Consider the following 230,686-nt stretch of genomic DNA (forward strand, 5'->3'; position numbering starts at 1 on the left):
GAAATACCGAAGTTGTTTACCAGTACATTTATTACATTGGGTGAAAGAAATGCAGGCAGGGTGGGGCCGAGATGTATATTCTTCACCCCTAAGGATAGAAGCGCCAGCAGTACAATTACCGCCTTTTGTTCATACCATGCAATATTGTAAACAATTGGCAGGTCGTTCAAATCATCCAATCCGAATGCTTCTTTGAGTGCTAGTGCAATTTTCACAAGCGAGAAGCTGTCGTTACACTGTCCCGCATCCAGTATGCGGGGAATGCCGTTGATATCACCCAGAGGAAGTTTGTTGTAACGGTATTTTGCACACCCTGCCGTAAGTATTACTGTATCTTTAGGAAGCTTTTCGGCGAATTCGGTATAGTAGTTGCGCCCGCTCATACGTCCGTCACAACCGCCCATAACGAAAAATTTACGTATTGCACCTGTTTTAACAGCATCAACCACTTTATCGGCCAGTGCAATCACCTGATTGTGGGCAAAGCCTCCAATGATCTCACCCGATTCAATCTCTTCCGGTGGAGCACATTTTTGTGCATGTGCTATCAATGCTGAAAAATCTTTGGGTTGGCCATCCTTCCGGTCTTCTATATGCTTAAACCCTTCGAATCCCGATGCACCCGTGGTATACACCCTGTCAGTATAGGTGGACGATCTCTTTGGTGGAACAATACAGTTGGTAGTAAAAAGAATAACGCCATTGAAATTTTCAAAATCCTCTGTCTGGTGCCACCACGAGCTTCCATAATTTCCTACAAAGTGTTTGTATTTTTTGAATGCCGGGTAGTAATTAGCCGGGAGCATCTCGCTGTGTGTATAAACATCTACACCGGTTCCTTCGGTCTGTTTCAGAAGCTCTTCCATATCTTTCATATCGTGCCCGCTTATGAGGATACCCGGGTTTTTGCGAACACCCAGGTTAACTTTAGTTATTTCCGGATTTCCGTAGCTCGAAGTATTAGCCTTATCCAGCAACGCCATTGCCTGCACCCCGTATCTTCCGGTTTCCAGCACTAGTGCTGTCAGCTCATCAGCCGTTAGAGAATCGTTGGTCACATCAACCAGTGCCCGCTGCATAAAGCCATAGATTTCATTATCTTCATAACCAAGGTTGAATGCATGTTCAGCATAGGCTGCCATTCCCTTTAGCCCGTAAGTAGTCAATTCGCGCAGTGAACGGATATCTTCGTTTTTTGTAGTCAATATACCTGCATCCAATGCTTTTTCTGCCATCTCCTCTTCAGACTCACCGGTCCAGAAGGCCCCGTCGTAGGTAATACATTCAATGTTTCCACCTGCTGATATCAATCTCTCTTTGGCCGCGTTTCTCATTTCGTATGCCATTAGTATACGTGTGATGAAACGGCTTTTATCGAAATTCGCGTTGGTGATAGTCATAAAGAGGCTGTCGGTAATAAACTTGTTTATTTCTGGTATCTCAATGCCAAGTTCCCTTAACCGGACGGTATAATGCGAAATCCCTTTGCAGAGAAACATCAACAAATCCTGCAGATTAGCTACATCGGCAGTTTTTCCGCAGACACCCTTTACGGTACAACCTGTATTTTTACTGGTTTCCTGACACTGAAAGCAAAACATTTTTTCCATATACTTTTGTTTTTATTGTTATTGAGTGATGCAAATATATCCTGATTCAATAGCAAAATGTGTAACCAATGTTACAATTTGTCGATTTAATAATATTTAACAAATGAAGTCATTGTCTGATCTTCCCCTAGTTGTACCTTTGTTTCAAAACAAAAATGCGATGTCAGAATACAATATAACCTTGTGTCCTCTTTTCTACAATCTATCATTAGAGGAGACAGATGAAATTCTGGAACGCTCTGTATCTGAAGTACGAACATTGGACAAAGGCAATTATGTTACCCGTCAGGGTGATAAAATAAACTGTCTTTACCTGCTGATGGATGGTCTCGTACGAACGGAAATGGTTGCCAAAGATGGAAATGTTCTTGAGATTGAGTTCATTGAACCTGTGAGACCGCTAGCCCCTGCCTTTCTTGTTGCTTCCGAAAACCGGTATCCGGTAGATGTGATCACTGCTGAGAGAAGCGTTTTTTATGTTATTCCCAAATCGTTGTGGTTAAAGGAGATGATGATGAATGAAAAGCTGCTTATCAACTTTATGAAAGTCAACTCCAATATAACAGTCTTTCTTTCAAAAAAGTTGCAAATGATGTCGATTAAAAGTCTCAAGGGCAAGCTCTCTCTATATATACTTGAGAATACAACCCCACAGAATAACTCTTTTATTTTAAGGCGCACCCAGACACAATTAGCGGAATATTTTGGAGTACAGCGCCCTTCCTTGGCACGCACTCTTGGTGAAATGATCCGTGAAGGGTTGATATCGCTTTATAAAAGAGAACTGAAAGTGCTTGACAGAAAAAAGCTGGAAGATTTGGTTTAACACCTCCATTTTGGTTTTTGTAATGATTTACCGGTGAAAAGCAGTTTAGACTAAAATAAAAGTATATATTTGCAAAGAAAGAGGAAAAAGTATTCACTATCATATTAATCTAAAAGTCATGAGTAATCAATTATCAAGAAGAAAATTTATTAAAACGGCTGCTGTAGGTGCCGTTGGTGTTACTGTTTTTCCACAGTTTCTAACTTCGTGTAAACAAAACAAGGCTGCAGGTAGTGATGACGAAATCATTCGCCTTGGTTTTATAGGCCTTGGCCAGCAGGCTATGTATCTGTTAAATGGATTTATTGGTATTCCGGGAGTGCAGGTGGTTGCCGGAAGCGATGTTTACGGTATAAAACGGGAGCGGTTCTTAAAGCGTGTGAACGCGCATTATGCTGATAAGCAGCAGGAAGTTGCCGTTGAAACGTATGAGAACTACAAGGATCTGATTGCGCGCGAAGATATTGATGCTGTGGTTATTGCCACGCCAGATCACTGGCATGCTTTTATGGCGATAGATGCCTGCAATGCAAAGAAAAACATCTATCTGGAAAAACCGCTGACATTTACCATTAAGGAGGGTCAGATGCTGGTGAAAGCTGTTCGCGACAATGGTGTGATTCTTGGTGTAGGCAGTCAGCAGCGCTCCGACGCTAATTTCCAGCACGCCGTGAAAATGGTACAGGAAGGAAAGATTGGCAAAATAGAAAAAGTAAACGCCTACGTAGGCGCTCCTCCCAAACCGTACGATCTTCCCGAGGAACCCGTTCCTGCCGATTTGAACTGGCCTTTATGGTTGGGCCCGTCTGAGTTTGTTCATTACAACTCCCAGCTGAACCCACCAATATCGCTCGATCCTGAACAGAATGAACAGTTCTGGGGCGCATGGCGCTGGTATAAGGAGCTTGGTGGCGGTTTCACCACAGACTGGGGCGCACATATGTTTGATATAGTTCAGTGGGGCCTTGAGATGGATAACAGCGGACCCGTTGAAATTATTCCCGCCGGCTATGAAGATACAAAATTCCTCACCTATAAATATGCCAACGGCGTTGTTATGACCGAAGAGCCTTTCGATGAGCAACAGACCAAAGGTGTGAAATTCTGGGGCGACAAAGGGTGGATAGAGGTTTCGAGAGGCCATTTCGTTGCGTCAGACGACAGCCTGTTACCTCCAAAGGTGGAAGTTGCAGAGGGCGCTTATGAGACTAAAATACCACATCTCGAAAATTTTATTGAATCATTAAAGGCAAAGACCGATCCGGTTGTCCCCGTGGAGACAGGTCATCGTTCTTGTACCGTATGTACGCTGGGTAACATCGCCTACGATCTGGGCCGTCCCATCAAGTGGGATCCGGCAACAGAGAAGTTTGTTGATGATACGGAAGCCGAAGCCAACAGGCTTTTTAATAAAACTTACAGCGAAGGATACGTCTTGTGACAATAGAATCGTAATTAATTATAAAAGCTGCCACATGGCAGCTTTTTTTCACTCTTCCGGTTTGAGCATGATCCCCAGCTCATCCAGCTGTTCCTGCTCAACTCGCGAAGGCGCATCAATCATCACATCTCGTCCTGCCGTATTTTTAGGGAAGGCAATACAGTCGCGGATACTGTCTAACCCCGCAAATATAGATACAAACCGGTCAAGCCCAAAAGCTATTCCACCATGCGGAGGCGCACCAAACCTGAATGCATTCATAAGGAACCCGAATTGTTCCTGCGCCTTTTCTTCGGTAAAACCCAGTACCGAGAACATCTTCTTCTGCAAAGCACTGTCATGGATACGTATTGAGCCACCGCCAACTTCCACGCCATTGATTACCATGTCGTATGCATTGGCACGTACGTCTCCTGGGTTGGAGTCGAGCAGGGGTATATCTTCTGGTTTAGGAGATGTGAACGGGTGGTGTTTAGCGAAAAACCGATTCATCTCTTCATCCCTTTCCAATAATGGGAAATCAACCACCCATAGGCATTGATAGTTGTTTTTGTCTCTCAGTCCCAGGCGCGATCCCATCTCCAGACGCAATTCAGACAGCTGTCTCTGAGTCTTCTCCCTCTCGCCGGCTAGCATCAGTATCAGATCGCCCTGCCTGGCATTGCAGCGTTCAGCCCATTTCAGCAGCACCTCTTCGCCGTAGAATTTATCTACCGATGACTTGAGTGATCCATCTTCGTTATAACGCACATAGATAAGGCCTTTGGCTCCAATCTGGGGCCGTTTCACGAAATCAGTCAGTTCATCAAGTTGTTTGCGGGTGTAGGTAGCGCAACCTTCCGCACAGATGGCACCTACATATTCGGCGCTGTCAAAAACCCCGAAATTGTGTTTCGTTGTCAGATCCTTCATTTCATTGAAGGTCATCCCGAAGCGTGTATCCGGCTTGTCGGAGCCGTAGAGGCGCATAGCATCGGCGTAGCTTATACGTGGAAAGTCGGAAATATCTATTCCTTTTATAGTCTTAAAGAGATGTTTAGTGAGCCCTTCAAAAATGTTCAGCACATCTTCCTGCTGCACGAACGACATCTCGCAGTCTATCTGCGTAAACTCAGGCTGACGGTCTGCACGCAGGTCCTCATCGCGGAAACATTTCACAATCTGAAAATAACGGTCGAAACCCGAAACCATCAGCAGCTGCTTAAAGAGCTGCGGCGATTGCGGCAGCGCGTAAAACTCTCCCTGGTTCATACGTGATGGAACAATGAAATCGCGTGCTCCTTCGGGTGTTGACCCGATAAGTACCGGTGTCTCCACTTCTAAAAAATCTCTTTCATCGAGATAACGTCGTGTCTCAAATGCCATTCTATGTCGCAGCTCCAAGTTTCGGCGTACCACATTGCGGCGCAGGTCTAGATAGCGGTACTTCATTCGAAGCTCATCGCCTCCGTCTGTTTCGGTTTCTATGGTGAATGGTGGTGTTTCGGCCGGATTCAGCACATTCAGTTTCGAAGTGATGATCTCGATGTCTCCCGTAGGAATATGTGGGTTTTTGCTTGAGCGTTCCTTTACCGTTCCGGTGACCTGTATTACCCATTCCCGGCCAAGCTTGTTTGCCTGATCGAACAGGTTATTGTCCACCTCCTGGTTAAACGACAGTTGAGTTATACCGTAACGGTCACGGAGGTCGATAAAGGTCATTCCGCCCATCTTGCGAATTTTGGAGACCCAGCCGGCTAAAGTCACCTCTTTGTTTGCATCTGTTAAGCGTAGTTCGCCGCAAGTGCTGTTTCTGTACATAAATGATTACTCTTTATAGATTGAGTGTCTGAATAAAAAAATTACCCCGACAGATATAAAATTGAGTGCAAATGTACATAAAAATGTACAAAACAGGTTGAAAAAATGTCTCAATGGATAAAAATCATCCCAAATAACTGAAAAAAGTTAACCTCAAGCGAACGCTATTTCCATGATAATCCCGAGATTGCATTGTGTTAATCGCTTTAAAATCCTGTAACTTTGTGATCAGCAACAACAAATGTTTGCAAGCCATTTAAAAAAGGAATTATTCCATTCTCCCCACCCTGAAATAACATCAACTTAATTTGTGTATTTAATACTCTTATTTGTGATTTTATAGTTAATAATAAATGAAGATAAGAGGTTTTCCATGGCAAAATTTGTAAAAAACCTAATAAGTTTTGAGTTTGTCCAAAATTAGTTGTACTTTTGCAACCACTTTTTGAGAACAACAAATAGATTGCTTTTTAAGCATGCCTGTTACTCATAGAAATTTGATGTTTCAAAAGTGAAAATTCCGGATATAATCCGGTTAAATAATTTCGGGGTGTAGCACAGTCCGGTTAGTGTACCTGCTTTGGGAGCAGGGGGTCGCGAGTTCGAATCCCGCCACCCCGACGGTGAAAATCAAGCACTTATCTGTTTATTCAGGTAGGTGCTTTTTTTGTATAATACTTCCCAAAAACCGGACACCAAGTTAATATATGCCGATGAAAGAAAAAAACAAGAAGAAAATTCAGTATAGAATTAAAAGCGAAACTCGTTTTAGAAGTGCTAAGTTCAGTTTAGAAGTGCAACTTTCAGTATATTATTTTGTTTGTTAAAGGAAATCTTTATAGCTTTAGGCGTTTAAATCAGATTTAGCCATGTTCGAACGTTACAAAAGTAATTACACCTTGAGGAAATATTTCATTTCGTTGAAAAGAATCAGCTTGTTATCCTTTTTATTCAGTGAATAATTTTAAAATGTAAATAAAAATATATAATAAAACAAAAATATATTTATTGACATAAGTTGTCAAATTGTTGTTTTTTCTTTGTCCTTTATTCAATTATTCATTGACATGAGATTCAAACTTTCTTTACATATTGAAAAATTGGCCTTTGGAGATAAGCTGCCGCTAAGCTATACTTACGAGCTAAGCTCAGTCGTTTATAAAATTCTTTCCAAATCTGATAAAGAATTCGCTGTTTGGCTCCATGAAAACGTTTTCTGTTCAGGAAATAAAAAATTTAAATTATTCACTTTTTCCCGGCTTCATGTACCTTCGTTTCGCATAGAAGGCGAGTTTATGCATATTCTTTCCGATACGGTGGAATGGCAGATTTCTTTTCTCCCCGAGCGTAGTACACAGGAGTTTGTCAGAGGTGTTTTTCAGAACCAGACTTTCGAAGTAGGTACGCGTAAGGCAAATGTCCGTTTCCATGTACGTGAAATCAGTGTGATGCCGCTGCCCATTTTTACCGAAACAATGGAGTTTGAAACGCTTTCGCCCATTTGCATTTCATTTCGCGGCAAAAACGGGAAAGTGGATTATCTATCGCCTGACAATCCCGAAGCCCTGCCACTTATCCGACAAAACTTATTTAATAAATATTTTGCCTTTCATGGCAAAGAATATGATTCGGAATTTGATTTTAATTTCGAGGTACTGTCCAAACCTAAATCTGTGCTTGTCACCATCAAATCAGGCACACCGCAGCAAACCCGCGTTCGTGGCTTTATGTGCAGGTTTAAGATGACAGCACCGCTTGAGCTGATGAAAGTGGCGTATGATGCAGGAGTTGGAGAAAAGGGAAGTACAGGGTTTGGGATGATAAAAAGTATATAGGAATTAAAAACATATGGCTAATCATATCGTTGTATAATGATGATTTTCAATTTAAAAAATAAAAGATTCCATTTGGTGCGATTAAAATAAAACATTCAAATAATTATTTAAATTCAAAACGTTCAATTAATTTGGCAAAGATAATTATTTCTTTTATTTTTGCAAAATCTAATTTTATTACAAATGAGACTACACATAAAAATATCAAAATCTAACCAGGAAATTGGTTTTAATTACCAACCATTATTAACCGGATGCATTCATAAATGGTTGGGAGCCAATAATCTTGAACATGGAAAAATGAGTTTGTACTCTTTTTCATGGCTCCAGAATATTGACACGTCAAAGAAAGGTATTAAAATTAAAAATGGTTCTTATTTCACACTAAATTTTTATGATATTCAGTTGGTAAAAACAGTCGTGAAAAATATATTGGAGAAGCCTGAAATGTTTGCGGGGTCAAGAGTTTTGGATATTCGGATAGAATTTACACCCCAATTCTCTGGAAAAGAGCATTTTTTCTTAGCAAGTCCCGTTTTGGTAAAAAGATATAACGAGGATAAAGAAACACACTACACTTATTTAGACGACGAAGCTAATAATTTTATGACTGAAACGTTAAAAGCTAAAGCTAAAATTGCAGGATTAAACACAGAAAAACTAAAAGTATATTTTGATAGAAGTTATCACTCTCCCAAAACCAAAATCATTTCTTACAAAGGTATTCAAAATAAGGTCAATATATGTCCGGTAATTATTGAAGGATTACCTGAAATGATTGCTTTTGCCTGGGATGTGGGTTTGGGAAATAGCACAGGTATTGGATTTGGAGCTTTAAAATAGTCAACTATGAAGAATAAATTGTTTGTGGTAAAATATTCCGGTCCGTTCGGTTTTATAAAACCCTGGACTGCGGTGCGAGATAGCGAAACTTTCTCACAACAGTTTCTTACTCCGTCAATTGTTGAGGGAATTGAAAAAAAGTTGTTCCCTGAATTGTTGGGCATTGTGGGTATAAGAAAGATTGTGGGACATCGGTTGAGCTATGATCAAATCTCTCAACAACAAGAAGTTATTCAGACCCGGGGATGGAATAGTAAGAGAAAAGGAACGCAAATTCACTTTGAACGGCCTACTGCAATCATTGTCCGTGGTCTGTTGCTAAATCCCGTTCTTTTTTTAGCTTTTGAGAACGAAGATGATGCGGATGTCGCTTTTAACCAACATATCTGTCTTTGTAGAAACGAAGACATACTTTTACCTATAGAAACTTTTAAAATTGATGTGGAAGATTTCGACAACGAAGACACTTTTTCAGGATTTGAACTAATGTTTGAAAAAAACGACAAATCATTTCCCGTTGGAATTGACAGAAATACCGGACATCAAATGTTTGGATGGTTGAAAATTATAGGTACACCAGTAAAAGAATTCTAATGAATATTTACGCGAAATCGGGACCGGAGTGGACACCACTTGTGGAGCATTTAATACATGTTTGCACTGCCGTAGAAAAAGTTGCTATTCATTTGGGGATGAACATCGAAGTGGCTAGAAACGGGGCCATTTTACACGATATAGGCAAATCTCATCCTGTTTTTCAAAAACGATTACGAAATAAACATCGAGTCTATGTGGATGTTTTTAGACATGAAATCGCCTCTCTATTCTTTCTTTCTGCTTTTCCTCGTGAACAATGGAGTGAACTGATTGAAATGGCCGTGAGCCATCACAAGTCAGTAAAAAATGACGTTAATAAACTCGGGCTCCTTGATTTAGAACAACTCTGCGATTACGAAGATTTTCACTTAGGCAATTGGGACAAATGGAGTGAAGATGCATGGAAAATTCTTTTGGAGTTGGGTGTGTCCTATAAACTTATTACAGTTCGTGAAGCACGAGAAAACCTGCTTTACTGTGTAAAATACTGTGCTAAAAAGAACAATACAAGAGGTTTTTCCGAATGGAAAGGTTTGTTGATGGCGGGCGATCATTTAGCTTCTGCCTTAATTGACAAAACGGAAGAAAACTCAATGAAACTTTTCACTAAACCTGATCTATCTTTTTACAATAGAACACACTCGTTATATCCTTTATCTCAAATAAAAGCAGACAGCCTCAGAAAACATACTATTGTTGTAGCTTGTACAGGTGCAGGAAAAACTGATTATCTTTTAAGAAGATGCAAGGGACGAGTTTTTTACACCTTGCCTTTTCAGGCATCGATCAATGCTATGTTTAAGCGTGTAGGGAAAGATCTGGAAAAAGACAATCCCAATTTAGACATTCGTGTGCTTCATTCAACATCAAAGATAATTAAGGGGAAAAACACAGATGAAGAGGTTGTTTTGCAATCCCAGATAGGCGCTTCCGTGAAAATTCTCACACCACATCAGTTGAGTGCACTTGCCTTTGGAATGAAAGGTTACGAGGCATTGATTTTAGATTTAAAAGGTTGTGATGTGATTTTAGACGAAGTCCATACATATACGGGAGTTTCACAGGCGATTGTGCTGAAATTAGTGGAGGTGTTGAAACGAATAGGTTGCAAAATACACATAGGTACAGCCACAATGCCCATAATCCTTTATAAAAAGATTAAAGAACTTCTCGGAGATGATGTATTGGAGATAAAGTTATCGCCTACCGAATTAGATAAATTTGACAGACACATTATTCATAAGATAAGTTCTTTTTATGATTCGGAGGCGTTGATAAAGAGAGCAATATCCAAAAAGAAAAAAGTACTGATAGTACTCAATAAAGTAAAAACGGCACAAGATATTTTTGATTATATAAAAAGTAAAAAAGAGTTTGAAAATATTCCGACAATGCTTCTGCATAGCCGATTTAAACGTGGAGATAGAAATCAAAAAGAAAAGAACTTAATCGGTTTAGATGAAGATGGAAAATCATTGAATGTTTATAATACTTCATCAGATGGTTGTATTGTAATTTCAACCCAGATTGTGGAAGTTAGTTTAGATATTAGTTTCGATATAATGATTACAGAATGTGCTCCATTAGACGCCTTAATCCAACGGTTTGGGCGTGTAAACAGAGTAAGAAACTTACAAACCATTGGAAAGTATATGCCCGTTTATGTGATCTCGCCACCGGACGATGAGAAAAATGCAAGACCTTACGATTTGGAAGTTTTGAAAAAATCGTATGCACAGTTAGATGACGGGCAAGTGTTACACGAACGAGATTTGCAAAATAAAATTGACAATATATTTACGCAAATTGACTTTATGAGCATTGAGGAACATTCTGTTTTTAAAAGCAATGGAGAAATCAGCATCGACTGCTTGTCACATAACGGCAAAGCTATTTTGTTTGACTTGCTTGAAATAGACAGCGTTGCGTGTGTTACGGAAAGCGATTTGTATGAATATGAAAACAGCAGTTTTGAACAAAGACTAAACTTGGAAATCCCTACTTATTACTACTCAGTATCAAAAAAACGTCAGTCAGATAAAGGGAATCGTCCTTTCATTGTGCCCGATTGTGCATATTGTACAGAAAAGGGCTTATTAGCCGATAAAATTAATTCATCAACAGGAGTTATATTATGATTACAACAATTATAGGAAAAACTTTTCTTAAAGCATACAATGAGCAGTTCGGAAAAGATTATTCAGCAAAAGAGTTTTTTGTGAAAGAATATTTTGAATTGTTCTTTAATCATCCAAAATACATGCAATGGGTTACAAATTCGCCTTTTGTACAAATGAAAAAAGGACAAAAACCCGAGCTGTTAAGTTCAGATGAACGATTGGAAAAGCTAATGAACTTACATGAAAAAGTTAGCGGAGAGGTTGCTGACGCCAGCTTTGCCATTGGCTACCCAGCATCGGAAAGTGGAGATTTTGCAAGTACGTCCGGATTGGTTTCAGATATTGTAACTATTGCGGATGAAGAAGACATTTACTTTTCGTGGATTGGTTCTGGATTGGGAATTGGCGTAGCAGGCGGATATAATCTATTGATTGATGACGCTACTATTCTTATGGAAATTTACGAGGGTTGGAGGCATTATCGTAAATATCTGAATGACCCAACTTTGGACAAACTGCGCGGTAATCAAATCAATACATGGAACGGGCAATGGCTGACCTTTAAATTAGGAAATGATTTTGTAAAAGATTTTGATTTCACACGTTTACATACCCAACAGATATTTTCAATAACCGATAAGGTAATGGAGATTAATACTGTTAATTGGTCTAACCTGTTTTTCAGCTTATCCAATCTTTATCCAAACGGTAATGTAATTGCTTATGTTTACAGTTTTGGGCAGACAAATAAAACAGTAGGATTCATTCCTCTATACCTTAGATCCGGGTCAAGACTGAAAGATATCTGGCGACAGTTGTATGGAAACCCTGAACGGTTTAACAGTAAAGAATTTCAATCACTTTTTGGGATGCACATAAAGCGAGCTTGTGAAATAGGAAGCATCGGACTTCACGCTTTACGTCCCGAAGGATTAAAAAAATATATGGATGAAGCAAAAAATATTTCATTCAAAAAAGAAGAAGATACAATAATTTATAAATCCTATAAAACTTGGTTAATAGCTATGATGTCAAGAAACAAAGAAGAAATTACGGATTTTACCGAAAATTTAGCAGAACTAATTCTACGGTTTAGAAAAGGAGCTTCCGGTAACGACCGGAAAAACCTCATAGAGCAAAGGCTCTTTGGAGGTAAAACAACTAAAAAGGTGTTTTTAGACGCACTTACAGAAATGGTTGCAGGAGTGGAAGGAGAAGATTTGGAGAGATTAAAAGAGTTAAGAAACGACATTCATTTGATGACGAATGAGGAATTCGGATACTTCAACACACTTTTGAAATTCGATTACGCTTATTTAGAGAAAAACAGTTAAATCATTAATTAAATACATAAAAACATGAGTACGATTTACGTAAGAACATTGAAAAGGGCAGAGCATACGGTTTTTTGCGTTGCAGACGGACAAAAAACATACTATGATGTTCAATTTGACCGCTACATTCCGTTTTCAAGCGGACAACAGGTTAAAAGATCTATTGTTGACGCCATCAGCAATGCATTGAATGAAGTTCCCAGTCCAACCACTTTTTTATTTGACGTTACTAAACAAAAAGAATTGAAAGAAGGCGAAGTTTACGGGACTTGCGATCCATCTTATGCCGATCAATTATTTGGGGGTTGGATGAAAGCCGCAAAAGGTGGAAAAGACCGTACATTAAAAAGACGAAGTCCGCTGTCCATTTCGGCAATGCGGGCGCTACATCCATTATTGGCTGGTGTGAGCAGAGAAAACATCTCTTTCGACAGAAGTGACCGTCCTAATAATGAAGTAATAGTAAGAAATGCCGATGGAGAAATAATGACTGAGGAGGAAATATCTGCATTTTTAGAAGAAAAAGACAGAAGCCTTAGTCGCAAGTGGATACCTAACAATAGCAGAGCAACCGGTTTATTTGTTTTCGATATTGCTATCGATTTGCGAAGATTATTTTGTGTTTCCACCAGCCAATTAGAGCCTGAAATAACAGAAGAAACCATTGTTAAATTAAGAGAAAATGGTTGGATTGACACAAAAAATGCTTTTGGCGAATGCCTGTTGGCACCATTAGCATTAAGAGAAAAATGGGCAAAAGCATTGGCATATGCCATTGTTAATTGGAAGATAACATCCAACCAATCCCGCACATTCAGCTTGATGGATACTTTGGCAATAGCTATTAGCGATAATGCCAATTTAATAGGAGGTTCAATTCGTGCAAAGCTCTCAGAAGAAAATTCAGAAAAAGCTCAGCCTATCATTGAAGAAGATATGAAGAATGTTGATACGTTTATTTCACTTCAAGCCGGAGGCTTCATTCAAACCAAGGGAGAAAAAATCGATGCACTCGAAAAAGCCGAACAAAAACTAATTGATTTAATGATGGCTTTTGATTACGGAAATCAGCTATAAATAAAAGCGGTGTAACAGCCGCTTTATCTTTACGACAATGAACCTCACTGCTACCCACATCAATTACCAGCAAATCTGCAAGCGAAAGCTTTGGCTTTTTGCCAACGGCATCAATATGGAACACACATCCGATATGGTGTACGATGGGAAACTGCTGCACGAAACATCGTATCCCCAACGTGCAGAACGATATGAAGAGATGCTTATCTCCGCCGAATATGAAGGCGTTTCGCTATTCGGACAAATCGATTATTTCGATGCACGTAACAATACCGTTCACGAAACCAAACGAAGCGATAAAGTAGAAGAGGCGCACTCGCGTCAGCTCAAATTCTACCTCTGGTTGCTGGAACTTAACGGTGTAGAGGAAGCCACCGGATTATTGGAATACCCTAAATTACGTAAAACCGATGAAGTATTTCTTGACGATAAAGATCGCGAACAACTCAAAAAGTCGGTATCGGAAATTAAAACATTGATTGAAAGTGATACCTGTCCGCCCGCTATCAATGCAAAAATCTGTAAAAGTTGCAGCTATTTTGATTTTTGTTATTCGGGAGAGTGAAAAATGTAATATTGGAAATTATTTCCACAAAATAAACAAAAAATGAATCGATATTTAGTAAAAGCCGATATTTCCGGCATACAGAACTACATCTTTGACACAACGTCGAAAAAAGCAAGCCAGAATCTAAAAGCCCGTTCGTTTTACATTTATGTCCTTACTCATATCATTGAAGAGTATCTAAAACGAGAGTTTCAAGTAGAAGAAGTAATTTACAATGGCGGAGGAAATCTGTTAATATGTCTGAAAGCTGAAGAAAGTGTAATTTCTATTAAAACAAAAGAATTACAACACAACTTTCTTACAAAGGATGTTTATATTCATTTTTCTTGGGTATTGTATGATGATGATAATTTCAAAGAAAAAAACCGAGCAGTAAACCAACTTTTGGCAAAAAATAAATTGTCAAAAAACATCTACCCTACTACATTTCAAGTAACAGCTGACAATATAGGTAGTGAAAATATCGTCAAACAGTTGATAAATGCAGATGGTTTTAGCATTATTCCCGGTGAAACCCCTAAAGGTATCTCTTTGGTCGGTTTTTCAGTGTCGTTTTCAAATGCCGAAAAAAGTTTCAAAAACAATATGATCAACAAATTGCCTATGAAAGACAACCATACTGTCATCGACTTTGATTCCATTGCAGATAGCGCTGTAATGAGAAATGCCGACAGCAAACTGGCAGCCCTAAAGCTGGATGTTGATAATTTGGGAGCTGTTTTTAAGAATAAAGAGAAAACTGACTACAAAAAACTTTCCACCGGAATTGACGTTTTTTTCAGTCGAACACTCTATGAAAAAGCTTTAAAGAAATATATCGATAGTGGAGACATTTATCCCGTTTTTGCAGGTGGCGACGATTGCTTTTTGATTGGTGCTTGGGATGTGATTTTTGATATTGCAGGAAAAATACAACAATTATTTGCCAGAGCACAAGCGGAAATAAGAAGTACGCTTACCGAAAAAGAGGAAAACGACATTACAATTTCGGCGGGGATAGTAGTTGTAAATGCCAAATTTCCGATGATACGTTTGGCGGAAGAGGCTGAGAATGCATTGGATTTATCCAAAACAAACGGTAAAAACAGGATTACTGTTTTTGGTGAACCCCTTACCTGGCAAGAATTTGAATCGGCAAAAGATATTGCATACCAACTGTCCGAACTCGTAGTTAAGGGCGAGAGCCGAGCGCTTATTCAAAGAGTAAAGTCGTCGGACTTGGGTTACAAAAGTTTGCAAAACACCGCCGTGAACAGAGGAAAAATAGAGATTCCGAAAGTGCACCGCTTGAAATATTATTTGCGAAATGTAAAAAATAAAGAAAATCTACCCGTTATAGAGGGAATTTTTAACGATTATACAAACAGTCTGTTGCAAGACTTTATGCACTCAAGTACCACAAACAACGCACTAAAATATCCCATTGCGGCGCGATGGGCTGAATTATTAACCAAAAATTTAAAATCTTAGTATATATGGCAGAAAAATTAAAAAAACAATTTCAATCCAAGTCCAATGCAGGAAAAAGTCGTGAAGTAAAAACTCTTCACGATTTCGCGCAAGAGGTCAAAAGTCAATATTTTGAAGAAGCTCTTTTCGAGCAATTGTTGCAGTTAAACACATCTGATATCGGATTGCAAAAAAAACTTCCTGTTGATACGGTAATCACCGCAGTAGAAAAGTTTGTAAAGGCGTATTCCGATGCAATTTCGCCCACACAATTACGGAATATTTATTCTAAAATAAAGGGTGTGACGTCATCGTTAGAGCTGAAACTATTACGGCCAAACTTGGCGTATGTGGCTGCAAGGCAGCAAAATGACAGAGAGGATAAAGCAAAGAAAATGATTGCTTTCATAGACCTTCTTATACAGAAAACAGATGATGATAGTTTGGATTCTTTCAAAAAACTAATGGAAATCATCATTGCTTATCACAAGTTTTACAACACAAAAAAATAATCAACAAATGAAACTCATTGAAAAAGACATAATTAGTGGCACCATATTATTGAAAACCGGACTTCACATTGGCGGCTCTAAAAGCAGTTTAGATATTGGCGGATTAGATAGTCCGGTGATAAAAACGCCGCTGGGTGTGCCCTACATTCCTGGAAGCTCGCTTAAAGGGAAAATTCGCACTTTGCTCGGTTTGTCACACGGTGCTATTAAACTTGAAGAAGACAAACAGATTACTAAAAAAATGTTTGGTTCGGCTGAAAAAGTATGGACTGAACCCACACGGCTTATTTTTCGCGACGCAGTGTTGGATGTGGACAAATTTATGGAAGATTTTACCAATAATAATGCTTCGCTCGAAACCGATTTTTCAGAAGAGAAATACGAAAATACTATCGATAGAAAATCCGGGAAAACTCAAGGTGGTGGTTTGCGCAATATTGAGCGCGTACCTGCCGGAGCCGTATTCTCTTTTGAAATCGTAATTAACATTTTCGATAAAGACGATAAGAATGCGATGCTTCAAGAATTGGAAAAAGGACTCAATCTCTTACAAGATGATTATCTAGGAGGCAGCGGAACACGCGGATACGGCAAAGTAGAAATAACGTGCAATATTAAAAATCCCACAACAAAAACATATAACTAATGCGCAAAGCTATTATCTTAAAATGCAGGCAGGGTAGCCGCTTTCATTTTGGCGAATTTGCAAGGGACCAATCCATAGCACTGTTTCATACCGCGGACTACATACATTCCGATGTGATGTTTGCAGCTTTCATCAGTGCATTGGCGCAGCTGCGTCCGGAAAAAACAGATACTTTCAGAACACATTTTCAAGAAGGAAATATCCGGTTTTCTTCAGGCTTCTACGCCATAGAACACAAGGAACAGATGATATTGTTATTGCCAAAACCTGCTATATTAAATATTTACCCGACCGACAATCCGAAGAAATTCAAGAAAATACAGTTTATATCCAAGGGCGTATGGGAAAAAGGCATTGCACCGGATAAATGGTTTTCAAACGACAGCCCATGCATAAGCCCCAATGAAAAGAGTATTTTCTTGAAAGAGGAAGTTGGTAACAATGCAATATTTGTACTCAGCCAAAAGCAAGATATACAAAAGGTTAAGGTGCGAGATGCAGAAGATAAAGATAGTCTCTACACACAAACCGATTTGGTTATGCAAGGCAATGAAGATTATGCCGTACATTGGTATTTTTTGGCAGAAACCAAATTGATAGACGAAGACAAAAAGCTATTTAGTCAGGCTATTGAATTATTAGTGGCGAACGGTATTGGTGGCGAACGCTCAACCGGTTGCGGAAATATTAAAAGCATTGAATATCGCGATTTTGAATTTCAAACAAATCAGCCGTCGAATTATCAAGTGGCATTATCCTTAGTTTTTCCTCAAGAAAAAGATATGGATTTCTGTAAATACTATCAAACCAAATTTCGGGGAGGAATGTGTTTTAGCTCAGAAAAAAGGCTGCCCGTAGCAACAGCTCTTCTTGAAGGAGCCGTGATGAACGAAAAACTTAAACCAGATGTACTTGATTTTTCGCAAAACGAAAAAAAATACTGGAAATACAGCGGCGATATTTTTCTGCCACTACCACAATTGTTTAATCCTTAATTCCTATTTTTTATGAGCGAATCCGCATACAGAATAACAACTCTTACGCCTGTTTCCATTGGCGATGGCAACACGCTGTCCGCATTTGCCGATTATGTACTGGAAAAAGGAAAAATCCACTACATCAACCAACAAGCTATAAGAGATAAAATGGGCGAAAAATCCGAACTTATTGATATTTATGTAGAGGGAATGATTCGGGGTAAATCCAACACCACCAACGCGTTTAACTTGAAAGATTTCATTGTAAATAGACTCAAACTAACATTACAACAAGCAGCTTCGCACAGTATAGACGCGTGTAGTGTAGGTGGTAAAAAAGAATTATATACCGTTGTGAAAAATGTGGGGCAATCGCCTTACATCCCGGGTAGCACGCTCAAAGGTGCCATAAAAACCGCGTTGCTTTATGATTGGCTTATTAACGAGGATGAAGGACAGCTGTGGTGCAGTCAATATGTAAACGATTTTAATAATGAAGAATTAAATAAAAGGCTTATTCTAGAATTCGACAAATTTGAACTTGCCGTAAGTGACAGTTCTTTGATGCGATTTGATGCTTTGGAGGCAATAGAAATCAAACGATTGAATATTAAGAAAGGCACTTTGGATATTCCGCAGACAAGGGAAGCAATAAAAGATAACAATACCTGTGAATGCGAAATAAGAAACGTACGGAAACTTATAGAAGAAAAAGTAGATGGGACGAAAGTTTATAAAAACTATTCGTGGGAAGAGTTTTGCGAAATAATTAACAAATTTAGCGATGATTCTTGCAATATAGAATGGGAAATAATGGAATCCTTCAAAGAAAAATTGGATAATAAATATTATAAACGTCTTGAAAATTTCTACTCCATAGTTCAGAAAAAAGCCGAAAATAACACAACCGCCTACCTGCGTTTGGGAGCAGGCAAGGGATTCTATTTCAATTCGGTAGCACTCTCTTTATTCGACACAGACACAACAGATGACAAAAGTCGATTTCTTAAATTATTGAAAGCAAACGGTTACGGCAAAGTGTATAAGCCACAAACACGGCGAGAAGAATCGTATGACCTAAAAGCAGACCAATTTCCGATAACACGGTTTGTGGAAATAATAGATACGAAGCCTTTGGGCTGGGTGAAAATTGAAAAAATAGATAATTATGGCAAGAAAAGTTTTGATTAGTTTTATTGGTACAGGACCTTTAAATAAGAATAATTCGGCAGAAAGAATTTACAAAACAGCCAAATATAAATTGGGAGAAAATATTGAAGAAACGTCATTTTTAGCTTCGGCTCTCGGAAAGTTTTTAGATGTGGATACCTATTTTTTGTTTGGTACAATGAAATCAATGTGGGAAGCAGTATATGAAAAATTTGCAGAGCAAAAACGGTTAGAAATAGATGAAGCTTATTGGCTTCAGCTTTCGGAACAATGTGGAGAAAATGCCAATCACAATTCAAAATTAGATGTCTCATTATTCCAAAAAATTGAAATAATCTTAGGAAATGATTCAAAAATTTTCCCCATTTATTACGGTTTGAATGAAAAAGAGATTGAAGAAAATTTCTCTATTTTCGCTGATGCTATGAGTTATTTGCAAGATGGAGATGAAATCTTTTTGGATATTACCCACTCTTTTCGTTCGTTGCCACTATTTGCCACGACAGCCCTGTCTTTCATAAAAGATGTAGCAGATAAAAAAATATCTTTTTCGGGAATATACTACGGAATGCTTGAAGCCGGAAGAGAGTTTGGAGGTATTGTGCCGGTAGTAAATCTATCGTATATGAGTGAACTTCAAAACTGGATAAAAGGTGCATATTCTTTTAATCATTTTGGAAATGGATATTTATTAGCCGAATTGTTACGAGAAAAAAACAAAACGACATCAGATAAGCTAACGCAGTTTACTAATGTGTTGTCAATGAATTTTATACACGAGATAAAAAGCCAAATTAGCTTACTCACATCGCTGGCTTCAAACACGTATCCACTACCAGAACAGATTATTTTGCCGAAAGCATTCAGCGCGTTTGCAAAACGTTTCTCAAATTTAAAAAAACAATCCGAATATCAGTTCGAATTAAGTGTTTGGCACAAAGAAAACTCAAACTACGGATTGTCTTATTTGTGTTTGGTTGAAGCAATCGTAACCTATGTTTGTGAACAAGAGGGAAGTGTGGCAACCGATGAAATTGCAAGAAATAGTGCCAAAGATAGCATTTATAATGATAGCCGTTATTCGCATATTAAATCAATACATTGCAAGGCGAATACATACCGAAAAAACTCTGCCCATCTATTAGAAAACGTGCAAGTGAATGCTCAAAAAGCTGTGACAGAATTGAGTATCCTCCTTTTAGAATTTAACAAAATACTGAAATCCAATGCTTATTAATCTTACTAACCACCCTGTTTCGCAATGGAGCGACAAGCAGAGAAACGAAGCTCTACGGATGTTTGGCGAAATAACAGATATTCCTTTCCCAAGAATTTTCCCGGAAGCGGGAACAGGAGAAATAGTATATGTGGTGGATGAATATGTGGAAAAAATACTAAAGTTGGGAATGCAGAATACGTCTATTACTGTTCATATTATGGGCGAGCATACGTTCTGTTATAATCTAATCAGGAAATTATTGGCAAAAGGCATACCTTGCGTGGCATCTACAAGCCAGAGGATGGTGGAAGAAACGGCATCCCACGAAAAAATGGTAAGGTTTGACTTTGTCAGATTCCGAGAATATGTTTAATCAATATCTGATTGACCAATGAAAAAAACCTACTATCTTTTCAATTCGGGGCGTCTTTCACGGAAAGACAATACTTTGAAGTTTGTTACGATGGAAGAAGATGTAAACGGCATTCCGTGCGAAGAGCAGCCGCGTTATATTCCCGTGGAGGCCATCGATCAGTTCTATGTTTTTGGCTCGTTGGACGCCAATAGTGCGCTCTATAATTTTCTCGGTCAAAATAATATTGCCTTGCACTTTTTCGATTATTACGAAAATTATACCGGTTCGTTTATGCCACGTGATTCGCTGCTTGCCGGACGAATGATTTTGGCACAGACCAAAGCGTTTCAGAATAAAAAGAAGCGTATGGAAATCGCTCGTCAGTTTATTTATGGTGCGGCATTTAATATGCAGAAAAACCTTCAATACTATAACCGGCGGGGCAAGGACATGGAGGATTTGATGGAACTTATTACAGCACATTCAGCAAATATCGATAAAGCTAATGCACCCGATGAACTTATGGGCATTGAAGGGAATATTCGCCAAGTTTATTACGATGCATTCAATCTTATTCTTAACGATTTTGAGATGGGAAATCGTACAAAGCAGCCCCCTCGAAATGAAGTGAATGCTTTGATTTCGTTCGGAAACATGATGTGTTATTCCGAGTGCCTTCGAGCCATTCATCAAACGCAGCTCAATCCCACTATCAGTTATCTGCATACGCCGGGCGAGAGGCGTTATTCGCTAGCGTTGGATATTGCCGAAGTTTTCAAACCCATTATCGTCGATAGAGTCATCTTCAAGCTAATAAACAAGAAAGAGATCCAAGAACGTCACTTCGATAAACGTCTGAACAGTTGCTTGCTGAATCCGGCGGGGAAAAAGATTTTCGTAAAAGCCATAGATGACCGTTTCAACGAAACCATCAAACACCGTTCGCTCAACCGAAGTGTAAGTTACAAGCATCTAATTAAATTGGAGTGCTACAAGCTGGCAAAATGTTTACTGGGAATAGAGACTTATCGACCTTTTAAAATGTATTGGTAATATGTACGTGGTTTTGGTTTATGACTGCGGCGAAAAGCGTGTGGGAAAGATGTTAAAACTCTGTCGTAAATACTTGACATGGATACAAAATTCGGTATTTGAAGGCGAGATTACTGAAGTCAAATTAAAAGAATTAACTTTGAAAGCTGAAAAAATAATGAATTCCGAAGAAGACAGCCTAATAATTTTTTCAAGCAGGCAGGAAAAATGGCTTGAAAAGCAAATCGTTGGAAAAGAACGTGGTATCACCGATAATTTTCTTTGATGGATTGTCGAAGGCGTTTCTTTTTGTGATAAAGATAAAATTTTTTACATCATGAGTTCTTTGACATATTGAAAATCAACATATAAACCAAGTTGTCGAAGTGCGGGTTATTTTATATCTTTGCACTTCGACAACTTTATTGCTCATTTTACAGCGTTTTTCCGTAGCTGATTATTTGAAAATCAGTTATATTTTTTGCCGTTTGTAACGGCTTTTAATCGTACTATCGTAGAATTGAAATGTGCTTGATTGACTTGTATTTGACTGGCCAGCATGGCTTTTAATCGTACTATCGTAGAATTGAAATCCCAATGACCAAGTCCAAATACTTCATCTCTGTCCTTTTAATCGTACTATCGTAGAATTGAAATTCATTAAGAAATACAGGCCCGGGTTATGCACCATCCTTTTAATCGTACTATCGTAGAATTGAAATCCCGAAGTTATCGAACTTGTCACCATTCAGGATACTTTTAATCGTACTATCGTAGAATTGAAATTCGCTTGTTCTCGGTTGCTATCAACTTGTTCTTGCCTTTTAATCGTACTATCGTAGAATTGAAATTTAAATTGGAGTATGATAGTGCCTCTTTTTTTGCTACTTTTAATCGTACTATCGTAGAATTGAAATTTTTGTAACCTGCCATCACGGAATCGACTATTTTCTTTTAATCGTACTATCGTAGAATTGAAATGCGACAGGTTGGGCACGCTTAAAAACGTAATGTTATCTTTTAATCGTACTATCGTAGAATTGAAATACCTGAATACGAGTTTCCCCTTTCATTTCTTTCACCTCTTTTAATCGTACTATCGTAGAATTGAAATTCCAGAATTGGGCGAACAACCTTGACACCTCATATGGCTTTTAATCGTACTATCGTAGAATTGAAATTCTGAATATAGAGGGCAATATCAGGATGATTTCAAACTTTTAATCGTACTATCGTAGAATTGAAATTAGTTCAGCATCATAGGGAAGTGATGACCATACCATCTTTTAATCGTACTATCGTAGAATTGAAATCCTTATCTCTGTCAAATCATCCGTCTCGATAAAGTACCTTTTAATCGTACTATCGTAGAATTGAAATTTCAAAACTTATATTCCTGTACGCCATGTGGCCATTCTTTTAATCGTACTATCGTAGAATTGAAATAACTTTTGCAAAGTCGAGAACAGGACAAAAGGGTCTTTTAATCGTACTATCGTAGAATTGAAATTGATTAGAATAAAACATGACAGGTGCGAGAAAACTTCTTTTAATCGTACTATCGTAGAATTGAAATTCAACCTGACTTTTCGTGAGCCGGCCGGAAAATAAGCTTTTAATCGTACTATCGTAGAATTGAAATAACTTATCCGTAACAGCCTTGGAAACATTCGCCTCTTTTAATCGTACTATCGTAGAATTGAAATAGTGTAGTCGGCATAGTTCGTGCTCTCCGTTGCTGTCTTTTAATCGTACTATCGTAGAATTGAAATCTTGTAATCAGCGTAGTTCGAGCTCTCGGTAGCGGTCTTTTAATCGTACTATCGTAGAATTGAAATACAACTGACTGCGAAAGCGCAGTTAATGGTATTATCTTTTAATCGTACTATCGTAGAATTGAAATATTTTTAATCTTTCTCATGACTACTTATTTTTTACTTTTAATCGTACTATCGTAGAATTGAAATCCACATTTGCCCCGCTTGACATGAATACCGTCTTCTTTTAATCGTACTATCGTAGAATTGAAATTATCGAAGTAACATTTATAATACGTTCCGCCATCCTTTTAATCGTACTATCGTAGAATTGAAATAAGGAAAAGATCCACTGATTTTAAAAAGATGGATCTTTTAATCGTACTATCGTAGAATTGAAATAACATTGATTTTGACAATATGAAATCCCTATCAAATCTTTTAATCGTACTATCGTAGAATTGAAATATTGAATGGTTTGAATGCCACGAATGCCGTGGTGAACTTTTAATCGTACTATCGTAGAATTGAAATTGTTATTTAATTCAGTTGTCTGTAATACGCCGTTGCTTTTAATCGTACTATCGTAGAATTGAAATCAATGTACAAAGCCTTACAATTCGGCATTATTATCCTTTTAATCGTACTATCGTAGAATTGAAATTTCAATCAATGGGGACACCATCGACACCAGCTCGACTTTTAATCGTACTATCGTAGAATTGAAATGAACCAGAAAAAGAGAATATGCCTGGGCACGATTTCTTTTAATCGTACTATCGTAGAATTGAAATAATACACGGAATTTTAATGGAATATTTCAGCACGATCTTTTAATCGTACTATCGTAGAATTGAAATACATAGTTGACAAATTAGATTCCAAAGCGATTGGCCTTTTAATCGTACTATCGTAGAATTGAAATGCCAGATGCTCAAGATTACATAGTTACAGATACTTACTTTTAATCGTACTATCGTAGAATTGAAATTTAAATTCAAACGAGTGCAAAACTTTTGCGTTTTCTGCCTTTTAATCGTACTATCGTAGAATTGAAATTAAATAGTTCTTCCTTCATAACATAAATTTTTTAATTCTTTTAATCGTACTATCGTAGAATTGAAATAAACCTCAGCTGCTTTTCTCAAAGTGTAAAATGTCTCTTTTAATCGTACTATCGTAGAATTGAAATGACGTAGCTCAACTCGTAGAGAGGCATGCCGTAAACTTTTAATCGTACTATCGTAGAATTGAAATTTCTTAATAAAGATAGGCTCGCCTTTGGCTTCAAGCTTTTAATCGTACTATCGTAGAATTGAAATTATCGCTATACCCTTTTAACTTGTCCTGAATCGCTTCTTTTAATCGTACTATCGTAGAATTGAAATTATAATACCATGAAGATGTATTCTTTCAGTTCCTTCTTTTAATCGTACTATCGTAGAATTGAAATTTCCATAATCTGCAAGTTGTTTGTTAGCGTTAATTTGCTTTTAATCGTACTATCGTAGAATTGAAATTAACATGCACATGTATAACCTTTCTTTCTTTTTTCTTTTAATCGTACTATCGTAGAATTGAAATACGTGGAAAACACGTAAAAGCGGGTAAAGGTACTCCTTTTAATCGTACTATCGTAGAATTGAAATTCAGACCTGTACCCTTTCAGAATTGCGTAATGCGAACTTTTAATCGTACTATCGTAGAATTGAAATATAGTAGATAACCACGTATTGCATAAAGCATACGGCTTTTAATCGTACTATCGTAGAATTGAAATTATCGCTATACCCTTTTAACTTGTCCTGAATCGCTTTCTTTTAATCGTACTATCGTAGAATTGAAATCGTCGCCTTTGCGGCACTTTCTCTGCAGTTTTGATGCTTTTAATCGTACTATCGTAGAATTGAAATTCTTGGTTCTCAAAACCTGCATTACCTATTACTTCCTTTTAATCGTACTATCGTAGAATTGAAATTACCATAGAACTTCAATTAAGAAAAATCAATGAGTGCTTTTAATCGTACTATCGTAGAATTGAAATTCAGACCTGTACCCTTTCAGAATTGCGTAATGCGAACTTTTAATCGTACTATCGTAGAATTGAAATATCTTTATTAAGAAAGGTTCTCTTTTTGTCATCAAGCTTTTAATCGTACTATCGTAGAATTGAAATAACCACGCAAGAATCAAAAAACGGATTAAACTTAAACTTTTAATCGTACTATCGTAGAATTGAAATGGTGTTTGACCCGATCACTGGTGCCGGAGAGGACGACTTTTAATCGTACTATCGTAGAATTGAAATGTTAAATGCACGAATTGTGGATGGGAGGGTGTAATACTTTTAATCGTACTATCGTAGAATTGAAATAAACCGACGGGCATATGAGTTACAACTCATTAAAAGCTTTTAATCGTACTATCGTAGAATTGAAATGTTGAAACCCGATACGAACTTTCTAAACTCGAAAGCTTTTAATCGTACTATCGTAGAATTGAAATGACTAAGTTCACATACAAAAGGAATGGCTGTAGATCTTTTAATCGTACTATCGTAGAATTGAAATTTGTTCGGAAGCTTTAAAATGCAATTGGATTTGTTCTTTTAATCGTACTATCGTAGAATTGAAATGTGATCGGGTCAAACACCAGGCTCATTTCGCCAAACCTTTTAATCGTACTATCGTAGAATTGAAATTACAACATACCATTAGCATATAGTACGGCTGATTCTTTTAATCGTACTATCGTAGAATTGAAATGCACTTTAACAGCTGCAACAACAAATGGTGTTACACTTTTAATCGTACTATCGTAGAATTGAAATTGCTATAGATGGTCACGGATATAGCGGGTTTGAAGCTTTTAATCGTACTATCGTAGAATTGAAATCCCAAATAACCCGTATTTTTTGATCACGTATCTTCTTTTAATCGTACTATCGTAGAATTGAAATTCCACAGAAGTGCTTCCGCTTGCGCTTCGGTTATCCTTTTAATCGTACTATCGTAGAATTGAAATGAAATTACCCGATCCGACGTTGAACGTGAAGGACACCACTTTTAATCGTACTATCGTAGAATTGAAATCTCGAAAGTTGATGCAGAAGAATTTCCATCTACATCTTTTAATCGTACTATCGTAGAATTGAAATCCTTGAATCGAGCGAATTTGGGCATACCCGGCAAGATCTTTTAATCGTACTATCGTAGAATTGAAATCCGCTGCCGCTCCCCCGGAAGCCGCTACCTTCGCGTCTTTTAATCGTACTATCGTAGAATTGAAATACTGAAAGAAATAACGTAAACACTAAATTCAACGACTTTTAATCGTACTATCGTAGAATTGAAATTCGGGAAGGCCGCGCAGCTGCTCGGCATCCACCGGACTTTTAATCGTACTATCGTAGAATTGAAATATTTGAAAGGCTGAAGAAGTTTCAGACGGGAATGTACTTTTAATCGTACTATCGTAGAATTGAAATTCTCGTCTATCTGTATAGATTAGTGGTGCTGTATCTCTTTTAATCGTACTATCGTAGAATTGAAATGCTCAACAAATTGCTTAGCCTCTTCGATTCGTGTCCTTTTAATCGTACTATCGTAGAATTGAAATTGGGAAAAGGAACAAATCGAAAAGGACGCTTTGGACTTTTAATCGTACTATCGTAGAATTGAAATACGTGGAGAACACGTAAAAGCGGGTAAAGGTACTCTCTTTTAATCGTACTATCGTAGAATTGAAATGCTTGAATCGTTACCGTATAAGCAACGAAAAAAATACTTTTAATCGTACTATCGTAGAATTGAAATCCCGGGAAAACGAAATTCACCCCTGTGAGTATATGACTTTTAATCGTACTATCGTAGAATTGAAATGTTCTTCGACCACGCACCCAACTGAGCCCTCTATTCCTTTTAATCGTACTATCGTAGAATTGAAATAACGGTTTCTCCCCGGTTCGATTCCGGGGCGGGAGCTTTTAATCGTACTATCGTAGAATTGAAATGGTGGAGAGTGCACCCGACCGGCACACGATGCTGTTCTTTTAATCGTACTATCGTAGAATTGAAATCTCAGAATTGCATAATGCGAAGCTCCGAAAAAATCACTTTTAATCGTACTATCGTAGAATTGAAATGCGAAAAATTTGTTTTATATTGCCGATTTGATAATCTTTTAATCGTACTATCGTAGAATTGAAATGGTGATGGAAGTTACGACATTGGTAATTCCTGATGCTTTTAATCGTACTATCGTAGAATTGAAATGCACAATACAGGGTGGTTGGCGGTAAAAGGAAATGTCTTTTAATCGTACTATCGTAGAATTGAAATGAAATCTTCTTACTGCCAATGTTGCCACTGCATTCTTTTAATCGTACTATCGTAGAATTGAAATATATGACGAGAGGATCAAAAATATTGAAGGGTATCCTTTTAATCGTACTATCGTAGAATTGAAATTTGATACACGTGCGCAGTACCTACCGCCTGTCCGCTTTTAATCGTACTATCGTAGAATTGAAATTAATTTATTTAATTTTAAATCCGTTATGCTCTTCTCTTTTAATCGTACTATCGTAGAATTGAAATCATATTAATATTCTCGTGAGTACATAAGGTGCCAACCTTTTAATCGTACTATCGTAGAATTGAAATTTCTACAACGACACAAAAAGCCGACTTACTTCATTCTTTTAATCGTACTATCGTAGAATTGAAATCCAATTCACCACGGCATTTAGGGCATCCAAACCATTCCTTTTAATCGTACTATCGTAGAATTGAAATTTATGCACCAACAATGCCATTATCATCCATATCTTTCTTTTAATCGTACTATCGTAGAATTGAAATGTATGTTCTACCTGTATGCCGCTATCTGTAATGTACTTTTAATCGTACTATCGTAGAATTGAAATGCCTATACGTTCACGCTCATTCATAGTGTGTACACTTCTTTTAATCGTACTATCGTAGAATTGAAATGCAGAACTACCTTTCGAGGTAGTTTCTGCTGATGTGACTTTTAATCGTACTATCGTAGAATTGAAATTACCATAGAACTTCAATTAAGAAAAATCAATGAGTCTTTTAATCGTACTATCGTAGAATTGAAATTTTGCACTAGTCAAAGAGCAAAACGGTTGGTTCATAGCTTTTAATCGTACTATCGTAGAATTGAAATGTGACTGAAGTAGCAACGGCAGTTATGGCGGTAGTAACTTTTAATCGTACTATCGTAGAATTGAAATTGTTGTAGTAACTGTTTGATCTATTCGCTTCTGAAGCTTTTAATCGTACTATCGTAGAATTGAAATGCCAGTGTAGCCAGTGGTTCATTGTCTGTTGCTGACTTTTAATCGTACTATCGTAGAATTGAAATAGATAAGCTAATAGACTGCTCTGAGATAATTGTAGTCTTTTAATCGTACTATCGTAGAATTGAAATGGATTTACCAACGTGGAAAATGCACGGCATTGAAATCTTTTAATCGTACTATCGTAGAATTGAAATGCCTATGATATTAGGACAGACAGATTCGAGATAGGACTTTTAATCGTACTATCGTAGAATTGAAATCTTTTAAAAAAAAAGCAACGAAAATGGAACCAGTAACTTTTAATCGTACTATCGTAGAATTGAAATACAGTAGGACCACTGTTCGGCTCATTCAAGCTGCACTTTTAATCGTACTATCGTAGAATTGAAATAATTAAAGTTAACGAAGCCCAAGCGAACAAACTTAACTTTTAATCGTACTATCGTAGAATTGAAATTCCAGTCCGACAAAATCAGAGACATCGAGAACGTTCTTTTAATCGTACTATCGTAGAATTGAAATAAATGAAATGTAGCCTGAACCTGTATTTTTTAATATTCTTTTAATCGTACTATCGTAGAATTGAAATTTATCCAGTTCGCCGAAACTGACACATTGAACCTCCCTTTTAATCGTACTATCGTAGAATTGAAATGCGACTGGAGAAGCGGGAAAAATCTATGTAACGACTTTTAATCGTACTATCGTAGAATTGAAATGATTTTGCAAATCCAACACTCCCCGCAACTGGTGACTTTTAATCGTACTATCGTAGAATTGAAATCATCATCGAGTTCGTTAGCCTTCTTCGTGCTTACGTCTTTTAATCGTACTATCGTAGAATTGAAATCGGTGTACGTTCCTCCGCTCTCATCCATCATGAGACGCTTTTAATCGTACTATCGTAGAATTGAAATGCATCAGGATCCTGCCACGCCGTTATAAAAAGCATAACCTTTTAATCGTACTATCGTAGAATTGAAATGCCTGCTCCATGCGGATCAGTTCCTCACGAGCCTGCTTTTAATCGTACTATCGTAGAATTGAAATACCTGCCGGAATCGTTCAAAAAGCAGAAGATCGAACTTTTAATCGTACTATCGTAGAATTGAAATTTTGTTGACTTCCGACTTTCTGCGCAAGTTCCTTCTTTTAATCGTACTATCGTAGAATTGAAATGCAAAGGCACGGCGTAATTACCTGTCGGCACAGGAACTTTTAATCGTACTATCGTAGAATTGAAATATAACACTGAATATAAACGGAACCATCGGCGCTCCGCTTTTAATCGTACTATCGTAGAATTGAAATTCGGGTAGTGGAATATTTAAATTGGAGAAATGAAACTTTTAATCGTACTATCGTAGAATTGAAATAGTCCCTTGTTATACTTACCTGATCGTCTCTTGAAAGACTTTTAATCGTACTATCGTAGAATTGAAATGCGTATCCACAAGGCAATAGCATAATCTGTAATGATCTTTTAATCGTACTATCGTAGAATTGAAATCATGGAAGAATGGCATATATAATAAACATTTATCGACTTTTAATCGTACTATCGTAGAATTGAAATTTTCGCTGATAAATTGACACGTTTGTCCATCATCGCTTTTAATCGTACTATCGTAGAATTGAAATAACCCGAAGAGGACTGGCAAGAGTGGTACAACTCGTTCTTTTAATCGTACTATCGTAGAATTGAAATACCTTACCGCTTGTTTTTGCGAAATTGACGGCTCGTTCTTTTAATCGTACTATCGTAGAATTGAAATTCGTGTTGGCGTTTTTTACTATCGTCTCGAAATTCTTTTAATCGTACTATCGTAGAATTGAAATTTGGGCAACACGACTAAATATCTGCTTGTGTCCACTTTTAATCGTACTATCGTAGAATTGAAATCTCGTTTAGGAACTTGCGTGCCAAAATTGTATCCCATCTTTTAATCGTACTATCGTAGAATTGAAATAGTTGTTGACATTAGAAAGGAATAGACCCGACATTCTTTTAATCGTACTATCGTAGAATTGAAATCTGTGAGAGATTCTTTCAAAGGTAACTCCTGAATAGTCTTTTAATCGTACTATCGTAGAATTGAAATAATCTATTGAAATAAGTAAAAGCATATTGTATAGTTCTTTTAATCGTACTATCGTAGAATTGAAATCTTGACAAATTCTTTATACCAATTATCTTTGTGAGCAACTTTTAATCGTACTATCGTAGAATTGAAATGGGAGATTCTGGCACCTTATCCACAATGGGTGAAAGCTTTTAATCGTACTATCGTAGAATTGAAATGTCAATTACGATTATTCGTTGGGATTGTCAGGGTGCTTTTAATCGTACTATCGTAGAATTGAAATGAGGCAATTTTATTGCTTCAAGGTTTTGAGTGTGTCTTTTAATCGTACTATCGTAGAATTGAAATCTCAAACAACAGCGGACGAAGCATCAAGTATCGCCCTTTTAATCGTACTATCGTAGAATTGAAATTAATTACGACTATGTGTATCGTGCAGTTTGTGAACTTTTAATCGTACTATCGTAGAATTGAAATCAACATTAAAATTCACGACACAGACCGCAGATCTGTCTTTTAATCGTACTATCGTAGAATTGAAATGTTAACCGTTAACTGGGAGGACAACAAGGTTGCAATCTTTTAATCGTACTATCGTAGAATTGAAATGCATTGCCAAAAGATTTTTATACGCTTTTAATCGACTTTTAATCGTACTATCGTAGAATTGAAATACAAGTTCAAAACGCAAACGAAACGCAACGAGAACCTTTTAATCGTACTATCGTAGAATTGAAATTCCAATCAATTACGCAATATTTGTCAGAAAGAAGTTCTTTTAATCGTACTATCGTAGAATTGAAATTCAATCATTTGAAGGCTGAATGCGTTTAACAAAAACTTTTAATCGTACTATCGTAGAATTGAAATGTTCACGGCTGACTTCCGTGAATCTTACTGTTGTCTTTTAATCGTACTATCGTAGAATTGAAATACAGGGGTAAGTTCAACAGAAGAGGAAAAGACCGAACTTTTAATCGTACTATCGTAGAATTGAAATACAAATTACATAGTAGTTAGGATTGACGTTTGATAACTTTTAATCGTACTATCGTAGAATTGAAATCACACAAACCACGTTTTACTAAACTTTCGGCTCGTTCTTTTAATCGTACTATCGTAGAATTGAAATTTCGTAAAGGAGATGGAAAAGATGCTGCCCGAAGCTTTTAATCGTACTATCGTAGAATTGAAATCCCGTTTTTGTGATGATTGGGGTAAAACCACATTTCTTTTAATCGTACTATCGTAGAATTGAAATGTTGACTATTTGCGAAAAATTGAAAACATTTATCCTGCTTTTAATCGTACTATCGTAGAATTGAAATTGAAAAACTTGTTGCCGTTTGCGTTGATATAATCACTTTTAATCGTACTATCGTAGAATTGAAATCCACTTGCACCTGCCGAGATACCTCCGATGCTTTCTTTTAATCGTACTATCGTAGAATTGAAATGCAGACAATGAAATTGTTGGCATGTTCGATGATTTCTTTTAATCGTACTATCGTAGAATTGAAATTCACAACAAGGATTGAATAATCAATTAAAAAAAACGCTTTTAATCGTACTATCGTAGAATTGAAATTGTATATTGAGGTTCAAGCACACTCATAATAACAGCCTTTTAATCGTACTATCGTAGAATTGAAATTTTTCAGGTGGGTACAAAAAAAGCGGGGAGATTCCTTTTAATCGTACTATCGTAGAATTGAAATATGCCACCGTTACACTTAACCTGTTTTTTCTGAAACTTTTAATCGTACTATCGTAGAATTGAAATCACGCTCAAAGTTGTTACATGCACGTGCTCGCTATCTTTTAATCGTACTATCGTAGAATTGAAATCCACGTTGGCGTTAATATCGAGGGTTGTAACGCTTCTTTTAATCGTACTATCGTAGAATTGAAATGATTCAGAAGGAACGTCTTGTCGTTTTCCAGAACAGACTTTTAATCGTACTATCGTAGAATTGAAATCGGGGTATGGAATGGAGTCAATCCTTACTATACTTACTTTTAATCGTACTATCGTAGAATTGAAATAGTAACCTCCGATATACTCTCAGCTTCTGCGTGTTCTTTTAATCGTACTATCGTAGAATTGAAATATGGCCTCGTATTCGTCACGCTGCACGGGGCGGGCTTTTAATCGTACTATCGTAGAATTGAAATGAAAAACTTTCTCGACGCTACAACAGACGAGGCGAGACTTTTAATCGTACTATCGTAGAATTGAAATTTATTACCTCCAATTATAAAGTAATCCATAATTTATCTTTTAATCGTACTATCGTAGAATTGAAATTCTGATACCTGTATAGATATTTACCTTATTGTATCTCTTTTAATCGTACTATCGTAGAATTGAAATTGGTGTCGGAGAATAACGAGGAGGTGTTTACTATTACTTTTAATCGTACTATCGTAGAATTGAAATGATTCAGAAGGAACGTCTTGTCGTTTTCCAGAACAGACTTTTAATCGTACTATCGTAGAATTGAAATAATACTCATCTATATCCTGATCATCAGGTATAGTTCTTTTAATCGTACTATCGTAGAATTGAAATTTTGATAGTGTGCCATCCGCTCTTGTTTGTGAATACTTTTAATCGTACTATCGTAGAATTGAAATTCAGTAGAATCAATAATAGCATTTGATCCACTTTCTCCTTTTAATCGTACTATCGTAGAATTGAAATCATATCTGCTATTGAAGTATACAAGAAAACTAAATCTTTTAATCGTACTATCGTAGAATTGAAATAGCCCAGATGCGCCCAGTATTTTTGAGTTAACACACCTTTTAATCGTACTATCGTAGAATTGAAATGTGATGCCATTATAGGGATCATGTGACATCTACAGTCTTTTAATCGTACTATCGTAGAATTGAAATAGATTTTTTGCATCATCAAGAACCTGTTCTGCATTACTTTTAATCGTACTATCGTAGAATTGAAATTCAATCATTTGCACTTCAACTCTTATATTCTGATCACTTTTAATCGTACTATCGTAGAATTGAAATCACACAAACCACGTTTTACTAAACTTTCGGCTCGTTCTTTTAATCGTACTATCGTAGAATTGAAATCGAAAAGACTAGAAAGGGTTGCTCCATACCCCGCAACTTTTAATCGTACTATCGTAGAATTGAAATTTTGAAAACCCGGAGGCGTATATGGTTTGTATGGTCTTTTAATCGTACTATCGTAGAATTGAAATAAATAAGTGGTCTTTGAAATATTGCACTAAATAAACTTTTAATCGTACTATCGTAGAATTGAAATATCCCGCTAACCGAAGAAATCCTCTTGAAGTGTGGGCTTTTAATCGTACTATCGTAGAATTGAAATAAGGTCAACAGCGTCGGGATGGTCAGGGAAATATTCTTTTAATCGTACTATCGTAGAATTGAAATTGACCGTGATAGGCAACATCAGCCGCACCGTGGAGGTCTTTTAATCGTACTATCGTAGAATTGAAATGACAAATAAGAGATTTAGCAAAAGACTTAATGTGACTTTTAATCGTACTATCGTAGAATTGAAATCCCATCCGGATAGTTACATAATTATTTTCATATTCACTTTTAATCGTACTATCGTAGAATTGAAATCTACACGTTAACGGTACTGAAAAGAAAAAAGAGGTCCTTTTAATCGTACTATCGTAGAATTGAAATAATAGCAGCTGATCGATGTCGAGGACACGTATCAGGCTTTTAATCGTACTATCGTAGAATTGAAATTCTGGTATGCTGGCATCACAAGCAAGAGGATTTGCAACTTTTAATCGTACTATCGTAGAATTGAAATCAGGCTGACGTAAAGAAACGTCTCGATGACTTCCTCGACTTTTAATCGTACTATCGTAGAATTGAAATCCAGTCCACGAAGCGCCAGCTTCTGAGCCTTTGTCTTTTAATCGTACTATCGTAGAATTGAAATAAAGCAAAGGTTACCGCATGCTCTTCAAACACACAACTTTTAATCGTACTATCGTAGAATTGAAATTGTTACCGCCTGATCGCATGTTACGTGTTTTGGTTTCTTTTAATCGTACTATCGTAGAATTGAAATTACAAAAGGCAGTCGGTGGAACGATAAACCTTTACACTTTTAATCGTACTATCGTAGAATTGAAATTGACATCGGCATAGACATCATCCATGGCGGCTGCACTTTTAATCGTACTATCGTAGAATTGAAATTCGACATAGCGTCCGTGATGCATAATACCAAGATCGCTTTTAATCGTACTATCGTAGAATTGAAATGCTCGTGCCGATATTGACGATTATACCCGCAAAACTTTTAATCGTACTATCGTAGAATTGAAATTACCTTGGCTTACTTCGCCAGTATAATGAGTATAATACTTTTAATCGTACTATCGTAGAATTGAAATGTATCATGCGGTCCGGCAAACCGGTGTAATATTGCGACTTTTAATCGTACTATCGTAGAATTGAAATATTTAAAACGTCAAGGAGTGAAAGCTGGTGTATCACTTTTAATCGTACTATCGTAGAATTGAAATAAAATTAAAGAAATAAAGACAAGAAAGGTTTCAGCTTTTAATCGTACTATCGTAGAATTGAAATGAATGTAGGTCACGCAATCATCGATGTTCTTTTCATTCTTTTAATCGTACTGTAAGCATTCGGTGTATACCGTCAAATTTTATTTTTTGAACATTTCTATATTTGCCCACAAAAAAAGATGTGGACATTAAAACAGTTTGAAACAATTTTTGATCGCTATCACTCCAGCGGCCTTAGTTTGAAAGATTTTTGTCAAAACGAATGTATTCTGGAGTCCAAGTTTTTTTATTAGCAAAGGAAATTACGGGAATACAATAAGCGTAAAGAGCAACCGTCCGACTTTGTACCAATAGTTTTCTCCGGCCCAAATCAGCCGTTACCGGTAAAAAAGACAGTTCAGCAAAAAACATTTCAGGAGCATGTTGACCCCACCGCAGGTAATGTTCTGGAAGTAGTCTATCCCAATGGCGTTAAAGTGCGTGTTCCCATGGGAACTGATCCAACTCAACTTCGTTCACTGATCCTTTTAATCCAATAATCCATGTTCAATCTGAACGATTCGATGCGTTACTGGCTCTATTCATTTCCAACTGATATGCGAAAAGGGTTTTACACATTAAGCGGTCTGGTCACAGATCAGATGGGACAGGATGTACACAGCGGAGACGTATTCATTTTTCTGAACCGTCAATGCACGAGTTTGAAAGCCTTGCACATGGAACATGGCGGTTTGGTAATTTATTATCTGAAGCTTGAAAAAGGTAATTTTTCATTACCTTCTTTTGATGAAAATGGAAAGGTTTATCCCTTTTCCTGGCAGAAACTCATGTTGATGGTACAGGGGATAGAAACAGGGAAATGTAAATATAAAAAACGCTGGAAAGGCGCATAAATAAACGATTTAGCTTCATTTTTACTTGCATATGTTGTACCGTTTTTGTATCTTTACTCTCGCTATCCGATCAAGAAAAAGATGCAAGAAAACAAAGAAAATCCGAACGAACTTTTAGAACTCCTGCTGGAGAAGTGCGACCGTTTATATCAGGAGAACATGCTTCTGAAGGGTAAGCTTGAAGACCGTACGGATGTGGATGCATTAAAATCCTCCTATGAACAAACCATATCATTGAAAGATGAAAAGATCCTCAAGCTGGAGGATGAGGTTGCTTACCTCAGACGCAGGATATGGGGCAAATCCAGTGAACGCTTTATCAAGGAAGATCCACAGCAGCGACGCATCGATTTTGAAGGACTTGATCTGTTACCTGAAGAACAGGAACTGGCAGAAGCAGCCAAAGCGGAAATAGAGGCCTTCAGGGAAAGACGCGTGAAGGAACAGGTGAAACGCAAACCGGTTCGCAAACCTTTACCCGAAGACCTGCCTCGTGTAGAGGAGCACCTTTACCCCGCTGAAATAAGTGACAACAAAAATGCATGGACCGAGCTGGAGCCAGAGATCACCGAAGTACTGGAGTATGAACCCGCGAAATGTTATGTCAGAAGGATTGTACGTCACAAATATGTTTTAAAAAACAAACTGTCCCGGGAGTCTTCTCCCATTGTTACCGCATCACTCCCTACCAGATACCAGCCTATTGCACGCAGTTATGCCGGAGGTACGCTCCTGGCGGAACTGATGATAAACAAGTATGTGAATCACCTGCCCTTTTACCGCCAGATACAGATGATGAAACAGATGGGAGTCAATCTGCCACCACCCACGGTAAACGACTGGTTCAAGGATACGGCCGATCTGCTAAGGCCTCTTTATTACAGACTGAAAGAACTGGTTCTTGCCACCGATTACATCCAGGTGGATGAGACAACCGTGCCGGTCATACATAACGAGAAGCATAAAACTGTCAACGGATACATGTGGATGGTACGCTCAGTCATGGACAAGCAACTCTTCTTCCATTATGATCATGGCTCCAGGGCACAAAAAGTAGCATTATCTCTTTTAATGGACTTCCGTGGTGCCATGCAGACCGACGGGTATGGCGTGTATCAAATGTACGAGTACAAAAAAGGCGTACTGCCACTGGGATGTTGGGCCCACGCAAGGCGAAAGTTTAAAGAGTCGCTTAAAAATGACAGATCCAGGGCAGAATATGCTCTTGAACAGATAGGTCTCCTCTACGAGGTGGAAAGGGAAGCTGATGATAAAAACCTTTCTTGTGAAGAAAGGGCCAAACTTCGTGAAAGTCATGCTTACCCCATCATGGTTGCCTTTGAAAAGTGGCTGGCTATAGAATATCGCAAAGTATTACCAAAAAGTCCGATAGGCAAGGCAATAAAATATTGTTATGACATCTATCACCGGCTAAGCCGGTATCATCTGGATGGCCGGTACCGCATAGACAACAATCTTGCGGAGAATAGCCTGAGAGGTTTGGCACTGGGAAGAAAAAACTACCTTTTTTGTGGTAACCATGACGCTGCGGAAGATGCTGCAGTTATTTACTCCTTGCTTGGTTGCTGTAAGGCTGCGGATGTCAACTTCCGGGACTGGATGGTTTACGTTCTTGGTCATATACACGATTACGACGAAGATTATACGTTGGATCTGGCTGAACTGCTACCTTCAAACTGGCTGCTAAAAAAATCCTGGAAACTCCAAATCGACTCTGAATGTTTTGCAAGTTTTTGAAAGAAAATATTCAAAAACTATAAAACCTTGCAATAAAACACGGACTTTACCGAATGCTTACATCGTACTATCGTAGAATTGAAATCTCAATAAACTTTTCTGATTGTTTTCCAAGGTTGTTGCTTTTAATCGTACTATCGTAGAATTGAAATGCTACAACCCGCACACTCATGATGAAAGACTATGCCTTTTAATCGTACTATCGTAGAATTGAAATATGAAGGTTGTTGCTGATACCAAAGGTACTGAATTCTGAAAGCAATTCACAACAGTTATCCCGTGTATGCATGTTTTTGTTAAACATTTTGTTCTTAATGAAATAGAACCTATTTTTGGATAAAGTTTTTTGCAGAAAGGGCCTGATAACATCAAGCTTGTGCAGACTTTTTATCAGGAATATAACTAACACTACATTTCTGATTTTTCTCGTGATATTGATTGTGGTTCGTTATGAATTACATAACACTCCTTAATTACGTAGGTCGCTGATGGGTGCAAATAATGGGAGCAACGGAACGCTGTATACCCTGCATGCGGACAAATAATTGCACGTACGTGGTGTTGTTTTTTTTCAACGGCAGCCCGAAAGTAGCTGCCGACCTCTTCCTGCAACATATCTGCGTTCACCGGATAAAACTGTCCGGCAACGGCAGGCTTTCTGTCTGTGCTGATGTTTTTCATATTCCGGTTTTTTCTCTTTAAACAAATTTCGGAGCATCATGATGAGGCCCCGGTGATTTCGATCAATGGCGGCCCCACAAAGTCTTCCAGATGCTCATCAACATAGTGGGCAATGATGGCGGTCTCTTCCTCTTCGATAAAGAAAAATTTCTCTTCCAGTTCGTCGAACTGCTCAAAATCTACGTACATGGCCATAAACTCTTCTTCGGTTGTTTCACGCTCCAGCTCTTCCTGATGCAAGTCGTAAATCTCTTTGGCCTTGTAGAGTATTTTCGATAATCCTTTAGCTCCCATCTGCTTCAACGCCTTTGCTACAGGATTGTTGAAAATATAACCTCCGTAACCGTTTTGAATAAGCTGCACAAATCCACCCTCGTTAACCTCTTCCGAAATAAAGCGGAGTGCCATTAATGTGTGCTGGTATCCGTTCAGCTTCTCCATATTTCCGGCGTTGATTTCACCTCCAAGCTCTTGGAGATAGGTGTCGGTGAAAAGTTTCAGAAATTCGTCCATCCCTTTTCCGGCTGCTTCGATGATTTTGTTTTCGTGAATTTGTATCATAATGTCCTGTATGATTTTGGTGTGTGAGTACCGTTGTTGCCCGGGACCCGGGTGTGATTGATTTGTATGATAGTTTCTGATGCAAAAGTAGTTGATTTTTCTTAAAACCACTTTGTGTTGTACCGTTATTCAGGATAAAATCATTACATTTGCGCAAAATAATCTGCAAAATAGTTATCTTAAAATGAAAATAAAACCTTTTAAAGGCGTTCGCCCGCCAAGAGCTTTAGTGAAAGAGGTGGCTTCGCGCCCATATGACGTTTTAAATTCAGAAGAGGCCCGAAAAGAGGCCGAAGGGAACGATAAATCGTTGTACCACATTATTAAACCCGAAATTGATTTCCCGAAGGGAAAAGATGAACATGATGCCGATGTATATGAAAAGGCTGCCGAAAATTTCAGGAAGTTCAGGGACAATGGATGGCTTGTGCAGGACGAGAGTGAGATGTATTACGTGTATGCACAAACGATGAACGGCAAAACACAGTACGGATTGGTAGTGGGTGCATATGTTGAGGATTATATGTCAGGGAAAATAAAAAAACATGAACTTACACGACGCGACAAGGAAGAGGACCGTATGAAGCACGTGCGTGTGACCAATGCAAATATAGAGCCTGTTTTCTTCGCTTATCCCGACAATAACGGCTTGAACGCAATTGTTGATAAGATAACAGCCGGGGAACCCGAGTATGACTTTGTTTCGGTTGATGGCGTGGGACACCATTTCTGGCTGGTCCCTGATGATGAAGATATTCAGCGTATTACAGATCTTTTTGCCGATATTCCCGCAATGTATATTGCCGACGGGCATCACCGCTCTGCGGCAGCAGCTCTGGTGGGTGCCGAAAAAGCAAGAAACAACCTCCATCACCGGGGAGATGAGGAGTATAACTACTTTATGGCGGTTTGTTTTCCAGATAACCAGCTGACTATCATCGATTATAATCGTGTGGTAAAAGATCTGAACGGACTAACTGCAGATGAGTTCATTAGCAAGTTAGAGAAGGATTTTGTGGTGGAACCAACAGGTACGGAAATACATAAACCGAAGAATCTGCATAATTTCTCGGTCTATCTTGATGGGCGCTCTTTTAGTGTTACGGCAAAACCAGGAAGGTGTAACGACAATGACCCTATTGGCCAACTGGATGTTACCATCACGTCGAACCTTATTCTGGATGAGATTCTGGGAATTAAAGATCTCCGCAGTGATAAACGTATCGATTTTGTGGGAGGTATACGTGGCTTGGAAGAACTGAAAAAACGTGTCGACAGCGGCGAAATGGCTGTTGCAATAGCTTTGTATCCTGTTTCTATGAAACAACTGATGAGCATAGCTGACTCGGATAATATAATGCCGCCAAAGACTACATGGTTTGAGCCCAAGTTGCGTTCGGGACTCGTAATACATGAGCTGGAGTGAATATTACTGAAGCAATGAAGAAAACCGCTGTGCATAGTATTAATATTTTCTAATTGTAAAGACAATCTTTTATACTAATTTTGTATAAAACATCTCCTGTTAATTATTTGCTGTAACATAAAACTAGATCAATGGCACATCATGAATTAGACGAATTAGATGAGAAAATCCTTAGACTAATAGTAGATAATGCTCGCATCCCATTCCTGGAAGTTGCTCGTGAATGCGGAGTATCGGGAGCAGCAATCCATCAACGGGTTCAGAAACTCTTCAGTGTCGGGGTTCTTAAAGGATCGGAGTTTGTTGTGGACGCAGAGAGCATAGGCTATGAAACTTGTGCTTTCGTAGGCATCTTTCTCACTTCTCCTTCCACCTTCGATTATGTGGTAAAAGAGCTGGAAAAGATTCCGGAAGTGGTGGAGTGCTATTATACAACAGGACAGTACGACCTGCTAATCAAGGTATTTGCAAAGAACAATAAAGACCTGTTGCGGATTATTCATACTCAATTGCAACCTCTTGGGCTGTCGAGGACGGAGACACTTATCAGTTTCAAAGATGCTTTCCGTAAAAAAATTCCAATCGATTTTTCATCAGACGATTAAGATTGTGATACTATTCTCATAGCAGAACATGATGCTTCCATTAATTATGAGAAGGCAACTAGGGACTGTCACTGAAAGATAGTCCTGCAACCTGATGTATGGTGCCGGTATTTTAACGGTTCTCCATATACAGCCCTCATTGAAGGAAAACACTGGAAACTGGCAGCTGATGTAACCAGTAAAGAGCATGATTGCACCTTCCCTGAGGAGTGGCCACACAGTCTGTGGCTGTACAAACATTTTAAATTTATTTGTATGACAACACGCAGAAATTTTATTAAAAAAACAGCCGTTGGGTTAACTGCGATTGCTGTAAACCCCTCATGGGCCGCCTCATCGGTGAGCAGGAAAATGCAAAATAGTAATTTTGTTTCAAAACGACCGGCAGCAGGTGAGCGCAGATTCACATCACTGGCTGTGGAGCAAACCATAGCAAGGGTGAAAGCTAAAATAAAAGATCCCAAACTGGCATGGATGTTCGAGAACTGTTTCCCAAATACACTTGACACGACAGTGAACCATAGCATGAAAAATGGTAAACCCGACACATTTGTCATAACAGGAGATATTGATGCTATGTGGCTAAGGGATTCGTCCGCACAGGTATGGCCTTATCTACCGCTAACAAAAGCCGATGAAAAGTTGAAGCAGATGATAGCTGGCGTGATAAATAGACAGACTCAATGTATTCTTATAGATCCCTATGCAAATGCATTTTATGCCGAACCTAACCCAAAAGGAGAGTGGTTGACAGACGGAACAGATATGAAACCCATGCTGCATGAACGCAAATGGGAGATAGATTCACTCTGCTACCCCGTAAGGCTTGCATATAATTACTGGAAGGTTACTGGTGATATTTTGGTGTTTGATGAGGATTGGAAAAAAGCTATGAGGCTGTTGATAAAAACATTCAAAGAGCAACAGCGGAAAGAGGGGCACGGACCTTATAAGTTTCTTAGAAAGACCGACCGACAGCTTGATACATTAAATAATGGGGGACTGGGTAATCCGGTCAACCCGGTGGGGCTTATTGTATCTTCGTTCAGGCCGTCTGACGATGCAACAACATTCCAATTTCTTGTTCCATCTAATCTGTTTGCCGTAACCTCGTTGCGCCAGATTTCCGAAATCTCCGAAAGTGTTGTTAACGATGCCGCGTTAGCTTCAGAAAGCAAGGCACTGGCAAATGAGGTGGAAGAGGCAATAGAGAAGTATGCAATAGTAGAGCACCCCAAATACGGAAAGGTTTATGCTTTTGAGGTCGATGGCTTCGGAAACGCCTATTTTATGGATGACGCCAATGTGCCCAGTCTGCTGGCTTTGCCTTATCTTGATAGTGCAGATTTGCACGATCCGGTATATCAAAACACAAGAAAGCTGGTGTTGAGCACTGATAACCCATATTTCTTCCGGGGGCCTGCCGGAGAGGGTATTGGAGGGCCACATATAGGATACGATATGATCTGGCCTATGAGTATTATTATGCGTGCACAGACAAGTAGAAGCGATGATGAGATTAAACATTGTATTCGTATGCTTCGAAATACGGATGGAGACACAGGGTTCATGCATGAGTCATTTCATAAGGAAGACCCGGCCAAATTTACAAGGAGTTGGTTCGCATGGGTAAATACTCTGTTTGGAGAGCTGCTTGTAGATTTAGAGGCAAAAGGGAAAATTAATTTAATAAACAGCATATAAAACCCGAAACATGAAAGGACGTTATTTTGCTGCGGCAATAATATTTATATTGTCGGTTGCATGTCAAGGAAAGTCGCAGGTTCAATCGTTTGCCGAGCCTGTAGATTATGTGAATATTTTGATGGGGACAATGTCGGAGTTTGCACTTTCAAACGGTAATACATACCCGGCTGTTGCTGTGCCATGGGGAATGAATTTCTGGACACCACAGACACGTGGAATCGGGGACGGATGGCAATATGCTTACACCGATAATAAGCTTAACGGATTTAAACAGACACATCAGCCAAGCCCATGGATGAATGATTACGGCCAGTTTTCAATTTTTCCGATGGTGGAGAAGATGGAGTTTGATCAGAGAAAGAGAGCCAGTTGGTATTCGCATAAGGCCGAAGTTGCAAAGCCCTATTACTATAGTGCATATCTTGCAGACTATGATGTGACTGCTGAGATTGCACCTACTGAACGTGCTGCCATCTTCAGGTTCACATTCCCCGAAACAGATAGTGCATTTGTTCTGATTGATGCTTTCGACAGAGGATCTGCTGTAGAGATACTGCCCGAAAGAAAAGCAATTGTTGGATATACAACCCGAAACAGCGGTGGTGTACCAGAAAATTTCAGGAACTATTTCGTGATCGTTTTCGATAAACCGTTTCAAAGTAAGTATTTATTTCAGGATGGAGAGATTATTCAGGATGTTGCTAAGGTTGAAGCTGACCATACAGGCGCGTTTGTTGGTTTCTCTACAATAAGGGGCGAGCAGGTGCTTGCACGAGTAGCATCATCATTTATTGGTTTCGAACAGGCATGGCAAAATCTGAAAGAGGTTGAAGACAAGGAGTTTGAGACGGTGAAGCAGGAGGGAAGGGAAGCCTGGAACAAAGTTTTGGGTAGAATTGAAGTTGAGGGTGGTGACCTTGACAAAAAACGTACGTTTTACTCTACACTCTACCGCTCAACATTATTCCCCAGAAAGTTTTATGAGATTGATGCAGGGGGAAAGGTTGTACACTATAGCCCGTACAATGGGAAGGTCCTTCCAGGTTATATGTTTACCGATACAGGTTTCTGGGATACTTTCAGGGCTCTGTTCCCGTTGCTAAACCTGATATACCCGTCGGTGAACAAGGAGATACAGGAGGGGCTGGTGAACACATATAAAGAGAGTGGCTTTCTGCCCGAGTGGGCAAGTCCGGGCCACAGGAGTATCATGGTAGGTAATAATTCGGCCTCAGTGGTTGCAGATGCTTATCTTAAGGGGTTGAGAGGGTATGATATAGATTTGCTTTACGAGGGTATGTTGCATGGCACCGAAAATGTGCACCCGGAGGTCTCTTCCACAGGGCGGCTTGGACATGAGTATTACAACTCATTGGGATATGTGCCTTATGACGCAGGCATTAATGAAAATGCAGCAAGAACGCTGGAGTATGCATATGCCGACTGGACAATTTATAAGCTGGCGAAGGAGTTGAAGCGCCCTCAGGAAGAGATAGATCTATTCGCAAAACGGAGTCAGAACTACCGGAACCTATATTCGCCGGAGCATAAGCTGATGCGAGGACGAAATAAAGACGGGTCATTTCAGTCTCCCTTCAGCCCTACAAAATGGGGAGATGCGTTCACCGAGGGCAACAGCTGGCATTATACCTGGTCGGTATTCCACGATCCGCAGGGACTGATCGACCTTATGGGTGGAAACAAAGAGTTTGTGAAGATGCTGGATTCGGTGTTTGTTATGCCTCCGGTTTTCGATGATAGTTATTATGGAGGGGTTATTCACGAAATACGTGAGATGCAGATAATGAATATGGGGCAGTATGCTCACGGTAATCAGCCTATACAGCATATGATTTATCTCTATAACTATGCCGGAGAGCCCTGGAAAGCGCAGTACCGGGTTCGCGAGGTGATGGATAAACTGTACACACCCAATCCCGATGGTTATTGTGGTGATGAAGATAATGGACAGACTTCAGCATGGTACGTGTTCTCGGCACTCGGCTTTTATCCAGTTTGCCCGGGCAGCGGCGAATATGTGATTGGATCGCCCCTGTTTAAACGTATGACGGTTCATCTTGAAAACGGGAACAAAGTAGAGATCAGTGTGCCTGGTAATACGCACCTGACCAGATATATATCAGGTTTAAAGCTGAACGGAAAAACCTATTCTAAGAATTATTTTATGCATGAGGACCTGATGAAGGGAGCAAAGATAGATATTACAATGTCTGAGTCCCCGAACAAATCAAGAGGGATAAACAAGTCTGATTTTCCATACTCGTTCACAAACGAAACAAGATAGAGTTTATAAATTCAAGCAGGACTAAAGATTCAAACAGGGTCAAAATTTAAAGAGAAAGAGGGTGAAATCATATTATGATGTTCACCCTCTTCGATAGTTGCGGAGGTAAGACTCGAACTTACGACCTTTGGGTTATGAGCCCAACGAGCTACCAACTGCTCCACTCCGCGATGTTTTATTCCTTAATTGGGTTGCAAAGATACAGGTTTTTATTCGAAAAACAAAATATTACAGAATCTTTTTTATATGTTGACTAAAAACCGTACTTTTGGGATAAAATATACCTTTATTTTATGTCAGACAGTATTGTAATTATACCGACCTATAACGAGAAAGAAAATATCGAGAATATTATCCGATCTGTTTTTGCTTTAGAGAAGGATTTTCACATTTTGGTTATAGATGATGGCTCACCCGACGGCACAGCTTCAATTGTTCACAGGCTTAAAAAAAATGAGTTTGGAGACAGGCTTTTTATAGAAGAAAGAAAGGGAAAGATGGGATTGGGTACAGCTTATATTCACGGTTTTAAATGGGCATTGGCGCGTTCGTATGACTATATTTTTGAGATGGATGCAGATTTTTCTCATAATCCCGATGACCTTCCCAGATTATATGCTGCCTGCAGCGAGGAGGGGTATGATGTATCTATAGGATCGCGATATTCAACAGGTGTAAATGTGGTGAATTGGCCAATGGGCCGCGTTCTAATGTCTTATTTCGCATCAAAATATGTAGGCTTTATAACCGGCCTTAAAATAAAAGACACCACTGCCGGATTTGTTTGTTACAGGAGAAAAGTACTGGAGGCTATAAATCTTGATATGATTAAGTTCAAGGGATACGCTTTTCAGATTGAGATGAAGTATACAGCTTATGTACTCGGATTTAAAGTGAAAGAGGTTTCAGTGATATTCGTTAACAGACGCCTGGGTACCTCAAAAATGAGTTCAAGCATTTTCGGGGAAGCCTTTTTCGGAGTAATCGACCTTAGATGGCGTAAAATAACAGGAAAAATTAAATCCCGTTCCAAACTTATTGCTTAAACTGTATGATACTTATTCACAAAGCTACTATAATCAACGAAGGTGAGTCATTTATCGGATCGCTCCTTCTGGAGGGCGAAAGAATATCACGCATATATAAGGAGGAGGTCCCGGAACCTGTATTGAATGCATGCCGGCAGGTTATTGACGCCCGCGGATTATACCTGATACCGGGAGTTATTGACGACCAGGTGCATTTTCGTGATCCGGGATTGACACATAAAGGGGATATTTTCACGGAAAGCAGAGCGGCTGTGGCTGGTGGTGTTACATCATACATGGATATGCCTAACACTATACCTCAGACAATTTCTAATAATGCAATAAGTGAAAAGCTGGAGATGGCTGAAGGAAAATCGGCTGCTAACTACTCTTTTTATCTGGGGGCAACAAATAACAATACAAGGGAGTTGAAAAAAGCCGATAAGAAGATAGTTTGCGGTGTGAAGGTTTTTATGGGGGCTTCAACAGGTAACATGCTTGTGGACAGTGATAGAGCACTGCATGAGATTTTTGCCGAAACAGAAATGCTTATCGCTACGCATTGCGAGAAAGAGGAGGTTGTGAGGGAGAACAAGGAATATTTTCAAAAGAAATTCGGTGAGAATATTCCAATTAAATACCATCCTTTGATCAGAAGCGCAGAGGCGTGTTACCGCTCATCGGCCCTGGCTGTGGAGCTGGCCGATAAATATGGTTCCCGTTTGCATGTACTGCACCTTTCTACCGCCCGAGAAATGAGCCTTTTCAGTAATGCTCCGCTGAATGAGAAAAAAATTACCGCTGAAGTGTGTGTACACCATCTCTGGTTTACGGATGAAGATTATGAACGATTGGGGACTCGTATAAAATGGAATCCGGCAATAAAGAGCAGTGGCGACAGAGATGCGCTTCAACAGGCGTTGATTACAGGTAAGATTGATGTTGCTGCCACCGATCATGCCCCACATCTGTTAAGTGAAAAAGAGGGCGGTTGCCTTCAGGCAGCATCGGGCGGTCCGCTTGTGCAGCATTCTCTTCAGTTAATGATGCAGCTGGCAAATAAAGGTTTATGGTCAACTGAGTTTGTAGTGGAAAAGATGTGTCATGCGCCGGCTCAACTTTTCAGTGTTAAAGAGAGGGGGTATATCAGGGAAGGATATTATGCCGATATTGTGCTTATTGATCCTGAAGTACCATATACTGTAACACCGAAGAACATTTTGTATAAATGTGGATGGTCTCCGTTTGAAGGTGAGACATTCAACTGTTCTGTGAAAAAGACGTTTGTAAACGGGCACCTTGCATTCGATAATGGAGCCTTTTCAGAAAAGGTGTACGGAAAAGCTTTGGAGTTTAACAGGTAAGGATAGAAAGCTGCATGTTTACTTTCGTTAACCACGTTTGTAACGTGTTGATGTATTATTTTTATACTTTTGTGGCAAAATTCAATTAAACTTTTTATTAGTGAGATTTTTGTTTACCGTACAGGGGGAGGGTAGGGGACACTTCACACAGGCTTTATCGCTTGCTGCTATCCTTCGTAAGCATGGGCATGAGGTTGTTGCTGTGCTGGTAGGGAAGAGTGATTCCAGGCAGATCCCATCCTTTTTCATGAACAAAATAGAAGCTCCTGTCGCCGAGTTCAGCAGTCCCAGTTTTACATCCTTTTACAAGCAGAAGCGCCCCAATATACTGTTAAGTATGGCGGATAATTTCTCTCGTCCATTTATTTTCAAGGATAGCCTTCTGTTTATCAAGCATCAGATTGAGGAACACAAACCCGACATAGTGGTCAACTTCTATGAGATGATTACCGGAATGGCTTATGGGATATATAAGTTTGATAAGAAGATGGGCGTGAAGATGATATGTATTGCTCACCAGTATGTATTGATGAATCCCAACTATAAAACCAGCGCCGATCAGGATGTTAAATATTATTTTCTGCGGATGTTGTCGAGGATAACTTCTAACAGGGCATTCAGAATATTAGCTCTCTCTTTCAGGGATATGCCTGGCGCGGAAGGGAGGAGAATTGTCACTGTTCCTCCGTTACTCCGACCTGAAGTATTTGACATTGAGCCTGCTAAGAGTGATTATATACATGGGTATATGCTGAATGCAGGTTATTTTGAGGAGGTCTCAAACTGGCATGCAAAGAATCCGGAGATACCGTTACGCTTTTTCTGGGATAAGAAAGATGCGGAAGAGGTGACTAAAATTGATGACAATTTCATTCTATATAAGCTTAATGACGAGCGTTTCCTGCACAGCATGGCAGGAAGTATGGCTTACGCTACCACATCGGGATTTGAATCTGTTTGTGAGGCGCTCTATTACAGAAAACCTATCCTTATGATCCCTGTTCATGTGGAGCAGGAATTCAATGCCTACGATGCAGCTATCTCGGGAGCCGGCATATCGGGGAAAAAATTTGACCTGGACAGGCTTATTAAATTTATTCCGCAATATAATCCAGATGAAAAGTTCAGGGATTGGGTGCACCAGGCTGAAGAGCGGTTCATAAAAGAGATTTGCGGGTAAATGACCTTGCGGCGGATTCTAGACACCTGCAGCACCAGTATTACACCACACAAAGTAAAAACGTCTCGGAATGCCAGTATTACTCTCTTTGCGAGTTATTAGCATTCGCAGCGAGGAGGGTACCAAACCAAACTCGGAATGTTAGCAATACTCTCTTTGCGAGTTATAAGAATTAACGCTGAGAATGACGATGGCAGCCTGTGTAGCTTGTTCTGATATGAAAACATATCTTAAGGGGATGTTGATTGATTTATACTACAGCCCCACAGAATCCCTGTAGAAATCAAAAGCCTCGAAAATTAGATTTTTATCGGCTGTCATGTCTATCTGCACTTTCCCTATTTCAGACAATAGTGTGAAATTAATTTTGTCACCTTCGTTTTTTTTGTCGTGCTTTGTAATTTCATACAACATCTCGTAATGATCGCAGGTAATGTTGAATGCTCCGTAATATCTATGGATAAAGCGGACTGTCCTTAGCAGTTTATCTTTAGGAAAACAGCATATTCTGTGAGATAGATAAAGCTCAACTATCATACCCCAGGCAACTGCATAGCCGTGCTGAACAGGCTTCCCGTCTGCCATGGCAAAGCTCTCGAACGAATGGGCTATAGTATGGCCCAGGTTCAAGGCTTTCCTGATATTTCTTTCATAAGGATCCTTATCTACAATCCCCCTTTTAATTTCCACGGAACGGAAAGCCAGTTCGTTAAGCCGGAGGTAGTCTATCTCGTCAAGCGAAAAGGAAAGAATTTTTTCCCATTCTGAGCCCGGGTGTATAAGTGCATGCTTTATCATCTCTGCATATCCCGATAAAATGGCCGTGCGATCAAGCGTATGTAAAAAATCGGAAGAGATGATAACATACTCCGAGGGATAGAATGAGCCAATCTCATTTTTATATCCTTCGAAATTGACCCCGGTCTTTCCTCCTACTGAAGCATCTACTGAGCCAAGCAGGGTGGTAGGGATATTGATATATCTGATTCCGCGTTTGAAAGTGGCGGCTGCAAAGCCTCCCAGGTCGGTGACCATTCCTCCCCCCAGGTTTATCAGCAAGGAGTGGCGTGTGGCACCATTCTCTGTGAGAACCTTCCATACCTTTTCGAGGCTTGTGATTGTTTTGTTTGTATCGTTTGCAGGAATTACGATCTCTGTAGCATCGCGTATCTGAGCGACCTTGGCCAGCAGGGGTAAACAATGGATGTGGGTATGTTCATCGGTGATTATGAACAGTTTATCGTGACGGATATTATCGATTGTATTCTCTACGTCACTAATTAAATTACTGCTTTTTATTATCTGTTGCATCGCTAAAAAAATAATCAGTTCTCTTTTTGTCGTTTATCCGTATTAATTGCATCGTATAGTTCCTCCTGGATACGTTCCCTGATTTTAAGGGATGAAAACCGGTTGGGAGTGCGGGAAGGATATACCCTGTTAGACAGGAAAATATAGATAATGTTGTTTACCGGGTCTATCCAAAAGCCGGTACCTGTGAATCCGGTATGTCCGTAAACCTCAATGGGCGTTCCGGGGCTGGTGGGACTTGAATTGTTATTTTGCGGATCAGGTTTGTCGAATCCAAGCCCGCGGCGGCTGATACTGCTCCTGCCGGTGGTAAAAAGCTTCACGGTCTCTCTACTGAGAAAACGTTCCCCTCCATATTCACCACCATTGAGCCACATCTGGTAGAGTTTGGCAAGATCATTGGCATTGGAAAAAAGCCCGGCATTACCCGATATACCGCCAAAGAGTGCCGCACCTTCATCATGTACATATCCGCGAAGTAGCTGCTTGCGGAAAAAAGGGTCGTTCTCTGTAGGGGTAATCTTATCAACTGACATATATCTAAGAGGTAGAAACGTAGTAGTAGTTGCCCCCAGCTTATTAAAAAAGTTTTGCTTTACGTATGTGTCGAGGTCTGTTCCGGAAATGTTTTCCACAGCCTCCTTTAACAACATGAAATTGAGGCAGCTATAGGTGTAGCTTCCCCTCCTTCTCAAAGGTGAGGCTATAACATCTTTAAGAAGGGCGTCGTACATTTTATCACTGCCGAACATCTCTTCAGCTATAGGTAGATGGAATCTACCGGATTTTTCGGTTGATATGAAATCAGGGATAAATTTGTAATCCGTACGACCCCACGCACCTGCATAGTGTACGTTATATATGCTTGAGCGCCGCCCGAAAAGTGGGCCGGAATAGCTGCTTTCATCTATGGCTGTAGTGTAATAGGGAATAAATGATGTTATACCGGACTCATGAAGAAGCAGTGACCGTATGCTGGCTTTTGATTTGTCGCTTCCCTTTGTTTTCGGGACAAATTTACTTATGGGGTCAAGAAGGCGTATTTTTTTCTCATCGTACAGTTTCATAATGGCAGGAAGGGTGGCTGTCGCTTTGGTCACGGAAGCCAGGTCGTACACAGTTTCATCGGTTACCGCGGGACCATTGCCATAATCGTATTTTCCGAACTCTTTTTCGTAGATAACCACACCATCTTTAGCTACCAGTATCTGACAGCCCGGGTAGGCCTTCTGCCGTATCCCTTCCAAAGCAATACTTTCGATTCGGGCTAATCTCTCGGAAGGGATTTCCACCTCCTCAGGCATGGAATAACTCAGACGGGTTTTATTTGTATTGATACCAGTCCCCTCCTTGAAAGATCCGGAAGTGACAGGAAGTTTACCTGTCATGGCAATGCCTCCGAAAAGAGCTTGGGCGGCACTCATTTGTGCAAACTCAGTTTCATCATATGCCATGATCACGGAGGAGGCATTGTTTGTGTGAGTTTGGAAATTACTAAGCATGTATGGCGATGTGAATAGTACCAGAACAGTTTTCTTGCATTTTGCAAGTTGCTGTGTTATGGTTGTATCCTGAGCACTGTTCATGTGGACAGAGACTATCACCAGATCATACTCATTGAGTTGATCTATACCGGGGAGAGCGGTGGGTTCTGCCTGGGCGGAAGCAACTTTATTGTTGCTCCCATCTCTGCCCAAAGGTACCGCAGTTGAGGATTTTGTCTGAAAAGTAGCTATATCGCCATATTTTTTTAGAAATCTCTGGAATGTGTTTGATGAATCAGCGCCGATTGCAATTGAAGCTATTTTAACTTTGTCCAGTCCTTTGAGTGGTATCAACTCATCATCGTTTTTAATAAGAGTGACTGCTCCGTCGTAAATTTTTCTCTGAACCCATTCGGCTGTGGGTGAGTTTACCCGTCTTTTTATGTCAGATGTATTAATGGGCGTGAACTCATGAGCTCCCAGAATGTATTTGTAGGTAAGTATTTTCTTTACTTTTTCTTCAAGGAGTGATGCTGGAATGGTTCCATTATTGACAGCTTTTTTTACAGACTCGAACTCATTGCCCTGATTTGCGACACCCAGAATGATGTCATTTCCGGCTATCAGAGCCTTTACACTGGCGTTGAGCTGATTGGAAACACTTTTCATAGACATGCCGTCAGTGAAAGTGAGCCCTGTGAAACCCATATCGTCTTTTAATAGATTTATCCCTATCTCCGGGGAGAGGGAGGCGGGCTTGCCATTTGTTTTTAACACGGGCACATTTAGATGCCCAAGCATTATGCCTGATAATCCGGCATTTACATATTCACGGAAGGGATAGAGTTCCACCTGCTCTAACCGTTCCTGATCGTGATTTACGGTAGGTAGCTTTTTGTGTGAGTCATCGAGTGTGTCTCCATGGCCCGGGAAGTGTTTTGCAACTGCCATAACCCCGTTCTCTTCCATGCCTTTAGCATATGCAATCCCCTGTTTTGCTACGTTTTGAGGGTTCTCTCCGTAAGAACGGCTGCCGATGACTGTGTTCAGGGGATTGCTGTGAACATCTATTGAAGGTGCAAAATTCACATGAATACCCATCTCCTTGCACTGTCGCGCTATCTCTTTGCCGTAAAGCTTAAGAATTTCCTCATCTTGTATGGCACCAATAACTAAATTTCTGGGGTATTTGGGTGCATCGCTTAACCGCATGGAGAGGCCCCATTCGCCATCAAGAGCGATCAGCAGTGGCAGGCTGGACAATCCCTGCGCATAATTGGTGATTTCTGCCTGTTGAGCAAGTGTACCTTTAGAAAAGAGCAATCCTCCCACTTTTTGATTTCTTATATAACCTGATATTCTTGACTTCCATCCGTTGTTGGGTTCGGCAATTGGCATGAAAAGCTGGCCTATCTTTTCATCCTGTGTCATTTCTGCGTAAACCGAATCCACCCATTGTGACGGATCCCGGTCATAGGCCTGTTTATACAGGGTTGTAACCACTTGCGACTTTAAAAGTATCGAACTTAATAAAAAGATATATATTATCAGGGTTTTCTTCATAGTTTTCTTCCTTTACAGTATTTGTCTCTTTACGTTTTTCCTTTTCTCAAAAAGTATATCTACCCTTCCCACAAATACTCCACGGCCGTTAGTCTGGAATATCATTACATCTTTGTTGTCGTTGTTTTTGCGAATGTTGGGCTCTTTCATGTAGGTGTGACTGTGACCGCCAATGATAAGGTCGATATAGCGCGATGATTCCGCAAGCTTTGTATCGGCGCTATAGCCTAGGTGCGACAGGCAAATAATCATATCGCACTTATCATGTTTCCGCAGTTTTGCTGCCAGCTCGCCCGCTGTTTTAAAGGGATCCATATATTTCATCCCCTTGAAGTTATCTGAGGCGATAAGTCCCCTTGGCTGAATATTGATTCCGATAATTCCTATGCGAAGGCCATCTTTTTTTAGAATGATATATGGCTTGATCAATCCCGCAAGGGAAGTTTGAGAGAAGTCGTAGTTGCTTGAAACTACCGGGAATGATGCGGCACGAACTACCTTCTCAAGTATCTCCAGGCCGTAGTCGAACTCGTGATTCCCCAATGTAACCGCATCGTATTTCATCAAATTCATTGCCCCTATCTCTACCTGTCCTTTGAAAAGATTGAAATATGGTGTGCCCTGTAGGAAATCGCCGGCATCGAGCAGAAGCACATTTTTGTTTTCTTCCCTTACCTGTTCTACAAAAGAGGCCCTTCGTTCTACTCCTCCCTTTCCGGGGGCTGTCCTGTCACTTTCAGGAAGAGGTTCAATCCTGCTGTGTGTGTCGTTTGTATGTAATATGACGATGCTCTTTTGAGGGAGCGCCGGCAGGAAAATAAATAGCAGAGTGTAGAGTAAGTAATATTTTTTTACCGATTTCATCTGATCAGGTGTTATTTTGTTACAATAATAGATTTGCCGACGGGTTTGATAGAGTGCATAACCCCAACTTGATTATGTTATTTTTTTACACAAATTCGTTTATCGAGTGCCGATTCAATCTCGTTTCCCTGACGAGTCTGTTCCTTGACAAAGTCAATCATCACATCGCGCAGAGTGATGCCTGTGTTTACACTGTTTATGGCGTTCCTGAAAGCCGACATATTGTCGTTGCCATCGGCAAGGTAATCGAGAGTGACTATATGGTATATTGCGTTATCGTTTATTGGATTGCCATCGATTGTAACACTCTTGACTTTTCGGCCTTCGATAACGAGTTTCACGTTTGAGGATATGCCGGCACCGCCTATGCGAGCATATGCATCGAACATTTCTCTTAAATCGCTTCCCTTCAAATCAAGGAAAGTGATTGTGTTGTCGAAAGAGTATATCTCATACATATTGCCAATGGTGACAGGGCCCATGGGCATAGTGGCACGGTGTCCGTGCACATTCATCACTCCCAAATCGGCACCGCCGGCAAGATGCTCGTCACCGTAAGCCTTCATTACATCTGATGTGAGGTTTGTTAGCAGGCTCTCGGGACGTTTATAGTCCATGAATTGCGCGGAAGATCCGATAATCATATTCATCCCTTTATCCAGTTCAGCCTTGTATGATTGTACAAACGTCCGAACTTCACTGTTAGGTTGTGAATCAAAAGAGGAATCCATCTCTACAATGGTACCGCTCATCTCCGCAATCTGGTATTGCGATTTACAAGAAAGGAGTGAAATTGCAATTAATGCAATCAATATCGTCTTTTTATGCATACGTTATTTAAATTTTTTATTTATGGCAGTTCAGGCCGATCAAAACTAATATACCTGTGGCTGATAAATTACGAGCTGATATTATTAAAATAATCCTGTAATAATTAATGTTGTCAAAAATACACCTTTTTCCCTTCAGAGGCAATATCGGAATAAAAAATAAACATTAAATATTGTTTTGCATGGTTGATTAAAGAAAAAATGCTAACTTTGCATCCGCTTTGCGTAATCTCTGTCGGCAACAACCCGTTATATTGCGTTCAAACAAGGTTAATTATTAACATAAAGCTTTATAAATAATGGATTTAATTAAGATAGCAGAAGAGTCTTTTGCAAATGGAAAAAAAGAGTTCCCTGCATTCAAAAGCGGCGATACGGTTACAGTTGCTTATCGCATTGCTGAGGGGAACAAAGAGCGTATACAGCAGTATCGCGGTGTTGTGATCAAGATCGCCGGTCATGGTGATTCAAAACGTTTTACCGTTAGAAAAATGTCTGATAATATTGGCGTGGAACGTATTTTTCCCATGAACTCACCGTTTATCGAAAATATTACGCTGAACAGTGAAGGAAAAGTGAGGAGAACAAAATTGTACTATTTGCGGAAACTGCGCGGAAAAGCTGCTCGTATCAGGAAAAAAGTATTTTAATAGTCGCAGACAGTCAGAATACAAAAATAGCCCCGGAATTTTCGGGGCTATTTTTTTGCGGGCACCTTGAGAATAAGCTTTGGCAGCAGACATTGTAATCGTGTATTAAATAATGGCAGCTACCAATTTTAGCGAGAGTGTATTTTTCTGCAGCAGAATATGCTGAATTTTTGTTAGGCGTTCAGAATTTTTTCTATATTTGTCGAACTTTTAAAGGTAATCTGAAGGAAGTGCAGTCCATGAATACGGTTAAGACTCTATATCTGCCTGCGCAAAAGCTAAGCCTATAGTTCAGGCTGCGCAAAGGCTAAAACTACGGCTTATAATCAGGTTAAGCTCAGGCTCAATTCGAAGCGGCAACTTCGAAATTCAATACATTAATATGCTTCACAAAACGCAAGGTATAGTACTTGGCACGTCTCCCTATAGCGACGTTTATTCCATAACCCACGTTTTCACCCGTGATTTTGGAAGGGTGTCTTATCTGTTGCCCAAATCACACGGTAAAAAAGCGAGGATAAAAACATCTCTTTTTTTCCCATTGTCGGTACTTAATATGGAGGTGGAGCACCTGCCATTACGTGATATTCAGCGCCTGAAGGATACGGAGATTGAATTCCCGGTGTATGATATATATACGAATATGACGAAGGTTGCAATAGCGTTTTTTTTGTCTGAATTTTTATCGCGTGTGCTCCGCGAGTCCGATAACAACGAATCGACGTATGACTTTGTGAAAAATTCTATAGAAACGCTTGAGGCTGCTGAAAAAGGCCTGGGCAACTTTCATCTGGTATTTATGTTAAGGCTGACCCGGTTTCTGGGTATCTATCCGAATGTGCAGAGTGGGCAGCTAATAAATAAAAACAGCTATTTCGACATGCTGCATGGAGAATTTGTGATGAAAGAACCTTTACACTCTCATTATCTTGACAGGCAGCAGAGTACTTATCTGTCATATTTTTACCGCATGAGCTATAACAATATGCACCTGTTTAAATTGTCACGTGATCAGCGGAACATAATAGTAGGGCATTTGCTAACATATTATCGGTTGCATCTGTATAATTTTCCTCACCTTAAATCGCTAGATGTACTTAGGGAATTGATATAGGATAGATTATAATAAAGCATCGTTAAAAGCTCATTTATAATACTGACAGTCAATGAGTTATGCTGGTCTCCCAAAAGAAATATACCCTATTGATATTCAGCGAGTTATAAGAGTTGTTTTAAAAGTCACCGAAGTATTTTTATAAGTAAGCTTGAAAAACAATCACTCTCCCTTTTGTCTCAATAGAAAAAGAGTCTCCCAAAGATTCATTTAATGTGCCTTGCCACCAATTTGAAAGAATAGTTTTGGTGATAGGGTATTTAAGATTTTCAGTGGTAATTTTTTCGCGGTCGATAGAGAAGAGAGAGACCTGCTCTCCTTTAGTGCTTTTGAAGGTGTTATTTTCATTTATTGGTGTGAAAACACCCCAATCGGTGACCATTATAACCTTCGCAATCAGCATATATTCTGCCAGCAGCGAGATATTCCCGAGCGTGTGGTCTTCACGCTTTCCGGTTCCGCCCACTATGACTATCTCCCTTCTACCGTTCTCAACACAAAAATGTACAGATTTTGTGAGATCGTTTGTATATTGGTTGGAGTCGGGGTGAAGGATATCCGCAAAACGTAACTTGTTTTCTTCCGAAATGGAATCGCAATCGCCAACAATAGCATCAGGAATTCCCCCACGTGCAATAAAATCGTTTGATGCACCGTCGCTGCAGACTATATATTGTGCCTTTTCAATGTAGGATAGTGGCGTAGGGTGTTTTGGAAATCTCCCGTTTGCAATAATTACCGCACTATTGGAATGTAAAAGTTCCATGTTGTCATTTTTTTATAGACTACAAAGATACAAAAGATGGCGTTTGCCTGGTTATTGACGGCTTATTTAGTTACCGGGTGTGAAAACCCTCCAGTCGGAGGCGATGATAACCTTTGCAAAACAGCATATATTCTGACTGCAGCGCGATTTTCCCGAGGGTGTGGCCTTCATGTTTACCGGTTCAGTTAGCGATAAAGATCTTACTTCTCACGTTCAATACAATAACAAAAAAGAGAGAAGGGAGCTCCCTTCTCTCTTAAATACTTAACTTATCGGCCTTAATGAATACATTTTTAGTGTAAGGTAACCGGTACTCCGGGTGCGTTTTAAATATTCGCGGAACAGCCTGGTATAAATTGTTGATGTTATAGATTATTATTTGAAGTAACCAGTACCTTGATCGCTATGTCTTATTTATTTTTTTTTACTGTTAACTGATAAACAAACCAGAACAGCGTAAGTGTGCCTATTGCGAAAATAGTGTCACCTATTGTACGTGACCATTTGAAAATATTTACCAGCGGCTGTTGCATAAATTCGGCGGAACGGGCATACCACATCCCCTCATTAACGCTAGCTATGGTCTGCATGAGGCCGACAGGAAGCAGGCTCAGCACAACCATCAGAAAGAGGCCGGTATTGAGAGTCCAGAAAGTAAATGAGATAAGCTTGTTATTCCATTTTTGTTTGCGATACATGCTGCGAAGCACAAACAGAATAAGGCCGATCCCCAGCATGCCGTAAACTCCGAAGAGTGCCGCATGGCCATGTACCGGTGTGGTATTTAATCCCTGCATGTAATAAAGGGCGATAGGCGGATTGATGATAAATCCGAAGATACCCGCTCCGAGAAAATTCCAGAAAGCTACCGACAGCAAAAAATATATAGGCCATTTGTAATCTTTTAACCATTCCGTAGATTTGCTCATACGGTAGTTGTGATAGGCTTCGAAACCGATAAGTATGAGGGGCACCACTTCCAGCGCGCTGAATGTTGCCCCCAGAGCCATAACAGCTGTTGGTGTGCCGGTGAAGTAGAGATGATGGAATGTACCCAAAATTCCACCTGTAAGGAAGATTACGGTCGCAAAAATAATATTGTTGGTGGCCGACTTTATTCCAAGCAACCCCATACGAGTGAATAGGAATGCGGCAACAACCGTGGCGAAAACTTCAAAGAATCCTTCCACCCAGAGGTGTACCACCCACCAGCGCCAATATTCGGCTATTGCAAGATTGGTTGTACGTCCCCACATTAATCCCGCACCATATAACAGTGCGATGGCAGCACATGAAATAAGGAAGAGAATAAGCAATCCTTTTTCTGATGTTCTTTTTTTAATGATAGGAAGTATTGGCCGAATCATCAGCGCAAGCCAGAGAAGGAGGCCGACAAACAGTAGTGCCTGCCAGAAACGCCCCAGATCTACATACTCATACCCTTGATGACCAAACCAGAAATTATTTACCAGGTCGAGACGCTGCATTACCCCAAACCACTGTCCAATAAGCGAACCGGCTACAACTATGAGCAATGCACCAAAAAGAATGTTAACCCCGGTTTTCTGAAATTTGGGGTCTTTTCCACTCAGCGAAGGTGCAATATATAGTCCTGTTGCAAGCCATGCCGTAGCTATCCAGAAGATAGCAAGCTGAATATGCCACGTGCGGGTGATTGAATAAGGTAGAATTCCTGTAATATTGATACCGTAGAAGCCTCCACCCTCTACACCGTAATGGGCTGTAAGCACTCCCAGCAGTACCTGCGTGAGAATAATAAGATTCACCGCCCAGAAATATTTTTTTACCGCCCACATCGATGGAGTAATGACCTGATTCATGAGCGGGTCATTAAGCGGTTTCAGCGTCTCCTCGCGACGAGTACGGGCTTGCATGAAAATCATAATGCCAATCCCTAAGAGGAGCATGATGATGCTGAATCCTGTCCAAAGGATCAGATCGCTTGTTGGTGTGTTGCCAATCTGTTTGTCAGGTGGCCAGTTGTGAGTGTATGTTACATCAGAACCGGGGCGCTCTGTTACACAAGCCCATGAAGCCCAGAAAAAGAACTGTGCCATCTTTTCCATTCTCTCTTCCGATTTAATTGTGTTTTTGGCAATTGCGTAGTCTGCCCGCAACCCATCCAGTGCCGGGTCATTCATGAAAAGGCCACCGTAATGGCTCAGATTGTGCATAAAGGCTTCGTAGCGTTCGCTTGTTATGGTGAGCATTTTAGTAGATGTATCATATCTGTTTAATCTGAGAATTTCCTGTAGCCTTGCCTCCATTGCTACCTGTTCGGCAACAGACAGATGTATGAACTTTTTTCCGTATTCAGCCTGAGACCATTTATTCAGCAGATACTGTGCTTCCCTGTGCAGGTAATCTGCTGTCCAGTCGGGCGCGACGTAAGCACCATGCCCCCATATGGTGCCAATCTCTTGTCCACCAATGCTTTGCCAGATATTCTGGCCATCTTTGATGTCGTTACCAGTAAACAAAACATCACCCGCCTCGTTTATCACCTTTTCGGGAATGGGCGGCGCCTGTTGATAGATCTGGCTGCCGTAGTATAACAATACGGCAAACGAGACACTTACAACAAGTACGAATGCAATCCATAATTTTTTTTGTGTCATGCTGTTAATTTTTAAAAGTTGGAATATTGAGTCCCCTCCGATAAGTCTTTTTTGCTGAAAATTCCACAAAAACACCATTGATATTCAGCGAGATGCGATCTCCTGAAATCGGGTTTTGGGGTTTTTGGAGCAGACTGAATATTAGTTATTCAAGTTTCGAATGTTAAGTATTCAACTAAATATTCGACTGACATGTTTTGTGACTCATCTCCCAATTTACAGGCTGTCTGATTAACAACTTGCTTATCTCAAGCAGTTTATCTGACGACGACTGTTTCATCGAACGGGTTCACATTAAATATTTCATAGGCCTAATATTTTTAGTTGTATATGTTATAATTCATATATGCGTAACTTGAGTTAGTTATTTAAGGATTGTATCTTCATTCTTTTTCCTTCCTTAATAAATGAGTAAATTTTTACTTTGCATATGTGAGCCAAAGCTCTGTCCGAGATGTGTATGTGCTTAAAATGTAATGAAATAACTAAATTATTTATTTGAGACAAAATTGTCGCAAATAAGAGAAAAAATTATCGCTTTAGTATCGACTCTTTGTTTTTAAGTCCTTCCGCAAGTTCATAAACCGTTGTTTTTTGAAGTACCTTCCTCATGTTTTTTCTTATTTTTTCTACTGGATGATGAATGGGGCAAGGATGTTGCCCATCACATTCACTAAGCCCAAGTGCGCAATCTTTAAAAAATGCGTCACCATCTATGGCTTTTACGATATCGGCAACGGTAATATGATGAAGCTTTTCGGGTTCTATCTTGAATCCCCCGTTGGGGCCCGTATATGAGTCCACAATCCCATTTTTGGATAGAAGGCCAAGTATTTTTCCTGTAAAGGCTTCGGGTGAATCAATATTTTTTACAATATCTCCAATTTTCACCCTTCTCTCTTCCTGTGATTGAGATGCAATATAAAGTATAGCCCTTATGCCATATTCACACGCTTTTGAAAACATTGAAATTTGCCTTGCTTTTGAAATGGTAATAACTAAATAAATGAAATTCAGCACAATGTGCAATTTTAAACAAATGCACTCAAAGGGCAAAGTTATTGAATAATTCCAATTTCCGACAAAAAAGTAAAAAATATTTTATTACCGTGCCATTTTTATTGCTCTTTCTCGTAAATGATTGTTTATTCACTCAGTAAGAATGATTAATAATATTTAAAATGTAAATTTCATCAAACATTAGGATTGAAAAACTGTTGTTATGTAGAATCATTCTAAACATTTAAAAATATCACAGCAAAAAGAAAGCTTATATGGCCAGTACAAATACAAAAACAAAGAGAGAATTATCCAAGGAGAAAATGTTGCACATGCACAGGCTGATGCTCGATATAAGGAATTTCGACAATAAAGTGAACAGGCTTGTAAAAAAAGGGAAGATACCCGGGATGACACACTTCTCCATTGGAGAGGAGGCTGCCAACGTGGGTGCGGTTGCCGCTATTGAAAAGGGGTTCGATCTTATCACATCAAATCACCGCGGACACGGGCAGAGTATCGCTCTTGAAATTGACCTTAACGGGATGATGGCGGAGATTATGGGGAAGGCTACCGGAACTTGCAAGGGAAAGGGGGGGTCGATGCATATTGCCGACCTCGACAATGGTAACCTGGGTGCTAACGGAATTGTGGGAGGAGGAATGGGAATGGCTATCGGGGCTGCCCTCACTCAGAAAATGAAAAATACGAGTAAGATAGTGGTTTGCTTTTTCGGCGATGGAGCCTGTAACGAAGGTACCTTCCATGAAACATTGAATATGGCTTCAATCTGGAAACTGCCGGTAATTTTCTATTCTATCAATAATATGTATGGTATCAGCACACATATCAGCGATGTAATAAACATCGACTACAATTATCAGCGTGCTTGCTCCTACGGTATTCCGGGGCATTTTATCGAGGACGGGAATGATCTGATGGCTGTTTACAACAAGTTTGAAGAGATAGTTGAATATGTTCGTAATGGTAATGGTCCGGTATTGGTAGAGGCCATTACTTACCGTTGGTTAGGCCACTCTACATCCGACCCGGGAAAATATCGAACCAAGGAGGAGGTGGATGAGTGGAAGAAAAAGGATCCGATCGCTCGCTTTAGAAACTATCTTATTGAAAATAAGATTGCTACCGGACAGGAATTGGATGATCTGGAAGCCGCTTCTGTTGATGCCGTGGAAGAGTCGGTTAAATTTGCTTTAAGCAGTCCCGAGCCAACCCTGGAGTCGGCCTTTGAAGATGTTTATGCCGATTGATCAAGCCTCAACAGTCCAAAAAAAGATCGGTAATTTTATCATCTTTAAAGATGTTTATGCGGACTGATCAGGATTCAATAAAAACAACTCTGCTGCAGGGATATATCGCAGTTACCCTGCTGATAAAAAAAACAAAAACAGTACAACTGATAAATGGAAAAAAATACAAAATTGATGACTGTTCGCGATGCTATCATTATGGCGATGTCAGAAGAGATGCGCCGCGATGAAAACGTGTTTCTGATGGGTGAGGATGTGGGTATTTTTGGAGGAGACTTCGGTACTTCCGTCGGTATGCTCGAAGAGTTCGGCAAAGAGCGGGTACGCGATACACCTATTTCTGAAAATGCTATTTCAGGAGCGGCTGTAGGAGCGGCTATTACGGGAATGCGGCCTATTGTGGACGTGACGTTTATGGATTTCATTGTATATATGATGGATAATATCGTTAACCAGGCAGCCAAAACCAGATATATGTATGGGGGAAAGGGGCAGATACCGGTAGTGTTTCGTGCTGCCGCGGGAGGTGGTGTGGGTTCTGCGGCACAGCATTCGCAGTCGCTCGAAGCATGGTTTACCCATATTCCGGGGCTCAAGGTGATTGCCCCCGGTACTCCTGCCGATGTGAAAGGTTTGCTCAAAGCGGCTATTCGCGATAATAATCCTATTATCTTTCTCGAATATAAAGCCCAGTATAATATGAAAGGTGAGGTACCACTAGACCCTGATTTTGTTTTGCCTATAGGGAAAGCGGATATCAAAAGAGAAGGTAAAGATGTATCTGTCATTACTTACGGGCGTATGCTTGAGCGGGTTATGCAAGCTGCCAATGAAGTGGATGAGGCGGAAGGTGTAAGCGTTGAGGTGGTGGACCTGCGTACATTGGCTCCCCTTGATAAAGAGGCGGTCATCAATTCGGTGCGAAAAACCGGTAAAGTGCTATTGGTAAACGATGCACATAAAACCGGCGGATTTATTGGTGAAGTGGCTGCAATGATTGCCGAGAGCGATGCTTTTGACTATTTAGATGGGCGCATTCTGCGGCTTGCGGGAGAGGATGTACCTGTTCCATACAACCAGACTCTTGAGTCTGCCCTTATACCAAGTGTGGAGCGTATAAAAAAATATATCCTTAAGCTAGTCAATAACAGATAAATAGGAGAGAATGGAAAGAGACAAGGTTAGGGCAACACCTGCTGCAAGAGCGCTGGCACGACGTCTTGGTGTGGATATTTATAATGTAACCGGAACCGGTTATAAAGGACGCATCCACAGAGATGACATCGCGGGGTATAATTATGAAGATAAGATCCATATATCCCCTCTTGCACGCCGTATTGCCGATGCACACAATATTGATCTGAAGGGTTTGCAGGGGACGGGACATCGAAACAAGATAATGAAGGATGATGTGCTGAAGCTAATTGAAGATCCTGAACTGAGGGCTATGCTGGATCGCGATTATTTTGCTGAGGCTATTACTCTTACAAAAGCGATGCCATCTGCTGAAAAGCAGGCTGCACAAAAAATAGAAAAGAAGCTCTCAGTTTCACGACCGGAAGTTGCAGGGGATACGGAGACTGTACCGATGACCCAGATGCGGAAGATTATTGCCAGGCGGATGTCGGAAAGTTTCTTTGGAATTCCCACGTTCATTCAGACCTGGGAGGTGGACATGAGTGAGATGCTTATGCTTCGCAATCGTCTGATGGGGCCTATTAAGGATAAGACCGGAAGAAAGCTTACGGTGACCGATCTTATTTCGATGTCTGTAGTAAAGACATTGATGAACCACAAGTATATCAACGCAAGCATTAATGCGGAGGGAACGGAACTGACCTTCCATAACTATGTGAATCTGGGAGTTGCGGTAGGGATGGATGAGGGGTTACTCGTCCCGGTGGTGAAGAATGCCGACAAGATGTCGCTGAGTGAGCTTGTTGTCTCAATGAAAGACCTGGCCGAACGTACCTTCTCTAAAAAGCTGCTGCCCGATGAACAGACTGGCAGCACATTCAGTATAAGCAACTTGGGTATGTATGGTGTAGATGAATTCACGGCTATCATTAATCAGCCCAATGCGGCTATTCTGAGCGTATCTTCAACAAAGGATAGAATTGTTCCCGTAAATGGTGAAGCGGTTATACGTCCCATCATGAAGATTAGCCTTACATGCGATCACCGTATCATAGACGGGTTGACTGCCGCAAAGTTTATGGCCGACTTGAAAGCGCTGCTGGAAGATCCGGTTACTTTGTTAATTTAATGTTTAAGTGTTATAAAATCAGGAGTTCAAGGTATAGAGGTTAAAGGCTTAGGATGCATGTTTAAGGTTTTGATAATTGCGTTGAAGCATTAAATCCGGTAATCTGTAAGCGTAGGCCTCAACTCATAATCCGAATCATAAGAATAAATATATGGCTTTTGAAATAATCATGCCCAAAGCAGGTATTGACATGACCGAAGGGCAAATAGTGAAATGGTTTAAGAAAGAGGGAGACCCAGTTACCGAAGGTGAAATAATCCTCGAGATAATGACCGACAAAACAAGCATGGAGCTCGAAGCGGAAGCATCGGGGATCTTGTTGAAAATTGTTCATCGTGAGGGCGAAACAGTACCAGTGACCGAAGTGATAGGTTATATAGGTCATGAGAACGAACAGGTCGCTACTCTTATGCCAGAAATAATTGAAGATACCGGAGCGGTGGAGAGTGAGGAAGATAAACGAATGATCCGGCTCGAAGATAACTACCATGTGGCTGTTATTGGAGGAGGCCCTGCCGGTTATGTAGCTGCCATAAAAGCAGCTCAGCTGGGTGCCAGGGTGGCAATTGTGGAGAAAGGCACCTTTGGCGGCACCTGTCTTAACTTGGGATGCATCCCCTCGAAAGCCTATCTGAAGAACGCTGAGATAATTGAGCATATCAGGACAGCATCATCAAGGGGTATCATCATTGACAGTTCTCAGATCAGGATTGATATGGAGAAGGTACTGGAATTCAAAAACAGCGTGGTGAGGAAGCTGACGAGCGGAGTGGAAACCCTCCTTAAAACGAATGGCGTGGATATATACAGGGGAGTAGGCAAGATAAACAGAAATAAAAATGTTGTGGTAAATGATACCCAGATCATAAAGGCGGATAAGATTATACTTGCTGGAGGATCGAAAGTTTCCAAAATTAATATCCCCGGTATTGATAGTGATAAGGTGCTTACAAGTGACGACCTGCTCGATATCAGGGAGGTGCCGGAAACTCTTGCCGTTATTGGCGGAGGTGTGATTGGTGCCGAGATGGGACTTTCGTTCTCCGGACTTGGTTCAAAAGTGATTATTATTGAGATGATGGATCAGATTGTCCCCATATTTGATGACGATGTTACAGCCGAGCTGACACGTGTCGTGAAAAAGAAAGGGATCCAGGTGATCACCTCTGCTCGTATAACTGAGATTGTGGACATGGGAGATAAGCTTGAGATTAGGATTGACGGTAAAGAACCGGTTATTGCCGATAAGGCACTACTCGCTATCGGGCGTGTTCCCGATCTTGATGGCATTGGTGAGGTAAACCTTGAGACGGAACGTGGAAAAATAAAAGTGGATAAGTATATGGAGACTAGCGTGAAAGGGATCTATGCACCCGGCGATGTGAACGGGATAAAGATGCTTGCACACGTGGCTTTCCGCATGGGAGAGGTAGCTGCCGAAAATGCAGTGAAAGGAAATCGCCGTACAATTAAACTGCTGTCTGCTCCATCCGTGGTTTACACCTTGCCGGAAGTGGCTATGGTGGGCCTTACGGAACAGCAGGCACGTGAAAAATACGACGATATACGTATTGGCCGGTTTAACTTCTCAGCTAATGGCCGCGCTCTTGCATCGAGTGAAGCTGTGGGTTTTGTGAAGGTAGTCGCCGATAACCGTTACGGAGAGGTGCTTGGTGTTCATATAATCGGCCCTTCTGCTGCAGAACTTATAACCCAGGCTTCACTAATCATGGAGATGGAGATCACGGTTGATGAAGTGGTGAAAACCATTTATGGACACCCTACTTACTCAGAAGCTATTTTCGAAGCTTTTGCCGATGTGTTAGGAGAGGCGGTGCATATTCCGAAGAAAAAGAAATAATCGATTCAACCGTAGAGAATCTATTTATGAGTCCCCTCCGATAACTCTTTTTTACTGAAAATTCTCCAAAATCCTCATTGACTTTCAGTGAGTTGAAAACTATTAAAACCGGATTTGGGGATTTTCGGAGCAGACTCATTTATTAAATTTGGAAGGGGACTGATTGATATTTTGTAGGGTGAGCAATACAACATAACAATGATCTATATCGTCAACAACAGCAGATAGGAGATGATACCGACTGTTTGCCACGAGTGGTTCCACATGAGTATACCGCCTAGGAAGGTGACGATCTCCAGTATAATGGCACCATTTGTTCCCAATTGGAGGAGCTCCTGCCAGCGTGCGTAGGGTTGCCTGAATCCGTAGCAATGTAGCAGGATCTGCAGTGATATACCCAGTATCATCATCACGACAACCCCCAGAATCTGGATATCCCGGTTGGGGAGATTGATGGACCTCACATGCGTCACAATGTGAGGGCTGTAACAATATATCTAAATTTCAGACCCTTTGGCCAGCTGTTTTTACTTCCTGCCCTTCATTTTTTTGTATACGCGATGAAAATTGACCGAATTTCATTTGCATATTGAACATATGTTCATTACATTTGCTGCGTATTTAAAGTGAGTTGCCGTTGCAGGCAATCTCTATAATCAATCAGGAAAAGATCATTCTATGAAAGTAGCCATCACATCATCCGGCAAAGAGCTGACATCTCTTCCGGACAAGCGGTTCGGACGCTGCAACTGTTTTGTAATTTATGACACCGAGAACGGCTCGGTGGAGGTTGTGGATAACCCCAACAGGAATCACAACGAGGGGGCAGGGCCTGCCGCAATGCAGCTGATAGCTTCTAAAGGTGCCGGGAAGATTATAACAGGGCATCTGGGCGATAAGGCTGCATCGGTTGCGAAACGACTTGGAATAATGATGATTCCGCTCGATGAAAATAATAGGAGTGTGGAAGAGGTGATTCAAATGATCAAACAAAACAAACAAAGAGTCCACTTTAAAAAGTCCCTGACTTTAATTTTGTTGTTTTATTTCCGTTTTTTGTTGATAAAACGCTCTGAAAATCCCTTGTTATCAGATAAAAAAATCGTATTTTGCATCACCTAAAAGAGAAGAAATCATGTTCAAGAAGACATCTGTAAATCCACAATATGACATGTTTTCCACACCTTCCACCCAAATGGGTAAGCGTGAGGCAAAAAAATATGATGATCCTGCGGCGTGGCACAACCGGTTTTATGCAAACGTCACCTCCCAAATAGACGAAACCATATTTGCTCCCCTTTTCAAACAGGGTAACATGGGCGCTCCCAATGCTTCCATACGGGTGATTATCGGAATGTCCATCATCAAGGAGGGTTTTGGCTGTAGCGATGAAGATCTGTTCGATAAATGCCAGTTCGATCTCCTGGTGCGTAAAGCCCTGGGTCTAGTCTCCCTGAGTGATGTTGCACCCTCTATCGATACTTATTATTTACTGAGAAGGCGTATTTGTGAATACGAAAACCGGTATGGTGTAAACCTGATGGAAAAGAGCTTCGAGCAGCTCACTGGCGACCAACTCTCCACCTTCAAGATATCCGGCAAATCTGTCCGTATGGACAGTAAGCTCATTGGCAGCAACATCGCCTGGTACTCCCGTTTCGAGATCATTCACAACACTTTCCGCGGGTTTATCAAGGACCTGGGCGATAGGGGGATGCTTCTTTTGAACCCCAGGCTCAGGAAACAGGTACTTCTATTTTTTAGAAGAAGATGCTCAGAATATGGTTTACCGCTTAAACAGTGAAACTCTCGGCGAGAAAATCTCTTCCCTGGGTGGGCTCATTTATCAGGTTCTTAAACGCCTTGCAGAGACCACTACCGGCTACGACCTTCTTCACCGTGTCTTCCACGAGCAATACGAGGTGGTCAAGGGACAGGCTATCCTTCGTCCCAAAGAGGACATCACGGCCAGGAGCGTTCAAAACCACAATGACCCCGATGCCGATTATCGAAAAAAAAGGAGACCAGAAGGTAAAGGGCTACAGTGTGAACATCACCGAGACCTGTGATGACACTGATGAACAGAAGGACAAACCCAACCTGATCGTAAACGTTCAGGTGAAACCGGCAAGTGCTGCAGACAATGGCTACCTGAAGGATGCCGTTACCAACATCCAGGAGAAGGTAAGCACCGATATAATAGAGAAAGTCTATGCCGATGGTGCTTATCAATCCCCCTGGTAACAGGGAGTTTGCCGATATGAACTCAATTGAACTTATAACAAGCGGATTACAAGGGAGACAATCTAAATATGACCTGGAGATGAAGGAGGGTGAGCTGGTTGTCACCCATATCGAAACCGGAGAGATTATCCCTGCATACAAAACCGGGGATAAATGGAGGATTGCCACCACAGGCAAGAGCAAGTACCGGTATTTTACGAACGAACAGATAGCAACTGCAGAACTAAGACACGAACTCGCGGCTATCCCCGGGCAGGAACAGATGAAAAGAAACAACGTGGAGGCAACCATCTTTCAGTATTGCTTCCATACGAGGAACAACAAAACACGATACAGAGGTTTGCTCAGGCACAAATTATTTACTTTCGCCAGATGTTTATGGATAAACCATGTCCGCCTTGGAAATTATCTGATAACAATAAGTCAAAGAGCGCATGAAAATGGTTTAATAACCGATTTTCGCTATATAAAGACCTCCATAAGGGAGAAACTTTTTATCGTGTTTGATTTTTTACTTCCTTGCTTCTCAAAAATAGGAAATGAAAAATCAACGAATTACTTTTTTAAACTTAAAATTGCCACTATTTAAAGTGGACTCAACAAAACAAACAAAACAAGTAAAAAAGGAAATTATGCCAGGATTTAACAGAAAAGGCCCCGAGGGTGAGGGCGCCATGAGTGGAAGAGGACGGGGACGTTGTAACCCGTCGAACAGAGAGTCCAATATCTTTGATGCTCCTGCAGGAGCAGGCAGGCGTGCCACTTTCCGACAGGAGGCCGGCAGAGGCATGGACCAGGGTGCCGGTAGAGGCATGGGCCAGGGACAAGGTCAATGCGAGAGGATGAGAAGAAGAGACGGATCCGGTAAAAGACGAATGGGATGAAGCAGGTTATCGCAATACCCCTGGAAGAGGGAAGACTCTGTCAGCACTTTGGCCATTGTCAGCAGTTTGCCATTATCGAGACGGAGGATGGAACCATACAGAACGAGACGTTGGTGACACCTCCCCCGCATGAACCGGGACTGCTGCCCGCATGGCTCTCGGAGAGAGGCGTCACCGAGGTGATCGCAGCGGGTATCGGACAAAAAGCAATACGTCTGTTTGAGCAACAGCAGATCAGGGTGCACGTGGGTGCCGAGTATAAGAGTCCGCGTGAGCTGGTTACCGATCACTTTCAGCAGTCGCTGGTCACTGGTATAAATTCCTGTGATCACTGAGGCGGCTGAGAGGATGAAGATCGCAATAGCCAGTGGTAAGGGAGGTACAGGTAAGACATTTGTCTCCACTAACCTCTTTTGGGTAGCCTCACAGAAGGGCATCGATTGTGCGCTGGCCGACTGTGATGCGGAGGAGCCCAATGTCGCGGAGTTTATTGCCGGTGAGGAGGAACGGGTTGAAGAGGTCTACCAGCAGGTACCGGTAATTGATCCGGAGAGATGTTCCTTCTGCGGGAAATGCTACGAATATTGTAGTTACAATGCCATCCTCTACCTGCCGGAGAAGAGAATGATTCAGGTCCTTCCCGATCTGTGCCACGATTGTGGTGCATGCAGCTATGCTTGTCAGGCGGGAGCGATCACCGAACATCCCAAGCTCCTGGGCAGAGTGACGCGTGCTGTTTACGGTGCCGCTCAGCATCTTGTCGAAGGTCGTGCCGAAGTGGGGGTTTATACCCCTGTGCCGGTCATCACCCATACCATCCATGAGGCCAGCGACAGGAAGCTGGTGCTCCTCGACTCACCACCCGGCATCTCATGTTCCTTTATTGCAACCGTCGACAGGGCAGACTATGTGGTGCTGGTCACTGAGCCCACGCCATTCGGTCTGCACGACCTGATGCTATCGGCTGCCACCGTACGGCAGCTCGGTAAACCTTTTGGGGTGGTCATCAACAGAGCCGGACTGGGAAACGATGAGATGTACCAATGGCTTAAGGGGGAGGAGATCCCGCTTTTGCTGGAGATTCCCTTCGACCGGGAGATCGCACGCATCTATGCCGAGGGAGGGTTGCCTGCAGCGGTGGATGACTCCTACCGGGAGATGTTCAGCAGTTTGCTCATTCAAATCGTTCAACAGAAAATCTTATGAGACAGATTGTCATTATCAGCGGAAAAGGAGGAACAGGCAAGACAAGCCTGAGTGCGGCACTGGCGACCATGGGTGAAAAGCTGATGGTGGCCGACTGTGATGTGGATGCGGCCAACCTTCATCTGCTGCTGCAGCCTGCCGATCATTCCCGCCACCCTTTCTCCACCGGTGCCAAGGCGGTGATCGACCAGCAGCTATGTACACAATGCGGTGCCTGCATGGATGCCTGTCGCTTCGATGCGATCAGGTGCCAGGAGGATCGTTACACCATCTCTGAGACATCATGTGACGGATGCCATCTCTGCATGCGCATCTGTCCGGCCGATGCCATCAGTATGATTGAAAGCAATGGCAGCTACTGGACTACCGGCACGTTCCGTAACGGCTGGATGGTACATGCCCGGCTGGAGCCTGGTGAGGAGAACTCCGGCAAGCTGGTCAATGTGGTGCGTGAGCAATCCCGTCAGCTGTCGGAGCAGATGGGTGTGGAGACCATTCTGATTGACGGGCCTCCCGGCACCGGTTGTCCCACGATCTCTGCTATGAGCGGTGCCGATCTGGCATTGCTGGTCACCGAACCGAGTCGTTCCGGTTTTCATGACCTGAAGAGGGTGAAACAGCTGACCGATGGGTTTGACATTCCGTCGGTCGTGGTGATCAATAAGTATGACCTGAATGAGCGGGTGACTGCCGAGATTGAGGCTTGGTGCCGCAGCGAGAAACTCCCTCTCATCGGCAGGATTCCTTTCGAGCCGGCGGTGGTGGAGGCGATGTTACAATGCCGTACGGTGGTTGAGTGGGCTCCCCGCTCGGCAGCAGCCGGTGAGATCGCAGACATCCACCGGCAGATTTTCCAGTCGTGAAAATACCAATGAGACCTCTTTTGATCCATCTTCTGTATCCTAATTGATGGGCATGATCCGACACCTCTTCCGGGTTGTCATACGCCAGGCAGAGATGAGGATAACGCCCTCTCTCTCCCTTGGGGTCAATGAAGAGCTCCAGCTTCAAATCCTGTTGCTCCATCATGTAGACCTCAGTTTGCCTGTCGGTGGAAAAGATGGAATGGAGCACCTCTTCTGAATCGAGGGTGAATTGTTTCAACTGGCGAAAATGCAAAACGGATTCGTAAAAGTTTTGAATCTCTGCTGGCTCAATAATGGATAATCCTATATGTTGTAACATCGTTCTATTTTTTAAGATTCTCTCTTTGTCTGATCGGTAACCTACGGAATATAGGGTGTGTAATGATCGGGAGCGACCAGTTCCCGGTACTTGTAGACCACCTTCTTGAAATCATCCCAGGTATCCCTTTTCAGTGCAGGATTTCTCAGCAGCGCCGAGGGGTGATAGACCGGCCTATGAAAGGTCTCCCCACGCGGTCTTCATCTCTTACCGGAGCTTCGCCGATGATGAAGATGGGAGCATGATGATTCCCCTCACCGAAGATGAGATGATTCCGTGATTGCCACAAATCGCATTTCCTGCACTGCTCCATCTCCTCCCGCAACTGCTCCATCGTCTGGCCCATATTGATTTTCTCCTGTTTATTAATATTCAATTCCTTCCCGTGCTTCAATGCCCTGACGATAATAATGTTTCACCTCTCTCATCTCGGTCACCAGGTCGGCCACCTCAATCAGCTCCTCCGGTGCATAACGGCCGGTGACCACTACCTCACATCCGGCTGCTCTCGTCTTCAATATTTCGATTAACTCACCCACGGTGAAGAGATCATAATAGATGGCGATGGTTGCCTCATCCAGAATCACCATGTCATATTCTCCAGAAGTGAGCACCTCCGACACCACCGCCAGTCCCTCTCTTGCGGCTGACACATCCTCATCGGTCGGTTTTCCCACAATGAAGCAACCCCTGCCGAACTGCCGGATGGTGATCTGCGGCACGTGCTGCCTAACCGCCGTGATCTCGGAATAGTTTCTTCCTTTCACGAACTGCGCAATGTAGACGCTCATCCCTGCACCGGCTGCCCGCAGTGCCAGTCCGAAGGCCGCCGTGCTCTTTCCCTTGCCGTTCCCTGTGTAGATCTGCAGATAACCTCTCATCTCTCTTTGCATGCATTGAATATTTTCAGCAGGTTGCTGATAACTGCTTTCTCAACTTTGTCAACAGCCCAGCCACCATTTGTCCGGTAAAACTGATCATATTCCTGTACAAATGCTGACTTCTTATAAAAGTTCATCCTGTTTCATGATTCTTTGCGACTCTCTAATCTCCGTAGTTTCTCTTCCAGCTCCTCATTGGAGCGTTTGAGTCTTTGTGCTTCCGTTTTGAGCTCTTTCATCTCATCCCGTTTGTGTAGGATATCCTGCCAGGGAATATTTTGAATCAATTCTGAAATAAGAAGGCCAAAACTGTAAAGCCGGTCAACGCTGTAACCCTGAACAATTCCAGCTCCTCTGCTTGTTCCGGCTCTGCGTCCAAATCCTGTTCCTCTGGCTACTGCTATTCTTCTACCCGATCTGGCAATCTGGTCCCTGCCTGCTCCCCAGCCTCTGTTGCGATACAATCCATCTTCATATCCGGGTGTATCAAATCCCGAACAAAATCCTCTTGCTCTTCCGGTTCTGGGACCTTGTCCCATCGGTCCGGTACGATCTCCTGATGGCATAATGCTAATTTTTTAAGTGAAACAAATAATAAATCGACAATGGCAAAAAGCCTAAATTAAAGTGAACATACGTTCATTCATGTATTAAAAGGTGTAGGTATCACCTGTTCTTACCGATTGAATCTGAAAACTCTCCGCAAATGCCACAAGTGCAGGCAATGCGGTACAGTGAGATGGGATGACATGTTCCACCCTGTTTTTTTTAAGGTAGTGGATAGTCTCGATGGTTTGCCGATCGCGCTTCTTAAGATGAAAACCACCCATGATACCGAAGATCCTCTGCTCACCAGTGACGTTTCTTGCATGCTCCAGGGTGTTGACCACCCCGGCATGTCCGCAGCCTGTGATCACAAACAATCCTTTCTCTGTCTGCAGTGCTACGGCACTGTCATCTGCCACAAAATCGGGACTCCCATCTTCAAAAGAGAAGGAGGTCTGTTGTGATTCAAAATCGGTGATGCGGGGGATCTCTCCCAGAAACAGAATGAAGTTGCTGACATGGAGAGGTGCTTTGCTGGTGGTGAGATCAAATTTTTGTGCGATTTCATCCCGGCTGTTTTGCAGACCGATATAGGTGCGATCTGCCGTTCTGTATCGTTTCACAAAACAACCCGGATGGCAGAGCAGTCTGCCGCCTGAGAGATGAGTCAATCCGTTTCCGTGATCAAAATGACCGTGACTCAGGATGATCAGATTCCTCTTCTTCAAATCAATCCTCATTAGTGATGCATTTCGCAGGAAGAGATCACTTTGCCCCGTATCAAACAGGATCTTTGTCCCCTTATGCTCTATGAAATAGGAGAGTCCATGCTCTGCAGCGGTATTTCCGCCGGGATAATTGTCGGTAAGAATCGATATTTTCATCTCCTTTTTTTACAAATATAACCAATAAAATTTTATTATGAACAAATGTTCAAACAATTTTGCTATTGTTTTGCTGAAAAAGATAATGAATGATCAGTTTCGTCTTGCAAGCTTTACCCATTTGAAGTATCCGAACATAGAGATCACGGTGTAGATGGCGAAGAGCAGTGCGGTTGGGTAGAGCCCTTTCCAGAGGTAGAGTCCGCAGGAAATAAGGTTGACCAGGAACCAGACCCACCACTGCTCCGCATGTTTCTGCGCAAGCATCCACATACCCGCGATGCTCAACGCGGTGGTAAGGCTGTCGCCCCCGGCAACCGGACTATCGGTATATCGGGTGAGGATCAGGTAAATGACGCCAAAGAGTAGCATCGTGATAAGAATTAGAGGAAGTATCTGCCGCTGCGGGGTGTGGATGATGGATGGTGTATCTCCTTCCGTATGGTTCCTGTTCCAGCGGATCCAGCCGTAGATGCTGGCGAAGAAGTAGTAGACGTTGATTCCCATGTCGGCATAGAACTTGCTCTGGAAGAAGATCCAGATATAGACCACCGGCATCAACACCCCCACTGGCCAGAGCCATTTGTTGGCCTTGTATTCGAGGTAGAGATAGAGTAGGCCGATAAGGGCGCCGACGATTTCGATGGTTTGCATGTCAATTCTGTTTGATTTGAGATAATGAATTTATTTCTAAATCTCTGCTTCTTTTCGGGGTGCCCACCTGGTTAAACGAGCGTGATTTGATTTGTTGTCCGAGCGAAACGGGTTTAAAATCAAATAGTGAGTAAACCGGGAGTGCATCGAAATAAAGCTGCGAAAGAGAAATAAATTCCTTCTTTCGTATTTACTTAAAACGAAATTGTGAGGCGCCCTATAAGGTTGCGCGTGGCCTGGGGGTAGTATCCAACCCAGTTGAAAGTGGTTCCGTCTTCAAATGCATCTGTTGAAGCCCATCCGTTTGCCACGTACTCCCTGTTGAACAGGTTGTTCACGAAAAACTGCAGGTTGATTACTCCCACTTGGCTCTTGGGGAAGGTGTAACCGGCGGAGAGGCTGCTCACGAAGTAGGAGCCGATCGACTTGTCCTCGTCCGACGTGTTGTCGATGTACTGTTTCCCCACATATTTGCCGTTCAGGTTCATGTAGAAGGCGGATACCGGTTGCCAGGTGATGCCTGCCATTCCGATCAATTCCGGAGAGAAGGAGATATTGGTTGTTCCCAACTCATTTGCGATCTGTTTTTGTATTTCCGGATGGTTGTCGTCGGGGATCGGGTTATAGTCGTCGGAATTGTCGTACAGGTCGAACCAGGCTACGTAGTTCCGGATTTTATTTCGGCTGAGGGTGGCGTTGGCATCGAGCAGTAGTTTTTCTGTCCACAGGGGAAGTGATGCCTCAATCTCGATACCTGCACGGTAGCTCTCCTTTACGTTTTCCATCAGCTTGTAACCAATATCAGTAAGTTTGCCGGTCTGCACCATCTGGTTGTGGTAATCCATGTAATAGAGATTAGCACCAAATTTCAACCCATTCCTGTTGTATCGGTAGCCAAGCTCATAATCGATCATCTTTTCCGGTTTTATAAAATTAGAAGCTCCTCCCTTTATGCCATCTTTCAGATCGGCACGCAGAGGCTCACGCTTGCCCACGGCTGCCGAAGCGTACAGGCGGTGATTGTTGCTCAGTTCATAGAACAGGCCCGCCTTAGGGTTGAAAAAGTTGTAGTAAAAATCGCCTGTCAGATCCATCTGGTCGTCATCCATACCACTGAAGCGGTAGCCCACACGACGGTATTGCAGGTCGCCGAAAAGTGATACTTTTTCATTCAGTTGATATTCCGCTTTGGTGAAGATATTTACTTCCGATTTTTTGCCTCTGTTTCTGTACCATTCATAATTAACAGGAATATTCTCGTTATGTTTTATCCATGGCAGACGACCGTAATGATCCCCGTCGTAAAAACTGTACAAACCGCCGAAGGTGAGCTTCCATCGGTCGTCGGCATAGTCCAGTCCCGCGTTGGCTACATAGAAATTGTTTCGCATCAGCTTACGGCGGATGAAGTCGCTCTTGCGGTAGGTCTTCCCGTCAATGGTTTGCGGTTCCAGTCCAAAATCGGAGAACTTCTTGTTATACCTGTAGTTCTCATAATAACCGTATCCGTGGTTATAACTCAGCCCTGAATTTAATGTGAGATTACGGCTCAGCTCTCTTGTGAGAGTGAGCTGCACAATATCAGAGTAGTAGTTGTCGGTCTCGTTGCCATAGTACAATCGGTTGCCGGCATCATCGTAATACTCTCCTGCGGGGTTGTAGCGACGCCCATATTCCGGGTCCTGCATCTGCTTGTCCGACACCCCCTGCCACGAGATGCCGGTATGCTGGATACCCCTCAGGTAACTGAGGCGAAGCAGCTGCCGTTCGCTATAGTGAGAAACTACCCCATAGAAATTGGTATGGTTCACTGTGCCGTTGCGCACATAACCGTCACCCAGCACCCGCGAAAAGCGGGCATCGAGTGATAGTCCGTTTTTCAAAACCCCTGTCCCCGCAGCAACATTCGATAAGAATGTACCATAGCTTCCCACGGCGGTGGATGCCTCTCCGTATGCTTCGGAGCGGGCGCCTGCCGTCTGAAGTGAAATGCTTGCACCAAAGGCTCCCGGGCCATTGGTGGATGTACCCACGCCACGCTGCACCTGTATGTCCTGCAGCGAGTTGGAAAGATCGGGAAGATTCACCCAGTAAACCTCCTGGCTTTCGGGGTTATTCAATGGCATCCCGTTAAGAGTTACATTTATGCGAGTGGCGTCTGTTCCGCGAATCCTGAATGAGGTGTTTCCTACACCAAGGCCGTCTTCGGTAAAAGATACAAGCGAAGGTGTGGTTTGAAGTATGGAGGGAATATTGCGTGCAGCATTTTGTTTTTTAATTTCGGAATGAGAGATATTAGAGTATGATACCGGGGTGTTTTTTCCGGCACGTGTTCCCGAGACAATAACCTCTTCCAGCTGAATAAGATCAAGACTGTCGGTTTGTTCTGCCTGTTCTGCCTGTTCTGACAGTTCTGCCTGCTCTGCCTGAGCCATCACTTGATAACTGAGTGCCGATAAAATTATCAGCATTAAAAAAACCTTTTTCATTTACATAAGTTTTTAGGATAAACAGGGCCTGTGTGACTGCTTATCATTAGTTAGTGTAATAAAAAAGGGGATTTTGTAAAGATATATACCAAAAGCCACAAATTTGTGAGCTTTATATTTTCCCTACGCCGGCATTATCCGGATCAGGTATTTTGGGTATGATCTCAGCCCGTTTTATTTGGGCACCCCTTGTAGAATGACAGAACAAAGATAGCACGTTTTTGTTCATAAGAGAGCATACGACGGGAATTTAACATTTAGGGCCTGCTGTCATCTGTCATCACAATATCTTGAACATGCTAAAAAAACAGAGACGGATTTACGTGAGAATGTCCAGAAGATGCATATAACTGAAAAAACAGGAGTTAAATTGTAGTTTTCTCTGCTTTTATTTGTAATTTCGTTAGTTTTAAACGAACTAAGAAAAATATAGTCACACGGTATATGAGCGATGAAGAAAAACTGGTTGCGGAAGATCAGATTATCGAAGAGGAGTTTCAGGGCCTTTTGAACGATTATTTGAACTCTAATCACCGGCGGAAAGTGGATGTCATTACCCGGGCTTTTAATATGGCGAAGGAGGCTCACAAAGGGGCACGTCGCCGCTCGGGCGAACCTTACATCATGCATCCGCTGGCGGTAGCCCGTATTGTGTCGAGGGAGATGGGTCTGGGATCGACCTCCATTTCTGCTTCGTTGCTGCACGATGTGGTTGAGGATACTGACTATACCGTTGATGATATACGTGCCCTTTTTGGTGATAAGATTGCCCAGATTGTTGACGGGCTGACAAAGATATCGAGCGGAATGTTCGGTGAAAATGTGTCGGCTCAAGCAGAGAATTTCAGGAAATTGCTTCTCACAATGTCAGATGATATACGTGTTATACTTATAAAGATTGCTGATAGGCTTCATAACATGCGAACTCTCTCTTCCATGTCAGCAGCAAAGCAGTTTAAGATAACAGGCGAAACACTATATATCTACGCTCCGCTTGCTCACAGGCTTGGCCTGTTTGCCATAAAGACTGAACTAGAAGAGCTCTGTTTCAAACACGAGCATCCTGAAGTATATGCAGACCTGTCAAAAAAGATTTTAGAGACTGCTCCCGAACGAAATAAGATATATGAACATTTTGCCGTTCCGGTTATAATGGCGCTCGATAAGATGGATATTGAGTATGAAATGCGTGCACGGGTAAAATCAGTTTACTCTATCTGGAACAAGATGCAAAACAAGGGTATCGATTTTTCAGAGGTGTACGACCTGTTTGCAGTACGCATAATCTTTGAGATCATTCCCGGAATGGATGAGAAAAAACAATGTTGGGACATCTATTCGGCCATTACCGATATATATAAGCTTCGCCCCGACCGTATCCGCGACTGGGTGAGCCACCCAAAGGCAAACGGCTATCAGGCATTGCATCTTACCGTGATGGGCCCTGACGGGAAATGGATAGAGATTCAGATTAGGAGCCGTCGTATGGATGATATTGCCGAAAAAGGATTTGCAGCTCACTGGAAATATAAAGAGAACAGGATTGAAGAGGATAACGAACTTGATAAATGGTTAAAAACTATTCAGGAGATTCTTGCCAACCCAAATCCCAATGCCATCGATTTCCTGGATACTGTGAAGATGAACCTGTTCTCTTCCGAGATATTTGTTTTTACACCAAAGGGAGATATCAAGACACTTCCTCAGGGTGCAACAGCTCTCGATTTTGCCTATACCATTCATACCCGGATAGGGGATCACTGCCTAGGGGCAAAGGTGAACCATACTCTTGCTCCACTCAGCCAGAAGCTCCGTAGTGGGGATCAGATAGAAATTCTTACTTCGCAATCTGTTAATCCGCAGCCGGAATGGCTCAATTTTGTTACTACTGCTAAAGCCAGGACAAAAATTGAGGCATCGTTACGACGACAACGCCGGCGTATTGTAGAGAAAGGGCAAAATATGCTTGATGAGCTCTTTGATCACGAACCAATAGACAATACTGTATTTAATAAGATATTACATGCGTATAAGGCTGGGAACAAGGAGGACCTGTATTATATGATCGGCAATGCCGAAGTCGCATTGCCCGCAAATAAAAGTGCTTTCTCAAAGGTGAAGCTGGTACCGGAAAAGCAGGATAATCTTTTTGTACGTTACGTAAAGCAGGCTATGAATGCCATTATGAAATCGCCTGCCGATAACAAAAGCACTAAAAAGGAAGAAGTAGAGTCCGGAACATCAGACCTTATTCTTAACATGCCTTTAAAACAAAGAATAAACAGGGGTGTCACTTATCAGCTTACAGAGACTAACTTCCGGAAGAACTTTATTGTACCTTCATGTTGCAATCCGCTTCCGGGAGATGATGTGTTTGGTTATATAACTGAGAAAGAAGAGGTGGAGGTTCATAAGCGTTCTTGCCAGACCGGGCTGAAACTAAAATCTAATTATGGAGACCGTATAATTACAGTTTCATGGGGAGATTACCGGCAATACTCTTTTCTTGCTTCAATAGTTTTTACAGGGATAGACCGTGTGGGTATTCTCAGCAGTATCCTCGCCAAACTTGCTGAAGATGTGGTGGTGAACATACAGAGTGTTAATGTTTCATCGAATGACGGTATCTTTGAAGGTGTGTTTAACGTGCATGTACATAGTGCAGAGGAGGTAAATCAACTTTGCGGTAAAATAGCAAAAGTGGACGGTGTAAGTACCGTCCACAGATCTACTATTTGATTTTTCTTTTCTTTCTTCTGCCGAATATCAATGATGAAACTTTCTTTGCAGCGTAGGCTACAAGAGCGGGTTTGGCAATATTCCACGCAAGCGATCCAATAAGCGGCAGGTTAGATATTACAAAGCTAAGCCAGGGGTTTGCCCGTTTTGTGATAAAAGGTGTAACATTATATGAATAACCGCCCGAAAAATTTTCCAAAGTCTCGGTCAGTTTTGATTTTACTGAAGAAGTAACACCTTTGGTAAGCATCGTTCCCCAATTGTCATTAAGGTACTGCAACTGGTAAGCGAGGCGTTGACTGGCAATAGCGCGTTCTTCCCTCAACTTTTTCTTTTCTAAACGCAACTCTTCAAGTGGAGTTAATTTGTAAGTTTTCATTTATTACTGTTTTTTCCATCCTTATCGTTTTGTTCCATCAAAAAGCGAACAACGCGATTGGTGACTTTTTTCTTGAAAGGTTTTTTTAGGAGAAGCATTATCAGCAGAACCAGCAGGGCAAAAGCTGCCACTAAGCCGAATCCTACCCAGGTGTTCTGAAATACTTCACCCAAATAAATCCCTACAGTTACGAGTATGAAAAAAAGTGTTAATAATGCAATGCCCGCAACAATCAGGCTATAGGTGATTGTTGATGAAGCCAGGCTTATTTTTTCATAAACTTCCAGTTTTCCGAGCTCGAGTGTGGCAGTGATGAAGTTCGATATATCACCTCTCATTTCCTCGAACAGCGTACTTACTTTTTTTTCTTCCATCGTTTAAGTAGATTAGAGGATAAATTATTGTTTTGCAAGCTCTTTCTTTGCTATCTCAGCAATGTCATCAATATCCTCTTTTAGATCATGTACTTCGCTTTTTCCCTTGTAAACAGCAGATTTAATATTAGTTTTTAGTTTGTCTGCAAATTCATTGGCTTGCTCAAGCCATTCCTCTCTTCTGTCGGTTCCAATAATGTAACCCACAGCAGCGCCAAGCGCAATACCAATACCTAATCCCAGTAATAATTTTGCTTCTGATTTCATAATTTATGCGTTTAATAATTAGTAGTTTTTATTTTATCTTATACCGTTATTTCATTTCTTGCGAGCAACTCTTATGTCAGCTGTTTTCATGCTCTTCAAAAATTAAACACTTTATGGGCAAAAATGTTTTTTGAAATCATTAATAATGAGATGAGAACTATTCTGCAGTTAAGGCCTCACCTAACAATGTTGCTGATGTGAATCCCGTTATTCTTACTTTAAGGAACTGCCCTATACGGTGATTTTTTTTGTCAAAGATGACCACTTTATTCTGATCGGTACGACCGAAAAGCTGTTCCCGTGAACGTTTGGAGAAACCCTCTACCAGTATTTCAAACTCTTTACCCAGATCTCTTTCATTGCTTTGGTGAGACAGTTCCATCTGCAGGTCGATAATTTCCTGCAAACGCCTGGCCTTTACCTCTTCCGGTACATTGTCTTCCAGCTTTTTAGAAGCGTATGTCCCCGGCCTTTCTGAGTATTTGAACATAAAAGCCGAATCGAAGGCCACCTCACGCATTAATGAGAGTGTCTCCTGATGATCTTCCTCCGTTTCGGAATGGAAACCACACATGATATCGGTTGATAGCCCGCAATCAGGAATAATACGTTTGATGGCTTCGATACGTTCTAAATACCACTCCCTGTTGTACCTCCTGTTCATCAACTTAAGCATTCGCGAACTTCCCGATTGCACAGGAAGGTGGATGTAGTTGCAAAGATTTTTGTATTTAGCTATAGTCTCAAGAGTTTGGTCGTTCATATCCCAGGGATGGGAAGTAGTGAAGCGGATACGCATTTCAGGAGCAGCCTCTGCAACCATTGATAGCAGTTCATGAAACAGAATGCTTTTTTCCCCCTCTCTATACCGGTATGAGTTTACGTTTTGTCCAAGCAGTATTACTTCTCTGAAACCTTTTTCGCGCATGTCGCGCAGCTCATTGAGGATGCTCTCAGGCTCGCGGCTTCGTTCGCGACCGCGGGTGTAGGGGACAATACAGTAGGTGCAAAATTTGTTACATCCGCGCATTATGGATATGTATCCCGAGATATTGCTTCCGCTCATTTTTAAGGGGATCACATCCTTATAAGTCTCTGTACGTGACAGCTCTATATTCATGGCTTTCTCTCCCCGTTCTGCCGCACCTACAAGGTTGGGCAGGTCGAGGTAGGCATCGGGGCCGACAACCAGGTCTACATTGTGATTCTCTATAAGACCAGTTTTTACACGTTCTGCCATGCATCCCAGCACACCTATTATAAGGTTCTCCTTCCTTTTTCTCTTCAATGCATTGAAATAGTCGAGTCGCTGAATAACCTTCTGTTCAGCGTTATCACGGATAGAGCATGTGTTTACGAAAATAGCATCTGCATCACGGTCGTTATCTGTGAGTGTATAGCCATCCATCTCCATTATAGATGCAACTACCTCTGTATCTGCCACGTTCATCTGGCATCCGTAAGTCTCTATAAATAGTTTCTTTTCTTTAATTTTATCTGAATTCATCTCTTTGCTTGTAAACTGTGATATATTACACTCAAGGAAAAGTTAAAACAGTTATTTATCTGTTGGAAAAGTTGCAATATTACCTTTCTTGTAGTATTTTTGCCTCGAGGAAAAAATAAAAATTTTTTCATAGTTAAGGTTTTGGTTAAATGTTCGAGAGCGGCTGTGAAGTTGCTCTCGATTTTTTTATATAACCAAATACACTCTATATCGTAAAAAATCATTATTTTTGCTGCGTTGCAAAATTAATAAAAATATGGAGTCCGGAGACATTATTTATTTGATCCTTCTTGTATTTTTCATGTTATTGGGATTTTTTAATGATTCCAGGAAGAAAAAAAATCAACAAGCGCAACAGGCCAGTGATAATCCTAAACCTATTACTGATGAAGAGACGTGGTACCCTCAACGTAAGCAGATAGTTAAGCATCTTAAGCCAGAGAAACCCATGCCTCCGCCTGTAACGTCCTTTAATAAAGGAGAAACAGTGCGCAGAGAATTTCAATCTTCCTTAGATCTTGTTTCAATTTCCAGTGATAGCTCACAAGAGGGCATTTCTGCTTTTGACTATGATACAGGTACTATTTTTGACAGCGGCATATATACTGATAATATTGCCGGTATATCTGATATGTCAGAAAAGCAACACGATAAAAACAGTGGTAGACAAAAAACATCTTCATGGCACCCTATCGTTGATGCTTTTTCAGGTGATGAAGGCAGGGAAGAGTTAAAAAAAGCGGTTTTATATAGTGAGATTTTACGAAGAAGGTACTAGATTTGGAAAAATCATTGATTAACATTTAATACAATCAATTCATATGGCATTAAAATTTATCAGTGCTGAAGAGGCTGCGTTTCTTGTGAAAAATAACGACAATGTTGGCTTCAGCGGTTTCACCCATGCCGGTTGCCCCAAAGTGGTACCGGTGGAGATAGCTAAAAGGGCGGAGGCAGAGCATGCAAAGGGTAATCCGTTTAAGATTGGTATATTTACCGGGGCATCAACCGGTGATTCCATCGATGGAACTCTTTCCCGTGCAAAAGCAATTAAATTCCGTACGCCTTATCAGACTAACAAAGATATGCGTGAGGCAATTAACCGGGGAGAGCTCGATTATTTTGATCTCCATCTTTCTCAACTGGCTCAGGAAATAAGATACGGATTCCTTGGTGGTATAAATGTAGCTATTATTGAGGCTAGCCAGGTGACTGAAAAGGGGGTAATTGTTCCGACAACTGCTGTGGGAATTGTCCCTACCATATGCCGATTGGCAGATATTGTAATTGTAGAGTTGAATAAAAGAGTCCCGGCGAAATTACGCGGAATTCATGATATATATGAACTGCAGGATCCTCCCAAAAGGCGTGAAATACCTATATATGAAGTGCAAACACGTATAGGGTTGGACTATGTGAAAGTAAATCCTGAAAAGATATTTGTGGTGGAAACCGACAGGGATGGCGAGGGTCACGGTTTTACCCCTGTAGATGATGTAACGGCGCAGATCGGCAACAACGTGGCTGATTTTTTCGTGTCGGAAATGAAAGCCGGTCGTATCCCCCACCATTTTCTGCCAATACAGTCGGGAGTGGGAAATATTGCCAACGCAGTCCTGGCATCGATGGGTGGAAATCCCTATATTCCCCGTTTCGAAGTATATACTGAAGTGATACAGGATGCTGTTCTTGACATGATGCAGAAGGGTTGTATCTCCTTTGCCAGCGGCTGTTCGCTTACCGTGAGCAACGATGCGCTTCATCAGTTCTACGATGATCTGGATTTTTTTAAAAACAAACTTGTGTTGCGCCCCTCTGAAATTTCTAATAACCCGGGACTTGCACGTCGGTTGGGTGTTATTGCTTTGAATACAGCTATTGAGGTAGATATTTTTGGAAGTGTAAACTCATCTCATGTTAATGGTAACAAGATGATGAATGGTATTGGAGGATCGGGGGACTTTACACGTAACTCCTATCTGTCGGTATTTCTCACTCCTTCCACAGCAAAGGGTGGAGCTGTAAGCTGCATAGTTCCCAAGGTTACACACGAAGATCACACCGAGCATTCAGTGAAGATTGTGGTATCTGAATATGGTGTGGCCGATTTGAGAGGAAAAGGGCCAAGAAACCGTGCCGAAGAGATAATAGAGAAATGTGCTCATCCCGATTATCGTCCTTTGTTGCACGAATATCTCAATCGTGGCGTGAAAGGGCATATTCCGCAGGATATTTATGCATGTTTCGCCTTTCATCATGCACTGAAAGAGACGGGGAGTATGCTGAACACCGATTTTTTAAAGTATAAAATGCCCTGAAACGTTAATGCCCTGGAGCACGGAACCCCGCCGGGGCATTAATGCTTTTGCTACTAAACACTGATGGCGCCGGAAACCCTGCTGGTTACAGAAGGCAGCCAGTGCCTTAAACCGTTGATGCAAATTATTGCAGTGCCTATACCAGCCTGATACTGAAACCCGGCAGTATCTGATGCGCTTTAAAAAAATAAATGTCTATCTCACAACAGAAATAGACATTTATTAAAAATTAAACTGCTGAAAGATAGCAGTTTGACTGTTTTTGTCGGGATGAGAAGAGTCTATCTACTCCGTTTCATTTGTCTAATGCTCTGATATCCAATAAAATTTCTTTCTTGATTAAATAAACATTGTCCCGGGGGCTGTCCCGTTTCAATGTTATAAAAAAAACAAATAAACTGTTCACAAAGAGTTGTTTAACACTTTGTTTATTTCTATTCTTTTGTCAATATTTTTAAGATATACCTTCAAAAGGTTATATAGATCCATAGTGTTGGTTGATCCTGAAGTTATACCTAATCTTTTCATAAATACCTCTGTTGCGACAACTATTTCATTATCCTTTAAGTGCGAGTAGTTGGGTACACCAAATTCTTCAAGTTTCATAATTATATTTTTTAAATCGTTATTTAATTTCAATTTTTTTAGACAAATTCTCAATTGTACGCTGCTGTGATTCAATCAACTTCAATAATCTCTCTTGTGTGATTTGATATTCTTCTTTAGTATCTGAATTAATATCCTTATCGGATTTCTTCATTTCACCAACTCCGGAAATCAGCCATTCGGAATTTATTCCTGTTTTTGTAATTAATGAATTTATAACTTCTGCTGAAGGTGTTGATATTCTAATTTCACCGTCTTTTTTCTTTTTTCCTTTTATGTAGCTGACTATACTACCTTCAGTAACGCCTATACTTCTTGCCATTTCAGAATAATTCCCTTCAAAGTACTCATCAAGAATAATTTTTAAGCGATTGGATAATAGAGTATTATAATCCATGTCTAAAATTTGTTGGAATATATTCCGAAAATATTTGTATTATTAGGAATATATTCTGTATGTTTGTGTCGTATATAATTAATGAACAAAGGTAAATAAATAATTAACGCTAAAAAATAGCGTAAACAGCTTATTTCCTTTTAAAAAACATGACAAATGGAGCGATTCTCATTCAAAAAAGGTTACAACCAGGTAGCACAAAAAGATGCTACTGAAGTTCGCCGGAAAATCATGGAGGCATTAAATCTAAATGTAGATAGCCGGTCATCATGGAAATTGCGGCTTGATGGAACTGTAGAGCCCAAAGTTTCAGAAGCTGAAGCGATTGAAGGCATTTTTGCTGAATATGGTATAACCGAAGTGTGGGGAACAGTATGAAAATATCAGAACTCACACCCCGGGAACAACAGGTTTCTGAATTAATAGCCTGGGGCTCTTCAAAAAAGGAAGTAGCCCATCTTCTCTTTATATCTGAGCGTACTGTAGATCAGCACGTACGAAATATATACGAAAAGACAGGCTGCAACAAAATTAACGAGCTTTCTGCTTGGTGGTTTTGTAACCGGTTTAACATCAGCTTCAACCTCTCACCGTTAGTAAGCAAAGCAATAGCCGGAATACTTCTAATTATATTCTCTTACGGAGAAATACATGACACCTCACAATATACTCAACAAAGATCTTCTCGGATTAGAATAGAGCGACTTTATAGACGTTCACGTTCTCGTACTCAATCATGCCGATTTAGCGAAGATCCATTAACTGCATGATGTTATGAACAACAAGTTGAAAGTAGTTATAAATGAAAGTGCCTCATACATCTATTACAATGATCTTTCCATGCATTACAGTAATCAAATGACTGAAGGACTCAGTATCGTCCATTTAAACACTCTGCTTTCTAAAACAGATATCGATCGCTTGAATAACCTTAAAGTAATAGAAATTGTTTCTTACAAAAACTTACAGGAAAATTCATATTTCACCTTCAAGCCTAAGCAATTCTTCGATATCGCTAAGCTAGCTGTATTAATGTCTGAATTTATAATTTACAAAGCCAAACTTCAACTTGAAATATCATGAGCAAACAAATCATTGAAACATATATGGCCAAGCTTGGACCTGAAACATTCTGGAGATATGTGGAGTGGAATTATAATAAGATACGTTTGATGCACTCCGGAGAATCTTTTAAAATAAAGGATAATTGCAGTGAAGAGATGGAACCTCTTTATATGGAAGTCCTCAAATCATTTGCGATAATGCATTACGGCGAATACCTGTTTTCAAATGACTACACTAAATTTATTAAACAGCATGTACACCAACTGGAAGAAGCACGAAAAATACGTGAGAAAACACATAGGAAAAATGAGCACAGAAGAGATGGCGAAGGAGCTGGGAGTAACGGAATACGACCTGAAACTATATATACACCGGGAGCGGATATTTCCAATACAGCACAAATTTCGAAATCTCGCATACGAAATAATCAAAATAAAATTCGTGCATCCTGAATACTTTCGACCAACCACTAAGTTTTATGTTGCAGTAGGCATTTCTCAGCGTCAATGGTGGTCGGCATACAGAGGTGAGCGTAAACTGACTGAAGACCAGTATAAAGCCCTTTGCTCCCATCTCGGAGTAACACTCCAGGAAGCATTCGACGCAAGGCAAACATCCTGGCTGGATTCAAATTTTTTCGAACAAGATTAGCACTCAATATATCATGCATATTAAAAAAGAAGATCAAGACAAAGTAAAACAAGCGGCTGAAGGCCGTCTTCTCGATGTTATAAAAGAGAATGTCCCAATGGCACGTCGCGGATCAACCTATTACGGTCAGTGTCCAAGTTGTCATGAAGTGAAAGGTTTTGAATTTAGCGAGAAGAAAAATATATTTAAGTGCTTTAAGTGCGGCTTTGGAGGTAATGACCCGGTTTCGTTTTACATGAAATTAGGCAAAGAGTATCTAGAAGCTATTCAAGAATTGGCCAACCAGTTTAATGTTTACATAGAACCACCAAAAGAAAAGAGAAAAAAAACATCCGGAAAAACCTATTGCAGGCGAATGCTCGAAGAGTCAGGATTAACACCTGCAGATGTTCAGGCAAAAATATTCAGTAAAGATGTAAACAATACAACCACGGTTTCAAAGGTTTTTTTGTCCGGAACAATCAATAGTCGTAATGAAAGGGTATTTGATGATGGTGATGATGTGATAATTGAATATTACGACCTGGAAGGTGAACCTGTCAGATATGAACAAATTTTAAACGGTAAACCTACCGGTAAGGTTAAAGACTATTTCCGTGTTCGCTGGCAATACCCGGACGAACACCTTGACAAAAATGGTAAGCCATTTAAATACAAATCGCCGGTAGGTTCAGGATCCTTTATTTATATTCCACACAGAATTCGAGAAAAATATAAAACTGGTCAGAAAATTCAGAGATTATTTATCCAGGAAGGAGAAAAAAAAGCTGAAAAAGCATGTAAGGAAGGTATTGATTCTGTTGCAATTTCAGGAATTCACAATTTGGCCAGAAATGGAAAACTTCATGAGGATCTGGTCAAATTGATTCAAGCATGTGAAGTTAAGGAAATAGTGCTATTGTTCGATTCGGACTGGAACCAGATATCAAAAAACATTGGTATTAATGATTATGCGGATCAACGGCCAAGATCATTTTTCACATCAGTGAGAAATTTTAAAGAATACTGTGTACAGCTTCGTAACTCCCGTTCTATTCACTTAGAAATATTCTTTGGCCATATAAAAGAAAATGAAAAGAAAGATAAGGGAATTGATGATCTATTATCAAATACACTTAAGAAAAAAGAACATCTGCTGAAAGAAGATATCGACTTCCTTATCAATGAAAAATCGCTCGAGGGTAAGTATCTGCAGCTTTATAAAATTACTACCATGAGTGACTCCAAAATTGCAAATATTTGGAGTCTTAACAGTGCAAATGACTTTGCTGAAGCTCACAGGGAAGTGTTAAAGCAACTTCCGGAATTTCGTATAGGAAAATATCGCTGGCGTTTCAATGATAAAGGGGAAATCGAGTCAGCTCAGCCAATTGAGGCAGATGAAAAATACTGGGAAGAAATAGATAAGTTTGACAGAAGCGGTGCATTTGTGCGAACTGAATATCGATTTAGATATGAGCGTTCATTCCGGTTCCTTCAAAACAGGGGTTTTTATCGTTTTGCAAAACCTGATGGCTCTTACGAGTTTATACGCACTGAGTATCCATTTGTTGAAACAATACCCAGTCACGAAAAAATAAGAGACTTTGTAAAAGATTTCACTCGCGAAATAGCAAATGAAGAGGTTTTAGAAATGCTACACCGGGGAGGACCGCAATTCCTTGGACCAGAAAAGCTATCAAACCTTTTCTTTCATGAGCCCAGCTTTGAGAAACCACTTCGTGATCGGCAGCTATTCTATTTTAAAGATAACTATTGGGAGGTTAAAGAAAACGGGATTATTGAAAATGATTATACATCAATTAATCACCAGATTTGGAGAGATCAAGTAAATGACTTCCAGGCCAAACGTGTCAATCCATTAATGAATATCACAAAAGTTGATGATAAGTTCAAAATAACCATAAATAAAAATGGCCAGAAATCACACTTCCTGCAGTTCCTAATAAACACTTCAAATTTTACGTGGCGTTTAGAACAAAAAGAGCTTCCAGTTCCTGAGGATGAGCTTGACGAAAACAACACACATCTCATTTCAAAACTTGCTGCAGTTGGCTATATGCTTATGTCGGCCAAAGATAGGTCGGTTTCCAGAGCAGTTGTAGCCATGGATGGAAAGCAATCTGAAGTTGGAACTTCAAATGGACGTTCAGGGAAATCTATTCTGGGTGAATTATTTAAGCAAGTACTGCCAACTGTAAGCATAAATGGGAAGCATAAAGACTTTGATAAGGATCCTTTTATTTGGGACGAGGTAACGGTGAAAACGAAGGTTGTATTCATTGATGACGTTAGAACTAATTTTAATTTTGAATTCCTTTTCGCCAACATTACCGGTGACTGGTCCATTAATTACAAAGGCGAACGTCGTGCAACTCTTTCGTTCTACGACTCACCAAAAGTATATATTACTACAAATCATGCATTGAACGGTGAAGGGGCATCATTCAATGACCGTCAGTGGAAAATAGCCTTTTCGGACTACTACAATGATAAGCATAAACCGGTTGATGATTTCGGTACCCTCTTTTTTGATGAATGGGATTTTGAGCAATGGAACCTTATGTGGAATCTGCTTGCTGAGTGTGTGCAGATATATTTACGTTTCGGCATTGTTGAAGCTCCATCTCAGAGAATTGAACAGCGTAAGCTCCGCCAGTCAATGGGTGAAGATTTCATCTCCTGGGCAGATGAATATTTCTCAGATGACGAACGTCGAAACGTAAGACTTAAGAGAAGAGAAGTCTATGATGATTATCTGGAGTATGCTCCGGATCAGAGAAGATATACAACAGCTTCTCGCTTCAAGTCGCTTATACGCTTTTACTGCCAATGGAAGGACTATCTTTTCAATCCACACAAATATGATCCAGCAACAGGTCTCTGTCAATTCTTTGATAAAGATGGGCGTCCTGATGATTCGGATAAGTCAGGTGGTGTGGAATATATCATGCTAGGAGATCAGGAAAAATGGAGCGATCCTAATGCCAGTCCGGAATTAAGTGAAGAGAGACCATCAGACCTGCCATTCTAAAATAATAAGAGTATTAACTACAAAAAACCATTAACATGATTATCAAATTCAACAAAAAAAAACAGGAGCAATTTAACAAGATGTATGCTACACTGAAGCATATATCTCAGGAGTACTATCAGGTTGCAGCCCTAAGAGCAGCAGCTGAAGCTCGCTATAACATCAGGCCGGATGATGCAGTTGATCAGGCTTATGAAAATATGAGAAATGATGCGCGAAAAGCCATATCGGGCGTAAGGCCATTTCGAAGTCAACAATAACTTTTTTTCATAATTAAATTCATGCAGTTCCGGCTGTGAAGTTAGAGCTGCTTTTTCAAAAACTAATTATTAACTAACTAAATAATTTATTGCGATATGAAACAAGTAATAGTAATAGCAAAATATAGAGGCACAATTCCTGAGGATATGACAATTTCGCAAATTGAGAATCTTTGCAATGATAAGATAAAAGATAATCTGTACACTTTTAGAATTGACGTTAAAGAATACGATGAGAAGACAAAAAGTAAACCTTTATTTGAGTTTGGAGGTGTCATGGTAGGTGTCGATCATTATGAAATTAGAATCGGTACAGACGAAAAGCATGAAAATATGAATTATAAATCATCAGACAATGATTAAAATAACCCTCATAAACTCCGGACAATCATTTCAGCAATTCATTTGTGACGATACAGGTAAGATAATAGATGTTCAACCTAAACAGGACACTCCATCTATATGGATTGGCTCACTGATACCGGTTAATGATCCAGATCTCATGCAAGAAGGCAAATACTGCCCTATAAAAAAGGCATATAGTTCAAGCTATGGTTATCTAAGACATATAATAAAGAAGATAGAAACGATATAAAACAGAAAACTAAAAACTAAAAAGATTATGACACAAAAATTACAAAACGTAACAGACAGAATTAAAACGTATGAGGATGCATGTAATGAATTGGGAAGATCTATAGATCCGTGTATGGTTTTAAACATGACAGATGAATTGGCTTATCGCAAACTTAAAGTGATTTCCAAAGCACTAAATGAGGGGTGGGAGGCAGATTGGACAGATCTCTTTCAACCTAAATATTATCCATACTTTGAAGTAGAAATCAACGGTTCGACTTCCGGGCTCGTTTACGTGAACTCGGCTCACGCTTTCTCGCATGCGAACACGCTCATCGGGTCTCGCCTTGCTTTTAAATCAAGAGAATTAGCAGAGTATGCGGGAAAACAATTTATAGACATTTACAAAGCCTTTATATTATAGGATAGAATGAGATATCAAGCAAAAACAAAAGACGATTTAAACAAAAACCCGGAAACGGTAGATACCTCAAAGTACTTAAGAATAAGCTCAATGAACTGGGCTATGATTACGAGGAATTTACATTTAATTTCTAAAAATAAAACAACATGGACGAAACAATTATTTCAAGAATAGAAGAACTAGCAATCTTGCAGAAAGATTTACAGAATGTGTGCATTAAAATCGATAATCCGGGCAATGTAATACCAGCAACATATAATTCTTCCCTAAAGCGGATAGTAAATCACATTGAGCTGCAGAGACAGCAAATCCAAGAATTAAAAGAAGAAATCACTAAACTGGGTTATACAGTTCATGAATATGACGCGTCTGGTAAAGTGAATGGGATAAAACAACATTAAAATCAAACGCATTATGAAGCAAAATAAAATCATAGTAGCAGTCCATCCGGACGCTCAGGAGCGTCGCAGAATTATCCAGGGTATTATGATACGGCTGGGCTTTGCTTTAACTCAGAATGACGCAGGAAAGTTTATCAAGCCATTGGTTCATGACTTCGACCTGCAACAATGCTATTTCGTATGTGCCGAGCTTCACAACTTCAGCGAAAGTCCGATCACCAATCAGCGACTATATGAACTTGCAGCCCGTGGACTGGCGGTAGTTGTGGGAACAAAGCGTTTACCGGCTCAATACGAGATTATCTGTCAAGCAGTTTATGATTGATCTCTGCATTTATGGCAGTCTCTTCAGCCTCACGCTGTCAAGCGTGGGGCTGTTTTGTCTTATGAGTGCCAAAGGCACGAATACCTTTGATATACTCCTCTTCGTTCGATTTTCCCCTTGCACCCCAATTTTATGCTTGTCAGAAAATGGAACAATTGTACACATAAAAAATTCAAGCTCCCGGGAAAGGCGCAAAAACCAACCGCAAACAAACAGCCACAGTGACATATAATATATTATTTATTTATTATTATATTTTTAGAAATAGACTTATTAAAAAAGTAAGAAAAAAATCGTACAATCGTACAATCTGAAAATTTAAACAGATAAGTAGTTTATTATCATAATTATATGAGTGCACGAATTTTGCACGAATCTGCACGATTTGTACTTTCTGCACGAAAAACACGATTAGTACGTAAAAGTACACATTAGTACAAAATAGTACGGAATTATTAAGTCTCTAAAACATTGTATATCAGTGGTAAATCGAAAATGTTTAAAATAAACGCACGAATGCACGAATTTAAACTAATGTTTTACGCAGGTCACCCTGTCAAACTCATTTGGGCAATGAAAATATATCAGTAAACATTTGTATATTTCATGAATATTCACTAATTTAATACTATTAACGGTTTAGTATACAAGTGTTTAAAAATATGGTTACAACAAAAATCAACATTAAACCGCACTTGGCAGAATATGTCAAAGGCCGATTTGTCGGATGCCAGGATAAACCGGTTCAGTTTCCGGCTGGATCAGATATCTATATTGTAATTTGGGATCTAATGTCAAAACGACCTGCAGATGCACCTCCAATTGACAGAGGAAATTTGGAGATCATTCTTCCGTCCCGCTCAATTGGTAAACGCCCTGAATATTATAACTATCTTTCCAAACGTTCACAAACTATAATCGAAAAGAAGATCGAAGAGATAATGTTCGAGGAGCTTCATCACCGTCTTCGGTTTAACAAACGAAAGGGAATTACGTATATTGATTCCATTCATTGGTTCATGTGTGAATATGCAATTAACTCAATTTCTGAGGATGCTTATAAGAAAGAATTCTACAGATTACGAAGAAATGAGTTTAATCGACGTAAAAAAGATAAAAAATACTGCGATCAAACGGCGTGATTAGTCCCTTTTACAGTCAAATTGATGTCAAAATGATGTAAACTATTTACCACGTCCACAATATCAACTACTTACAACACTGAAAATCATGCACACAACAGACAGAATGGGCGGTTTCATATCAGCCCGAATAATCGAAACAAAAAACATTGAATCTTTTGCTGTTATCTCTGATAAGGTTGAAATAACTCTTAAACCGGGTATGTCATTTTTTGATATAGATGTAAAAAAGTATGGAATATCTCCGATAGTTTCTGTTTCTAAGGAAAAAATGGGACATATTTATGAAATAAATCTATCTATTTCTTCAAAAAACAGAACAGGTCTAAAACTAAAACCTTTCAATAAAATGATTGCAATATGTAAAAACTCACTGGGTGAAGAGATTGTTTTTGGTATTCCAAGTTTTCCACTAACAGGTGCTACCTCTCCGATAATGTCGGATCGCCCGGAAGGTGAAGTAGGTGAGATAATATCACTCACCGGTCGACAGCCTTATTATCCTTACCTATTGCGCCAGTAAATAGTTGTAATTTATATAATTAAACACACGTTCAGTATAAGATACTATACAGCAGTAGTATAATCTCCGTCCCTTAATTCACCCATTAATACCGGTAATATTGTCATAAAATTACTGGTAATGCTACACAAACACGGAATTCTCTCAAATATCTGGTTAATTAATGCATCACATGCATCTAATTATTTACCTCTTATCACTTCATATCTTAAAGGTGAGTTGAAAGAAAAAGAAAATAATCAGCACGATTATTTACGCTTTGCAGAAAAAAACCTCTCCGGGTACCATGTTTCTGAATTCGGCAATGCTACTCCACCGGAAGAAGCTCATGAAGATTCAATTGCAATTATTGATTTTACCAATGCTATAACAAAATATGATTCTTGGTGTGATGCAGGAATGCTAACAAAATCAGATCTGCTTCAAAGATGTTTCGACAATGACAATATTAAAGGCATCATTTTCAATATCGACTCAGGTGGTGGTGAAGGTGCAGCAATGCGTCATATATCTGAAACTATAGCACAGAGAAATAAACCCATTATTTCATACGTATCCGACTTTGCATGTTCTGCTGCTTATGGAATAGCTTCCTGCACAGATCTTATCGTTGCAAATTCAGAACTGGCTACTGTAGGATCTATAGGTACATATGTCAGTGTAGCTGATTATACCGAATATTTCAAAAAGATGGGTATTAACCTTATTGAGGTTTATGCAAGCGACTCAACTGAAAAAAACATGGAGGTTCGCGAAGCTGTAAAAGGTAATACTAAACCTCTTCTAGAATTGGCCAACCGGTACAATGAACACTTTCTCTCGATGATAGAAGAGAATAGAAAAGAGCATCTTAAAGCTGATCGCTCGAAATGGGGTACCGGTAAAACATTCTTTGCTTCTGATGCCCTGGAAATAGGGCTAATTGATAAAATTGACTCATTTTCTAACATCTTAAATTACTTTGTATGAAATTTTTAACTGACCAGCAGTATAATGAACTGAAAGAAAAGTCTGATGCTTATTCTCAGATCGTAACTGCCATTATTGGAAATTCTGAGGGTGTCGAAGCAAAAGACATTACTGCAGAACATATTATCGAGGCCCTACAGGCTGAAGGTAAAGATGCCAAAACCGTTGATTTGCAGCCGCAACTCGACCTGGCAAATGCACGTATCACCGAACTTGAAGGTGAACTGGAAACTTCAAACAGTAAAGTTGCAGAGCTTGAAGAAGAGCTTGACGCAAAACCTGCTGAAGAATCTGCAAAAATTACCTCTAAGGGAGAAACAACCGGAGAGAAGAAAGATCTTATTGATTTTGCCAAGGAAAATCAAAAGAATCCGTTTGCCGTAATTGAGCAGGCTAAAAAAGAAGGACTTATTTAAACCAAAACAAATACTTAACTATGGCTACAATTAATTTAGAAGGCTTAACATCAGCTGCTAAAAGGTACGATCCTGTTTTAAGGATGCTTCCTTTCAATACGCTTAATGATATGGCCCTACGCATGAGATTGAACATCATAGATGTTCCTTCAGGTGAACATATTCTGAAGAACATGCGCCGTGATGCAGGAATTCTTGCTCCTTATTCTGTAGGTCTTACCTTAGATCAACAAAAAGAAATGATCAAGTTTATGGAGGCTTCACTTAAGCCCGAAATCGTGTTTGCACATGTTCCTGATAATGTGACAAACTATGAAGAAATGGACGTATTGTCAAGTCAGGGTAATCCTGTTGACAATAAGTCCAAGAAACACCCAATTGAAGCAACTCTGCTTGCTGCAATTGTGAAATCATTCTCTGAGGATGTTGCTTTTAACATCTTTCATGCTCAGCGAGACACAGCTGTTCTCACACCTGCAACTGCATTCAACGGTGTGAACTACAAGTTGAGCCTATTGAAAACCACTTCACAAATTACCGTGGACAACAAAAACCTTGTAGCATCAGGTAAATTTGGTGTGGTTCCTGCTGAAGGAGAACCGCGAGATGATTATCAGGCTTTGGTAGATTGGCTGCGTCAAGCTAGCTGGTACCTGAGACGCAAAGAGGTTCTCCTCTATGCTTCTGAAACTGTTATGAATGCTGTTCGTGCATCCTACAAAGAGCGAGTAAAAGCTCACGAGGATCCAACATTAGAGCAAACCGTTAAACTTCTCCGTGATGATGCTAACATGCCACGTTTGCAGATCATTTCGGAACCTGAATATGGAATCGGCTCTCAACTGATGCTTGTTATACCTGGACTGATCGATATCGGTACCAGAGACAAAAATGACAAGCAGTTCGTCCAGGTGCGCAATGTAAAGGATGATCCAAATGAAGTTCAATTCTGGGTACAATCGGCATACGATACCAGAATTCGTGACATCCATCCAAAGGTGTTCATGGTCAATGAAGAAATCAACACAGTCAACGATCTGTCTGGTGATTATTAATAGTGATTATAAGGATTAGCGGATAAACTCCGCTTTTCCTTAAAATGTATCACTTTGAAAAAAGATAAATTCATTTTCAAATAAAAATACAACAAAATGAAAAATGTATTTCAAAAAATATTGGGGATAATGGTTTTAGCCATAATTTCCATAGTGATAGCCCAAATTGATATGGGCTCAGGTATCGCTCTTGCCTTTGCTCTGCCCGTAGGGTTCGCAGGACCACTTAAATGGAACTGTGGATCTGAAAATATGGGTGGATATAAAAATAGGGTAGCGTTTATACCGGATTGTGCTGTTACAGCTGTGCCAACATTACCGGATAAAGATACGGTCGTCGATGCTGGTGATCTTGTAACGGCAGCCGGTGCTTTTGTATTTAAAGATGGAGATTCACCTCAATTCATCTATGCAACCAAAGGAACTGTCAATTATAATGCAGAACCTCAGGGTGAAATTGATGGTCAGTCATTCGTTCAAACCTTAGAATTTGGACACCCGGGTTCTGCAGCTGAAGTAGGCGCTTTTGCCCGGTTAGTTAATAACACTCCAGGTTATGTGATTTACGAAGGTCACGACGGTCAACAGTATATGGTGGGACAAAAAGGTTATCCTGCTAATATAAGTCCTGCATTTGCAGGTGGTGCCGCTGCAGCCGATCGTAAAGCTCATACTTTCACGGCTGAAGCTGATAGCTTCTGTCCGTATATTTTATTGGGTACACCAATAGATTTTGATGAATTGGAGAATCCGGTAGTGGTTCCTTGATAGCTCTTTTTTCTCTTGTTTGATTTGTCATGTTGATAGGGAGTGGTGCATGATTACTGCCCACTCCCTTTTTTAAAATTAAAGACTTCAATTATGCTAAAAAAAATACAAAACTGGATGGCCAATCCCAAGCGTGAATATGCTGAAGGATTAAAGTTTTTCAATGATCTGGCCAATAAAGAACAAAATGCATCTTTCGGTAAATTTCTGAATGATGTTGATCAAAAGGAAATTGCTCAATTCGATCCGGCAGGTCGATTCTCAATCCTGATAAACCAGGTGAGATTTATTGAGCGTAGGATTAAAGCTTCACCTGATCAGTTAAAGCTTGCCCAAAGTGCTAAAGTGAAATCTATTAATACTGAAACACCATCTGGTGATTCAGGTAAAGGAAAAGATGATACAGCACCAACAGGTTCAGAGTCAAAAATAACTGATCTTAGTCAGTTGCCTGAAGAGTTTGCTCCGGATGTTGCTAGACTTAAAGAGATTGTGCCTTTAATGGCAAAAATCCATGCTGATATGGCTAATGAACTTGCTGATGATGTTCGAGCTAATCTTCGCACTCAATTAGTTGATTTGGATGATGAGCGTCGAGCTATCTGGGATCGCATCAATAAGTTCATGGCTGAAGGTGAAAAGGAATCTATTGAAAAGTCTGAGTCTGAACAAGCTGTCGAAAAAAACATGTTTGATTTTGGAAAAGCAGTTGCTGAAGATATTTCTAAACTCAAAGGTTATGTAACCAGAAATACAAATCTGGTAAAAAAATATACCGAAGAAGGGAAAGCAGATAAAGCTGCAGATGCACAGCAACGTGTTGATGAATATGCAAAACAACTTGCAGAACTCGAAGCTCTATTCTCAAAAGAGTAATCATTTTTAGAATAACTCAACCTTTATTCCAGAAATGAGATGAAAACTATATTTAAGGAGTATTTTCCGCATGGGCCGTTGCCCGGCAAAATAATTCCTTACGCGCATAAAGGGGAATGGGCAGTACATGAGATACTGCCTTTTCTTTTTCAATATATCGGACCATTTCATTTGTCCGTAGCATCTTTCAATATATCAGAGGATAGCCTCCGGCCAATGTTTTTCATGAAAGAAAAAAATAAGCTGTTAAGCGTTCGTTTTCTCTTTGACATGAATGTACACCGGCATAAAATAGACATGATGTTTTTTTCTTCAAGTGTTGCTGATCAGATCAGACTCTCATCAACTCACATGAAGATTTTGCTGGTCCAAAACAGGCTTATAAACTTTGCAATGGTGGGAAGTGCCAATATGAACCTGGTAATGCGTCATGAAGCTGGAATAATGACAACAGAGGATACTACGTTCAATTATTATAAACAGTATTACGATAAAGTTTTCGAAAATGACTCTATACCCTTCATATTCGAATAATATAGCGATACCGGTTAGCGAGCAAAGGCCTTATCGTGGGAAGCCAAAAACTAATTTGCTGCCGACATTCATGACGTGAGCAAATTATAAATGACTGATAAACATGACCGAAGATTATCTTAAACTACTACAGGATTATGCAGCTGCTCTGCTTACACCTGCCGAAATTGCAATACTGCTTGGAATACCACCTGCAGATCGAAAGAATTTCGTTGTTCGCTGCCGTTCTCAGCATGGTTCTCCGGAGTATGAAGCTTTTAATCGTGGACGATTACAAACTAAGCTTGAATTGCGTCAAAACATTATAAAGTTAGCTAAAGCAGGGTCACCAGCTGCTGAGCCGTTGGCATTGAAATTTATTAAAGAGCAAAATATTGATTAACCATGAAGGAAGACGCTTTTAAAAAAATAGAATCTGTTTTATATCTCCCGGAAACGGAAGCTCTTCAACATCTCACACCAGCTGAAAACGAAAGGCGTAAAAGGTGGGTGCACTGCATTACTCAAAAAATGGAGGATCCTCTTAAGCCTGATAAAAAGTTAGTTGATGAGCTTGAGGCAGGTTTCGATGGTATATTCACCCCGGTATCAACAACAACAGCGTACCGAGACCTTGCAGCTGTTCAAAAAATTATAGGTAATATTCAGTTATCAGCCAAAAGCTGGTACCGATACATGATCATAGAGGGAGCTAAAAAAGCTTATGAAATTGCAGAAACTGAAAGGGATGCCCGGGGTATGGCTTCAGCTCTCGATAAGATTGGAAAATATACTATGGCCGACAAGCCAGATAATGATTTTGATTGGGAACAAATGATTCCACTCGATATTGAACCTGCAGCTGATCCTGATCTACTCGAAAATATTGAGCCGATCGATAATCTTGAAGAGCGTCGTCGTGAACTTCGTAAGCTGTGGAAGGGAAATTTGCAGTCAGAGGCAATTGATATCTCACCTGAAGAATAGTAACCCGGAACGAATTATATGGAAGAATTAGGAACATATACAGCTCCGGAACGCACTCAAAAGTATTTTAACCGAATGCAGCGTGAGGTTATGTTGGTGCAGGCCAATAAAACTTATGTTGTGGCTGCTCGTGGAACAGGAAAATCTGAGGGAATTGATGCCCCATTTGTATTACGTAATGTTTGGGCAATGCCTGGTTCAACCGGAGCATTAATTTCACCTTCTTACGCCAAAGCCTGGGGAAATACTCTGCCCGCCCTTATTAACGGACTAAAAATGTGGGGCTACTATCCGGAAAAACACTACTATATAGGACGTCGTGCCCCGGAACATGCTAATTTCGCAAAACCTAAGCGTGAGCCACTTCGTGATGCGTGGAGCAATTCTGTTCACTTCTGGAATGGAACGGTTATGTTGATTCTTTCTTTTTCAAATGCTATGTCAGCCAACTCTATGTCACTGGACTGGCTGATTGCTCCGGAAGCTAAATTTTTAGACCATGATAAAATCAAGTCTGAGGTTAACCCGGCTAATCGTGGTAACATTGATAAATTTGGCTATTCACCATTTCACCATTCAGAGCTTTACACCACTGATATGCCAACAAACAAGGCAGGACGTTGGATTCTTAACCAGCGGGAAAGCATGTCTCCAGAGCATATTAATTTGATTAAAACGCTCTATCAGATGCGTGAGAAGTATCGTAAAATAGAACCTCACAAACGAACAGAGTGGGAACAAAGACAATACCGGGAATTAACGGCTGATATCAACGGGGCCAGGGAATTTCAACCAGTACAAAAAGAGGATCCACTCAGTAGACAAAAACGTGAATTCACAGTTTTTTATGGAGAATATGATGTCTTAGAAAATCTCGAAATATTAGGCGAGGATTTTATTTGGCAAATGAAGCGCGACAATCCGCCGTTAATATGGCGGACTGCCTTCTTGAATGAGCGGCTTTTTAAGGTCGCTAACGGCTTTTATTCTGCTTTAGATGAAAATATACACTTCTATATTCCAAAGGACGTAAAAGAGGTTTATGGCCTTAATTTTGATGCTGATGATTGCCTTAATGATGATGACCTGCAGACGCTCGAACCTCTTCACATTGCGTTTGATGCCAACGCTGCAATTTCCTCTGCATGCCTTGGCCAGAAGGATGGCGATAAAATGTTAACTCTCAAATCATTTTTTGTAAAAACACCGGATAAGCTCCCGGAGCTGTGCGCAAAGATTGGGCACTACTATCGGAATAAAATAAACAGAGAGATCGTTTTTTATTTCGATCACTCGTTTGTATGGGAAGACGCCAAGGATGATGAGTCCTACGCTGATACAATTACTCGTTGTTTGACTGATGCCGGCTTTAAAGTTACTCAGGTTTACATGGGACAGATCACCAGGCACGACTGGAGACATAAGGAAATTGACCGTGCACTCAAAGGTGATACTGAATTACTATTTCCGCTTTTCAACGAATATAATAATGAATTTTTGAAAATAGCAATGGAGCAGACAGGCGTCAAAACTGGTAAAAATGGTTTCGAAAAAGACAAATCACCCGAAAAAACGGCAGACTCTCCAGAAGATCCTGACGAACATAAGACACACATCACCGATGCCTGGGACAATCTCTTTGTCGGTATGAATTATCACTATACAGAGCCATCTCATTCTTCCGTTAACGTCGCTTTTTTAGGGAAACAATAACGTTAATAACTTGTTTGAAACATAGTATCAACATTCAGTTAATCTCACTTTTATTTAACTATATTTGCAAATACACAATTAAAATAGTTAACATGGAAAAAATAAGTGAAATAGTAGAAAGCACGCTAAGCAAGGAGAATAGTTCTGATAGTAATTTGACTTCAGGGATCAAGGATTTAGACAAAGGTCTCGTAAATTGGAGGAATGGTGAGCTCATTTTAATTTCAGGAAGGCCTTCAATGGGGAAAACTGCTTTTATGACAACTCTAATTGTAAACTTGGCTGTAAAATCAAAGATTCCTGTAGGTGTATTCTCGATTGTAGATAGTGAAAATCAACTTGTAGTAAATTTGTTGTCAAATTACTGTAAGGTTGATAATTTCGGATTGAGAAATAATAGTTTAATTGATGAAGAGTGGGAGCGTTTAGATAAAAAAATTAAGGATGTCATAGATTCCGATATTTATATTGAATGCCCTTCCAGGCTACTTATTGATGATTTGACAGAAAAAGCTTCATCCTTGGTTAAAGAAAAAGGAGTTAAAGCAATATTTATTGATTACGTTCAGTTGCTAACTGTCACCAATAAATATAGCGAGAACAGATATAATGAAATGAATTATATCTCTCGTGAATTAAAGGCTTTAGCTAGAGAATACGATATACCGGTATTTGTCGTATCGCAAATGAATCGCAGATCAGAAACAGAAAGAAATAATTTTACAGTTGAAGGTCTAAAGCCACGTCTTTCAGATCTCAGGGACAGTGGAACTCTCTGTGATGATGCTGATGTAGTATTATTTATATTCAGACCAGAATACTATCGCATTACTGAAGATGAATATGGAAACTCTTTACTTGGTACGGCTGAGATCTTAGTGAAAAAGAACAGGAATGGATATCCTTTTAGTGTCAATCTTAACTATAAACCGGAACATCTTCTGTTTACTGATATCACTTAAAAATATTGCAAAAAAAAACCGTCGTGATGCATTATTGCACACGACGGTATAATCTATCTATGTTGTTAAACAAATTCTATTTTAGATATCTCTGAAGCAAAATTATGCAGCTCTTTTTCTATTTTATGTACTGTTCTTTTACTTGGCTTTCTTCTACCAGTTACATAGTGACTCAGCTGCCCTTGATTTACTCCTGTCAACTGTTCCAGACCTGATAAGGTCAGTATTTTAGAGTAATATGAGAGAAATGATGCCATATCATACTTAAAAGAGAAACTTACGTTTTTAGGAAATTCCATATTTGATTTCTTATAATATGATTTCATATCTTCAAAGCTCTGCATAAAATCATCCATAGCTTCCTGAACGGTATTACCGTCACCTATCAGACCAAACGGAAGAGGATTTTCACCAGAGATAAAAGCACTATAAGTTTTATCTTCACCCTTCTCTACAGTAACTTCAATTTGGTGTTTTAATGTTCTGTTTTTATACATATTGTTATTCATAACTTTAATTTTTAAACTATTTTATTTGTTATATATATATAGGTAACAGTATCAAGCGCGATAAGGAGAGATGTGATAGGGGGGTTAAAGACTAACCCCCGAATCACGCTCGATACTGTGGAGAGTACCTTTTTTTACTTCTTGTGATTTATGATGCCCAAGTGTAAATTGTTTTCCGGTAATTGGACTAAACCACACGGGGTGTTTTCCACTATCATCAACACAATAACACCCCTTTTTTTTGAGCTTTCGCTCAACTTCAGAATACTTCATATTTGCAAATTTTGAAGTCAATATTTCAAAGATCGTTGTCTTTCAACACTACAAAGATACGAAAAATCGTATCATAAACAAACGAAACAGTAAAAAAGATATGATATTTAATATCATTTAACCAATAAAGAAGTCCGATGAATGTGTTTTAGCCTCACCCTATAATCTACCTGATTTAGCTGGTGAACTCCGGATTTTTTTGCTTCTTTATTTGCCGGGACAAAAAAAGAAGCGCCCGAGAGGGTCCCCACCGGGCACCCTTCTCAGGCTTGTATGCGTTATTTTAACTTATTCGCAAATTGAGCAATCAAATTGTTTTACTAGTTCATCAACTGCCGGGTTTTCTTTTGCCATTTGTCGGAGTATCTGCCGGGCATCCATTTTTTTTATTCTTATCTCATCCCTGTAAAACTCTACTTGCACGTTATCACCAATATTAAAATTAAACTCCTGTAAATAAATTCCCTGAAGGCTTACGCTTGGCACTGCCTTACTTCCTGACCATTTACGGCAAACTTTCAACTTCTTAACCATTGTTAGCCTCCTTTCCTGCTCTCTTTGTTTCTGCTTCCTGTACTTGTTTTTGCGAAAATACGTAACAGATTGGGAAAAATGATAATTCGTCAACCTCTCCATTTTCGCCCGTTTCCGCTTTTTCTTTGTTCTCCACTTCTTTAACTCGTGGAGATCCCCACAATAAAAGAGCCTTTTCTCCTTTTTTTACTCGCTTGCCCTCTTTGTTCCATTGCCTTATGGTTTTCAAATCTTCGTGACCCTCTTCGCCGTAAATTAGTTTTAATCCCTCGTTTACGCTTTGGAGTGCGCCCTCTTTAACAAGTGCCTGAATTGGTTTACTTAATCCTCGGAGGAAGTTCCTTTTTTCCTGTATATTGGTTTGTTTTGTTTCAATTGTTTTCATAAATTTGTGATGTTTTAGTTTTACATAAAATTAAAATGTGAAAAAAGGCGGGGCAGTCTCATAATATCCCCGCCTTTTTATGTTATGCAATATCTTGCAAAAGTTCCTTTTCTATCTTCTCAATTGCTTTTTTAATTTCATCGCTTAAAAAAACAACAAATTTCAAAAGCATTTCAGGGTTAGTAATTGAAAAATTACTACTGTTACGATAATCATCTTTAACCGTAAAATTCAATTTAAAATCTTCTGTTTCAAAAAGACTATCAATTGCAAGCTGTTGCAGTTGTTTTTGGTACTCCTCTAAACTTTTGCTTTTCGAAATAAAAACATCCCGATTATCAGCCAAGCGTTTTTTGCGTTTAATTTCTTTTAATTGCAATTCCAAAATTTCCGTAATGGATTGTGTTTTTCCGATTCTTTTCGGTTCTTCAACTTTAACGGCTATAGTTTTAGCCTTTTCATTCTTTTTAGTTTCCATAAAATTAAAATTTAAAATGTGAATAATAATAGGGGTCTCACTCCCTTTTTGTATATACAAATATACAAAATTATAACAACCTGTACAACAAGCATTTAGTGAGGTTTAATGCGGTTTTGTGTATTACTTGCCTATGCAATCCTTTAGAGCTGCATAGTTACGCATATTTGCACGTTTAACACTAAAACCAAAAAAACAAGCAATTTATAAAAAAAGGGATGTACAACCTATTAAAAAGCCCCTTAATGTTTTGAACATCAAACAGATGTTAAGCATTAATAAATAAAACTCAATGTATTTTTATTTTCGAGAACGTAAAAGTCTGGAGGTCAGCTTAAAAGGGTTGTTAAGGGAAAATAATTTCCCTTATCTTTCTCGGAAGACCACGCACCGCCCTGCGAAAAGATTGCATAAGCAACACAATTTTTTTGCGTAATATGCCAAGTGTTAAAAAATGCGCCCCCTGAAAAATCATCACACGTGTGTGATTCCGATAAATAAGCTGTTTGCCGTCACGTGCAATCAGCTGAAGTAAATGGAAAAAGCATTCTCACGAAGTGTGTATGCTTTTTTTTATTATGTTTGTGCTTATTAATTATAAAATAGCATTCATGAAAAAAAAGTTGTTAATCGTAGTTTTATTGGTGTTAATCAGCAAAAGTATTTCTTCTCAAACCGAGTCTCTAGAAGTTAGTGGGCCAATACACGCAGGTTTAGATGTTGGTTTTTCTCCTGATGGATATGTGCCTATAGGAATTCATTTCAGCTCCTATAATACAAAATTTCAATTTGGTTTAACTTTTGCATTATCAACCAAAACGGGAGTAATAGGAGAGGATTATACAGGGACTATCAATTGGAGTGAATATCCAGAAGATTTTGTTTCTGAAGGTAGCTATTACACTCCATTTTCAATAGATATCGGATATAAATTATATAAAGGCATAATTCTTGGGGGCGGTATAGGTTTAAGTAGAGAAACAGTTTATAAGAATATGTTTGATGATTTACACATATTAGGCTATAATGGATCATATCACATTAGAGCTAAAGGAGAAAACATACCAGAGTATAAAGGGTTTATTACTTACTATATTCCGAGAGAGTATGATAAGCTGGGCTCTCTTTTCATAAAACTTTACTATTCTAAAATTATGGGGCCGGGAGCCACAATAGGTTTCACAATATAAATCCATTCTCATCAAATATGAATATTTAATTTAAATAATACTAGAACAGATCTGAGGATTTTATGTTTTAGAACATACTGAAAATACAAATACAATTTTGTGATTTAAAGAATAATATCCATCTTTGTAGTGCATTTCATTACAGAGGCGGGTAAGCTCGCCAAATTAGCGGGCATTTTTTATGCCTTAAAAATAAAATATTTGGGTTCTGCCCCCGTGTCGAGTCTTAATGGACCGACTGCCTCTGTAGGTGAAATGCAACGGGAAAGCGGAACCCTTTTTTATATCCGTACAATATTATTCATTTAAAAGCATTTCAAAATGAAAAAAGATCAATCCGTTCAGTCAATGAACAATGCACTGGGTGCTTTACCTACAGGTGCGAGAATTCAGTCAGCAAAAGGTTATTACAATCGTTCAGGTAGAAGTCGTATGGATATGTCCTACTCAGTAGGATCAGCATACTTCAAGACAACCATTACAACACCGGGAGGGCAAAGAGCATGACCAAACAAGAGGCTATTGCTCTGCTGGACACATTGAATTCCAACACTGCAAATAAGCATGAACGAAAAATTGCTTATGAACGATTACGAGAATTGATAATGCTACTTCTTCCGGAAACATAATGTTTCCTTAAGCACTGTTAAAATAGGCAGCTCATTTATGGGCTGCTTTTTTTTGTCCTTTGTTTTAGACTGAATAAGCGGTTGTTTTGCCTTGTGTAAAACAATCGCGATGAATATCAAATTAATAAAACAAGCAAGGATTTGGGATATAATGGAGCGCACAGACTCTCAAGGCAAACGTCTACCATTCCAAATAAAGTTTGTAAAACAAAACGGAGAAATAAAGGAGTATGAAAAATGTGTTCTCACATCATTTCATTCTGCCGGTACAACTTTAAATGTTTTACCAGAAAATGAATACTTCCCCCGCAAAATCCGTCGTGTTACCATAATCGAATTCAACCATATAAGAGTATATCTATGAAAGTATTTGAAAATTATGCCATACTAGAAGGTAGTAATCCTGCAATTGTAGTTGAATCTAACAGGGCAAAAGATATAACAGTTGACTCTGATGGTAAAACACCAATTCAGGTAATACCTAAGGGAGCAAAAAATCAGATCGATTTTTATCCATGGGGAAAAGACAATGATTTGCCTAACAAGTTGATTAAATATGCATTTAAGAATAATATTGTAGCATCTAACATAGATTTTAACAGCAATATAGGTCACGGTGAAGCCGCCATACCTGTGAAAGTTTCAGTAGACGAGATTTCCGGTAAATTAAAACACACACCTATCTTACGTAATTCGCAAGATAAAGATATCACTGCCGTTTTCGACTTCTTAGACGATAACAACTTCCCTCTTGTTCAGCAGGAAATTGGTAGTGATCTAGCGTTGCTTCATAATTGTTTTGTGGAGTTTATATTTAACACGACAGGTACAAAGATCGTTCAGATGACATTTAAAGAGGCAGCATACAGCCGCTTATCTGTAATGAACGATGATGGTCAAATTGAATATCACGGTTACAGTTCTAAGTGGGGAGAAGAATCTGCTCCTGAAGATGTTGTGACAACTCCAATACTCGACTATGATAATCCACTTCTTGATCTTAAAATTCGTCTAGGCTTGAAAGCAGGTCCAAAAGGAAAACAGAAAAAAACAAAAGATCGCCGTTTTATTCTTCACCTGGGCAGACCGTCACCTGGGAAGTTTTACTACCAAAAGGCTTATTGGTGGTCTATTTTTGAAAGTCACTGGTATGATCTAAGCTGTGCAATTCCAGAATTTAAAATGAACCTTCTAAGTAACCAGATGGTACTCAAATATCATATCGAGGTTCGAAAAGGTTTTTTTGACGATTTGTATAAAGCAGAAAAAATAACAGACGAAAAAAAACAAAAAGAAAGACAAAAAGAGTTTTACCAGCAGCTAGAGGATTTTCTTTCCGGAAAAGAAAATGCAGGTAAAAACTTCACTTCAGAAATAGACTATGGTTCTTTAGGAAAGGAAGTGTCAAGATCTGACATAAAATTCACTCCGATAGAGTCATTTATTAAAGGTGGTGAATACATAGAGGACAGCGAAGAGGCCAGCAATGCCATCTGTTACGCAATGGGCGTACACCCGAGTCTTCAAGGTGCATCACCCGGTAAAAATAAAAATATTAACGGCACTGAAGCAAGAGAGCTATTCATCATTAAGCAAAGTCTAATGAAACCTGTTCGTGAATTATTGGTTCAGCCACTGAAAATAGTTAAGGCAATAAATAAATGGCCGGATGATATCGACTTTATTATCCCGAATATAATGCTCACAACATTGGATAAAAACACCGGTGCTGAAAAACAAATAGGTAACCCAGAAGTGTAAAAAATATGGAAACATTAATAAAATCTACAGCTGAACTTCAGAAGTATGTAAAGGTAAACAAGTCGATGAATTTTGAAATGTTTCGTTCTTTTCTCATCGATGCCCAGGACAAGTATATACTACCATACATAGGTCAGGAAACTATTGATCAGATAAAAGACTCAGAAAGTGATAAGCTACGCGAATATCTTTGCCGTGCTCTTGGCCCATTTGCAATGGCTTCAGCTACAGATGAGTTTAGTATAGGTTTCGGAGAGAGCGGGCACACTGTTGCCCGGAGCGAGGTTTTGGCTCCAGCTTCAGATGCGAAAATTGAGAAGGCAAAGGAGAGCCTTTACAAGCGAGGTTGGAGTAATATGGATACAGCTCTTAAGTATCTTGAAAAGCAAAAAGAAACATATCCTGACTGGGCAAACAACCGACAGATATCAACCAAGTTGTTTGAAAATGCATCGGAGTTTCAGGAAAAAGGTTTAGTCGATATAGATAACAGCCCTCTCACATTTCACCATATGCGTATGCTGATACTTCGCATAGAGAGCAGTGAGACATTCAAGCTTCTACCTGAAGAAATGCAGGATAATTTCAATAAAAGTGAAGTGGCAAAAATCACTGATGCTATGCAGGCTTATACCGGTTCACGTGTGGCGGCTCTCCATACATCGCAGTCAACAAAGATGCAACGATCTAAACCCGCAAATGGAGTTGAATTCAAACCTACAATAAGACCATTATATGATGATATAGAACAAACGGGCAACTATTTTGCTGAGCAGGCAATTTATTGGCGTGGCGTGCTTGATGAAGCCTTGGTGGAAAATGATAAAAAGTCGGAAGATGAGAATAAAATGAAATTTAATGGCCCGGATCGTAAATTATTTGTTGCAACAGCTTCCAGATTATGATAAAGATTAGAATTCAAGATGCTACTTATGAAGTGCCGGCCAGTTGGGACGAAATGACAAAAGAACAATTAGTTTTTTTGATCAAGCTTTCCATGAAATCTAAAATATCTTATGTGGAAATGCAACTGAAGTTTTTCCTGTACTGCATAAAGGCTACCGTTCGTGAGAATGTTGGTTTTGGTTTATTTTTGATTAAGACGTCAAAAGGATGTCATGCATTGTTTTCCGATGAACTTACTGCTGTTCTTACAACGTTTGATTATTTATTTGATAAAAATGAAGACAATATATACCAGCTCACTCCCAGACTTACTGAAAATCACTTCAAACGTGTAAAGTGCAGGTGTAAGTATTTGTATGGGCCGGGTGATGCTCTGGAAGACATTACTTATGAAAAATTTGTCTGGCTGCAGACTTGGCAAAGCCAGTTAAATGTTAATCCGGATGCCGTTAATCAATTCATCAATGTAATTTATGCAACTAAATCGGACAAACGCAGCTTGTCGTCCGTACGTCGTATGTCAAAAATAGCCAAGACTGGAATTCTCTGGTACTTTCAAGGCACAATGTCATTCCTTCATCAGCAATTTCCACATGTGTTCACTTCCGGGGATGATAATAAAAAAACAAATGTTTTTGATTATCAGCAACGCATAATTGACTCCCTGGCTGAAGGTGACGTGACTAAAAAGAAACAGGTACGCCAGTCACTTTTGTATGATGCTCTTTACAGCATGGAAATGGCAGCTATACGACTTGAAGATATGGAAAAAGAACATCGGAAACGCTCAAAAAAATAAGTTATGAAATATAATCATTTTGAATATACTGAAATGTTGGCCAGGCAACTTATCCCTATATCACATACTGACACTGACCGTCATTACTTTAGAGCTTCAGAAGAATCTGAGCTTAAAGAGCTTAATGAAATGATGTCACAGGCTCACGGAATGATAATGATTGCTATTGACGGCAAAAATTCAGAATTTGGGTTCAACTTAGCCGACAATCTTATAGAGAAATCAGGTTTTAGTTTAGTTATAGCTAAACAAACAGCTTCATCGGATACAGACACGATATTCCAGGCTCAAAAAGACAGTTACAATGTCATGATGAATATTGTAGCCAGATACATGAGAGATTATCAGCATTCAAATTATGGTTGTGATTTTCTGGATCCTGAAAGTTTTGCTTTCGAAGGCTTTGGTCCAATCGGAGATCTCTTTTACGGGGTTATTCTTGATTTCTATTTAGAGACAGGAGTGAATTACAAAATAAACCCTGAAATGTGGAAATAATATGAGTTATCAAAAGCGAAGAATAGAGGCAGGCGAACATCGCCGAAAATTATCCAATCAAATAAGGGGTTCCAGGAGATTATCAAGTCTTCCTTTTGAACTTTCCCTAGAGAGTAGCTCCGAAGTAGATAAGTTTCAACGTTCACAGGACCGTGATAGACAAAAGGAGTTTAACAAAGAAGTTAGAGATTGGAGTAATAAAAGTACTTCAGCACTCAAAGGATCTGTCTCAAGATTGATAAAACGTAACGTATCACTATCGGCATCAATAAAGGCGAACTTATATTATGACAGAAAATATGCAAGTGAGGTCAATCGTGTTGGATTTTCATTTGTACGTGAAGGAATCTATATTCATAAAGGAGCTGGTCGCGGTCAGGGTGGTCATATCGGCGGACGCTGGATAGATCGTTATGGTAATCAAAAAACACGTGCTGAAGAGAGCGCCGGTAAACAAGGCAAAGGAAATCGTCAGCCAATTTTGTGGTTCGATCCGGTAATTGATAATAGACTCCCCCAGTTGGCAGATTTAGTTGCTGATTATTCAGCAACAATGCAGATAAATGCGACGAATCTATTTATCGACTAACTGTCCTTTGATGTAGCCTTTATTTAAAGGAAATTTGAAATAAAAACATGGATAGACTTACCAAAACTGCCATTATGGAAAACTTTGTTGATAGATTGAAAGAACTGATGTATTTGATTGTCGCTGGAATTGGTTCAGCCCTATTGCCGGTACAAGACATTTTAATTTTACTCTCTATGGGTTTCGTGTTTAATATTTTTACAGGAATAGTCACCGACATACACGTGAATCACGCACGATTTGACATAAAAAAAGCATTCAGTGCAATTACACAGCTTACATTTTACGCCACATGTGTAGTGTTTTTGAATCACGGTGCAAAACTCCTGGATGAACCACAGATGGGTATTGTAGCTGTCAAATGGGTAACAATGATTGTAATATACTTTTATCTCACTAATATTTTTAAAAACGCAAAGCAAGTTTATCCACGTAATTTAGCTATAAGTTTCATTTACGAAATCTTATCTACTGAAATATTTACACGCTTGAAAGAGACAATTGGTATTAAAAATAACAACGATGAGAAAGATAAATAAAATAATAATCCACTGCTCTGCAACCCCTGAAGGAAGGCATGTAACAGTACAGGATATAGACCGTTGGCATAGAGATCGGGGATTCTCGCAAATTGGATATCACTGGGTCATTTACCTGGACGGATCAATCCACAAAGGTAGATCAGAAGAAATTGCCGGAGCTCATGTGGTTGGCCATAATGCAAACAGTGTTGGTATATGCTATATTGGCGGTGTAGATGAAATGATGCGTCCAAAAGACACCAGAACAAAAGAGCAACGAGCAACCATGCGAAGTTTGGTTAGTTCTCTCAAAAATAAACATCCTGATGCAACAGTCCACGGACATAATGAGTTTGCTGCAAAGGCTTGTCCAAGTTTCGATGTGAAAAAAGAATTTTAAAAATATATGAGAAATGATTCTAGAAATATTTTCAATCGTAGTAGTATGCTTATTAGTACTATTATTCTTTTGGCTCTATTATCGCTTATTGGTTGCCGTAGTAAAAGAAATACATCCCGATATGAATTACATACTGTGGGATCTGAGCGAGTGGAACGAGTCATTGATTCAATTCGAATTGTGGAAGACAATCAACAAACAACAGAACGAAGAGGATCGGAAACTGATCAATCATTCACCCGGGTTACTGAATTCGACTCAACAGGCACAGTACGACGCATACAGGAAACGTGGCGGGACCGACAGCGAATCGACGTGGTTACAAAAGAGCGATTTGGACGAACTGTTTCCGTAGCCGAAACAAATCAGCAAATCATCATTCGAGATACAGCTTCAACAGAAACAAATGAAGTGGTAGAAGTCAAAACTGATTCCCGTCCAATCCAAGGTTTTGAATGGTTTTGGATAGTGCTTTCCGGAGTACTCGTTTTAACGGTAATAATTTACATAATATATAACAGACTCAAATAATGGCAATAATACAACAACCGGATGCTTTATCGATGTCAGGCAACATGAAAAAATTCATAGTGAGCTCCGGCACTCAGATCTCCTTTGAGTTAAAAGAAGGTGATACTGTTTTGCTTTCTGCTACTTATGAGCCGGGCATGGATGGGCGTGCCACTATAGATATAAAAGATATCATAGAAAGCCGTCTTAATTATATTATTAAGTACGATAATATTTATGAACAAACAGAGTTGGTTAAGTCTTTTACTGCCACAATTGATGGTGTAACATCTGCTTTTAAAGTTATTCGTTCAGGAGTGGCCAACTTACAGGATACTCCTGCCAACTGGCTTAAAAACAATTTTCTAACATGGCAGCCACAAAATAAGTATGTCACTTACAACTCTCCTGAATGGCTCACTTACTATGCTCAAGAATCATGTAATATAATGTTGAAGGCATACCTTCCCGGCAACACAGTTCAAAATGTTAATCTGGGTGCTTGTGAACCCGGGAAGGCCTTCACTTTTAATTTGCAATACGCATTTATAGTCGGTAAATTAAATCAGCAGTATCCCACTTATTTTGATGTATGGGCAGAAACAACAGCCGGAATAAGACTCACGTACATACAGCGATATCTTTACAGCGATCCAAAATCAGAACAGGAACAATGGTTCATGTTTGAAAATAGTCTGGGCGGACTTGATACTGTTCGTGCTTCCGGTGACAGTGATTTCACTGGCCGGCACGATCATAAATTGTCAGCAATTGACAATTTCTCAGCTGAATATGATGTAGATACAGAGCGAACATATAATAAGAATACAGGGTACCTCGATAATTATGAACGTCGCTGGTTACTTGATTTCTTTCCATCCAAAAAGAAATATATTTATCACCTTTCAGCTATACGTGCAATTGTGGTGACATATAGCGACGTGAAATATACGTCTTCTGATCTGCCATCAGAATACAACTTTACCTATAAATTCTCCGATGCTGACACCTCGGTTCTGTTAAACTTAATTCGAAATGAAGACATTCCGGCGGATATAACCATACCAAACCTTGACTCGCCGGATTTTCATTTACCCCCTCGGCTGAGTGAGTACCCGCTAGCTTACCTTCACGAGGGGGTAATTTTTCCTGTGTTTGATCCAAATTCGGAACAGGCACAGATAACTACGTTCGGCAGATTGGTTGAACGTATTACGCAAGATGTATCGAATGCAGTTAAAGATAAAAGGCTATCGATGCGATTTCAGTTTTCAAATGGTAATTCATTTGCAAATACTCCATGGCAGACAACCGTAACGGTTCATGTCTTCCGGGGCTTTGACGAAATTACTGCCTCCATTCCTGCAGAAAACTGGGATTGGACCAGAGCTACTACTGATCCGATTGATGATAATGCCTGGAATATATCACATGATAGAGTGACAGATACGCTTACTCTTCGCATGGATGATCAGCAGAATGATTTCGGTAATAATATTTTTAAAGACCGTCAGTGTACATTTACTGTAACGGTTTTGGTACCTGACTCAGGAGAAACAATTTCACATACATTCAATTATGCGCCTTACTAGTGATTTAATACGAAATTTCAGTCCGCTCAACAAAACATTTTCACTTTTGGTTGAAGGTGGTGCGGTTACGCAAATATACTACCCTGACAAAAATGAATGGGTACCTGATCATGCAATTACTCCGGTGGTAATTTATCCACGGTGCAGTATCGTCGATCCTGATCAGATACTTCCAAATGGACTGGTAAATAAAGAACTCAGCGGCATTACTTGGCGTGCAAATGGGAGTAGTGTTGCAGGTAACAGCAATTATCAGATAGATACTTCTACCGGTGATAGCCGGGGAACATTGCTGGTAATGCAAAATGTACCTGCAGGTCAGCAAATAGAACTGGAATTTGAAGCTCAGTATTTCGACACACGCACGGGAGACTGGATCAAGTTTGCCGGCAATATGATGTTGAACACCAATATTGCGGCCAATGAAATTATCTCTATTGAGGTTGACAGCCCTGCAGTAGTGGAATATAATCCTATTGCGGAACAGTTTTTATTTAAATTAACTCCGACATCCAGGCTTGGCGGTATCCAGATAACCGGTGCTAATACTAAATATTTTCTTAAGATATTAGAAAACGGAATTGAGCGAGAGGTTGATCCAATTGATGATCTTGAGTTTCAAAGCATCGATGCTGAAGGAGTCTGCACTTTTGACATGAGATTTGTTCCTGAGAAAAAGAACTACAGATTGTATGTTGATTACGTACGTACAGGTGATGTTGTCCCGGCAGCTCCAACTGCACGTGCTGCACTTATTGATTTTTCTCTTCGTCGCAGATATGAACCCTTTACTATTGATCTGAAAGATTTCGGACCAATACAGCCATGGCAACGACAGTATTATATTGAGGCAGTAATAATTTTAGCATCTTCCGGCCAGATATTATCAGAGCCTAATCGATTCTTCAATATTGAGTATCTCTACAAGCATATAGGAGTTGAGCAGCATATTGCTTATGGCAATAATGCCACGCTTGATATACCGGCATATATGATAAGCTTTGATTCTCAAATATTGCTCGACATTGAAGAGAAAAGTCAATTGATGGCTTTATCAAATGCAGGCTTTGTTTTGACAGACAATGGTAAGGTACTAGTAACAAATTAGAATTATGAACTACGCAAAAATAAAAATTTCATCACTGCCCGATCCGGCAATAGCTAACCGTCGTCTTGCTTATAACGGATATATTTTAATAAATGAAAAGGATGTTGCAGGTTTCCATACAGGCACGTTCGAAGATTTTGTAATTAGCCTGGGCGGCACACTTCTTACAGCACACGAAGCAAAAGTTGAACTTTCAAAAAACAAATACAAATGGTACAGCAAGTAAATGATAGTTTCACCGTAATACTTCTATCAAAAGGAGATTCTCCAACGGTTTTTCTTGAAGCTAATCCGCTTCTTTGGCAAGGCATAAGCTCCGATGGGCTTACAATTGTTCCTGATTTCAAGATACCGGCCAACCAACCGGTAATAAAACCAAAAATTTTATCTTCTCTGCAGTCTGCCTATATAAATATAATCCCTGAGTCAGATCGCTGGTGGTACAATGATCAGGAGCTTACATTTGATGCAAATGGAAATGTAACTGCTCCTGCAGCTTATGTCGGACTTTTCAAAAGAGATAAAGTTGCCGGCACACTTAAGGTTATTGACAACCTGGTATCGATGACAAATAAAACTCCGGATACGATTAAATTTGAAGGAGTGATTGAGACTGGTGGCACCACAACTGTAGTTTCTCATACTATTCGCGTGCAAATTGAAGAGATGGCCGGTTCAACATACTCAGGCCAGGTACAACTGTCATCTACTACCATTGATGCTCCGGATGCAGTGATAACTGCAACGGCCAGACTTTTTGCAGCAGCTGCAGAAATAACCACGGGGTTTCAAGTTAATTATTATGAAGCGGTGCCACTCTCTCAGAATCCCAGCGGCTGGGTGCCTTTTAAACCCGGGTCCGGCAAAGTAGTTACGATTGGAGCAGTTGATGTAGACAGTCGTCAGCTATTCAAGGCAGATTTCATTGTCAACAGCAATGTAGTGTCCACGGTCATTTTTGCAATTTATGACACCCAGGATCCTTACATGATCAGCATGCCTTTCAAAACAAAATATATCACGAAAGATGAGTCAACCACAGCTACACTTAGTCTTATAGATCGGAAAACCGGAGCAACAGTATCCGGAGTAACCTGGGAAATGTGGCATCAAGATACACTTGGTAGAATAGTGGATATATCCACTCCTGTAGTGAATAACGTGGTTACAATTAAAGGTAGCGATTTAGAACAGCTTAATAATGAAGGTGAAAAAATAGGTTCTATAAGAACTTATATCACAGCAACAAAATAACACTTATGGGTAAAAAATATCATAGTTATTTTGATGTAGGATTAATGCCAAAAGATGGGACACAAGGTGATCCCGGACCCACCTATTATCCTGCCGGGATTTATGATGATACCATAGAATATGTACGTACTAAAATACATGCCCCTTATGTGATAACTGTAAGTGGCCAATATTATGTTCTTGAAAAGTTTGGAATAACAAAGGGTGTAGATCCGGAAACAGACACTACAGGAACATGGGTTATATTTGATTTTATAAAATATGCTTTTTTTGAAGTTGCGATGGTCAACTTTGGAAAGATAGCTGCTGCGGTTTTCTCAGGTAATGTAATGATGAGTCAGTATGGGATTGATGGGACAAATAATTATAAAAACTATTCCGGTGAAGCTGGTGCCTGGCAACCAAATATACTATTCAATTTTTTAACAGGATCTGGTCATTTAGCTGGTGGTAATATAAAATGGGATGAGGAGGGCAATTCATTGTTTACCGGGTCAATCCAATCCTCTGATGAAGGCAACAAAATTGTTATTGATGGCGGGGATAGGAGTCTGAAAATGATAAATAAATACGACAAACAACTTGTCAATTTTTATTTCTATGAAGGCACGAGCGGCTGGGGAACTTCATATCCTGTTTTAAGGATGGACTTATGGCGTAAAGATGCTATAGGTGAATGGACATGGGATGATTATACGGATTATTCACCATTTGGTATAGATTTTAGAAGCTGGGATAACAGTCTTCCTTGGGTCGGTCAGTTAAATTCTTCCAGTATGAATATTTCGTATGGCTGGGAGGGAACTGCAAGCGAGAGAAGAATTTCAATAAATCTATTCGATGACCAGTATCTTGAAATGAGGATGAAGGGGTCAGTAATATCAAACCTGTCTTTAAAGCCAAGGATAATCTTAGGAAGTAGCTCTGTGTGGCTTGACCACTGGGATGTGTTTGTTACATGCTATAATACTGCGAACATTAATGTTTACTTGCCTTCCTCCCCTTCTCTTGGTGCTATTAAATTTATACGCAGAATGAATGCTTCATCCATAACTGTTATGGGAAATGGCAAGCAAATCTCTCATGGGAATGGCTCTATATCAACATCTATTCCAGCTGGATCAGGTCGTGGTGATACTGCGGTCTTTTTTTGGGATGGTCAATATTGGACTTATAATTATTGGGTGAGAGATCCAAATTAATAAAAAATAATATGAAAAAGATAAACTTTGAAGAAATGGAGTTTTTTCTGAACATCGAAAAAACTCAAAAAAGAACACAGGACGTTAAGAGTCAGTTCGCGAATGCTATATATGTAAGTGCAACGGGCATTGAAATGCATGCCCTGGCCATGAAGATATATAATTCAAAAGGTGCTACCGAATTTACAGACAAAGAGTGTAGTATGATTCAGCAAGTAACAAACCAGTTTACACCTATGTTTATTGATGCAATAAACAACGTTCTCGACAAACAGGATAACAACAAAAATGAAAAATAAAACATTATGGCAACAGAAACTCAAGAAGTAAAATTACTCGAAGATCTTGCATCATTTGACATTGCTGATAAACTAATGGTGTACAGCAAAAAATACAACAAATTAGGCTTTCTGCCTGCAGGTCTTTTAAGCAGTAGTTCCGGTTACGCTGCACGTCGCTGGAATGTAAATAACAGTTCTCCTATTGGTGAAGCAGTCGGAGACATTGATTATCTGAGAAACCTTCCATCCTTACTTGGACTTGGTTGTTATCTAGTTGACAATAATCATAACCGGCGCAAGCTCGATCCTACAAACCATTACAAGTTTGCCGACGGAAATGTAGCAGCTCTTGATGGCTCAATGGGACATTACATGTGGGGTTGGGGAACAAACTGGTATTACAGCTGGTGGGTCGAAGGTAATTATTACTATGAAGCTGCATCCTTAAAACCAATACTTGGCAGAATGAATTATGCTATACCTGTAGCAAGTATGTCAGCTATTGGCGGCGGTGTTATAGACAGAGATACAGACACACTTGTATCCTATATTAATAATTCAGCTCGATATCGTGGAGGTAACAACAATGCAACACTGGATGGAGCTTACAATACCCAGTTAGGTAGAGCCGCCTCAAATTTATCTGCGATATCATTTAGTAGCATGGCTGTTAAAAATGGTCCCGGCTGGAATTCATTATTCTACGCACATCACGCTATGGCAGCTGCACTGTCACGAATAATATTCGGAACACGTCATTTGCAAACAGCTTTTAATCCAAATAAGGATGCTAATGGTTTATTTCAGGGTGGTCTTGGTCCAGGAGTATCAAACGTAAACGGTACACAATGGAGTGATAAGTTTGGCTATCATAGTTTTGTACCAACTGATATAGGAATAGATCTGGCTGATGGATGCGGTGAAGCACCCTATGCTGTACCGGATCTTGATGGTACCACATGGACTAATGTGAATGTTCCGGTATTTTTTGGTTATAAAAACATGTTCGGTCTGCTAAATAAATGGGAATACGGCTTGATTATTGATAAAGCAGCAGACGGTTCCACCGGTGATGTATATATTCTACCAAAATTTTATTCAGAGTTTAATTATAATTCGCTCGCCGGACTTAAAAAAGTCGGAACAATTCCTGCAGGGAATGGATATATTTCACAGTTGAACATGACACATCTTTGCCACAAGCCGACAGAAAATATCGGATCAGAATCAACATATTACGCAGATCATCAGTATAACAACACCTCTACAGGTCTTCGTGTTTCTGCTGTTGGTGGTACTGCTAGCTATGGTGGCGTTGCTGGTCCGGAGTGCTTGGATGCGTCTAATGCGCCCTCGTCGGTCATTGGTGTCTATGGCTCGCCGCTCTGCGAAACGGAAAGCGACTGGGACACAACGCCTGTCTTGGTTGTCTAGAGTTGCCGGGGTGAACACCCCGCAACCAAAGCAAACAGTGCCCCGGTAGGGGCAGGGGGTATTTCACTTTTAGTGAAATCAAAAATAGAAAGAGTTCTTTGACATATTTTTTCATATTTAGGATTTAAACATTATCTTTGTTGCGGTTCGTTAAAGAATGAACCAGGTTGTTGTTTCTTGAGTCCTGCTCAGGTCTTCGTGTTTCTGCTGTTGGTGGTAATGCTAACAATGGTGGCAATGCTGGTCCGGAGTACTTGAATGCGAATAATGCGCCCTCGACGGTCAATGGTAACTATGGCTCGCCGCTCAACTTTAAAGGAGAGAGTTTGTCAGCTTCTCTCCTATAAAATGAGACAAGACCTCACCCCACGGTGAAAAATTCACAACAAACATGAAGTGCTGGTAGGCTTCCCACCCGGGAAGTTCGACGGCAGGGAATTAAAAAAAGCAGACAATCCGATTTACACCGCACACACCGAAAAGACCCACATTCTTTATTAACACCGCAATACACCGTTCAAACACCGCATGACACTTAACCACTTTTTGTCACACGGTTATGAAACGGAAGGGACACATAGAAAATGCAAATAAGAAGAATTTTGAAGATGCTTTTTATGGCTATTCAGAAGGTAAACACTACAGAAATGAGGTGCAAGCCTTTGAGAAAAACCTAGAAGAGAATCTTCAGCTTCTTCTTGATGCATATGTGGGCAAGTCATGGAAAACATCTCCTTATCAGTCAAAAGAAGTTTTTAAGCCTAAACACCGCATAGTTCATTCTTCACCGGTACCAGATCATGTCATTCAGTGGGCATCAGTATTGCCAATTGAGATGTGGTTGTTCGATACAATATTCCACAGAGCACCTGCATGTGTGCCGGGTAAAGGGACACATCATTTTGTTTACCAGGAGCGTGATGAGTTGAGAAAATATTCACAACAGGAGCTTTACTATACTGTCCAGCTTGATGTACATCATTATTTTGAATATATAAATCACGAATTGATGAAGAACCGGATTCGTAAAAAAATTAAGGATCCTGTTTTACTTCATTTTATAGATGAGTTTATTGATAGTTTTCAGGATGGTCTTGTATTAGGAGTTAAACTATCACAGCTTTTATCAGGCTTATACTTGTCTCCATTTGACAGATCAGCACTCAAATGCTTTGGTTTGCAAGAAAACCTGAAACTTTTCAAACATTGGCAAGATATATATGTAACAAACTCATTTAACACATGTCGCACGCGAGAGCAAGCTCTTGAATTAGCCAAAGGTGTAGAATATCTTAATAAAAAGTTTGAGCGATTTGTAAATGAAGGTCTCCAACACTACAGTCGATTTGCAGACAATATTGTAATCAAACACCAGGACAAAACATTCCTGCATATAATGGTCAGGCTGGCCATTTCAAACCTCAAAAAGGACTATAAACTTGAAGTAAATAAAAGCTGGAATGTACGTCCTACATGGATGGGGAATGATGTTTGCGGTTACGTGTTTTTCCACGAGTATGTGAAACTAAGAAAAAGAAATAAAAAATCGCTCTGCAGGCAGGTAGCAAAATTGCGAAAGAAAGGCTACTCCGAAGAGGATATCTCTCTTAAAACAGCTTCCCGGGTAGGCTTTGCCTCGCATGCAGACACAAAAAATTTAATGAACAAACTAAATATGGAAAAGAGACTGGGCAAAGTCATTCGCAAGCGTAAACGAAAAGCTCCCTTTGCAGGTATGAAACCAGATCAAAAAAGATCTATCGAAACTATAGTATGCACACCGTTTGACTCAGAAGATGCTAAACTGATAAGGCTAATTGATTATAACGTACAAGACTCAATTATAAGTAATAATGATGACGGATCACCAAAGCAGAGAATTGCAATAAGATATAATATCTGCACTTACGTCGAGCATCCGGAAGAAGAGGGTGGTCAGACAATATATACATGGAGCGAACAGGAGTTTTACAGCTTCAGCGGTTCAAAAGTTATGATCGATCAGGCTACAAATGATTTCACAAAGGATGATCTCCCTATTGCTACAGTTGTCAAAGAATTCAAAAACGCCCATAATAAGAAGTTTTACAAATTTACATAAACATCAAAACACCGAAATTATGAACACTGCTATTTACAACACAAAAAAAACTTACAATCGCTACGACGATGGTAGGTTCCTACTTTATCTCAACGAAGAGATAATTGAGAATTATGTACCGGAAGATGCTGAGCCGGATACAGATCCAATCACAGCATATAAATATACCGGTAGTTTTCCGGATGGGGGGACTCTAATTGAAGCTAAAAGTGATACTTACGAAGATTTTGTGTCGGGCCTAGTTCGTACTCGTTATTCTGCCGACCAGGTAGAAGCTATTCTGCTTAACATTCAATCTAATAACCCTGAACGCATGGCTGAATTCGAAAATGAACTTAATCAGCTCAATGATTTTCGGGACGAATGTAAACTGATTGCTTCTATGCTTTTTGAGTAGACAATTGTATGATTAGGCTTAAGTCGGTTACGTTGTGATAACGTGCCGGCTTTTTTTGTCCCTTGAAACAGCCATTGAATTGCAGAAATTTGCATCAAACCAAATATAGCAACTATGGCTAAAAGAGATCTCAACCGCTCAATAAAAATATTTATTGACAATTCTGATGCGATGACTAACGTTGAATCGCTGGAAAAGAAAATGGGTGAACTTCGTGCAGAGCTACAAAAGCTCGATGCTCAGGGTCAGAAAGATTCAAAAACAAGCAAGACTAAAGAGAGGGAACTCAAACAACTTGAACAATCTTACGGAAATTATCAGAACAAAGTCCGGGAAACAGAAAGAATCCTTAAAAATCTATCTGGAGCAACATATAACGAACTACGTAAAACTCGTAACCTTTTACGTCGTGAACTATCTGAAACAACAAAAGGCACTGACAAATATAATGCTATTCTAAAAAATTTAACTGCAACACAAAAGCAACTAAACATTTCTCAAAAAGAAATGTACGGTACTCTTGGACGTCAGAAATCCGTTATGTCTCGTGTGACTGATGGGTTCAATAAATATGGTGCAATTCTGGCCAGTACAATAGCATCAATAACAGGAGTGAGCTTTGCCCTACGTAAACTCAGCCAGGATGCTGCTGCCATGGATGACGTTTATGCAGATGTTATGAAAACTACCGGTATGACAAAAGATGAAGTCCTGGAGTTAAATGAAGTTTTTAAACAGATGGATACCCGGACATCTCGAGAACAGTTAAATATGCTTGCGCGTGATGCCGGTAAACTTGGTTTACAATCTCGTGAAGATATACTGGGATTCGTGACAGCTGCAAATCAAATTGATGTTGCACTTGGTGAAGATCTTGGTGAAGGAGCGGTTCGAGAAGTTGGTAAGATGGTAGATGTTTTCACCAAATCTACACATGAGCTTGAAAATCTTGACCTAGAAGGGAAAATGCTGGCTGTAGGCTCGGCCATAAATGAGCTGGGCGCATCATCATCTACTCAGGAGGATTATCTTGTCCAGTTTGCCGGTCGGCTAGGCGGTGTAGCTTCTCAGGCAAATATCGGTATTGATGCCATACTTGGTTTTGCGTCAGTTCTTGATCAGGATATGCAGAAAGTTGAAATGTCAGCTACGGCATTGCAGCAAGTAATCGTGAAAATGATGGGCGAACCTGCAAAATTCGCACAGATCGCAGGAGTCGAAGTCTCTAAATTCACAGAATTAGTAAGAACCGATGCAAACGAAGCAATAAAGGTATTACTTAGGTCTCTCAATGAACGTGGAGGGTTTCAGGAATTAATACCTTTGTTTGATGAAATGGGACTATCCGGGACCCGTGCAGTCGGCGTTATTTCATCTTTGGCCAGCAGTGTTGATAAAATTGACGAAGCTCAGCAGATCGCAAATAAAACTATGATCGAGGCTACCAGTCTTACAGAAGAGTATAATATTAAAAACAACAATGCCAATGCGGAATTAGAAAAACGTCGCAAAGCATTTAAAGATTCGTCTGAAGAGCTTGGGAAACGTCTTAATCCGGCTCTATTGAAAAGCACTAATATAGTTACATACATAGTAAAATTACTTCCTGCAGTGCTTGACTTCTTTGAGAAATGGGGCAAATGCATTATGTATATGGTTACTGCTTATGCAGCATATACAGTTGGGGTTAAGATTGCTGCAATGTGGGAAAAACGTCTTGGTCTGGAGCTTACTAAGACTAATGTAATTATGGCTATAAAGAATGCCAGACTAAAAGCAGGTCGTGCTTTAACACTAGCTTATGCTGCTGCATCTGCACTTCTCACCGGCAATCTGGCAAAAGCAAGAAAAGCCTGGCGTTTATTAAATGCTACTATGGCTACAAATCCAATTGGGCTTTTGATGGTCGGCATTACAGCAGCTGTTGCTGGATTAATCAAGCTTGTTCAATGGATAAACAGGACAAATGCAGCTACAAAAGCCATAAAAAATGCAACAAAAGAATTTAATAATGAGCTCGCCACTGAAACTCGAGAGGCTAATTCACTGTTTGAAGCTCTACAAAAGACTAATCCGGAAAGCGACACATTTCTTCAAATAAGAAAAGAAATTATTAGCCGTTATGGTAAATATCTACAAGGTTTAATAGATGAAGAGGGTAATATAACAGATATCGGTAAAGCAATTAATGCTGTTAATAATGGTCTGCGTGAGCAAATAGCTCTTAAAGTTAAAAATCAAGCTGCAGATAAGATAACCACCGATTCACTGGATAAACAATTGAAAATTACCGATAAAGCTATGAAGCGGATTGGTAAGCAGGTAGATGATGAACCGATTCTCTCTTCTATCCGTGAGACAATCAACCGGACTGTAAGCCAGTTTACTGCTCAGGGTGGTAATGACTATGATAAATTGCAGAGGCAACTTCTACAAGATATACAGCAAACCTATGGTATAGACGCATATAAAGGTGTTTTCAATGTAAAAAATGTGATTGAGGATCTAGTTAGTGAGGTTAAAAACAGCAGTGAAGCTCTGGACGAAGTCGATCAACGTTTCAGTGGAATTATCACTAAACTCACAGATGTAAGTTCAGTAATTCAGGATATAGAGAGTGAAGATGATCCCAATCCCACACCACTTGGGACATCAACTGCTACTGAATATGAGAAAGCTCTAAAACGACTAGAAGACTATATAGCAAAAGAAAAAGCAGCTATTCAATGGAAATATGTGAATGGTATAATATCTCAGGAAGAATATAATAGAGAGCTTGAATATCTCGAGATGGAACGCCTCCGGAAGAATCTAGAACTGGCCGGCTTAACATTTGAACAGCAGCAAGAAATAGAGTTAAAGCTCTTCGATATGAAAAAAACAATGCTTCAGAAAATCCAGGATGAAGAGCGCGCACATCAGGCAAAGCTTCTGGAAATTCAAGAAAAAGCGGATAAAGCAAGGGCAGAACAAAATTGGGCAAATCTTAAAGCAATCGCAAAACAAAATGAAGAGCAAGCTAAAATTCAATTTGAAGCCGATTTAAAACAAAAAGCGGATTTGGCCTCATTAGGTTTCGATTTTGCAAATGAGATGGGAACCTTAGTTGGAGGGGCTTTGTCTGGCAATGAAGATATAGTTCAGAGTTCACTTAAGACTCTTATAAATATGGCACTGGATGCACTTAAAGTACAAGTTCAAATAGCAATAGCTGGTGCAACTGCAACATCTTTAGCTCAACCCGATTCTGTTGCAACATTCGGCGCATCAGGTTTTGCCAGAGCTGCTGTCTTAGTAGGTTTAATTGAGGCTGCTTTTGCTGTGGCAAAGTCAGCTGTAAATGGAGCTTTTAACAACAGAGCAACGCAAAACATTCAAGTAAATTCTGATACAGTCGTAGAAGGTGCAAGAGTCCCACAGCGTGCCACTGGTAAGTATGATGTGGTTGGAGCTGATGATGGACGAACATACCGGGGAGTGCCCTATAAAGGCATTGCTCAAACCGGGTTTGTTTCTACACCGACTCTTATGGGTGAGCAGGGCCGTGAATTGGTTGTATCAGCACCAGACTTGTCGCGTTTGCAAAGGCATATAAACTACCCAATGATAATTAATGCAATCAATGATGCTCGTTCGGGTACTGTCCCGCAACGTGCCAGTGGGAACTATTCTCAGACCGAGCAAACAATACAACAAGTGTCAACTTTTGATCCTATCTTACTGGCAGAGGTTCGAGACTTGCTTAAGTCACTTTCAAAAGGTATTCCTGCTTCTGTTTCGCTTACTGAAATTCAGCAAAAGCAAAATCTTCAAAATGCATCACGTAAAATTGGTTCAAAATGAAAATAACACATCCATCCGGAGAATCATACGATCTTTTCCCGGAAACACAGATTGAGCTTACTCGTTTTAATCCATTTTTCAATGATTTGGGCGAACAGAGCGTTCCAATCACAATACCGGCAACATCGAAAAACTTAAAACTTCTCAATTATCCTAATCGTGGAGACGGATCCGATAAAATTACACGTAGGCTAAATGTCCAACTTCAAGAAGGGGCATTTTCCATAGTAGGCCGTCAGGCTATTCTTTCTGCCAGCTCAAAAGATAATATAGAAACATCCTTTTACCTAAACGAGGGTGCATTTTATGAAAAAATTAAAGATGTATCTCTGAAAGAAATATTTGAAGGCAAAAGTATTGTTTTCTCCAGTATGGACCAGACAATAGATTTTATGCGTTCCCTTATCACGGCTTCAGATCATCGGTTTGCATGCTTTCAGGTTGCCACGGATAACTATATCTTAAATGAGATGAAGTTCTCGACAACTTTAAATAAATATGATTTCAAAAAGAATGTTGATACAATTGAGATTATTGATGGAAATAAAATCAACGTTCCGCGAGGTTTTTATATTACGCCATTCCCTAAATTTAAACATGTGCTTCAAGAGGTTCTTTTATATTTTGGATATACTCTTAACCCTTCATTTCTTGATGATGAGCCTTTCTCAACCATGTCGCTCTTAAATGATAATATAGACACAATTGTCAATAACAGGATAGACTATGTTGATATTATCCCAAATATAATGGTGAGTTCATTTTTCGACCTTATACGTAAATTCAATATGGAAATTGTTCCGGATGAAATTCATAAGACTGTTGACATTATTCATTTTGATGAACAGATAAATCAACCTATAAGTGTAGATCTTTCAAATAATATAACATCACCTTTGAGATTTGATTATACAGATGAGTATAAGCAAGTAAAATTATCTTCAGAAATTTTGCCTGCACCAAAAGAGGTACATGGTTTTTCAAGTCTTTTTGGTGATCCATGGGTTCTCTACCCATATCAAATACAAGAAAGATTGCCAATCTCAATGTTAGCTGTAAATTTTCCAACAGCGTATATACGTCCTGCAGATGGGTCTATTGTGCGTCAAGGTGTTTTTGGGGATAAAATTACTTATGAAGTAGTTGGATATCTTAGCAACAGTTATTATGACGGCGGTGTAATTACTGCTGATGATAAAACATTCCCAGACATAATTCCGGATGTTATCACATATTGGATTACTTATCCTTATGTGGGTCCTGGCAGGGCATTACACAGCACAATAATTATGTCAGATGAGTCTGAAGAACAAAGTTCAAATGCCGGAGAGCTTAAACCTATGCTTTGCTTCAGTTATTATGATAACTATTACACTTATAATATTGGGACACTTTCAAATTATGACTGGACCGGTCTTCGCCTTTGGGATTATTCATTATTTTACAATGGAGCTGACGGTATATTTGAGAGATTTTGGCGAAGTCGCGATACTCTGATGCGTAATGCGCTGGTTAACATGAATGCTGATTTGCAGCTATCCGAAGACCAGAAGCTCTCACTTACGACACTGAGAAGAGTTTTGGTAGATAATCAGCCCTATCTTATTTCAGAACTAAAATACGTGCCCGGTTTGAAGGATCCTCAAAACTGTAGTTTCTTGACAACAAATTTGCAAAAGCCTATATCTAACGCTCGTACAGAGTCTGATTATTTTCCTGACAGACCTTATGAATGGGAACTTAAAACACAGAGGAGCAATACAACTGCTAAACATTTTATTTATAAAACATCTCGCACTACATTTTACCCACCACATCCAACAGCTGCACAATATAGTGCCGGAGGCAGGTATTTTGAGAGGGTTTATGAGGTTGAATATGGACATTATGATATAAATCAAAAATTCATAAAAGAGTCTGACGGCACTTTAACGGTTTGGCTTGAAGCTGTATTAAATTAAAATACTGTTTTTAAAAAGCGTACGTATGCACACATGTACGCTTTTTAAATGTCTTCAGGGTAAGTATATATATCAGAAATATGTCTCGTGGTTTTTTATTAACTCGTTGGCCTCTTGAATATCATGTGGAGTGTATTTATCTGTCATGAGAAGAGATGAGTGTCTGGCCTGATCTCTAACTGTAATAGATGGTTGAGTTCTCAACATGGCAGTAATACCGGTATCTTTTAATGAATAAAACTTATAGGAAGCAGGAAGATCCAGTTTTTTTCTAACGTGGTGAAACCAAAAGTCTCTAAATTGTTTTTCACTTCTTTGTTCTTTCCCAGGCATAAAATTATTTGAAAATAAAAAATAACCACTTGGATATTTGAATATATTAAGTTCTAGCATCAATCTTATAACCTTTGCCGGCAATGTTAGGGTGCCATCTTTTTTATTTTTTGAATTCACGTCAGGAATAAAAAGAGTCTGTCTTTTAAGTGAAATATGTGATATCTTAATTTGTCCAATTTCTTTTGGTCTTACAAAACAGTAATACAACATGTAGCATGCTAGCAGGTAGTGTTTATTTGTTTTTTCAACATGTATTTTTATCCTCTTCATGTCAGCATCAGGTATTGCACTTCTGCTCTTTTTTATAGACTTTTTACCATAACTTATAAAACCATCTGTTGGTCTTACTTTTAAATATTGATTTTGAATTAACCAGGAAGAAAAAACTTTCATCCATCTTAGATAGTTATCTCTGGTTTGCGGCTTACTTTCTCTTTCAAGATAAATATGTTCAAGCATCATTCTAACGAATGATTGGTCAAACTGATAGATATATACAGCTTTGTTTGAACGGTTGTTATTCCATGATTCAACATTTTTTAGATAAGAAATGTATGTGTCATAAGTGTCTTTTCTATAGATATCATCTGCAAACATTTTATCTAAATAACGTCTGTAATGTTCAAATACACTTTCAAGAGTATGGTATGCTCTACTGTTGTCAGCCTCAATCCATGGATTCCAGCCGTTCACAAGCTGAGTGTTAAGCCTTTTAATTAGTTCCCCGGCATATTTTCTGCGCTCACCAGTTTTTTTAATGAAATTTAGTTTGATCCTTTTTCTACGCATTTTATTTTGCGACGGATCATAAGCATAAAAACCCACATACCAGTCTTTGCCGGTATATAATTGTGGCGGTGTGTACGAAATAATGGGCAATACGGATGTTTTCCCTACTTGGCTAAACATAATTTTTTTTTACCTCTCAGACTTTATCAGACTGAAACGTAAAATAAATTAATCTCTGTTGTCCCGATACTGTCCCGGCTAGTCATTGCGACAATGTCTCAACTTCTATGCCAGTACAGGTTTCGGACTTTCTCTGTCGGGATGAGAAGATTCGAACTTCCGACCCCACGCCCCCCAGACGCGTACTCTAAACCGGACTGAGCTACATCCCGAAAATGTGAATGCAAAAGTAGTATTTTAATTTTAATTGCACAAGCAAAGTAAGGTATCAATTAATGTATATTATGAATTTATTTGTTTCCTGATATAAAAAATAGTTGTTAATTTGCACATTGAAAAATTAAGAGGTTGTATTAATTGCACCAGAAACAAATAACTGAAATTATTGAAATAGAAGAATAAAAAATATGTTTACCGTGAGTGATTTAAACAGCCTTCAAAAAAATATTTACAGTCAATGGCATTTACAGCAAAACAAATAGCCGATTTTCTTAAAGGAGAAATTGTCGGTAATCCGGATGTAAAAGTATCCGGTTTTTCAAAGATAGAAGAGGGTAAAGCAGGGACAATAACTTTTCTGGGTAACCCCAAATATACTCAATATATTTACGAGACCGGTGCCGATATCGTACTTGTAAACAACGATTTTGTACAGGAAGGTGTTATAAAGGCAACCCTGATAAGAGTGTCTAACGCCTATACCGCCCTGGCATCGCTGATGGAGTTGGTTAACAATCATACCCCACAGAAGAGTGGAGCGGACGATATCTGTTTTATCTCATCTACAGCTACACTTGGCGAAAATGTTTATGTAGGAAGTTTTGCTTATATTGGAGACAATGCTCAGATAGGTGAGAACAGTAAGATTTACCCGCAATCGTATGTGGGAGAGAATGTAAAGATAGGAAATAACTGTATTCTCTATCCCGGAGTGAAAATTTATCACAATTGTGTAATAGGGGATAACTGCATACTGCATTCAGGAGCAGTGATAGGAGCAGATGGTTTCGGTTTCAGCAAAGAAGATGATGTGTATCATAAAATTCCACAGATGGGCAATGTGATTATTGAAGATAATGTGGAGGTGGGTGCCAATACCACTGTTGACCGTGCTGTGATTGGTTCAACAGTAATACGTAAGGGTGTAAAACTCGACAACCTTATACAGATAGCTCATAATTGCGAGATAGGCGAAAACACCGCAATGGCAGCCCAGGTTGGAATAGCAGGCTCAACCAAGATAGGTGAAAACAGTGTGTTTGGCGGACAAGTAGGAATTGGCGGGCATATTACCATTGGGAAAAATTGTAAGATAGGCGCTCAATCAGGTATTATCAGTAATACAAAAGAGGGATCTGAAATATTAGGATCCCCCGCTATTCCAGTGAAAAACTTCTTTAAATCGAGTATTATTATTTCTAAACTTCCTGAAATGTACAGGCAGTTGAATTCAATGGAGAAAGAGATCGCAGAGCTTAAAAATAAGCTATGTACCGACGATTAATCAATCGTTTTCAGGCTCATTTTAGCAAACATTTCACAAATTTAGGTGAAATGTGTGTATTTGGTTGTATATTTGCACAAAAGTTTGTAAAATGAGCTATTTTAGTATAGCATTTAGTGAACTATTTGCGTTAAGCCGTATGAGCAGAGCCAAGCTTGCTTGAGCTATGCCACGGCGAGCAAATATCTAACTTTAGTGAACTATTTGCGTTAAGCCGTATGAGCAGAGCCAAGCTTGCTTGAGCTATGCCACGGCGAGCAAATATCTAACTTTAGTGAACTATTTCGTTAAGCGAGACAGAAGCAAACTCGATTGAGTTATGCAATTGCGGACGAAAATATAACAGGATTCAAAGCAACTAAATTTGCCTGAACTTGTTTTACGCTGTAAAAACCTGAAAGGAAACTACTATTTAAAAGTATATAAAGTGAAACAGAATACATTAAAAGATAACTTCACCCTACGTGGAACCGGACTCCACACGGGACTAGAAATTGAGGTAACCTTTAAACCCGCCCCGGTAGATCACGGATATAAGATAAAAAGAATTGATCTAGAAGATCAGCCTGTGATTGAAGCATTGGCAGAAAATGTGGTTAATACCCAACGAGGAACCGTTGTAGGTAAAGGGGACGTAGTCGTTAGCACGATAGAGCACGGACTTGCAGCACTATATGCATCCGGAATTGATAATTGCCTTATAGAAGTCAATGCTTCAGAGTTCCCTATTCTTGACGGAAGTGCTGCCGAATATGTCAGAGCCATACTTGCTACGGGTATTCAGGAGCAAGAAAAGGAGAAGGATTATTATATTGTACGCAATAAAATAGAGGTGTCTGACCCCGAAACCGGATCAAAACTGACATTGTTGCCGGACGATGCTTTCTGTGTCAATTCATTTATTGAATTTGATTCATACTATATTCCAAATCAGTCCGCTACAATGGACTCTGTTACCGATTTTGGAACAGAGATAGCCCCGGCGCGCACGTTTGTTTTTGTTCGTGAGATACAAAAACTAAGGCAGTCAGGGCTTATTAAGGGGGGAAACCTGGATAATGCAATTGTGATCTATGAGAGGAAATTGTCGCAGAATGAACTTGATGAGATTGCAGATGAGTTGAATGTGCCACGCCACAATGCAGAAGAACTTGGATATCTTAACAATCGTGAACTTGCTTTTCCGAATGAACCTGCCCGTCACAAGCTTCTTGATATCATCGGGGATATAGCACTTATTGGAAAGCCTATTAAAGGAAGGCTTATCGCCATCAGGCCCGGACACAAGATCAACAATCATCTGGCAAGGCTTATTCGTAAAGATATTAAACTAAATGAAGTTCAGCCTCCCGTTTATGATGTAACTGCAGAGCCAGTGATGGACAATAACCGTATCCGCGAATTGCTGCCGCACCGTTATCCATTTCTTATGGTGGACAAGATTATACAGATGACCGACAATTATATTGTAGGGGTTAAGAACATTACGACCAATGAACCCTTTTTTATGGGCCATTTTCCTCAGGAGCCTGTTATGCCAGGTGTCTTGCAGATTGAGGCGATGGCTCAAACAGGTGGCTTGCTGGTCCTTGGGAGGTTAGATGAGCCGGAAAGATATTCTACATATTTTCTGAAGATTGATAACGTGAAATTCCGACATAAAGTGGTTCCTGGTGATACCCTAATTTTCAGGGTAGAACTTACAAGTGAGTTACGTCGGGGAATTGCCACGATGCGAGGATTGGCATTTATAGGAGACAAAGTAATCTCTGAAGCCGATTTTACTGCGCAAATAATTAAAAATAAATAATTTTAATCGTTCTCATATTTATGAACAGTGTTTCATCTTTGGCCTTTGTACATCCTGAGGCCGTACTGGGAGATAATGTGGTTGTAGAACCGTTTGCTTATGTCGATCGGAATACTGAAATAGGAGATGGTAGCCGGGTGATGACCCATGCGACAGTCCTGAGCGGAGCCCGTATCGGAAAAGACTGTACAATTTTTCCACATGCTACTATTTCAGGCATTCCTCAAGATCTGAAGTTTCAGGGTGAAGAAACAACAGCAATTATCGGGGATAATACTACAATTCGCGAATGTGCAACAGTGAACAGAGGTACTGCTTCAAAAGGATTTACAAAAGTCGGCAACGATTGTCTTATTATGGCTTACAGTCATGTGGCTCACGACTGTGTAATTAATGACAGCGTGATATTGGGTAACTCAACGCAACTAGCAGGTGAAGTAGAGATTGACGATTTTGCCATTGTCAGCGGCGGTACCCTGATACATCAGTTTTCTCGTATTGGAGCCCATGTTATGATTCAGGGAGGATCGAAGATCCCGAAAGATATCCCTCCATATGTAATGGTTGGACGGGAACCGATAATTTTTGTTGGACTCAACGTTGTAGGACTTCGCCGTAGAGGGTTTACCAGCGAACGCATTAATTCAATACAGGAGGTGTACCGTTATCTGTACCAGTCGGGTTATAACATCACACAGGCAGTGGAGAGAATTGAAAAAGAGCTGCCGCAAAGTGACGACCTCAGCCTGATACTCGATTTCATCCGCTTATCGAATCGCGGTATTGTACGCGGCAACATGGAAGGGTAGTTTTATGGCAGGTATTGTTTTCCCTGCCGAATGGAGTCATCAGAGCGGTGTGCAGATAACATGGCCTCATCACGGTACCGACTGGGTTGATATACTGGATGAGGTTACAGCTTGTTACATAACCCTGTCGAAAGAGATTCTTAAGAGGGAGAAACTGCTTATCGTTGCTAGGGAAGGCTATGAAATATTGAAACATTTCACCGAGAATGAGCGAAAAAATATTATCATGGCCGAAATAGATAGCAACGATACATGGGCGCGCGACCATGGGGCCATATCTGTTTTTATCGATAATAAACCCATGCTGTTGGATTTTGGATTCAATGCCTGGGGGTTGAAATTTGCAGCCGACAAAGACAACCTTATCACAGGGAGATTGTTTGACAAGGGGGTTTTCAAAGCTCAAACCGGTTATAAGAGCATGTTGGATTTTATCCTTGAAGGGGGATCAATTGAATCTGACGGTGCAGGAACAATACTTACTACCAGTGCGTGTCTTTTGGCTCCCAACCGCAATCAGCCGATGAGTCAGGAGGAAATTGAAAAATATTTGAAGAGGTCATTGGGCGCAGAGCGTGTACTCTGGTTACAACACGGATACCTCGCAGGTGATGATACTGATAGCCATATTGATACGCTTGCACGCTTCTGTAACGAAGATACAATAGCTTACGTGAAGTGTTACGATGTAAACGATGAACATTTCAGCGAGTTGAGGGCGATGGAGGATGAACTGAAGTCACATGTTACCATGGACGGGCAACCCTACAGGCTTATAGATTTGCCGATGGCGGATCCGGTGTTCGATAATGGTTGCCGGCTTCCCGCAACATATGCCAATTTTTTGATTATAAACGGTGCGGTTTTACTTCCATTTTACGGAACAGAAAAAGATGAAATTGCGAAAAAGCAACTTCAGAAAGCTTTTCCCGGCAGAGAGATTACCGGTATCGATTGCATGCCTTTAATTAAACAACATGGTTCATTGCACTGCATAACCATGCAATTACCCGAGGGCTTCATTTAAAAAATTGTAATATATCCGAAACGTCTTATATCAAACGTAAAAAATTGACTAATCAGGGCTTCATTTAAGAAATTATTATCTTACTGTGAGGATAAGATGAATGAATGCGAAAAAAATGATTATGGGACTGTATTGTTTGGAATAATAGTTAAATACCTGGAGGATATGATTATCTTAAATATCATAGGATTTTTATGCCAATACTTCGGTAATTATTTCAAAATAATTCATATAATTTACAGAATATCAATAGAGTATAGTACTTTCGAGAATTTAGTATAACATATTGATTGCCAGTATTATAAATAAAGTTTTAACAGAACATTTTTATACCATAAAGTGAAAAAATAATAATTGTATGAAAGTAGGAGTAATACAACAAGCCAACAGTGCAGGCAGGGATGAGAACATCTCCAGATTACAGCAAAAAATTAGACAGCTGGCCAGTGAAGGGGCAGAACTGATTGTAATGCAGGAACTGCATAATGGGCTTTATTTTTGTCAAACCGAGGATACTGATGTTTTTGACCAGGCGGAAACAATACCCGGGCCTTCTACCAGTCTGTTCGGGCAGCTGGCTAAAGAGCTTAGGGTAGTGATCGTACTTTCCCTTTTCGAGAAACGTGCTGCAGGATTGTATCATAACACGGCTGTAGTCATAGAGAAAGATGGAACAATTGTGGGAAAATACCGAAAAATGCATATTCCAGATGATCCGGCATATTACGAAAAATTTTACTTTACGCCCGGGGATCTTGGTTTTCACCCCATTGATACATCAGCAGGTAGGCTGGGTGTTTTGGTGTGCTGGGACCAATGGTATCCCGAAGCAGCCCGGCTTATGGCTCTTGAAGGTGCAGAAATACTTATTTTTCCTACTGCTATAGGATGGGAGTCGACCGATACCGATGATGAAAAACAGCGTCAGCAGGATGCATGGATTACCCTGCAAAGAGGGCATGCCATAGCAAACGGGTTGCCAGTTGTTTCTGTGAACCGTACCGGATTTGAACCCGATCCGTCAGGAGTAACAAAGGGGATTCAATTTTGGGGAAATAGTTTTGTGTGTGGCCCGCAGGGCGAATTATTGTATAGAGCTCCTGATAATGAGGAGGCTACCCAAATAATTGAGATCAATAAATCTCGTACCGAGAGTGTGCGCCGCTGGTGGCCTTTTTTCAGGGATCGCCGCATTGATGAGTACGGTGGGTTGATTAGGCGCTGGATTGATTGATATTTTAACTTAGTTACCTGCGTCCGGAGGATCTGCCGGATCTACTGCTCTCACTACTGCTCCTTGAGGATGAAGTGCCCGCGCTGTTGTTCCTGCTTGAGGAGCCGGAAGTAGACCTTACCGTACTGCTCTCCCTATTGCTTCTTGATGAAGAAGAGGTGGACCTTTGAGGTGTTGCCGTGGCGCTTCTGCTGCTGGACGAATTACTTCTAGTGGTACTCTCCGTTGGCCTGACTGTAGTGTTACGACTCGTTGATGATGTACCGGTACGCGGAGCTGTCCCTTCCGTAACCCTGGTATTGCTATTGCTACTTCTGCTACTTCTGCTGGACGAATTACTTCTAGTGGTACTCTCCGTTGGCCTGACTGTAGTGTTACGACTCGTTGATGATGTACCGGTACGCGGAGCTGTCCCTTCCGAAACCCTGGTATTGCTATTGCTGCTTCTGCTGTTTGTACTCCTACCGCTAACTGCAGGCCTTGTACTTGTGGTTCTGCCGCTGTTTGCATCGGGACGATAAACATTTACCGCGTTATTACTTACTCTGGTAGATCTGCCTGAACGGTTGTTAGTGCTTTCAAGCCGTCGCACCGTAGCTTTCCTTCCTGTTTCGCGTTCGTAGTCTCTTGCGCTTGGCCCGCTGTAATAACGGTTATCGTTATATATGTAAGTATTGTTGATAATGGTTGTCCGATTGTATATTGTGGGGCTGTATCTGTTATAGTACCTGTGCATACTGCGGTGATACATATATCTGGAAGGCAGGAATGTCCAGTAGCTGCCCGGAATATTTATATGGATGCTGATGTTTACCCTCGGACCCATCGGAGCCCAACCGTAATAACCGCCTCCGCTTCTCCAGCTGACCCATGCAGGTGCCCACTCGTAACCCGGAACCCATGCCCATCCGTAGAAATCATCATAGAACCATCGTCCGTAATGGAAAGGCGCCCATCCCCATGAGTAGTTGGAAACCCAGGTGTTGCCGTAATCAGTCATTACCCAATAACCGTTGGTGGCATAGGGGTGGAAATCTCTTCCAACTCTTGGAACCCAAATTCGGCCGTAGTTGTGATTGTTGATCCATCTGCCGTGAGGACTCAGCTCATTGTAAAATATACTGAAGCTAACGCCGTCTCTATCTTGGTCCCCGTAATAACGATCATCATCGTAATAGTAATCATCCCCGTAATAACCATAATCATCGTGTCCTTGCGAATACACATATCCTTGTGAAGAATAGCAAGAAGTAAAAGCCAGTGCTATTATTGCTAGAATGATGGGGTGTTTTAAAGCTTTCATATCTATAATTATTAAAGAGTGCAACTTTTCTGATTTTACAATATGACAGCTGTTCGGAAAAATGGTTTAACTCTTTCTGGCATGAAACTCAAGAAATATGGCTAAATGGTAAAAAAATCATGGCTCAATGGGGGATGCAGCGATATTCCACACTGAGTCATGATTAGTAAAGCGTATTGTAATAAACTCTGTTTACTTAAATACCTGGTCAATTCCCGAAAATCCCATAAAGGCCATGGCAATTATACCCGCTGTTATGAGTGCAATGGGTATACCTTTCATAGCTTTGGGTATTTTGGTGATAGCCATCTGTTCCCGGATACTTGAAAATATTATTAATGCCATGGCATAACCAACGGCAGTGGCGACTGCATAGATCACCGATTCCAACAGGCTGTAATCTTTCTGTATAACCAGTATGGCTACGCCCAGAATAACACAGTTTGTAGTTATTAACGGCAGATAAACTCCCAAAGCCTGGTAAAGAGCAGGTGAAATTTTCTTTAGAACAATCTCAACCATCTGTACCAGGGCAGCAATTACAAGGATAAAAGAGATGGTCTGTAAATATTCGAGCCCGGCAGGTTCAAGAATTCCTTTTTGAAGGAGAAATGTTACAAGAGTGGCAATGGTCAGCACAAAAGTAACAGCAAGGCCCATACCTATTGCCGTGTCTACCTTCTTCGACACACCCAGGAATGGGCATATCCCCAAGAACTGGGAAAAGACAACATTGTTTACAAAGATGGCGACTATTATAATTCCAATATATTCCATACTATCAGGTTATTAGTTTGTTTCTTCCTTATGTTGAAGTTTATTGAAGGCGGCGATAAGATATCCCAGCACAATAAAGGCACCCGGTGCAAGTACAAAGATAAGGGAACCGAACTTCTCGGGGTAGATGTTGAGAGAGAAAATCTTTCCGGTACCAAGCAGCTCCCTTAGTGCACCCAATACCGTTAGCGAGAGTGTAAAACCCAATCCCTGCCCCAAGCCATCGAAAACAGAAGGTATAACACCGTTCTTTGATGCGAACGACTCGGCACGGCCAAGAACAATACAGTTTACAACGATAAGTGGTATAAATATGCCAAGGCTGTCGGCCAATGCAGGGACATAGGCATTCATTAGCATCTCTATGATGGTTACGAAAGTGGCTATAACCACAATAAAGGCGGGAATACGCACCATATCGGGAATCAGGTTTTTTAGCATCGATATGACAGCGTTTGAGCATATCAGTACAAACATCGTTGCCAGACCCATGCTCATTCCGTTTATGGCGGAGCTTGTGGTTGCCAGCGTGGGGCACATCCCCAGCAGCAATACAAACGTGGGGTTTTCCTTAATAATTCCGTTGAAAAGTACTTTTATCTGCTTATTCATTGTTCGCGCCTCCCTCCTCTGAGTTTTCCTTTTTATTATCGGCGGCTGCCTCGGTGGCACCCGACATTGCATCTTCCTTACTTCCCTTGTATGCCGAATAGGCCCTGTTTACTGCTTCTATAAACGCCCTTGAGGTGATGGTAGATGCCGTGATGGCATCCACATTGCCACCGTCTTTTGTCACGGCCAGCAGTCCCTGTGACAGATCACGGCCCAGTATGGACTGTGACGGTTTGGTGATATCTTTGAACCAGTCCGACATCTTCGATCCCAGTCCCGGTGTCTCTGCATGCTGCAGTACCGAGTAGTTCACAATTTTGTTATCCATATCGAACCCAACCATGATCTGGATGTTTCCGCCGAAACCGTTGTTGGAAAAGGTGTTCAAAGCGTAACCAACAATCTCTTCGCCCCGCTTTGCCGGATACACAATAAGAGAGTCGCCCAGGCCGTCAGCCATCAGATAAGCCTCAGCTACAGGATCGTTGTCGAACTCCGGTACTACCTCGCTGATTGCGTTTTGAAGCTTCATAGCTTTTGCTTCGGCAATAGGTTTCGCGGTCATCTTGTTCACTTGCGCCAGCAGCACGGCTACCGTGAGGCATATAATTGAGAGCGAAAGGAACATATTTTTGAATGTTGATTGTAATTTAGCCATGTTTTACTGCCTCCCCGAATCGTTTTGGTGTTGTGTAGTTATTGATGAGCGGAGTAAAGGCATTCATCAGCAGTATTGCAAATGAGACTCCTTCGGGATAGGCGCCCCAAAGACGTATCACTACTGTTATTACTCCTATGCCGGCTCCGTATATGAGCATACCTCTTTTAGTCATTGGTGACGTCACGTAGTCGGTGGCCATGAAAATTGCACCCAGCATCAGTCCCCCCGAAAATAGATGTATAAGCGGATTGTACATGGGTATGGGATTGAAAATATATAGAATGCCTGTAAAAATTGCAACTACAGCCATAATTGATATGGGAATATGCCAGGTGATTATTTTTTTACATAGAAGATAAATGAGGCCGATAAGCAGAGCTACTGCACTCATCTCTCCAAGCGAACCTGATTCTATGCCCAGGAACATTTCCATAATCGTTGGCAACGATTCGGGAGAGTGTTTTAATACTCCCAGCACAGTTGCCGAACTTACTGCATCAACGGATGTGGCTGTCACGGGAGATGGCCATGTGGTCATCTGAGCAGGAAATGATATCAGAAGAAAGATACGTCCTGCAATTGCCGGATTGAAGATGTTGTTGCCCAACCCGCCAAACGATAATTTAACCACACCAATGGCGAAAAGGCATCCAAGAGCAAGAATCCATACCGGAAGGTTAGATGGCACGTTAAATGCCAGCAGTACTCCGGTGATAATTGCCGAGCCGTCGAAAATAGATGGCTCTTTCTTCATTATAAACCTGACAATGAGATATTCAAACCCCATGCAAAACAGTACCGAACAGGCTGTGATAATTAGCGCATCCAACCGGAAGAAATAAAGCGCAACAATGAACGCCGGTATAAGGGCGATGAGCACGCCATACATGTTTTTTTGAATATTGTCTCCGCTATGTACGTGTGGCGATGGTGAGACAACCAATTTATTTTCCATATTATAAATCTTTCTCTTTGCGTTATTTTTTTCTTGCTCTGATTATCCCGTTTACCTTTCCTTTTCCCAACCGGATGTAATCCAGCAATGGCCGGTCGGCGGGACAGGTGTAGCTGCATGAACCGCATTCAATACAATCTGTAATGCTGTTTTTTTCCGCTCTGTCCCAAATTTCGTATTCGGTCAGATTCATCAGCAGAGAAGGATTTAATCCCATAGGGCATACGTTGACACATTTTGCGCAGCGGATGCAATCTTTCATCGATTTTCGCTTCGCTTCCAGTGTTGGTATAATAAGTATTCCTGAAGTCCCTTTTGTAACGGGAATGTCGGTGCTGGCCAGAGCTTTTCCCATCATTGGGCCGCCGCTGACGACCTTTCCGGTAGATTCGGGCAATCCTCCTGCAGCATCAATAAGAACACTCACCGGAATGCCCAGTCGTGAAAGAACATTGCAGGGATTTTTCATATTTTTGCCGGTCACCGTTACAACACGCTCTATTAGTGGTTTGTTTTTCTGAACAGCTTCGTATATGGCGAACATTGTACCCACGTTTTGCACAATAGCGCCAACAGATACGGGTAGTGCGCCGCTCGGAACCTGCCGTTTTAACAAAGCATCGATAAGTTGTTTCTCGCCTCCCTGAGGGTATTGAACCTTCAACGCTACTACTTCTATGTTGGAATATGCTTTAGCCGCCTGAGTAAATTTCTCAATGGCATCTCTCTTGTTGTTTTCTATGCCGATAATCGCTTTCCTGGTATTTATAGCTTTCATTACAATGGCAATGCTTACCAATATCTCTTCGGTTTTTTCCATCATCAGCTGATGGTCGGAGGTAAGATAAGGCTCGCACTCTACGGCATTAACAATCAATACTTCAGCCTTTGTTCCGGGAGGGGGGGTAAGTTTTACATGCGTGGGGAAGGTGGCGCCCCCCATTCCCACTATACCTGCAGCGGCAATCTTCTCGAGGATCTCTTTAGGTGAAAGAATGCACTCTTTTACCAATGTTTTAGAACGGTCTATCGATTCTTCCCATTCATCGCCTTCCACCTTTATGTAAACGGCATCACGCCTGTATCCGCTCGCATCAAGCGCTTTGTCTATCTTAAGTACTGTTCCGGAAACAGGAGAGTGTATGTTTGCCGATACAAATCCCACGGTTTTACCGATAAGTGTGCCTGTTTTTACAACATCACCTTTCTTGACTATGGGCTGGCAGGGTGCACCAATGTGTTGCGACAGCGGGACAATCACCTGATCGGGGATGGCAATGGGCTGTATTGCTTTTCCGGCGGATATTTTGTACTCTTTTGGGTGAATACCGCCAATTCTGAATGTTTTTAACATATAATATTTATCTTATACGGTTACAGTGGCCTCCTCCTCCTTGGGTGACTGGGGAGACTCTTTCCGGGGAGGAAAATTTAATTCCAAAATTGAGTTGGTGGGGCATACCGAAACACATTTGCGGCATAGACGGCATTTGTCATCGTTAATGAAAGCCAGGTTGTTTTCGATTGTAATTGCATCATGTGGGCATGCCTGCTGACATTTGCTACACCCGATGCATGCCACGCTGCACGATTTTTTTGCAACGCCACCTTTTTCCTTGTTGACACAGCTTACGTATATCCGGCGCGATTTTGGGCCCTGCTTGCGCAGTTCGATGATATCCTTGGGACATGCCTTTACGCAGGCACCGCATGCTGTACATTTGTCCTCATCAACTTCCGGGAGCATTGTCACAGGGTTTAAGTGGATGGCATCGAAGGTGCAGGAGTCTACACAGTCGCCAAGCCCCAGGCAACCAAAAGAACAGCCAGTGTCGCCACCATAGAGCGCCGAAGCAATTGCGCAACTGGAAACTCCATCGTAAAGGTTGGTGCGAGGCCTGTTTTCGCATGTTCCGTTACAACGGACCACTGCAATTTTCTTTACCGAAACAGGTGCCTTTTGCCCAAGTATGGAAGCTACCTCGCCCATAGTTTTCTGTCCCCCTACCGGGCAGAACAGCCCGTCGAGCGTTTCTGCTTTCACGCATGCTGATGCAAAAGAGGCGCATCCGGGGAAACCACAACCTCCGCAGTTGGCTGCTGGCAATGCATCCTGGACCTCCTGGATACGGGGATCTTCTTCCACTTTGAATTTTTGACCCACTAAATACAAGATAGCTGCGCTTCCGGCTCCAATAACACCTAATGTTGCAACAGCAGTAAGTAATACACTCATGTTTAACTAAAGTTTGTTCCTACGTTTGAAATTTTATTTATAGGCCGAAATAGACTATTTCTCAAAACAACATAATCCGAGTAGATTTGTCTTCTTTTTGTTTTGTTAGATGAAATAGTTGTTGATTAATCTGTTTTTTTTATCGTAAATTTAAAAGAGTCTGCCATTTTGTTTCTTAACATGTACAGTGCTATGTAATAGGGAACTAAAGCGAGTATGGAGCTTATAGCTGCCTCCGTATCGCTGAAATTCCATACCGATATGGTAAAGACAAGCATTGTGACAAGGACAACAAGGGGGAGTAGGAATGCCCATAAAACAGCTTTATATCCCATGGAAACCTTCCCTTGAATAATCACCCGCTCATTCTCCCGGAAACTTCCGGTATAATCAAAAACATCTATCAGTTTTTCTTTTGAATCGGCTGCCATACATGCACCTTTGGCGTGGCACGCATTACAGGCCGACTGTTGCAATATACGAACTGATATATGATTGCCGATGATCTTATCAATTATTCCCTCGTGCTCGATCATGAAACAATGGTAAAATGAGTCTTCTTCTTGAATTCAATCCGTGTGCAAAGTTACGGATTATTTTTGTTAATAGTAAAAGTTTTTTGAACTTACTCAACTGTTATGATGTTGGTAAATGATAAATGCTTTAGATGAAATAAGTTTATCAACTTCATCCGAACATTTATTGAAGTATATTTGTTGAAAAGTCTATCACAGAATATTTCATTCACAACATATATAATACTCATCAACTATAATACTCATCAACAGTATGATTTTCGATATCGATATGATTCGTGAGGTTTATGAAGATCTCCCAGCAAAAATTAAACAGGTAAAAGAGATTTTACAACGTCCTTTGACTTATACTGAAAAAATTCTTTTTTCCCATCTCTCGCCAGGTGTTCAGGTTAAAAATTACAAGCGTGCCACCGACTATGTAGATTTTGCACCCGATCGTGTGGCCATGCAGGATGCTACCGCACAGATGGCCCTTCTGCAACTGATGAACTCCGGTCGTACAAGCGTGGCTGTACCTTCCACAGTGCACTGTGATCATCTGATCCAGGCATATCAGAATGCCACAACAGATCTGGAGACTGCAAAAGTTACCAATAAAGAGGTATATGAATTTCTGAAGGATGTTTCCAATAAATACGGCATCGGATTCTGGAAACCAGGTGCAGGCATTATACATCAGGTAGTCTTTGAAAACTATGCTTTTCCCGGCGGGATGATGATTGGTACCGACTCTCATACGCCCAATGCCGGTGGCCTGGGCATGATTGCAATTGGTGTTGGTGGTGCCGATGCCGTGGATGTTATGGCCGGACTGCCATGGGAGCTGAAAATGCCAAAGCTTATCGGGGTAAAACTTACCGGAAAGCTGTCGGGATGGAGCGCCCCAAAGGATGTTATCCTGAAACTGGCCGGTATCCTTACTGTTAAAGGTGGTACAAACGCCGTTATTGAATATTTCGGCGAAGGGGCTGAGACACTCCCGGCAACAGGAAAAGGCACTATTTGCAACATGGGTGCCGAAGTGGGGGCTACTACTTCAATCTTCCCTTTCGATGAAAAATCTGCGATATACCTTGAGAGTACCGGCAGAAAGGATTTGGCCGATGCTGCACGCGGGCTGATGGAATATCTGCAGCCTGATCCCGAAGTTGTAGCTAATCCCGAAAAATATTATGATCAGCTTATCAAAATAGATCTCTCTGAGTTAGAGCCACATATTAACGGGCCTTTTACGCCTGATGCAGCTTATACTATTTCTGAATTCGGCGATGCGGTAAGGACGAATAACTATCCCCGGAGAATGGAGGTGGGATTGATAGGGTCATGCACAAATTCATCGTACGAAGATCTTACACGGGCAGCCTCCATAGTGAACCAGGCACGTGAAGATGGTGTGCCGGTGAAAGCGCGTTTTCTGATCAATCCCGGTTCGGAGCAGATTCGTTATACAGCCGAACGCGACGGTATTCTAAAGATATTTGAGGATGCGGGAGCTACTGTTATTGCCAATGCTTGTGGCCCCTGTATTGGCCAGTGGAAACGTGACGATGTAGCCGATAACCGTGTGAACTCAATAGTTACATCTTTCAACCGAAATTTTGCCAGGCGCAACGATGGAAATCCCAACACACATGCTTTTGTTGCATCCCCTGAGCTGGTGGCAGCTCTTACTATTGCCGGCGACCTCTGCTTTAACCCTTTGACCGATACTCTCACCAACGAAAAGGGAGAACAGGTAAAGCTCTCCGAACCTGTCGGTATTGAGCTCCCTCCCCGAGGTTACGAAGTGAAGGATACAGGCTACGTGGCACCATTGGGTGAAGGGAAGAGTGTTGTGATTACCATCGATCCAGATTCGAAAAGGCTCCAAAAACTGGAACCATTCTCCGTATGGGACGGAGAGGACTATACTGAACTGTCCCTTCTTATCAAAGTAAAAGGAAAATGTACAACCGACCATATATCAATGGCGGGGCCATGGCTCCGTTTCCGTGGGCACCTTGATAATATATCCGACAATATGCTCATTGGTGCGGTAAATGCTTTCAACGACAGAACAAATGCCGTACTCAATCCTGAGACACTTGAATATACTCCAGTACCTAAGCTGGCACGCATGTTTAAGTCGAAGAGCCTGGGCTCTATAGTAGTTGCAGAGGAGAATTACGGCGAAGGGTCGAGCAGGGAGCATGCCGCCATGGAACCGCGTCATCTGAATGTGAAAGTGATTTTGGTTAAATCTTTCGCCCGGATTCATGAAACTAACCTGAAAAAACAGGGAATGCTGGCACTTACATTTGTAAATAAGGATGATTATATAAAGGTGCAGGAGAGAGACAAAATAAGTGTTAAGGGATTGAAAGAGTTTGCTCCTGGCAAAAATATGATGATAGAGTTGCTGCATGCAGATGGGACAAAAGACAACTTTGAAGCATCACATACATATAATAAGCAGCAGATTGAGTGGTTTAAAGCCGGAAGCGCATTAAATGCAATGAGAAGGAATAACAACCTTGAGATATGATGGAAGAGATAAAGTTAGATTTTAATAGTAAAGAGAATGGATTAAATAAAAAACTGACAAATTAACAAATAGAATTTTCAAAAATGACAAACGAGCTATTAACCAAAACTTTATCAGATTCCATTGCTTTTACAAGCAATATTGATAAAGAACTTTTCACCAAGATGGGTGTGAAAAGAGGGCTTCGTAATGAGGACCATTCCGGTGTACTTGCAGGGCTTACCCGTATTGGTGACGTGGTGGGCTATGAGCGTCTGGAAGATGGTACCCTGAAGCCAGTTCCCGGAAAACTGTTTTACCGGGGCATGGATGTGGAAGAGCTGGTAAAGGGTATTCAGTTAGAAAACAGGTTGGGTTTTGAAGAAACAGCTTTTCTTCTGCTTTCGGGCAGGTTGCCAAACAGAGAGGAGCTGGAAGCAGCAAACAGTTTAATTGCTCAAACGATGCCTCTTAATCACACGGCTACCATGAATATCCTTTCATTAAAAGGGAAGAATATTATGAATATTCTGGCACGAAGTGTTCTTGAGCTGTACGCATATGATGAAAATCCTGATGATATCTCTCCCGATAACCTTATCAGGCAGTCTGTAAATCTTATTGCTAAGTTTCCAACAATAATTGCTTATGCCTATCAGGTTCTCCGGCATGACCGTATGGGGCGCTCGTTGCATATTCGTCACCCTTACGAGGATCGCTCGGTTGCAGAGAACTTCCTATTTATGATGAAAGGGCGCAATAATTATACCGAACTTGATATAAAGATCCTTGATCTGGCGCTGATACTTCATGCAGAACATGGCGGAGGTAATAACTCCACCTTTTCCGTCCGGGTAACCAGTTCAACCGAAACCGATACCTATTCAGCTATTGCGGCAGGTATAGGTTCATTGAAAGGTCCGCTACATGGAGGTGCAAACATTATGGTTCAGGGGATGCTTGAAGATATGAAGAGAAGTGTAAAAGACTGGAAAAATGTGAATCAGGTGGACGATTACCTTAACAAAATTCTCAGAAAAGAGGCATATGACCGTTCGGGGCTGATTTATGGAATTGGCCATGCAGTATATACTATCAGTGATCCACGTGCAGTAATTCTTAAAAAAATGGCTCGTGAACTGGCTAAAGAGAAGGGGAGGGAAGAGGAATTCGAATTTATGGAACTTATTGAAGAACGTGCCATTAAGGTGTTTTTAGATGCCAAAAAGCTCACAGCCAAAGCGAATACCTGCATCAACGTAGATTTCTATTCAGGCTTTGTGTATGATGCTATAGGATTGCCGTTTGAAGTGTTTACGCCTCTATTTGCCATGGCCCGCATAGTTGGGTGGTCTGCCCATCGTATCGAGGAGTTGAATTTCGCCAGTAAACGCCTGATACGCCCTGCATATAAAAATGTGCGGGAGAAACAGTCCTTTGTACCGATGAATGAAAGATAATAAAATGCAAAAGATTAAAGTAAAGAATCCAATTGTAGAGCTTGATGGTGATGAGATGACTCGCATCATCTGGTCGTTTATAAAAGAACAGTTGATTTTGCCATATATCGACCTGGATATAAGGTATTACGACCTGAGCATACAGAATCGTGATGCAACCGGTGACCTGGTAACGATAGAGGCAGCGGAAGCTATCAAAAAGTATAATGTGGGAATTAAATGTGCTACCATCACACCCGATGAAGCACGAGTAAAGGAGTTTGGCCTGAAGAAGATGTGGAAATCGCCCAACGGGACAATCCGGAATATTGTAGGTGGAACGGTTTTTCGAGAGCCAATTATCTGTAAAAATATTCCGCGATATGTGCCCGGGTGGACAGAACCGATTATCATAGGGCGTCACGCCTTTGGAGATCAGTACCGTGCTACGGATACCGTCATTAAAGGTAAGGGTACGTTGCGAATGACTTTTACCGGCGAAAATGGAGAAACGCAAAGCTGGGAGGTATATAATTTCAGCGGCGACGGGGTGGCAATGGCCATGTATAACACCGATGAATCGATCTACGGGTTTGCCCGTTCATCATTCCGGATGGCACTTGCCAGAAATTATCCGCTCTACATGTCCACTAAAAACACTATTCTGAAAGCGTATGACGGGCGTTTCAAAGATATTTTTCAGGAAGTGTTTGAGAATGAATTCAGGGAAGAGTTTAAGAAAGCTGGTATCACTTATGAGCACCGGCTTATAGATGATATGGTGGCATCGGCAATGAAGTGGAGTGGCGGCTTTGTGTGGGCATGCAAGAATTACGACGGTGATGTTCAGTCCGATACGGTTGCCCAGGGATTCGGTTCACTGGGGATGATGTCGTCGGTGCTTATTACTCCAGACGGAAAAACCATTGAAGCTGAAGCGGCTCACGGGACCGTAACAAGGCACTATCGACAGCATCAGCAGGGGAAAGAGACGAGCACCAACCCGATAGCATCAATATTTGCGTGGACGCGGGGATTGGCGCACCGGGGCAAGCTTGATGGCAACCAGCTGTTGACTGGCTTCTGTAATAAACTTGAGAAGGTGTGCATAGAGACCATTGAAGCAGGAGAGATGACAAAAGATCTGGCGCTACTGGCCTATGGCAGCGATGCTTCGCGTGATACCTGGCTGACAACCCAGGAGTTTTTGAAAGCACTGAAACGGAATCTGGAGTTAAAGCTTGTAGAGAAGGATTAAAAAGAGAACAGTAATCCGGATGGTACTATGTAAAAAATATGGGCAGTCCAAAAAGGGCTGCCCTTAACAGTAGTATGTGAATGGCCTCAAAAATTGGTTTGAGGATTACTCTTCTTTTTCCTGAGCTTCATATTCCTTCAAGAGTTTGTCCTGAATGTCGGACGGTACAAGCTCGTAGTTGGAAAATTTCATTGAGAAAGAGGCCCTCCCCCCGGTAATAGAGCTTAAGGATGTGGAATAGGTGCTCATCTCCTTAAGGGGTACTTTTGCTTTAAGCTTTTCAAAACCTTTCTCACTTTCCATACCCATGATCATGGCGCGACGTCCCTGAAGGTCGCTCATCACATCACCCATATATTCACCCGGTACGGAAACCGACACATCATAAATTGGCTCAAGAATCTTTGGGCCTGCATTTTTAAATGCTGTACTGAATGCATTTCGCCCTGCAAGCATAAATGAGATTTCATTGGAGTCGACAGGGTGCATCTTTCCGTCGTACACAATCACACGTACGTCGCGGGCGTAAGACCCTGTGAGCGGGCCCTGTTCCATACGTCCCATTATTCCTTTAAGTATTGCAGGCAAGAAGCGGGAATCTATGGCGCCACCCACAATGCTGTTCACGAAGACCAGTTTCCCGCCCCAGTCGAGTTCTATTACCTGGGTGTCACGATTCTGCACCTTGTACTCCTGTCCGTTAAACCTATATACCTCAGGCATGGGCATTCCTTCTGAATAAGGCTCTACAATAAGGTGAACCTCTCCGAACTGGCCGGCTCCACCCGACTGCTTTTTGTGACGGTAGTCAGCTCGTGCAGCCTTTGTAATGGTTTCGCGGTAAGGAATCTTCGGTTCCATGAATTCCACTTCAATCTTATCGTTGTTTTCAAGTCTCCATTTCAAGGTTCTAAGATGAAATTCACCTTGTCCGGAAACAATTATCTGTTTCAACTCTTTGGAGTTCTCAACCAGCCAGGTTGGATCTTCTTCCTTCATGCGGGTGAGTGCCTCGCTGAGTTTTTCGGTGTTCGATTCATTTACTGCCTTTATAGCTCTGCGATAACGAGGTTCGGGGTATTTGATAAAATTGAATCTGTTTTCCGTGCCCTTTGCATTAAGCGTATTGCCTGTACGGACATCTTTTAGCTTGACTGCTGCACCAATGCTGCCAGCCTGCAACTCTTCCACTTTGGTGCGGATCTGTCCCGCAACTGTGTAAATTTGAGCCAAGCGCTCTTTAGAGCCGCGGTCTGCATTTGTTAGATCGTCACCCTCTTTCACTGACCCGGACATTACTTTAAAATAGGATACCTCTCCAATATGCGGCTCAACAGTTGTCTTAAAGAAGAAGAGGCTCTCGGATGCCGATGCATCGGGTTTTACCTCATCTCCTTCGCTGTTAACTGGTGCTGGTACGTCGGCTGGCGAAGGAGCAACCATATTAAGGAAGTTCATGATGCGATGTACAGCCATGTTTTTTTCGGCGGATGCACAGAACAGAGGGAAGAGTGAGTGGCTGAGCATGCCTTTCTGAATGCCGTCGCGCATCTCCTCTTCAGTTAGTGTGCCCTGGTCGAAGTATTTTTCCATAAGCCCTTCATCATTTTCAGCTGCAGCCTCAAGCAAAGCCTGATAATATTCGTCGGCTTTTTTCTTTTCACTTTCGGGGATATCAAGCACTTCAGGAGCTGTAGCTCCGGGTTCCCATTTATATAGTTTCTGTTTCAGTACATCCACAATCCCGTTGAAAGTATTGCCGCTGCCAACAGGATACTGTACAGGTACTATCTTGCTGCCGTACAGATCTTTTAAACTTGAAAGGGTATTATCATAATCGGCCTTTTCATGATCCATCTGATTAACTAACAACACGATTGGCTTTCTTAATTCGTCAACATAGCGGAACTGATTGATGGTACCCACCTCTACACCGCTGGTTGCGTCAATAAGCATAAGCGCCATATCGGTTACATTGAGTGCGGAAACAACTCCTCCTACAAAATCATCTGAGCCGGGACAGTCGATGAAATTCATCATCTTATCTTTCCATTCGTATGAAAGCAGAGTGGAGAAAACCGAGTACCCATAATCTTTTTCCACAGGGAAATAGTCGCTCACGGTGTTTTTTCCATCAATGGTGCCGCGTCGTTTTATAAGACCACACTCGAAGAGCATGGCTTCTGCGAGAGTGGTCTTACCCGAGCCTGAATTGCCAATAAGGGCAATGTTTTTAATTTCGTTAGTCTTGTAAACTTTCATGATAAGAAAATATTAATATAAATAGTTATTTTCGTATGAAAAAAGACTTTGCGATCCTACATTGGGCCGCAAAGTCGTGCTTTTGTCAATTGCGCTGCAATTTATAAAAAACGTATGATAAAGAAAAATGTTGCGATTATGTTATAAAACATATATTTTTAATATACCTTTTGATGCTTGAAAAACAGTTGATTATTTTTTAAAATAGGGATAGACAGCCTGGCAAAATTCAGGTTGTTATTGGGGATTAAAGAACGTAAAGACAGTTTAAAAAATATTTAATTTGCACAATATGTTGTTTCCCGTGCAAAAAGCAGAATATTTTTTGTACTTTTGATCTTCAGAAATTGCACTCTCGTGTTAAAATTACCCTATTTCTTTCAATTAGTTTTTTTTAGGGTTATCATCATTTAAACTGGAAAACAGATATATATGGAAAATTTAAACTCGGCATTAGGCCTTTTAGTCGTGGGAATGGTTACTGTTTTAATTATACTTAGCCTGGTGGTTGTAATAGGCAATTTGGTAATTATGCTCACCAACCGGTTTATCACGGTGTCAGACAACAACGCAGATGGGAAGAGTGCCGGTAAGAAAGCTCATTCCAAAAAGTTAGCCGCGATTGTTGCTGCTGTGGATGTGGTGACAAAGGGTAAGGGAAAAGTTGATTCAATAGAAAAAAAATAAATCTAAAATATATTATACATGAGAAAAGAGATTAAATTCAGTCTTTTGTACAGAGACATGTGGCAATCTTCAGGTAAGTATGTACCCACGGTGGAACAGCTTACAGAGGTTGCTCCCGCAATAATAGATATGGGTTGCTTTGCACGGGTTGAGACAAACGGTGGTGGGTTTGAACAGATAAACCTGCTGTTTGGTGAAAATCCTAACAAGGCTGTCCGGGAGTGGACGCAACCCTTTAACGATGCGGGTATTCAGACACATATGCTTGAAAGGGGACTGAATGGTATTCGTATGAACCCGGTACCTGCCGATGTTCGCAGGATGATGTTCAAGGTGAAGAAAAAACAGGGTACCGATATAGCACGTTCGTTTGACGGGTTGAATGATCCGCGTAACCTTGAGAACTCAATTAAATTTGCCAAAGAGGCGGGAATGATTTCACAGGCTGCACTCAGCCTTACCGTATCGCCTGTTCACACAGTTGATTATTACACAAACCTGGCAGATACACTTGTAGAAATGGGTGCAGATGAGATCTGTATCAAGGACATGGCGGGTATAGGCCGTCCGGCAACTATTGGCAAGATCATAAAAAATATCAAGAAAAGACATTCCGCTATTCCTATTCAATACCATGGTCATGCAGGCCCGGGTTTTCAGATGGCTTCAATTCTGGAGTCGGCTTATGCAGGTGCAGAGTATATAGATGTGGCCATGGAGCCTTTGTCTTGGGGTACGGGACATGCCGATCTGCTGGCTGTACAGGCAATGCTGAAGGATGCAGGTTTCAACGTGCCGGAAATCAACATGAAAGCTTATATGAAAGTACGATCGCTCACTCAAAAATATATCGATGATTTCCTTGGATATTATATTAATCCGAAAAACAGGTTGATGAACTCTTTGCTTATAGGCCCGGGGTTACCAGGCGGAATGATGGGAAGCCTTATGTCAGACCTGGAAAACAACCTGGCTTCACTGAACAGATGGAAAGCCAAAAACGGACAACCTGAACTTACACAGGACGACCTACTGGTCAAGCTCTTTGAAGAGGTGACATATGTATGGCCCAAGGTTGGTTATCCCCCTTTGGTTACACCTTTCAGCCAGTATGTCAAGAACCTGGCGCTTATGAACGTTCTGCAACTTGAGAAAGGGAAAGAGCGCTGGTCGATGATTGCAGACAATATATGGGACATGATTTTAGGAAAGTCGGGTAAGCTTACCGGCGAATTGGCTCCCGAGATAACGGAGATGGCAAAACAGCAAGGTTTTGAGTTTTATTCAGGCAATCCTCAGGAGCTCTATCCCGATCAGCTGGATGAGTTCCGCGCAGAGATGAAGAAAAATAATTGGGAGTTGGGCCGGGACGAAGAAGAGTTGTTTGAGCTGGCTATGCATCCCGAACAATACAGAGCCTACAAATCGGGTGAGGCAAAGAGATCTTTTGAAGCTGATCTGGCAAAAAGAAAAGCAGAAAAAGAGTCATCGTTAAACCAGGTTCCGCAGTCAATTACGGAAGCAGCCAATGGAAGCGGTTTCCAGCCAAGAACCCTTGTAATAAACATTGATGATGAAGAGTATGTTGTTAATATCTCCTATCCTGAATCTACCAATGGTATGTCTCAGCCGCAGCCTTCAAACGCAGCAACTCCTGCAAAGCAGGCCCCCGCTGTTGATGTTGCGCTCGCAACGGGCAAGCTAAAAGAGGTGCTTTCACCGCTTGAAGGCAAATTCTTCCTGACGAAAGACTCTTCTGAAACTGCACTTAAGGTGGGTGATAGTGTTAAGGCTGGTGATATTATCGGTTATATTGAATCGATGAAAACCTATAATGCCGTTGCTTCTGAAGAGAATGGTAAGGTGACGGAGATATGTTTTGCCAATGGCGATTCAGTAGATGAAGATGATGTACTCATTAAAATACAGTAGGCGATGAGTGAAATTTTTTCAAGTTTGACAGAAATGACGGGATTCGGTGTCCTTGGATGGGAAACGGTCCTTATGTGGATAATCTCATTTGTTTTATTATATCTTGGAATCTTTAAACAGTATGAGCCCCTACTGCTTGTACCGATTGGATTTGGCGTACTGCTGGCCAACTTGCCGGGAGCCGGGCTTGGTATAGTAGATACAGCCTTAGTTCATAATGCCGACGGCAGTTACATGAATTTGTTGGAAATTGCTGAAAAGTATGGAATAATGAATTATCTCTACTATGGACTTATTAAAACCGGCCTGCTTCCGCCCATTATCTTTATGGGGGTGGGGGCACTGACCGACTTTGGCCCGATGTTGAGAAACCTGAAGCTCGCCTTTTTCGGAGGGGCTGCACAGATTGGCATCTTCACCGTACTTTTAGCTGCTGTCATGATAGGATTTTCATTGCCTGAGGCTGCATCGCTGGGAATTATCGGGGGAGCCGACGGGCCTACGGCTATCTATACTACCATTAAGCTGGCACCCCACCTTCTCGGGCCTATTGCTATTGCTGCCTACTCCTATATGGCGCTGGTACCTGTAATAATTCCTGCGGTTGCAAAGTTGCTGATGACAGAGAGTGAGTTTAAGATTCACATGAAGAAGATGGATAAAAAATATCCGCCAAAGCACGAGATCAAGCATCTGAAAACGGTAAAGATTATTTTTCCCATAGTGCTTGGCCTTGCAGTTTCGGTTATTGTACCTTCTGCGGCTCCGTTGTTGGGAATGCTACTGTTCGGTAACCTGGTTAAAGAGATCGGTACCAATACCGGCAGGCTTGCTGAAGCAGCCTCCGGGCCTATCATGAATACGGCTACCATTTTTCTCGGGCTTACGGTTGGCGCAACCATGACAGCCGAAGTGTTCCTCAATCCACAGACACTGGGTATTATTGTCGGCGGTTTCCTTGCATTTGCTATCTCAGTGGCCGGTGGAATTCTGGGAGTGAAGGTCTATAACAAGTTCTCGAAAAAGAAGATCAATCCTCTGGTAGGCGCTACCGGGCTGAGTGCCGTGCCAATGGCTTCGCGTGTAGCCAATGAGGTAGCGTTGAAATATGACAAATCGAACCACATACTGCAGTACTGCATGTCAAGTAACGTGTCAGGTGTGATAGGGTCGGCTGTGGCTGCGGGTGTGCTTATTTCTTTCTTAGGTTGATTTAGACTAAACCGGCTGATTAACGAAGGTTTGTACAAATTGCCGAGAGGTTTATAGTCAAACAGAATAAGACAGTATACTAAGCTTTAGATGGCTGTAAAAGAAATTGCGAAGTGTGCGGCTTACGAGCCGAACACTTCGCGTATAGCTTCCGCCAGAAGAGGTATGCCTCGATGTATTGTTCCTACGTCGGTATTACAGAACGATACCCGCATATTGTTGTTCTTTATCCCATCCGGGTCGAATGTTTTTCCAGTAACGAAGACCACTCCCTTTTCAATGGCTTTTTTCAATACGGCTGCAGAGTCGTTCCCTTCCGGCAAGTGCAGCCATGTGTAAAAGCCACCTCGTGGTTTTTCGAATGATACATAATGCGGTAAACATTTCTCCAGTGTTTCGGTCATGGCCAATCCCCGTTTCCTGTACTCTTTCCTTACACTTTCAGTGTAGTCATGTATATATCCGCCCCTAATGAATTTATCGGCAATTACCTGGGAGATGCTGGGTGAACAGGCATCAATTGATTGCTTGATCAGTTCGCATTTTCTGTATATCGATTCCGGCACCAGCATCCAGCCCAAACGTAGTCCCGGCCCCAATATCTTGGAGAAAGAACCTGTGAAGCACACATCTACTCCTTCCGGGTCCATCGCTTTTATGAGTTGCATCTCAGGCAGGTCCTCTTCGTAAAAGTAGAGATCGCTGTACACGTCATCTTCAATCAGGGGGATATCTTGATCCTTCAGCAGATCAATCATCTGTTGTTTTATATTTTTGGAGTAGATGATACCGGCGGGATTGTGGAAGTTGGGCGAATAGTAGAGAAATTTTGGCTTTGGCCGTGTGGATTCCAGCCTCTCCTTTAACATTTCAATATTCATACCGTCCCTTTTTAACGGGATGGTGATTAAGTTTGCCTGGCAGGCACGGAAAGCTGAAAGTGCTCCAATAAAACTGGGTGTTTCAACCAAAACCGGATCTTCCGGGTCGATAAATGCTTTTGCCAGGATATGGATTGCCTGCAGCGATCCGGTAGTGATGATCAAACGGTTTTTTTTCACCGGCAATCCTTTTGCCTCCAAATATTCTGACAGCGATTCCAATAATGTTGGTAGCCCGGTGGTGGGCCCGTATTGCAGGGCTGTCTGTTTCTCTTCTTCAGTGAGGGAATTATATATCTTGTCGATGGTTTCGAGAGGAAATAGTTCATTGCCCGGCATACCACCGGCAAAAGAAATAATATCGGGAGCCGTTGCCAGGCTCATCAAGTCCCGAATCTCCGAAGAGCGGAGGCACGAAACGCTGCTTGCAAATCTGGTCATATTAATCAATTAAAAATTAAAATATCTATTCAAAACTGTACGCCGTTCCAGTAAAATGTGCCACCAGCACTCCAGCTTCGTTTCTTATATTTACACTATAGGAGTTTAGCCGGTTACTCTTGTTCATCTCCTCCGCTTCGGCTGTCAGAGTTCCTGTGGTACATTTCACAAAAAAAGAGATGCTGCAGTTGATGGTCAACGCAACTTTTCCGTAAGCGTTTGCAGCCTTGCCAAAGCAGAAGTCCGCAAGCGTGAAGAGCACCCCTCCGTGTACCACACCCACGCTGTTCAGGTGGTTATCGTTGATCCTCACCCTGGCTTTTGCATAACCGGGACGGTTTTCAATCAGCTCCAGGCCGCATAGTTCTGAAAATGAATCTTTCATCAAGCAAGAAGTGTTAATTGCATCGTCTCGATACATCTATAACTGGTATATATCACTTTGTGAAAGGAGTGTAAGGCTGTTACTGTGCAGGACATTAATAACCTGTTCGATATCGGCTGCACGGATGACGGCGAGCGCCACATCGCGATTTGAAAAGGCATACATATAATCAATATTGATGTTTGCTTCGGTCAGAATCTTCAGAATCTGATATAACGAACCGGGCTGGTCAGGCATATTAACGCAGACAACGTCGGTTAATCCAATTGAGAAACCCGCTTTTTCAAGCGCTTCTCTTGCTGTTTCGGGTCGCCCAACCACCAGCCGTACGATGCCGTAATCTGCTGTTTCGGCCACACTCAATGCAGTGATGTTTACATCGTTTTCAGCCAGTATACGGGTCAACTCGGTAAGACGCCCCGACCGGTCCTCCAGAAAAACGGACAGTTGTTTAATGAGCATAGATTTTATTGTTTTATATAGAGACGTATATTGATTAAACAGTTGAAAAGAGTTGAATGTTCTCTTCTTGTGCTATGTCTCAATATTTTCTGAGATCAATAACCCGTTTCGCTTTCCCTTCAGAGCGTTCAATGCTGTTTGGTTCCACCAGCTTGATTGCTGCGCTGATACCCAGCATGCTCTTGATGTTGTGGTCGATACGTCGACGAATACCTTCCAGCTCGCGGATACTATCCGACCAGCTTTTCTCGTCAACCTCGACACGTATTTCCAGATTGTCGAGGTTGTTTTCCCGTTGTATGATAAGCTGATAGTGAGGAGATGTTCCCGTGATATCAAGGAGCACCGATTCCACCTGCGATGGAAATACGTTTACACCGCGTATTATAAGCATATCATCAGTTCGGCCGAGACATTTGTTCATTCGCACGAGTGTCCGTCCGCAGTCACACTTCTCCCTGTACAGGCGAGTCAAGTCGCGTGTCCGGTATCGCAGCAGAGGCATAGCCTCTTTACTTACTGTGGTAAAAACCAGCTCACCCAGTTCTCCCTCAGGGAGTACCTCCAGTGTTTCAGGGTTGATAATCTCCGGGATAAAATGATCTTCAAACACATGGTTCCCGCACTGGAATTCGCACTCCATGGATACTCCGGGCCCAATGACCTCGCTAAGCCCGTATATGTCAAATGCATTTATTTGCAGCAGCTCTTCAATCTCTTTTCGCATTTCGTTTGTCCATGGTTCAGCACCAAAGATGCCGGTGCGGAGCTTGATATCAGCCGGTGAGATACCCTCTTTCGCTATGCTTTCTCCCAGATGTGCCGCATATGAAGGCGTGCATGCCAGAATTGTTGCATTAAAGTCGGTCATAAACTGCAACTGTTTCCTGGTGTTCCCCGTAGATATAGGTATAACCGTAGCTCCTGTCTTTTCAGCACCGTAATGTAATCCCAGTCCCCCGGTAAAAGGGCCGTAACCATAGGCTATCTGGATGGTATCGCCGCTATGGACACCGGCCATTGTGAGGCTTCGCGCAACCACTTCAGCCCACAGTTCAATATCATGTCGTGTATAACCCACCACCGTGGGCTTGCCGGTAGTCCCGCTCGATGCGTGAATGCGTACTACATCTGTCTGAGGAACAGTAAACAACCCAAAGGGGTAGTTGTCTCTCAGGTCGGCTTTCGTGGTGAAAGGAAGATCTTTCAGCTGATCGATACTCCTTATATCTCCCGGATCAATACCTTTCTCTTTTAGCTTATTGTGGTAAAACGGAACGTTCTCATACATCCGTTTTATCATTCCGGCCAGCTGGATGCTCTGCCATTCACGCATCTGCTCCCTATCGGCACACTCTTTTTCTGGGTTCCAGATCATTTTATTCCGATGCATTTTTTATTCCAAACCCAAATGCTTTCAGGTTCATTGTTACAATATCTTCACCTTTTCTCGAAAAAAACATGGCTATTGCTCTTTCCAGATCGCCGGTATCTATACCAAGATAAGGTGATGCGGCTCCAAGCATGACCACGTTGTATGTTTTAGCACTTCCGGCGTCCTTGGCAAGCTTCTCTGTCTCAACCAGTACATGCGGTGCAGACCTTTTAATAGTGTTTATCAGCTCATTGCCGTCAGGATATCCGGGTATGTTCTTATAAGGCTCCATCGCCGTTACAATAACTCCTTCTGGTGACAGAAACGGAAGGTAACGGAGTGCCTCCATCGGTTCCATTGATAATATCATATCGGCTTTGCCAAGAGGTATGAGGTCAGAAAAAATCTCTTCCGATGATATCCTAAGGTGCGACTCAACAGCGCCTCCGCGCTGACTCATTCCATGAACTTCTGCCTGCTTTACCTTTAGCCCCAGGCTCATTGCCGCAAGGTCTATGATTGAAGCTATGGAGAGTATCCCCTGGCCACCCACACCGGCTATAATAATGTTTTTTTGCATTTTATTCTGATTATTCTTTTGGTGTCAATTACATATCAGATAAATTAAATTTTACTGCTTTTCACTTTTCCTGCTTTTAACTGCTGTTTGCACGCACTCCCGTTGTGCAATAATTACAGATACACCATCGTAAACGAACTCTTCCCGGAGGATTGCACTGTTATCCTCAAGATTTTTTTTCAGTGGAACGATAAGGCGTATATGTGCTTCTTCCACACCAATGCCTTTGCAGATATCGAAATATTTATCTGTCCCGGCGGAGTCCTGCCCTCCAGTCATTGCTGTGGTGCCATTATCGGAGATAATAATGGTGACAGGTGAGCTGTCGTTTACGGCATCGAGCAACCCGGTCATCCCTGAATGGGTAAAGGTGGAGTCTCCTATTACGCATACTGCGGGGCGAATACCTGCGTCTGCGGCCCCTTTGGCCATTGTAATGGCCGCCCCCATATCCACGCAGGTGCTAATGGTGTTGTAGGGTGGCAGGGCTCCCAGTGTATAACAGCCTATATCACCGAATACGTGTTGCTGCTGATAATCGCCCATTGCCCGGTTGATGGCATCGAACAGGTCGCGATGGCTGCATCCCCGGCACAACATAGGCGGACGTCCCGTAACAATCTGAGGGGACTGTCGCCCGTCACTGCTTCCTTCGTGTAGAGCTTTTGAAAGAAGATTTGGTGAGAGTTCGCCCGTACGGGGTAAGGCGCCATCCATGCGCCCCCTGAATTTAGCGTTGCCAAAAAACCCTTTCAACAACTCTTCATATACTGGATAACCCTCTTCTGCAATCAGAATATCGGTATATCTGTCAGTGAACTCCTTTATTTTCTTTTCGGGGAGAGGATATTGTGCAATTTTCAGGACAGGCAGGTTAAGGTTACTTGCCCTGTTCACCTCCATTACATAATTGTAAGCAATGCCAAAGGCTATGACTGCCTTTGTACCTTTACCTTCTGTCTCGCTGTTAAACTCTGAAGCCTCTGAAATTGTGACAAGCTCCTGTTGCTTTTCAAGGAGTTTTTGATAGTTCTTTCTGGCGTTGGCGGGCAATAGGATCCATCGGCCTTTATCTGAAGAAGGTTGCAGAGGGTTTTGTCCCCTCGGCTTGCTCCGTGTTACCACCGCACGCGAGTGTGATAACCGTGTAGGAATACGTAAAAGCACCGGGAGCCCGGTTTCTTCAGAGAGGCCGAAAGCGTAACGTACAATATTATATGCCTCCTGCTGATTGGCAGGCTCTAGTACCGGTATCATGGCGAACCTGCCGTAAACCCGGCTGTCCTGTTCGTTTTGCGATGAGTGCATTGAAGGGTCATCGGCAACCGTAACTACCAGCCCGCCGTGAATGCCTGTTATTGAGGAGTTCATGAAGGCATCGGCTGCCACATTAAGTCCCACATGTTTCATGCATACCAGGCTTCGTTTTCCTGCGTACGACATTCCCAAAGCTGCCTCATAAGCTGTCTTTTCATTCGTAGCCCATGCCGACCGTACTTGTTGCTCTTTAGACTGCGGCGACTTTTGAATATATTCGGTGATCTCTGTAGAAGGGGTGCCGGGATAGGCATATACCCCCGATATCCCTGCATCTAACGCCGCTTGAGCGATAGCTTCGGCTCCCAATAGAAGTTGTTTGTCCATAAATTTATTTAAAAACAGGCGTTTTGAAAATTGCAGATTTTCGCAAAAGCCGCTGCCAATAGTTCGTTTTATTATAAAACTGGGAATTAAGATTACAAAAGTACAAAAAATAAACCTTTAAAACTTTAAATGCATAAAGTTGTAACTACTCAGGTGCCCTTTTTCTGACCAATGATGAAGAATGTCGCAGGGTTGTCGAGATCCTGTTGTAACTTTTTTTGAATTTTTCCTCATGCCGCTATCCATGGATTGAAATTGTTATATATCAGCTTGTTGAGGGATATTTGGAGGGTATTGCAGGGCTCCAAAAATTTTTGGAATGACCCTCCGGGATAAGAGGCGCAGGTCTCGCCAAAACGCCTGGGAACAGCCTTTAATCCATTGATGCCCAAATCATTATATTTGCACATGTCCATTATTTTTTCGACCTTTGTGGAGGTATGAAAAAGAACTTTAATACAGGACTTGGAAAGAGTGTCGAGGCAGACCGGGTAAAGCTCTCCCGGCGGCGCAGGCAGATCCTTCGGGAACTCGGCCTTTGCGAAGAGCTTGACTCCACAGAACTGGCAGAGCGGCTGCTGGTGCAGGCGAAGATCAACAGGGCTCTTGTCAAAACCCTTGAGGAGAAGGACAGGGAACTTGCGCGGATGGATCTTATTCTTTCTGTCCGTGACAGTGAAATAAAAGTCAAAGAGGCTCGTATAGCCGAGCTTGCATCCCGTGTTGCCGAACACGGGGGTGGCAGGAAACCCGTCATCAAGACCAGCACGAACAGCAGCGTTCCGCCCTCCGGGAATCCAATTGGCATCCGGCATACACAGTCCCGGCGCAAGCCTTCCGGCAGGAAGTCCGGTGGGCAGAAAGGCCATTCGGGGAGCACCCTGCTCCAATCCGAGAATGTAACGGAAACCCAACAGTGGTACCCCGTCCCGGTGTGTCCAGAATGTGAAAAGCCGCTGGAGATGGATTCTGCGATCGTCTGCGCCACACGCCAGGTGGTGGACATTCCGCTTCCGGTTGCGGCCACGGTTGTGAACCACATGACGATGCAGGTCAAGTGCTCCTGTGGGCATTGCTGCAAGGGACAGTTCCCGGAAGAGGTGAACGCTCCCGTATCCTTCGGCCCCAACATCATGGCGATGACATCCTACCTCAGCACTTACCAAAATGTTCCGTTCAAGCGACTCACCCATCTGTACGAGACCATCTTCGGACTCCACATCAGTGAAGGCTCTGTATCGAACATGCTGAACGCCATGCGGAAATTCTCCAAAACGCCCTACGAAATGATACGTCAGAAAGTTGCAGGTGGAAAGGTTGCCGGGGCGGACGAGACCGGGATCAACGTGAACGGGAAAAACAACTGGCTCTGGGCTTTCCAGAATACCGTGGCCACCTTCCTCGCCTTTGGCAGCAGCAGAAGCCATCATGTCATCAACAAGCACTTTACCCGGGAAGAACGGGGTAATAAGGTATGGGTCACTGACCGGCTTCCGGCTTACTTCATGGGAGAGGTGGGGATGGAGGATCACCAGATATGTATTGCCCATCTGTTGCGGGAACCTCACCTACACGATGCAGGCCTTTCCGGATGATCCATGGAGCCTCGACATGCTCGACTTGCTGCGGGACTCCGTCCATCATCGCAATGAAAATGACATTGGAGAAGCGGTCAGGAAAGATATGGAAGAAAGACTGGACAAACTGCTCGAAAGGCCTCCGGTTTACACGAAAGAAGAAGGGGGGAATACCGAACTTGACAAACTCAAAAAAGGCATTGCCAAACACCGGGACTATATCTTTACCTTCCTCGCCAATCCAGCTGTTCCTCCCACGAACAACGACTCCGAGAAGGCATTGAGACCGGCCAAGACCAAATTGAAAGTCAGCGGGTGCTTCCGCTCCGAGGAAGGAGCCGGGAACTATGCTACCGTTGCCTCCGTCATCCAAACAGCGGTCAAGAACGGACAGAACCCCTATGAGGTCCTTCGGGTTATTGCATCCCTTGCTAAAGCGTAGTTTCGAGTATAGCATAGTTATTGACGAGTAGTCAGGACTCTCTGTCTATGACAGGGGGTACCTGAGTAGTTACATAAAGTTAGATTGTTTCTATATAGTATAATAACAGAGACTCTGTTAAAAAAATTAAGCGAACCTTTTTGTGGTTCGCTTAAAACAGTTGCAGATCAACTTGGTTTTTTACAACTTTTCGATCAGTCTATTATGTCCGGATTATACAAAACTGAGCATTCCGGCTACTTTATTCTCCTTTCGAATTTTCATGTTTGGGAGGACGGGGAAGCAAAACCTTGCGTGATAACTTGAATTTTCCAGTTCTCTGGTCTATATCGATCAGTTTTACCTGGATTTTGTCTCCTTCTTTAATACCGGCATCTTCCACCTTCTCCAGCCTTTTCCAGTCTATTTCTGAAATATGTAGCAGGCCGTCTTTCCCTGGCAGGAACTCGCAGAACATGCCATATGGCATAACTGAGCGTACGGTAGCATCATATACTTCACCTACTTCAGGGACTGCCACAATGCCTTTTATCTTAAGCATGGCTGCGTCGATAGATGCTTTGTTGTTCGCTGAAACCTCTACACGGCCCTTATTGTCGATCTCCTCGATAGTGATTACAGCGCCTGTCTCTTCCTGGATTCCCTGGATGATTTTTCCTCCCGGGCCAATTACTGCACCTATAAAATCTTTCGGGATCTCAATTACCTCTATACGCGGAGCATGCGGTTTCAGGTCGGCACGAGGTTCGGAGATTGTTTCCATCATCTTTCCCATAATATGCTCACGTCCTGCTTTTGCCTGTGCCAGCGCTTTTTCCAGAACTTCATATGAGAGCCCGTCTACTTTGATATCCATCTGGGTAGCTGTAATCCCGTCTTTGGTGCCGCACACCTTAAAGTCCATATCACCAAGATGGTCTTCGTCCCCAAGAATATCTGAAAGGATGGCATAATTCTGTCCTTTGTTCTCCGATATCAATCCCATAGCGATGCCGCTAACCGGTTTCTTGATTTTTACACCGGCATCCATCAAGGCGAGCGTACCCGCGCAAACCGTAGCCATGGACGATGATCCGTTGGACTCCAGTATATCTGAAACAACACGTATCACATAGGGGTATCCCTGAGGAATCATGCGTTTGAGTGCACGGTGTGCCAGGTTGCCGTGTCCAATCTCACGACGGCCTGTACCGCGTTGTGGACGGGCTTCGCCGGTAGAGAAAGGTGGAAAGTTGTAGTGAAGAAGAAAACGATCTGTACCGTGGACAAGAACGTCGTCAACAATTTTCTCATCGAGTTTTGTCCCCAGTGTAACTGTTGTGAGTGATTGTGTTTCACCGCGGGTGAAAAGTGCCGATCCGTGTGGCCCGGGGATAAAATCCACCTCGCTCCATATGGGCCGTACTTCGGTAGTTGCACGGCCGTCGAGCCGTTTGCCCTCATCAAGAATAGAGCGACGCATTGCCTCTTTCTCCACATCGTGGTAATATCTGGAAACGAGCGGTGTCTTTTCTTCACGTTCCTCTTCTGGAATCGACTCAATGAATTCAGACATAATGGCTTCGAAAGCTTCAATACGCTCATGCTTGTTTGGGTTCTGTGATGCAGCTATATCGTATGCGCGTTTGTAGCATTTGTCCCATACCTGTTTTCTCAGGTCTTCATCATTTTCTTCGTGGTTGTAAGTACGCTTTACCGTCTTGCCTGTCATCTCTGTCAGCTCAATTTGGGCCTGGCACTGTTTTTTTATCTCTTCGTGGGCAACCTTTATAGCTTCAAGCATCTCATCTTCCGATACTTCATTCATTTCTCCTTCCACCATCATGATGTTGTCGATAGTAGCACCCACCATCATGTCAATATCTGCTTTTTCCAATTGTTTGAATGTAGGGTTGATAACGAACTCTCCTTCTACACGCGCCACTCGAACCTCTGAGATAGGGCCGTTGAAAGGTATGTCTGAAACGGCCAGGGCTGCAGATGCTGCCAGTCCGGCAAGCGCATCGGGCATATCCTCGCCATCGGCAGAAAAAAGGATGACGTTTACAAAAACGTCAGCATGATAATCGTCCGGGAACAGAGGTCGAAGTGCACGGTCAATCAACCGGCTGGTAAGTATTTCTGAATCTGAAGGTTTCCCTTCGCGTTTCATAAATCCTCCCGGATACCTTCCGAAAGAGGCAAATTTTTCTCTGTATTCAACCTGAAGAGGCATAAAATCGGTTCCGGGAGTTGCATCTTTAGCGGCGCAAACGGTTGCCAGAAGCATTGTGTTACCCATGCGAAGGGTAACGGAGCCATCGGCTTGTTTCGCCAGTTTCCCCGTCTCCAGCGTGATCGTGCGTCCGTCTGCCAACTCGATCCGCTTAACAATTGGATTTGTCATAAATTATTAAGTTGTAATTTTCTTTGTATAAAATCTTACAAAGGTACACAAAGTTTTGGTTTTACGATTAATTAAGGAGCATAAAATATTGAAAGGATTGGTGTTTTATCGTTGATTGATGGTGATATCTATAAGTTATCTTATGAAAAAAGAGGGATACCCGCTACGGATATCCCTGCTTCTCCGGAAAATGAATTTAAACCTATCGTTTTAAAAATTATACGATGACTAAAGCAGTTATTGTAAATGTTTAACTCTTTTCCGGGCAGATGCTACTTTGTTACTTCCACACGTCGCGCTATCACGGTGTATGCTTCTTCACCCGAGAGCCCCGGGTCTTTTCCCATTCCTTTGGTTGTCATACGCGATGCGTCAATTCCTTGTTCTGTCAGATATGTTTTCAAGGCTTCAGCGCGTTGCAGTGACAGTCGTTCATTTAACTGATCTGTGCCTGTGTGGTCACAAAATCCGGTAATTTCTACCGCATCGTTTTCAAACTCTTTCAGAGTAGATACTATTGTAGCCAGTTCTGAAGCGTATTTATTTTTGTCGATGCGGGCGCTACCCCTTATAAAATGTACTGTTGGCAGTACCGGGAACTCTTTCACCACTACAGGTGCAGGTGCTGGCTTCGGTTCCGGTTTTGGTACGGGAGCCGGAGCTGGAGCGGGTTCTGGAGCCGGCTTAGGTTCGTAGTAGATAGGCTCTGTTCTTGTGTAAGTCTTTCCCAGGTTGATTTTGATACCTGCCAGGGCATTGAACTGCCAGTCCGGATGATCTGCTTTTTTGGAATTGAATTTATCTGGAAGAACATTGACATTTCCTTCGAGTCCCAAGCTCACTACATTGTTTAGCCGGAAATCTATTCCCAGTCCACCACGGCCGGCAATAAATGTTTTGTTGTCTTTCCATAGATATTCAAGCTGGTATCCTCCAGTGTTCAGATTGTTAGCCCCATCGTTATTGAAGCCATAAGCAAAACCTCCACCGGCAAACAGGTAGGGATTAACTATTCGCATGGGATTGAATCCGCCGAACAGTGAAAAGATGTCGAGAGTAATATCAATATTTCCCTGCAGATAGTTAAAATCGTAAACCTGTTTTGGAGCCACCCAGGCGCCTTTGGCCTGCCACCCGCTTGCACCGATGCGTGCGCCAAAAACCGGAGTGAACTTATATCCCAGATTTATTGCTGCTGCCGGAGAGATCAGATCAGTAAAAGAGACTTCACCCAGGGTATGAGCGGCGCCTCCTTGCAATTGCAGATAAGCATGTGGTTTAAAAACCGTTTTTCCCTCCTCCTTTATCTCTCTTGTTTGTGCCGAAGCGATTGCAGGGAAAAGGGCTAAAGCGAACATATAAATAAAAAACTTTTTCATAGGTATAAATTTTTGTAATTGAAATAGGAAAAAGACGTCCACCTTTTGTGGACGCCTTTTAGTGATTGTTATTTTTGAAAAGCGTCTCTTTCAGTCAGATGATTACTTTTCATTTCATTCAAGTTTAGTTGCCTGTTCCGGGATTAACCACAATGGTAATCTTACCTTCTAATTTACCCCATTTGTGATTGATAGATACCGGCAGGTAAATTTCGAATGCATTTTGAACTGAACCACCTGTTTCATTTTCCCATGCAACAACTAATGTTGTATAGTTAGGTGCAGTCCCTACGCTGGCGTTATCAGCTTTCACTCTCATGCCGAAAGGTAACTGGCCATTTGGTAAGTTGGTAGTAAGATTATTGAATTTAAAGTCTATTGTTGGGATATAAGTTCCACCTGAAATAATTCTTTCAATTTCGTAATGATCTACCAGTGCTCTGTGATTATTTCCGTCGTTAGCACCCATTCCTGCAATTGATGAGAATACAATGTCGTTACCCAGGAAGTCTTTAATTACTGAATTATTGACCCAGGGGTTAAACGGCGACATAGTTGATGTTCTTACAAGATTGATGCTTACTCTTTGATTTGCACCTGTACCCTGATCCCACAATTCATATTTGTCGGCAAAGTTGAGTGAAAGAGGTTTGGTGAACATCACTGTGAATGGGTTATACAAACCAACATGGTTCAGCACCTGTCCATTGAGATATCCTCTTGGTTGTACTTCAATCCAACCAGCTTTAACCAATTCTTTTGCTGCATCACTCCAAGGCTTGTAGTTGCCAATTTGAGGATTAGAATGAGTTTGATCGTTCAGTACAATATAGAAGCCACCAGTTTCGAATCCGTTGGCAGGAGCTCCGGTATGATTGTATATTGTGGCTGCAAGAGCGTTGTCGCTATTTCTGCGAACTTCTGTCTGTTGTCCAAATTGTGTACCGGCTATTACTTTCTTGAATCCTGATGGAACACCTGTTACAACAAAGTACGGTTTAAGGTAACCATCGCATTGTTGATTTGCATCAAGTACACCAAAGTCCAAATCCAAGTTGTTATGAACGAATGCATTTTGCAACAACCCTTCGTACGGAGTAGAAGTTTTTGGAGTCGGAACCTGGAAGTAAACCGTTGGTTCAACTTTATAGATACCATTTGACAAGAATGACGGATTTGCAGTCAATTTCAGATTTGTCGGCAATACTACCTTGAAGTTCCATGTAATTTCTACGTCAGGACGGTATCCGGTCGATTTCAGTATGGTCTTCACTTTGTATGTACCAGCAGGAGCATCGTTGCGGATGTTTCCTTCCAAATAGTTGTACAGGTTCACGCTTTGAGTTTCCGGATCGATTGCCCATTTGAACCAAACATGTTCAGCGTTAGTGACACCAACAGTAGCAGCAGCAGGTGTTGGCGGTGATACTTTTATAACCTGTGCAGCAGTCAGCCCGGCCTGTTTGTACTCACTGAAGAATGCATCCTTACCAAGCTGGATGCGTGAGTGGTTGAACACCTGGTCGAAGTCGATTGCATCGATATCAACGTTTGTCAACTTGTATGTGCTGTTGCATCCCAATACATAATCTTGCAGTGTGAATTCGAACTTAACAGGAGAATTATCAAATCCATCGGTAATTATGATCTTGATATAACCAACTGCATGCACTTTACCGTTGACCAAAGCGGTTACTTCCACAATAGGAGTACGTCCTACGGCAGCCTGGTTTACTTTGTTCCCGTCAGGTTTAACACCAATTACACCGGTAGTTTCGTTCAAAGTAACATAATCGTTGGTCTGGTTAACACCTTCACTTTCAAGATATACGCGTCTGAACTTGAATGTATGAGCATTGAAGCCGAACTCTGTCATCTTTTCCCAGTCTCCATAATAATCATCGAACATACCATAAATATAGTTGTTCAGATTGATGGTATGGTTAAGGACGTCGGTCATGTCGCCACTTTGCGATTTCCCGTTCCAGAGTCTGATGTCCGATGCATACGATGCACTAGCTATTTCATCATACTCAACTCCTACAGGAAGAAGGTCGCCGTCATCTTTCATTGATTCTTCGTTCAATGCAATACGTCCTTCTGAAAGGTCGAAGTTGGCTTTCACATATTCGGTAGAGGTTACATAACGGTTTTCGTCGTTATCCATTTCCACATTGATGTTTTTCACCTGAAGTGCAACGCTTACGTTAGATCCCCATTTATCATTACCATTTTTGGTCGAAACTGCTCTCGGATAATCATTTCCCCACCAGCTCCCGTCTTCATAATCGTAGTCGTTTTCTTCAACCATTACAGGAACGCTCAATACGCCGTTAGCCAATGTTGCCTGGCCGGTCAACATGATAGGAGCAGATTTGGTATCAGCATATCTCAGCAAAGAGGTCTTGTGCAGAAGTGCGTATATTTCGAAATCGCTCATCTGAACGTTCGACGGGCTTACGTTGTAACGAAGGATGGTAATACCCTTATAGATTTTGCCTATTTGCTTAACCGACCAGTTCTCATCCCAATCTGAATCCCAGTCCGGAGTGTAATAAAACTGTTTTGCAGGTTTGTTAAACATCCATTCTGTAATACCTCTTACAACAATCTGCGGAGTTCCGTCATAAGAAGTATAGTCGGGAATGTAAGTCAGGGTGTAAACACGGTGATCAAGGCTCCTGTATACATCGATAATCATTCCGGTGAGCTCGGTTCTAAGATCTGCAATTTCATTTTCGAGTTCACTTTTGTAAGCCTCAACCTTGTCATCAAGTGCTTCAATAGCCATTCTGTTGGCTTCAATAAGAGCTTTCAGTTCGTTGTACTTGGCAAGCAGGTCGGCTTTAACAGTGGCTATCTCTGCAGCATTAGCCTCAATCATAGCTAATTGTTCTGTTAAATCGAGTTGAATTTGATCCAATACTTCAGACTTGCCATCCTTGATCTTTAAAATAGCTTCCAGGTTTGCAAGGCGTGCGCCGTACTCATCTTTAACCTGATTGATGCTTGACTCAAGTGTTGCCTTAATTGCATTCACTTCTTCTTTGGTAGCAGCTTTGGCCATATCAGCCTTCAGTTTGGCCAGATCAGCGTCTACAATAGCTTTGTAAGCGTTATAGGTCTCCAGTTTTACAACCAACGCCATGGCAGCATCAAGTTCAGCCTTTGATGCAGATGCGTCTGCCTTGGTTTTGACAGCAGCCAAGTCGGTTTTTACCTGATTAATGCTAGCTTCCAGCTGCGTTTTAACGGTATTCAATTCCGCTTGTGTCAATACAGTGCTCTTCAATGTTGAGAGTTCTGTTTCCAGTTTGCTGATGTCTTCATCATAATCTTTACAAGAGGTAACTGTTACAAAAGCAGCAATTACTGCAAAGACAAAAATTTTAAAAAATAACTTTTTTTTCATACATTAAAAAAATTAAAAATAATAAATTAAGATATTTCACAAGGTGTTCTCTATGTTTATATGAAACTTTCTACGTTTTTTAGGTTTGAAAAACAGTGAAATCAAAGAAATCAGGTTATACCTCAATACCTGGTTTTTACCGTCATTCCCGAAACTGAAAATCGAACTTCTATTCATTCGCGTTTTTTTATTTTTTTTTTCTTCTTCTTCTATGTTTTGTGTATTAAAGTGTGGTATATAATTCACTTCAACCCCGCCAAATTCAATAATATCATCGCTGTTCTCAAACTCCATGCATATTTTAAGGAGGGTGCTTTTACTTACAACTGCCCTACATTCAGCTTTGATGATTCCCGAGGATGGTAAAGGCTTGTCAACCACCTTGTTGTGAAGTACTGTCGCTGCTATCGGTTCTCTTTGTTCCACTAGCCTTACAAGGGGTATATAGCTTTGAATACCAACGATTTGATAGGCGATTTTTACTTGCGTTATCAGGCTTCCTTTGGGCAGGGGCAACATCATGTATATCCATTTTGCTTCGCCAGGTTCTTTCACAGTAATTCGCACACTCGGGTGAAAAACGTATGGATATGAAATCCTGATTGACGGATCGCCCGTAACAAAACCTATCCCATGAAGCATGAGGGTAAGCTCTTCTTGGGGTTCTTTAATTGAGATATATTTGTTTCGGGATGTCATAAATTTCTCTTAAATTGCTGTTATTATGCTTTCAATTGACTTCTTAAACTGCTTATGCCAAGCTTTCAACAGGTTATAACTATTCCGTTTTTTCAAGTTTCATTTTTGAAAGTGTACTCCTGAATTCAGGAGAAGGAGTGAAAACGACGCGCATATTTTTAATATTGTCAGCTGTGAACTCGTCAGGATCGGAAACCCCTTCGCTTGAGAGAGAGAGACGCAACGTTCCAAAATTATTTAAATTCACGCTGTATCCCTCCATCAGGTATTTTGGAATTTCATCTACCATGTTCTCTATTACATTCATTACTGCCCCTCGTGTGAGAGAAGATTTTCCGGCAATTCCTTTGCTCAGTTGGTAATTGTTTATTGTCCCTGCTTTCACCGGACTAGCATACCACTTGCGTTTGGTCTCCGGTTCGAGCGGATTTGCTTTTTGAATCAATTTATACTTCATAAATGTTCTTGTATTTATATGTTTATTTTAATGTCTTATGTAAATTAAATTGAAAAATTCTGTAGCGAATGCACTAATTTATTGGATGTTACCCCGGCTTTGCCTATTGTCGCGTTTTTAGTAACGTTTATGATGTTCTTTTTATACGTATACCGCTTATTCTCTGACCGTTTACCGCTTTTTCTGATTTTTCCCTTTAATATGCTTTCCGTACGTTTAGCAGTGTCAAGGTGTCCGTTTATCCGCCATCATTTTTCGGTACAAACATAAGGTTTTCCCAAACCTGTCGTTAGGATTTTTTTAGTGAAATATAGCATAAAACAAGCTTTAACATTTATGGTTAATAGCACAATTCGCGCAATTGATTTTTTTAAATAATTAAATATCAGTATTATAATAGTGCTATTATTACTTTGGAGTTGTTGAAGAGTTTTTCACGAAATATTTAAAATTATTATATCATCGACAATTTTCACAATTGCCAGTCATAAATTATTTGAATGAAGCAGCTTATCGTGATGGTTATTTTTGTTAATCCTGAGGTAATCTTTGGTATTGTGTTGGTGTTACGCCCGTGTGTTTTTTAAATATTCTGGAAAAATAATTCACATCAAAAATGCCGCACATATCTGCTATTTCGCTGATGGGCTTGTTGCTACGCGTTAATAGTTTTTTAGCGTAAGCAATTTTTACTTGTTGAATATAGGTAGAGCTAGGGTATCCTGTTATGGCATTTAATTTTTTGTTTAGTTGTGATACACTTATTGCCAGCTCATGAGCCAATTTTTTTGCAGAGAAATTTGGATTTTTTATTTCGTGATGAATTATGTCTGTCACCTTTCTCAGGAACTCAACATTTAAATTGTTGCCTGTTTCGTTTTTTTCTTCTTTAAAAATTGTCCTCAGATATTTTTCTTTCAGTTTGTCGCGCGATTCAAGCAGTTTTTCGACACGTACCTGTAGTTCTTCACCCGTAAATGGTTTTCCTATATATGCATCTGCTCCGCTTTTAAATCCTTCTAAAAAATCGGATTGGGAGTTTTTGGCAGAAATGATAATTATTGGAATATGATTTAGAAGAGTTGATGATCTGATATCTTTACAAAGTTCTATACCGTTCTTTTTGGGCATAATAATGTCGGTAATCACAATGTCGGGGATATATTCATTGGCCATCTCCATGGCTGTAACCCCATTATCTGCATATAAAATATTGAGCTTGTCATTATTGAATAAGGCACTTATATAAAGGTATATATCTTTATTGTCTTCGACAATTAAAATTGTTTTACGTTCTTCTTTCTTCTTGGTCTCGAGGTTTACAATATCTTTGTTTTCAATTGGCGGAAGTTTTTCTAATATTCCCTGTTTGGTGTTTTGGCGCGGCGACCAGTGTGAGTACAACTTTTTTTCATCTCTGTTGATTGGCAGCCCTATTGTAAAGGTAGAGCCTTTTCCTTCAGCGCTCTCTACATCAATGGTGCCATTAAGATTGTATATCAGTTGCTTTGTAAGTGTAAGACCTATTCCGTAGCTCAGACTATCACTGGCTGATGGTGCTTTGTAAAACAGATCGAATATATAGGGTAGCTCGGTTTTAGTTATTCCGCTACCTTGGTCAATCACTTTGATCATCAGTCTTTTCTTATCTTTTTTATTTCGCTCAAGTATAATAAATACACGGCTACCATTGTCACTGTATTTTATTGCATTTGATAGAATATTTTGCAATATTTTGAAAAGGTAATCGGGTACAAAATCAGTCTCTATTTTATTTTCTTCACTGTAAAACACCAGTTCAATATCTTTTTGTTCAGCATATAACCCGAATGTTTCTGAAATCATCTGCACATAAGCTATGATATTGCCTGTTTTCCATTCCAGTTTGTTCTCATTTGTCTGTAAATTGGCTAAATCAAGAAGTTGATTTACAAGATCGGATAAATGACGTCCCTGCCGTTCAATTGCCGAGAGAAATGTGAGTGAGTTTTTACCAAGGTCTTTTTGTCCCTTGAGCTGCTTGCTCATCCCTAAAATTATGGTAAGCGGAGTTCTGAATTCATGGGCAAGTTTTATGAAAAAATCATTTCGTGTCTTTTCATTTTCGCGAAAACGTTTACTCTTGATACGCTCTGATAAAAAGTAAATAAGTAGAATTAACGATGCTGCTAAAAACAGGATAAATCCGGTATAAAGAACCTTGTTGTCAGGGTTATCAATAAGTAGGGTTGGGTGTAATAACGATGCAATGAATTTGTTATTGAATAATACCGATAATCTTAAAGCCGAAGCTTTAAATAAGATAAAGGTGCGAGCTGAAAATCCGGAAATAAGGTGATGACAAAGGTTCATACTTATTACTTAAAACTTAATTCTTATTCAGATCCATTATTTTACAGTTAAAAAACAATTAAATTACCGCATTGTAATTTTTTTCTTATCTTTCTTGTCTGTGACTTTACTGTTAACTTGATAAGATATTGTGCAATATATACTTTTTTTTTATCAGACAACGCTTTTTTCAATTAAAAAACAGGTAATTAAGTGCAATAGGGTTGAAAAATGTTATATTTGATTATAATTAACTATTCCTTCTTTTAGAATCTTCACTTTTACTCATAAAAGACGAATTGTCAGGCTGTGTGATTACACATCTTTATTTTCTTGATAATTCACTTAAATAATTAATGTACTTTAGTTTGTACATATATGCACAGTTTTAAAAACGACACACTTCCCTGCAGCTTAATTAACTTCAAAATTAGCAATATTATTTTAAAAAGAATTGTATTTTTTATAAAATTGATCTTAGTGTATCTTTTTTTTGAATGTTCCTTTACGGGATACGTTTATAAATTTTTCACCATATACATACTTTTACCTGAAAAATCATTAGTTTTGCACTAAATATAATTAATGAATAATTTATGAACAGGGTGTTTGAAAGATTTGTGCTGGCCTTAATGATTGGAGGGCTATGTTTCTCATGTAAGCAGGGAGCTGCATTTAAAGTGGAAGGTAAAATAGAATCTGCAAAAGGTGATACTCTCTATCTTGAGCATAGAGGCCTGGGTGGTGTTGTACTTCTTGATTCTGCTGTGCTCAAAGAAAATGGTTCGTTTGCTTTTAAACAACCTGCCCCTCAAAACCCCGAGTTTTATCAGTTACGTATTGGCGATCAGAGAGTGGTTTTTACCGTCGATTCTTCAGAAACGCTTCATTTGCAGGCGGATGCTTCAAACTTATATAGTTCGTTTACCATAGTTGATTCTCCCACCAACGATCAGCTCAGAGAGGTAGATGCACTTACTATTGCTGCTGCCGGGAAAATTACCGGTATTGAAAATCTGCATAAAGCAAAATCGATTGATGATATGACCTTTATTGCCCGGCTTGACACGGTGCTGACAGAGTACAAGTCAAACATATCTCGCATGATTCTGGGAAATCCATCGAGTGCTGCTGCCTATTACGCCGTCTTTCAGAAGATAAACGACTATCTGATTTTCAATCCCTATGATAAAAAAGATTATGCAATGTTTGGAGCAGTTGCCACATCATGGAATAGGTATTACCCCGAAACAGAGAGAACAAAACATCTGTATGAATTTGCCATGAACGCATTGAAGACTCGAAGGCAACAAGAGCAGCAGGCACGTCTGTTGGAAAAAGTGCCAGTTGAAACAGTAACCCGATTACCCGATATTGCGCTGAGAGACATGAACGGGGATAAGAAGGCTCTCTCTTCGCTTCAGGGTAAAGTTGTTCTGCTTGATTTCGTGATATATAATGCTGATTTCTCTCCAAAACACAATATGGGCCTTAATGCTGTATATTCACAATACAGATCGCGCGGATTTGAAATATATCAGATTTCGTTCGATTCTGATGAGCATTTCTGGAAAACAGCAGCTGACAACCTGCCATGGATTACTGTCCGCGATCCTCAATCTGTAAATACATGTTTACTGTCGATGTACAATGTGAGGGAGATTCCTACAGGTTTTATCCTGAACCGTGAAGGAGATATTGTTGTTCGGATTGAAGACTTTTCAAAACTGAGTAATGAGTTGAAAAAAGTGTTGTAAAACATACGTAGGATATTTGTTTTATCAGAACAAAGTTTTTATCTTTGTAGCAATTACATCATGGAAAAAGGGAGTTCCGGTCTTATGAAAAGGCCGGAATTCTTTTCTTTATGTTAAGTTTTCACTAAGTTAAACAGGAGAAAAAATTATGTCTGTAACTTACATGACCGAAGACGGACTTCGGAGATTAAAAGAAGAGTTGATAGAGATGGAATCTGTACAGAGACCTGAGATATCGAGACAGATTGCCGAAGCCAGAGATAAGGGAGATTTGTCAGAAAACGCGGAATATGATGCCGCCAAGGAGGCACAGGGAATGCTTGAAGCAAAAATATCACAGATGAAAGGCCTTATTGCAACTGCCCGCCTGATAGATGAAAGCGCTATAGGTACTGATGAGGTTAAGATAATGAACAAGGTGACCATAAAAAACGTGCAGACAAAAAAACAGATGACCTATACCCTTGTCTCGGAGAGTGAAGCTGACCTTAAAAACGGTAAGATTGCTGTAAACACTCCTATCGCTCAGGGCCTGCTGGGTAAGAAAGTGGGTGATATTGCCGAGATAAAAGTGCCATCGGGTATCATGACGTTTGAGGTGTTGGAAATATCTATTTAAATCAATTATGGCTACAATTTTTAGCAGAATTATCTCCGGAGAGATTCCATCGTACAAGATTTCTGAAGATGATCGTTTTTACGCTTTCTTGGACATCAATCCTATGGCAAAAGGCCATACGTTGGTAGTCCCAAAACAGGAGGTCGACTATCTTTTCGACCTGGATGATATGCTTTTGGCAGATATGGTTGTTTTTGCCAAAAAGACGGCAAAGGCTATAGAGAAAGCTATCCCGTGCAAAAGGGTAGGTGTGATGGCCATTGGACTTGAGGTGCCACATGCGCATATTCATCTGATCCCCATTCAAAAAGAGGGTGATATGAGCCTTGCCAATCCGAAACTTAAACTTTCGAAGGATGAGTTTGAGGAAATTTCGGAGAAGATACGGAATGCCTTTTAGCACAAGTAAAGCCTTTAGCACACATCAAATATAGTTAACTGTGTTAAACAATGGGCAAGTCACAGCTCATCGTTTTTGTTTTCATCCGGGAATGAGTCCACTATAATTAACAATACTCATAAAGTTTTTACTTTTACAAACATAGTGACCCCTATATGTCTTTTTCATTGCATTGAGACAAAATAAATATTTATATTCAGTGCATTATAATAACCATTTTTGATATTCAGGGTTTCATAACAGGCACATAAACTGTTATTGATATTTGCTGGTTATTAATGATACATATCTGTCAGATTTTCCTGATGCGGATACCTCTGACAAAATGACACTCCCCTTTTTCAAGAATCAGATCTGCGCGGAATCGTGTTGGGAGAATATTTTGTTCCAGATTCGGAAGATTTATTTCGTCCCAAACCCTATTGGCAAACTTCAACAGTCTTTTCTCCGGATAGAAGGCATATTTATGAAAATAGGAGTCAGGGTCACGGAAGGCAGTCAGTTGTAATTTTTTAAATCTCTCCAAATACCATTCACGGAGATCCTTCTCACTTGCGTCCACGTAAATTGAAAAATCGAAAAAGTCGGATACAAACACACGTCTCTTCGGTTTTTTGTTTAAGGAAACCTGTAGTACGTTTATACCCTCAACAATAAGAATATCAGGCCGCTCAATGGCTTGCGTCCTGTCTTTTATTACATCGTAATAGAGATGTGAATAGACCGGCACCTCAAATGTGTCACGTCCCGATTTTACACTTGCGAGAAACGACAACAATTTTTTTGCATCGTAACTTTCAGGGAATCCTTTTTTATTAAGTAATCCCCGCTTCTCCAGTTCATCGTTAGAGTACAAAAAACCGTCGGTAGTTATAAGTTCCACTTTCGGATGTCCCGGTGTCATAGAAAGCAACTTCTGAAGTACGCGGGCTGTAGTGCTCTTTCCTGCTGCAACACTTCCTGCTATACCTATGATGTATGGGATTTGTTTGCTGGTATTGACGAAAAACTGATCCCGTTCGTTGTGCAGGTTGCGATAGTGGGTTATATGGATCTGCAGAAGCCTGATCATAGGGATGTAAATGTCTTCTACTTCACTTAGCGTAAGCGGTTCATTAAGTGCTTGCAGTTTTGTAAGGTCGATGTCCGATATGGGAAACATTGGATGTTCCTCCAGTTTACGCCACTCTTCACGGGTGAAAGCACGAAATGGAGAATAGGTAACCTCGTAAGATTTATTCATTTTAAGTCTGTTTTTTTGATGCAAAGATAATATCATATGTCCGATATGGCATATTCACACGGAATAATCTTTATATCAGAAAGAAAAAACCGGTAATGATTGAATGATTACCGGTTTTCTTCATCTTTTCCCAGATAGGCAGATTTTTTATTGTATCATTTCAAAACTGCGTTTTACAAAATTACTAAGTGCCTCTCCTTTAAGCATTCCGTTAGAAAGGAGGGCCAGATCTAACATCTGCTTCAGCCTGGTATCGGAAGAGGCCTGTTCTATCAGTTCTTCTTTTTCTTTTCCTTCACTTTTGTTTATAAGCTCTTTTATTATTGGATGCTGCACATTCAGTACAATTTGATAGGTATCGGGCATCTCTCCGTAAAATGCCATCTGTTGCTGCATTACAGCCATCTCCTTCATTCTTCGTGAGAATTCGTTTTGGGTAATCTGAATAGGTTTGGATGATTCTCCAAGAGCTTTGAAATCAACGGCGAACTCCGTTTTTTCTATTATCGGCAGTTGTGATTTGATTGTTTCTGAAAGTGTTTCTTTCTGTTTGTCGCTTATATCAACTTTTTCTGCCTCCTCCTTCTCAATAATATGTTCTACTGTATCGCTATCGACTCTGACAAACCGGGTCTTCCCCATTTTTTGTTCCAGCAGGCCCATCCAGTGAACATCGAGTTGACCATCCATCATCAGCACATCGTACCCTTTATCCCTGGCAGCGTCTATATGCGCAAACTGTTCCTCTTTGTTGGCAGTATATAGGTAGATAATATCACCATTTTTATCAGTTTGTGCGCTTTTAACTAAAGTTTTATACTCTTCGGCTGTGAAGTATTTACCTTCAGTGTTTTTTAGTAGTGAAAATTTCACCGCCCTGTCATAGAACTTTTCTTCCGTGAGCATTCCGTACTCGATGAAAAGCTTCAGGCTATCCCATTTCTCTTCGAATTGTGAACGCTCATTTTTAAACAACTCTTCTAGTTTGTCGGCCACCTTTTTCATGATGTGGTTCGATATCTTCTTCACATTGTTGTCGCTCTGCAGATACGAGCGGGACACGTTAAGCGGAATATCGGGTGAGTCTATTACACCGTGCAGCAGTGTAAGAAATTCAGGTACAATGCCCTCTACAGAGTCCGTTACATATACCTGGTTGCTGTAGAGCTGTATTTTGTTGCGTTGCAGATCGATGTTGCTCTTTATCTTAGGGAAGTAGAGGATGCCGGTCAGATTAAAAGGATAGTCCACATTGAGATGAATCCAGAACATTGGTTCATCCATTATAGATAGCGGGTAGAGACCACGGTAGAATTTCAGGTAATCCTCATCTTTCAATACGGCTGGTTTTTGTTTCCAGAGCGGGTTAACATCATTTATTATGTTATCCTCCCCTGTATCCACATAATTGCCATCTTTCCACTCCTGTTTTTTGCCGAAAACAACCGGTACAGGAAGAAACTTGCAATATTTATTGAGGAGTGACTCAATTTTATCCTTTTCGAGAAAATCTTTATTCTCATCATCAAGATAAAGGATGATATCGGTTCCGCGTTCCTGCTTTTCAACCTCTTCCATTGTGAATTCCGGCGTTCCGTCGCAAGACCATTTCACGGCTGTTGCCTCTTCTTTATAAGATTTTGTTATGATATCCACTTTCTTCGCTACCATGAATGAGGAGTAGAACCCCAGGCCGAAATGGCCGATAATTGCATTGGCGCTATCTTTGTATTTGTCCAGAAAATCATTGGCGGATGATAGGGCAATCTGATTTATATACTTGTCAACCTCATCAGCTGTCATACCTATACCGCGATCTGAAATTTTGAGTGTTTTATTTTTCTTGTCGATGGATATCCTGACTGACAAGTCGCCCAGTTCTCCTTTAAACTCTCCCACATCGGAGAGTGTTTTAAGCTTTTGTGTTGCATCCACAGCGTTTGAAACAATTTCACGCAGGAAAATCTCATGATCGCTGTATAGAAACTTTTTAATAATGGGGAAAATGTTATCGGTAGTCACCCCAATCTGTCCTTTTTGTACCATAAATATATACTTTTTTGGTTTATAAATTGGTTATTCTATTGTTATTCAGTTATTTTGTCGCAATTTGCCTTTTATTAATTCGTTAAACGGATATCAAAAATAACTTACATCGCCGAATAACGATAAAGAATTAAATAATATCCGGACTCTGTAAGCGAATAACGTACAAAGCGCACTTATTGTTAAAAGCAAATATTGTGCCATTATGTTAATATAAGCATCTAACTGTTTTTATGCGCTGATATGTTAATTCTATGTTTAACATATTTCATTATAAAGATTGCAGACTTGTTATTATTTAGAGTCATTTTAAAAAAGGGTTTATTTTGTTAGTATTGCAAAGATTTATATTAAACCTGTAGATATAGAAAATCTCAATCAAGCATCGATGCTATCAGGGGTACCCTTGTGATAGCTATATAGGGCTGATAGTCAGCTTGTTTATTTTAATATTTTTTTTGTTAACACTAATTAATCGTTTTTACATCTAAAACAATTTTCGTTTTAAATTTATCTTTTTATATTTGCAGTGACAACAAACGGTCTTTTCTTGACGAAGAAAAAGCAACTGTTATTTAACACAATTAAAAGTCATCGCTTATGAAGACAAAAATTTCTTTCGAAAAGCAACTGCTTAGTCTGCAGGACAACATGTTCAATTTTGCATTGACCCTGACTGCCGACAGAGAAGAAGCCAAAGATTTGTTGCAGGAAACAACTCTCCGTGTATTAGACAACAGAGAGAAGTATTATGAGAATGTAAACTTCAAAGGGTGGGTATTTACCATAATGCATAATATTTTTGTAAATAATTATCGTAAGATTGTCAGAAGCCAAACTATTATTGATAAAACAGAAAATCTCTATCATCTTAATTTACCGCAGGATTCCGGTTTTGATACTCCCGACGGGGCATACACGATAAAAGAGATAAACAAGGCTATTAACAGTTTTACTGATGAGTATAAAATACCTTTCTCAATGCATGTTTCCGGATACAAATATGAAGAAATTGCAAAGCACCTGGAATTACCTATAGGAACTGTAAAGAGCAGGATTTTCTTTGCAAGGAAAAGGCTTCAGGAATTACTAAAGGATTTCAGATATTACTCCGAATAAAATAATATCTGTATATAAAAGGAAACCTCTTCTGATTGAAGGGGTTTTTCTTTTATATAGCTTTCGGAGGATTACCTTTTTACATTGTTGTCTTAGGTTTTTCTTTTATAGTGAAATCTTTTGGGTTTTCAACCTTTTTGTCTAATAGGGCAAGATCTATAACCTCCTTTACATCACTAATGTAATGGAATGTAAGCCCCTTTAAATAGTCGTCCTTTATTTCTTCAATATCCTTTTTGTTCTCTTTGCACAGAATAATATCTTTGATACCAGCCCTTTTTGCTGCAAGTATTTTTTCGCGGATACCTCCTACCGGAAGAACCTTGCCTCGTAATGTTATCTCTCCCGTCATTGCCAGATTAGGACGCACTTTCCGCTGAGTAAACATAGATACCAATGATGTAATCATTGTGATTCCTGCCGAAGGGCCATCTTTTGGTATAGCACCTTCTGGTACATGTATATGAGTGTTCCAGTTGTCGAAAATATCAGGATTTATCTCCAACTCTTCAGAATGAGAGTGAATATATTCCATAGCTAACATAGCCGATTCTTTCATTACATCTCCCAAGTTGCCTGTAAGAGTGAGTTTCGAACCTTTTCCCCTACTTAGTGAACTTTCTACAAAAAGAATCTCGCCCCCAACTGCGGTCCATGCTAAGCCTGTTACAACACCTGCGTATTCATTGCCCTGATAGCGGTCTTTGGAGTACTCTTCCCTGCCAAGATACTCTTTGAGGCCGGAGACTTTCAGCGATTTAGGGTATTCCTCATCTGCAGCAATCTTACGGGCAACCCTGCGCATAATCTTTGCAATTTTTTTATTCAATTCACGCACACCCGATTCACGTGTGTAGTTTTCAATGATCTTATGCAGTGTGGGTTTGGGTATGACAAATGCACCTTTTTTAACACCATGATTCTGGAGCTCTTTGGGAACGAGGTGACGATAAGCTATTTCAATCTTTTCCTCTGTGATATATCCACCTACGTTTATCAGCTCCATACGGTCAAGCAGTGGCTGAGGAATTGAGTTTAAATTATTGGCTGTTGCTATAAACAGCACTTTCGATAAATCATAATCGATGGAGAGGTAATTGTCGTGAAAAGTGGAGTTTTGTTCCGGGTCGAGCACTTCAAGCAACGCAGAAGAGGGATCCCCACGGAAATCATTCCCTATTTTATCAACCTCGTCAAGTACGAACACGGGGTTTGATGAACCTGCTTTTTGAATATTCTGGATAATTCTTCCGGGTATCGCACCTATATATGTGCGCCGGTGTCCTCGTATTTCTGCCTCGTCGTGCAGCCCTCCGAGAGAAATGCGTACATATTTACGGCAGAGCGCTTCGGCGATAGATTTACCCAATGAGGTTTTCCCAACACCCGGAGGACCGTAAAGACAGAGAATGGGCGACTTAAGATCACCTTTCAGCTTTAACACTGCCAGATGCTCAATAATACGTTCTTTAACGGTTTCCATGCCGAAATGTTCCCTGTCGAGCACTTTTTGAGCATTCTTAAGATTGAAATTATCCTTCGTATATTCACCCCATGGAAGATCAAGTATGGTCTGAAGATATCCGAACTGTACCGAATAGTCGGGAGACTGGGGATTTAACCGCTCCAGCTTTTGCAATTCTTTTTCGAATATTTCCCCCACTTCGGAACTCCATTTTTTGTTTTTGGCTTTCTTCCTGAACTCATCAATCTCTATCTGTTGAGTATTGCCACCCAGTTCTTCCTGTATGGTTTTTATCTGTTGCTGCAAAAAATACTCTCTCTGTTGCTGATTCAGGTCCTCACGGGTTTTCATCTGGATATTCATCTTTAGTTCCAGAATTTGTGTCTCGCGGTTGAGAATCATCAAAAGTCGGTATGCCTGTTCTTTTTCGTCATTTATATTCAGAAGATCCTGCTTTTCGTGGCTTTCTATGGGCAGGTTTGTCGCACAATAACTAATGAGCATATCTGAAAATGCCTCACTTTTTATTGTCTGGATCAACTCTCTGGGGGGCTCACCCAACATGTGCAGCATATGAAGCATGGCATCGCGGATGGAGTCGAGAATAGCCCCGAACTCTTTATCTTCAGTCGATGCTTTCACATACTCCCTCAATTTAAACGTAGCCCTCATGTAAGGATCATTTTGTGTGATTTGCAACCACTCAAAACGTTTTTTTGCCTGCACGATAATGCTGAAGTTATTATCTGCAAGTTCAATAACACGCATCACCTCGGCAATTACGCCAATCTGATAAAGATCACTCTTCTCAGGATCTTCAATATTTGTGTCTTTTTGGCATACAAGGCCTATATATCTTTGTTTCTTGCCAAGAGATCTGATCAATGCCAGCGATTTTTTTCTGCCGACCGAAATAGGCAGCGTGCTCCCGGGAAAAACTATTGTATTCCTCAACGGGAGCAGCGGTAAGGTCTCTTTCAGATGTGATTCATCAACCTCCGTATTGCCGTCAATAAAATCGCTGGTAATAAAAGAGATAACGTTTGTTTCAGAACCCTCATCACTTGTTGTATATTTTTTAAATGGATTCATAATATAACTTTCTCTGTAATAAAAACAGAAAAATAAGTACTTTTGTTTTTTAGTTTTTTATACTAAAGAACAAATTCCATGCCAAAAGAGACTCAAAGATTGACATATTATGAGCAATCCCTATTTTAGGTTTAAACAGTTTGTCGTGCACCATGACAAGTGCGCAATGAAAGTGGGAACAGACGGTGTTTTGCTGGGCGCATGGTCAAGCGTTGCCAATGCTAAGAGTATATTGGATGTGGGAACAGGTGCAGGCCTTATAGCAATGATGATTGCTCAGCGTAACCCGTGTGCCAGGATTATGGCTGTTGATATTGATATGGATGCAGTGAAGCAGGCAAAGGAAAATGTAATAAATTCACCTTTTTCCGGTAGAATAGATGTAGAGTTGATCGATTTCAGAATTTTTGCCAAAAGCAGGCAGGAGCGTTTTGATTTAATTGTATCCAATCCTCCCTATTTTTCAAATTCTTTTTTGCCGGCCGACTCCCACAGGACAACAGCAAGGCATTCTGTTTCAATGTCGTTGGAGGATCTGTTGGTCTCGGGAAAGAGGTGCCTTAATAAAAACGGAGTTATCTCAATGATTCTTCCTTATGACAAGATTAGCGAACTTGAATTTTTGTGTGATAAGTATCTCTTCAGCATGAAACGTAAAACTATTGTATATCCATTGCCAAACGTAGTTCCAAAAAGGATTTTAGTGGAGATAACTTTGAAAAAAACCACCTGCCTTGAAGCAGATTCACTTACAATTGAGACATCCAGGCACCAGTACACAGAGGATTTTACCAATCTTGCAAGAAGTTTTTACTTATATCTTTAGATTCGGGCGTATTCCCGGGGGCGTTATGAAATAAACTTAATATATTAAGTTTATTAATTTAAATTTATATATTATCTTTGCTGCGTGCAGTATGAGACGAGCATGCAAATCATTAGTAAACGTGAAAATAATTAGAAGTAAGTTCAAATTAATTCTGATTTTTGCTTCACTGGGTAAAATAAAGAAATTTACTCTGCGAACGCTTAGCACGAAAGTTCTGTTAGATAATTGTTTATCAGCTTAATTGTTTAATAATATGAAGAAATTTACATTCCTGGCCCTGTCTATTTTATATGCCTGCTTTTTTGCACAGGGAGCCGATACTGTTCATGTTAAACAGACAAAAATACCGGTTCTGATTGACAGATCGGATAATGTTTTGTTTTATATCCGTATTGATGCTGAGAAATCGAAGGTGCTGAATGAGATAATGCTGCTTTTTTCAGATCAGGTTAATATGGATGAGATAAGTAGTATAAAACTATATTATGGCGGCACTGAAGCTGCACAGCGCAAAGGACAGACAATCTATTCGCCGGTGCAGTACATTTCAAGCTTAGCACCCGGGAAAACAAAAGAGGCCAATAGTTCCTATTCGGTAAAATTGGTTGAAATACCTTCGCCACGGAATGAAGTAACACTTTCTACAAACTGCTCGCTATTTCCCGGAATCAACTACTTCTGGATAAGCCTGGAGATGAAACCGGGTACTTCTCTTTTGTCGAAGATAGATGTAGAAATGTCTTCTGTAAAACTTGATATGAAAAGTGCTCCGCTATGTTTCGCCACTGGAAGTACATTACACAGAATGGGAATAGGTGTGCGCCATGCCGGGGATGATGGTGCAGCTGCTTACAGGATTCCGGGACTTGTTACAACCGGGAAAGGCACTCTGCTGGGAGTATATGATGTACGTTATAACAGTAGCGTGGATTTACAGGAATATGTTGATGTGGGTTTGAGTAGAAGCATTGATAATGGTCAGACATGGGAAGAGATGAGACTTCCTCTCAGCTTTGGAGAGTATGGGGGACTGCCTAAAGCTCAAAATGGAGTGGGGGACCCGTCCATACTTGTAGATGAGAAGACAGGAAACATATGGGTTGTGGCGCTTTGGACACATGGTATGGGAAATGGCCGCGCATGGGTAAACTCAATGAACGGTAACGGAAAGGAGTCGACTGGCCAGCTGGTGATGACAAAAAGTACCGATGACGGAAAAACATGGTCCGATCCGGTTAATATCACGGAACAGGTGAAAGATCACTCTTGGAACCTATTGCTGCAGGGTCCGGGAAGAGGTATTACTATGATGGACGGCACGCTGGTGTTCCCTATACAGTTCATAGATTCTACCAGGATTCCCAATGCAGGCATCATGTTCAGCAAAGACCGAGGTGAAACATGGAAGATTCATAATCCGGCACGTTCCAACACAACCGAAGCACAGGTTGCTGAAGTGGAACCGGGGGTGCTAATGCTTAATATGCGCGACAACAGAGGGGGGAGCCGTGCAGTTTCAATTACTAAAGATCTTGGCGAAACATGGTTTGAACATCCCTCTTCAAGATCTGTTCTTCAGGAACCAGTATGTATGGCAAGCTTGATTAATGTAAGGGCTAAAGATAATGTTTTGGGAAGAGATATTCTACTTTTTTCAAATCCTAACTCTTCACAGCTTCGCAAAGATATAACAATTAAAGCTAGCCTGGACGGCGGATTGACTTTTCCTGAGGAGTATCAGGTATTGCTTGATGAAGATTTTGGCTGGGGTTATTCATGCCTGACAATGATAGATGATGAGACTGTAGGGATCCTGTATGAAAGCAGTGTCGCACATATGACGTTTCAGGCTGTGAAACTGACAGATATTGTCAGGGAGAAGAAATGAAACCCTTATTCTGCTTTATCAATCTTGAAATGAAAACTTCAAAATTATTTCTTAAAATCATAAAAAGTTGTAATTTTGCAGTTTTAAAATTTCGGGACTGTGAATAAAGTGATCACCATTAAAGACAAACAGTTTGAGCTGTTTATTGAACAAGAGGTAATAGAACATGAGATAAGGCGTGTTGCCAGGCGTATGAATTCTGAGCTTGAAGGCAAGAATCCTATTTTCCTAGCGGTATTAAACGGCGCTTTTATGTTTGCCGCTGAACTGATGAAAGAGGTTTCGATTCCAAGTGAGATTACATTTGTGCGCCTCGCCTCTTATCATGGAACCACTAATACCGGCTGCATACAGGAAGTCCTGGGGCTTAATGAAAGCATAAAGGGTAGATGTGTGGTGATTGTTGAAGATATTGTGGACAGTGGCAATACAATGGTTGCTCTTGTTGAAGAGTTGAAAAAACACCAGCCCGGGGAGGTGAAAATAGCCACTTTGCTGTTTAAGCCTGCCGCGTTAAGGAATAAATTGGATATCGATTATGTAGCACTTGAAATACCCGGTGATTTTATTGTAGGATATGGTTTGGATTATGATGGATACGGCAGGAACCTGAAAAATATTTATAAAGTGAAATAGTTTTACCGTTTCATGTTAAAAAAAAGGTGAATATTTCCCGCTAACGGGTAAATGATTTTAAAATAGTCTATTTTGTGGAAATTTCTTCCTGAAATGCTGAACTAAATAAAAAAAATAGCTATTTTTGTATTAAAGTAGATATGTAATTAACGCAAGTAGATAAAATAATTATTCAAAATGGACAAAGATGAAGTAAAAAAATCGCCAAAAGCGAATTTGGAAGTGCATAAAAACACTTTCATCCTTATGGGGTTAGTGCTTGGTATATCTGTCCTCTTCTTCGCTTTTGAATGGTCGACTGAAACCAAAAAACTTGACGAGACTGTCATCGTTCAGGATATTTTGGCTGAAGAAGAGATCGAGGTTACGCGTAGGGAACCTACTCCTCCGCCACCTCCACCACCACCTGAACCGGAAACACCCGAGATCATTGAGGTGGTAGAACAAAAGGTGGAAACAAAATTTGATATCCAGGTTGAGGATAATCAGGCTCAAAGACAGGTTCAGACCTATGTACCGCCACCACCACCAAAACCAAAGCAGGAAGAGGTGACTGAAGAGATTTTCGTGGTTGTTGAAAATCAACCGGAGTTCCCGGGAGGTAACGCTGCAATGATGAAATTCTTAAGTGACAATATCAAATATCCTGTAATTGCACAGGAAAACGGTATTCAGGGAAGAGTTATCTGTAACTTTGTGGTAGAGAGAGATGGAAGTATTACTGACGTGCAGGTAGTGAGAGGCGTAGACCCATCACTTGACAGAGAGGCCGTTCGCGTTATCCAGTCTATGCCAAGATGGACACCGGGTAAGCAACGTGGACAAGCTGTGCGCGTACGATTTACACTTCCGGTGGTATTCCGTTTACAGAACTAATTTTTAACTGAGAATGCATAAGGGGCTGCTTTTTGAATATGAGAGCAGCTCTTTTTTCATTATCCTTATACAATGATAGTTCGGTAAAAAAGTATCGAGATTCAATGCAATACATTAATTTTCAGTAGAATATACTTTACCAAAGTTATGAAGTCTTCCTTCCTGATTGTCAGGTGTTTAGGTAGCCGTTTACTGAAATATTGAAACAAATGAGTAGTAAAATTTCCGTTTTTGAAAAGAAAATAGGTGATGCCATAGATAAAGTTCTGATGGATGATCAACCGAAGTCATTGTTTGATCCGGTGAGATACATCCTTTCTATGGGAGGTAAGCGGCTTCGCCCTTTATTGACGTTAATGGCTGTAGACCTGTTCGGAAAAGATGTTGACAAAGCTATTAATCCGGCGTTAGCTATCGAAATTTTTCATAACTTCTCACTTCTGCACGATGATCTCATGGATAATGCAGATATGAGGCGTGGAAAACCGGCGGTACACAAAAAATGGAGTGCCAACAGTGCCATCCTTTCAGGTGATGCAATGGTGATTGAGGCATATAAATATATTGCAAAAGTACCTGCAGAGATGCTTTTTGAAGTGTTAAATCTGTTTTCCGAGACCGCTATGGAGATATGCAAAGGGCAGCAATATGATATGGATTTTGAAAGGCGTATGGATGTCTCTGAAACAGAATACATTGATATGATTCGTTTAAAAACTGCTGTTCTCATAGGTTGTGCTTTAAAGATCGGTGCAATTATTGCAGATGCCTCTCCACGCGATGCCGATTATCTTTACCAGTATGGTATAAATATGGGGCTTGCTTTTCAGTTAAAAGATGATCTTCTTGACGTTTATGGCGATCCGTTGAAATTCGGGAAAAAAACAGGTGGTGACATATTGTGTAACAAGAAGACCTACTTATTGATTAAAGCGTTAAAAAATTCAAACGAAAGACAAAGGGCAGAACTTAAAAAATGGATCTTAGCAACCGATTATAATCCTGATGAGAAAATCAGATATGTTAAAAATGTGTATGATGAATTAAATTTAAAATCAATTTCTGAGAATCTCATTGAAAAGTATTACCTTGTATCGCTTCATTATCTTTCATTAGTCAGTGTTGCGGATGATCACAAAAAAGAGTTGGCTGACTTGTGCGAAACCCTTATGTACAGAGAGAAGTGAATAGATCTTGAATAAGAATTTAAAATAAAAAATTACTGTCGCAGATTAGTTATCGATGCCATATCGCAGATTGCCCAATACTGATACAGCTCGCATAAAAGCGTTGAAGACAGCTATAGAAAAAGCTGCAGAGACAGATTTTAAAGAGTTGTCTATTTCACCCAGCGTGTTGAGTGAAGCCAGGGATGTTGTATCACATTTCGAATACCTGTGCACGCGTTATCAGCAAGTTTATAACACACAGGTAAAAGCTAACAAAACCTTTATCGGTAAAGTGAAAAATGCAAGAATGTATCTCTCTCATTTTGTTCAGGTGCTGTATATGTGTGTATTACGCTCTGAAATAAAAGAAGAGCAGTTGGAACTATATGGCCTTGAGAATTTAAACATGGTTCTTCCTGATCTGACATCAAACGAACAGCTGCTGGAGTGGGGAATGAAAATTATTGAGGGAGAGAAAAAACGTACGTCAAGGGGTGGGGTTCCTATTTACAATCCGTCTATTGCCAAAGTAAAGGTTATATACACTCTGTTTAAAGATGGTTTACAAACACAAAAGCTGCATCAGAAAGCTACTGCACGCGTTTTGAAGGAGGTTGCGGACTATAGGGTAAAGGTAGATGAGGTAATAATTGATATTTGGGAACAGGTGGAAAAGCACCATATAAATTTAACTCCAGAAGAGCGTCTTGCAAGAAACCGTGAATATGGTGTGGTTTATTATTACAGAAAGGGAGAGGTGATAGAATGAGCCTAATAGATACTCACGCTCATCTGTTTGCTGAGGAATTTGAACACGATATTGCAGAAGTAATTTCTCGTGCCAAAGAGAGGGGAGTAAGGAAGGTATTACTGCCCAATATTGATGAAACATCGATTGACAGCCTTAAAAGAACAACTGAACACTATCCCGGTTTTTTTTATCCTATGATTGGGCTTCATCCTACAAGTGTAACCCGAGATTGGAAAAAGCAGCTTTATGCTATTTATCAAGAATATAGTAACGGCTCTTATATCGCTGCCGGCGAAATAGGAATAGACCTCTACTGGGATACAACGTTTCGGAAAGAGCAAATAGAAGCTTTTGAAGAGCAGTTGAAATGGTGCACCGAAAAAAATGTACCGGCATCAATACATTTTAGGAATGCCACAGAAGAAGTTATAAAAAGTATTAAAAGAGTAGGCGCAAAATCGTTGCGAGGTGTATTTCACAGCTTTGGGGGGAACTTGGATGAGCTGGAAGAGATAATGAAATTGAAAAATTTTTGGGTGGGAATAAACGGAGTTGTTACGTTTAAAAACTCAGGACTCTCAGAAACACTGAAATTATGTCCGATAGACAAGATACTGCTTGAAACAGATTCACCATATCTTGCTCCCGTGCCATACAGGGGTAAGAGGAATGAGCCCTCATATTTGCCTTTTATAGTGAAAAAGCTGTCAGAAGTATGGAAGGAGACGGAAGAAAACATAATAGAGGTAACAAGTAGTAGCGCTAAGGAGCTTTTTAATATTACAGTTTAGGAACTGAACCTTTATTCCGAAAAGATATCCAGAATATTTTTTTATTAAAATAATTTCTCGCTAGAGTAGTTTATAATCGATAAATTCAGTAATTTTGCCAACCAAAAGGAGAAGAAATGAAATATTTTTTGTAATTTGCACCCGTTTTCGTTGAAGTCTCCTGCCTGGAGAGATGCTCGAGTGGTTGAAGAGGCACGCCTGGAAAGCGTGTATACGCCAAAAGTGTATCGCGGGTTCGAATCCCGCTCTCTCCGCACCCTCGTAAAAGAATGTGTAAAGGAAAAAAGTCGCAATAAACTGTTTACAATATAAAATTCAGAAAATTAAATTATTAATAAATCAAACAATTAAAGATCATTAATCAAAAAAATTGAACACAATGAAAAAGTTATTTGCAATTTTAGCAATCTTCGGAATTATGTCTGTTGGATTGTCATCGGTTCTTTTCGCTCAAGAAGCTACTCCGGAAGAACAAACACAAACAGAACAAGTTGCCGCTACTCCTGTCGAAACCACACAGGCTGCTGTTCAGGAAACTTCAACCGGAGGATTACACCAGGCATTAAAGGTTAAATTTATTGAAGGTGGTGCCGGATTTATGAGTACCATTGCAATCTGTATGATCCTGGGCCTGGCTTTCTGTCTTGAAAGAATTATATACCTGAGCTTGGCCGATGTTGATCCGGATGCTTTCCTGAATAAAGTAGGAGGTGCATTGGACAGAGGTGACGTTGAAGCTGCAAAAGTTATTGCACGCGGAACAAGAGGCCCTGTTGCATCCATCATCTATCAGGGACTTCTCCGCCTCGATCAGGGAGCAGATGCAGTAGAGCGCTCCATTGTTTCCTATGGCGGTGTGCAGTCAGGATTACTGGAGAGAAACCTTTCATGGATCACCCTCTTCATCGCTATTGCCCCTTCACTCGGATTCCTTGGAACCGTAGTAGGTATGGTTATGGCATTCGATGATATTCAGAGAGCAGGCGATATGAGCCCTACTATTGTGGCCGGTGGTATGAAAGTGGCTTTGATCACGACTGTAGGGGGTCTTATCGTGGCTATTATCCTTCAAATTATTTACAACTACATTCTTACAAAGATGGAAGGTATCCTTAACAAAATGGAAGACGCCTCTATCACTTTCCTTGATCAGGTAATTAAATATAACATTAAATACAAAAACTTGTAATAATTATGGCTGTAACTAAAATACACAGAACTTCCAGAATGGTTCTCATGATAGGGGTTGCAATTTCCCTTGTTGTGCTGGGCCTGTTCTATTTAGGAGGTCAGGCATCGGCACAAGATAAAGTGATTGCCGAGCTAAGTCAGCCTAAATATACTGATGCGATATTGTATTGGGCTTATTTTCTGCTGATTGTCACGGTAGTTGTTTTGATTGGATTTGCTGTGTCAGATTTTATAAGAGGATTGAAAGAGAATCCCAAGAAGGCATTAAGTGGATTTTTAGCTATACTGGCTTTGGCGGCATTATTAATATTCTCCTTTGTCATGGGAGATGGAACGCTGTTGAATATTCCAGGATATTCAGGTCCGGATAATACACCTCCAACCTTGAAATTGACCGATATGTGGCTTTACTCATGCTATTTTATGCTGATAGTAACGGTGTTGGCAATGATTGTAATGCCTATGTTGAAGGTGAAGAAAAAATGACATTATCGTAAGGCTTTTTGACCTGGCACAAGCATGCTTGTGCCAGGTCATAGCCTGAAAACGAACGAATTAATGTAACGATTCGTAACAAGAATCAATAAAAATGTTTTAATATGCCAAAATCAAGTAGAAAAGTTCCGTCACTCAACGCAAATTCAATGGCTGACATTACCTTTTTGCTGCTGACTTTTTTCATACTTGTTTCTAGTATGGATACGGATTCCGGTTTGGCTCGTCGCCTCCCGGCACCTCCACAGTCAGAAGAGCAAACATCGGTAGACGTACAGCGCAGGAATCTGCTGGTAGTACTGGTAAATGCCCAGAACGAAACGATGGTTCAGAACCAGCTTACCAGAGAGTGGTATTCCAATGAAAGAGAGTTGCGTGGAGAACAAGGTGGAAAAGTGGCTTTAAAAGATATGGTGAAAGAGTTCGTACTTAATACTTCAAATAGTCCGTCACTTCCGGAATTATCCGAAGAGGACTTCGGAGCGCCAATAGGTACGGTGCCTGTTACCTCTGCCCATGTGATCTCTATACAAAATGATGCTACTACCAGCTATAAGGCTTATATTGCAGTGCAGAATGAGGTGGTAAGAGCATATAATGAGTTGAGGGAAGAGGGAGCAAGGAAATATTTCAACATCTCTTATGATGAGCTGACGGAAGAACAAAAAGATCAAATTAACAAGCTCTATCCTCAACGTATTTCTGAGGCTGAGCCTAAAAACTATGGGGAGGGAAAATAATGGGAAAATTTAATAAATCAGGTAAAAGAGAAATGCCTGAGTTGAATTCATCGTCTATGCCCGACATTATTTTCGCTATTCTGTTCTTCTTTATGGTTACTACTACCATGCGTAGTGAAGAAGTGATGGTAAGAATAAAACTTCCTACAGCCTCTGAAGTACAGAAGCTTGAAAAGAAGTCGCTGGTGACTTATATCAATATCGGCCCACCACAGGATGTGAGATTGGGAACAGGTACTCAAATGCAGTTGAACGACAGGTTTGCACAGGTGGCAGATATACAGAATTATATTGCCCAGGAAAAGGCTAGTATGAATGAGGCCGACCAACCTTTAATGACTGTCTCAATTAAGGCTGATGAAGATACGCGCATGCAGTATATTACCGATGTAAAACAGGCATTGCGTCAGGCGTATGCATTAAAGATCAGTTATTCAGCCCGAAAGGGAGAGAACTGATACAGTGCTGAACTAATGTAAATTAAAAAACCGGATCACTCTCAAATGGTCCGGTTTTTTACATATTAGCCTGTAATTGAGGCTCTTTTTTATTTACTTTTATTGAAATTTCGTGTGCGTTTTGTTATTTTCTATTCCTTGCGAACGACAATGTTTTCTGACACGTTAAGGATTACCTGATTTCACCCATTCCATCACATTGGCGGGCGCCCGTTTTGCCATAAGCTCACGCTTCATGAAGTCCATATAGGGCATTACGTGATGATAAAACTGATAGTACCCCTCGCACAGATAATTTAACCCGTCATTACCATATCTGTCTTTAACAAAACGGTTCTTTGGGCATTCGCCGTAGCAAGCAAACAGAACATCACATTCTCGGCATTGCTGAGGCAGTTTATCAAATTTATTGTTACCGAATTCAAGCTGTTCCTGTGAATACATCATTGCTGTAAGAGGTTTGGAGTAGATGTTTCCAAGGCGGTATTCGGGAAATACAAAATGGTCACACGAGTAAACATCGCCGTTAAACTCTATTACCCCGGCATGGCCACACGTTTTTGCCATAGTGCAAACACCTGGTTGTTCACCAACCCAGTTGGCCAGCGTTGAGTCAAATATCTGTATGAACATTTCTCCTACATCCTGCTTAACCCATTCATCGAATATTGCACATAGGAAGTTTCCCCATTGCCTGGCTGTCACTGAAAAGGGCGCCAGCTCTACTTCACTATCAGTATCTTTTGCAGTAGCTAGTTTCAGGGGTGAACTGTTCTTGTGCAGACGTTCAACAATGGGGGTAAACTGTACGAAACGGCAACCTGTATCTTTGAAAAAACGGTAGAAATCGAGAGGATAATCTGCATTGTAATCATTCACTACTGCCATACAATTGAATTCTACACCGTGTTTATTCAGTAGTTCAATACCCTTCATTACACGGTGAAAAGATGGCCTGCCCATCTTGTCACGGCGATATTCATCGTGAAACTCTTGTGGCCCATCGATTGAAATACCCACAAGAAAATTATTTTCCTTGAAGAAAGTACACCACTCATCGTTGAGAAGGGTGCCGTTTGTCTGTATTGAGTTATCTATATGTCTCCCCCGGGCATACTTCTTCTGTAGTTCCAAAGCTTTTTTATAGAAAGAGACCGGACGCATTAGCGTTTCACCTCCGTGCCAGGTGAACATAACCTGTGGCATGGTCTGGGAGTCGAGGTATTGCTCTATGAATTTTTCAAGGAGCTCTTCACTCATCACCTGATTCTTATTTCCATATAGAATTGCCTTCTCCAGATAGTAACAGTAATTGCAATCGAGATTGCATTTCGAGCCTACCGGCTTTAACATTACATACATTGGCCTGGCAAATGGGGCATATGTTGGCATATTGTGGGTTTATAGAATTTATTTGTACCGCAAATATAAACAAAACATGCAATTATCCGGTTCAATGACTGGTAAGATTCAAAAAAACACTATGAGGAGCATAGAATAATTTTTTCTATTTTTGAGAAGAATGGGTTAAATAAAAAATGGGTAAGCTTACTATATCGCGCCGCTACAACCAAATACCCTTGCTTCGGTCAAGACCTGGGGGATTCATTGGGAGCTGGCCGTATAGGACTTACCCAAGTGCAAAGATACGGTTTTTTTTTTAGTTACAAAATGGTTAAATTGATTTTTACTATTCATGCACTTTTTTTATCTTTGTAAATATTTGCACTATTAAAGCATTGTACTATTAACGCAACTTTAACTTTTTTAGAGAAAAATCATATCAAATACAATTTAATTATGAATATCGCTGACCGGTTTATTAAATACGCACGTATCGATACTCAATCGGATGAGGAAAACATGCAAACTCCGAGTACCAGGAAACAGTTCAATCTGGCAAAGGAGGTAGAAAAGGAAGCATTGGAGATGGGATTGACAGATGTAAGCCTCGATAATAACTGTTACCTGATGGCTACATTACCGACTAATACAAAGAAAAAGGTCCCTGTTATAGGATTTATTGCACATTTTGATACAAGCCCTGATATGAGCGGTGAAAATGTGAATCCGCGCATCGTAAAAGCATATGATGGAAAAGATATTGTGTTAAATAAGGAACAATCTGTGGTTTTATCACCGTCTGACTTTCCTGAATTATTGCGTCATGTGGGTGAAGATATTATTGTAACAGATGGGAATACACTTTTGGGAGCTGATGATAAAGCCGGTATAGCCGAAATTATGAACGCTATGCAATACCTTACTGATCATCCCGAGATTGAACATGGAAAAATACGTATAGGTTTTACTCCTGACGAAGAGATCGGTAGAGGGGCAGACAAGTTTGATGTTGAAAAATTCGGTGCCGAATGGGCTTATACAATGGACGGAAGTGAAGTGGGGGAGCTGGAATATGAAAATTTTAATGCAGCCTCGGCTAAGATAGTTATACATGGTAGAAACGTTCATCCAGGTTATGCGAAAAACAAAATGATTAACGCACTTAACATAGCCAACAAGTTGATTAATCTGCTCCCGCATAACGAACGTCCTGAGTCGACAGAAGGATATGAAGGATTTTTCCATCTTATTTCTTTGACCGGGACAGTGGAAGATGCCAAAATGTCGTTTATTATTCGTGACCATGACAGGAAAAAATTTGAGGAACGCAAGTCGCTGATGATAAATGCTGTTGAGATGTTGAACCAGATATATGATGGACGCATCACAATAGAGATGAAAGATCAGTACTATAATATGCGTGAAAAAATTGAACCTGTAAAACATGTCATAGATTACGCTTACAGAGCCATGGAAGAGGTGGGTGTAAAGCCAAATATAAAACCAATTCGTGGTGGGACTGATGGAGCACGTTTGTCGTTCATGGGTTTACCCTGTCCTAATATTTTTGCTGGAGGAATGAATTTCCATGGGAAATATGAATTCCTTCCAATTCCTTCAATGGAGAAAGCCTCAGAAGTGATTGTAAAAATTGCAGAACTTGTAGCAAAAGATTATTAATATAATTAAAATATTGACTAATAATATGAAAAGGACTCCTTTTACAGATATGCATATTGCACTTGGTGCAAAGATGCACGAATTCGCCGGGTATAACATGCCTATTGAATATTCAGGTATCATTGATGAGCATCAGACAGTAGTGAATGGTGTTGGTGTTTTTGATGTGTCGCATATGGGTGAGTTTTGGGTGAAAGGCCCAAAAGCCTTAGAGTTTTTGCAGAAAGTGTGTAGTAACGATGCATCTGCCCTTAGGATCGGAAAGGCTCAGTACACCTGTTTCGTAAATGGAAATGGAGGCATTGTTGATGACTTTATTGTTTATCATTACGAACTTGAGAAATACCTGCTGGTTGTAAATGCAGCCAATATTGAGAAAGATTGGGCTTGGTGTCAGAAACACAACACAATGGGTGCCGAACTTGAGAATGCATCAGGCCATATGGCGCAGCTGGCAGTGCAGGGACCCAGGGCAATTAATACACTGCAGAAACTGACTAATGAGGATCTGGCTGCAATACCTAATTATGCCTTTGTTAACGGTACATTTGCAGGTGTTGAGAACGTAATTATTTCAAATACAGGCTACACAGGTGCCGGTGGATTTGAACTCTATTTCTATCCGGAACAGGGTCAGATAATTTGGGATGCCATTTTTGATGCAGGTGAAGAGTTCGGTATCAAACCCATAGGCTTGGGTGCACGCGATACATTACGCCTCGAAATGGGATATTGTCTATATGGAAACGATCTTGACGACACAACAACACCGCTACAGGCAGGTTTGGGATGGATTACCAAATTTACTGACAACAAACCGTTTATTGGCAGAGAGGTGCTGGAAAAGGAGAAGTCTGAGGGAGTATCTCGTAAACTTTGTTGTTTTGAACTGGTTGATAAAGGAATTCCCCGCCACGGGTACGAGATTGTTAATGCCGGGGGAGAGGTTGTAGGGAATGTGACTTCTGGAACAATGTCACCAATGCTGAAAATTGGAATCGGTATGGGATATGTCAAGCCGGAATTGGCAAAAGCAGGTACTGATATCTATATAAAAGTTCGGAATAGAAATCTGAAGGCAACAGTGGTAAAACCGCCCTTCAGAAAATAGTAAGATTCAGTTTCAGACATAAATCATCTTTCGGGTCATTCCGCCATCAATGATGAAGTTTTGTCCCGTGATGAAGCTGTTTTCGGGATTCATAAGGAAGAGGACCATACGTGCAATATCCCAGGCATTGCCCACACGCCCCGAGGGATGTTGCAGGTGGTCTTCCCGGGATAACAGGGCTTGTTTGGCAACCGATTTTTTTTTGAGCGCTGAGACATCAATCCATCCCGGGCTGATTGAATTTACACGTACATTTGGTGCCAGGCTTACTGCCATGGCATGGGTGAGAGAGAAGATGCCGCCTTTGCTGGCTGAGTAAGATTCGGTGTTGGCTTCGGACTGAAATGCCCTTGTGGAGCACATATTAACGATAGCCCCCTTCGATTCTTCAAGATAAGGCGCAAGATACTTACTGCATAGAAACGTGCCGGTGAGGTTAGTGGCAATAGCCCTGTTCCACTCTTCAAGGGAAAGCTTATCCATTGGCTTGGAAACCTCATATACGGCATTGTTGACCAGTCCGTATGTGTTGCCAAACTTTTTTACTGCAGCCCTGATGGAGGACCTGATGCTCACCTCATTTGAAACATCGGTAATAAAGAAATCGCAGCGACGTTTGTTGAGGTGGGGACGAAGCTCTTCCATCGCTTCGCTGTCAATATCAAATATAGATACGGTATAGCCGTTTTTAAGCAGTTCCTGAGAAATAACTCTTCCGATGCCTTGTGCTCCTCCTGTGACTATAATATGTGGCAGTTTTGTCTGTTTCATGCCGCAAGTAAATAAATCAGCAACAACCGGACTTTAACTATAAATATTCTTTTTGCCGGCCAAAAGAGTATTTTTAAGTAGCGATACTATGGTCATTGGGCCTACACCTCCGGGAACGGGAGTTATGTATGAGCATTTAGGGGCAACCTCGTTAAAGGCAACATCACCGGTGAGCTTGAACCCTGATCTGGTTTTGTTGCTTGGTACGCGAGTTGTGCCTACATCAATTACTACCACTCCCTCTTTAACCATATCCCCTTTCAGAAATTCCGGTACTCCCAGAGCAGCAATAATGATGTCGGCCTGCAGGCAAATCTCTTTGATGTTAGGAGTGCGGCTGTGGCACACAGTTACTGTACAATCGCCAGGATAGCTTTTTTGCATCATCAGCATGGATACCGGTTTCCCGACAATATTGCTTCGTCCCAATACCACGCAGTGCTTTCCCCTTGTTTCTATATTGTATCTTCTCAGCAACTCAACTATTCCTGAGGGTGTTGCAGACAGAAAGCAGGGCATCCCCAGCGACATGCGTCCTACATTTACCGGATGAAAACCGTCTACATCTTTGCGATAATCAATTGCTTCGGTAATTTTAGTTTCCGAAATATGTTTTGGTAATGGCAGTTGCACGATAAAACCATCGATACCGGTATCGTTGTTCAGCCTGTCAACACATGCCAGAAGTTCTTCTTCGGTGACATCATCTTCGTATCGTATCAGGGTGGACTTGAATCCCACCTCTTCACACGACTTCACCTTGTTAGCCACGTAGGTTTCGCTGCCTCCGTCGTGCCCCACAAGTACCGCTGCCAGATGAGGAGTTTTACCTCCGGCCGCTTTGATAAGTGCTACCTCTTCGGCAATCTCTTTTTTTATTTGTGCCGCAACTGATTTTCCATCAATCAATTCCATAATTTGCTGTTTATTATCTTTTAGTATTAGGATGTCAGTTCTCAGCGTTCGGTTCTGAATTCTGAATTCCCGGTTTCAAGTTTTCAATTTTCTGAATTATGATTTTCAGTTTTATCTTCTGCGCATTTTCCTCATCGTCTGCCGTCCACCGCCCGATGTCATCATGCGCATCATCTTTCGGGTTTCATCGAACTGCTTGATAAGTTTATTTACCTCTTGAACGTTGGTGCCGCTCCCTTTGGCTATGCGGGCCCGACGGCTACCATTAAGTATTTCGGGGTTGCTGCGTTCCTGAGGTGTCATGGAACGGATAATAGCTTCAATACCCTTAAAGGCATCGTCATCAATATCCAGGTCTTTAATCTGTTTACCTACACCGGGAATCATTGATGCAAGGTCTTTAAGGTTACCCATTTTCTTTATCTGCTGAATCTGGGCAATGAAATCGTTAAAATCGAACTGGTTTTTGGCAATCTTTTTTTGAAGGCGACGAGCCTCTTCTTCATCGTACTGCTCCTGCGCTTTCTCGACAAGCGAAACAATGTCGCCCATCCCCAGGATACGATCAGCCATACGTTCGGGATGAAATACATCTATGGCATCAAGCTTCTCGCCGGTACCCACAAACTTAATAGGCTTGTCTACAACAGACCTGATTGAAAGAGCAGCCCCACCACGCGTATCACCGTCAAGTTTAGTAAGAACAACGCCGCTAAAGTCGAGCCGCTGGTTAAACTCTTTGGCTGTGTTCACGGCATCCTGCCCTGTCATGGCGTCCACCACAAAGAGAATTTCTTGAGGGTTGATTGCTTTTTTTATGGATTCTATCTCGTTCATCATCTGCTCATCAATAGCCAAACGGCCTGCGGTGTCGATGATGATAAGGTCTTTACCGTGCTGACGGGCATATTGAAGGGCATTTTGTGAAATTTTTACCGGATTCTTATTATCCTCTTCAGAATATACTGCCACTCCAATCTGTTCCCCCAGTACCTTAAGCTGTTCAATGGCAGCAGGACGGTAAACGTCACCAGCCACAAGCAACGGGCTTTTACCGCGTTTGCTTTTGAGCATGTTTGCCAGTTTGCCGGAGAAGGTGGTTTTACCCGATCCCTGCAACCCCGACATTAGAATTATTGCCGGGCTACCTTTTATATTAATATCAACAGCAGAGCTACCCATAAGGGTTGCCAGCTCATCATGAACAATCTTTACCATCATCTGCTCGGGCTTCACGGCGTTTAGTACGTCTTGCCCGAGTGCCTTCTGTTTAACGGTTTCAGTAAACTCCTTCGCTGTTTTATAGTTTACGTCTGCATCGAGCAAAGCACGGCGTACCTCCTTAAGGGTTTCGGCAACGTTTATTTCGGTAATCTTGCCCTGGCCTTTCAATATTTTAAACGACCTCTCGAGTCTTTCGCTTAAATTCTCAAACATAATTTTTAGTTTTAATTCACTTCACGGACACAATGTGCGCAAAAGCGGAGGTCAATCCGAAAAAAGGCACAGTGTGAAAACGATTCATTGTATGGATGATAATAAATGATTATAAGTGATGAAACATTTCACTATTTTGAATACAAAGATAATGAAAAAAGGTTTACCCTGAAAAAGTGAAAGTGTACATTTAAAATAACTATATTTGTTCCGGAATTATGACTTTCTCCCCTCAACGACAGAAGAGTGGCATCGGCCCCTTCTAATAATTGAGTGGACTGAATACTTTAACAAAAATGAATGTAAAAAAAGCAAACAAGCTGCAAAATTTTATTTATCTATCTATTACCGCGGCAATAGTGACGATAGTGTTGAAATTTTACGCCTACTATATAACCGGATCAATGGGTTTTTTGTCGGATTCGTTGGAATCATTCGTTAACCTGTTTGCGGCTATTTTTGCCCTGATTATGTTAAACCTGTCTCAGAAACCTGCCGACGATGGACACGATTACGGGCACAGTAAAGCAGAGTATTTTTCCAGTGCTGCCGAGGGAGCCTTAATTCTTGTTGCAGCCTTTAGCATTATATGGAGCGCCATCAACCGTATTATTAATCCAAGACCGCTGGAAAATATTAACACCGGGTTGCTGTTTTCTTTTTTGGCATCACTGGTTAATCTGTTGGTGGGGATCGTATTAATTAAAAATGGGAAAAAAAACAAATCATTGCTTCTTGAAGCTGATGGTAGACATCTTATGACCGATGTATGGACCTCGGTAGGGGTTATTCTGGGGATCATCGTGGTTAAATATACCGGGTGGCTCATTATCGACCCTGTAATTGCCATACTGGTAGCTATAAACATTATTTATACCGGATATATTCTGATCAGCCGTTCAGCCAGCGGTTTGATGGATGCGGCAATACCCGAGGATGATCTGAAGAAAGTAATCATCTATCTTGAATCATTGAAAGATAAACAGATTGAATACCATTCACTTCTGACACGGGCCGCAGGTCAACGAAAATTTATCTCAATGCATCTGTTGGTCCCGGGAGAATGGACTGTAAAAAAGGGGCACGATTGTGCCGATGATATTGAAGAGGCTATTGTTGAAATGTTTGACGAGCCGGTTACCGTTTCAACCCATATCGAACCTGTGGAAGATCCGGCCTCGTTAAAGGATATCGGCATCGATCGTCAGAAGCGCCACAAGGGCCAGCAAGTTACCCCGTAGTATCGGCATCTATAAACAGAATCCATGCAAGGGCCGGCTAATAAAATAAAAAACCCGGAAGTTATTTAATAACTTCCGGGTGCCTCCCGGCCAAGGCTGATTTCTTCAATTCCGTGGCTTTTATTATTCTGAAAAATGAATATAACAGAATGCTCGCAGCAATTTTTTTTACTTGCATTGCAAAGCAGAAAGCTTATCAAACTCAACAAATTATGCCGTTTGCTTATTGATGAATATGTTATGCAATTGCTGAACCCATGAGAAATGCAGCTGCAAGCGACACTATAGCATATAACTCCGGGAATACAGCCAGGATAAGAGTGTTGCTAAACGCATCGTGCCCCTGACCGATAGCAACCACACCGTTAGCACAAACCTGTCCCTGACGTATAGCAGAAAGTAGTCCTACGAATCCCAGAGCAAGCCCTGCAGCTAATGTTGCCATTGCCTGAATAAATGTGATGTCGGGAGTCAACACCCCGAAGATACTCTCAAACATGAAGTAGCCGGCAAAACCGTACAATCCTTGTGTACCGGGAAGAGCTGTTAATACTAGAAAATTACCAAATTTCCCGTCCACCTTTTTAGCTGCTCCAATGGCAGCATTTCCAACTATAGTAACCCCGTAGGCGCTTCCAATGCCAGAAAGGGCAATCATCACTGCTATACCTACATAGGCAATTAATAAATTTGTTTCCATTCAGTTGTTTTTTAATTTATATGTTGTTTTATTGATATTTTTAATTTTTAAAGGGGTTGTATTTTTTCCCGCCTCCTGTAAACTCAGAGTTGTTGTAAAATTCAACAAACGTAAGCCGCAAGGGATGTACAAATGCTCCGAGTGCGTTCATGAATATGGTTATGGCGTGTCCGATAACGAAGATAAGGACAGTTACTACCGGTCCTAAGATAGCTTTATCGGGACTCATTCCGGTAGCAAGGCTTGTGAATACACTTGCCAGAATGCCTCCCGACAGCCCCAGCGCGAAAAGGCGTACATAAGATAAAACATCTCCCAGCAATCCGGTGGCCATATTGTATGTATCCCATAAAGACAGCCCAATATTTACGAAAATATTCTTTCCGGGAGAGTTAAAGAATATAATAGGTATTGCAGATGACATCATAACAATATTATGTGCAGTACCACCCATTTGCAAAAAATTCGGGAACAGATAAGCTACGATTATACTCAGTAGTAGTGTAAACCAACCTATTGTAGATACAGCATAGGGAAAACCGAACTGTTTTATCCGGTTTATACATTTCATGACCATGCCAAACATAATCTGAATTATTCCTAGAACGAGTGAGAGAATAAACATTTGTGAATTGTCAAAAAAGATCTGATCTTTCATATTCCGGAAGAACGGAGCGTTGATATCATAAATGTTATAACCGAAAAAACCACCGGTAAGCAGGCCGCATACCATTGTGGAGGCACCCAGTATCTGTACAAGAGTCATGATGCCTTTAAGTGATTTTTCTATTTTGTCCTTTTTCAGAATTTTTATAAGTGTTCCCAAGATAAAGAGGAAAGCACCATAACCTATGTCACCCAGCGCCAATCCGAAAAAAATCATGTAAAACGGCGCAAAGAAAGGAGTCAGGTCCACCTCATTATACTTTGGCATCATATAGAGTTCGGCAATAGGCTCGAACATACGAGAAAATCTATTGTTTTTGAACTTAATTGGCACATCGTCTCCGGGCAATGGATCAGAAGTTTCAAAATATACACTTTCTTTGGCAAGGTAGCCGGTGATCTCTTTAACATTGTCTTCCGGAGCCCAGCCCTGCAGCAGTATTATTTTGTTGTCAGCCACAGGAGTGGAGCTTTGAACAGCCTTGGTAAATACAATTTTATCTTCAAGCTTCTTTATTGCACCCTTCACCGATGGCAGGTCGTCAGACATCTTTTCAAGTGCTTCATCCTGATGCCTGATCTTCTCCTTAATAGACTCTATCAGCTTGTTTAGCGATTCCAATGACACATCTGGCATCTTAACCTCTTCAATGTTAAGTAGTTCTGCCATATTATTATTTTTTGTCACCGTAACAAAATAGGTCCTTGAAGACTCTTTATTTATGACAACTGCATCGTAAAGTGTTTCCCACTCCTTATCATATTGATTGTCCGGAGCAATGAAGAAGTTGATCCGGTATCCGGCTCTCTCAAGTTTTTTAATATTTTCCGGATCAAAGTTACCCCATGGTTTCAGTAAGTTGCTCTCTTTTATACTGACCTGGAGCTGCTGGTTGAGTGACGACTTGAAGTTCTCTATCTTCTCTATCTCTTCAGGGATTCGTTGGCCGAGTTCGATATCCGGCTCATTGAAAGAATCTTCATTGTTATTATCTCTATATCTTTTCAGAGTCTTTACTGCTCCTTCAAGTTGTTTTAATTTAGAAGTGTATGGATAGAGTTCTTCTTCGTCAAGTTCAGTCCGGTCCTGTTCTACAATATGGATCATTCCCAAATTGCGCAGTTCTATTAGGAACTGTTCATAATCTTTATGGAAAGCCAAAAAGATAAATTTTTTCATTTTTGCTACCATATTTCTTCTCCTTTCTCCCTTTTTCTTTCCTGTTGAGAACGCATAATCTTTTGTGATGATTTGGAGAGATTCTCCTCATCTTCAAGGTAACGTTTGATTTTCAAAATCGCTTCCTGATATCCCGGTATCTGTACCTTCTCGAATAGGTTCACTTTTTGGGTTGTTTTCTTCCTTGCATGTTCAAGGCGATTGAGCCTGATTTCATGAAAATCGCGGCGAATAGCTGTCTCGGCAAGCTCTTCAAGAGTTTTCACCCCGTCGAGAAACCATTTCGGGCGGCTGAACAGGCTGAACTGTTTGATTTCGAAATCAACACTGTCAAGCATGGGAATCAGCACTCCCGCAATTTTCCTCTTCGAAAGATGCACATCTTTAACACTTATCAGGCTGGGATCGAATTCAATCCACATTCCCATCATCTTCTTGTATGAAATCACCTTTGCCTCAAGATCTTTTTCAAGCAATTTGATTTCATCTTTGGCTCTTTTTACCTCCGTCCGAAGTGCTGTCTCCTTATTCTGCAAGGTGGGAAGTGCCCTCTCACGTACAGTCAGTTGTTTTTCAAGCAGCTGACGGGAAGTTTTATTATATTGAAATTTAATAGCCATTTTTTATTTCCAATACTTATCCACTAACTCTTGTTTCATATTAACCTCGGTTGGTTTGAAGTATTTTGAAAGCAGCTCCCAAGTTTTATCAAGCATCTCCACCGTATTCAGATTTACGTTTATAGCAAGTATGTATTCTGAATAATCTTTCGCGAACGACAATGTCCGCTGATCATAATCGGTCAGATCGAAGCCGTTTTCCAGTTTGGTTTTAGCATTTGCAGCGTCGGCATAAAGTCTTACTGCTGCATTCATCAATTGCGGATGATCGTCCCTCGTTTTCTTGCCCTGTACAAGTTGTTTTAGTCGCGAGAGAGAGCGGAATGGATCAACAATAACCTTTCCCACATCGCTGTCGAGGCGCAGGAAGAGTTGTCCCTCAGTAATATATCCCGTATTATCAGGGACTGCGTGAGTAATATCACCTCCTGAAAGTGTGGTAACTGCAATAATGGTTATAGAGCCTCCTGAAGGGAACTGGGCCGCTTTCTCGTATATTTTGGCCAGGTCGGAGTATAGCGATCCGGGCATTGAATCCTTCGACGGGATCTGATCCATGCGGTTTGACACAATAGATAGAGCATCGGCATATGAGGTCATATCTGTAAGCAGCACCAGCACCTTCTCGTTTTTATCGACTGCGAAATATTCAGCTGCCGTCAATGCCATATCTGGTACCAGGAGCCGTTCTACAGCAGGGTCTTCGGTGGTGTTCATAAAAGAGATGATCCGGTTTAATGCACCAGCGTTACTGAATACATTCTTGAAGTAAAGGTAGTCATCGTTTGTCATCCCCATCCCCCCCAGAATAATCTTGTCGGTCTCTGCACGAAGGGCCACTGTAGCCATTACCTGGTTGAACGGTTGGTCAGGATCGGCAAAGAAAGGTATCTTCTGTCCCGATACAAGCGTATTGTTCAGGTCTATACCTGAAATTCCCGTTGCTATAAGCTCCGAAGGTTGTTTCCTTCTTACAGGGTTAACAGAAGGGCCACCGATGGGACGCTCTTCACCTTCGGGTACCGGGCCGCCGTCTATGGGATCACCGTAAGCATTGAAAAAACGGCCTGCAAGTTGATCGCTTACCTTAAGAGAGGGTGATTTTCCCATGAAAATCACTTCGGCATTGGTTGATATACCTTCGGTACCCCCAAAAATCTGCAGAGTAACCTCGTCGCCCATTATTTTTACTACCTGTGCCAGTCGCCCTTCCACTGTAGCCAGTTCATCATAACCTACATTGGTTGCTCTCACAGAGCAGGTGGCTTTCGTGATTTGGGTAATTTGCGTATATATTTTCTGAAATGCTTTTGCCATAACTTCAATCTATTTTTTGATAAGCCAATTGGTTCAGCTTGCTGTAGTATTTATTAAACCTCTCTGATTTGAATTCTGAGTAATTCATCTGTCTGCCGGTATTTATCACCTTCTTGAAAAAATCAGCCACATCGTTGAAGTTGTCAAATTCGAAATCGGTGCGACAGATATCGATTACCAGGTCAAGAATATATTTCTGACGTTCTATTGGTGTAACTGCATCAATATCATCAAATGCATCTTGCTGCAATATGATGAAATCTATCAATTCAGATTTCCAGAATGTAATATGATACTCTACCGGCACGCCGTCATCTCCCAGAATATTTATCTGTTCGGCAATCTCCTTTCCACGAAGGAGGCGGGTCTTTGCCTCATTTACTTTTTCTGTCCAGTCGGTTGATATATGCTCAGAAATATACTCTTCAAACTCAGGATATTCAATATATTTCGAATATGATTCTATAGGGTTGATAGCAGGATACCTTTTTTTATCGGCACGATCCTGTTCAAGTGCGTAATAACAACGGGCAACCTTTTTTGTGTTTTCGGTCACCGGCTCTTTGAGGTTACCCCCAGCGGGTGATACTGTACCGATAAAGGTAATTGATCCCTCCTTGTCATTATTCAGGATCACGTGCCCTGCCCGGCCATAGAAATTGGATATAATAGCTGAGAGGTCCATAGGAAAGGCATCGGGGCCCGGTAGCTCTTCCAGCCGGTTACTCATCTCACGCAACGCTTGTGCCCAACGTGAAGTAGAGTCCGCCATCAGAAGTACTTTCAAGCCCATTGAACGGTAATATTCACCAATTGTCATAGCTGTATAGACCGAAGCTTCACGTGCCGCCACAGGCATGTTTGAAGTGTTTGCTATTATGATTGTACGCTCCATAAGCTTGCGCCCGGTGTGCGGATCAACAAGTTCGGGAAATTCAGTAAAGATCTCCACAACCTCGTTTGCACGTTCACCACATGCGGCTATGATTACTATATCGGCCTCTGCCTGTTTTGAGATGGCGTGCTGAAGCACAGTTTTTCCGGTGCCGAAAGCCCCTGGAATAAATCCCGTTCCACCTTCCACTATCGGATTCAGGGTATCTATGGAGCGAACACCCGTTTCTAGCAACCTGTATGGCCTTGGTTTCTCTTTATAAGCTGTGAGGGGTATTTTTACGGGCCATCGCTGAATCATATTCAGCTCCGTTTCATTGCCGTTTTGGTCTTCCACCACTGCTACTGTTTTATAGATATTGTAATCTCCTTCCTTCGCAATGCTTTTAATGATGTACTCATCTTTCATCTTAAAGGGAACCATAATCTTATGAGGTTGATAGTTCTCGTCCACCTCACCCAGCCAGGATCCCGCGGTTACCTTTTCCCCCGGTTTGGCAATAGGTTTAAAATGCCATAGCTTCTCTTCATCGAGTGGGAATGTGTACTCACCGCGTTTCAGGAAAACACCATCCATTTTATCAAGATCGTTCTCCAACCCGTCGAGGTTCCGCTCAAGGAGCCCGGGTCCCAGTACTACCTCAAGCATATGGCCCTGAAATTCCACTTCTGCTCCTACAGTAAGTCCACGTGTGCTTTCGAAAACCTGAATGTAGGCATTCTTTCCGATTACCTTGATAACTTCCGACATCAATCTGGTCCCATCCAGATCGATGTAAGCGATCTCATTTTGAGCAACAGGCCCATCCGCATCAACGATGACTAGATTGGATATGATCCCTTTAACTATTCCTTTTGTCAACATATATGTTTTTTTAATTTGTATCGGTATTAAAATTCTTCCGGTAGGTTTGTCTGATTCTTCAGATTGGAAATAATTTCCCGAAATACACGTTCACCTTCTTTCGCGTTTAGCTTCACCCAACGTTCAAGGATTTGAAGTTTACATAGATAGGCGAATATGTATTCGATGTTGAAGTAGTCGAAAACGGTGTTCTCTTCAAGCCAGTTCCATCTGAACCTATCGGCCTTTCGCTCACGTTCATAAATATCCGATTCCTCTGATATGCGCTGTATAGTATCGAAATATTCCAGTTCACGACTAAGCCCGAAATCGCGTATGTTGGCATTATCTTTAATTATTTTTGCGATTTTATTACTTCCAACTATCACTTTTGTGATATCTATACCATATTTTTTTGCATAGATTGCCGCGAGTATATTCCCGATATTCAGGTTGAGTTCGAACCATTCAGAAATCAGGCTGTTTTTAACTTCTATCCCATAGTCCATAAACAGGGAGGTGAGCAAATCTTCCCACAACCTTCCTCCTTGGGGCTGCCCTTCCTCACTTAACCATATCCGGATAAATTTTTCGAAATAGGGCGGTATTTTTTTATTTGTGACAGGAAGATCTTCTTTTACTCTTTCTAATGTTTCCAGTATATCTTCACGCGATAATTTTCCTGCAGGGTTCAGATCTGAATCTTTTTTTTTCAACAGTGTGAACAGATTCTCATTATCTGTCTTCAGGAAATATTTGCTCAATAGCTTCTGATCTGCCTGTTTTAATTCTGTGTCGAGCATTGATCTGAATTCTTCCACAGTGAAGGGAAGCTTCATGCTGTCGAAAGTGAAATCTGGCAGTCCGGATATAAAGTAGTAATATTGATTTTTAAAAAGCATATGCAAAATCAAACCGGTAATGGGGAGATAAAAATCTCCTGTGTTAAAATAGAAGTTTTTGAATCTGAGGACGCAAGAACTCTCTGAAATATTCGATAAACTCCTCTTCTCCGAATTTTACTTTGTAGGAACCATCTTCAGGAGATAGTGTGAATCCTGTTTTAATACCACTCACTGTCTCAATCTTTAATCCTTTATCCAGGAGATTTTTGGCATTGGAGGCGATGTACGACTCAAGCTCCTTAGGATTTTTAACCCCAATAGTTAAGGTTTCATCCTTAGACCAGTTCTGTATCAGCTCCACTATCAGTTTCTGCATAAAGGTTTTGTCCTCAACGGCAGCCTTCACATTCATCGAGGCCAGCTTGTCAGTTACGATGTTGGTAATCTCCGTTTTGAGTGCCTCGGAAGACTGAGCTGCGAACAGTTTTAGTTCCGCTTCGGTATGGCTTTTTAATTCTGCACTTTTCTTTTGGGCTGCAGCAATAATTTCAGCCGCCTCAGTTTTTGCTTCATCCAATATTTGCTGCTTTAAAGCTGTGGCTTCCGTAACTATTCTGTCGGCTTCTTCTTTGCCTTTCTCCACACCCTCGGAGTACAATTTTGAGGTAAGTTCCTGAATCTTATCCATATAGTAATATAATGATTTTATTTTTTTGAGCCCGGGAAGTCGATATTCCAACCTGTCGGATATGGATTACCGGCACAATGCTGAAAATGCAAAGTGAACCCACAAATTTACAAAAAATAATGCAGAATTGTAATTTAATCAAATCAAAAATACCTGAATCGTACATTTATAAGTTTCAGGCTGCATTATTTTCGGATGAATTGTCGTTTTCACCATCTCTTTTTATTTGGCACTGTTTTTGCTTTTAATAGAACTATGGACAGGAAAATCTTCAGGCTTGCCATTCCAAATATTATTACCAACATTACCGTTCCATTACTGGGGATGATTGATATTGCCATTGCAGGCAGGCTTGGCTCCGCAGTGTATATTGGTGCCATAGCCCTTGGTGCAAATATTTTTAACATGATTTACTGGAACTTTGGGTTTCTGAGGATGAGTTCAAGCGGTTTCGCCGCGCAGGCATACGGAGCAAGGGATCTATCGGAAGTTATGAACGTATTTATCCGTTCTCTGGCCATAGGGCTGGGAGTTGGCCTTATCATTGTTTTATTGCAATATCCCATTGGTGAGCTGGCTATTACTTTTATAAAGTCGGGCCCTGAGTCAGCAGAGCACGTGAAGAGCTATTTTCGTATTGTGGTGTGGGGAGCGCCGGCAGTGTTGGGGATGTATGCCTTTAAGGGGTGGTTCATTGGTATGCAGAATGCAAGAATTCCCATGGTCATCGCCATCCTTAATAATCTGCTCAACATTTTGTTAAGCATGGTTTTTGTTTTTGGTTTCGGGATGAAGATCGAAGGAATTGCGTTAGGTACAGTGTTATCGCAACTAATTTCGCTACTGGCAGCAGCAGGCCTTTGGTGGAAGTATTACAGACGCCTTGTGGAATATGTCAGGAAGGAGACTGTTTGGGACAGGCAGGCTATTCGTCAATACTTCAGGGTAAACAGTGATATTTTTGTACGTACTTTTTTGTTGACTTTAGTTACCACTTTTTTCACCTTTGCCTCTTCGGGGATGGGAGAGGCCATATTGGCAGTCAATGCCCTTCTGATGCAGTTTTTCATGCTCTTTTCCTATTTTATGGATGGTTTTGCCTATGCCGGTGAGGCCCTGACCGGTCGGTTTATCGGTTCTAAAAACCGGGAATACCTTCAGTGGATGATCCGTAGGATATTTTTCTGGGGGACTGTGGTGAGCCTTGTTGCCGTAATAGTTTATCTGATCTTTCCTTCTCAGATACTGCATATCATGACCAACGACCTTTATATTATTGAGCGAACCAAAGATTTCATGTTTTGGACATTGCTTATCCCCGTTGCCGGCTTTGCTGCTTTTCTGTGGGACGGTATTTTTATCGGTGCTACGGCTTCCGCACAGATGCGTAATGCCATGATACTCTCTTCTGCGCTTTTTTTTGCCTGCTATTTTATTATGTCCCCACTGTGGGGCAATAATGGACTCTGGCTTTCTTTTATCCTCTACCTGCTGGTAAGAGGTGTTATGCAAACCATCTGGTCGCGGAAAGCTTTGTCTTTTTAATGCGATAGCTTGTTCTTAAAAAACCTTAAAATAGAAAATGATTATTTATAATAGCCTGAATATTAATGCCTATTTCAGCTAGCTTCTGCATTATCTGTTATCATTAACATCCTACTCCAGGTATCTACCTATTTTGCCACTGATCTGAAGCAGTGAGATCTCATAAAGCTTTGTGTTGTATTGCGCTGTTAAGAGTCGCTGTTCTGCTTCTAGCAGGCTATTTTGAGCCTCACGCAGTTCCAGCCCGGAGAGATCTCCGATCTTATACCGTTCCATGGCTATCTCGTAATTCAGTTCTGCATTTTCAAGGCTTTCGGACTCCAGCTTTGCCAACTCAATATTGTTCTGGTAAGCCATCCACATATTAGCAAAATCGCTTTGTATTGCAAGTTTACTTCTATCTATTTCCAGTTCCCTGTTTTGAATGGATATTTTTGCATTCTTCTGTTCTCTTCTGCGGTTGAATCCATCGAAGAGTGTGTATCCTAACGTAAGCCCGGCTGAAGGGCCCCAGTTGCGCTGCCTGTCAATAGACCCAGTGTTGTAGTTGTAATTGGTGAACCCGTATCCGGTATTCAAACGGAGATAGGGATAGTTCCTGCTTTGCAGTTTTTTTAGTTCAAGCTCGCTCAATGTTTTGTTCTTTTGTGTGAGTAGTAGCAGAGTGTTTTGCTGTAATGAAGCATCAAGAAGCTCATCCTGCGACAACATTGTATCGAAAAGGATGGTGGTATCTTCTGCCATGAAATTCCTGTTTACATCCACTCCCATCAGCTCGTTGAGCCTTATACGGGATCTGTTCAGTATCTCGTATTGCTGTATAAGCTGAGAGCTGTCGGCATTAAAATAGACGCGGGCCTGTTGAAGGTCGAGGCGCGATAATGACCCAACCTGATAACGTGCCTCCACGATGCGTAATCGCTCCCTTGAAAGCGCTACGGCATATTGGAGATTACCTAGGCGGATCTGCTGTTGTACATAGTTGTAGTATTCAGCTGTTAAATTGGCTATGAGGTTCTCTAAAGACAGGCGGGTATTCAGTTCACCTACTGTCTGCAACTCCTGTAGCCGCTTATAGTTTGTTTGCACGCGGAAGCCCTCAAATAGAGTCCAGCTCAGATTAACCGATGCATCAAGAGCCTGTGTGCCGGAGTTGCGGGTTTTTACAATATCTCCGCCTCCAGAGGGTGACTGATTGGTGTTGCTGCTACGCATGCTATACCCCGAATTAAGGTTTACATCCGGTAAGAAGCCGGCATTCCCCGGAGTGACATTGTTATCAGAGATCATTTCTTCATTGCGTGCTATCCGCAGGTCGTAATTATTCTCAATCCCAATCCTCAGGCATTCCTGCAGGTTTATCACACTTTGCGGTGATGTGATGAAAGGAATAAAGAAAAACAGTAACGACAGCACCTCTTTTATCTTCTTACTCATGTTGCAGTTTCTCATTATTTTTCTTCTTTTCTTTTGCTTTCCTGTCGGTGGAGAGATACATATACATTGCAGGTATGAGGTACAGGGTGAGCAGCGTGGAGATAAGCAGCCCGCCTACAACTACTGTCCCCATCGCGATCCTGCCGTTCGCTCCCTCGCCTGTGGCGAACATAAGTGGAAGCAGACCGAGAACGGTTGAGATGCTCGTCATAAGTATCGGGCGAAACCTCTGTACTGAAGCCTCCACGATTGCCTGGCTCTTGTCAAGGCCGGCAGCCTGGCGCTGGTTAGCAAACTCAACAATGAGGATACCGTTCTTGGTAACCAGGCCAATAAGCATTATCAACCCTATCTGGCTGTAGATATTCATTGTCACCCCGGTTATCCACATGAACAACAGTGCACCGAAAAGTGCCAGCGGAACAGTAAACATTATGACAAACGGGTCTTTGAAGCTCTCAAACTGAGCCGCCATCACGAGGAAGATCAGCAATAGAGCCAGCCCGAAAGCAAAGAGAAGGCTCGATGAACTCTCCCGGAAATTTCTCGACTCCCCCTCAAGGGCTGTCCTGAATGAATCGTCAAGCACTTCAGTTGCTATCCTGTCCATCTCTTCCAGTCCCTCCCCCAATGAATATCCGGGTGCAAGCCCTGCTGATATCGTTGCGGAGTTAAACCGGTTATACCTGTATAGCTGAGGGGGGGCGACCGACTCTTGGAGTTTGACAAGGTTATCCATCTGGATCATCCGCCTGTCTGAATTTTTGATATAGATGGTTTTCAGGTCTACAGGTTTATTTCTCTGCTGACGGTTTATCTCTCCAAGAATCTGGTACTGTTTGCCGTTCATGTAAAAATAACCCATTCGTTGCCCGCTTAGAGCGTATTGCAAAGTCTGGCCGATGTCGCGGGTACTTACTCCCAGCATGGCTGCTTTATCTCGGTCTATCAGTATGCGTGTTTCGGGTTTGGTGAACTTCAAATCCACATCGGCCATCTGGAAGTAGGAGCTTGCATTTACCTTTTCCATGAAAAGGGGGATGAACTCCTGCAGCTTCTCAATATTGGGAGCTTGCAGCACATACTGGATGGGCATTCCGGCACGCCGCCCTCCAAAAGTAGACTGTTGCTGTACGAAGGCACGGGCAGCCGTTTCATTCCTTACGGCACGGGAAAGAGCATCGGCAATCTCCATCTGACTTCGTTCACGCTTATCCATATCAGGCAATACCAGCCGGACCATTCCGAACCCGCTTCGGGTCATGGTTATATTTGATTCTCTTTCTGGCGCGATAGAATCGGAAATATATGAGATCCGGTCGGTGTAGTCCCGTACAAATTCATAGGTTGCACCTTCAGGGGCGGAACTTCTGATTATCACCTGCGAACGATCCTCAAGTGGAGCCATCTCGGCCGGTATGATTCCCTGGAAGAGAACAATGAGTATTGCCGAAATAATAACTACCGGCAAGACGAGCCATTTTTTGTTTAGAAACAGATTCAGGGAGTTATTGTATATACTGTTCATCCCCTTGAAAAAAAGCTCTGACTTTTGATAGAGTTTCGATGGCTTTCGTTTCCTCTTTAACATTTTTGATGAGAGCATGGGGACGAAAGACAAAGCTACAAATGAAGAGATGATAACGGCACCTGAAATAACAATGCTGAATTCCCTGAATAATCTTCCTGTCAGCCCTTCAAGAAAAACAATAGGAAAGAAGATAGCCACCAGCGTTACTGTTGTAGATACCACTGCAAAGAATATCTCTTTGGACCCTGTGATGGATGCCTGCCCGGGGTCCATCCCATTCTCAACCTTCTGATAGATATTCTCAGTTACTACTATGGCGTCGTCAACCACCAGACCGACTGCCAGTACTACCGCCAGCATCGACAATACATTGATTGAGAATCCCGCCAGATACATCACGAAGAATATACCGATAAGTGATATAGGTATTACCAGTGCCGGGATAAGGGTGACACGCCAGTTACGAAGGAAGACGAATATGATGAAAACCACCAGGATAAAAGCAATGATTACAGTTACTTGCACCTCCTCGATGGATGCCCTGATAAATTTAGTGTTGTCGAAAGCTACATCCAGAACCACATCCTCAGGGAGATCTTTTTTCATCTGGTCCATGCGTAATCTCACCTGATCGGCAATACTTATATGGTTGGCCCCCGGCTGGGGTATTATAACGCAGCTCACCATGGGAACGCCGTTCCTGCGAAGGATATTTTGACGGTTGGCTGCATCCAGCTCGGCATACCCTACATCCCTGAAGCGTACTATCCGGAAATTATCTTCTATCAGAATTAAATTGTTAAAATCTTCCGGCGTCTGCATCAATCCCATTGTGCGGATCGACTGTTCTATGTGGTCTCCTTCTATACTGCCTGCAGGAAGTTCAATATTCTCCCTGTCAAGGGCATTTTTTATGTCCATGGGAGTGATATTGTATGCTGCCATTTTTATGGGATCAAGCCACAAGCGCATGGCGTATCTGTATTCTCCCCAAATCTCAACTGCACTTACGTTGGAGATGGTTTGCAGACGCTCCTTGACGGTAAGGTCGGCGATCTCAGAGAGCTCAAGCATAGAACGGACCGGGCTCTGCACTGTAATCTGCATGATTGGGTCAGAATCGGCATCAGCTTTCGAAACTGTGGGAGGATCGGCATCTCGCGGCAGGTAGCGCTGTGCTATGGAAACTTTGTCTCTCACGTCGTTCGCTGCTGTTTCCATATCTACGCTTAACTCGAACTCCACTGTTATCCGGCAGCTTCCCTGGCTGCTCCGGCTTATAAGGGAACGGATCCCGGGAATTCCGTTGATGTGCTGTTCGAGTGGTTCAGTGATCTGATTCTCTATCACATCGGCATTGGCTCCGGGGTAGGAAACATGAACGGTGATGATTGGGTTATCAACGTTCGGGTACTCGCGTACAGCCAGGCCGGTGTAACCAATGAGCCCGAAAATAATGATGATAAGGATCATCACTGTGGCAAGTACCGGGCGTTTTATGCTTAATTCTGATAGATTCATCTCTTTTATTCGGCAGTGTTTTCAACCATTGCATCTATTCTGACAGGCATTCCGCTTCTCAGCTGCATCACACCTGTGGTCAGCAGTGTGTCCCCGATTGACAAGCCGTCAATGATTTCCACTGAGGATGATGTGCGCAAACCTGTTACAACTTCAACCTCTTTCGCTTTGCCATTATCATATATATAAGCAATATCACGTCCCATCTCCTTGATGCTGGAGATGCTTGGGATTACGATGGCATTATCTATCTGGTCAAGCTGAATTTGAATGCTTGCAGACTGTCCCGGCTTAATTTTCCCGCCGGAATTTGTATAACGGGCACGAGCAAACAGGCTGAGCGTCTGCATATCTAAACGCGACTCAATAGCGTAAACAGTTGCTTTGTATACCTCTAGGTTATTTTCAACCCTAAAAGCTATTTCTGTACCGGGCTTTATAAGATTCACAAAATTCTGGGTGAGTGAAAATTCTATTTTAAGAGGTGATATCTTTGTTAATGTGGCTATCACTACTGAGGGGGAGGCGTATGCACCTTCGCTGACTTGCCTTAGCCCGATAACACCACTGAAAGGGGCACGCAGTTCAGTTTGGCGGATACGTGCTTTTACAAGTTCAATGTCGGCCATGAGTGTTTCGAGCTGTGTGGTAACTGCCTGATAAGTCTCCTGGCTGATAGCATCTTTTTCCAGCAGTGTCTGCTGACGGAATACTCTGTCCCTGGCAAGCGGCAGTTGAGTCTCCAGTTTTTTGAGTTCGGCCTGTAAAGGTTCGTCGTTCACTTTCGCCAGCAAGGATCCTTTTTCCACAAAAGAACCTTCTAGAAAGTAGATGCCGGTTATTTTTCCTGACGACTCGAAAGTGAGATCTACCTCTTCATCAGGGAGCAGGACGCCGGTTACTCGAAACATGTTGTTCAATGACTGAGGCTTCAACACTGTTGCATTTACCACCAGGCCAGATCTGTCGGCATTGCTCATTGTTTGTCTTGAATTCTGAGAAGGATTTTCGGAAGCAAGCAGTTTCCGGATTTTTGGATAAAGAGCCATTGCCAGAATCAATACAGCGATGGATATAAAGACAGCTATTTTGGTTTTTCTATTCATATCGATGTATAAAATTCCTCAAAAATACCCTTTAAAACCGATAAAAGGGAGTTGATGATGTCGATTTTAGTTTTTTTAGTTCATAAAATAGACATATCACTGAATTAAATCGATGAAACGGTTGGGAAACGAATTTTTCTAACTATTTTTGACATTTGTATAAATGAGCCTGTTCCGAAAGTTCTGAATATCAGAAATGATTATTTTATTGCATTCAATAATATTATCTATTTTGGTCCGCATCAATTAAAGAGACTTTTAGGAGAGGCTCATAAAATGAAAATTAAAATTGATCATGACAGAGTTAAATTTGAAAAAACTGTTTTTCGTGTTTGCGTGTATTATGAGCAGTGTTTTTATTACAGTAGCACAGGACTGGGCAAACCTGAATCGCTTCAGGGAGGAAAATGCAAAACTGGGACCCGCGAGAACCTGCGACGACCGGGTTGTATTTATGGGAAATTCAATCACTGAGGGGTGGATAAACCTGGTCCCGGAGTTTTTTGCCGATCGCTCCTATATCAACAGGGGAATAAGCGGCCAAACCACACCGCAGATGTTGATACGTTTCCGCCAGGATGTACTCAATCTATGGCCTAAGGTGGTGGTTATACTTGCAGGTACCAATGATATAGCGGGTAATACCGGGCCATCAACACTTGAAATGATAGAGGATAATATCCATTCTATGGCAGAGCTTGCAAAGGCACATGGTATACAGGTGGTGCTGTGTTCGGTTCTTCCCGCTTATGACTATCCGTGGCGTACCGGGCTGGAGCCTGCTCCCAGGATTGTGGAGTTGAACAAACGGCTAAATAAGTATGCCGGAACGCATGGAGTGGTATATTGCGATTTTTTCCAGGCTATGGCTGATGAACGCAATGGATTACCCGAAGAACTTTCCGGTGATGGCGTGCATCCTAATAAAGCGGGTTATACCATCATGGCGCCCATCGTTGAAAATGCTATCGCCCGCGCCCTACTTATGTGGAAAGAATTTAAATAGCACTTGTGAGCGGCCAAAAGACGCTCTCCGGCCCTATAAAAACTGCTGAATTATAAGGGTGAGTAATCACCCTTTTTTAGTCTCTTCGGCTTACATGCGTGCTTCTCTTTCTTTACCGTAGCTTCACATTTTTTACATATGAATCTTGCGTCCTCTTTAACTTTCAAATCTTTATCCTTACAGGCTGTTTTGCTCATAAAATATATTTGCATAAAAACAGCAGGCATAGAGTAATTGTTCAGTGGCATAGGTCGCTAAACAGCAATTCTTGCGTTTTTTTTACGGATCAATTAGAACATATTCTTTTGGTTCCCGTATGCCCGGAGCAGAAAAATATTGTCCCAGTTCGCCTTTTATTTTCACCTTTTTGTTTAGATTATCGGGATTTTCCTGCAAGTTCAATGCTTTCCTTAATGCTCCTGTTGGCAATTGCACCGGAATTATTTTATCTGTTTCCGTTTCATCTCTGTTATCTGCTAATGCAAGATTACTGGCTGAAGCATTTAATGTATCGGACGAAAAGGAACCCATGCTGCTGCCTGTAAATGACCCGACAATATATCCTTCTACCCACACACCTGTTTTGCCCTGATAGTTCTGCGCTTCAAATATGGTAAAGGGTGAATCTTTAGATCCCTTTATGACTGGAGGTGTTTCCGTTGTCCTGCCTGCTGTCACATTAACAGAAGGCCCTTCTGCCCAGTCTGTTATTGAACCAAGTGTGATAGCTGCAATTTTATCTGTGAAAAGGGTAACGTTGTAGTTGTATTTTGTCGACTTATCAAAAGAATTTATTTCCAATGCATCCGCCAGGGGATATTTATATACCTCTTCATTATCCCCGATGATAAACCAGAGTTCTTTGTCCGTAAGAGTAGCTTCAGGGAGCAGGATACCTTCGGCAACTGATCCATCAGAGTTCACTCTGAGTGAAATATTTCCGTAATCGGAAGTGGCTGAAAGTGTTCCGGCCGCCAGGTCAAAAGATGCATTTATCCCTACATTCGTGATTATTACCTTAAGGTTACTTAAGTTTGCCGATTCGTGGTGTAATATGTTAAGTCCAATTTTCGACAACTGGTGTGAGAACAATAATCCGACATTAGGGTTTTTTGAATTAAAACTCTTCGCGTTGTTAGAATACATAAGGTCGAGAGCCGCCTGATTTTCCTGATTGCTCAGATCAACCAAATATGTAAAGTCAATAATATCTTCACGGTAAGGGTAGTAGCTGATAAAATCAACATCTGACCCGTCGAATGGGAAAGTGATTCCATCCGATTCATTTGATGGTATAAACGTTGTAGTACCCGTTGTCACATATTTTACATTCAAGGCAGAAGCCGATGAACTAAGCGTCTGCCCCGATTTTATCATATAAAGGCCAATAGCATCTCCTGCCTCCCATGAGGAGTTGGAAGCACGTGTTTTTATTCCTTCAATCTCTGCATTCAATTGAATTTCCCTGCTTGCCCTGGTTTTGTCTATTTTATCACCTTCACACGAGAGTAGGATAAAACAGATAATAGGCACAAATAGTCTACTTGCTTTTTTCATAAGGCCAATTGATTTATTGTTAATTAATAGGATACTCTCTTTTAACAGCTCAATATTATATCAACAGTTCGGTAAAAAATTCCACAGTATAATATAATCAATTGAATATCAACGCAAAAGGTTCTGTGGGAGATTCCAATAACCTTTAATTCTGATTGGAGGTGTATAAATATACATTTACCGGAATATTGTTATATAATTAAGACTAAAAATTGCAATATATTAACTAAATGTTAATAAGCAAATTATTTAAGGAAAAATAATATAAAAATACTGCGAGTTGAGTAAATATATAACAATTCTAAATAATGTTTTGAAAACAGGCCTTCGATTTACAAATAATTACTATGCTTTTTTTTCTAATGTATACATATTGAGTGCCTTTGGATGTAAATCGAATAAGGGACTGTTTTTTGAAAATGGGTGGTTGTGAGAAATTAATTTAATTAAAGAAAATGTTGTATTCTTGAAATCAATGACATTATTAAATATTAGATAACCGGTAAGCTCCTGAACCCAATTCTATTACAAGGCCCGAATCGGTTTCATTCACTTTTCGTATACCATTACCTTCTGGCTGTATTATTATTATCTCTTGGGGAAGTCTGACAATGGCTGATGTATTGGCAGGAATGGTAATTTCCCAGCTAAAGGAGCTTCCCTCTTTCAGCCATTCACTTTTAATCTCTCCATACACCGATCTATAAGAAGCTTTTACATGGGAGAGCCCTTCAGGGAATTTTGGCTCCATCAGCAGTTTTTTGTACGCCACACTTCCCGGATAGTTTTTTATTCCGGCAAGATCTTCATAATACCAGATAAGCAGATCACCTAACAGCATCACATGATTTCCCGAATTCATGGCCGGATCGGCAGTGTCGCCGTTCCAGAGTTCCCATATAGTGGTTGCTCCTTTCTCTATCATATATCCCCAGCTGGGATAAGATGTGTTTGTGGCAATTTTGTAAGCAAGGTCCACATTACCGTGTTGGGTAAGGCCTCTCATCAAGTGCTGGATACCCAAAACACCGGTGCTGACATGGCTGTCGAAATCTAATTCCGTTTTCCGTACGATGTTTTCAAACAGACGCTTTTCATATCCTTCCGGGGCCAGTCCCAGCTGTAGTGATAAGATATTTGCTGTAACGGTATTGTTATCGTATCGGGCTGAATCCGTATTGAAATAGGCCGCATTATACGCATTCCTGATGTTTGCAGCCAATTCTTCATATGCTGGAATATCGTCCCGATGCCCGGTGATCTCTGCAAACTCAGTCATCAGGTTCAGCAGACTGTAATACATAGTAGTACTTAATACGGGACCTGCAGTTTTTCTTGCCGGATCCGCCGAATGGATCAGGTCCTGTCTCTCGGGCGGCATACACCAGTCGCCATATGTATCTTTTGTCAATATGCAATCCTGCATCGATACTTCCTGAATTCTTTCCAGATAGCGCTTCATGGAAGGGTAGTGTTTTTTTATCGGTTCGCTGTTTCCGTAATGATAGTAAAGCATCTTGACGGCATAAAACCAGGCTGCCGGCCAGGTCACATCATCGTTGTAAATTGTCCAATAACGGGGCGATACTACAGATACGCTGCCTTCAGGGCTTTGAGAGTCTTCAATATCCTGTACCCATTTCCCGTAGAGCAATGCATTATCGAAAATAAATGCTTCGCCAAAACAGCCTGTGGCACGGTCGCCCAGCCACCCCTGGCGCTCGTCGCGTTGCGGACAGTCTGTTGGCATTCCCCGGTAATTACCACGAATACCCCAGTAGGCATTTTTGAATGTTTGATTGATGATCTCGTTTGAGGTCTTGAAATCTCCCGTTGTTTCCATTCTGTCATAGATTACCTTGCCTGAGAAGCTCGATAGATCGGGCCTTTCTTCAAGGCCGGTTATCTCTACGAAGCGGAAGCCGTGATAAACAAACGATGGCTCCCAGCTAAATGAGCCGTTTTCTCCGGGAATATACTTATCGGCTACTTTTGCACTGCGAATATTGGCGAGATATAGGGTGCTGTCAGGATTAAGCAGTTCGGCAAATCTGAAGGTTATGGGTTGATCTTTTTTTCCATATAGTTTTGTAATTTTTAGCCAGCCCACCATATTCTGTCCCATATCGAGAATAAATCTGCCGTCGTGAAGTTCGATCATACCGATGGGGCTGATCTCTTCCATTACCCGGATATTGGGGTTTGGTTGGGCGGTTAGTTTTCCTCCAGGATCTCCCATAATATCGACTGCTTCCCAGTTACTGTCATCAAATCCGGCTTTGTTCCATTGTGACATTTCCAGTCGTGCGTCATACTCCTCTCCATCGAATTCATTGTTAGCGATGATAGGCCCTTTAGAGGTTATTTTCCACGACTCGTCGCTCACAATAAGTTCAGATGTGCCATCGCTGTACTCTATCTCCAGCTGGGCCAGTAACCGGGGTAGGCCAAAAACCTGTGTATCCGATTGTCTCATCCCGAAATAGCGCCCGTTGCCCAGCTTCACGGCCAGCAGGTTCTCGTTTTTTTTCATTAGGGATGTTATATCGTATACGTTATAATACACCCGTTCAGGATACCATGATACTGTGGGAGCAAAAACATCTTCCGATACCCTTTTGCCGTTCAGGTAAGCTTCATAACTCCCGAGCCCTGAGACATAGAGCATAGCACGTCTTGCCTTTTTCCCGGCTGTGAAAAACTTGCGCAGGTATCGGGCGGCAAGCCGGGTACTTCCCTCTGCCGTTTCTCCCGGATTAGAGAGCCTATCCTCACCGATCCATTTTGCCTTCCACTCTGTTTTGTTTAGTATGCCCATACTCCAGTTATTGACGTCACTCCATCCTGTCTCACCATGATTGGTAGTCACTTTAACACGCCAGAAGTAGGCATAGCGGGATAAAAGCTTTTCGCCCTCGTAAGGAATAAGTACCGACAGGTCACTCTCTATGGTGCCTGAATCCCATACCAAATTCTCCTCTTTGTTCAGATCATCTTCTGACCTGGCTGCCTGAATCCGGTAAGATTGCTGTACCAGATCGGGTATTGCCGAGGTGATCTGCCACGAAAAGCGGGGATTTGTTACTTCCACCCCTTCCGGGTTTTCCTGCATTTCAACTTTCAGGGAGACGACTTTCATTCGTGCTTCCTGACACCCTGCTATCAGAACTGTTAATATAAGTCCTATTAAAAAGTGAATGTTTTTCATCTGTTTTTATTTTTTCACACTATTCTTATATTGAGTATTACATGTTTTACATGCTGATTTTACAATATAGGTTGCCGAGAATGTGATGTTTGCATGTTTTGAAGGGTACCCGTGGCACGCAGGGTGTCGGAACAAGCCTTAAAACATCATCAGTCGGGCAGTTTAGTTTTAACCATGCTGTATGCGAGACCGACTTTCGGTTTAAGTTTAACCACAATGGAGACTAGTTTAGTTTTAACCATGCTGTATGCGAGACTTGAGTTGAGAATTTTTTATTGGTTCAATCATGCCAATCTCATTTTTTAATTTGAAAATTGATAACTCCCTGCTGGAATTTCAAACAAAATGTATCCCTTCTCTCTACCCACTTGCCTGGATAATCCTGAATTCTCCTCCACAGTCTTACCGGCTTCATGAGGAAACCAAACTGTAGCATTACAGTTGGGAGGAACGGTAACCCTTAACTCTAATTTTCCTTTTTCACGTTTCCATGACGACCTGATAAGTCCTGCCGGTGAGTCGAAATCGGCTTTTGCCCATGAAATTTGCGTTTCGGCAAGCCTGGGTATGCGGACTGTGAATTTTCGAAACCCAGGCGTTTCACTATCTTTTCCAATGCCTGCCACACCATCAATATACCATGCTCCGGGATATAAATAGGAGCTGTGAAGAAGCGAGTGCCCGGGAAGGTCCTTTTCCCACATCTCCCAGATGGTGGTTGCTCCGTTTTCGCGCATGAAACCCCAGCTTGGATAGGCCGTTTGAGAAGTCATAGCATAGATAAGATCGTCACGTCCCTCTTCGCGCAATACTTTGAATAGCATTGCTCCACCTGTGATACCTACATCAATATGTCCCTTTTGGTGGATCAGGATCTCTTTTTCCAGACTTTCAATTACTTTAGGTCGAAGCCCGGCTGGCATTATATCACCGTATAGCGCTGCTGCAAGGCTTCTCATTGTCCTGTCGGAATAGTTGTGGTCATCTTTTTGGTAATATTTTTCGTGGAGTGTTTTACTTGCTATCTCCGCCTGTTGCCTCCACTTTTGTGCCTCGGCTGTTTTACCGGCCACCGCTGCAATCTGTGCTGCTGTTTTCAGATTATAGACCCAGTAGCAGTTGTTGAAAAACAGGTTCTCATCTGAATAATTATTCATTCCCTGGGCTGTTGCCTTAGGCCAGAGCCAATCCCCCAGAAAATCCCACTGTCCACCGTATCGTTTCAGCATATTATTTTCAACGTGGGTCTCCAAAAATGTAAGCCACCCCTTGATCATGTCAAAATTTTCTTCCAGGATATCTTTATCACCCTGATATTGGTACATAAACCAGGGTAGCGTAACCACTATTCCACCCCAGGCAGGACCGCCGCCTCCATGATAGGTGGGTGCTGTCTGAGGTAAGATCCCTCCACCCAGCATCCTGCCGCTTCCCTCTTGTTTGCGTGCCCAGTCCGGATTGTTCATATTGCCGACCATTGGTTCGGTGCCCTGCACATCCCGCCAATCCTCCAGCCATTTGTTGTAGAAAGCGCCCAGTCTGTAATTTAGCATGCCAGTTTCCGAGGTAGCGTGAGCATCGCCTCCGTAGCCAAATCGTTCACGTTGGGGGCAATCTACTATATATCCTCCGAGGGACAAGTTCTCAAAGGTCCATTTTACAGTGTTGTAAATCCAGTTTTGCAAGGTGTCTGAACATTCAAAGAAAGTTGTCCTGGCAAAGTTGGTGCGAACCATCCATCCCTTTATATCCTCCTTTCGGGGGGAAGATGTTGCTCCCACAATAGTAATCCACCTCCCAGACATATAATTGAAACGATTTTGAAATACACCCTCTCCCGATTCACCCATTACATAGGCACTGTGAAGATTGAATGTCATATCGTCCTGCTCCCTTTCGGAAAAAAGCATGCTGATGGTATCGCCAGGGTTCCCTTTCAGACGAATCCGTGTCCATCCGGCAAAATTCACTCCCATATCAACACGATAAGAACCATCGTTACGTGTTTCGATGCTGATCGGTTGAATCTCATCAAATAAAGCATTTGTTTCTACCCGTTGAGCCGATAATTTGAGAGCTGGAGTATAGATTGTAGCACTTTCCCATGTCCTATCATTGAGATTTCCGTAATTCCAATTATTCACCTCTTTATTTGCATCCCAGATTTCACCCCCATATCCTCCAACGCCAAATCCCCAATTACCTATTAGTTTATTAGGACTCGGGTGCGTTTTCCATGATTCGTCTGTAGCTATTCTTATGAGTTTTTGATTGTTTTTGCCGTAAATATCTGCCTGTGCAATAACAAGAGGCGCGCGGGGCTTATCAGGGGTAGCGTACGGAGCGAAAACGGACCAGGATGTTCCCAGCCATAGGGCAATTACGTTTTCCCCCCGTTTCAAAGCCGGGGCAATGTCGTAAGCAATGTATCGTGCACGCTGTGTGTGATCGGTAACTGCCGGCGCAAGCACATGGTCACCAATTTTCTGACCGTTCACATATACTTCATGGTATCCTACTGAAGCCACAAAGAGGGTGGCCCTATACGGTTTCTCATTTAAATAGAAAGTTTTACGGAACCATGGATCGTACATTTTATTCGATCCCTCAGCCGGGTTGTACACTTCGCCAGTGCCGATCCACTTTGCTGTCCACTCCCCCTGCAGGAACAAGCCGGTACTCCATTCGGCTGTCTTACTGTAGTTCGATTTATTTCCGTTTTCATCTTTTACCGACACCTTCCAGAAGTATCGGCGATCCGACTGCAACGGTTTGCCGTTGTATTTGACCAGCTGCATGGCATCCGACGGTACCCATCCCGAATCCCACATGTCGCCATTTTTTTTACTCAACGCTTCCCTGCTACTACATACAAGAATACGGTACGCCGATTGTTTTTGTCCGAACGATGCTTTATCGGTCGCAGTCAGTTTCCAGCTGAAACGAGGAGATTTTACATCCAAACCCTGAGGATTGTTTAAATACTCACAAGTGGGTTCAACAGGGAGAATACTCGATTTGTTTTTTGTAAAAGCCGAAAGATGTACAATAAGAAAGATGATTGATAAAAGAATTGTTTTTGTGTGCATATTTCTTGTTTTTACATTATTTTTTCAATATTCATCCAGTGAATACAACGGCCGAACCACTCCTCAAATTCGGGAATTTGAAGAAAACCATGGTCCCCTCGCGAATAAATATGTATTTCAACGGGAATTTCATTTTCGTATAATTTTTTGTAAAAAAATATGCTGTTTTTCACTGAGACTACTTTATCATCGTTTGTATGGATTAATATAGTTCCGGGAGTTTGTTTATTTACGTGCAATTCATTCGAAAAAAAATGGATCATCTCTTTTCCAGGATTAACACCAAGTAGTTGGTTGCGTGAACCCTCATGGGTTGTGCTGTCATTAAAACTGATTACTGGGTTGATGAGTATCATGAAGCTTGGACGAAGTGTTGTGTTTTGTTTGTTTTGAACCAAAACCGAATCGTAGTGTACTCCAAGTGATGCCGCCAAATGCCCTCCGGCTGAAAATCCCATGATACCTGTTTTATCGGGATCGATGTTCCATTTTTCTGCATTCTCACGTATCAGCTGAATAGCACGTTGCGCATCTTTGAGAGGTGTAATCATTTTGTCTTTGACAATTCTGCTATCCGGCAACCTGTATTTTAAAACGAAAGCAGTTATTCCACATCTGTTAAATGCTTCGGCTACTTTGTATCCTTCACGCTCCATTAGCAAGGTATGATATCCACCTCCGGGACAGATAATTACTGCACTTTTAGATTTTTGATTTTTAGGAGTGAAAACTGCGATTGAAGGATTTGTCACCCTACTGACTAATAATCCAAAGATACTATCTTGAGTTTGTTCCTCGCTTATCTGTTCTTCCACTCTGTTATATAGTAAAATCTCTTTTTTATCCTGGCCTTTTAGCGGATATAAATTTTCAAGAAACGTCATCAATAGTAAAACAAAGATGTATGTTGATCTGATATTCATTTTTTCTAAAAAAAATTGTTATCTTTCAGTATAGAAATACTGTAAGTTACAAAGAAATAAAAAGTTTGGGTTTCAACAGCCAACAAAATGGCATAAAAACTATTTAAAATGATATAAATTGAGCTGTGGATGTTAAAAAGAGGCTGTCTCAAAATAAATCATGAGACAGCCTCTTTTAAATTTAAAAATAGAGTTTGATCACAAAATGAGGGAATGTTTCTTCCCTTTTTCTTATTTCAGGGATCCGTTATCAATTACTCATTTCAATCACATTGGCAGAACTGTTATTATCAATCCTTGTCTTGTATCCTGCAGGCGTTTTTAAAAGATAGTGGATATTATCTCCCTTGCGTTTCCATTCCAGACTTATTACTTTATCTTCAACAGGAATGGAGCCACTACAGTATTCCAGGTTGATATCGGAAAAACTGATGATAATCTCTTTGTTCAGGTAGTCAATATTGCTAATACCCAACATATCCCGATACAGAACATGGGCGATATATGAAGCGAAACCGTGATTACAGCTGGCCTGGTTATGCACATTCTCCCACAAAGTTCCGGTTCTCTCAGCCATATAGTAGAAATAATCTTCAATCTCGGATAGTAATTGTGGTTGCAACTTGTATCTTGAAAGTATATCCATACGAAGATAGTTTCCGATAAATGCATTTGCAACTGCCACATTTGAAAAAGTAGTTGTTTCATCTCTGTCAGGCCCGAAAACGGTTGCAATCTTTTTCCAAAGATCGGGATGTGACTCAGGTGTTGCAATGTTAAAGAAGAATGCGTAATATTGACATACTTCCGTGATCTGATCTGTCACCTTTAATATCCCATTTTCTCTTACTGCGTTATCAACAAAAAACTCTCCGTTGAAAGACTGTTTTTGAATCTGACGTTGTATATTCTCTGATTTTTTTTGCCACTCCTTATTTCCATAAAGATTAGCCGCACTAGCCAGGGCGGCACTATAGAGCATATTTGTGGGGTAGTTCACATCCTGTACCAGGCTGTTGGCTTTGGACCATTCCACGAAGATCCAGCTTTCCAGCTTTTCCAGCAACCCGTCCTCATTTTCGAATTTTTCGAAATACCCCAGCAGGTCGGTGATCCGCGTTCTCAGGTCTGACACAAGCTGCCTGTCACCTCCGCGCCGGGCATAATCATCGACTTGAATTATAAACCAGAGCGACCAGTTGGGAATGAATACCCCGTCGTTATGATCGGCAGGATAACACATGGGGATCATACCCTCAGGCAGGAATTCAAATTTCTCAGGCAGTGCGTAGTTCTCGTAAAAATTATGGGCCACTTTTGAATACCCGGTGAATTCTTTCTCCATGATCGCAGAGAAATAGCTGTCACAGAGCCAGCCGGCACGCTCCCGTGAGGGGCAATCCATAAAAATATCCAGGGCATTTTGCCGGTAGGTCTGTTTGGCCGCATCGTAAATCCGGTTCAATTTCTCGTTGCTGCAGGAGAAGGAGGCATCGGTACGGTCGGGAGATGCAAACTCCCTAAGGTAAACATCTTCCAATCGGCAGGCACCCTCTGTAACCATGACCTTTAAAAACTTAAATGTATAAGGGTCAAATGTTTCAATGGTGTACGCTCCGGGTTGAAGTTCATAAACTACCTGGTTGTTGACGTCAGCCATCCTTTTTTTACTGTTTACATCATTATCTGTTAGCATCTCATCGAAATGAAACCATATCTCTGTGGGCTCGGTACAACGTATCCGGGCTCCGATAAATCCGGTCTGGTTGATGCCGAAGTCGAGTATCGCAAATTCGTTAATACTTAGTTCAACGCTTGTGGAAGCATCATATGGAGTGTTCAGTTGATTTTTTGTTGTTGTCTGTAGCTCCTGAATACGTTGTGAAGGCATAACCTCCAGTTCTGTTTCAGCATAACCTTTGAATTGTTCGCCGATGTTTACCAGCGATCGGTCTTTGTAGTACTGAGCGGGAGTTTTTCTGGTAAAAGTACCCTTGGAAAATAGATGTACCGGTTTTAGCACAGTAAAGTCGGCTTGATCCACCCGTCTCGGTAACAGTTTTATCGGAGGAAATTGAACCAATTTAACCCTGCTAATTTCACAATTTTTATCTGCCCTCCACCGGTCGTATCCTTCTTCTAACCGGTAATACTCGGTAAAAGGACGTTGAAAGCTGTATCGTTCCACTTTCTGCAGCCGTTCCCTGATTTCGGTTGCTTCAAAATTACCGCCTTCACCAGTATGCAGCACCACATTACCGTCCACCTCTGCTTCAGCTTGCAGGAAAGAAGGCTGGTCGGTGGTGTAATAGCTATTCACGTTGTAACCGGCCACCTCAATAGCCACGATATTCTCTCCTTCTTGCATACGATCGGAGAGGTTATACCTATCAACCCGGAAATAACCGTGACCGGCGCGCGCCGGCCCTGAACCTACATACTCTCCGTTTAGATAGACCCGGTAAACGGTAGATGCAGCGATAAGCAAGTTTGCCTCTGCTTTGGGAGTGGCGGTAAAAATACCCCGGAAACCCAGTGTGAGGTTCATCTCTTTCTCCCTTCCTTCAGCCCATACAGGTGCTGATTGGTTCATCAGCAGATCACTTTCATTTTTTGAAGTTTGCCTGTTTTTGCAACTTTGTAAAGAAAGTGACAGAATGAAGGTGATAGAAAACAAGAGGATATAACCAATGATTTTTCCGCTTGGCCCGGATTTTGCTTTTCTGTTCATAGCGATATGTTTGTTGATATTAAAAATTATTTGATATGAGATCGTTCATCATCTTTATTATCTTGAATAAAAGAATGCTGCTTACTCAGCTTTTGCATCTATTTTGGCAGTATCTATATATCTCATATTTAGCTGTATGAGATAGTAATTAATGCATACGAAAGTTGGAATTATCATAAAAATATTTTTTAAATCTCAAGTAGCTGATTTGTGCCCAATTGATTTATAGTTTTTATCAAACAGATCATGTAGATCCAACATATGGCAAGAATTGAAATTGCGGAAAACTGGTTCCCGAAAAAGTCTGAAACGATACCCAGCAGGGGGGTAATAATTGCCCCGCCCGATACCCCTACAATCAGCAACGAAGAGATTTCGTCTGCTCTTTCAGGCAGAAGCTTCATCGATAGTGCAAAGATAATAGAAAAAAGATTGGCATAGCCTATTCCAAAAACAACCAGAGCGGCCATTATTCCGGAAACTGAGTTGAAAACCAAAATTCCTATAAATCCCAGAAAAGCTATTATTACACTATACTTGAAAAAAGTGCGCTCCGAATGCTTCATCAACAACAGGCCACCTGTAAAAGCCCCTATTGTACGCACCAGGAAATAGACACTGTTTCCCAAGATTGCTTTATGAAGGGGTATGCTGGTTTTTTCTATCAGATATTTAGGGAGTGTGGTATTTAATCCGACATCTACCCCTACCAGCACCACTATCCCGATAAAAAAGGCCAATAACTTTTTATTCTTTAAAAGAGATAATGTTTTCAGGAAGGAGAGTTGTTCCTTCGTTTTTCTTTTCCCCTCATCGATGGATGTGGTCCATAGCCATATTGCGGTGATGAGTGTTACCATTGCATAGGCAGGAAAAATATATTTCCAATCGAAGAATGCAGATGCAAGCCAGGAGACAATAATTGGTCCCGAAAGAGAGGATATTGCCTTGATAAACTGTCCCAATGTCAGGGCCCCGGTAACTTTCTCTTTTGAAACAACATTTGTAACCAAAGGGTTTAAAGCTACCTGAATCATGGTGTTCCCTATTCCAATCAGCCCGAAGGCAATTAGTACAGTTGTAAAACTATATGATATAACAGGAATTAGTAAGCCTGCAAAAGTAAAAGCAAAACTGATCTGGACCGTTTTTTTCCGTCCAATTCGGCACATTAAATGGCCTGTTGGGATAGATAACACAAAAAACCAGAAAAAACATGAAAAAGAGATTAAATTCACCAGGGAATCTGTGAGAGCCAGGTCGCTTTTCACATAATTAATGGCAATCCCTATTAAATCGACAAATCCCATGATGAAAAAGCCGGACATTACCGGTAACAGTTTCCTCATAGAAAGATTAGTGCCGGTCTCCTGATTATTAAAAGTGTTCATCTGATTTAATATATTTATCTGTTATTTAAATAATATTCAATTGATTGTATAAGAATATGAATCACCTTGATGTGTATTTCCTGAATTCTGTCAGAGAATTCGGAAAGGGGGGTGCAGATGGCAATATCTGATTTTACACTAAGTGCATTGTCACTCTCGCAGGTAAGCCCAACAACAATCATGTCTTTTTTTCTTGCAGCATCGGCTGCCTGAATAATGTTTTTGGAGTTTCCGCTGGTGCTGATGGCAAGAAGCACATCACCATTCCGACCGACACCTTCAACATATCTGGAGTAAATATCATCAAATGAGAAATCGTTCCCTACACAAGTAATATAAGCCGGATCATTGATCGCAATTGCCGGAAGTGACACTCTCTCTCTTCTGTATTTTCCTGTCAATTCTTCTGCGAAATGGGTTGCATCACACAATGAGCCGCCATTCCCGCAACTGATGATTTTATTCCCTTTTTTTAAAGCAGAAGCCATTGCCGATGCTGCACGTTTAATGGAGTCTATTGTGTTGGGGCGACTGATGAAGGCCTGCAGCATAACAAGCGATTCATCGAGGCTATTTCTGATCATTTTTTTCTGGTTTTTTGGGTTGTATATCTGACGCTATTGATACGGCTGCGTAATCGCCAATATTCTCTCCTAGTTCAGCCGGTTTAATCCGGCATACTTTGCGGGACAGGTATAAAGCCTCTTTCGCAATCACTTTCTCCATGACTGGTAAGAAAAGAGACACGTTTCTGGCATAGATACTCCCCAGAACAATACAATCTGGATTAAGAATATCGATCAGTATGGAAAGTCCCCTTCCTAAATAGACAGCTGAGATCTCCATTATTTCCAATGCCAGCGGGTCGCCTTTTTGTGCCTGTTCGGCGACCATCTTGGCTGAAACCCTGTCTATTTCGCCACGGGGGCACCATTGTACGGATCTGCCCATTTGATATTTTTCCAACAGTGCCATTTTTGCAAGTTGGGCAATTCCACCTCCACTTGCAAATCCTTCAAAGGAGCCTGCTTTCCCATAACCGACAGGTCCGAAGTCCGATAACCGGATATGTCCCACTTCGCCAGCATTGTCATTTGTTCCGCTGTATAGCTGGCCGTTAAGGATTATTCCGGCCCCCAATCCGGTGCCGAAAGTTAGAAATATCATATTCTTTGTACCTCTGCCTGCCCCAAATTGCCATTCAGCAAGTGCCGAGGCGTTGGCATCGTTTTGTATCGCGCAAGGGATCCCAAATTGTTCTGAGATCATTTTTACGAGGTGAATATTTTCCCATCCCGGTAAATTGGGAGGAGACATGATGATACCCTCTTCGCTGTTCAGCGGACCGCCGCAGCTGATGCCTATGGCGTGGGTATTATGTTGTCCCAGATTATTTTCTCTCATTATATCTTGCAGATGCAGAAAAATATTGTCGAGTGTTTTATCAACTGTAGATGTTTGAAAAGTTTTTTTCCCGGCAATATGAATATTTCCTGAAGATTCCTTTGCGTAAATAACCGCTGTTTTGGTGCCTCCAATATCTATTCCCAATAAATTTTTTTCCATTTCCGAATTACTGAATCATTTGTCCTGTTAATTTTTCCCGAATTTTGCAGGTCGTCCCAGAATCTGTCCCTTCCCGGCAATAGTGTCTTGTGAAAGACAGGTGGGAGAGATCAATGTTACGGCATGCCCCCCTAAGGTTTTGCCGAATTTATTGCATCGGAAGAGCAGG

202 protein-coding genes, 4 tRNA genes, 1 CRISPR repeat array and 1 riboswitch (1 of these 208 cut by a window edge) are annotated in these 230,686 nt (G+C 41.1%); of the genes, 125 read left to right on the plus strand and 81 right to left on the minus strand.

The annotated features are described in order from the left end of the window. Positions 1-1,601 carry the 5' portion of a hydroxylamine reductase gene (hcp, locus tag KDN43_RS07495; RefSeq protein ID WP_238869437.1) on the minus strand. 49 nt of this gene lie to the left of the window's left edge, so the window shows 1,601 of its 1,650 coding nt (coding positions 1-1,601); the start codon lies at positions 1,599-1,601; the stop codon falls past the left edge of the window. Between the two features lie 169 nt (positions 1,602-1,770). Between hcp and KDN43_RS07500 the strand changes: the two genes are divergently transcribed. Then, entirely contained in the window at positions 1,771-2,436 is a 666-nt protein-coding gene (locus KDN43_RS07500) for a Crp/Fnr family transcriptional regulator (RefSeq protein ID WP_238869235.1), read from the plus strand. A gap of 118 nt (positions 2,437-2,554) precedes the next feature. Further along, positions 2,555-3,877, plus strand: a complete 1,323-nt coding sequence (locus KDN43_RS07505) for a Gfo/Idh/MocA family protein (protein ID WP_238869236.1) — start codon at positions 2,555-2,557, stop codon at positions 3,875-3,877. Positions 3,878-3,925: 48 nt separating this feature from the next. Here the strand turns inward: KDN43_RS07505 and aspS are convergent, their stop codons facing one another. Together aspS and KDN43_RS07515 are read right to left on the minus strand one after the other, a co-directional pair. Continuing rightward, positions 3,926-5,677: an aspartate--tRNA ligase gene (aspS, locus tag KDN43_RS07510; RefSeq protein ID WP_238869238.1), complete on the minus strand. Its 1,752-nt coding sequence runs from the start codon at positions 5,675-5,677 to the stop codon at positions 3,926-3,928. Between the two features lie 206 nt (positions 5,678-5,883). Continuing rightward, positions 5,884-6,132 carry a hypothetical protein gene (locus KDN43_RS07515; protein ID WP_238869239.1) on the minus strand — a complete coding sequence of 83 codons (249 nt, stop codon included), beginning with the start codon at positions 6,130-6,132 and terminating at the stop codon, positions 5,884-5,886. 91 nt (positions 6,133-6,223) lie between these two features. Between KDN43_RS07515 and KDN43_RS07520 the strand changes: the two genes are divergently transcribed. The 19 genes from KDN43_RS07520 to tnpC all read left to right on the plus strand — a co-directional run bounded on the left by KDN43_RS07520 (position 6,224) and on the right by tnpC (position 37,782). Then, positions 6,224-6,298: transfer RNA gene (locus KDN43_RS07520), tRNA-Pro, on the plus strand. A gap of 446 nt (positions 6,299-6,744) precedes the next feature. Beyond that, positions 6,745-7,512: a CRISPR-associated endoribonuclease Cas6 gene (gene cas6 / locus KDN43_RS07525; RefSeq protein WP_238869242.1), complete on the plus strand. Its 768-nt coding sequence runs from the start codon at positions 6,745-6,747 to the stop codon at positions 7,510-7,512. Positions 7,513-7,695: 183 nt separating this feature from the next. Further along, on the plus strand, positions 7,696-8,355 hold the full coding sequence (gene cas6, locus KDN43_RS07530) for a CRISPR-associated endoribonuclease Cas6 (protein ID WP_238869244.1): 660 nt from the start codon (positions 7,696-7,698) through the stop codon (positions 8,353-8,355). A gap of 6 nt (positions 8,356-8,361) precedes the next feature. Next, entirely contained in the window at positions 8,362-8,949 is a 588-nt protein-coding gene (locus KDN43_RS07535; RefSeq protein ID WP_238869247.1) for a hypothetical protein, read from the plus strand. Then, complete coding sequence (gene cas3, locus KDN43_RS07540) at positions 8,949-11,090, plus strand: CRISPR-associated helicase Cas3' (RefSeq protein ID WP_238869249.1); 2,142 nt, start codon at positions 8,949-8,951, stop codon at positions 11,088-11,090. The genes KDN43_RS07535 and cas3 overlap by 1 nt, the downstream gene beginning before the upstream one ends. Then, on the plus strand, positions 11,087-12,406 hold the full coding sequence (locus tag KDN43_RS07545; protein ID WP_238869250.1) for a hypothetical protein: 1,320 nt from the start codon (positions 11,087-11,089) through the stop codon (positions 12,404-12,406). Before cas3 ends, KDN43_RS07545 begins: the two co-directional genes overlap by 4 nt. Before the next feature lie 24 nt (positions 12,407-12,430). Continuing rightward, on the plus strand, positions 12,431-13,483 hold the full coding sequence (locus tag KDN43_RS07550) for a CRISPR-associated protein Cas7 (RefSeq protein ID WP_238869252.1): 1,053 nt from the start codon (positions 12,431-12,433) through the stop codon (positions 13,481-13,483). A gap of 37 nt (positions 13,484-13,520) precedes the next feature. Next, positions 13,521-14,048 (plus strand): CRISPR-associated protein Cas4, encoded by a 528-nt coding sequence (cas4, locus tag KDN43_RS07555; RefSeq protein ID WP_238869253.1) that lies wholly within the window; start codon positions 13,521-13,523, stop codon positions 14,046-14,048. Positions 14,049-14,090: 42 nt separating this feature from the next. Beyond that, the gene (locus KDN43_RS07560; RefSeq protein WP_238869256.1) at positions 14,091-15,521 is read left to right on the plus strand and encodes a Cas10/Cmr2 second palm domain-containing protein; all 1,431 of its coding nucleotides are present in this window, start codon (positions 14,091-14,093) and stop codon (positions 15,519-15,521) included. 5 nt (positions 15,522-15,526) lie between these two features. Continuing rightward, entirely contained in the window at positions 15,527-16,012 is a 486-nt protein-coding gene (csm2, locus tag KDN43_RS07565; protein WP_238869257.1) for a type III-A CRISPR-associated protein Csm2, read from the plus strand. Positions 16,013-16,019: 7 nt separating this feature from the next. Further along, positions 16,020-16,658, plus strand: a complete 639-nt coding sequence (gene csm3, locus KDN43_RS07570; protein ID WP_238869259.1) for a type III-A CRISPR-associated RAMP protein Csm3 — start codon at positions 16,020-16,022, stop codon at positions 16,656-16,658. Further along, positions 16,658-17,653: a type III-A CRISPR-associated RAMP protein Csm4 gene (gene csm4, locus KDN43_RS07575; protein ID WP_238869260.1), complete on the plus strand. Its 996-nt coding sequence runs from the start codon at positions 16,658-16,660 to the stop codon at positions 17,651-17,653. The genes csm3 and csm4 overlap by 1 nt, the downstream gene beginning before the upstream one ends. 12 nt (positions 17,654-17,665) lie before the next feature. Further along, on the plus strand, positions 17,666-18,826 hold the full coding sequence (gene csm5, locus KDN43_RS07580) for a type III-A CRISPR-associated RAMP protein Csm5 (protein ID WP_238869262.1): 1,161 nt from the start codon (positions 17,666-17,668) through the stop codon (positions 18,824-18,826). Beyond that, on the plus strand, positions 18,804-20,042 hold the full coding sequence (gene csx2, locus KDN43_RS07585) for a TIGR02221 family CRISPR-associated protein (protein WP_238869263.1): 1,239 nt from the start codon (positions 18,804-18,806) through the stop codon (positions 20,040-20,042). The genes csm5 and csx2 overlap by 23 nt, the downstream gene beginning before the upstream one ends. Further along, the gene (locus KDN43_RS07590) at positions 20,032-20,397 is read left to right on the plus strand and encodes a CRISPR-associated protein (RefSeq protein WP_238869265.1); all 366 of its coding nucleotides are present in this window, start codon (positions 20,032-20,034) and stop codon (positions 20,395-20,397) included. The genes csx2 and KDN43_RS07590 overlap by 11 nt, the downstream gene beginning before the upstream one ends. 18 nt (positions 20,398-20,415) lie before the next feature. Next, positions 20,416-21,432 (plus strand): type I-B CRISPR-associated endonuclease Cas1b, encoded by a 1,017-nt coding sequence (gene cas1b / locus KDN43_RS07595; protein ID WP_238869267.1) that lies wholly within the window; start codon positions 20,416-20,418, stop codon positions 21,430-21,432. 1 nt (position 21,433) lies between these two features. Further along, a complete protein-coding gene (cas2, locus tag KDN43_RS07600) occupies positions 21,434-21,697 on the plus strand; it encodes a CRISPR-associated endonuclease Cas2 (RefSeq protein WP_238869268.1) in 264 nt (87 codons plus the stop codon). A 211-nt stretch (positions 21,698-21,908) separates the two neighbouring features. Then, positions 21,909-35,192: a CRISPR direct-repeat array (repeat unit 30 nt; unit sequence CTTTTAATCGTACTATCGTAGAATTGAAAT). 481 nt (positions 35,193-35,673) lie between these two features. Beyond that, a complete protein-coding gene (tnpB, locus tag KDN43_RS07605; protein WP_238869271.1) occupies positions 35,674-36,024 on the plus strand; it encodes an IS66 family insertion sequence element accessory protein TnpB in 351 nt (116 codons plus the stop codon). An 81-nt stretch (positions 36,025-36,105) separates the two neighbouring features. Continuing rightward, positions 36,106-37,782 (plus strand): IS66 family transposase, encoded by a 1,677-nt coding sequence (gene tnpC / locus KDN43_RS07610; protein ID WP_238869273.1) that lies wholly within the window; start codon positions 36,106-36,108, stop codon positions 37,780-37,782. A gap of 408 nt (positions 37,783-38,190) precedes the next feature. Here tnpC and amrB read toward each other — a convergent pair whose 3' ends face one another. Then, positions 38,191-38,463 (minus strand): AmmeMemoRadiSam system protein B, encoded by a 273-nt coding sequence (gene amrB / locus KDN43_RS07615; protein ID WP_238869274.1) that lies wholly within the window; start codon positions 38,461-38,463, stop codon positions 38,191-38,193. A gap of 36 nt (positions 38,464-38,499) precedes the next feature. Beyond that, on the minus strand, positions 38,500-39,024 hold the full coding sequence (locus KDN43_RS07620; RefSeq protein WP_238869277.1) for a DMP19 family protein: 525 nt from the start codon (positions 39,022-39,024) through the stop codon (positions 38,500-38,502). A gap of 184 nt (positions 39,025-39,208) precedes the next feature. On the opposite strand from KDN43_RS07620, the gene KDN43_RS07625 reads away from it, so the two are divergent. From KDN43_RS07625 to KDN43_RS07640, 4 genes are all read left to right on the plus strand, one after another. Continuing rightward, on the plus strand, positions 39,209-40,450 hold the full coding sequence (locus KDN43_RS07625) for a DUF1015 domain-containing protein (RefSeq protein ID WP_238869279.1): 1,242 nt from the start codon (positions 39,209-39,211) through the stop codon (positions 40,448-40,450). 131 nt (positions 40,451-40,581) lie between these two features. Next, entirely contained in the window at positions 40,582-41,055 is a 474-nt protein-coding gene (locus KDN43_RS07630; protein WP_238869282.1) for an Lrp/AsnC family transcriptional regulator, read from the plus strand. Between the two features lie 255 nt (positions 41,056-41,310). After that, complete coding sequence (locus tag KDN43_RS07635) at positions 41,311-42,759, plus strand: glycoside hydrolase family 125 protein (protein ID WP_238869284.1); 1,449 nt, start codon at positions 41,311-41,313, stop codon at positions 42,757-42,759. 10 nt (positions 42,760-42,769) lie between these two features. Further along, on the plus strand, positions 42,770-45,067 hold the full coding sequence (locus KDN43_RS07640; protein WP_238869285.1) for a GH92 family glycosyl hydrolase: 2,298 nt from the start codon (positions 42,770-42,772) through the stop codon (positions 45,065-45,067). A gap of 97 nt (positions 45,068-45,164) precedes the next feature. On the opposite strand, the gene KDN43_RS07645 is transcribed toward KDN43_RS07640, so the two are convergent. Then, positions 45,165-45,237, minus strand: a tRNA-Met gene (locus tag KDN43_RS07645). A 123-nt stretch (positions 45,238-45,360) separates the two neighbouring features. Between KDN43_RS07645 and KDN43_RS07650 the strand changes: the two genes are divergently transcribed. From KDN43_RS07650 to KDN43_RS07660, 3 genes are all read left to right on the plus strand, one after another. Continuing rightward, entirely contained in the window at positions 45,361-46,113 is a 753-nt protein-coding gene (locus tag KDN43_RS07650; protein WP_238869287.1) for a polyprenol monophosphomannose synthase, read from the plus strand. Positions 46,114-46,118: 5 nt separating this feature from the next. Continuing rightward, the gene (locus KDN43_RS07655; protein ID WP_238869290.1) at positions 46,119-47,459 is read left to right on the plus strand and encodes a dihydroorotase; all 1,341 of its coding nucleotides are present in this window, start codon (positions 46,119-46,121) and stop codon (positions 47,457-47,459) included. A 100-nt stretch (positions 47,460-47,559) separates the two neighbouring features. After that, positions 47,560-48,639: a glycosyltransferase family protein gene (locus KDN43_RS07660; RefSeq protein ID WP_238869292.1), complete on the plus strand. Its 1,080-nt coding sequence runs from the start codon at positions 47,560-47,562 to the stop codon at positions 48,637-48,639. Positions 48,640-48,894: 255 nt separating this feature from the next. On the opposite strand, the gene aroB is transcribed toward KDN43_RS07660, so the two are convergent. The 4 genes from aroB to KDN43_RS07680 all read right to left on the minus strand — a co-directional run bounded on the left by aroB (position 48,895) and on the right by KDN43_RS07680 (position 54,691). Next, entirely contained in the window at positions 48,895-49,950 is a 1,056-nt protein-coding gene (aroB, locus tag KDN43_RS07665; protein WP_238869293.1) for a 3-dehydroquinate synthase, read from the minus strand. A gap of 14 nt (positions 49,951-49,964) precedes the next feature. Then, positions 49,965-52,997: a glycoside hydrolase family 3 N-terminal domain-containing protein gene (locus KDN43_RS07670; protein WP_238869295.1), complete on the minus strand. Its 3,033-nt coding sequence runs from the start codon at positions 52,995-52,997 to the stop codon at positions 49,965-49,967. 12 nt (positions 52,998-53,009) lie between these two features. Further along, entirely contained in the window at positions 53,010-53,861 is an 852-nt protein-coding gene (locus tag KDN43_RS07675) for a bifunctional metallophosphatase/5'-nucleotidase (RefSeq protein ID WP_238869296.1), read from the minus strand. A 77-nt stretch (positions 53,862-53,938) separates the two neighbouring features. After that, the gene (locus tag KDN43_RS07680) at positions 53,939-54,691 is read right to left on the minus strand and encodes a 5'-nucleotidase C-terminal domain-containing protein (protein ID WP_238869297.1); all 753 of its coding nucleotides are present in this window, start codon (positions 54,689-54,691) and stop codon (positions 53,939-53,941) included. A 299-nt stretch (positions 54,692-54,990) separates the two neighbouring features. Between KDN43_RS07680 and rplS the strand changes: the two genes are divergently transcribed. Next, positions 54,991-55,341: a 50S ribosomal protein L19 gene (gene rplS, locus KDN43_RS07685; protein WP_238869298.1), complete on the plus strand. Its 351-nt coding sequence runs from the start codon at positions 54,991-54,993 to the stop codon at positions 55,339-55,341. 382 nt (positions 55,342-55,723) lie between these two features. Beyond that, complete coding sequence (recO, locus tag KDN43_RS07690) at positions 55,724-56,455, plus strand: DNA repair protein RecO (RefSeq protein ID WP_238869299.1); 732 nt, start codon at positions 55,724-55,726, stop codon at positions 56,453-56,455. Positions 56,456-56,594: 139 nt separating this feature from the next. Here the strand turns inward: recO and KDN43_RS07695 are convergent, their stop codons facing one another. The 3 genes from KDN43_RS07695 to KDN43_RS07705 all read right to left on the minus strand — a co-directional run bounded on the left by KDN43_RS07695 (position 56,595) and on the right by KDN43_RS07705 (position 60,880). Next, positions 56,595-57,221: a thiamine diphosphokinase gene (locus tag KDN43_RS07695; RefSeq protein WP_238869301.1), complete on the minus strand. Its 627-nt coding sequence runs from the start codon at positions 57,219-57,221 to the stop codon at positions 56,595-56,597. Between the two features lie 410 nt (positions 57,222-57,631). Beyond that, entirely contained in the window at positions 57,632-59,860 is a 2,229-nt protein-coding gene (locus tag KDN43_RS07700) for a nitric-oxide reductase large subunit (RefSeq protein WP_238869302.1), read from the minus strand. 531 nt (positions 59,861-60,391) lie between these two features. Beyond that, positions 60,392-60,880 (minus strand): RrF2 family transcriptional regulator, encoded by a 489-nt coding sequence (locus KDN43_RS07705; protein WP_238869303.1) that lies wholly within the window; start codon positions 60,878-60,880, stop codon positions 60,392-60,394. Between the two features lie 254 nt (positions 60,881-61,134). Between KDN43_RS07705 and KDN43_RS07710 the strand changes: the two genes are divergently transcribed. The 4 genes from KDN43_RS07710 (at position 61,135) to lpdA (ending at position 66,257) form a co-directional block, all read left to right on the plus strand. Then, positions 61,135-62,130: a thiamine pyrophosphate-dependent dehydrogenase E1 component subunit alpha gene (locus KDN43_RS07710; RefSeq protein ID WP_238869304.1), complete on the plus strand. Its 996-nt coding sequence runs from the start codon at positions 61,135-61,137 to the stop codon at positions 62,128-62,130. Between the two features lie 153 nt (positions 62,131-62,283). Beyond that, positions 62,284-63,285 (plus strand): alpha-ketoacid dehydrogenase subunit beta, encoded by a 1,002-nt coding sequence (locus KDN43_RS07715; protein WP_238869306.1) that lies wholly within the window; start codon positions 62,284-62,286, stop codon positions 63,283-63,285. Between the two features lie 10 nt (positions 63,286-63,295). After that, the gene (locus KDN43_RS07720; RefSeq protein ID WP_238869307.1) at positions 63,296-64,396 is read left to right on the plus strand and encodes a dihydrolipoamide acetyltransferase; all 1,101 of its coding nucleotides are present in this window, start codon (positions 63,296-63,298) and stop codon (positions 64,394-64,396) included. A 151-nt stretch (positions 64,397-64,547) separates the two neighbouring features. After that, positions 64,548-66,257: a dihydrolipoyl dehydrogenase gene (gene lpdA / locus KDN43_RS07725; protein ID WP_238869308.1), complete on the plus strand. Its 1,710-nt coding sequence runs from the start codon at positions 64,548-64,550 to the stop codon at positions 66,255-66,257. 203 nt (positions 66,258-66,460) lie between these two features. Here the strand turns inward: lpdA and KDN43_RS07730 are convergent, their stop codons facing one another. After that, positions 66,461-66,730, minus strand: coding sequence for a hypothetical protein (locus tag KDN43_RS07730; protein WP_238869310.1), 270 nt, complete (start codon positions 66,728-66,730; stop codon positions 66,461-66,463). A 205-nt stretch (positions 66,731-66,935) separates the two neighbouring features. On the opposite strand from KDN43_RS07730, the gene KDN43_RS07735 reads away from it, so the two are divergent. From KDN43_RS07735 to KDN43_RS07775, 9 genes are read left to right on the plus strand one after another with little or no spacing between them, the layout of a single operon-like run. Further along, positions 66,936-67,379 carry a NifB/NifX family molybdenum-iron cluster-binding protein gene (locus KDN43_RS07735; protein ID WP_238869312.1) on the plus strand — a complete coding sequence of 148 codons (444 nt, stop codon included), beginning with the start codon at positions 66,936-66,938 and terminating at the stop codon, positions 67,377-67,379. A gap of 13 nt (positions 67,380-67,392) precedes the next feature. Next, a complete protein-coding gene (locus KDN43_RS07740) occupies positions 67,393-68,061 on the plus strand; it encodes a transposase (protein WP_238865744.1) in 669 nt (222 codons plus the stop codon). After that, entirely contained in the window at positions 68,039-68,326 is a 288-nt protein-coding gene (locus KDN43_RS07745) for a hypothetical protein (protein ID WP_238866127.1), read from the plus strand. The genes KDN43_RS07740 and KDN43_RS07745 overlap by 23 nt, the downstream gene beginning before the upstream one ends. Next, positions 68,304-68,501 carry a hypothetical protein gene (locus KDN43_RS07750; protein WP_238866128.1) on the plus strand — a complete coding sequence of 66 codons (198 nt, stop codon included), beginning with the start codon at positions 68,304-68,306 and terminating at the stop codon, positions 68,499-68,501. The genes KDN43_RS07745 and KDN43_RS07750 overlap by 23 nt, the downstream gene beginning before the upstream one ends. Beyond that, positions 68,476-69,090: a hypothetical protein gene (locus tag KDN43_RS07755; RefSeq protein ID WP_238866130.1), complete on the plus strand. Its 615-nt coding sequence runs from the start codon at positions 68,476-68,478 to the stop codon at positions 69,088-69,090. Before KDN43_RS07750 ends, KDN43_RS07755 begins: the two co-directional genes overlap by 26 nt. 43 nt (positions 69,091-69,133) lie before the next feature. Beyond that, complete coding sequence (locus KDN43_RS07760; protein ID WP_238869313.1) at positions 69,134-69,385, plus strand: DUF5320 domain-containing protein; 252 nt, start codon at positions 69,134-69,136, stop codon at positions 69,383-69,385. Continuing rightward, entirely contained in the window at positions 69,382-69,720 is a 339-nt protein-coding gene (locus KDN43_RS07765) for a NifB/NifX family molybdenum-iron cluster-binding protein (protein WP_238869314.1), read from the plus strand. The genes KDN43_RS07760 and KDN43_RS07765 overlap by 4 nt, the downstream gene beginning before the upstream one ends. 13 nt (positions 69,721-69,733) lie before the next feature. Continuing rightward, on the plus strand, positions 69,734-70,591 hold the full coding sequence (locus KDN43_RS07770; RefSeq protein WP_238869315.1) for a nucleotide-binding protein: 858 nt from the start codon (positions 69,734-69,736) through the stop codon (positions 70,589-70,591). Beyond that, a complete protein-coding gene (locus tag KDN43_RS07775; RefSeq protein ID WP_238869316.1) occupies positions 70,588-71,454 on the plus strand; it encodes a 4Fe-4S binding protein in 867 nt (288 codons plus the stop codon). The genes KDN43_RS07770 and KDN43_RS07775 overlap by 4 nt, the downstream gene beginning before the upstream one ends. 467 nt (positions 71,455-71,921) lie before the next feature. Here the strand turns inward: KDN43_RS07775 and KDN43_RS07780 are convergent, their stop codons facing one another. The 7 genes from KDN43_RS07780 to KDN43_RS07810 all read right to left on the minus strand — a co-directional run bounded on the left by KDN43_RS07780 (position 71,922) and on the right by KDN43_RS07810 (position 77,230). After that, complete coding sequence (locus KDN43_RS07780; protein WP_238869317.1) at positions 71,922-72,170, minus strand: uracil-DNA glycosylase family protein; 249 nt, start codon at positions 72,168-72,170, stop codon at positions 71,922-71,924. Beyond that, the gene (cobO, locus tag KDN43_RS07785; protein ID WP_407681789.1) at positions 72,142-72,657 is read right to left on the minus strand and encodes a cob(I)yrinic acid a,c-diamide adenosyltransferase; all 516 of its coding nucleotides are present in this window, start codon (positions 72,655-72,657) and stop codon (positions 72,142-72,144) included. The genes KDN43_RS07780 and cobO overlap by 29 nt, the downstream gene beginning before the upstream one ends. After that, the gene (locus tag KDN43_RS07790) at positions 72,654-72,794 is read right to left on the minus strand and encodes a hypothetical protein (RefSeq protein ID WP_238869320.1); all 141 of its coding nucleotides are present in this window, start codon (positions 72,792-72,794) and stop codon (positions 72,654-72,656) included. Before KDN43_RS07790 ends, cobO begins: the two co-directional genes overlap by 4 nt. A 6-nt stretch (positions 72,795-72,800) precedes the next feature. After that, positions 72,801-73,223, minus strand: a complete 423-nt coding sequence (locus KDN43_RS07795; protein ID WP_238869321.1) for a DUF5320 family protein — start codon at positions 73,221-73,223, stop codon at positions 72,801-72,803. Between the two features lie 84 nt (positions 73,224-73,307). Next, the gene (locus KDN43_RS07800) at positions 73,308-74,087 is read right to left on the minus strand and encodes an MBL fold metallo-hydrolase (RefSeq protein ID WP_238869322.1); all 780 of its coding nucleotides are present in this window, start codon (positions 74,085-74,087) and stop codon (positions 73,308-73,310) included. Positions 74,088-74,180: 93 nt separating this feature from the next. Continuing rightward, on the minus strand, positions 74,181-74,741 hold the full coding sequence (gene pnuC, locus KDN43_RS07805; RefSeq protein ID WP_238869323.1) for a nicotinamide riboside transporter PnuC: 561 nt from the start codon (positions 74,739-74,741) through the stop codon (positions 74,181-74,183). A 194-nt stretch (positions 74,742-74,935) separates the two neighbouring features. After that, the gene (locus tag KDN43_RS07810; protein ID WP_238869324.1) at positions 74,936-77,230 is read right to left on the minus strand and encodes a TonB-dependent receptor; all 2,295 of its coding nucleotides are present in this window, start codon (positions 77,228-77,230) and stop codon (positions 74,936-74,938) included. Positions 77,231-77,332: 102 nt separating this feature from the next. Beyond that, positions 77,333-77,430, minus strand: a riboswitch (TPP riboswitch). A 244-nt stretch (positions 77,431-77,674) separates the two neighbouring features. Between KDN43_RS07810 and KDN43_RS07815 the strand changes: the two genes are divergently transcribed. Continuing rightward, positions 77,675-79,969 carry a RelA/SpoT family protein gene (locus tag KDN43_RS07815; RefSeq protein WP_238869325.1) on the plus strand — a complete coding sequence of 765 codons (2,295 nt, stop codon included), beginning with the start codon at positions 77,675-77,677 and terminating at the stop codon, positions 79,967-79,969. On the opposite strand, the gene KDN43_RS07820 is transcribed toward KDN43_RS07815, so the two are convergent. From KDN43_RS07820 to miaB, 4 genes are all read right to left on the minus strand, one after another. After that, complete coding sequence (locus KDN43_RS07820) at positions 79,962-80,348, minus strand: hypothetical protein (RefSeq protein ID WP_238869327.1); 387 nt, start codon at positions 80,346-80,348, stop codon at positions 79,962-79,964. The two genes, KDN43_RS07815 and KDN43_RS07820, sit on opposite strands and share 8 nt — an antisense overlap. Beyond that, positions 80,345-80,722 (minus strand): phage holin family protein, encoded by a 378-nt coding sequence (locus KDN43_RS07825; protein ID WP_238869328.1) that lies wholly within the window; start codon positions 80,720-80,722, stop codon positions 80,345-80,347. The genes KDN43_RS07820 and KDN43_RS07825 overlap by 4 nt, the downstream gene beginning before the upstream one ends. 24 nt (positions 80,723-80,746) lie before the next feature. Next, positions 80,747-80,989 carry a YtxH domain-containing protein gene (locus KDN43_RS07830; RefSeq protein ID WP_238869330.1) on the minus strand — a complete coding sequence of 81 codons (243 nt, stop codon included), beginning with the start codon at positions 80,987-80,989 and terminating at the stop codon, positions 80,747-80,749. Positions 80,990-81,146: 157 nt separating this feature from the next. Continuing rightward, the gene (gene miaB, locus KDN43_RS07835; RefSeq protein ID WP_238869332.1) at positions 81,147-82,496 is read right to left on the minus strand and encodes a tRNA (N6-isopentenyl adenosine(37)-C2)-methylthiotransferase MiaB; all 1,350 of its coding nucleotides are present in this window, start codon (positions 82,494-82,496) and stop codon (positions 81,147-81,149) included. A 256-nt stretch (positions 82,497-82,752) separates the two neighbouring features. Here miaB and KDN43_RS07840 point away from each other — a divergent pair, with 256 nt between their 5' ends. Further along, complete coding sequence (locus KDN43_RS07840) at positions 82,753-83,274, plus strand: hypothetical protein (RefSeq protein ID WP_238869333.1); 522 nt, start codon at positions 82,753-82,755, stop codon at positions 83,272-83,274. Positions 83,275-83,317: 43 nt separating this feature from the next. Further along, entirely contained in the window at positions 83,318-84,814 is a 1,497-nt protein-coding gene (locus tag KDN43_RS07845; protein ID WP_238869334.1) for a succinate CoA transferase, read from the plus strand. A gap of 402 nt (positions 84,815-85,216) precedes the next feature. Here KDN43_RS07845 and KDN43_RS07850 read toward each other — a convergent pair whose 3' ends face one another. Both KDN43_RS07850 and KDN43_RS07855 read right to left on the minus strand, forming a co-directional pair. Then, positions 85,217-85,420 (minus strand): hypothetical protein, encoded by a 204-nt coding sequence (locus tag KDN43_RS07850; protein ID WP_238869335.1) that lies wholly within the window; start codon positions 85,418-85,420, stop codon positions 85,217-85,219. Positions 85,421-85,439: 19 nt separating this feature from the next. Beyond that, positions 85,440-85,817: a hypothetical protein gene (locus KDN43_RS07855; protein ID WP_238869336.1), complete on the minus strand. Its 378-nt coding sequence runs from the start codon at positions 85,815-85,817 to the stop codon at positions 85,440-85,442. A 156-nt stretch (positions 85,818-85,973) separates the two neighbouring features. Here KDN43_RS07855 and KDN43_RS07860 point away from each other — a divergent pair, with 156 nt between their 5' ends. The 23 genes from KDN43_RS07860 to KDN43_RS07970 all read left to right on the plus strand — a co-directional run bounded on the left by KDN43_RS07860 (position 85,974) and on the right by KDN43_RS07970 (position 102,477). Further along, positions 85,974-86,195: a hypothetical protein gene (locus KDN43_RS07860; protein ID WP_238869338.1), complete on the plus strand. Its 222-nt coding sequence runs from the start codon at positions 85,974-85,976 to the stop codon at positions 86,193-86,195. Next, positions 86,192-86,587: a response regulator transcription factor gene (locus KDN43_RS07865; protein WP_238869339.1), complete on the plus strand. Its 396-nt coding sequence runs from the start codon at positions 86,192-86,194 to the stop codon at positions 86,585-86,587. The genes KDN43_RS07860 and KDN43_RS07865 overlap by 4 nt, the downstream gene beginning before the upstream one ends. Positions 86,588-86,591: 4 nt before the next feature. Next, entirely contained in the window at positions 86,592-86,900 is a 309-nt protein-coding gene (locus tag KDN43_RS07870; RefSeq protein WP_238869340.1) for a hypothetical protein, read from the plus strand. Beyond that, on the plus strand, positions 86,897-87,334 hold the full coding sequence (locus KDN43_RS07875; RefSeq protein WP_238869342.1) for a hypothetical protein: 438 nt from the start codon (positions 86,897-86,899) through the stop codon (positions 87,332-87,334). The genes KDN43_RS07870 and KDN43_RS07875 overlap by 4 nt, the downstream gene beginning before the upstream one ends. Before the next feature lie 212 nt (positions 87,335-87,546). Continuing rightward, positions 87,547-90,567, plus strand: a complete 3,021-nt coding sequence (locus KDN43_RS07880) for a CHC2 zinc finger domain-containing protein (protein ID WP_238869343.1) — start codon at positions 87,547-87,549, stop codon at positions 90,565-90,567. A 35-nt stretch (positions 90,568-90,602) separates the two neighbouring features. Beyond that, entirely contained in the window at positions 90,603-90,827 is a 225-nt protein-coding gene (locus KDN43_RS07885; RefSeq protein WP_238869344.1) for a hypothetical protein, read from the plus strand. A gap of 96 nt (positions 90,828-90,923) precedes the next feature. Further along, positions 90,924-91,190: a hypothetical protein gene (locus KDN43_RS07890; protein WP_238869345.1), complete on the plus strand. Its 267-nt coding sequence runs from the start codon at positions 90,924-90,926 to the stop codon at positions 91,188-91,190. Next, on the plus strand, positions 91,183-91,422 hold the full coding sequence (locus tag KDN43_RS07895) for a hypothetical protein (RefSeq protein WP_238869346.1): 240 nt from the start codon (positions 91,183-91,185) through the stop codon (positions 91,420-91,422). The genes KDN43_RS07890 and KDN43_RS07895 overlap by 8 nt, the downstream gene beginning before the upstream one ends. Positions 91,423-91,449: 27 nt before the next feature. Beyond that, entirely contained in the window at positions 91,450-91,827 is a 378-nt protein-coding gene (locus KDN43_RS07900; protein ID WP_238869347.1) for a hypothetical protein, read from the plus strand. 146 nt (positions 91,828-91,973) lie between these two features. After that, positions 91,974-92,228 carry a hypothetical protein gene (locus tag KDN43_RS07905; protein WP_238869348.1) on the plus strand — a complete coding sequence of 85 codons (255 nt, stop codon included), beginning with the start codon at positions 91,974-91,976 and terminating at the stop codon, positions 92,226-92,228. A gap of 13 nt (positions 92,229-92,241) precedes the next feature. Continuing rightward, complete coding sequence (locus tag KDN43_RS07910) at positions 92,242-92,553, plus strand: hypothetical protein (RefSeq protein WP_238869350.1); 312 nt, start codon at positions 92,242-92,244, stop codon at positions 92,551-92,553. 662 nt (positions 92,554-93,215) lie between these two features. Beyond that, a complete protein-coding gene (locus KDN43_RS07915; RefSeq protein WP_238869352.1) occupies positions 93,216-93,695 on the plus strand; it encodes a hypothetical protein in 480 nt (159 codons plus the stop codon). A 106-nt stretch (positions 93,696-93,801) separates the two neighbouring features. Next, positions 93,802-94,218, plus strand: coding sequence for a hypothetical protein (locus tag KDN43_RS07920; RefSeq protein ID WP_238869353.1), 417 nt, complete (start codon positions 93,802-93,804; stop codon positions 94,216-94,218). A gap of 120 nt (positions 94,219-94,338) precedes the next feature. Continuing rightward, complete coding sequence (locus KDN43_RS07925) at positions 94,339-95,187, plus strand: S49 family peptidase (protein WP_238869355.1); 849 nt, start codon at positions 94,339-94,341, stop codon at positions 95,185-95,187. After that, positions 95,184-95,603, plus strand: coding sequence for a hypothetical protein (locus KDN43_RS07930; protein WP_238869357.1), 420 nt, complete (start codon positions 95,184-95,186; stop codon positions 95,601-95,603). Before KDN43_RS07925 ends, KDN43_RS07930 begins: the two co-directional genes overlap by 4 nt. A 20-nt stretch (positions 95,604-95,623) precedes the next feature. Then, the gene (locus KDN43_RS07935; protein WP_238869359.1) at positions 95,624-96,658 is read left to right on the plus strand and encodes a hypothetical protein; all 1,035 of its coding nucleotides are present in this window, start codon (positions 95,624-95,626) and stop codon (positions 96,656-96,658) included. A 96-nt stretch (positions 96,659-96,754) separates the two neighbouring features. Beyond that, positions 96,755-97,426: a hypothetical protein gene (locus tag KDN43_RS07940; RefSeq protein WP_238869360.1), complete on the plus strand. Its 672-nt coding sequence runs from the start codon at positions 96,755-96,757 to the stop codon at positions 97,424-97,426. 93 nt (positions 97,427-97,519) lie between these two features. After that, positions 97,520-98,302 carry a hypothetical protein gene (locus KDN43_RS07945; RefSeq protein ID WP_238869362.1) on the plus strand — a complete coding sequence of 261 codons (783 nt, stop codon included), beginning with the start codon at positions 97,520-97,522 and terminating at the stop codon, positions 98,300-98,302. Positions 98,303-98,341: 39 nt separating this feature from the next. After that, complete coding sequence (locus tag KDN43_RS07950; RefSeq protein ID WP_238869364.1) at positions 98,342-98,836, plus strand: phospholipase D family protein; 495 nt, start codon at positions 98,342-98,344, stop codon at positions 98,834-98,836. A gap of 103 nt (positions 98,837-98,939) precedes the next feature. After that, complete coding sequence (locus tag KDN43_RS07955; RefSeq protein WP_238869366.1) at positions 98,940-99,218, plus strand: hypothetical protein; 279 nt, start codon at positions 98,940-98,942, stop codon at positions 99,216-99,218. A gap of 2 nt (positions 99,219-99,220) precedes the next feature. Next, entirely contained in the window at positions 99,221-99,802 is a 582-nt protein-coding gene (locus KDN43_RS07960) for a hypothetical protein (protein WP_238869367.1), read from the plus strand. Between the two features lie 18 nt (positions 99,803-99,820). Next, on the plus strand, positions 99,821-101,515 hold the full coding sequence (locus KDN43_RS07965) for a hypothetical protein (RefSeq protein ID WP_238869369.1): 1,695 nt from the start codon (positions 99,821-99,823) through the stop codon (positions 101,513-101,515). A gap of 92 nt (positions 101,516-101,607) precedes the next feature. Beyond that, complete coding sequence (locus KDN43_RS07970) at positions 101,608-102,477, plus strand: DnaB-like helicase C-terminal domain-containing protein (RefSeq protein WP_238869370.1); 870 nt, start codon at positions 101,608-101,610, stop codon at positions 102,475-102,477. A 65-nt stretch (positions 102,478-102,542) separates the two neighbouring features. Here the strand turns inward: KDN43_RS07970 and KDN43_RS07975 are convergent, their stop codons facing one another. The 5 genes from KDN43_RS07975 to KDN43_RS07995 form a co-directional block, all read right to left on the minus strand. Next, a complete protein-coding gene (locus KDN43_RS07975; protein ID WP_238869372.1) occupies positions 102,543-102,986 on the minus strand; it encodes a helix-turn-helix domain-containing protein in 444 nt (147 codons plus the stop codon). 84 nt (positions 102,987-103,070) lie between these two features. Next, entirely contained in the window at positions 103,071-103,259 is a 189-nt protein-coding gene (locus KDN43_RS07980) for a type II toxin-antitoxin system HicA family toxin (protein WP_238869373.1), read from the minus strand. 288 nt (positions 103,260-103,547) lie between these two features. Beyond that, the gene (locus KDN43_RS07985; RefSeq protein WP_238869375.1) at positions 103,548-103,793 is read right to left on the minus strand and encodes a hypothetical protein; all 246 of its coding nucleotides are present in this window, start codon (positions 103,791-103,793) and stop codon (positions 103,548-103,550) included. After that, positions 103,786-104,178, minus strand: coding sequence for a hypothetical protein (locus tag KDN43_RS07990; RefSeq protein WP_238869376.1), 393 nt, complete (start codon positions 104,176-104,178; stop codon positions 103,786-103,788). The genes KDN43_RS07985 and KDN43_RS07990 overlap by 8 nt, the downstream gene beginning before the upstream one ends. 82 nt (positions 104,179-104,260) lie before the next feature. After that, entirely contained in the window at positions 104,261-104,656 is a 396-nt protein-coding gene (locus tag KDN43_RS07995; protein WP_238869377.1) for a hypothetical protein, read from the minus strand. Between the two features lie 611 nt (positions 104,657-105,267). Between KDN43_RS07995 and KDN43_RS08000 the strand changes: the two genes are divergently transcribed. The 22 genes from KDN43_RS08000 (at position 105,268) to KDN43_RS08105 (ending at position 127,632) form a co-directional block, all read left to right on the plus strand. Further along, positions 105,268-105,846, plus strand: coding sequence for a hypothetical protein (locus KDN43_RS08000; protein ID WP_238869379.1), 579 nt, complete (start codon positions 105,268-105,270; stop codon positions 105,844-105,846). A gap of 321 nt (positions 105,847-106,167) precedes the next feature. Beyond that, positions 106,168-106,353, plus strand: coding sequence for a hypothetical protein (locus KDN43_RS08005; RefSeq protein ID WP_238869381.1), 186 nt, complete (start codon positions 106,168-106,170; stop codon positions 106,351-106,353). A 231-nt stretch (positions 106,354-106,584) separates the two neighbouring features. Further along, the gene (locus tag KDN43_RS08010; protein WP_238869382.1) at positions 106,585-106,839 is read left to right on the plus strand and encodes a hypothetical protein; all 255 of its coding nucleotides are present in this window, start codon (positions 106,585-106,587) and stop codon (positions 106,837-106,839) included. Continuing rightward, positions 106,836-108,236, plus strand: coding sequence for a hypothetical protein (locus tag KDN43_RS08015; protein ID WP_238869384.1), 1,401 nt, complete (start codon positions 106,836-106,838; stop codon positions 108,234-108,236). Before KDN43_RS08010 ends, KDN43_RS08015 begins: the two co-directional genes overlap by 4 nt. A gap of 5 nt (positions 108,237-108,241) precedes the next feature. Next, the gene (locus KDN43_RS08020; protein ID WP_238869386.1) at positions 108,242-109,141 is read left to right on the plus strand and encodes a DUF6712 family protein; all 900 of its coding nucleotides are present in this window, start codon (positions 108,242-108,244) and stop codon (positions 109,139-109,141) included. Continuing rightward, a complete protein-coding gene (locus tag KDN43_RS08025; RefSeq protein ID WP_238869387.1) occupies positions 109,138-109,941 on the plus strand; it encodes a hypothetical protein in 804 nt (267 codons plus the stop codon). Before KDN43_RS08020 ends, KDN43_RS08025 begins: the two co-directional genes overlap by 4 nt. Positions 109,942-109,944: 3 nt before the next feature. Next, positions 109,945-110,439: a hypothetical protein gene (locus KDN43_RS08030; RefSeq protein WP_238869389.1), complete on the plus strand. Its 495-nt coding sequence runs from the start codon at positions 109,945-109,947 to the stop codon at positions 110,437-110,439. Position 110,440: 1 nt separating this feature from the next. Next, a complete protein-coding gene (locus tag KDN43_RS08035) occupies positions 110,441-111,028 on the plus strand; it encodes a hypothetical protein (RefSeq protein WP_238869390.1) in 588 nt (195 codons plus the stop codon). A gap of 47 nt (positions 111,029-111,075) precedes the next feature. After that, positions 111,076-111,567 (plus strand): hypothetical protein, encoded by a 492-nt coding sequence (locus KDN43_RS08040; protein ID WP_238841455.1) that lies wholly within the window; start codon positions 111,076-111,078, stop codon positions 111,565-111,567. After that, positions 111,551-111,949, plus strand: a complete 399-nt coding sequence (locus KDN43_RS08045) for an N-acetylmuramoyl-L-alanine amidase (RefSeq protein ID WP_238841456.1) — start codon at positions 111,551-111,553, stop codon at positions 111,947-111,949. The genes KDN43_RS08040 and KDN43_RS08045 overlap by 17 nt, the downstream gene beginning before the upstream one ends. A gap of 13 nt (positions 111,950-111,962) precedes the next feature. Next, positions 111,963-112,304 (plus strand): hypothetical protein, encoded by a 342-nt coding sequence (locus tag KDN43_RS08050; protein WP_238841457.1) that lies wholly within the window; start codon positions 111,963-111,965, stop codon positions 112,302-112,304. A gap of 175 nt (positions 112,305-112,479) precedes the next feature. After that, complete coding sequence (locus KDN43_RS08055; protein WP_238841458.1) at positions 112,480-114,051, plus strand: hypothetical protein; 1,572 nt, start codon at positions 112,480-112,482, stop codon at positions 114,049-114,051. Continuing rightward, complete coding sequence (locus KDN43_RS08060; protein ID WP_238841459.1) at positions 114,038-115,159, plus strand: hypothetical protein; 1,122 nt, start codon at positions 114,038-114,040, stop codon at positions 115,157-115,159. The genes KDN43_RS08055 and KDN43_RS08060 overlap by 14 nt, the downstream gene beginning before the upstream one ends. A gap of 4 nt (positions 115,160-115,163) precedes the next feature. Further along, a complete protein-coding gene (locus KDN43_RS08065; protein WP_238841460.1) occupies positions 115,164-115,385 on the plus strand; it encodes a hypothetical protein in 222 nt (73 codons plus the stop codon). Continuing rightward, positions 115,370-116,413, plus strand: coding sequence for a hypothetical protein (locus tag KDN43_RS08070; RefSeq protein ID WP_238841461.1), 1,044 nt, complete (start codon positions 115,370-115,372; stop codon positions 116,411-116,413). The genes KDN43_RS08065 and KDN43_RS08070 overlap by 16 nt, the downstream gene beginning before the upstream one ends. A 5-nt stretch (positions 116,414-116,418) precedes the next feature. Next, on the plus strand, positions 116,419-117,615 hold the full coding sequence (locus KDN43_RS08075; protein WP_238841462.1) for a hypothetical protein: 1,197 nt from the start codon (positions 116,419-116,421) through the stop codon (positions 117,613-117,615). An 11-nt stretch (positions 117,616-117,626) separates the two neighbouring features. After that, entirely contained in the window at positions 117,627-117,914 is a 288-nt protein-coding gene (locus KDN43_RS08080; protein ID WP_238841463.1) for a hypothetical protein, read from the plus strand. A 75-nt stretch (positions 117,915-117,989) separates the two neighbouring features. Continuing rightward, a complete protein-coding gene (locus tag KDN43_RS08085; RefSeq protein ID WP_238841464.1) occupies positions 117,990-119,330 on the plus strand; it encodes a hypothetical protein in 1,341 nt (446 codons plus the stop codon). Positions 119,331-119,889: 559 nt separating this feature from the next. Then, positions 119,890-121,431, plus strand: coding sequence for a reverse transcriptase family protein (locus KDN43_RS08090; protein ID WP_238841465.1), 1,542 nt, complete (start codon positions 119,890-119,892; stop codon positions 121,429-121,431). Positions 121,432-121,450: 19 nt separating this feature from the next. Beyond that, complete coding sequence (locus KDN43_RS08095; protein WP_238841466.1) at positions 121,451-121,828, plus strand: hypothetical protein; 378 nt, start codon at positions 121,451-121,453, stop codon at positions 121,826-121,828. A gap of 114 nt (positions 121,829-121,942) precedes the next feature. Then, entirely contained in the window at positions 121,943-125,671 is a 3,729-nt protein-coding gene (locus tag KDN43_RS08100) for a phage tail tape measure protein (protein ID WP_238841467.1), read from the plus strand. Further along, positions 125,668-127,632 (plus strand): hypothetical protein, encoded by a 1,965-nt coding sequence (locus tag KDN43_RS08105; protein WP_238841468.1) that lies wholly within the window; start codon positions 125,668-125,670, stop codon positions 127,630-127,632. Before KDN43_RS08100 ends, KDN43_RS08105 begins: the two co-directional genes overlap by 4 nt. A 72-nt stretch (positions 127,633-127,704) precedes the next feature. On the opposite strand, the gene KDN43_RS08110 is transcribed toward KDN43_RS08105, so the two are convergent. Then, the gene (locus tag KDN43_RS08110; RefSeq protein WP_238841469.1) at positions 127,705-128,877 is read right to left on the minus strand and encodes a tyrosine-type recombinase/integrase; all 1,173 of its coding nucleotides are present in this window, start codon (positions 128,875-128,877) and stop codon (positions 127,705-127,707) included. A 136-nt stretch (positions 128,878-129,013) separates the two neighbouring features. Then, a tRNA-Pro gene (locus tag KDN43_RS08115) sits at positions 129,014-129,089 on the minus strand. A gap of 245 nt (positions 129,090-129,334) precedes the next feature. Between KDN43_RS08115 and lpxD the strand changes: the two genes are divergently transcribed. The 5 genes from lpxD to KDN43_RS08140 all read left to right on the plus strand — a co-directional run bounded on the left by lpxD (position 129,335) and on the right by KDN43_RS08140 (position 135,261). Further along, positions 129,335-130,381, plus strand: coding sequence for a UDP-3-O-(3-hydroxymyristoyl)glucosamine N-acyltransferase (lpxD, locus tag KDN43_RS08120; protein ID WP_238841470.1), 1,047 nt, complete (start codon positions 129,335-129,337; stop codon positions 130,379-130,381). 427 nt (positions 130,382-130,808) lie between these two features. Further along, entirely contained in the window at positions 130,809-132,191 is a 1,383-nt protein-coding gene (locus KDN43_RS08125; RefSeq protein ID WP_238841471.1) for a bifunctional UDP-3-O-[3-hydroxymyristoyl] N-acetylglucosamine deacetylase/3-hydroxyacyl-ACP dehydratase, read from the plus strand. Positions 132,192-132,211: 20 nt separating this feature from the next. Further along, entirely contained in the window at positions 132,212-133,000 is a 789-nt protein-coding gene (gene lpxA / locus KDN43_RS08130) for an acyl-ACP--UDP-N-acetylglucosamine O-acyltransferase (RefSeq protein WP_238841472.1), read from the plus strand. Between the two features lie 4 nt (positions 133,001-133,004). Beyond that, positions 133,005-134,027 carry an agmatine deiminase family protein gene (locus KDN43_RS08135; RefSeq protein WP_238841473.1) on the plus strand — a complete coding sequence of 341 codons (1,023 nt, stop codon included), beginning with the start codon at positions 133,005-133,007 and terminating at the stop codon, positions 134,025-134,027. A gap of 358 nt (positions 134,028-134,385) precedes the next feature. Further along, positions 134,386-135,261 (plus strand): carbon-nitrogen hydrolase, encoded by an 876-nt coding sequence (locus KDN43_RS08140; protein WP_238841474.1) that lies wholly within the window; start codon positions 134,386-134,388, stop codon positions 135,259-135,261. Between the two features lie 13 nt (positions 135,262-135,274). Here KDN43_RS08140 and KDN43_RS08145 read toward each other — a convergent pair whose 3' ends face one another. The 8 genes from KDN43_RS08145 to KDN43_RS08180 form a co-directional block, all read right to left on the minus strand. After that, on the minus strand, positions 135,275-136,564 hold the full coding sequence (locus KDN43_RS08145) for a DUF6600 domain-containing protein (protein ID WP_238841475.1): 1,290 nt from the start codon (positions 136,562-136,564) through the stop codon (positions 135,275-135,277). 192 nt (positions 136,565-136,756) lie between these two features. Continuing rightward, on the minus strand, positions 136,757-137,341 hold the full coding sequence (gene rsxA, locus KDN43_RS08150) for an electron transport complex subunit RsxA (protein ID WP_238841476.1): 585 nt from the start codon (positions 137,339-137,341) through the stop codon (positions 136,757-136,759). Positions 137,342-137,353: 12 nt separating this feature from the next. Then, positions 137,354-137,953 (minus strand): RnfABCDGE type electron transport complex subunit E, encoded by a 600-nt coding sequence (locus tag KDN43_RS08155; protein ID WP_238841477.1) that lies wholly within the window; start codon positions 137,951-137,953, stop codon positions 137,354-137,356. Further along, positions 137,946-138,611, minus strand: a complete 666-nt coding sequence (locus KDN43_RS08160; protein ID WP_238841478.1) for an RnfABCDGE type electron transport complex subunit G — start codon at positions 138,609-138,611, stop codon at positions 137,946-137,948. Before KDN43_RS08160 ends, KDN43_RS08155 begins: the two co-directional genes overlap by 8 nt. After that, a complete protein-coding gene (locus KDN43_RS08165; RefSeq protein ID WP_238841479.1) occupies positions 138,604-139,569 on the minus strand; it encodes an RnfABCDGE type electron transport complex subunit D in 966 nt (321 codons plus the stop codon). The genes KDN43_RS08160 and KDN43_RS08165 overlap by 8 nt, the downstream gene beginning before the upstream one ends. A 22-nt stretch (positions 139,570-139,591) precedes the next feature. Next, entirely contained in the window at positions 139,592-140,923 is a 1,332-nt protein-coding gene (gene rsxC, locus KDN43_RS08170) for an electron transport complex subunit RsxC (protein WP_238841480.1), read from the minus strand. 12 nt (positions 140,924-140,935) lie between these two features. After that, a complete protein-coding gene (locus KDN43_RS08175) occupies positions 140,936-141,805 on the minus strand; it encodes a Fe-S cluster domain-containing protein (protein ID WP_238841481.1) in 870 nt (289 codons plus the stop codon). A 125-nt stretch (positions 141,806-141,930) separates the two neighbouring features. After that, positions 141,931-142,341: a SoxR reducing system RseC family protein gene (locus KDN43_RS08180; protein ID WP_238841482.1), complete on the minus strand. Its 411-nt coding sequence runs from the start codon at positions 142,339-142,341 to the stop codon at positions 141,931-141,933. A 253-nt stretch (positions 142,342-142,594) separates the two neighbouring features. On the opposite strand from KDN43_RS08180, the gene KDN43_RS08185 reads away from it, so the two are divergent. From KDN43_RS08185 to KDN43_RS08195, 3 genes are all read left to right on the plus strand, one after another. Further along, positions 142,595-144,868, plus strand: a complete 2,274-nt coding sequence (locus tag KDN43_RS08185) for an aconitate hydratase (RefSeq protein ID WP_238841483.1) — start codon at positions 142,595-142,597, stop codon at positions 144,866-144,868. A gap of 83 nt (positions 144,869-144,951) precedes the next feature. Continuing rightward, complete coding sequence (locus KDN43_RS08190) at positions 144,952-146,307, plus strand: citrate synthase (RefSeq protein WP_238841484.1); 1,356 nt, start codon at positions 144,952-144,954, stop codon at positions 146,305-146,307. Positions 146,308-146,311: 4 nt separating this feature from the next. Further along, positions 146,312-147,544 (plus strand): NADP-dependent isocitrate dehydrogenase, encoded by a 1,233-nt coding sequence (locus tag KDN43_RS08195; protein WP_238841485.1) that lies wholly within the window; start codon positions 146,312-146,314, stop codon positions 147,542-147,544. A 105-nt stretch (positions 147,545-147,649) separates the two neighbouring features. On the opposite strand, the gene KDN43_RS08200 is transcribed toward KDN43_RS08195, so the two are convergent. Beyond that, entirely contained in the window at positions 147,650-149,806 is a 2,157-nt protein-coding gene (locus KDN43_RS08200) for an elongation factor G (protein WP_238841486.1), read from the minus strand. A 432-nt stretch (positions 149,807-150,238) separates the two neighbouring features. Here KDN43_RS08200 and KDN43_RS08205 point away from each other — a divergent pair, with 432 nt between their 5' ends. Genes KDN43_RS08205 through KDN43_RS08215 form a run of 3 tightly spaced genes read left to right on the plus strand, consistent with a single transcriptional unit; the run spans position 150,239 to position 153,637 of the window. Next, on the plus strand, positions 150,239-150,493 hold the full coding sequence (locus KDN43_RS08205; protein WP_238841487.1) for an OadG family transporter subunit: 255 nt from the start codon (positions 150,239-150,241) through the stop codon (positions 150,491-150,493). Positions 150,494-150,511: 18 nt separating this feature from the next. Beyond that, the gene (locus KDN43_RS08210) at positions 150,512-152,425 is read left to right on the plus strand and encodes a biotin/lipoyl-containing protein (RefSeq protein WP_238841488.1); all 1,914 of its coding nucleotides are present in this window, start codon (positions 150,512-150,514) and stop codon (positions 152,423-152,425) included. Between the two features lie 3 nt (positions 152,426-152,428). Then, positions 152,429-153,637 carry a sodium ion-translocating decarboxylase subunit beta gene (locus KDN43_RS08215; protein ID WP_238841489.1) on the plus strand — a complete coding sequence of 403 codons (1,209 nt, stop codon included), beginning with the start codon at positions 152,429-152,431 and terminating at the stop codon, positions 153,635-153,637. Between the two features lie 122 nt (positions 153,638-153,759). Here KDN43_RS08215 and KDN43_RS08220 read toward each other — a convergent pair whose 3' ends face one another. The 7 genes from KDN43_RS08220 to KDN43_RS08250 form a co-directional block, all read right to left on the minus strand. Further along, positions 153,760-154,959 carry an aminotransferase-like domain-containing protein gene (locus KDN43_RS08220; protein WP_238841490.1) on the minus strand — a complete coding sequence of 400 codons (1,200 nt, stop codon included), beginning with the start codon at positions 154,957-154,959 and terminating at the stop codon, positions 153,760-153,762. 25 nt (positions 154,960-154,984) lie between these two features. After that, complete coding sequence (locus tag KDN43_RS08225; protein ID WP_238841491.1) at positions 154,985-155,344, minus strand: PaaI family thioesterase; 360 nt, start codon at positions 155,342-155,344, stop codon at positions 154,985-154,987. A gap of 36 nt (positions 155,345-155,380) precedes the next feature. After that, positions 155,381-155,806 (minus strand): ACT domain-containing protein, encoded by a 426-nt coding sequence (locus tag KDN43_RS08230; RefSeq protein WP_238841492.1) that lies wholly within the window; start codon positions 155,804-155,806, stop codon positions 155,381-155,383. Positions 155,807-155,885: 79 nt separating this feature from the next. Beyond that, positions 155,886-157,184, minus strand: coding sequence for a phenylacetate--CoA ligase family protein (locus tag KDN43_RS08235; protein ID WP_238841493.1), 1,299 nt, complete (start codon positions 157,182-157,184; stop codon positions 155,886-155,888). Between the two features lies 1 nt (position 157,185). Continuing rightward, positions 157,186-157,761 (minus strand): indolepyruvate oxidoreductase subunit beta, encoded by a 576-nt coding sequence (locus KDN43_RS08240; protein ID WP_238841494.1) that lies wholly within the window; start codon positions 157,759-157,761, stop codon positions 157,186-157,188. 51 nt (positions 157,762-157,812) lie between these two features. After that, entirely contained in the window at positions 157,813-159,405 is a 1,593-nt protein-coding gene (locus tag KDN43_RS08245; protein WP_238841495.1) for a thiamine pyrophosphate-dependent enzyme, read from the minus strand. 230 nt (positions 159,406-159,635) lie between these two features. Further along, positions 159,636-160,571, minus strand: coding sequence for a hypothetical protein (locus KDN43_RS08250; protein ID WP_238841496.1), 936 nt, complete (start codon positions 160,569-160,571; stop codon positions 159,636-159,638). Here KDN43_RS08250 and KDN43_RS16430 point away from each other — a divergent pair. Continuing rightward, positions 160,545-161,000, plus strand: a complete 456-nt coding sequence (locus KDN43_RS16430; RefSeq protein WP_256448697.1) for an IS66 family transposase — start codon at positions 160,545-160,547, stop codon at positions 160,998-161,000. The two genes, KDN43_RS08250 and KDN43_RS16430, sit on opposite strands and share 27 nt — an antisense overlap. Beyond that, positions 160,981-161,424 (plus strand): IS66 family transposase, encoded by a 444-nt coding sequence (locus KDN43_RS16435; protein ID WP_407681758.1) that lies wholly within the window; start codon positions 160,981-160,983, stop codon positions 161,422-161,424. The genes KDN43_RS16430 and KDN43_RS16435 overlap by 20 nt, the downstream gene beginning before the upstream one ends. Before the next feature lie 241 nt (positions 161,425-161,665). On the opposite strand, the gene pnp is transcribed toward KDN43_RS16435, so the two are convergent. The 6 genes from pnp to KDN43_RS08285 form a co-directional block, all read right to left on the minus strand. Next, the gene (pnp, locus tag KDN43_RS08260) at positions 161,666-163,810 is read right to left on the minus strand and encodes a polyribonucleotide nucleotidyltransferase (RefSeq protein WP_238841497.1); all 2,145 of its coding nucleotides are present in this window, start codon (positions 163,808-163,810) and stop codon (positions 161,666-161,668) included. A gap of 272 nt (positions 163,811-164,082) precedes the next feature. Further along, positions 164,083-165,189: an OmpA family protein gene (locus KDN43_RS08265; protein ID WP_238841498.1), complete on the minus strand. Its 1,107-nt coding sequence runs from the start codon at positions 165,187-165,189 to the stop codon at positions 164,083-164,085. A gap of 124 nt (positions 165,190-165,313) precedes the next feature. Further along, on the minus strand, positions 165,314-168,601 hold the full coding sequence (locus KDN43_RS08270) for a coiled-coil domain-containing protein (protein WP_238841499.1): 3,288 nt from the start codon (positions 168,599-168,601) through the stop codon (positions 165,314-165,316). Between the two features lie 36 nt (positions 168,602-168,637). Beyond that, the gene (locus KDN43_RS08275; RefSeq protein WP_238841500.1) at positions 168,638-169,300 is read right to left on the minus strand and encodes a hypothetical protein; all 663 of its coding nucleotides are present in this window, start codon (positions 169,298-169,300) and stop codon (positions 168,638-168,640) included. Between the two features lie 79 nt (positions 169,301-169,379). Beyond that, on the minus strand, positions 169,380-169,757 hold the full coding sequence (locus KDN43_RS08280; RefSeq protein ID WP_238841501.1) for an HU family DNA-binding protein: 378 nt from the start codon (positions 169,755-169,757) through the stop codon (positions 169,380-169,382). A gap of 531 nt (positions 169,758-170,288) precedes the next feature. After that, complete coding sequence (locus tag KDN43_RS08285) at positions 170,289-172,109, minus strand: hybrid sensor histidine kinase/response regulator transcription factor (protein WP_238841502.1); 1,821 nt, start codon at positions 172,107-172,109, stop codon at positions 170,289-170,291. A 575-nt stretch (positions 172,110-172,684) separates the two neighbouring features. On the opposite strand from KDN43_RS08285, the gene KDN43_RS08290 reads away from it, so the two are divergent. The 3 genes from KDN43_RS08290 to KDN43_RS08300 all read left to right on the plus strand — a co-directional run bounded on the left by KDN43_RS08290 (position 172,685) and on the right by KDN43_RS08300 (position 174,864). Then, positions 172,685-173,845, plus strand: coding sequence for a TlpA disulfide reductase family protein (locus KDN43_RS08290; RefSeq protein ID WP_238841503.1), 1,161 nt, complete (start codon positions 172,685-172,687; stop codon positions 173,843-173,845). Between the two features lie 148 nt (positions 173,846-173,993). Beyond that, entirely contained in the window at positions 173,994-174,464 is a 471-nt protein-coding gene (greA, locus tag KDN43_RS08295; RefSeq protein ID WP_238841504.1) for a transcription elongation factor GreA, read from the plus strand. Between the two features lie 7 nt (positions 174,465-174,471). Beyond that, complete coding sequence (locus KDN43_RS08300) at positions 174,472-174,864, plus strand: HIT family protein (protein ID WP_238841505.1); 393 nt, start codon at positions 174,472-174,474, stop codon at positions 174,862-174,864. Between the two features lie 292 nt (positions 174,865-175,156). On the opposite strand, the gene coaA is transcribed toward KDN43_RS08300, so the two are convergent. Both coaA and htpG read right to left on the minus strand, forming a co-directional pair. After that, positions 175,157-176,107 (minus strand): type I pantothenate kinase, encoded by a 951-nt coding sequence (gene coaA, locus KDN43_RS08305; RefSeq protein ID WP_238841506.1) that lies wholly within the window; start codon positions 176,105-176,107, stop codon positions 175,157-175,159. A 147-nt stretch (positions 176,108-176,254) separates the two neighbouring features. After that, the gene (gene htpG, locus KDN43_RS08310) at positions 176,255-178,153 is read right to left on the minus strand and encodes a molecular chaperone HtpG (protein WP_238841507.1); all 1,899 of its coding nucleotides are present in this window, start codon (positions 178,151-178,153) and stop codon (positions 176,255-176,257) included. A gap of 600 nt (positions 178,154-178,753) precedes the next feature. Between htpG and KDN43_RS08315 the strand changes: the two genes are divergently transcribed. Then, the gene (locus KDN43_RS08315) at positions 178,754-179,272 is read left to right on the plus strand and encodes an RNA polymerase sigma factor (RefSeq protein WP_238841508.1); all 519 of its coding nucleotides are present in this window, start codon (positions 178,754-178,756) and stop codon (positions 179,270-179,272) included. 79 nt (positions 179,273-179,351) lie between these two features. On the opposite strand, the gene lon is transcribed toward KDN43_RS08315, so the two are convergent. After that, on the minus strand, positions 179,352-181,829 hold the full coding sequence (gene lon / locus KDN43_RS08320; RefSeq protein WP_238841509.1) for an endopeptidase La: 2,478 nt from the start codon (positions 181,827-181,829) through the stop codon (positions 179,352-179,354). A gap of 109 nt (positions 181,830-181,938) precedes the next feature. On the opposite strand from lon, the gene KDN43_RS08325 reads away from it, so the two are divergent. The 12 genes from KDN43_RS08325 (at position 181,939) to KDN43_RS08380 (ending at position 191,653) form a co-directional block, all read left to right on the plus strand. Further along, complete coding sequence (locus KDN43_RS08325; RefSeq protein WP_238841510.1) at positions 181,939-182,655, plus strand: tRNA1(Val) (adenine(37)-N6)-methyltransferase; 717 nt, start codon at positions 181,939-181,941, stop codon at positions 182,653-182,655. Positions 182,656-182,911: 256 nt separating this feature from the next. After that, positions 182,912-184,546 carry a sialidase family protein gene (locus KDN43_RS08330; RefSeq protein ID WP_238841511.1) on the plus strand — a complete coding sequence of 545 codons (1,635 nt, stop codon included), beginning with the start codon at positions 182,912-182,914 and terminating at the stop codon, positions 184,544-184,546. A 99-nt stretch (positions 184,547-184,645) separates the two neighbouring features. Further along, entirely contained in the window at positions 184,646-185,182 is a 537-nt protein-coding gene (gene hpt / locus KDN43_RS08335; RefSeq protein WP_238841512.1) for a hypoxanthine phosphoribosyltransferase, read from the plus strand. A gap of 177 nt (positions 185,183-185,359) precedes the next feature. Next, positions 185,360-186,058 carry an energy transducer TonB gene (locus KDN43_RS08340; RefSeq protein ID WP_238841513.1) on the plus strand — a complete coding sequence of 233 codons (699 nt, stop codon included), beginning with the start codon at positions 185,360-185,362 and terminating at the stop codon, positions 186,056-186,058. A gap of 209 nt (positions 186,059-186,267) precedes the next feature. Next, positions 186,268-187,245, plus strand: a complete 978-nt coding sequence (locus KDN43_RS08345; protein ID WP_238841514.1) for a polyprenyl synthetase family protein — start codon at positions 186,268-186,270, stop codon at positions 187,243-187,245. A gap of 55 nt (positions 187,246-187,300) precedes the next feature. Next, positions 187,301-187,996 (plus strand): hypothetical protein, encoded by a 696-nt coding sequence (locus KDN43_RS08350; protein WP_238841515.1) that lies wholly within the window; start codon positions 187,301-187,303, stop codon positions 187,994-187,996. After that, on the plus strand, positions 187,993-188,769 hold the full coding sequence (locus tag KDN43_RS08355) for a TatD family hydrolase (RefSeq protein WP_238841516.1): 777 nt from the start codon (positions 187,993-187,995) through the stop codon (positions 188,767-188,769). The genes KDN43_RS08350 and KDN43_RS08355 overlap by 4 nt, the downstream gene beginning before the upstream one ends. 166 nt (positions 188,770-188,935) lie before the next feature. Further along, a tRNA-Ser gene (locus KDN43_RS08360) sits at positions 188,936-189,023 on the plus strand. Positions 189,024-189,148: 125 nt separating this feature from the next. Further along, positions 189,149-189,958 carry a MotA/TolQ/ExbB proton channel family protein gene (locus tag KDN43_RS08365; RefSeq protein WP_238841517.1) on the plus strand — a complete coding sequence of 270 codons (810 nt, stop codon included), beginning with the start codon at positions 189,149-189,151 and terminating at the stop codon, positions 189,956-189,958. 5 nt (positions 189,959-189,963) lie between these two features. Beyond that, entirely contained in the window at positions 189,964-190,446 is a 483-nt protein-coding gene (locus tag KDN43_RS08370; RefSeq protein WP_238841518.1) for a hypothetical protein, read from the plus strand. A gap of 113 nt (positions 190,447-190,559) precedes the next feature. Then, positions 190,560-191,195, plus strand: a complete 636-nt coding sequence (locus KDN43_RS08375) for an ExbD/TolR family protein (RefSeq protein WP_238841519.1) — start codon at positions 190,560-190,562, stop codon at positions 191,193-191,195. Then, on the plus strand, positions 191,195-191,653 hold the full coding sequence (locus tag KDN43_RS08380; RefSeq protein ID WP_238841520.1) for an ExbD/TolR family protein: 459 nt from the start codon (positions 191,195-191,197) through the stop codon (positions 191,651-191,653). The genes KDN43_RS08375 and KDN43_RS08380 overlap by 1 nt, the downstream gene beginning before the upstream one ends. A 165-nt stretch (positions 191,654-191,818) precedes the next feature. Here KDN43_RS08380 and KDN43_RS08385 read toward each other — a convergent pair whose 3' ends face one another. Beyond that, on the minus strand, positions 191,819-193,045 hold the full coding sequence (locus KDN43_RS08385) for an anaerobic sulfatase-maturation protein (RefSeq protein WP_238841521.1): 1,227 nt from the start codon (positions 193,043-193,045) through the stop codon (positions 191,819-191,821). Between the two features lie 408 nt (positions 193,046-193,453). Here KDN43_RS08385 and pepT point away from each other — a divergent pair, with 408 nt between their 5' ends. Continuing rightward, on the plus strand, positions 193,454-194,677 hold the full coding sequence (gene pepT, locus KDN43_RS08390; RefSeq protein ID WP_238841522.1) for a peptidase T: 1,224 nt from the start codon (positions 193,454-193,456) through the stop codon (positions 194,675-194,677). A 25-nt stretch (positions 194,678-194,702) separates the two neighbouring features. Further along, positions 194,703-195,788: a glycine cleavage system aminomethyltransferase GcvT gene (gene gcvT / locus KDN43_RS08395; protein WP_238841523.1), complete on the plus strand. Its 1,086-nt coding sequence runs from the start codon at positions 194,703-194,705 to the stop codon at positions 195,786-195,788. A 12-nt stretch (positions 195,789-195,800) separates the two neighbouring features. Here gcvT and KDN43_RS08400 read toward each other — a convergent pair whose 3' ends face one another. From KDN43_RS08400 to ffh, 3 genes are all read right to left on the minus strand, one after another. Beyond that, complete coding sequence (locus tag KDN43_RS08400; RefSeq protein ID WP_238841524.1) at positions 195,801-196,559, minus strand: SDR family oxidoreductase; 759 nt, start codon at positions 196,557-196,559, stop codon at positions 195,801-195,803. Positions 196,560-196,592: 33 nt separating this feature from the next. After that, the gene (gene folD, locus KDN43_RS08405) at positions 196,593-197,474 is read right to left on the minus strand and encodes a bifunctional methylenetetrahydrofolate dehydrogenase/methenyltetrahydrofolate cyclohydrolase FolD (RefSeq protein ID WP_238841525.1); all 882 of its coding nucleotides are present in this window, start codon (positions 197,472-197,474) and stop codon (positions 196,593-196,595) included. 111 nt (positions 197,475-197,585) lie between these two features. Continuing rightward, on the minus strand, positions 197,586-198,911 hold the full coding sequence (gene ffh, locus KDN43_RS08410; RefSeq protein WP_238841526.1) for a signal recognition particle protein: 1,326 nt from the start codon (positions 198,909-198,911) through the stop codon (positions 197,586-197,588). 296 nt (positions 198,912-199,207) lie between these two features. Here ffh and KDN43_RS08415 point away from each other — a divergent pair, with 296 nt between their 5' ends. Next, positions 199,208-200,152 carry a cation diffusion facilitator family transporter gene (locus tag KDN43_RS08415; protein WP_238841527.1) on the plus strand — a complete coding sequence of 315 codons (945 nt, stop codon included), beginning with the start codon at positions 199,208-199,210 and terminating at the stop codon, positions 200,150-200,152. A gap of 238 nt (positions 200,153-200,390) precedes the next feature. On the opposite strand, the gene KDN43_RS08420 is transcribed toward KDN43_RS08415, so the two are convergent. The 7 genes from KDN43_RS08420 to KDN43_RS08450 are packed head-to-tail and all read right to left on the minus strand — an operon-like array spanning position 200,391 to position 207,906. Next, complete coding sequence (locus tag KDN43_RS08420; RefSeq protein WP_238841528.1) at positions 200,391-200,852, minus strand: V-type ATP synthase subunit K; 462 nt, start codon at positions 200,850-200,852, stop codon at positions 200,391-200,393. A 40-nt stretch (positions 200,853-200,892) separates the two neighbouring features. Beyond that, positions 200,893-202,710, minus strand: a complete 1,818-nt coding sequence (locus KDN43_RS08425) for a V-type ATP synthase subunit I (RefSeq protein ID WP_238841529.1) — start codon at positions 202,708-202,710, stop codon at positions 200,893-200,895. After that, positions 202,704-203,318, minus strand: a complete 615-nt coding sequence (locus tag KDN43_RS08430) for a V-type ATP synthase subunit D (protein ID WP_238841530.1) — start codon at positions 203,316-203,318, stop codon at positions 202,704-202,706. The genes KDN43_RS08425 and KDN43_RS08430 overlap by 7 nt, the downstream gene beginning before the upstream one ends. Positions 203,319-203,321: 3 nt before the next feature. Beyond that, positions 203,322-204,635, minus strand: a complete 1,314-nt coding sequence (locus tag KDN43_RS08435) for a V-type ATP synthase subunit B (RefSeq protein WP_238841531.1) — start codon at positions 204,633-204,635, stop codon at positions 203,322-203,324. Positions 204,636-204,639: 4 nt separating this feature from the next. Next, positions 204,640-206,394: a V-type ATP synthase subunit A gene (locus KDN43_RS08440; protein ID WP_238841532.1), complete on the minus strand. Its 1,755-nt coding sequence runs from the start codon at positions 206,392-206,394 to the stop codon at positions 204,640-204,642. A 26-nt stretch (positions 206,395-206,420) separates the two neighbouring features. Then, the gene (locus KDN43_RS08445) at positions 206,421-207,275 is read right to left on the minus strand and encodes a DUF2764 family protein (RefSeq protein ID WP_238841533.1); all 855 of its coding nucleotides are present in this window, start codon (positions 207,273-207,275) and stop codon (positions 206,421-206,423) included. 43 nt (positions 207,276-207,318) lie between these two features. After that, the gene (locus KDN43_RS08450) at positions 207,319-207,906 is read right to left on the minus strand and encodes a hypothetical protein (protein WP_238841534.1); all 588 of its coding nucleotides are present in this window, start codon (positions 207,904-207,906) and stop codon (positions 207,319-207,321) included. 255 nt (positions 207,907-208,161) lie between these two features. On the opposite strand from KDN43_RS08450, the gene KDN43_RS08455 reads away from it, so the two are divergent. After that, the gene (locus KDN43_RS08455) at positions 208,162-209,451 is read left to right on the plus strand and encodes an MATE family efflux transporter (protein ID WP_238841535.1); all 1,290 of its coding nucleotides are present in this window, start codon (positions 208,162-208,164) and stop codon (positions 209,449-209,451) included. Between the two features lie 111 nt (positions 209,452-209,562). On the opposite strand, the gene KDN43_RS08460 is transcribed toward KDN43_RS08455, so the two are convergent. The 3 genes from KDN43_RS08460 to KDN43_RS08470 are packed head-to-tail and all read right to left on the minus strand — an operon-like array spanning position 209,563 to position 215,046. Further along, on the minus strand, positions 209,563-210,888 hold the full coding sequence (locus tag KDN43_RS08460; RefSeq protein ID WP_238841536.1) for a TolC family protein: 1,326 nt from the start codon (positions 210,886-210,888) through the stop codon (positions 209,563-209,565). Further along, entirely contained in the window at positions 210,881-213,940 is a 3,060-nt protein-coding gene (locus tag KDN43_RS08465; RefSeq protein WP_238841537.1) for an efflux RND transporter permease subunit, read from the minus strand. The genes KDN43_RS08460 and KDN43_RS08465 overlap by 8 nt, the downstream gene beginning before the upstream one ends. Positions 213,941-213,945: 5 nt before the next feature. Further along, the gene (locus tag KDN43_RS08470; protein WP_238841538.1) at positions 213,946-215,046 is read right to left on the minus strand and encodes an efflux RND transporter periplasmic adaptor subunit; all 1,101 of its coding nucleotides are present in this window, start codon (positions 215,044-215,046) and stop codon (positions 213,946-213,948) included. A gap of 295 nt (positions 215,047-215,341) precedes the next feature. On the opposite strand from KDN43_RS08470, the gene KDN43_RS08475 reads away from it, so the two are divergent. Next, on the plus strand, positions 215,342-216,052 hold the full coding sequence (locus tag KDN43_RS08475) for an SGNH/GDSL hydrolase family protein (RefSeq protein WP_407681759.1): 711 nt from the start codon (positions 215,342-215,344) through the stop codon (positions 216,050-216,052). Positions 216,053-216,331: 279 nt separating this feature from the next. On the opposite strand, the gene KDN43_RS08480 is transcribed toward KDN43_RS08475, so the two are convergent. From KDN43_RS08480 to KDN43_RS08515, 8 genes are all read right to left on the minus strand, one after another. After that, complete coding sequence (locus KDN43_RS08480) at positions 216,332-217,609, minus strand: fimbrillin family protein (RefSeq protein ID WP_238841539.1); 1,278 nt, start codon at positions 217,607-217,609, stop codon at positions 216,332-216,334. A gap of 484 nt (positions 217,610-218,093) precedes the next feature. Then, complete coding sequence (locus tag KDN43_RS08485; RefSeq protein ID WP_238841540.1) at positions 218,094-220,817, minus strand: alpha-L-rhamnosidase; 2,724 nt, start codon at positions 220,815-220,817, stop codon at positions 218,094-218,096. A gap of 302 nt (positions 220,818-221,119) precedes the next feature. Next, positions 221,120-223,906, minus strand: coding sequence for a family 78 glycoside hydrolase catalytic domain (locus KDN43_RS08490; RefSeq protein ID WP_238841541.1), 2,787 nt, complete (start codon positions 223,904-223,906; stop codon positions 221,120-221,122). Between the two features lie 11 nt (positions 223,907-223,917). After that, entirely contained in the window at positions 223,918-224,829 is a 912-nt protein-coding gene (locus KDN43_RS08495) for an alpha/beta hydrolase (protein ID WP_238841542.1), read from the minus strand. Positions 224,830-225,079: 250 nt separating this feature from the next. After that, complete coding sequence (locus KDN43_RS08500; RefSeq protein WP_238841543.1) at positions 225,080-227,560, minus strand: alpha-L-rhamnosidase-related protein; 2,481 nt, start codon at positions 227,558-227,560, stop codon at positions 225,080-225,082. A 188-nt stretch (positions 227,561-227,748) separates the two neighbouring features. Further along, positions 227,749-228,951, minus strand: coding sequence for an MFS transporter (locus KDN43_RS08505; RefSeq protein WP_238841544.1), 1,203 nt, complete (start codon positions 228,949-228,951; stop codon positions 227,749-227,751). A gap of 14 nt (positions 228,952-228,965) precedes the next feature. Next, entirely contained in the window at positions 228,966-229,535 is a 570-nt protein-coding gene (locus KDN43_RS08510; RefSeq protein WP_238841545.1) for an SIS domain-containing protein, read from the minus strand. Further along, entirely contained in the window at positions 229,522-230,517 is a 996-nt protein-coding gene (locus KDN43_RS08515; RefSeq protein WP_238841546.1) for an ROK family protein, read from the minus strand. Before KDN43_RS08515 ends, KDN43_RS08510 begins: the two co-directional genes overlap by 14 nt. Between the last annotated feature and the right edge of the window lie 169 nt (positions 230,518-230,686).

This window comes from Proteiniphilum propionicum, from assembly GCF_022267555.1.
GTDB classification, from domain to species: Bacteria; Bacteroidota; Bacteroidia; order Bacteroidales; family Dysgonomonadaceae; genus Proteiniphilum; species Proteiniphilum propionicum.

Excerpts from the sequence above, each read along its gene's own strand:
- KDN43_RS07500 (WP_238869235.1), top strand. The coding sequence starts at position 1,771 with ATGTCAGAATACAATATAACCTTGTGTCCTCTTTTCTACAATCTATCA.
- KDN43_RS07505 (WP_238869236.1), top strand. The coding sequence starts at position 2,555 with ATGAGTAATCAATTATCAAGAAGAAAATTTATTAAAACGGCTGCTGTA.
- aspS (WP_238869238.1), bottom strand. The coding sequence starts at position 5,677 with ATGTACAGAAACAGCACTTGCGGCGAACTACGCTTAACAGATGCAAAC.
- cas6 (WP_238869242.1), top strand. The coding sequence starts at position 6,745 with ATGAGATTCAAACTTTCTTTACATATTGAAAAATTGGCCTTTGGAGAT.
- cas6 (WP_238869244.1), top strand. The coding sequence starts at position 7,696 with ATGAGACTACACATAAAAATATCAAAATCTAACCAGGAAATTGGTTTT.
- KDN43_RS07535 (WP_238869247.1), top strand. The coding sequence starts at position 8,362 with ATGAAGAATAAATTGTTTGTGGTAAAATATTCCGGTCCGTTCGGTTTT.
- cas3 (WP_238869249.1), top strand. The coding sequence starts at position 8,949 with ATGAATATTTACGCGAAATCGGGACCGGAGTGGACACCACTTGTGGAG.
- KDN43_RS07545 (WP_238869250.1), top strand. The coding sequence starts at position 11,087 with ATGATTACAACAATTATAGGAAAAACTTTTCTTAAAGCATACAATGAG.
- KDN43_RS07550 (WP_238869252.1), top strand. The coding sequence starts at position 12,431 with ATGAGTACGATTTACGTAAGAACATTGAAAAGGGCAGAGCATACGGTT.
- cas4 (WP_238869253.1), top strand. The coding sequence starts at position 13,521 with ATGAACCTCACTGCTACCCACATCAATTACCAGCAAATCTGCAAGCGA.
- KDN43_RS07560 (WP_238869256.1), top strand. The coding sequence starts at position 14,091 with ATGAATCGATATTTAGTAAAAGCCGATATTTCCGGCATACAGAACTAC.
- csm2 (WP_238869257.1), top strand. The coding sequence starts at position 15,527 with ATGGCAGAAAAATTAAAAAAACAATTTCAATCCAAGTCCAATGCAGGA.
- csm3 (WP_238869259.1), top strand. The coding sequence starts at position 16,020 with ATGAAACTCATTGAAAAAGACATAATTAGTGGCACCATATTATTGAAA.
- csm4 (WP_238869260.1), top strand. The coding sequence starts at position 16,658 with ATGCGCAAAGCTATTATCTTAAAATGCAGGCAGGGTAGCCGCTTTCAT.
- csm5 (WP_238869262.1), top strand. The coding sequence starts at position 17,666 with ATGAGCGAATCCGCATACAGAATAACAACTCTTACGCCTGTTTCCATT.
- csx2 (WP_238869263.1), top strand. The coding sequence starts at position 18,804 with ATGGCAAGAAAAGTTTTGATTAGTTTTATTGGTACAGGACCTTTAAAT.
- KDN43_RS07590 (WP_238869265.1), top strand. The coding sequence starts at position 20,032 with ATGCTTATTAATCTTACTAACCACCCTGTTTCGCAATGGAGCGACAAG.
- cas1b (WP_238869267.1), top strand. The coding sequence starts at position 20,416 with ATGAAAAAAACCTACTATCTTTTCAATTCGGGGCGTCTTTCACGGAAA.
- cas2 (WP_238869268.1), top strand. The coding sequence starts at position 21,434 with ATGTACGTGGTTTTGGTTTATGACTGCGGCGAAAAGCGTGTGGGAAAG.
- tnpB (WP_238869271.1), top strand. The coding sequence starts at position 35,674 with ATGTTCAATCTGAACGATTCGATGCGTTACTGGCTCTATTCATTTCCA.
- tnpC (WP_238869273.1), top strand. The coding sequence starts at position 36,106 with ATGCAAGAAAACAAAGAAAATCCGAACGAACTTTTAGAACTCCTGCTG.
- amrB (WP_238869274.1), bottom strand. The coding sequence starts at position 38,463 with ATGAAAAACATCAGCACAGACAGAAAGCCTGCCGTTGCCGGACAGTTT.
- KDN43_RS07620 (WP_238869277.1), bottom strand. The coding sequence starts at position 39,024 with ATGATACAAATTCACGAAAACAAAATCATCGAAGCAGCCGGAAAAGGG.
- KDN43_RS07625 (WP_238869279.1), top strand. The coding sequence starts at position 39,209 with ATGAAAATAAAACCTTTTAAAGGCGTTCGCCCGCCAAGAGCTTTAGTG.
- KDN43_RS07630 (WP_238869282.1), top strand. The coding sequence starts at position 40,582 with ATGGCACATCATGAATTAGACGAATTAGATGAGAAAATCCTTAGACTA.
- KDN43_RS07635 (WP_238869284.1), top strand. The coding sequence starts at position 41,311 with ATGACAACACGCAGAAATTTTATTAAAAAAACAGCCGTTGGGTTAACT.
- KDN43_RS07640 (WP_238869285.1), top strand. The coding sequence starts at position 42,770 with ATGAAAGGACGTTATTTTGCTGCGGCAATAATATTTATATTGTCGGTT.
- KDN43_RS07650 (WP_238869287.1), top strand. The coding sequence starts at position 45,361 with ATGTCAGACAGTATTGTAATTATACCGACCTATAACGAGAAAGAAAAT.
- KDN43_RS07655 (WP_238869290.1), top strand. The coding sequence starts at position 46,119 with ATGATACTTATTCACAAAGCTACTATAATCAACGAAGGTGAGTCATTT.
- aroB (WP_238869293.1), bottom strand. The coding sequence starts at position 49,950 with ATGCAACAGATAATAAAAAGCAGTAATTTAATTAGTGACGTAGAGAAT.
- KDN43_RS07670 (WP_238869295.1), bottom strand. The coding sequence starts at position 52,997 with ATGAAGAAAACCCTGATAATATATATCTTTTTATTAAGTTCGATACTT.
- KDN43_RS07675 (WP_238869296.1), bottom strand. The coding sequence starts at position 53,861 with ATGAAATCGGTAAAAAAATATTACTTACTCTACACTCTGCTATTTATT.
- KDN43_RS07680 (WP_238869297.1), bottom strand. The coding sequence starts at position 54,691 with ATGCATAAAAAGACGATATTGATTGCATTAATTGCAATTTCACTCCTT.
- rplS (WP_238869298.1), top strand. The coding sequence starts at position 54,991 with ATGGATTTAATTAAGATAGCAGAAGAGTCTTTTGCAAATGGAAAAAAA.
- recO (WP_238869299.1), top strand. The coding sequence starts at position 55,724 with ATGCTTCACAAAACGCAAGGTATAGTACTTGGCACGTCTCCCTATAGC.
- KDN43_RS07695 (WP_238869301.1), bottom strand. The coding sequence starts at position 57,221 with ATGGAACTTTTACATTCCAATAGTGCGGTAATTATTGCAAACGGGAGA.
- KDN43_RS07700 (WP_238869302.1), bottom strand. The coding sequence starts at position 59,860 with ATGACACAAAAAAAATTATGGATTGCATTCGTACTTGTTGTAAGTGTC.
- KDN43_RS07710 (WP_238869304.1), top strand. The coding sequence starts at position 61,135 with ATGGCCAGTACAAATACAAAAACAAAGAGAGAATTATCCAAGGAGAAA.
- KDN43_RS07715 (WP_238869306.1), top strand. The coding sequence starts at position 62,284 with ATGGAAAAAAATACAAAATTGATGACTGTTCGCGATGCTATCATTATG.
- KDN43_RS07720 (WP_238869307.1), top strand. The coding sequence starts at position 63,296 with ATGGAAAGAGACAAGGTTAGGGCAACACCTGCTGCAAGAGCGCTGGCA.
- lpdA (WP_238869308.1), top strand. The coding sequence starts at position 64,548 with ATGGCTTTTGAAATAATCATGCCCAAAGCAGGTATTGACATGACCGAA.
- KDN43_RS07735 (WP_238869312.1), top strand. The coding sequence starts at position 66,936 with ATGAAAGTAGCCATCACATCATCCGGCAAAGAGCTGACATCTCTTCCG.
- KDN43_RS07740 (WP_238865744.1), top strand. The coding sequence starts at position 67,393 with ATGTTCAAGAAGACATCTGTAAATCCACAATATGACATGTTTTCCACA.
- KDN43_RS07745 (WP_238866127.1), top strand. The coding sequence starts at position 68,039 with ATGGTTTACCGCTTAAACAGTGAAACTCTCGGCGAGAAAATCTCTTCC.
- KDN43_RS07755 (WP_238866130.1), top strand. The coding sequence starts at position 68,476 with ATGGTGCTTATCAATCCCCCTGGTAACAGGGAGTTTGCCGATATGAAC.
- KDN43_RS07760 (WP_238869313.1), top strand. The coding sequence starts at position 69,134 with ATGCCAGGATTTAACAGAAAAGGCCCCGAGGGTGAGGGCGCCATGAGT.
- KDN43_RS07765 (WP_238869314.1), top strand. The coding sequence starts at position 69,382 with ATGAAGCAGGTTATCGCAATACCCCTGGAAGAGGGAAGACTCTGTCAG.
- KDN43_RS07770 (WP_238869315.1), top strand. The coding sequence starts at position 69,734 with ATGAAGATCGCAATAGCCAGTGGTAAGGGAGGTACAGGTAAGACATTT.
- KDN43_RS07775 (WP_238869316.1), top strand. The coding sequence starts at position 70,588 with ATGAGACAGATTGTCATTATCAGCGGAAAAGGAGGAACAGGCAAGACA.
- cobO (WP_407681789.1), bottom strand. The coding sequence starts at position 72,657 with ATGAGAGGTTATCTGCAGATCTACACAGGGAACGGCAAGGGAAAGAGC.
- KDN43_RS07790 (WP_238869320.1), bottom strand. The coding sequence starts at position 72,794 with ATGAACTTTTATAAGAAGTCAGCATTTGTACAGGAATATGATCAGTTT.
- KDN43_RS07795 (WP_238869321.1), bottom strand. The coding sequence starts at position 73,223 with ATGCCATCAGGAGATCGTACCGGACCGATGGGACAAGGTCCCAGAACC.
- KDN43_RS07800 (WP_238869322.1), bottom strand. The coding sequence starts at position 74,087 with ATGAAAATATCGATTCTTACCGACAATTATCCCGGCGGAAATACCGCT.
- pnuC (WP_238869323.1), bottom strand. The coding sequence starts at position 74,741 with ATGCAAACCATCGAAATCGTCGGCGCCCTTATCGGCCTACTCTATCTC.
- KDN43_RS07810 (WP_238869324.1), bottom strand. The coding sequence starts at position 77,230 with ATGAAAAAGGTTTTTTTAATGCTGATAATTTTATCGGCACTCAGTTAT.
- KDN43_RS07815 (WP_238869325.1), top strand. The coding sequence starts at position 77,675 with ATGAGCGATGAAGAAAAACTGGTTGCGGAAGATCAGATTATCGAAGAG.
- KDN43_RS07820 (WP_238869327.1), bottom strand. The coding sequence starts at position 80,348 with ATGAAAACTTACAAATTAACTCCACTTGAAGAGTTGCGTTTAGAAAAG.
- KDN43_RS07825 (WP_238869328.1), bottom strand. The coding sequence starts at position 80,722 with ATGGAAGAAAAAAAAGTAAGTACGCTGTTCGAGGAAATGAGAGGTGAT.
- KDN43_RS07830 (WP_238869330.1), bottom strand. The coding sequence starts at position 80,989 with ATGAAATCAGAAGCAAAATTATTACTGGGATTAGGTATTGGTATTGCG.
- miaB (WP_238869332.1), bottom strand. The coding sequence starts at position 82,496 with ATGAATTCAGATAAAATTAAAGAAAAGAAACTATTTATAGAGACTTAC.
- KDN43_RS07840 (WP_238869333.1), top strand. The coding sequence starts at position 82,753 with ATGGAGTCCGGAGACATTATTTATTTGATCCTTCTTGTATTTTTCATG.
- KDN43_RS07845 (WP_238869334.1), top strand. The coding sequence starts at position 83,318 with ATGGCATTAAAATTTATCAGTGCTGAAGAGGCTGCGTTTCTTGTGAAA.
- KDN43_RS07850 (WP_238869335.1), bottom strand. The coding sequence starts at position 85,420 with ATGAAACTTGAAGAATTTGGTGTACCCAACTACTCGCACTTAAAGGAT.
- KDN43_RS07855 (WP_238869336.1), bottom strand. The coding sequence starts at position 85,817 with ATGGATTATAATACTCTATTATCCAATCGCTTAAAAATTATTCTTGAT.
- KDN43_RS07860 (WP_238869338.1), top strand. The coding sequence starts at position 85,974 with ATGGAGCGATTCTCATTCAAAAAAGGTTACAACCAGGTAGCACAAAAA.
- KDN43_RS07865 (WP_238869339.1), top strand. The coding sequence starts at position 86,192 with ATGAAAATATCAGAACTCACACCCCGGGAACAACAGGTTTCTGAATTA.
- KDN43_RS07870 (WP_238869340.1), top strand. The coding sequence starts at position 86,592 with ATGAACAACAAGTTGAAAGTAGTTATAAATGAAAGTGCCTCATACATC.
- KDN43_RS07875 (WP_238869342.1), top strand. The coding sequence starts at position 86,897 with ATGAGCAAACAAATCATTGAAACATATATGGCCAAGCTTGGACCTGAA.
- KDN43_RS07880 (WP_238869343.1), top strand. The coding sequence starts at position 87,547 with ATGCATATTAAAAAAGAAGATCAAGACAAAGTAAAACAAGCGGCTGAA.
- KDN43_RS07885 (WP_238869344.1), top strand. The coding sequence starts at position 90,603 with ATGATTATCAAATTCAACAAAAAAAAACAGGAGCAATTTAACAAGATG.
- KDN43_RS07890 (WP_238869345.1), top strand. The coding sequence starts at position 90,924 with ATGAAACAAGTAATAGTAATAGCAAAATATAGAGGCACAATTCCTGAG.
- KDN43_RS07895 (WP_238869346.1), top strand. The coding sequence starts at position 91,183 with ATGATTAAAATAACCCTCATAAACTCCGGACAATCATTTCAGCAATTC.
- KDN43_RS07900 (WP_238869347.1), top strand. The coding sequence starts at position 91,450 with ATGACACAAAAATTACAAAACGTAACAGACAGAATTAAAACGTATGAG.
- KDN43_RS07905 (WP_238869348.1), top strand. The coding sequence starts at position 91,974 with ATGGACGAAACAATTATTTCAAGAATAGAAGAACTAGCAATCTTGCAG.
- KDN43_RS07910 (WP_238869350.1), top strand. The coding sequence starts at position 92,242 with ATGAAGCAAAATAAAATCATAGTAGCAGTCCATCCGGACGCTCAGGAG.
- KDN43_RS07915 (WP_238869352.1), top strand. The coding sequence starts at position 93,216 with ATGGTTACAACAAAAATCAACATTAAACCGCACTTGGCAGAATATGTC.
- KDN43_RS07920 (WP_238869353.1), top strand. The coding sequence starts at position 93,802 with ATGGGCGGTTTCATATCAGCCCGAATAATCGAAACAAAAAACATTGAA.
- KDN43_RS07925 (WP_238869355.1), top strand. The coding sequence starts at position 94,339 with ATGCTACACAAACACGGAATTCTCTCAAATATCTGGTTAATTAATGCA.
- KDN43_RS07930 (WP_238869357.1), top strand. The coding sequence starts at position 95,184 with ATGAAATTTTTAACTGACCAGCAGTATAATGAACTGAAAGAAAAGTCT.
- KDN43_RS07935 (WP_238869359.1), top strand. The coding sequence starts at position 95,624 with ATGGCTACAATTAATTTAGAAGGCTTAACATCAGCTGCTAAAAGGTAC.
- KDN43_RS07940 (WP_238869360.1), top strand. The coding sequence starts at position 96,755 with ATGAAAAATGTATTTCAAAAAATATTGGGGATAATGGTTTTAGCCATA.
- KDN43_RS07945 (WP_238869362.1), top strand. The coding sequence starts at position 97,520 with ATGCTAAAAAAAATACAAAACTGGATGGCCAATCCCAAGCGTGAATAT.
- KDN43_RS07950 (WP_238869364.1), top strand. The coding sequence starts at position 98,342 with ATGAAAACTATATTTAAGGAGTATTTTCCGCATGGGCCGTTGCCCGGC.
- KDN43_RS07955 (WP_238869366.1), top strand. The coding sequence starts at position 98,940 with ATGACCGAAGATTATCTTAAACTACTACAGGATTATGCAGCTGCTCTG.
- KDN43_RS07960 (WP_238869367.1), top strand. The coding sequence starts at position 99,221 with ATGAAGGAAGACGCTTTTAAAAAAATAGAATCTGTTTTATATCTCCCG.
- KDN43_RS07965 (WP_238869369.1), top strand. The coding sequence starts at position 99,821 with ATGGAAGAATTAGGAACATATACAGCTCCGGAACGCACTCAAAAGTAT.
- KDN43_RS07970 (WP_238869370.1), top strand. The coding sequence starts at position 101,608 with ATGGAAAAAATAAGTGAAATAGTAGAAAGCACGCTAAGCAAGGAGAAT.
- KDN43_RS07975 (WP_238869372.1), bottom strand. The coding sequence starts at position 102,986 with ATGAATAACAATATGTATAAAAACAGAACATTAAAACACCAAATTGAA.
- KDN43_RS07980 (WP_238869373.1), bottom strand. The coding sequence starts at position 103,259 with ATGAAGTATTCTGAAGTTGAGCGAAAGCTCAAAAAAAAGGGGTGTTAT.
- KDN43_RS07985 (WP_238869375.1), bottom strand. The coding sequence starts at position 103,793 with ATGGTTAAGAAGTTGAAAGTTTGCCGTAAATGGTCAGGAAGTAAGGCA.
- KDN43_RS07990 (WP_238869376.1), bottom strand. The coding sequence starts at position 104,178 with ATGAAAACAATTGAAACAAAACAAACCAATATACAGGAAAAAAGGAAC.
- KDN43_RS07995 (WP_238869377.1), bottom strand. The coding sequence starts at position 104,656 with ATGGAAACTAAAAAGAATGAAAAGGCTAAAACTATAGCCGTTAAAGTT.
- KDN43_RS08000 (WP_238869379.1), top strand. The coding sequence starts at position 105,268 with ATGAAAAAAAAGTTGTTAATCGTAGTTTTATTGGTGTTAATCAGCAAA.
- KDN43_RS08005 (WP_238869381.1), top strand. The coding sequence starts at position 106,168 with ATGAAAAAAGATCAATCCGTTCAGTCAATGAACAATGCACTGGGTGCT.
- KDN43_RS08010 (WP_238869382.1), top strand. The coding sequence starts at position 106,585 with ATGAATATCAAATTAATAAAACAAGCAAGGATTTGGGATATAATGGAG.
- KDN43_RS08015 (WP_238869384.1), top strand. The coding sequence starts at position 106,836 with ATGAAAGTATTTGAAAATTATGCCATACTAGAAGGTAGTAATCCTGCA.
- KDN43_RS08020 (WP_238869386.1), top strand. The coding sequence starts at position 108,242 with ATGGAAACATTAATAAAATCTACAGCTGAACTTCAGAAGTATGTAAAG.
- KDN43_RS08025 (WP_238869387.1), top strand. The coding sequence starts at position 109,138 with ATGATAAAGATTAGAATTCAAGATGCTACTTATGAAGTGCCGGCCAGT.
- KDN43_RS08030 (WP_238869389.1), top strand. The coding sequence starts at position 109,945 with ATGAAATATAATCATTTTGAATATACTGAAATGTTGGCCAGGCAACTT.
- KDN43_RS08035 (WP_238869390.1), top strand. The coding sequence starts at position 110,441 with ATGAGTTATCAAAAGCGAAGAATAGAGGCAGGCGAACATCGCCGAAAA.
- KDN43_RS08040 (WP_238841455.1), top strand. The coding sequence starts at position 111,076 with ATGGATAGACTTACCAAAACTGCCATTATGGAAAACTTTGTTGATAGA.
- KDN43_RS08045 (WP_238841456.1), top strand. The coding sequence starts at position 111,551 with ATGAGAAAGATAAATAAAATAATAATCCACTGCTCTGCAACCCCTGAA.
- KDN43_RS08050 (WP_238841457.1), top strand. The coding sequence starts at position 111,963 with ATGATTCTAGAAATATTTTCAATCGTAGTAGTATGCTTATTAGTACTA.
- KDN43_RS08055 (WP_238841458.1), top strand. The coding sequence starts at position 112,480 with ATGGCAATAATACAACAACCGGATGCTTTATCGATGTCAGGCAACATG.
- KDN43_RS08060 (WP_238841459.1), top strand. The coding sequence starts at position 114,038 with ATGCGCCTTACTAGTGATTTAATACGAAATTTCAGTCCGCTCAACAAA.
- KDN43_RS08065 (WP_238841460.1), top strand. The coding sequence starts at position 115,164 with ATGAACTACGCAAAAATAAAAATTTCATCACTGCCCGATCCGGCAATA.
- KDN43_RS08070 (WP_238841461.1), top strand. The coding sequence starts at position 115,370 with ATGGTACAGCAAGTAAATGATAGTTTCACCGTAATACTTCTATCAAAA.
- KDN43_RS08075 (WP_238841462.1), top strand. The coding sequence starts at position 116,419 with ATGGGTAAAAAATATCATAGTTATTTTGATGTAGGATTAATGCCAAAA.
- KDN43_RS08080 (WP_238841463.1), top strand. The coding sequence starts at position 117,627 with ATGAAAAAGATAAACTTTGAAGAAATGGAGTTTTTTCTGAACATCGAA.
- KDN43_RS08085 (WP_238841464.1), top strand. The coding sequence starts at position 117,990 with ATGGTGTACAGCAAAAAATACAACAAATTAGGCTTTCTGCCTGCAGGT.
- KDN43_RS08090 (WP_238841465.1), top strand. The coding sequence starts at position 119,890 with ATGAAACGGAAGGGACACATAGAAAATGCAAATAAGAAGAATTTTGAA.
- KDN43_RS08095 (WP_238841466.1), top strand. The coding sequence starts at position 121,451 with ATGAACACTGCTATTTACAACACAAAAAAAACTTACAATCGCTACGAC.
- KDN43_RS08100 (WP_238841467.1), top strand. The coding sequence starts at position 121,943 with ATGGCTAAAAGAGATCTCAACCGCTCAATAAAAATATTTATTGACAAT.
- KDN43_RS08105 (WP_238841468.1), top strand. The coding sequence starts at position 125,668 with ATGAAAATAACACATCCATCCGGAGAATCATACGATCTTTTCCCGGAA.
- KDN43_RS08110 (WP_238841469.1), bottom strand. The coding sequence starts at position 128,877 with ATGTTTAGCCAAGTAGGGAAAACATCCGTATTGCCCATTATTTCGTAC.
- lpxD (WP_238841470.1), top strand. The coding sequence starts at position 129,335 with ATGGCATTTACAGCAAAACAAATAGCCGATTTTCTTAAAGGAGAAATT.
- lpxA (WP_238841472.1), top strand. The coding sequence starts at position 132,212 with ATGAACAGTGTTTCATCTTTGGCCTTTGTACATCCTGAGGCCGTACTG.
- KDN43_RS08135 (WP_238841473.1), top strand. The coding sequence starts at position 133,005 with ATGGCAGGTATTGTTTTCCCTGCCGAATGGAGTCATCAGAGCGGTGTG.
- KDN43_RS08140 (WP_238841474.1), top strand. The coding sequence starts at position 134,386 with ATGAAAGTAGGAGTAATACAACAAGCCAACAGTGCAGGCAGGGATGAG.
- KDN43_RS08145 (WP_238841475.1), bottom strand. The coding sequence starts at position 136,564 with ATGAAAGCTTTAAAACACCCCATCATTCTAGCAATAATAGCACTGGCT.
- rsxA (WP_238841476.1), bottom strand. The coding sequence starts at position 137,341 with ATGGAATATATTGGAATTATAATAGTCGCCATCTTTGTAAACAATGTT.
- KDN43_RS08155 (WP_238841477.1), bottom strand. The coding sequence starts at position 137,953 with ATGAATAAGCAGATAAAAGTACTTTTCAACGGAATTATTAAGGAAAAC.
- KDN43_RS08160 (WP_238841478.1), bottom strand. The coding sequence starts at position 138,611 with ATGGCTAAATTACAATCAACATTCAAAAATATGTTCCTTTCGCTCTCA.
- KDN43_RS08165 (WP_238841479.1), bottom strand. The coding sequence starts at position 139,569 with ATGGAAAATAAATTGGTTGTCTCACCATCGCCACACGTACATAGCGGA.
- rsxC (WP_238841480.1), bottom strand. The coding sequence starts at position 140,923 with ATGTTAAAAACATTCAGAATTGGCGGTATTCACCCAAAAGAGTACAAA.
- KDN43_RS08175 (WP_238841481.1), bottom strand. The coding sequence starts at position 141,805 with ATGAGTGTATTACTTACTGCTGTTGCAACATTAGGTGTTATTGGAGCC.
- KDN43_RS08180 (WP_238841482.1), bottom strand. The coding sequence starts at position 142,341 with ATGATCGAGCACGAGGGAATAATTGATAAGATCATCGGCAATCATATA.
- KDN43_RS08185 (WP_238841483.1), top strand. The coding sequence starts at position 142,595 with ATGATTTTCGATATCGATATGATTCGTGAGGTTTATGAAGATCTCCCA.
- KDN43_RS08190 (WP_238841484.1), top strand. The coding sequence starts at position 144,952 with ATGACAAACGAGCTATTAACCAAAACTTTATCAGATTCCATTGCTTTT.
- KDN43_RS08195 (WP_238841485.1), top strand. The coding sequence starts at position 146,312 with ATGCAAAAGATTAAAGTAAAGAATCCAATTGTAGAGCTTGATGGTGAT.
- KDN43_RS08200 (WP_238841486.1), bottom strand. The coding sequence starts at position 149,806 with ATGAAAGTTTACAAGACTAACGAAATTAAAAACATTGCCCTTATTGGC.
- KDN43_RS08205 (WP_238841487.1), top strand. The coding sequence starts at position 150,239 with ATGGAAAATTTAAACTCGGCATTAGGCCTTTTAGTCGTGGGAATGGTT.
- KDN43_RS08210 (WP_238841488.1), top strand. The coding sequence starts at position 150,512 with ATGAGAAAAGAGATTAAATTCAGTCTTTTGTACAGAGACATGTGGCAA.
- KDN43_RS08215 (WP_238841489.1), top strand. The coding sequence starts at position 152,429 with ATGAGTGAAATTTTTTCAAGTTTGACAGAAATGACGGGATTCGGTGTC.
- KDN43_RS08220 (WP_238841490.1), bottom strand. The coding sequence starts at position 154,959 with ATGACCAGATTTGCAAGCAGCGTTTCGTGCCTCCGCTCTTCGGAGATT.
- KDN43_RS08225 (WP_238841491.1), bottom strand. The coding sequence starts at position 155,344 with ATGAAAGATTCATTTTCAGAACTATGCGGCCTGGAGCTGATTGAAAAC.
- KDN43_RS08230 (WP_238841492.1), bottom strand. The coding sequence starts at position 155,806 with ATGCTCATTAAACAACTGTCCGTTTTTCTGGAGGACCGGTCGGGGCGT.
- KDN43_RS08235 (WP_238841493.1), bottom strand. The coding sequence starts at position 157,184 with ATGATCTGGAACCCAGAAAAAGAGTGTGCCGATAGGGAGCAGATGCGT.
- KDN43_RS08240 (WP_238841494.1), bottom strand. The coding sequence starts at position 157,761 with ATGCAAAAAAACATTATTATAGCCGGTGTGGGTGGCCAGGGGATACTC.
- KDN43_RS08245 (WP_238841495.1), bottom strand. The coding sequence starts at position 159,405 with ATGGACAAACAACTTCTATTGGGAGCCGAAGCTATCGCTCAAGCGGCG.
- KDN43_RS16430 (WP_256448697.1), top strand. The coding sequence starts at position 160,545 with ATGACATCCTACCTCAGCACTTACCAAAATGTTCCGTTCAAGCGACTC.
- KDN43_RS16435 (WP_407681758.1), top strand. The coding sequence starts at position 160,981 with ATGCAGGCCTTTCCGGATGATCCATGGAGCCTCGACATGCTCGACTTG.
- pnp (WP_238841497.1), bottom strand. The coding sequence starts at position 163,810 with ATGACAAATCCAATTGTTAAGCGGATCGAGTTGGCAGACGGACGCACG.
- KDN43_RS08265 (WP_238841498.1), bottom strand. The coding sequence starts at position 165,189 with ATGAAAAAGTTTTTTATTTATATGTTCGCTTTAGCCCTTTTCCCTGCA.
- KDN43_RS08270 (WP_238841499.1), bottom strand. The coding sequence starts at position 168,601 with ATGAAAAAAAAGTTATTTTTTAAAATTTTTGTCTTTGCAGTAATTGCT.
- KDN43_RS08275 (WP_238841500.1), bottom strand. The coding sequence starts at position 169,300 with ATGACATCCCGAAACAAATATATCTCAATTAAAGAACCCCAAGAAGAG.
- KDN43_RS08280 (WP_238841501.1), bottom strand. The coding sequence starts at position 169,757 with ATGAAGTATAAATTGATTCAAAAAGCAAATCCGCTCGAACCGGAGACC.
- KDN43_RS08285 (WP_238841502.1), bottom strand. The coding sequence starts at position 172,109 with ATGAACCTTTGTCATCACCTTATTTCCGGATTTTCAGCTCGCACCTTT.
- KDN43_RS08290 (WP_238841503.1), top strand. The coding sequence starts at position 172,685 with ATGAACAGGGTGTTTGAAAGATTTGTGCTGGCCTTAATGATTGGAGGG.
- greA (WP_238841504.1), top strand. The coding sequence starts at position 173,994 with ATGTCTGTAACTTACATGACCGAAGACGGACTTCGGAGATTAAAAGAA.
- KDN43_RS08300 (WP_238841505.1), top strand. The coding sequence starts at position 174,472 with ATGGCTACAATTTTTAGCAGAATTATCTCCGGAGAGATTCCATCGTAC.
- coaA (WP_238841506.1), bottom strand. The coding sequence starts at position 176,107 with ATGAATAAATCTTACGAGGTTACCTATTCTCCATTTCGTGCTTTCACC.
- htpG (WP_238841507.1), bottom strand. The coding sequence starts at position 178,153 with ATGGTACAAAAAGGACAGATTGGGGTGACTACCGATAACATTTTCCCC.
- KDN43_RS08315 (WP_238841508.1), top strand. The coding sequence starts at position 178,754 with ATGAAGACAAAAATTTCTTTCGAAAAGCAACTGCTTAGTCTGCAGGAC.
- lon (WP_238841509.1), bottom strand. The coding sequence starts at position 181,829 with ATGAATCCATTTAAAAAATATACAACAAGTGATGAGGGTTCTGAAACA.
- KDN43_RS08325 (WP_238841510.1), top strand. The coding sequence starts at position 181,939 with ATGAGCAATCCCTATTTTAGGTTTAAACAGTTTGTCGTGCACCATGAC.
- KDN43_RS08330 (WP_238841511.1), top strand. The coding sequence starts at position 182,912 with ATGAAGAAATTTACATTCCTGGCCCTGTCTATTTTATATGCCTGCTTT.
- KDN43_RS08340 (WP_238841513.1), top strand. The coding sequence starts at position 185,360 with ATGGACAAAGATGAAGTAAAAAAATCGCCAAAAGCGAATTTGGAAGTG.
- KDN43_RS08345 (WP_238841514.1), top strand. The coding sequence starts at position 186,268 with ATGAGTAGTAAAATTTCCGTTTTTGAAAAGAAAATAGGTGATGCCATA.
- KDN43_RS08350 (WP_238841515.1), top strand. The coding sequence starts at position 187,301 with ATGCCATATCGCAGATTGCCCAATACTGATACAGCTCGCATAAAAGCG.
- KDN43_RS08355 (WP_238841516.1), top strand. The coding sequence starts at position 187,993 with ATGAGCCTAATAGATACTCACGCTCATCTGTTTGCTGAGGAATTTGAA.
- KDN43_RS08365 (WP_238841517.1), top strand. The coding sequence starts at position 189,149 with ATGAAAAAGTTATTTGCAATTTTAGCAATCTTCGGAATTATGTCTGTT.
- KDN43_RS08370 (WP_238841518.1), top strand. The coding sequence starts at position 189,964 with ATGGCTGTAACTAAAATACACAGAACTTCCAGAATGGTTCTCATGATA.
- KDN43_RS08375 (WP_238841519.1), top strand. The coding sequence starts at position 190,560 with ATGCCAAAATCAAGTAGAAAAGTTCCGTCACTCAACGCAAATTCAATG.
- KDN43_RS08380 (WP_238841520.1), top strand. The coding sequence starts at position 191,195 with ATGGGAAAATTTAATAAATCAGGTAAAAGAGAAATGCCTGAGTTGAAT.
- KDN43_RS08385 (WP_238841521.1), bottom strand. The coding sequence starts at position 193,045 with ATGCCAACATATGCCCCATTTGCCAGGCCAATGTATGTAATGTTAAAG.
- pepT (WP_238841522.1), top strand. The coding sequence starts at position 193,454 with ATGAATATCGCTGACCGGTTTATTAAATACGCACGTATCGATACTCAA.
- gcvT (WP_238841523.1), top strand. The coding sequence starts at position 194,703 with ATGAAAAGGACTCCTTTTACAGATATGCATATTGCACTTGGTGCAAAG.
- KDN43_RS08400 (WP_238841524.1), bottom strand. The coding sequence starts at position 196,559 with ATGAAACAGACAAAACTGCCACATATTATAGTCACAGGAGGAGCACAA.
- folD (WP_238841525.1), bottom strand. The coding sequence starts at position 197,474 with ATGGAATTGATTGATGGAAAATCAGTTGCGGCACAAATAAAAAAAGAG.
- ffh (WP_238841526.1), bottom strand. The coding sequence starts at position 198,911 with ATGTTTGAGAATTTAAGCGAAAGACTCGAGAGGTCGTTTAAAATATTG.
- KDN43_RS08415 (WP_238841527.1), top strand. The coding sequence starts at position 199,208 with ATGAATGTAAAAAAAGCAAACAAGCTGCAAAATTTTATTTATCTATCT.
- KDN43_RS08420 (WP_238841528.1), bottom strand. The coding sequence starts at position 200,852 with ATGGAAACAAATTTATTAATTGCCTATGTAGGTATAGCAGTGATGATT.
- KDN43_RS08425 (WP_238841529.1), bottom strand. The coding sequence starts at position 202,710 with ATGGTAGCAAAAATGAAAAAATTTATCTTTTTGGCTTTCCATAAAGAT.
- KDN43_RS08430 (WP_238841530.1), bottom strand. The coding sequence starts at position 203,318 with ATGGCTATTAAATTTCAATATAATAAAACTTCCCGTCAGCTGCTTGAA.
- KDN43_RS08435 (WP_238841531.1), bottom strand. The coding sequence starts at position 204,635 with ATGGCAAAAGCATTTCAGAAAATATATACGCAAATTACCCAAATCACG.
- KDN43_RS08440 (WP_238841532.1), bottom strand. The coding sequence starts at position 206,394 with ATGTTGACAAAAGGAATAGTTAAAGGGATCATATCCAATCTAGTCATC.
- KDN43_RS08445 (WP_238841533.1), bottom strand. The coding sequence starts at position 207,275 with ATGCTTTTTAAAAATCAATATTACTACTTTATATCCGGACTGCCAGAT.
- KDN43_RS08450 (WP_238841534.1), bottom strand. The coding sequence starts at position 207,906 with ATGGATAAGATTCAGGAACTTACCTCAAAATTGTACTCCGAGGGTGTG.
- KDN43_RS08455 (WP_238841535.1), top strand. The coding sequence starts at position 208,162 with ATGGACAGGAAAATCTTCAGGCTTGCCATTCCAAATATTATTACCAAC.
- KDN43_RS08460 (WP_238841536.1), bottom strand. The coding sequence starts at position 210,888 with ATGAGTAAGAAGATAAAAGAGGTGCTGTCGTTACTGTTTTTCTTTATT.
- KDN43_RS08465 (WP_238841537.1), bottom strand. The coding sequence starts at position 213,940 with ATGAATCTATCAGAATTAAGCATAAAACGCCCGGTACTTGCCACAGTG.
- KDN43_RS08470 (WP_238841538.1), bottom strand. The coding sequence starts at position 215,046 with ATGAATAGAAAAACCAAAATAGCTGTCTTTATATCCATCGCTGTATTG.
- KDN43_RS08475 (WP_407681759.1), top strand. The coding sequence starts at position 215,342 with ATGACAGAGTTAAATTTGAAAAAACTGTTTTTCGTGTTTGCGTGTATT.
- KDN43_RS08480 (WP_238841539.1), bottom strand. The coding sequence starts at position 217,609 with ATGAAAAAAGCAAGTAGACTATTTGTGCCTATTATCTGTTTTATCCTA.
- KDN43_RS08485 (WP_238841540.1), bottom strand. The coding sequence starts at position 220,817 with ATGAAAAACATTCACTTTTTAATAGGACTTATATTAACAGTTCTGATA.
- KDN43_RS08490 (WP_238841541.1), bottom strand. The coding sequence starts at position 223,906 with ATGCACACAAAAACAATTCTTTTATCAATCATCTTTCTTATTGTACAT.
- KDN43_RS08495 (WP_238841542.1), bottom strand. The coding sequence starts at position 224,829 with ATGAATATCAGATCAACATACATCTTTGTTTTACTATTGATGACGTTT.
- KDN43_RS08500 (WP_238841543.1), bottom strand. The coding sequence starts at position 227,560 with ATGAACAGAAAAGCAAAATCCGGGCCAAGCGGAAAAATCATTGGTTAT.
- KDN43_RS08505 (WP_238841544.1), bottom strand. The coding sequence starts at position 228,951 with ATGAACACTTTTAATAATCAGGAGACCGGCACTAATCTTTCTATGAGG.
- KDN43_RS08510 (WP_238841545.1), bottom strand. The coding sequence starts at position 229,535 with ATGATCAGAAATAGCCTCGATGAATCGCTTGTTATGCTGCAGGCCTTC.
- KDN43_RS08515 (WP_238841546.1), bottom strand. The coding sequence starts at position 230,517 with ATGGAAAAAAATTTATTGGGAATAGATATTGGAGGCACCAAAACAGCG.